176 protein-coding genes, 5 pseudogenes and 2 riboswitches are annotated in these 193,853 nt (G+C 64.8%); of the genes and pseudogenes, 74 read left to right on the top strand and 107 right to left on the bottom strand.

Annotation, left to right across the window (positions count from 1 at the left end; all coding sequences use genetic code 11):
* Positions 1 to 66: 66 nt before the first annotated feature.
* The 5 genes from RM530_RS05620 to RM530_RS05600 all read left to right on the top strand — a co-directional run bounded on the left by RM530_RS05620 (position 67) and on the right by RM530_RS05600 (position 6,400).
* Complete coding sequence (locus RM530_RS05620) at positions 67 to 945, top strand: alpha/beta fold hydrolase (RefSeq protein ID WP_311364232.1); 879 nt, start codon at positions 67 to 69, stop codon at positions 943 to 945.
* A 137-nt stretch (positions 946 to 1,082) separates the two neighbouring features.
* Positions 1,083 to 3,581 carry an acyl-CoA dehydrogenase gene (locus tag RM530_RS05615; RefSeq protein ID WP_311364231.1) on the top strand — a complete coding sequence of 833 codons (2,499 nt, stop codon included), beginning with the start codon at positions 1,083 to 1,085 and terminating at the stop codon, positions 3,579 to 3,581.
* Entirely contained in the window at positions 3,578 to 5,113 is a 1,536-nt protein-coding gene (locus RM530_RS05610) for a glycerol-3-phosphate dehydrogenase/oxidase (RefSeq protein ID WP_311364230.1), read from the top strand. Before RM530_RS05615 ends, RM530_RS05610 begins: the two co-directional genes overlap by 4 nt.
* 331 nt (positions 5,114 to 5,444) lie before the next feature.
* A complete protein-coding gene (locus tag RM530_RS05605) occupies positions 5,445 to 5,828 on the top strand; it encodes a TA system antitoxin ParD family protein (RefSeq protein ID WP_311364229.1) in 384 nt (127 codons plus the stop codon).
* A gap of 2 nt (positions 5,829 to 5,830) precedes the next feature.
* Positions 5,831 to 6,400, top strand: coding sequence for an ATPase (locus RM530_RS05600; RefSeq protein ID WP_311364228.1), 570 nt, complete (start codon positions 5,831 to 5,833; stop codon positions 6,398 to 6,400).
* An 88-nt stretch (positions 6,401 to 6,488) separates the two neighbouring features.
* Here the strand turns inward: RM530_RS05600 and RM530_RS05595 are convergent.
* Both RM530_RS05595 and RM530_RS05590 read right to left on the bottom strand, forming a co-directional pair.
* A pseudogene (locus RM530_RS05595) lies at positions 6,489 to 6,929 on the bottom strand (IS1634 family transposase); the annotation flags it as partial.
* A pseudogene (locus RM530_RS05590) lies at positions 6,929 to 7,680 on the bottom strand (transposase family protein); the annotation flags it as partial. The pseudogenes RM530_RS05595 and RM530_RS05590, both read right to left, overlap by 1 nt.
* A gap of 762 nt (positions 7,681 to 8,442) precedes the next feature.
* On the opposite strand from RM530_RS05590, the gene stpA reads away from it, so the two are divergent.
* Both stpA and RM530_RS05580 read left to right on the top strand, forming a co-directional pair.
* On the top strand, positions 8,443 to 9,732 hold the full coding sequence (gene stpA, locus RM530_RS05585) for a glucosylglycerol 3-phosphatase (RefSeq protein ID WP_349256185.1): 1,290 nt from the start codon (positions 8,443 to 8,445) through the stop codon (positions 9,730 to 9,732).
* Between the two features lie 22 nt (positions 9,733 to 9,754).
* Positions 9,755 to 10,426, top strand: a complete 672-nt coding sequence (locus tag RM530_RS05580) for a nitroreductase (RefSeq protein WP_311364226.1) — start codon at positions 9,755 to 9,757, stop codon at positions 10,424 to 10,426.
* A 380-nt stretch (positions 10,427 to 10,806) separates the two neighbouring features.
* On the opposite strand, the gene pmbA is transcribed toward RM530_RS05580, so the two are convergent.
* The 3 genes from pmbA to RM530_RS05565 are packed head-to-tail and all read right to left on the bottom strand — an operon-like array spanning position 10,807 to position 14,074.
* Complete coding sequence (gene pmbA, locus RM530_RS05575) at positions 10,807 to 12,156, bottom strand: metalloprotease PmbA (protein ID WP_311364225.1); 1,350 nt, start codon at positions 12,154 to 12,156, stop codon at positions 10,807 to 10,809.
* Positions 12,153 to 13,505 carry a UDP-N-acetylmuramate:L-alanyl-gamma-D-glutamyl-meso-diaminopimelate ligase gene (mpl, locus tag RM530_RS05570; RefSeq protein ID WP_311364224.1) on the bottom strand — a complete coding sequence of 451 codons (1,353 nt, stop codon included), beginning with the start codon at positions 13,503 to 13,505 and terminating at the stop codon, positions 12,153 to 12,155. The genes pmbA and mpl overlap by 4 nt, the downstream gene beginning before the upstream one ends.
* Positions 13,505 to 14,074, bottom strand: a complete 570-nt coding sequence (locus tag RM530_RS05565; RefSeq protein WP_311364223.1) for a hypothetical protein — start codon at positions 14,072 to 14,074, stop codon at positions 13,505 to 13,507. Before RM530_RS05565 ends, mpl begins: the two co-directional genes overlap by 1 nt.
* A 50-nt stretch (positions 14,075 to 14,124) precedes the next feature.
* On the opposite strand from RM530_RS05565, the gene rnd reads away from it, so the two are divergent.
* Positions 14,125 to 15,240 (top strand): ribonuclease D, encoded by a 1,116-nt coding sequence (rnd, locus tag RM530_RS05560; RefSeq protein WP_311364222.1) that lies wholly within the window; start codon positions 14,125 to 14,127, stop codon positions 15,238 to 15,240.
* Positions 15,241 to 15,301: 61 nt separating this feature from the next.
* Here the strand turns inward: rnd and RM530_RS05555 are convergent, their stop codons facing one another.
* On the bottom strand, positions 15,302 to 15,874 hold the full coding sequence (locus RM530_RS05555; protein WP_311364221.1) for an adenylate kinase: 573 nt from the start codon (positions 15,872 to 15,874) through the stop codon (positions 15,302 to 15,304).
* Positions 15,875 to 16,100: 226 nt separating this feature from the next.
* Here RM530_RS05555 and ppa point away from each other — a divergent pair, with 226 nt between their 5' ends.
* From ppa to RM530_RS05540, 3 genes are all read left to right on the top strand, one after another.
* Positions 16,101 to 16,631 (top strand): inorganic diphosphatase, encoded by a 531-nt coding sequence (ppa, locus tag RM530_RS05550; RefSeq protein ID WP_311364220.1) that lies wholly within the window; start codon positions 16,101 to 16,103, stop codon positions 16,629 to 16,631.
* A gap of 178 nt (positions 16,632 to 16,809) precedes the next feature.
* Positions 16,810 to 17,151 (top strand): DUF4870 family protein, encoded by a 342-nt coding sequence (locus tag RM530_RS05545; RefSeq protein WP_311364219.1) that lies wholly within the window; start codon positions 16,810 to 16,812, stop codon positions 17,149 to 17,151.
* A 132-nt stretch (positions 17,152 to 17,283) separates the two neighbouring features.
* A complete protein-coding gene (locus RM530_RS05540; RefSeq protein WP_311364218.1) occupies positions 17,284 to 17,931 on the top strand; it encodes a Slp family lipoprotein in 648 nt (215 codons plus the stop codon).
* A 23-nt stretch (positions 17,932 to 17,954) separates the two neighbouring features.
* Here RM530_RS05540 and RM530_RS05535 read toward each other — a convergent pair whose 3' ends face one another.
* Positions 17,955 to 18,491, bottom strand: a complete 537-nt coding sequence (locus tag RM530_RS05535; RefSeq protein ID WP_311364217.1) for a P-loop nucleotide/nucleoside kinase family protein — start codon at positions 18,489 to 18,491, stop codon at positions 17,955 to 17,957.
* A gap of 263 nt (positions 18,492 to 18,754) precedes the next feature.
* Here RM530_RS05535 and RM530_RS05530 point away from each other — a divergent pair, with 263 nt between their 5' ends.
* A complete protein-coding gene (locus tag RM530_RS05530) occupies positions 18,755 to 19,642 on the top strand; it encodes an alpha/beta hydrolase (protein ID WP_311364216.1) in 888 nt (295 codons plus the stop codon).
* Here RM530_RS05530 and RM530_RS05525 read toward each other — a convergent pair.
* The 8 genes from RM530_RS05525 to RM530_RS05490 all read right to left on the bottom strand — a co-directional run bounded on the left by RM530_RS05525 (position 19,632) and on the right by RM530_RS05490 (position 32,022).
* Positions 19,632 to 20,558: an ROK family protein gene (locus tag RM530_RS05525; RefSeq protein ID WP_311364215.1), complete on the bottom strand. Its 927-nt coding sequence runs from the start codon at positions 20,556 to 20,558 to the stop codon at positions 19,632 to 19,634. The genes RM530_RS05530 and RM530_RS05525 overlap by 11 nt on opposite strands.
* 245 nt (positions 20,559 to 20,803) lie before the next feature.
* The gene (locus RM530_RS05520) at positions 20,804 to 22,105 is read right to left on the bottom strand and encodes a restriction endonuclease subunit S (protein ID WP_311364235.1); all 1,302 of its coding nucleotides are present in this window, start codon (positions 22,103 to 22,105) and stop codon (positions 20,804 to 20,806) included.
* 23 nt (positions 22,106 to 22,128) lie between these two features.
* On the bottom strand, positions 22,129 to 23,586 hold the full coding sequence (locus tag RM530_RS05515) for a class I SAM-dependent DNA methyltransferase (RefSeq protein WP_311364214.1): 1,458 nt from the start codon (positions 23,584 to 23,586) through the stop codon (positions 22,129 to 22,131).
* 42 nt (positions 23,587 to 23,628) lie between these two features.
* Positions 23,629 to 23,952 carry a type II toxin-antitoxin system RelE/ParE family toxin gene (locus RM530_RS05510; protein ID WP_311364213.1) on the bottom strand — a complete coding sequence of 108 codons (324 nt, stop codon included), beginning with the start codon at positions 23,950 to 23,952 and terminating at the stop codon, positions 23,629 to 23,631.
* Positions 23,949 to 24,239, bottom strand: a complete 291-nt coding sequence (locus RM530_RS05505; protein ID WP_311364212.1) for a type II toxin-antitoxin system Phd/YefM family antitoxin — start codon at positions 24,237 to 24,239, stop codon at positions 23,949 to 23,951. The genes RM530_RS05510 and RM530_RS05505 overlap by 4 nt, the downstream gene beginning before the upstream one ends.
* A gap of 80 nt (positions 24,240 to 24,319) precedes the next feature.
* Entirely contained in the window at positions 24,320 to 27,787 is a 3,468-nt protein-coding gene (gene hsdR, locus RM530_RS05500; RefSeq protein WP_311364211.1) for a type I restriction-modification system endonuclease, read from the bottom strand.
* 512 nt (positions 27,788 to 28,299) lie between these two features.
* Positions 28,300 to 30,876 (bottom strand): TonB-dependent receptor, encoded by a 2,577-nt coding sequence (locus RM530_RS05495; protein WP_311364210.1) that lies wholly within the window; start codon positions 30,874 to 30,876, stop codon positions 28,300 to 28,302.
* A gap of 243 nt (positions 30,877 to 31,119) precedes the next feature.
* Complete coding sequence (locus tag RM530_RS05490) at positions 31,120 to 32,022, bottom strand: LytTR family DNA-binding domain-containing protein (protein WP_311364209.1); 903 nt, start codon at positions 32,020 to 32,022, stop codon at positions 31,120 to 31,122.
* Positions 32,023 to 32,158: 136 nt separating this feature from the next.
* Between RM530_RS05490 and RM530_RS05485 the strand changes: the two genes are divergently transcribed.
* From RM530_RS05485 to RM530_RS05470, 4 genes are all read left to right on the top strand, one after another.
* The gene (locus tag RM530_RS05485) at positions 32,159 to 33,346 is read left to right on the top strand and encodes an acyltransferase family protein (RefSeq protein WP_311364208.1); all 1,188 of its coding nucleotides are present in this window, start codon (positions 32,159 to 32,161) and stop codon (positions 33,344 to 33,346) included.
* 24 nt (positions 33,347 to 33,370) lie between these two features.
* Positions 33,371 to 34,267: a 5'/3'-nucleotidase SurE gene (gene surE / locus RM530_RS05480; RefSeq protein ID WP_311364207.1), complete on the top strand. Its 897-nt coding sequence runs from the start codon at positions 33,371 to 33,373 to the stop codon at positions 34,265 to 34,267.
* An 80-nt stretch (positions 34,268 to 34,347) separates the two neighbouring features.
* Positions 34,348 to 34,794 carry a hypothetical protein gene (locus RM530_RS05475; RefSeq protein ID WP_311364206.1) on the top strand — a complete coding sequence of 149 codons (447 nt, stop codon included), beginning with the start codon at positions 34,348 to 34,350 and terminating at the stop codon, positions 34,792 to 34,794.
* Between the two features lie 131 nt (positions 34,795 to 34,925).
* A complete protein-coding gene (locus RM530_RS05470) occupies positions 34,926 to 36,200 on the top strand; it encodes a patatin-like phospholipase family protein (protein ID WP_311364205.1) in 1,275 nt (424 codons plus the stop codon).
* A gap of 206 nt (positions 36,201 to 36,406) precedes the next feature.
* On the opposite strand, the gene gpmA is transcribed toward RM530_RS05470, so the two are convergent.
* The 3 genes from gpmA to RM530_RS05455 are packed head-to-tail and all read right to left on the bottom strand — an operon-like array spanning position 36,407 to position 38,586.
* Entirely contained in the window at positions 36,407 to 37,156 is a 750-nt protein-coding gene (gene gpmA / locus RM530_RS05465) for a 2,3-diphosphoglycerate-dependent phosphoglycerate mutase (RefSeq protein WP_311364204.1), read from the bottom strand.
* Between the two features lie 15 nt (positions 37,157 to 37,171).
* Entirely contained in the window at positions 37,172 to 37,720 is a 549-nt protein-coding gene (locus RM530_RS05460) for a gamma carbonic anhydrase family protein (protein ID WP_311364203.1), read from the bottom strand.
* Positions 37,717 to 38,586, bottom strand: coding sequence for an alpha/beta hydrolase (locus RM530_RS05455; protein ID WP_311364202.1), 870 nt, complete (start codon positions 38,584 to 38,586; stop codon positions 37,717 to 37,719). Before RM530_RS05455 ends, RM530_RS05460 begins: the two co-directional genes overlap by 4 nt.
* A gap of 263 nt (positions 38,587 to 38,849) precedes the next feature.
* Here RM530_RS05455 and RM530_RS05450 point away from each other — a divergent pair, with 263 nt between their 5' ends.
* From RM530_RS05450 to RM530_RS05430, 5 genes are all read left to right on the top strand, one after another.
* Positions 38,850 to 39,422, top strand: coding sequence for a LemA family protein (locus tag RM530_RS05450; RefSeq protein ID WP_311364201.1), 573 nt, complete (start codon positions 38,850 to 38,852; stop codon positions 39,420 to 39,422).
* Between the two features lie 16 nt (positions 39,423 to 39,438).
* On the top strand, positions 39,439 to 40,371 hold the full coding sequence (locus RM530_RS05445) for a GIDE domain-containing protein (protein WP_311364200.1): 933 nt from the start codon (positions 39,439 to 39,441) through the stop codon (positions 40,369 to 40,371).
* Positions 40,372 to 40,402: 31 nt separating this feature from the next.
* The gene (locus RM530_RS05440) at positions 40,403 to 41,638 is read left to right on the top strand and encodes a TIGR03862 family flavoprotein (protein ID WP_311364199.1); all 1,236 of its coding nucleotides are present in this window, start codon (positions 40,403 to 40,405) and stop codon (positions 41,636 to 41,638) included.
* Positions 41,639 to 41,875: 237 nt separating this feature from the next.
* Entirely contained in the window at positions 41,876 to 43,960 is a 2,085-nt protein-coding gene (locus RM530_RS05435) for a M3 family metallopeptidase (protein ID WP_311364198.1), read from the top strand.
* Positions 43,957 to 45,537, top strand: coding sequence for an FMN-binding glutamate synthase family protein (locus RM530_RS05430; RefSeq protein WP_311364197.1), 1,581 nt, complete (start codon positions 43,957 to 43,959; stop codon positions 45,535 to 45,537). Before RM530_RS05435 ends, RM530_RS05430 begins: the two co-directional genes overlap by 4 nt.
* Here the strand turns inward: RM530_RS05430 and yihG are convergent.
* Genes yihG through RM530_RS05415 form a run of 3 tightly spaced genes read right to left on the bottom strand, consistent with a single transcriptional unit; the run spans position 45,534 to position 47,386 of the window.
* On the bottom strand, positions 45,534 to 46,451 hold the full coding sequence (gene yihG / locus RM530_RS05425; protein WP_311364196.1) for a 1-acylglycerol-3-phosphate O-acyltransferase, YihG family: 918 nt from the start codon (positions 46,449 to 46,451) through the stop codon (positions 45,534 to 45,536). The genes RM530_RS05430 and yihG overlap by 4 nt on opposite strands.
* A 21-nt stretch (positions 46,452 to 46,472) precedes the next feature.
* Positions 46,473 to 46,919 carry a YybH family protein gene (locus tag RM530_RS05420; protein ID WP_311364195.1) on the bottom strand — a complete coding sequence of 149 codons (447 nt, stop codon included), beginning with the start codon at positions 46,917 to 46,919 and terminating at the stop codon, positions 46,473 to 46,475.
* Positions 46,916 to 47,386, bottom strand: coding sequence for a protease complex subunit PrcB family protein (locus RM530_RS05415; RefSeq protein WP_311364194.1), 471 nt, complete (start codon positions 47,384 to 47,386; stop codon positions 46,916 to 46,918). The genes RM530_RS05420 and RM530_RS05415 overlap by 4 nt, the downstream gene beginning before the upstream one ends.
* 180 nt (positions 47,387 to 47,566) lie before the next feature.
* Here RM530_RS05415 and tfpB point away from each other — a divergent pair, with 180 nt between their 5' ends.
* The 3 genes from tfpB (at position 47,567) to RM530_RS05400 (ending at position 51,298) form a co-directional block, all read left to right on the top strand.
* Positions 47,567 to 49,360 (top strand): type IV pilus assembly ATPase TfpB, encoded by a 1,794-nt coding sequence (gene tfpB, locus RM530_RS05410; protein ID WP_311364193.1) that lies wholly within the window; start codon positions 47,567 to 47,569, stop codon positions 49,358 to 49,360.
* A gap of 37 nt (positions 49,361 to 49,397) precedes the next feature.
* Positions 49,398 to 50,174 carry an exodeoxyribonuclease III gene (gene xth / locus RM530_RS05405; protein ID WP_311364192.1) on the top strand — a complete coding sequence of 259 codons (777 nt, stop codon included), beginning with the start codon at positions 49,398 to 49,400 and terminating at the stop codon, positions 50,172 to 50,174.
* 83 nt (positions 50,175 to 50,257) lie between these two features.
* Positions 50,258 to 51,298 (top strand): HD domain-containing protein, encoded by a 1,041-nt coding sequence (locus RM530_RS05400; RefSeq protein ID WP_311364191.1) that lies wholly within the window; start codon positions 50,258 to 50,260, stop codon positions 51,296 to 51,298.
* On the opposite strand, the gene RM530_RS05395 is transcribed toward RM530_RS05400, so the two are convergent.
* On the bottom strand, positions 51,286 to 51,735 hold the full coding sequence (locus tag RM530_RS05395; protein WP_311364190.1) for a hypothetical protein: 450 nt from the start codon (positions 51,733 to 51,735) through the stop codon (positions 51,286 to 51,288). The two genes, RM530_RS05400 and RM530_RS05395, sit on opposite strands and share 13 nt — an antisense overlap.
* 210 nt (positions 51,736 to 51,945) lie before the next feature.
* Here RM530_RS05395 and RM530_RS05390 point away from each other — a divergent pair, with 210 nt between their 5' ends.
* Complete coding sequence (locus tag RM530_RS05390) at positions 51,946 to 52,209, top strand: DUF4404 family protein (RefSeq protein ID WP_311364189.1); 264 nt, start codon at positions 51,946 to 51,948, stop codon at positions 52,207 to 52,209.
* A gap of 49 nt (positions 52,210 to 52,258) precedes the next feature.
* On the opposite strand, the gene RM530_RS05385 is transcribed toward RM530_RS05390, so the two are convergent.
* Complete coding sequence (locus RM530_RS05385) at positions 52,259 to 52,867, bottom strand: TIGR04211 family SH3 domain-containing protein (protein WP_311364188.1); 609 nt, start codon at positions 52,865 to 52,867, stop codon at positions 52,259 to 52,261.
* A gap of 183 nt (positions 52,868 to 53,050) precedes the next feature.
* On the opposite strand from RM530_RS05385, the gene RM530_RS05380 reads away from it, so the two are divergent.
* Positions 53,051 to 54,073, top strand: coding sequence for a class 1 fructose-bisphosphatase (locus tag RM530_RS05380; protein WP_311364187.1), 1,023 nt, complete (start codon positions 53,051 to 53,053; stop codon positions 54,071 to 54,073).
* Between the two features lie 96 nt (positions 54,074 to 54,169).
* Positions 54,170 to 54,715 carry a glutathione peroxidase gene (locus RM530_RS05375; RefSeq protein WP_311364186.1) on the top strand — a complete coding sequence of 182 codons (546 nt, stop codon included), beginning with the start codon at positions 54,170 to 54,172 and terminating at the stop codon, positions 54,713 to 54,715.
* A gap of 441 nt (positions 54,716 to 55,156) precedes the next feature.
* Here the strand turns inward: RM530_RS05375 and RM530_RS05370 are convergent, their stop codons facing one another.
* Positions 55,157 to 56,008: a hypothetical protein gene (locus tag RM530_RS05370; protein ID WP_311364185.1), complete on the bottom strand. Its 852-nt coding sequence runs from the start codon at positions 56,006 to 56,008 to the stop codon at positions 55,157 to 55,159.
* 331 nt (positions 56,009 to 56,339) lie between these two features.
* Here RM530_RS05370 and RM530_RS05365 point away from each other — a divergent pair, with 331 nt between their 5' ends.
* Positions 56,340 to 58,226, top strand: coding sequence for a M61 family metallopeptidase (locus tag RM530_RS05365; protein WP_489752848.1), 1,887 nt, complete (start codon positions 56,340 to 56,342; stop codon positions 58,224 to 58,226).
* 311 nt (positions 58,227 to 58,537) lie between these two features.
* Here the strand turns inward: RM530_RS05365 and RM530_RS05360 are convergent, their stop codons facing one another.
* Positions 58,538 to 59,029, bottom strand: coding sequence for an outer membrane lipoprotein (locus RM530_RS05360; protein ID WP_311364183.1), 492 nt, complete (start codon positions 59,027 to 59,029; stop codon positions 58,538 to 58,540).
* 138 nt (positions 59,030 to 59,167) lie between these two features.
* Here RM530_RS05360 and RM530_RS05355 point away from each other — a divergent pair, with 138 nt between their 5' ends.
* Positions 59,168 to 60,022: a D-hexose-6-phosphate mutarotase gene (locus RM530_RS05355; RefSeq protein WP_311364182.1), complete on the top strand. Its 855-nt coding sequence runs from the start codon at positions 59,168 to 59,170 to the stop codon at positions 60,020 to 60,022.
* A 5-nt stretch (positions 60,023 to 60,027) separates the two neighbouring features.
* Here RM530_RS05355 and RM530_RS05350 read toward each other — a convergent pair whose 3' ends face one another.
* Positions 60,028 to 61,002: an alpha/beta fold hydrolase gene (locus RM530_RS05350; RefSeq protein WP_311364181.1), complete on the bottom strand. Its 975-nt coding sequence runs from the start codon at positions 61,000 to 61,002 to the stop codon at positions 60,028 to 60,030.
* A 204-nt stretch (positions 61,003 to 61,206) separates the two neighbouring features.
* On the opposite strand from RM530_RS05350, the gene RM530_RS05345 reads away from it, so the two are divergent.
* Both RM530_RS05345 and RM530_RS05340 read left to right on the top strand, forming a co-directional pair.
* The gene (locus RM530_RS05345; RefSeq protein ID WP_311364180.1) at positions 61,207 to 61,683 is read left to right on the top strand and encodes an SET domain-containing protein; all 477 of its coding nucleotides are present in this window, start codon (positions 61,207 to 61,209) and stop codon (positions 61,681 to 61,683) included.
* A 19-nt stretch (positions 61,684 to 61,702) separates the two neighbouring features.
* Positions 61,703 to 62,230, top strand: coding sequence for an adenine phosphoribosyltransferase (locus RM530_RS05340; RefSeq protein WP_311364179.1), 528 nt, complete (start codon positions 61,703 to 61,705; stop codon positions 62,228 to 62,230).
* A gap of 117 nt (positions 62,231 to 62,347) precedes the next feature.
* Here the strand turns inward: RM530_RS05340 and RM530_RS05335 are convergent, their stop codons facing one another.
* Complete coding sequence (locus tag RM530_RS05335; RefSeq protein WP_311364178.1) at positions 62,348 to 64,111, bottom strand: monovalent cation:proton antiporter-2 (CPA2) family protein; 1,764 nt, start codon at positions 64,109 to 64,111, stop codon at positions 62,348 to 62,350.
* 131 nt (positions 64,112 to 64,242) lie between these two features.
* Between RM530_RS05335 and RM530_RS05330 the strand changes: the two genes are divergently transcribed.
* Positions 64,243 to 65,175 (top strand): phospholipase A, encoded by a 933-nt coding sequence (locus RM530_RS05330; protein ID WP_311364177.1) that lies wholly within the window; start codon positions 64,243 to 64,245, stop codon positions 65,173 to 65,175.
* 40 nt (positions 65,176 to 65,215) lie between these two features.
* Here the strand turns inward: RM530_RS05330 and RM530_RS05325 are convergent, their stop codons facing one another.
* Entirely contained in the window at positions 65,216 to 66,430 is a 1,215-nt protein-coding gene (locus tag RM530_RS05325; protein ID WP_311364176.1) for an argininosuccinate synthase, read from the bottom strand.
* 138 nt (positions 66,431 to 66,568) lie between these two features.
* On the opposite strand from RM530_RS05325, the gene rnt reads away from it, so the two are divergent.
* The 7 genes from rnt (at position 66,569) to lipA (ending at position 75,253) form a co-directional block, all read left to right on the top strand.
* Positions 66,569 to 67,264: a ribonuclease T gene (gene rnt, locus RM530_RS05320; protein ID WP_432276075.1), complete on the top strand. Its 696-nt coding sequence runs from the start codon at positions 66,569 to 66,571 to the stop codon at positions 67,262 to 67,264.
* The gene (locus tag RM530_RS05315) at positions 67,261 to 68,424 is read left to right on the top strand and encodes an L-dopachrome tautomerase-related protein (protein WP_311364174.1); all 1,164 of its coding nucleotides are present in this window, start codon (positions 67,261 to 67,263) and stop codon (positions 68,422 to 68,424) included. The genes rnt and RM530_RS05315 overlap by 4 nt, the downstream gene beginning before the upstream one ends.
* Positions 68,425 to 68,511: 87 nt before the next feature.
* Positions 68,512 to 70,023: a glucan biosynthesis protein G gene (locus tag RM530_RS05310; RefSeq protein WP_311364173.1), complete on the top strand. Its 1,512-nt coding sequence runs from the start codon at positions 68,512 to 68,514 to the stop codon at positions 70,021 to 70,023.
* A complete protein-coding gene (mdoH, locus tag RM530_RS05305; protein ID WP_311364172.1) occupies positions 70,020 to 72,524 on the top strand; it encodes a glucans biosynthesis glucosyltransferase MdoH in 2,505 nt (834 codons plus the stop codon). Before RM530_RS05310 ends, mdoH begins: the two co-directional genes overlap by 4 nt.
* Before the next feature lie 64 nt (positions 72,525 to 72,588).
* The gene (locus RM530_RS05300; protein ID WP_311364171.1) at positions 72,589 to 73,380 is read left to right on the top strand and encodes a GNAT family N-acetyltransferase; all 792 of its coding nucleotides are present in this window, start codon (positions 72,589 to 72,591) and stop codon (positions 73,378 to 73,380) included.
* 26 nt (positions 73,381 to 73,406) lie between these two features.
* On the top strand, positions 73,407 to 74,189 hold the full coding sequence (locus RM530_RS05295; protein WP_311364170.1) for a lysophospholipid acyltransferase family protein: 783 nt from the start codon (positions 73,407 to 73,409) through the stop codon (positions 74,187 to 74,189).
* A 152-nt stretch (positions 74,190 to 74,341) separates the two neighbouring features.
* The gene (lipA, locus tag RM530_RS05290; RefSeq protein WP_311364234.1) at positions 74,342 to 75,253 is read left to right on the top strand and encodes a lipoyl synthase; all 912 of its coding nucleotides are present in this window, start codon (positions 74,342 to 74,344) and stop codon (positions 75,251 to 75,253) included.
* A gap of 109 nt (positions 75,254 to 75,362) precedes the next feature.
* On the opposite strand, the gene murU is transcribed toward lipA, so the two are convergent.
* A complete protein-coding gene (gene murU, locus RM530_RS05285; RefSeq protein WP_311364169.1) occupies positions 75,363 to 76,043 on the bottom strand; it encodes an N-acetylmuramate alpha-1-phosphate uridylyltransferase MurU in 681 nt (226 codons plus the stop codon).
* On the bottom strand, positions 76,043 to 77,059 hold the full coding sequence (locus RM530_RS05280) for an aminoglycoside phosphotransferase family protein (protein WP_311364168.1): 1,017 nt from the start codon (positions 77,057 to 77,059) through the stop codon (positions 76,043 to 76,045). Before RM530_RS05280 ends, murU begins: the two co-directional genes overlap by 1 nt.
* 204 nt (positions 77,060 to 77,263) lie before the next feature.
* Here RM530_RS05280 and RM530_RS05275 point away from each other — a divergent pair, with 204 nt between their 5' ends.
* The 5 genes from RM530_RS05275 (at position 77,264) to RM530_RS05255 (ending at position 83,081) form a co-directional block, all read left to right on the top strand.
* A complete protein-coding gene (locus RM530_RS05275) occupies positions 77,264 to 79,339 on the top strand; it encodes an LPS-assembly protein LptD (protein ID WP_311364167.1) in 2,076 nt (691 codons plus the stop codon).
* A gap of 101 nt (positions 79,340 to 79,440) precedes the next feature.
* Complete coding sequence (locus RM530_RS05270; RefSeq protein WP_311364166.1) at positions 79,441 to 80,748, top strand: peptidylprolyl isomerase; 1,308 nt, start codon at positions 79,441 to 79,443, stop codon at positions 80,746 to 80,748.
* 13 nt (positions 80,749 to 80,761) lie between these two features.
* Positions 80,762 to 81,784 carry a 4-hydroxythreonine-4-phosphate dehydrogenase PdxA gene (gene pdxA, locus RM530_RS05265; protein ID WP_311364165.1) on the top strand — a complete coding sequence of 341 codons (1,023 nt, stop codon included), beginning with the start codon at positions 80,762 to 80,764 and terminating at the stop codon, positions 81,782 to 81,784.
* Entirely contained in the window at positions 81,777 to 82,607 is an 831-nt protein-coding gene (gene rsmA / locus RM530_RS05260) for a 16S rRNA (adenine(1518)-N(6)/adenine(1519)-N(6))-dimethyltransferase RsmA (protein WP_311364164.1), read from the top strand. The genes pdxA and rsmA overlap by 8 nt, the downstream gene beginning before the upstream one ends.
* Positions 82,608 to 82,646: 39 nt before the next feature.
* On the top strand, positions 82,647 to 83,081 hold the full coding sequence (locus RM530_RS05255) for a universal stress protein (RefSeq protein ID WP_311364163.1): 435 nt from the start codon (positions 82,647 to 82,649) through the stop codon (positions 83,079 to 83,081).
* On the opposite strand, the gene RM530_RS05250 is transcribed toward RM530_RS05255, so the two are convergent.
* From RM530_RS05250 to RM530_RS05195, 12 genes are all read right to left on the bottom strand, one after another.
* Positions 83,066 to 86,131, bottom strand: coding sequence for a sensor domain-containing protein (locus RM530_RS05250; RefSeq protein WP_311364162.1), 3,066 nt, complete (start codon positions 86,129 to 86,131; stop codon positions 83,066 to 83,068). The genes RM530_RS05255 and RM530_RS05250 overlap by 16 nt on opposite strands.
* A 151-nt stretch (positions 86,132 to 86,282) precedes the next feature.
* On the bottom strand, positions 86,283 to 86,537 hold the full coding sequence (locus RM530_RS05245) for a DUF3613 domain-containing protein (RefSeq protein WP_311364161.1): 255 nt from the start codon (positions 86,535 to 86,537) through the stop codon (positions 86,283 to 86,285).
* A 31-nt stretch (positions 86,538 to 86,568) separates the two neighbouring features.
* Positions 86,569 to 87,255 carry a tetratricopeptide repeat protein gene (locus RM530_RS05240; protein ID WP_311364160.1) on the bottom strand — a complete coding sequence of 229 codons (687 nt, stop codon included), beginning with the start codon at positions 87,253 to 87,255 and terminating at the stop codon, positions 86,569 to 86,571.
* On the bottom strand, positions 87,255 to 88,196 hold the full coding sequence (locus RM530_RS05235; RefSeq protein WP_311364159.1) for a type II secretion system F family protein: 942 nt from the start codon (positions 88,194 to 88,196) through the stop codon (positions 87,255 to 87,257). The genes RM530_RS05240 and RM530_RS05235 overlap by 1 nt, the downstream gene beginning before the upstream one ends.
* Positions 88,193 to 89,116 (bottom strand): type II secretion system F family protein, encoded by a 924-nt coding sequence (locus RM530_RS05230; protein ID WP_311364158.1) that lies wholly within the window; start codon positions 89,114 to 89,116, stop codon positions 88,193 to 88,195. Before RM530_RS05230 ends, RM530_RS05235 begins: the two co-directional genes overlap by 4 nt.
* On the bottom strand, positions 89,113 to 90,348 hold the full coding sequence (locus RM530_RS05225) for a TadA family conjugal transfer-associated ATPase (protein WP_311364157.1): 1,236 nt from the start codon (positions 90,346 to 90,348) through the stop codon (positions 89,113 to 89,115). The genes RM530_RS05230 and RM530_RS05225 overlap by 4 nt, the downstream gene beginning before the upstream one ends.
* Before the next feature lie 4 nt (positions 90,349 to 90,352).
* A complete protein-coding gene (locus RM530_RS05220; protein WP_311364156.1) occupies positions 90,353 to 91,540 on the bottom strand; it encodes a CpaE/TadZ family protein in 1,188 nt (395 codons plus the stop codon).
* A 63-nt stretch (positions 91,541 to 91,603) separates the two neighbouring features.
* Positions 91,604 to 92,941 (bottom strand): type II and III secretion system protein family protein, encoded by a 1,338-nt coding sequence (locus RM530_RS05215; protein WP_311364155.1) that lies wholly within the window; start codon positions 92,939 to 92,941, stop codon positions 91,604 to 91,606.
* Between the two features lie 52 nt (positions 92,942 to 92,993).
* Positions 92,994 to 93,905: a Flp pilus assembly protein CpaB gene (gene cpaB, locus RM530_RS05210; protein ID WP_311364154.1), complete on the bottom strand. Its 912-nt coding sequence runs from the start codon at positions 93,903 to 93,905 to the stop codon at positions 92,994 to 92,996.
* A gap of 14 nt (positions 93,906 to 93,919) precedes the next feature.
* Complete coding sequence (locus RM530_RS05205; protein ID WP_311364153.1) at positions 93,920 to 94,369, bottom strand: TadE/TadG family type IV pilus assembly protein; 450 nt, start codon at positions 94,367 to 94,369, stop codon at positions 93,920 to 93,922.
* A gap of 66 nt (positions 94,370 to 94,435) precedes the next feature.
* On the bottom strand, positions 94,436 to 94,885 hold the full coding sequence (locus RM530_RS05200) for a prepilin peptidase (RefSeq protein ID WP_311364152.1): 450 nt from the start codon (positions 94,883 to 94,885) through the stop codon (positions 94,436 to 94,438).
* A 24-nt stretch (positions 94,886 to 94,909) separates the two neighbouring features.
* Positions 94,910 to 95,086, bottom strand: coding sequence for a Flp family type IVb pilin (locus RM530_RS05195; RefSeq protein ID WP_311364151.1), 177 nt, complete (start codon positions 95,084 to 95,086; stop codon positions 94,910 to 94,912).
* A gap of 227 nt (positions 95,087 to 95,313) precedes the next feature.
* On the opposite strand from RM530_RS05195, the gene RM530_RS05190 reads away from it, so the two are divergent.
* The gene (locus RM530_RS05190; RefSeq protein ID WP_311364150.1) at positions 95,314 to 96,147 is read left to right on the top strand and encodes a symmetrical bis(5'-nucleosyl)-tetraphosphatase; all 834 of its coding nucleotides are present in this window, start codon (positions 95,314 to 95,316) and stop codon (positions 96,145 to 96,147) included.
* A gap of 244 nt (positions 96,148 to 96,391) precedes the next feature.
* On the opposite strand, the gene RM530_RS05185 is transcribed toward RM530_RS05190, so the two are convergent.
* From RM530_RS05185 to rluD, 5 genes are all read right to left on the bottom strand, one after another.
* Positions 96,392 to 96,550, bottom strand: coding sequence for a hypothetical protein (locus RM530_RS05185; RefSeq protein ID WP_311364149.1), 159 nt, complete (start codon positions 96,548 to 96,550; stop codon positions 96,392 to 96,394).
* A gap of 105 nt (positions 96,551 to 96,655) precedes the next feature.
* Positions 96,656 to 99,229, bottom strand: coding sequence for an efflux RND transporter permease subunit (locus tag RM530_RS05180; RefSeq protein ID WP_311364148.1), 2,574 nt, complete (start codon positions 99,227 to 99,229; stop codon positions 96,656 to 96,658).
* Between the two features lie 19 nt (positions 99,230 to 99,248).
* The gene (locus tag RM530_RS05175; protein WP_311364147.1) at positions 99,249 to 100,271 is read right to left on the bottom strand and encodes a YCF48-related protein; all 1,023 of its coding nucleotides are present in this window, start codon (positions 100,269 to 100,271) and stop codon (positions 99,249 to 99,251) included.
* Between the two features lie 239 nt (positions 100,272 to 100,510).
* Entirely contained in the window at positions 100,511 to 101,263 is a 753-nt protein-coding gene (gene pgeF, locus RM530_RS05170) for a peptidoglycan editing factor PgeF (RefSeq protein WP_311364146.1), read from the bottom strand.
* Positions 101,253 to 102,245 (bottom strand): 23S rRNA pseudouridine(1911/1915/1917) synthase RluD, encoded by a 993-nt coding sequence (gene rluD, locus RM530_RS05165; RefSeq protein WP_311364145.1) that lies wholly within the window; start codon positions 102,243 to 102,245, stop codon positions 101,253 to 101,255. Before rluD ends, pgeF begins: the two co-directional genes overlap by 11 nt.
* Before the next feature lie 23 nt (positions 102,246 to 102,268).
* Between rluD and RM530_RS05160 the strand changes: the two genes are divergently transcribed.
* On the top strand, positions 102,269 to 103,198 hold the full coding sequence (locus RM530_RS05160; RefSeq protein ID WP_311364144.1) for an outer membrane protein assembly factor BamD: 930 nt from the start codon (positions 102,269 to 102,271) through the stop codon (positions 103,196 to 103,198).
* A 33-nt stretch (positions 103,199 to 103,231) separates the two neighbouring features.
* On the opposite strand, the gene RM530_RS05155 is transcribed toward RM530_RS05160, so the two are convergent.
* The 3 genes from RM530_RS05155 to sucC form a co-directional block, all read right to left on the bottom strand.
* A complete protein-coding gene (locus RM530_RS05155) occupies positions 103,232 to 104,851 on the bottom strand; it encodes an NAD+ synthase (protein ID WP_311364143.1) in 1,620 nt (539 codons plus the stop codon).
* Between the two features lie 131 nt (positions 104,852 to 104,982).
* Positions 104,983 to 105,858, bottom strand: a complete 876-nt coding sequence (sucD, locus tag RM530_RS05150; RefSeq protein WP_311364142.1) for a succinate--CoA ligase subunit alpha — start codon at positions 105,856 to 105,858, stop codon at positions 104,983 to 104,985.
* A 14-nt stretch (positions 105,859 to 105,872) separates the two neighbouring features.
* Entirely contained in the window at positions 105,873 to 107,036 is a 1,164-nt protein-coding gene (gene sucC, locus RM530_RS05145) for an ADP-forming succinate--CoA ligase subunit beta (RefSeq protein WP_311364141.1), read from the bottom strand.
* 242 nt (positions 107,037 to 107,278) lie between these two features.
* On the opposite strand from sucC, the gene RM530_RS05140 reads away from it, so the two are divergent.
* Both RM530_RS05140 and RM530_RS05135 read left to right on the top strand, forming a co-directional pair.
* Entirely contained in the window at positions 107,279 to 108,889 is a 1,611-nt protein-coding gene (locus tag RM530_RS05140) for a sensor histidine kinase (protein ID WP_311364140.1), read from the top strand.
* Complete coding sequence (locus RM530_RS05135; protein ID WP_311364139.1) at positions 108,886 to 110,223, top strand: sigma-54-dependent transcriptional regulator; 1,338 nt, start codon at positions 108,886 to 108,888, stop codon at positions 110,221 to 110,223. Before RM530_RS05140 ends, RM530_RS05135 begins: the two co-directional genes overlap by 4 nt.
* A gap of 46 nt (positions 110,224 to 110,269) precedes the next feature.
* On the opposite strand, the gene RM530_RS05130 is transcribed toward RM530_RS05135, so the two are convergent.
* The 9 genes from RM530_RS05130 to miaB form a co-directional block, all read right to left on the bottom strand.
* Complete coding sequence (locus RM530_RS05130; protein WP_311364138.1) at positions 110,270 to 110,965, bottom strand: DUF2461 domain-containing protein; 696 nt, start codon at positions 110,963 to 110,965, stop codon at positions 110,270 to 110,272.
* Positions 110,962 to 111,780, bottom strand: a complete 819-nt coding sequence (locus tag RM530_RS05125) for a hypothetical protein (protein WP_311364137.1) — start codon at positions 111,778 to 111,780, stop codon at positions 110,962 to 110,964. The genes RM530_RS05130 and RM530_RS05125 overlap by 4 nt, the downstream gene beginning before the upstream one ends.
* A complete protein-coding gene (locus RM530_RS05120) occupies positions 111,764 to 112,312 on the bottom strand; it encodes a sigma-70 family RNA polymerase sigma factor (RefSeq protein WP_311364136.1) in 549 nt (182 codons plus the stop codon). The genes RM530_RS05125 and RM530_RS05120 overlap by 17 nt, the downstream gene beginning before the upstream one ends.
* Positions 112,293 to 114,011, bottom strand: coding sequence for a vWA domain-containing protein (locus tag RM530_RS05115; protein WP_311364135.1), 1,719 nt, complete (start codon positions 114,009 to 114,011; stop codon positions 112,293 to 112,295). The genes RM530_RS05120 and RM530_RS05115 overlap by 20 nt, the downstream gene beginning before the upstream one ends.
* Positions 114,012 to 114,101: 90 nt before the next feature.
* Positions 114,102 to 115,346 carry a lipoprotein N-acyltransferase Lnb domain-containing protein gene (locus tag RM530_RS05110; RefSeq protein ID WP_311364134.1) on the bottom strand — a complete coding sequence of 415 codons (1,245 nt, stop codon included), beginning with the start codon at positions 115,344 to 115,346 and terminating at the stop codon, positions 114,102 to 114,104.
* A gap of 99 nt (positions 115,347 to 115,445) precedes the next feature.
* Positions 115,446 to 116,297 (bottom strand): CorC family transporter, encoded by an 852-nt coding sequence (locus RM530_RS05105; protein WP_311364133.1) that lies wholly within the window; start codon positions 116,295 to 116,297, stop codon positions 115,446 to 115,448.
* Positions 116,294 to 116,743 (bottom strand): rRNA maturation RNase YbeY, encoded by a 450-nt coding sequence (gene ybeY, locus RM530_RS05100; protein ID WP_311364132.1) that lies wholly within the window; start codon positions 116,741 to 116,743, stop codon positions 116,294 to 116,296. Before ybeY ends, RM530_RS05105 begins: the two co-directional genes overlap by 4 nt.
* Positions 116,740 to 117,741 carry a PhoH family protein gene (locus RM530_RS05095; protein WP_349256182.1) on the bottom strand — a complete coding sequence of 334 codons (1,002 nt, stop codon included), beginning with the start codon at positions 117,739 to 117,741 and terminating at the stop codon, positions 116,740 to 116,742. Before RM530_RS05095 ends, ybeY begins: the two co-directional genes overlap by 4 nt.
* Positions 117,742 to 117,773: 32 nt before the next feature.
* Entirely contained in the window at positions 117,774 to 119,117 is a 1,344-nt protein-coding gene (gene miaB / locus RM530_RS05090) for a tRNA (N6-isopentenyl adenosine(37)-C2)-methylthiotransferase MiaB (RefSeq protein ID WP_311364130.1), read from the bottom strand.
* 144 nt (positions 119,118 to 119,261) lie between these two features.
* On the opposite strand from miaB, the gene RM530_RS05085 reads away from it, so the two are divergent.
* Both RM530_RS05085 and RM530_RS05080 read left to right on the top strand, forming a co-directional pair.
* Complete coding sequence (locus RM530_RS05085) at positions 119,262 to 120,128, top strand: methylated-DNA--[protein]-cysteine S-methyltransferase (protein WP_311364129.1); 867 nt, start codon at positions 119,262 to 119,264, stop codon at positions 120,126 to 120,128.
* On the top strand, positions 120,125 to 120,802 hold the full coding sequence (locus RM530_RS05080) for a class I SAM-dependent methyltransferase (protein WP_311364128.1): 678 nt from the start codon (positions 120,125 to 120,127) through the stop codon (positions 120,800 to 120,802). Before RM530_RS05085 ends, RM530_RS05080 begins: the two co-directional genes overlap by 4 nt.
* Here RM530_RS05080 and RM530_RS05075 read toward each other — a convergent pair.
* The 7 genes and pseudogenes from RM530_RS05075 to RM530_RS18640 form a co-directional block, all read right to left on the bottom strand.
* Complete coding sequence (locus RM530_RS05075; protein WP_311364127.1) at positions 120,799 to 122,178, bottom strand: WS/DGAT/MGAT family O-acyltransferase; 1,380 nt, start codon at positions 122,176 to 122,178, stop codon at positions 120,799 to 120,801. The two genes, RM530_RS05080 and RM530_RS05075, sit on opposite strands and share 4 nt — an antisense overlap.
* A gap of 69 nt (positions 122,179 to 122,247) precedes the next feature.
* Positions 122,248 to 123,033: a crotonase/enoyl-CoA hydratase family protein gene (locus RM530_RS05070; RefSeq protein WP_311364126.1), complete on the bottom strand. Its 786-nt coding sequence runs from the start codon at positions 123,031 to 123,033 to the stop codon at positions 122,248 to 122,250.
* A gap of 44 nt (positions 123,034 to 123,077) precedes the next feature.
* A complete protein-coding gene (locus tag RM530_RS05065; protein ID WP_311364125.1) occupies positions 123,078 to 123,506 on the bottom strand; it encodes an OsmC family protein in 429 nt (142 codons plus the stop codon).
* A gap of 86 nt (positions 123,507 to 123,592) precedes the next feature.
* Positions 123,593 to 125,269, bottom strand: a complete 1,677-nt coding sequence (gene hutU, locus RM530_RS05060) for a urocanate hydratase (RefSeq protein ID WP_311364124.1) — start codon at positions 125,267 to 125,269, stop codon at positions 123,593 to 123,595.
* Between the two features lie 81 nt (positions 125,270 to 125,350).
* Positions 125,351 to 125,803, bottom strand: coding sequence for a hypothetical protein (locus tag RM530_RS05055; protein WP_311364123.1), 453 nt, complete (start codon positions 125,801 to 125,803; stop codon positions 125,351 to 125,353).
* A gap of 223 nt (positions 125,804 to 126,026) precedes the next feature.
* Positions 126,027 to 126,173: pseudogene (locus tag RM530_RS05050) on the bottom strand (AAA family ATPase); the annotation flags it as partial.
* Between the two features lie 159 nt (positions 126,174 to 126,332).
* A pseudogene (locus RM530_RS18640) lies at positions 126,333 to 126,759 on the bottom strand (OsmC family protein).
* Positions 126,760 to 126,904: 145 nt separating this feature from the next.
* Here RM530_RS18640 and RM530_RS05035 point away from each other — a divergent pair.
* From RM530_RS05035 to RM530_RS05015, 5 genes are read left to right on the top strand one after another with little or no spacing between them, the layout of a single operon-like run.
* Positions 126,905 to 128,374 carry an efflux transporter outer membrane subunit gene (locus RM530_RS05035; RefSeq protein WP_311364120.1) on the top strand — a complete coding sequence of 490 codons (1,470 nt, stop codon included), beginning with the start codon at positions 126,905 to 126,907 and terminating at the stop codon, positions 128,372 to 128,374.
* Entirely contained in the window at positions 128,371 to 128,922 is a 552-nt protein-coding gene (locus RM530_RS05030) for a MarR family winged helix-turn-helix transcriptional regulator (RefSeq protein WP_311364119.1), read from the top strand. Before RM530_RS05035 ends, RM530_RS05030 begins: the two co-directional genes overlap by 4 nt.
* Positions 128,919 to 130,997, top strand: a complete 2,079-nt coding sequence (locus RM530_RS05025) for an FUSC family protein (protein WP_311364118.1) — start codon at positions 128,919 to 128,921, stop codon at positions 130,995 to 130,997. Before RM530_RS05030 ends, RM530_RS05025 begins: the two co-directional genes overlap by 4 nt.
* Positions 130,987 to 131,190, top strand: coding sequence for a DUF1656 domain-containing protein (locus RM530_RS05020; RefSeq protein WP_311364117.1), 204 nt, complete (start codon positions 130,987 to 130,989; stop codon positions 131,188 to 131,190). Before RM530_RS05025 ends, RM530_RS05020 begins: the two co-directional genes overlap by 11 nt.
* Before the next feature lie 5 nt (positions 131,191 to 131,195).
* Entirely contained in the window at positions 131,196 to 132,062 is an 867-nt protein-coding gene (locus RM530_RS05015; RefSeq protein ID WP_311364116.1) for an efflux RND transporter periplasmic adaptor subunit, read from the top strand.
* Positions 132,063 to 132,080: 18 nt separating this feature from the next.
* On the opposite strand, the gene RM530_RS05010 is transcribed toward RM530_RS05015, so the two are convergent.
* The 4 genes from RM530_RS05010 to RM530_RS04995 are packed head-to-tail and all read right to left on the bottom strand — an operon-like array spanning position 132,081 to position 134,971.
* The gene (locus RM530_RS05010; protein ID WP_432276076.1) at positions 132,081 to 132,950 is read right to left on the bottom strand and encodes an AAA family ATPase; all 870 of its coding nucleotides are present in this window, start codon (positions 132,948 to 132,950) and stop codon (positions 132,081 to 132,083) included.
* A 16-nt stretch (positions 132,951 to 132,966) separates the two neighbouring features.
* Entirely contained in the window at positions 132,967 to 133,482 is a 516-nt protein-coding gene (locus tag RM530_RS05005) for a TPM domain-containing protein (protein WP_311364114.1), read from the bottom strand.
* Position 133,483: 1 nt separating this feature from the next.
* The gene (locus RM530_RS05000) at positions 133,484 to 134,353 is read right to left on the bottom strand and encodes a TPM domain-containing protein (RefSeq protein ID WP_311364233.1); all 870 of its coding nucleotides are present in this window, start codon (positions 134,351 to 134,353) and stop codon (positions 133,484 to 133,486) included.
* Between the two features lie 9 nt (positions 134,354 to 134,362).
* The gene (locus RM530_RS04995; protein ID WP_311364113.1) at positions 134,363 to 134,971 is read right to left on the bottom strand and encodes a LemA family protein; all 609 of its coding nucleotides are present in this window, start codon (positions 134,969 to 134,971) and stop codon (positions 134,363 to 134,365) included.
* Positions 134,972 to 135,154: 183 nt separating this feature from the next.
* Between RM530_RS04995 and RM530_RS04990 the strand changes: the two genes are divergently transcribed.
* Complete coding sequence (locus RM530_RS04990; RefSeq protein ID WP_311364112.1) at positions 135,155 to 135,706, top strand: glutathione peroxidase; 552 nt, start codon at positions 135,155 to 135,157, stop codon at positions 135,704 to 135,706.
* A gap of 104 nt (positions 135,707 to 135,810) precedes the next feature.
* Positions 135,811 to 137,091, top strand: a complete 1,281-nt coding sequence (locus tag RM530_RS04985) for a glycerophosphodiester phosphodiesterase family protein (RefSeq protein ID WP_311364111.1) — start codon at positions 135,811 to 135,813, stop codon at positions 137,089 to 137,091.
* A 55-nt stretch (positions 137,092 to 137,146) separates the two neighbouring features.
* On the opposite strand, the gene RM530_RS04980 is transcribed toward RM530_RS04985, so the two are convergent.
* The 4 genes from RM530_RS04980 to tkt form a co-directional block, all read right to left on the bottom strand.
* The gene (locus RM530_RS04980) at positions 137,147 to 137,632 is read right to left on the bottom strand and encodes an asparaginase domain-containing protein (protein WP_311364110.1); all 486 of its coding nucleotides are present in this window, start codon (positions 137,630 to 137,632) and stop codon (positions 137,147 to 137,149) included.
* Positions 137,633 to 137,639: 7 nt separating this feature from the next.
* Positions 137,640 to 138,821 carry a phosphoglycerate kinase gene (locus RM530_RS04975; RefSeq protein ID WP_311364109.1) on the bottom strand — a complete coding sequence of 394 codons (1,182 nt, stop codon included), beginning with the start codon at positions 138,819 to 138,821 and terminating at the stop codon, positions 137,640 to 137,642.
* 61 nt (positions 138,822 to 138,882) lie between these two features.
* Positions 138,883 to 139,887, bottom strand: a complete 1,005-nt coding sequence (gap, locus tag RM530_RS04970; protein ID WP_311364108.1) for a type I glyceraldehyde-3-phosphate dehydrogenase — start codon at positions 139,885 to 139,887, stop codon at positions 138,883 to 138,885.
* A gap of 75 nt (positions 139,888 to 139,962) precedes the next feature.
* The gene (tkt, locus tag RM530_RS04965) at positions 139,963 to 141,957 is read right to left on the bottom strand and encodes a transketolase (protein WP_311364107.1); all 1,995 of its coding nucleotides are present in this window, start codon (positions 141,955 to 141,957) and stop codon (positions 139,963 to 139,965) included.
* A 167-nt stretch (positions 141,958 to 142,124) separates the two neighbouring features.
* On the opposite strand from tkt, the gene RM530_RS04960 reads away from it, so the two are divergent.
* Positions 142,125 to 142,511 carry a hypothetical protein gene (locus RM530_RS04960; RefSeq protein WP_311364106.1) on the top strand — a complete coding sequence of 129 codons (387 nt, stop codon included), beginning with the start codon at positions 142,125 to 142,127 and terminating at the stop codon, positions 142,509 to 142,511.
* A 160-nt stretch (positions 142,512 to 142,671) separates the two neighbouring features.
* Here RM530_RS04960 and RM530_RS04955 read toward each other — a convergent pair whose 3' ends face one another.
* The 4 genes from RM530_RS04955 to RM530_RS04940 form a co-directional block, all read right to left on the bottom strand.
* On the bottom strand, positions 142,672 to 143,328 hold the full coding sequence (locus tag RM530_RS04955) for an MBL fold metallo-hydrolase (protein WP_311364105.1): 657 nt from the start codon (positions 143,326 to 143,328) through the stop codon (positions 142,672 to 142,674).
* Positions 143,325 to 144,494, bottom strand: a complete 1,170-nt coding sequence (locus RM530_RS04950; RefSeq protein ID WP_311364104.1) for an MFS transporter — start codon at positions 144,492 to 144,494, stop codon at positions 143,325 to 143,327. Before RM530_RS04950 ends, RM530_RS04955 begins: the two co-directional genes overlap by 4 nt.
* Before the next feature lie 128 nt (positions 144,495 to 144,622).
* Positions 144,623 to 145,084, bottom strand: coding sequence for a single-stranded DNA-binding protein (ssb, locus tag RM530_RS04945; protein ID WP_311364103.1), 462 nt, complete (start codon positions 145,082 to 145,084; stop codon positions 144,623 to 144,625).
* 203 nt (positions 145,085 to 145,287) lie between these two features.
* Complete coding sequence (locus RM530_RS04940) at positions 145,288 to 146,484, bottom strand: MFS transporter (RefSeq protein WP_311364102.1); 1,197 nt, start codon at positions 146,482 to 146,484, stop codon at positions 145,288 to 145,290.
* 220 nt (positions 146,485 to 146,704) lie between these two features.
* Between RM530_RS04940 and uvrA the strand changes: the two genes are divergently transcribed.
* A complete protein-coding gene (uvrA, locus tag RM530_RS04935; protein WP_311364101.1) occupies positions 146,705 to 149,569 on the top strand; it encodes an excinuclease ABC subunit UvrA in 2,865 nt (954 codons plus the stop codon).
* Positions 149,570 to 149,770: 201 nt separating this feature from the next.
* On the opposite strand, the gene RM530_RS04930 is transcribed toward uvrA, so the two are convergent.
* From RM530_RS04930 to RM530_RS04895, 8 genes are all read right to left on the bottom strand, one after another.
* Complete coding sequence (locus RM530_RS04930) at positions 149,771 to 150,571, bottom strand: ATP-binding cassette domain-containing protein (RefSeq protein ID WP_311364100.1); 801 nt, start codon at positions 150,569 to 150,571, stop codon at positions 149,771 to 149,773.
* Between the two features lie 139 nt (positions 150,572 to 150,710).
* Positions 150,711 to 151,595, bottom strand: a complete 885-nt coding sequence (locus RM530_RS04925; RefSeq protein ID WP_349256179.1) for an ABC transporter permease subunit — start codon at positions 151,593 to 151,595, stop codon at positions 150,711 to 150,713.
* The gene (gene oppB / locus RM530_RS04920) at positions 151,595 to 152,518 is read right to left on the bottom strand and encodes an oligopeptide ABC transporter permease OppB (protein ID WP_311364098.1); all 924 of its coding nucleotides are present in this window, start codon (positions 152,516 to 152,518) and stop codon (positions 151,595 to 151,597) included. The genes RM530_RS04925 and oppB overlap by 1 nt, the downstream gene beginning before the upstream one ends.
* A 3-nt stretch (positions 152,519 to 152,521) precedes the next feature.
* Positions 152,522 to 153,622, bottom strand: a complete 1,101-nt coding sequence (locus RM530_RS04915) for a TonB family protein (RefSeq protein WP_311364097.1) — start codon at positions 153,620 to 153,622, stop codon at positions 152,522 to 152,524.
* On the bottom strand, positions 153,623 to 154,714 hold the full coding sequence (locus RM530_RS04910; protein WP_311364096.1) for a PilT/PilU family type 4a pilus ATPase: 1,092 nt from the start codon (positions 154,712 to 154,714) through the stop codon (positions 153,623 to 153,625).
* A gap of 5 nt (positions 154,715 to 154,719) precedes the next feature.
* Complete coding sequence (locus tag RM530_RS04905; RefSeq protein WP_311364095.1) at positions 154,720 to 155,886, bottom strand: PilT/PilU family type 4a pilus ATPase; 1,167 nt, start codon at positions 155,884 to 155,886, stop codon at positions 154,720 to 154,722.
* A 27-nt stretch (positions 155,887 to 155,913) separates the two neighbouring features.
* The gene (locus RM530_RS04900; protein WP_311364094.1) at positions 155,914 to 156,399 is read right to left on the bottom strand and encodes a TlpA family protein disulfide reductase; all 486 of its coding nucleotides are present in this window, start codon (positions 156,397 to 156,399) and stop codon (positions 155,914 to 155,916) included.
* A gap of 86 nt (positions 156,400 to 156,485) precedes the next feature.
* Entirely contained in the window at positions 156,486 to 157,520 is a 1,035-nt protein-coding gene (locus RM530_RS04895) for a type IV pilus twitching motility protein PilT (protein WP_311364093.1), read from the bottom strand.
* Between the two features lie 57 nt (positions 157,521 to 157,577).
* Between RM530_RS04895 and RM530_RS04890 the strand changes: the two genes are divergently transcribed.
* Entirely contained in the window at positions 157,578 to 158,291 is a 714-nt protein-coding gene (locus tag RM530_RS04890) for a YggS family pyridoxal phosphate-dependent enzyme (protein ID WP_311364092.1), read from the top strand.
* 52 nt (positions 158,292 to 158,343) lie between these two features.
* The gene (gene rpiA / locus RM530_RS04885; protein WP_311364091.1) at positions 158,344 to 159,006 is read left to right on the top strand and encodes a ribose-5-phosphate isomerase RpiA; all 663 of its coding nucleotides are present in this window, start codon (positions 158,344 to 158,346) and stop codon (positions 159,004 to 159,006) included.
* 197 nt (positions 159,007 to 159,203) lie between these two features.
* Here rpiA and RM530_RS04880 read toward each other — a convergent pair whose 3' ends face one another.
* Entirely contained in the window at positions 159,204 to 159,473 is a 270-nt protein-coding gene (locus RM530_RS04880; RefSeq protein WP_311364090.1) for an RNA recognition motif domain-containing protein, read from the bottom strand.
* A complete protein-coding gene (locus tag RM530_RS04875; RefSeq protein ID WP_311364089.1) occupies positions 159,470 to 160,777 on the bottom strand; it encodes a DEAD/DEAH box helicase in 1,308 nt (435 codons plus the stop codon). Before RM530_RS04875 ends, RM530_RS04880 begins: the two co-directional genes overlap by 4 nt.
* Before the next feature lie 275 nt (positions 160,778 to 161,052).
* On the opposite strand from RM530_RS04875, the gene RM530_RS04870 reads away from it, so the two are divergent.
* A complete protein-coding gene (locus tag RM530_RS04870; RefSeq protein WP_311364088.1) occupies positions 161,053 to 161,577 on the top strand; it encodes a DUF4399 domain-containing protein in 525 nt (174 codons plus the stop codon).
* A 71-nt stretch (positions 161,578 to 161,648) separates the two neighbouring features.
* Here RM530_RS04870 and RM530_RS04865 read toward each other — a convergent pair whose 3' ends face one another.
* From RM530_RS04865 to RM530_RS04855, 3 genes are all read right to left on the bottom strand, one after another.
* The gene (locus tag RM530_RS04865; protein ID WP_311364087.1) at positions 161,649 to 163,130 is read right to left on the bottom strand and encodes a histidine kinase dimerization/phospho-acceptor domain-containing protein; all 1,482 of its coding nucleotides are present in this window, start codon (positions 163,128 to 163,130) and stop codon (positions 161,649 to 161,651) included.
* A gap of 211 nt (positions 163,131 to 163,341) precedes the next feature.
* A complete protein-coding gene (locus tag RM530_RS04860) occupies positions 163,342 to 164,118 on the bottom strand; it encodes a ferredoxin--NADP reductase (protein WP_311364086.1) in 777 nt (258 codons plus the stop codon).
* Between the two features lie 263 nt (positions 164,119 to 164,381).
* On the bottom strand, positions 164,382 to 164,819 hold the full coding sequence (locus RM530_RS04855; RefSeq protein ID WP_311364085.1) for a low molecular weight protein-tyrosine-phosphatase: 438 nt from the start codon (positions 164,817 to 164,819) through the stop codon (positions 164,382 to 164,384).
* A gap of 178 nt (positions 164,820 to 164,997) precedes the next feature.
* Positions 164,998 to 165,142: riboswitch (FMN riboswitch) on the top strand.
* A 92-nt stretch (positions 165,143 to 165,234) separates the two neighbouring features.
* Between RM530_RS04855 and ribB the strand changes: the two genes are divergently transcribed.
* Positions 165,235 to 165,912 (top strand): 3,4-dihydroxy-2-butanone-4-phosphate synthase, encoded by a 678-nt coding sequence (gene ribB, locus RM530_RS04850; RefSeq protein ID WP_311364084.1) that lies wholly within the window; start codon positions 165,235 to 165,237, stop codon positions 165,910 to 165,912.
* Positions 165,913 to 165,928: 16 nt separating this feature from the next.
* Here ribB and RM530_RS04845 read toward each other — a convergent pair whose 3' ends face one another.
* Positions 165,929 to 166,903 (bottom strand): NADPH:quinone oxidoreductase family protein, encoded by a 975-nt coding sequence (locus tag RM530_RS04845; RefSeq protein WP_311364083.1) that lies wholly within the window; start codon positions 166,901 to 166,903, stop codon positions 165,929 to 165,931.
* A 103-nt stretch (positions 166,904 to 167,006) separates the two neighbouring features.
* A complete protein-coding gene (locus tag RM530_RS04840) occupies positions 167,007 to 167,591 on the bottom strand; it encodes a hypothetical protein (protein WP_311364082.1) in 585 nt (194 codons plus the stop codon).
* A gap of 395 nt (positions 167,592 to 167,986) precedes the next feature.
* Between RM530_RS04840 and RM530_RS04835 the strand changes: the two genes are divergently transcribed.
* From RM530_RS04835 to RM530_RS04825, 3 genes are all read left to right on the top strand, one after another.
* Positions 167,987 to 170,647, top strand: coding sequence for a DEAD/DEAH box helicase (locus RM530_RS04835; RefSeq protein ID WP_311364081.1), 2,661 nt, complete (start codon positions 167,987 to 167,989; stop codon positions 170,645 to 170,647).
* Between the two features lie 127 nt (positions 170,648 to 170,774).
* Complete coding sequence (locus RM530_RS04830; RefSeq protein ID WP_311364080.1) at positions 170,775 to 172,745, top strand: DEAD/DEAH box helicase; 1,971 nt, start codon at positions 170,775 to 170,777, stop codon at positions 172,743 to 172,745.
* Between the two features lie 26 nt (positions 172,746 to 172,771).
* Positions 172,772 to 172,939, top strand: a complete 168-nt coding sequence (locus RM530_RS04825) for a hypothetical protein (RefSeq protein ID WP_311364079.1) — start codon at positions 172,772 to 172,774, stop codon at positions 172,937 to 172,939.
* 170 nt (positions 172,940 to 173,109) lie between these two features.
* On the opposite strand, the gene RM530_RS04820 is transcribed toward RM530_RS04825, so the two are convergent.
* Together RM530_RS04820 and RM530_RS04815 are read right to left on the bottom strand one after the other, a co-directional pair.
* Positions 173,110 to 174,015: an alpha/beta fold hydrolase gene (locus RM530_RS04820; protein WP_311364078.1), complete on the bottom strand. Its 906-nt coding sequence runs from the start codon at positions 174,013 to 174,015 to the stop codon at positions 173,110 to 173,112.
* Between the two features lie 78 nt (positions 174,016 to 174,093).
* The gene (locus RM530_RS04815; RefSeq protein ID WP_311364077.1) at positions 174,094 to 174,810 is read right to left on the bottom strand and encodes a pseudouridine synthase; all 717 of its coding nucleotides are present in this window, start codon (positions 174,808 to 174,810) and stop codon (positions 174,094 to 174,096) included.
* A 119-nt stretch (positions 174,811 to 174,929) separates the two neighbouring features.
* On the opposite strand from RM530_RS04815, the gene RM530_RS04810 reads away from it, so the two are divergent.
* On the top strand, positions 174,930 to 175,415 hold the full coding sequence (locus RM530_RS04810) for a YajQ family cyclic di-GMP-binding protein (RefSeq protein ID WP_311364076.1): 486 nt from the start codon (positions 174,930 to 174,932) through the stop codon (positions 175,413 to 175,415).
* Between the two features lie 53 nt (positions 175,416 to 175,468).
* On the opposite strand, the gene RM530_RS04805 is transcribed toward RM530_RS04810, so the two are convergent.
* Positions 175,469 to 175,846, bottom strand: coding sequence for a YchJ family protein (locus RM530_RS04805; RefSeq protein WP_311364075.1), 378 nt, complete (start codon positions 175,844 to 175,846; stop codon positions 175,469 to 175,471).
* Positions 175,843 to 176,436 carry a DUF938 domain-containing protein gene (locus RM530_RS04800; RefSeq protein ID WP_311364074.1) on the bottom strand — a complete coding sequence of 198 codons (594 nt, stop codon included), beginning with the start codon at positions 176,434 to 176,436 and terminating at the stop codon, positions 175,843 to 175,845. Before RM530_RS04800 ends, RM530_RS04805 begins: the two co-directional genes overlap by 4 nt.
* A gap of 84 nt (positions 176,437 to 176,520) precedes the next feature.
* On the opposite strand from RM530_RS04800, the gene RM530_RS04795 reads away from it, so the two are divergent.
* Together RM530_RS04795 and RM530_RS04790 are read left to right on the top strand one after the other, a co-directional pair.
* The gene (locus tag RM530_RS04795; RefSeq protein ID WP_311364073.1) at positions 176,521 to 176,643 is read left to right on the top strand and encodes a hypothetical protein; all 123 of its coding nucleotides are present in this window, start codon (positions 176,521 to 176,523) and stop codon (positions 176,641 to 176,643) included.
* On the top strand, positions 176,640 to 177,002 hold the full coding sequence (locus RM530_RS04790) for a hypothetical protein (protein WP_311364072.1): 363 nt from the start codon (positions 176,640 to 176,642) through the stop codon (positions 177,000 to 177,002). Before RM530_RS04795 ends, RM530_RS04790 begins: the two co-directional genes overlap by 4 nt.
* A gap of 74 nt (positions 177,003 to 177,076) precedes the next feature.
* Here the strand turns inward: RM530_RS04790 and RM530_RS04785 are convergent, their stop codons facing one another.
* From RM530_RS04785 to thiC, 3 genes are all read right to left on the bottom strand, one after another.
* The gene (locus tag RM530_RS04785; RefSeq protein ID WP_311364071.1) at positions 177,077 to 178,180 is read right to left on the bottom strand and encodes a mechanosensitive ion channel family protein; all 1,104 of its coding nucleotides are present in this window, start codon (positions 178,178 to 178,180) and stop codon (positions 177,077 to 177,079) included.
* 237 nt (positions 178,181 to 178,417) lie between these two features.
* On the bottom strand, positions 178,418 to 178,912 hold the full coding sequence (locus RM530_RS04780) for a plasmid pRiA4b ORF-3 family protein (protein WP_311364070.1): 495 nt from the start codon (positions 178,910 to 178,912) through the stop codon (positions 178,418 to 178,420).
* A 9-nt stretch (positions 178,913 to 178,921) separates the two neighbouring features.
* Complete coding sequence (gene thiC / locus RM530_RS04775) at positions 178,922 to 180,811, bottom strand: phosphomethylpyrimidine synthase ThiC (protein WP_311364069.1); 1,890 nt, start codon at positions 180,809 to 180,811, stop codon at positions 178,922 to 178,924.
* A 41-nt stretch (positions 180,812 to 180,852) separates the two neighbouring features.
* Positions 180,853 to 180,950, bottom strand: a riboswitch (TPP riboswitch).
* A gap of 155 nt (positions 180,951 to 181,105) precedes the next feature.
* On the opposite strand from thiC, the gene RM530_RS04770 reads away from it, so the two are divergent.
* Positions 181,106 to 182,362 (top strand): ammonium transporter, encoded by a 1,257-nt coding sequence (locus RM530_RS04770; protein ID WP_349256180.1) that lies wholly within the window; start codon positions 181,106 to 181,108, stop codon positions 182,360 to 182,362.
* 2 nt (positions 182,363 to 182,364) lie between these two features.
* On the top strand, positions 182,365 to 183,000 hold the full coding sequence (locus RM530_RS04765; protein WP_311364067.1) for a hypothetical protein: 636 nt from the start codon (positions 182,365 to 182,367) through the stop codon (positions 182,998 to 183,000).
* On the opposite strand, the gene RM530_RS04760 is transcribed toward RM530_RS04765, so the two are convergent.
* From RM530_RS04760 to RM530_RS04750, 3 genes are all read right to left on the bottom strand, one after another.
* The gene (locus tag RM530_RS04760) at positions 182,997 to 184,100 is read right to left on the bottom strand and encodes a fatty acid desaturase (RefSeq protein WP_311364066.1); all 1,104 of its coding nucleotides are present in this window, start codon (positions 184,098 to 184,100) and stop codon (positions 182,997 to 182,999) included. The genes RM530_RS04765 and RM530_RS04760 overlap by 4 nt on opposite strands.
* 110 nt (positions 184,101 to 184,210) lie before the next feature.
* Complete coding sequence (locus RM530_RS04755) at positions 184,211 to 184,756, bottom strand: NUDIX hydrolase (protein WP_311364065.1); 546 nt, start codon at positions 184,754 to 184,756, stop codon at positions 184,211 to 184,213.
* Positions 184,757 to 184,765: 9 nt separating this feature from the next.
* Positions 184,766 to 185,596: a 23S rRNA (adenine(2030)-N(6))-methyltransferase RlmJ gene (locus tag RM530_RS04750; RefSeq protein ID WP_311364064.1), complete on the bottom strand. Its 831-nt coding sequence runs from the start codon at positions 185,594 to 185,596 to the stop codon at positions 184,766 to 184,768.
* A 113-nt stretch (positions 185,597 to 185,709) separates the two neighbouring features.
* Between RM530_RS04750 and RM530_RS04745 the strand changes: the two genes are divergently transcribed.
* Complete coding sequence (locus tag RM530_RS04745) at positions 185,710 to 186,732, top strand: hypothetical protein (RefSeq protein ID WP_311364063.1); 1,023 nt, start codon at positions 185,710 to 185,712, stop codon at positions 186,730 to 186,732.
* Between the two features lie 652 nt (positions 186,733 to 187,384).
* A complete protein-coding gene (locus tag RM530_RS04740; RefSeq protein ID WP_311364062.1) occupies positions 187,385 to 188,242 on the top strand; it encodes a mechanosensitive ion channel family protein in 858 nt (285 codons plus the stop codon).
* 232 nt (positions 188,243 to 188,474) lie between these two features.
* Here the strand turns inward: RM530_RS04740 and RM530_RS04735 are convergent, their stop codons facing one another.
* The 4 genes and pseudogenes from RM530_RS04735 to RM530_RS04720 form a co-directional block, all read right to left on the bottom strand.
* Complete coding sequence (locus tag RM530_RS04735; RefSeq protein WP_311364061.1) at positions 188,475 to 189,317, bottom strand: alpha/beta hydrolase; 843 nt, start codon at positions 189,315 to 189,317, stop codon at positions 188,475 to 188,477.
* Between the two features lie 5 nt (positions 189,318 to 189,322).
* Complete coding sequence (locus RM530_RS04730) at positions 189,323 to 191,200, bottom strand: Lnb N-terminal periplasmic domain-containing protein (protein WP_311364060.1); 1,878 nt, start codon at positions 191,198 to 191,200, stop codon at positions 189,323 to 189,325.
* 92 nt (positions 191,201 to 191,292) lie between these two features.
* Positions 191,293 to 191,769, bottom strand: a complete 477-nt coding sequence (locus RM530_RS04725) for a DUF3015 domain-containing protein (RefSeq protein WP_311364059.1) — start codon at positions 191,767 to 191,769, stop codon at positions 191,293 to 191,295.
* A gap of 20 nt (positions 191,770 to 191,789) precedes the next feature.
* A pseudogene (locus tag RM530_RS04720) lies at positions 191,790 to 192,266 on the bottom strand (transposase); the annotation flags it as partial.
* Between the two features lie 248 nt (positions 192,267 to 192,514).
* Here RM530_RS04720 and RM530_RS04715 point away from each other — a divergent pair.
* Positions 192,515 to 193,849, top strand: a complete 1,335-nt coding sequence (locus RM530_RS04715; RefSeq protein WP_311364058.1) for a DUF445 family protein — start codon at positions 192,515 to 192,517, stop codon at positions 193,847 to 193,849.
* Positions 193,850 to 193,853 lie beyond the last annotated feature (4 nt).

Genomic DNA, 193,853 nt, shown 5'->3' with positions numbered 1-193,853 from the left:
ACTTTGGGGACAGGCCGGGCAGTGTAGTGGCGTATCCTCGATCCCCCAATCGCATCGAGCCCCGATATGGACAGCAGGCCTTCGCCGAGCACTGACGATTCGACTCCACGCGTCACCGCCAATGGGGTGCAATTCGCCTATCTCAGCAGCGGACCCGAGGATGGTCCGCTGGTGCTGTGTCTGCACGGCTTTCCGGATACCGCCCAGAGCTTCCGCCCGCTGCTGGAGCGCTTGGCCGCGGCCGGCTATCACGCGGTGGCGCCCTACATGCGCGGCTACGCGCCGAGCGGGATGCCGGCGAATGCGGCCTATGGCGCGCTCGACCTGGGACGCGATGCGCTGGCGCTGATCAAGGCCTTCGGCGCCGAAAGCGCCTGTATCGTCGGCCATGACTGGGGTGCGGTGGCGGGCTACGCCGCCGCCGGACTGGCGCCCGAGGCCGTTCCGCATCTGGTGGTCGCCGCCGTGCCGCACCTGCGCCGATTCATGCTGCGACCCACGCCACAGCAGCTGCAACGTTCTCGCTACATGCTGCGTTTCCAGTGGCCCGGAAGCCACGCCTGGCTCGGCGACCCGCAACGACTCGCGGCACTCGTGCAGGAATGGTCTCCGGACTGGAGCTTCACTGACGGCGATCTGGCACCGGTGCTGGCGACCCTGCGAAACTCGAAACGGCGCCGCGCCGTACTCGGCTACTACCGTGCGCTGCCGAAGCTGATGGCCGACGTTTCGGCGCAACGCGTGCTGATGGCGCCGGTGCTGGTGACCACGCGCGTGATCTACGGTGCCGACGACGGCTGCATCGGCCGCGAGATGTTTCTCGGCCAGGAGCATCTGTTCATGCTCAATCACGACCAGGTCGAGATGCCCGGCGTCGGCCATTTCATGCATTGCGAAGCGCCACAGCTGTTCGCCGACCACGTGCTGTCGTTTCTGCAGGACTGAACGGCCCGCCCCCGTTCGGCCCCGATGGGGCAGCTCCAGAGTGGCCCGCCACCCGAAGCCGCAGGCGAAGGGTGGTTGTGCCTTGCCCAAGGCCCCCCTATCCTCGACTGAATCGTTCGCTTAGAGCGGGGGACGCTGTGCTCTGGATCCTGTATTTCCTGGTGGTCGGCATCGCTGTCGCCTATCACCGTCTCAACCTCACGCAGACCACAATCGCGGTCGGCGCCTCGCTGCTCGTGTTCGTGCTTCTGGGCGGTCCGTTCTGGGTGTTCTTGCTGCTGACGGTGCTCGCGGTACTGATTCTGGTGCCGCTGAACAACACCACGCTGCGCCAGGAATGGATCACGCGCCCGGCGCTGGCGTTCTTCCGGCGCGTACTGCCGGACATCTCGCCAACCGAACGCGTCGCGCTCGATGCCGGCACGGTGTGGTGGGAAGGTGAACTGTTCACCGGTCAACCGGATCTCGACCGCCTGCGCGGCTATCCGGCACCCACACTCAGCGCCGAGGAACAGGCGTTTCTCGACGGGCCGGTCGAAGACCTGTGCCGCCTGTTCGACGAATGGACGATCACCCATACCGAGCAGGACATCTCGCAACAGGCCTGGGATCTGATCAAGGAACAGCGCTTCTTCGGCATGATCATTCCGAAGCGCTACGGCGGTCTGGAATTCTCGGCCTACGCGCATTCCTGCATTCTCGCCAAGATCGCCAGTTCGCCCGGCGGCGCCACCGCCAGTTCGATCGTCGCGGTACCGAATTCGCTCGGCCCGGCCGAGCTGCTGATGCACTACGGCACCGAGGAACAGAAGGACCGCTATCTGCCAAAGCTCGCCACCGGCGAGGAGATCCCCTGTTTCGGCCTGACCTCGCCCTGGGCCGGCTCCGACGCCGGCGCAATTCCTGACACCGGCGTAGTCTGCATGGGCAACTGGAAGGGCCGCGAAGTGCTGGGCATGCGTCTGGACTTCGACAAGCGCTACATCACGCTGGCACCGGTCGCCACGGTGGTCGGCCTCGCGCTGAAACTGTATGACCCGGAAGGCCTGCTGCCGGACCGCGATGCCGCCGAAGGCGAGTTTGTCGGCGTCAGCTGCGCGCTGATCCCCAGCGATACACCGGGCCTGGACATCGGCCGCCGCCACTTTCCACTGAACAATCCGTTCGTCAATGGTCCGCTGCGCGGCAAGGACATCTTCGTGCCGCTGGAATTCATCATCGGCGGAGCCGCGATGGCCGGCCAGGGCTGGCGCATGCTGATGGAATGCCTCGCGGTGGGCCGTTCGATCTCGCTGCCTTCGAACACCACCGGCGTGAGCCTGTTCGCGGCCTACGCCACCGGCGCCTATGCGCGCGTACGCTACCAGTTCGGCTTGCCGATCGGTCGTTTCGAAGGCGTGGCGCAAGCCATCGCCGGCGCCGCCGGGCGTGCCTACGCCAGCGAGGCGGTGCGCTGCATGACCGCCGGCGCCGTCGACCTCGGCGCCAAGCCCTCGGTGCCTTCGGCGATCGCCAAGGCCTACTGCACCGAAATGTCGCAGGAAACCGTGAAACTGGCGATGGACGTGCACGCCGGCAAGGGCGTGATGCTGGGACCATCGAACTGGATCGCGCGCGCCTACCAGGGCACGCCGATCGGCATCACCGTGGAAGGCCACAACATCCTTACCCGCAGCATGATGATCTTCGGCCAGGGTGCGATCCGCTGCCACCCCTACGTGCTCAAGGAGATCAGCGCGGTCAATGACGACAACGCGGCGCGCGGACTGGTCGACTTCGACAACGCCTTGCTCGCGCATATCGGCCACGTGTTGTCGGCGGCGGCGCGCTCGCTGGTGCTGGGCCTGTGCTTCGGTCGCATTGCCAAAGTGCCGGTCAGCGGCCCCACGCGCATCCACTACCAGAGGATGATGCGCTATGCCGCGAGTTTCGCGCTGCTGTCGGATTCCTCGATGGCGCTGCTCGGCGGCAGCCTCAAGTTCCGCGAAGCGATTTCGGGGCGTCTCGGCGGCATCCTGTCCCAGCTGTATGTCGTCAGCGCGGCGCTGCGCAAGTTCGAAGGCGATGGTTCGCCGGTCGAGGACCTGCCGCTGCTGCACTGGGTCTGCGACACCGCCTGGGCCAGCATCGAGGCAGACGCCGACGGCGTGCTGCGACATCTGCCGATGCGGCCCGCCGCCTGGCTGCTGCGTGCCCTGGTGTTTCCGCTGGGCCGCCACGCACGGGCGCCTCACGACGAGATCGAGATGCGCATCGCCGAACTGATGACGGAACCCGGCAGCGTGCGCCAACGTCTGTTCGCGCGCGTGTTCACCCCGAACGAACTTGACTACCCAGCCGGGCTGCTGCACCACGCGATGCAGGCGGTCAACGACTGCGCGGCGCTGGAAAAGCGTGTGCAGAAGAGCCACAAGGACGGCGTGATCAAGGACCCGCATCCGCTGCGCCGCATTCAGGAAGCGGCCAAGGCCTCGGTGCTGACCCAGGCCGAAGCCGACCGTCTCGCACATTGCTATGCGCTGATCGAGCGCGTGTGTCAGGTCGACGATTTCAACAGCGAGGAAATGATGGCGCAGAAACCAACGCGCAAGCGCCGCACGCGCGACGCCGAAACGCCCGCGGATGACGCCCCATGACGCCCGCGTTCCCGCTGGTTCGCAAGGTATCGGGACTGCGTGAGCGCGAGTTCGATCTGCTCGTGGTCGGCGGTGGCATTTACGGCGCCTGGGCGGCTTATGATGCCGCGCAGCGCGGCCTGTCGGTGGCGCTGATCGAGCAGAACGACTGGGGCAGCGCCACCTCCCAATCGTCCAGCAAGCTGATTCACGGCGGCCTGCGCTATCTGGAGAACTTCGAGTTCGGTCTGGTCCGGCACGCCCTGATCGAGCGCCGCGTGCTGGCGCGCATTGCGCCGCATCTGGTGCATCCGATGAACTTCATTCTGCCCTTGTGGAAGGGTTCTCGGGTATCGGCATTCAAGCTAGGCGCCGGGCTGACCATCTACGACTGGCTCAGCATCGGCTGGCAACCGGTGCAGCGCCACAAGCATTTCAAGCGTGACCGGCTGATGCGCCGTTACCCATTTCTTGCCAGCGACGGACTCGAAGCCGGTTTCCGTTATGGCGACTGCCAGGAGGATGACGCGCGTCTGGTGATTCCGGTGGTCGCCGCGGCGCAGCAGCATGGCGCGGTCTGCGCCAATCGCGTCGCCGCGACGCGCCTGTTCGACGAGGACGGGCGCCGCGGCGCCGAGGTCACGGACCGCGAAACCGGTGAACGCTTCGCGATCCGCGCACGCACCCAGATCGCCACCGTCGGGCCGTGGATACGCGAGCTGGCCGGCGCCAACGCGCCGCGCGTCAAGCTGGTCAAGGGCACGCATCTGGTGATGCCCGGCATCCCCAACTGCCATAGCGCGTTTCTGCTGACGGCACCGCAGGACGGGCGCGTGTTCTTCGTGATTCCCTGGTACCACCGCACCCTGGTCGGCACCACCGAATCCGAGATCGGCCACCCCGACGAAGCGGTTCCCAACGACGAGGAACAACGCTACCTGCTGTCCGCCGCCCAGGCCTGGCTGCCCGGCGCGAGCTGGCGGCCGGAGAATGTGATCTCCCGGTTCTCGGGTGCGCGCACCCTGCAGGCACAGGAAGCCGGCACGCTGTCCAAGGTCTCGCGGGAGTTCGAGATTTCCGAGCCACGACCCGGTCTGTTTGTACCGATCGGCGGCAAGTACACGACCTCGCGTCACGACGCCTCGCGCGTGGTCGATCGGGTGTGTCGCAAGCTCGGCCAAAAGCTCGACTGCAAGACCGACGAGCTGCGCCTGCCGGGCGCACCGGCCGGTGACGATTTCGCCGGCTGGCAGGCCGACGCCGTCACGCGCCTGCGCCAGGCCGGCGTCGACACTGATGCCGCACGCCAGCTCAGCCTTCGTCACGGGACTGCCGTGGAGCGCGCGCTGGATCTGATCGCGGCCGAGCCGGCCCTGGCCACACGACTGGACGCGGATTCGCCATTCATCGGGGTCGAAGCAGTGATGGCGCGCCTGGATGAAATGGCACGCGATTTCGACGATGTGACGCGACGCCGTATTCCGCTGCAGATTCTGGCGCGGTCCGACGGCGCATGGCGCGAGCGTACCGAGGACATACTGGCGCGCCTCTGATCCAGACGCCATGGTGGCCACGATCGCGACCGCGCAGCAGTGAGTGCCCAGATGGCAATGATCGGGGATCGGGGATTCAGGCCCGCACCACACGCCGTGTTCGTCACGGCGACGTGCTGTTCGTGGTCGCCCTGCTGGCGGCCGCGCTGTGTGCGAACAATAAGGGGCGGAGGGGTCGGAGTGAATAAAATAAATCCAGCCGATCCGAACTTTAACACTTCATTTTATTTACTCCGACTTCGACCCTTTTTGCTCGCTCAGCACAAGATCGACCGGTCAACATATCGTAGCAATTTGCTACAGTTCCCCGATGAAAATTGGAGAATACGCCATGCCGGGATCCAACAGCCCCATGCGGCTAGATGCAGAACTGACCGAAAGCGCTCGTTCGACTGGCCAGCGAATGAGCCGCAGCACCGCACAGCAGATCGCGCACTGGGCGCGGATCGGCCGCGAATTGGAGCGTGGCCCGAGCATCACGCTGGCGGATGTTCAGGCGGTATTGGACGGTCAGAGCGAGTACGACTCACTCAATCTGCACGAACAAGCCGTGGTCAGGGCAGAATGGGCGTCACGCATCGACCAGACCCGCCGGGACCTTCGCCTTGATCAGGTTCTCGCTGGACAAGGCCGAGAGATGGTGGAACTGGCAAGCGACGGGTCCGTGGCCGTGAAGGGCGCAAGAGACAAGTCCCGCAAGGCTTCCAAGCGCTGAACGTGCCCGTTCTTCATCTTCTGGCTGGACCGAATGGCAGCGGCAAGACGACGTTCTACGAGCACATACTTAGACCGGTCACGCATCTGCCGTTCATCAACGCGGATGTCATCGCGCGAGAGCAGTGGCCGGGATCGAGCCGGGACCGGTCCTACGAAGCGGCCAAGCTCGCAGAAGAAAGACGAGCGTCGATGATTGCACAGGGGCGATCGTTCATCGCCGAGACGGTGTTCAGCCACCCCTCGAAGCTCGACCTCATTCGTGATGCGAGGACTGCCGGCTACCACGTTACCGCACACGTCATGCTCGTACCGCTGGCATTGTCGATGCGACGCGTCGAGGCGCGCGTCAAACATGGCGGTCATGACGTACCGCTCGACAAACAGCGGGAGCGCTACGCTCGTGTGTGGTCGCTGCTCGCGGATGCTCTGAAGCTTGCGCACGAAGGTTTTGCCTATGACAACAGCTCGGCGCGGGCGGCTTATCGAGTGGTTGCATATCTCGAAGGCGGACGCCTGCTCGGGACGCCCGAATGGCCGGAATGGAGCGAGCTTAGCGACTTCCTGCGTTGAGGGGTTACGCTAGCCCAACTTAGCGGATTCGCGACATTGAGCGCGCCAACCCATTGATCCATATAAGCGGCACCGCCAAAGGTCTACACTACACGGCGGCGGATTCAGCTTGCGCGGCGGTGATTTTGGGTGGGGGTTGCGCAGGCAGTTCGAGCCGCAGGCGCTCCAGCAGCAACTGGAGTTCGGTTTCGGGCTCGGTGTGGCGAGTCAGCGTAAGGGTGCGCCCGTCGGTGGTCGGGATTTCGACATCGAGCATCTGCACGGCGGCGAATTTGTCGAGTACGCTGCGCGGCGTCAGGCCGGGGGCATGCGGTTTGAGTTGCTGCGCCAGCGTGACATGCAGACAGTAGGCCAGGAACGCGATAAAGACATGCGCTTCGATACGCGCTTGCGCTTGGTGGTAGATCGGGCGGATCGATAAATCGCCTTTCAGGTTTTTGAAGGCTTCTTCGACTTGGGTCAGCTGGATGTAGTAGCGCCACAGCTGGGCCGGATCAGTGCCGGTGAGATTGGTGCGCAGCAGGTAGCGCCTTCGTCAGCGAGCATCGGCACGATCCGCGCCGGCGGCAGCGCCGCAAAGCGCGGCTCGTTGGCCACGGCCACGATCTGCATCCGCTCCTGCTTGCTGAGGGCGTGCGCCGGCGTCGGCCGCTTGGCCTGCGGACGGCGATCACCGTGCAGCAGGCCATCGGCGGCCTTCCAGCGCTGCAGCGTGCGCAGGTCGATGCCGACGATCTCGCAGGCACGATGCAGCCGCGCACCCGCCGCCTGTGCCTGTTCGATGTCCAGGGTCATTTCGCGACGCTCTTCCACGCGGATCATTCGTCCGCGCCCCTGCGGTAGAGCGCCTCGACTTTTTTTGACAGCACCAGCAGCGCCGCCGCTTCCGCCAGCGCCCTGTCCTTGCGCCGCAGCTCGCGCTCCAGCTCGCCGATCCGGCGCCTCTCGGCCTTGGGCTCGCTGCGCTCCGCAGGCTGTGCCAGCGCCTGCGTCGCCGACTTGCGCCAGCCTTCCAGCTCGCTGGGAAACAAGCCCTTCTCGCGACACCACGCCGCCTTCTGCGCCTCGCTCATCGCTGCCGTCGCCAGCACCGATTCAAAGCGAGCCACAGCCGTCCAGCCACCGCTCTTCTTCCCGGACGCCAAAGCTTCCGACCTCCATCGTTCCAAAGTGTCCGCCGACACGCCCACCTCAGCGGCCACAACCTTCACGTCTGCACTCTCGGGCGGTAGCAACCGCGCAACTGCTCTGTCCTTGAATCCTTGTCCATATCGAGCCATGTCTAATTCCTGTCGCCCTCTCTCCGTGGTTTTCCAATCGAGAGTCGAGTAGCCCAAGGGATCTTCCCCCTCAGGCTCTCCTGACGGAATGATTCCCGCCTTTTCCAATGACGCTCACCACAATCACTCTTAATGACCGCAGCTCATGGTGGTTTGATGCCTCCGCCTGATCGGCGACATCGAGGGGCCTACCCTCATCGCTGGTACAGCATGTCGGAGAGACCTTCACCTCTCCTCCTTCTTGGCACACCGACAACTATTCTGACGCGGGGGGACACCGTGAGGGCGTTTGCTCTCGCACAGCCGGCAAACGGCTTTTCACCGAGGCTTGCCGGCCAAAACTGCTTGTCCGACAAGCCTTTCCGTAGGATTGCTTCGCCGTCGGCGGGCATCAAGGTCGAGCCCTTCGGGCGGCCTGCGGCCGACCTTGACACCCGCCGACGGCTCAATCGCAGCAACAACTGCGCCTCCCACTCGAAACGGCATAGATCCGAACAGTGGCTGGAGGTTTCGGAGCAACTGGAAGCCTGAAAAGGCTATTGGCCTCGCACAAAGACGTGAAGAACGGCCGTTAACCTGAATCACGCGCGGCGTGATACCGACCTACCCTCGCCCGCTTGCGAGAGAGGGAGCACCGCTCGCGGCATGGCCGTTAGATCAAAAGCAGGCTTTTGCCTTTCCTTGGCGTCTTCGCGTCTTTGCGCGAACCCAAATGCTTTTCATGATCTCAGGCACTGCCCGCCCAGCGTTACCATGTACGCCATGCGCCACAAGACCGAAGCCTATTCACTCGATCACGCCGGCCTGCTCGAATCGCTCGCCGCCACCGCAAACCTGCTGATCATCCAGGACCTCGACGGGGTCTGCATGAGCCTGGTGCGCGATCCGCTGACGCGTCGCATCGAGCGGCGCTATGTCGAGGCCACACAGACACTCGCCGGCCACTTCTATGTACTGACCAATGGCGAGCACATCGGCAAGCGCGGCGTCAACGGCATCGTCGAGCAGGCCTTCGACCCGCCCGAACATCCGCGTGAACAGGGTTTCTACCTGCCCGGCCTCGCCGCTGGCGGCGTGCAACTGCAGGACCGTTACGGCCATGTCTCGCATCCCGGCGTCAGCGAGGCCGAACTGGATTTCCTGCGCGCCGTGCCGCACAAGACCGAACAGTTCCTGCGGACCTTGCTGGGCAAGGCGCCCTACGCATTGCCGACCGACGAAATCGAGCCCCTGGTCGGCTCCTGCGTCCTCGACAACCTGGCCTCGCCAACCGCCAACATCAACGGCCTCTATCACCACTTTGCGGACAGACCGGGGCTCTATCGGCAGACACAGGAAGCCACCGCCGGTTTCATGAGCGAATTGCTGCTGCAGGCGACGGAGGCCGGGTTGCAGGATTCGTTCTTCGTGCACTACGCCCCCAACCTCGGGCGCGGCGATGATGGCCAGGAACGCGTCAAGTACAGCGACGGCGACGATGCCGGCACCACCGACTTCCAGTTCATGCTCAAGGGCGCGATCAAGGAAGTCGGCGTACTGGTAATCCTCAATCACTACTACCGGCAGCACACCGGTCGCTACCCGCTGGGCGAACACTTCAACGCCCGGGCGGCGCCCCGTGATCATGCCGCGCTGCTCAAGCTCGCACTGGATCACTTCGATCCGGCGTCCATGCCGCGCATCGTCGGCGTGGGCGATACCGTCAGCTCCCAGGCTCAGGTACTCACCGGACGGACCGAGCATTTGCGGGGCGGCAGCGATCGCGGTTTCCTCACGCTGGTCCAGCAATTGGGCGATCGCTTCGACACCGATAACAGCGTGATCTACATCGACAGCAGTTGCGGCGAAGTGCGCCGTCCGGGTATTGACGCCGCGCTGCTCCGCAATCGCGACACCGGTGCCGACCGGTTTCCGTGGCCGGCCCTGCAAGGCATCAGTGATCCGGAAGATCCCCTGAAGCTGGATATGATCTTTCCCGGTGGACACGCGCAGTACGTGGACTTCTTCTGCGAGCTGGCGCGGCGGCGCGGCCGGCTCGAAACGCTTGACTGATGAACATCCTGGAGCACCATCAATGAACGTCAGCGAAGCCGTCGACAGCCGGCGCAGCGTGCGCGCCTTTCTGGACCAGCCCGTGGACCTCGGAATCTTGCGCGAGGTGCTGGAGCGCGCCGCCCGCGCACCCTCCGGCGGCAACCTCCAGCCCTGGCGCCTGTACGTGCTCAGCGGCGATGCACTGTCACGCCTCAAGGACGCGATCCAGCTGCGGCTGAACACGCATCCGACACCGGACCTGCCGTTGGACTACGAGGTTTATCCCTCACCGCTCGGCGAGCCGTACCGCAGCGAGCGTTACGCCGTGGGCGAAGCGATGTACGCCGAACTCGGCATCGCACGCGAGGACAAGACCGCCCGTCTGCAACAGTTCGCCAACAACTACCGCTTCTTCGGCGCCCCGGTCGCCCTGTTCTGCTACGTCGATCGCGGCATGGGGCCGCCGCAATGGTCGGACCTGGGCATGTACCTGCAAACCGTGATGCTGTTGCTGCGCGAGCGCGGGCTCGACAGCTGCGCGCAGGAATGCTGGTCGGTCTATCACCGCGAAATCGCGGCGCAGCTCTCGCCGCCCAGGGAATGGATGCTGTTTTGCGGCATGGCGATCGGCCACGCCGACCCGGACGCGCCGGTCAATCGCCTGCGCGCGCGCCGACTGCCGCTCGATCAGTTCGTGCAGTGGCGGTCGTGAACGCCGCTACGGACTGAGGCGATCGGCACGCACGAACACCGTGCCGCCAGCGGAAGCATCATCGGTGGCGACCAGAATCCCGCCACCGTCTCCCGAAATCGCAAGCTCGTAGTCCGCGACATGACTTCGATCACGCCCAGGCGCTGGAAGTGCGCCCCACCGGCCTCGCTCAGGCTGAGCCGCTGGTCCGCAACCCCGATCAGGCTTGGATTGCTCGCATCGAAGTAGAAGCCTGATTGATACGCCAGCACCAGCGTGCCCGCACCGCGTGCGTAATCCGGGACGCCCGCCTGTGGTTGCCGGACGGCCGATTTGCCGCCGTCAGCCGACAGACTTCGGCGGTGTTCGGCTGAGGGTGACCGGCGGCTTCTGAAGGACCATCAGCCTCCGGCGATCGTCATCCTGTCGATCAATACGGACCCGGTCTGAATGCCGCCACGGGTATCGACATCGCTGCCGATCGCGGCGATGCCGGCAAACATGTCGAGCAGATTGCCGGCGATCGTGACTTCGCGGACCGGGAAGGCGATTTCGCCGTTCTCGACCCAGAATCCGGCGGCACCGCGCGAATAGTCGCCGGTGACGAGGTTCACGCCCTGTCCCATCAGCTCTGTCACGACGAAGCCTTCGCCCATGTCGCGCAGCAGGGCCTTGAAGTCCTGTTCGCCGGGATTCGCCAGCAGATTGTAGGTGCCGCCGGCGTTGCCGGTGGTCTGCAAGCCCAGGCGTCGTGCGGAGTAGCTGGACAGAAGCCAGCCCTGGATCACGCCGTTTTCGATCAGCACACGCTCACGCGTGGCGACGCCTTCCTGGTCGAAGGCGGCGCTGCTGGGACCGGCCTTGATGAACGGCCGCTGCGAGAGGTTCACGATCGGTGAGAACACCTGCTCGCCAAGCTTGTCGAGCAGGAAGCTGGTCTTGCGGTACAGGGCGCTGCCGGAAATACCGGATGTGAAATGCCCGAACAGGCCACGTGCCAGCTCCGGCACGAACAGCACCGGCGCCTCGCGCGTGGAGAGCGACTTGGCACCGAGCCGCGACACCGTGCGTTCGCCGGCGCGGCGCCCGATCGACTCGGCGCTGTCGAGCTTGTCAGGCACGCGGCCAGCGCTGTACCAGTAGTCGCGCTGCATCATGCCGTCGGCCTCGGCGATCACCGAACAACTCATCTGGTGGGACGTGCCTCGTCGTTCGCCGATGAAGCCATGGGTGTTGCCGTAGATCTGCACGGATTCGCGCGTATCGACGCCGGCACCCTCGCTGCGCGTGATGCGTGCGTCGACGGCGCGCGCGGCAGCTTCGCATTCGCTGGCAATCTCGATGGCCTGCTCCGGCGTGATGTCCCAGGGATGGAACAGATCCAGATCCGGAAATTCCGTGGCCATCAGTTCGGCATCGGCCAGCCCCGAATACGGGTCCTCTCCGGAGGCGCGCGCAATCGCCAGCGCGGCGTCGACCGTGGAAGCGAGGCCGGCGTCGGAAAAGTCGCTGGTGCTGGCCGAGCCGCTGCGCTGGCCGACATGCACCGTCAGAGACAGGTCGCGGTCACGCTGGAATTCCACCGATTCGACCTCGGCATTGCGCACGTTCACGGTCAGGGCGCGGCTCACCGACACGCCGGCGTCGGCGGCGGTGGCGCCGCCCTTGCGCGCCGCGTCCAGCACGGCGCCGAGGCGGCGTTCGAGTTCGGCGCGGTCCGGCAGGGCTTGGCGTTGGGGAAGTTGGCTCATGTCTGTCCTGAAGTCGAAAGGGCGTCCAGCAGCTTTTGATGCACACCACCGAAATCGCCGTTGCTCATGACGAGTATGCGGTCTGTCGGGCGCGCTTCGTGCACAACGGCCGCAACGAGTTGGTCCAGCGTAGCGGCCACATGCAGCTTGTCCGCCAGCGAGGCCAGCGCCGCCTGCGCGTTCCATTTCAGGTCCGGTCGGGCATAGACGAAACAGACGTCGGCCTGGCTCAGTGAATCGGAAAGTTCGGCCTGGTGCGAACCCAGACGCATGGTATTGGAGCGCGGCTCGAGCACGGCCAGCACCCGCCCGCCGGCTTGCCGGAGCAGGGCGTCGACCGTCACACGAATCGCCGTAGGGTGATGCGCAAAGTCGTCATAGACCTGCACCCCGCGAGCCTCGCCACGCAGTTCCAAGCGACGGCGGGTATTGCGGAAGCGGCTCAGCGCATCGGCGGCCTGGCGGGGCAACACGCCCAGGTGTGCGGCCGCGGCGATCGCCGCCAGCGCATTGCTGCGATTGTGCAGTCCGGCCATTGGTGTCGTCACCGCGCCATGATTCCGCTCGCCCTGGTGCAGCTCGAAACCACCGTCCGTCTCTGTCGCGTGCCATCCGGAATCGGCATCGAAGTATTCGGTCTCGCTCCAGCATCCCATCTCCAGCACCCGCGCGAGATTGGCGTCGGCGCCGTTGACGATCAGCCGCCCGCTGCGCGGCACCGTGCGGATCAGGTGGTGGAACTGGCGTTCGATGCTGGCGAGGTCCGGAAAGATGTCGGCGTGGTCGAATTCGAGATTGTTGAGCACGCAGGTGCGCGGACGGTAGTGCACGAACTTGCTGCGCTTGTCGAAGAACGCGGTGTCGTATTCGTCCGCTTCCACGACGAAGTATTTGCCGGCGCCGAGCCGCGCCGAAATGCCGAAGTTCATCGGCACCCCACCGATCAGAAAGCCCGGCTCCAGGCCCGCGTTGTCCAGCAGCCAGGCCAGCAGGCTGGATGTCGTGGTCTTGCCGTGGGTGCCGGCCACGGCCAGCACATGGCGGCCGGCCAGCACGTGTTCGGCCAGCCATTGCGGCCCGGAAACATATGGCAGCCCCTGATCGAGCACGTATTCGATCGCCGGATTGCCGCGCGTGATGACGTTGCCCACCACCACCACATCCGGAGCCGGTTGCAGATGCTCGGGCGCATAGCCCGACATCAGCTCGATGCCCTGTGCCTGGAGCTGGGTGGACATCGGTGGCCAGGCATTGGCATCCGATCCGGTCACGCGATGCCCGGCCTCGCGCGCCAGCGCCGCGATACCGGCCATGAAAGTGCCGCATATTCCGAGGATGTGAAGGTGCATCAGGGGCTGCTCGCCCCCAGTCCCAACATCTGCGCGACCGCGCCGAGCAGGCTGTACAACATGAATGTGCCGGCCAGCGTGATGCCCACGCCCATGAAGATTCCGATTTCCAGCGCGCAGCGGTAGATGTGCGCCGACACCGCCAGGTTCCACAGTGACAGCGCGAACAGCACCATCATCGGCGCTCCCGGCACCTGTCCCTGTTCCAGCATCTGCGGATTTTCGGAGAACTGGCGCAACACATCGGGACCGATCCAGAACAGCACCGGCAGCAGCAACAGCTTGAACACGATGTCCGTGCACAGCAGGCTGTTCACGGTCTGCTGTGCACGGCTGGTGAACCGCTTGAACTGCAGCACGAACTGAGTGAATGCAATCGTCACCAGCACCACTACCACCGATTCGACCACCGCCACGCCGGTGGGCATGGTGATGCTCAGCTGCAGGAAGTTGACGAACGCCGCGAACAGTGCAATCGGCAGACTCAGACCACGGGCGTAGACGAAGTCCTGGGGACCGGCCTTGAAGCGCATCAGTTGCGCCGTGATCCAGGCGACACGGGCTAGCATGGAGGTTATCGATCTCTGTCGTGGGTGCGAGAGGCGGTATTCTACCGTTCATGACCGTATCGATTGCCGTACCCACCCTGATCATCGACACCCCCGCCGCGCTCGAAAGTGCCATCGCCGTCTGGAAGACGCGCGACTGGCTGGCGGTGGATACCGAGTTCGTCCGCGAGGATACCTATCACGCCAGACTGTGTCTGGTGCAGATCGGTGATGGCGAAACCGCCGCCTGCATCGACACGCTGGCCGTGGACCTCGCGCCGCTGTGGCCGCTGCTGGCCGACGAGCGCATCGTCAAGGTGCTGCACTCCGCCAGTCAGGACTACGAAATCTTCGCCGAGCTTTCGGGCGACTGCCCACGACCGCTGTTCGATACCCAGGTGGCCGCGACGATCCTCGGCATCGGCGACCAGATCGGCTATGCCGGGCTGGTCAAGGCGATGCTGGACATCGAGGTCGACAAGAGTCTTTCGCGCACCAACTGGGCGAAGCGGCCGATCCCGCAGCCGGCGATCGAATACGCCGCTGACGATGTGCGTCATCTCGCGGTGATCTACCCGGAACTGCTGCGCCGCCTCGACAGCAGTGGCCGCATCGAATGGCTGGAAGCCGACTGCGCCGCCCTCACCGACCCGGCGATGTATCGCACCGAACCTGAGGACGCCTGGAAGCGCCTGCGCGGACTCGCCCGGCTGCCCCCGGTGGCGCAGCACCGCGCCGCCGCCCTGGCCGACTGGCGCGAGCGGCGCGCCGTCGAACGCAACCGCCCGAGACGCTGGATGCTGTCCGACGATGCGCTGTACGCGCTGGCGGTTCGCGCACCGGACAGCCTCGATGATCTGGCCGCGGTCGGCGATCTGCCGGCGACGACGCGCGAGCGCCACGGTGCCGTGTTGCTGGAGGTGCTGGCTGGCGCCACCCGCAGCGATCAGCCATTGGTCGCGGACGAACGCCCCGATGCGGCCTACAAGTCCGCGCTGCAGTCCCTGCAGGCGGTCGTGCGTGAACGCGCGCAGGTGCTGGCGGTGCCGCCCAGCCTGCTGGCGCGGCGCTCCGACCTGGAAGCCCTGCTGCATGCGGGGGAATCGGCGGATATCGCACCGCTGCGGGGCTGGCGCCGGGAACTGATCGGTGGTGCGCTGCTACAGGCCTTGTCGGCACCGCACTGAAAAAAAATGCCGGCGGGTCCGCAGGGAACCCACCGGCGTCAGCATGTGTGCGGGAACCGCCTCAGGCGCCCAGCGACTTGAGGATGCGCTCGAAAATCTCGTCGACCGTGCCGATTCCCTCGACCGCCACGACCTTGCCCTGCTGCCCATAGAAGTCCAGCAGCGGCGCGGTTTCGGCGTTGTAGACGTCGATGCGGTGACGAATCACCGCTTCCTTGTCGTCGGCGCGACCTTCCTTCTCGGCCCGGTCGAGCAGGCGACGCACGATCTCCTCGTCATCGACCTTGAGGTGCACGGCCTTGTCGACCGACGGCTGGCCGAGGTCCGCCAGCATCTCCGCCAGCGTGTCGGCCTGCGCCGCGTTTCGCGGAAAGCCGTCCAGAATGAAGCCCTTGCGCGCATCGGGTTCGCCCAGACGCGCCTTGACGATGCCGTTGACGATCGAATTGTCGACCAGCCGGCCCGCATCCATGGCGGCCTTGGCCTTGAGGCCCAGCTCCGTGCCGGCCTTGACGGCGGCGCGCAGCGCGTCGCCCGTGGAAATCTTTGGAATCCCGAAATGGTCCACCAGCTTCTCGCCCTGCGTGCCTTTTCCGGAGCCGGGCGCGCCCAGCAGTACGATGCGCATGCTCATGTTCTTCTAAGTCGTATGAATTTCGAGCGCCGATCCGGCGCGGACGGTCCAAGCAGACCGAATTTCGATGCCTCATCCAGCACAAAGGCAGGCTGAACGGTACCCGGAGCCACGGGACGGCGTCAATGCGGCCATTGGACCGCCGACGACTGATGCAGTGGTAGCGGCGGATTCAGTATCCTAGCCGGCCAAACACCAAAGCACGCACAGCATAGGGATCATCCGCATGGGATTCGAAGCACTCGGCCCGGGCAGCAAGGCGCCCGAAGAATTCAACGTTGTCATCGAGATCGCGGCCTACGGCCCGCCGGTCAAGTACGAAGTGGACAAGGAAACCGGCCTGCTGTCGGTCGACCGCTTCATGAACGTGGCGATGAGCTACCCGGCGAGCTACGGTTTCGTGCCCAAGACCCTGTACGACGATGGCGATCCGGTCGACGTGCTGGTGATGACCCCGCACCCGATCGTGCCCGGCAGCATCATCAAATGCCGCGCGGTCGCCGTACTGGACACCGAGGACGAAAGCGGCCTGGACGCCAAGATTCTGGCCGTGCCGACCGACAAGGTCTCCACCAACTACTACGCGGACATCAAGGATCTGGCCAACGTGCCGGCGCGCAAGCTCGATGAGATCAAGCACTTCTACGAGCGCTACAAGGATCTCGAATACGGCAAGTGGGTCAAGGTTTCGGGCTGGCGCGACGCGGCTGCGGCCAAGGCCGAGATCGTCAAGTCGATCGAGGCCTACAAGGGCTGAACGCGAGCATCGATCGCTTCACCGGACACCGATCCGGTCTTGCAAAGGCGGCCACGGGCCGCCTTTGTCTTGTGCACTGGTTATCAGCGCAGGCATTCGCAAAGCTTGACCTCGGCACGCCCGCATGCCGAACATTCGGCAGAGATCGGTTCCGATGAAAACCAAAGGGGATGGGGAAATGGAAGCAGTCAGCGAAACGGGGATTCCTGAAAACGAAAAGCAGGGCGTGATGATCGCCTACATCCTGCATGTGCTGGGCTCGTTCACCGGGCTCACGGCCATCGTCGGCATCATCATCAACCACATCCGGGTCAACGAAGTCACCAGCGAATTCGCGCGATCCCACCATCGCTGGATGATCCGGACCTTCTGGTGGAGCCTGGTGTGGGTGGTCATCGGCGGCATCACCACCCTGATCTTCGTCGGCTTCCTGATTCTGTTCGCGGTGACGATCTGGTGGATTTACCGCCTGGTCCGCGGAATCCTCAATTACCTTGACAACAAACCGATGCGGATCTGACCGGTCGGGGGGCTGTCAACGCGGGTCCCATGGTGACGTTGTAGTGGCTTGATGCAGGGAGACCCGGCGGCGCGGCACGACAAGCCGCCTTGAACCGCCGGACGCATAGCCGCTCAGACCATGAGGTCGAACATGTCGATGATCCAAACGCGCTTTTTCACCGTTCCGCTGATACTGACGCTGTGCGCCTGTGCGCCGCCCAAGGCCCTGCGCGGCGAGTATTCCGGCCTGACGCCGCAACAGGCGGTCTCCTCCGCGCCCGGCCAGCCCGTACGCTGGGGCGGCATGATCCTGTCGATGCAGAACGACAGCAGCGAGACCTGCTTCGAAGTTCTGAGCAAGCCACTGAATGCCAATGCGCGCCCCACTTCGCGCGATCAGGATCAGGGACGCTTCCTCGCGTGCTACCCGGGCTACCGTGACCCCAAGGTTTATGCGCCCGGTCGTGAAATCACCGTGGTGGGCAGCCTCAGTGGCGTCGAAACGCGCAAGGTCGGCGAATTCGAATACCCCTACCCGACCGTCGAAGTCGACGACATCCACCTCTGGGCCGAGCACAACGAAGTTCAATACGCCTACGATCCGTTCCCGTATCCGTACGCGTACTACGGCCCCACGGCGTACTACTACTATCCGGTCTACTACGTGCCGACGCCGCAGCCACCGGACACCGAAGAACCTGCGATGGCCGGCGTCAACGCGATGCGACCTTCCGGAGTGCGCACGAGCGTCGCCCCGGCCGTCAGCGGCGCACTGGGCCGGGTCGGCGTGCGGCGCTGATTCAGCGGGTTCGCCGGCACGACTCAAGCCTCGCGAAGACTGTCGAGTACCCGCTCGACGAGTGATTCCGTGGGCAGTCGTGCATCAAGTACCAACATGCCTTCGTCGGGTGGATCGAAGTGCGCAGCGACTTGGCGCACGACGCGCGGCTCCCGCCCGGCCCCGGCCCTGGGACCGAGGCGCCGCAAAGCCTCGACCAGAGCGCAGTCCAGCAGCACCAATCGAGACCGCAGGCCGAACGCCATGCCGAGCCCACGGAACTGCTGGCGCTGGCCGGCATCCGCAAAGCGCATTGCATCGACGATCACCGGCCGGCCTTGCTGCGCATAGGCGCGCAGCGCCGACCACAGGCCGGCCTGAGCCGCCGCGTTTTCGATCTCGCTGAATCCGCCGTCCGCAAACATCGCGGCACGAATCTCGTCCAGATTCAGGACCGGCCAGGCGCATCGCGCCGCGAGCGCGCGCGCCAGCGTGGTCTTGCCAGCACCCGGCAGACCCGCCAGCGCCAGCAGCGCCGGTTGCAACGGCAGCGCCTCATCCAAAACGGTATCCCCCTGCATCAGGTGCTCGCCAGCGCGGAATTGCAAATTCTTACATGAAGTTCAGCGCAACATGGTCAACAGATCGCGCCCGGGCGACGTTGCGCTTGATTGACGACCCGAGTCCATCGGGACTATCGGGACTATCGGGACTATCGGAAGTTTGCACCGGCAATACCGGTCGCGACGGGGAGATCATCGATGAAATCCGACTCAATGCTGCGCCACAGACTTTTAGCGCTCGGGTTGTTGTGCCTGCCATGACCGGCTGGCGACGAAACCACATGAGTGTCCGGCGCGGCCTGCTGCACGCGGCCGCCGCGATCCTGCTGGCAGCGGCCCTGCCCGCCTGTCACGCAAGGCCTGCGGCGGTGGCGGATTCGGCGAGCGCGGACACGCTCTTCGACCTAGCCTACGGCAGCGCCCCCGCGCAGCGGCTCGACGTCTATCGCCCGAAGGACGCGCGGCAGGCGCCGCTGATTCTCATGGTGCATGGCGGCGCCTGGCGCATCGGCGACAAGCGCAATCGCGCCGTGGTGGAAAACAAGCTGGCGCGCTGGCTGCCCAAAGGCTTCATCTTCGTCTCCGTCAACAACCGGCTGCTGCCGGACGCGGGTCCGCTGGAACAGGCCGCCGATGTGGCGCGCGCGCTCGCCTACGTGCAGCGCACGGCGCCGTCCTGGGGCGGTGATCCCGAGCGCATCGTCCTCATGGGTCATTCCGCGGGCGCGCACCTCGTCAGCCTGCTCAGCGCCAATCCGGACAAGGCCTACCGGCTCGGCGCCAAGCGCTGGCTCGGCAGCGTCGCGCTCGACAGCGCCGCCTACGACATGACCGCCATCATGCAAGCCGAGCACTACCGATTCTATGACCAGGCCTTTGGCGACGATCCGGCCTACTGGAAAGCCGCCTCGCCGCTACAGGTGCTGAACCGTGATGCGCTGCCGATACTCGCGGTCTGCTCGACCGAGCGCAAAGACCGGCCCTGCGATCAGGCCGGAGAATTCGTGCGGCAGGCCAGAACGCTCGGCGTGCGCGCCGAGCTGTCGCCGCAGCCGATGTCGCATCGCGAGATCAATCAGGACCTCGGACTCGCCAACGACGAAACCGAGACCGTCGAAGCCTTCATGGCCTCGCTCGACCCCGAGATCAGGCGCCGCCTCAGCCGCTGAGCGCAGCCGGCGGCCACAGCCAGGCGGCACCGCGCACCCCGCTGGCGTCGCCATATTTCGCGGGCAGCAAGCGTGTGTCCACGCGATCCGAAAACACCCAGGCCTTCCACAATCGCGGCACGTTCTGGTACAGACGCTGCACCCGCGACAGACCGCCGCCGAGCACGATCACATCGGGATCGAGCAGATTGATCACACTGGCCAGCGCGCGCGCCAGCCGATCCTCGTAGCGCTGCAGACTGGTCTCGGCCTGCTCATCGCCGGACGCGGACAGCGCGACGATATCTTCCCCGCGCAGCGCCACACCATGGATTCGGAGATGATCGTCCGCCAGTCCCGGGCCGGAACACCAACTCTCGATCGAACCGTAGCGTCCATCCCAACCGCGTGGCCCCGGCACCTCGCCCCAATCCGGACGCTGCCACGGCAGGGGGTTGTGTCCCCACTCCCCCGCGATTGCATTGGGGCCGGCCAGCAATCGCTGCCTGACGACAATGCCGCCGCCGACGCCGGTGCCGAGTATCGCCGCGAACACGCAAGCCGCGCCGGCGGCGGCTCCGTCCACGGCTTCGGACAAAGCGAGACAATCCGCATCATTGGCGATGCGCACCGGACGCGGCGCCAGCGCCCGCTGCAAATCCTCCAGCAAGGGCCGACCGTTGAGGCAGGTCGAATTGCAGTTTTTCATCAAACCGTCGACGCGCGAACGCGTGCCCGGCGTGCCGGCGCCGACCGGCAACTCATGCAGACCGACCTCGGCTTCCAACGTCCTCACCAGATCGCAAACCGCCTGTACGGTTCCCACGTAGTCACCACCCGGCGTCGCCTCCCGACGCCGCGCCAGCACGCGCGCGTCATCGGCCATGACCACGCCTTCGATCTTGGTACCGCCGAGGTCTATTCCTATTCTTTGCATCATTATTTTCAATAATTACAGAAATTTACTGACATTTCCAAGAACCTGCCCATACCCAAAGCAAGTGCCGCCCTCCAAACCGTCAAGGTATCGACAACGCGGTGAGCACCCACATGCCCTTACATCGGTTCCGGTGCGTTCCCGGCCAAGGGCTGCTGCAAGTGCTTCGCGTCGTGGGCCATTGGGTTGGTCCGGTAGGCGGCTTGAGTCTCGAACGGCTGCCAGCCTGGCGCGCGTCCGATCGTTCAGGCGCGGGCGCGACGCCGGCGCGGTGTGGCGGGCGACGCGGCGCGCTGCGCGGCGAGGCGCTTGAGCAGTTCGGCGGCGGGTTCGTCGTCCGGGTCCTGCGGCACCAGTTCGCCGCGGAAAGCCTTGGCCAGCAGCGCGGGGGTCAGTCGGTCAACGGCGGTTTGGGCCTTGGCGAGGCGGGCTTCGAGGCGGTCGGCGTAGGCGAAGAGGGTTTCGACTCGGCGGACGATTTCGGTTTGTTCGTCGTCGGGAGGAAGAAGAAGTGGGATCGAGTCCATCGACTTCCGAGTGAGCTTTGGTTGTGCCGATCCGGTGACATACGGTGATAGGTCAATCGCATTGATTGAATGAGCCAAAAAGTCCAAGCGTTCGGTCGATTTATGCGTCAGCACGTGAGCGTGATTGTTGACCCAGATCTGACCTGATGCACGATAGGCAATGGGCTTTGAGCGCGCTAAGAGGTTGGCCCCATCTTCGCCCACGAGGAGAAACTCGCCGGCGTGTGTGAATCCGTCGATTTTGTCGATTGCACCAGATGCGCCGTAGTAACGATACGACCCACGACGGCTTTGTCGTAACGACTCAGCAATCGGTACACGTAGGTTGTCTTGATTCAGAGCAGCCGCCGCAAGCGTTGAGCGCGACCAACCCGATGGCAACCCACTTTGTTGTTGGCATGGCAAATTTTTCACGCGCCAATCCTCGGTCAACTTGCCGGACGTTGCAGCAGCAAGGACGGATTGGCGGAAGCGTTTGAGCAGCGGGGCGACGCGGGCCAGGCGGTCGCGGCAGGCGTCCACACGGGCGAGCACGGTGTCGAGTTTGTCGGCGATGCGTTGCTGTTCACGAATTGGTGCAACTAAAAACCGGAGTTTGGCGGCGGCGCTTCCTGACAACTCCTTGAAAGTTGTGCCGGTGGCCATGGCTTCAGCGACCGGCTTCAAATGTTTCAGTTGGTAGAACGCAAACCTTGGCTCGATCTCGCTCGGAAAAACGAAGCTCTTAAAACCTTGGTTGGTAGTCGTTTGATCTGACGCTGCGATAGCGACGTACCCGACTGGCGCTCGACTACTGAACAATACCGTTCCCCTTGGCATCGGGCGAGCCGAGCATGTCGCAAGGCCCTTTTCGGAGAGGTCCCGTGCACCGCGCTCAATATATTGTTCTCGATGCCCGCTAAGGTCGGCAGGAGTTAGCCATGGAATTCCAACTCCCGATGGGTGAAAATTTGTCGGGTCCTTCGACGGCGGAGTTCCGCCCCCGACAACCTCAGATATGGAGCCAATAGGAACCGGCATCCATCCGATCGGTAGGGCTTCGCTCACGTCGCGTTGGCCTCGGTCAGGCTCGTAATTATCGCCTCCAATTCCGCCACCGCCCCATTCAACTCGTCCACCGCCTCCCGTGCCAACACCGCCGGTTCCGGCAAATCCGCTGCATCCTCCGCGTTCTCATCCCTGAGCCAGGCGATATCCAGACTATCGCCGCGCGCCGTGATCGCCTCACGGCTGAAGCAGCGAAAGCGCCCCGTTTCACCCTGATCTCTGCGCTGGCTGCGCCCCTTGGCATCCTCCCCAAACGCCGCCTCAAACTCCCGAAAATGCGTCCGCGTCAGCGGCGTGCGCTTGCCGAACTTGGGCGCATTCGCGCGCATGTCGTAGACCCAGACTTCCTTGGTGCTGCCGGTGGCGCCCTGCCCGATCTTCTCGAAAAACAGCACATTGGTCTTGACGCCCTGCGCGTAGAAGATGCCGGTGGGCAGCCGCAGCAGGGTGTGCAGGCGGCACTTGTTCATCAGGTCGCGCCTGATATCGGCGCCGACGCCGGCTTCGAACAGCACGTTGTCCGGCATCACCACGGCGGCGCGGCCGCCGTCCTTGAGGTGCCGCACGATGTGCTGCAGGAAGGCGAGCTGCTTGTTGCCGGTGGCGTAGGTGAGGTCGTCGCGGGTGGGGCCGCCGCCGCCCTTGGCGGTGCCAAAGGGCGGATTGCTGAGAATGATGTCGCTGCGCGGCAGGCCGCTGCCGGGGCTGCCGAGCGTGTTGCCGAGGTGCACTACGCCTTCGGCATCGCCTTCCATGCCGTGCAGCAGGCAGTTCATCAACGCCAGGCGGCGTGTACCGCTGACCAGTTCCATGCCGAGAAAGGCCTTGCCGCGCTGGAACTCAATCTGTGATTTCTTGAGGTCGTAGAGGTTGTTGGTGTGGGCCTTGATGTAGGCGTCCGCTGCGATCAAGAAGCCGGCCGTGCCTGCCGCCGGATCTTGCAGGGTTTCGCCGGCCTGCGGCTGGATCAGCGCAACGATGCTGTCGATCAAGGGGCGCGGCGTGAAGTACTGGCCGGCGCCGCTCTTGGTTTCGCTGGCATTCTTTTCCAGCAGGCCTTCGTAGAGATCGCCCAAACCATCCTTGGTCGCGCTGAACCAGTCGATGCCGTCCAGGCTCTTGATGAGCTGTTCGAGGTGGCGCGCTTCCTTGAGGCGGGTCTGCGCATCCGCGTAGATGGCGGCGATCAGCGGGTCCGTGCTCTGGCTGAGCTTGAGCAGGGTGCCGCGGTAATGGTTGAGCAGGTTGAGGCCGCTCATCGGCGCCAGCGTGGTCCAGCGCGCGTAGTCCGGCAGCTTGTGCTCGGCGAGGATGCCGCTGGCCTTGTTCTCGTGCTCCATCTTGATGAACAGCAGCAGCACCAGCTCGGTGACGTAGTCGCTGTAGTTGATGCCGTCGTCGCGCAGCACGTCGCAGAGGTTCCAGAGCTTCTGGACGATGTCGTTTTGGGTCATGGGGTCACGGCAGCAGCAAGGTGGGTTCGGAATCAGGGGGAATCAGGACAACAGACGCCGCTGAAGCAGCGTCTGCATGTCGCGTCGACCGTCGGCGACCAGCAGCACGACGACCGTGCCGTGGCTGAGCTGATAGATCATCCGGTAGGGCTTGTGATGGACCTGCCGGAATTGCTTGATGCCCAGGGCGACCAGCTCCGGCGTGTATTCGCCGCGCTCCGGGAAGTCGCCAAGCTTTTCCAGCACGCCCTGGATGCCATCGAGCAGGCGATCTGCACGAGCCCCGCCATCCTGCCGCCCGACGAAGTCGTGAATATCGGCCAGATCGTGCTCGGCACCGGCAGTCAGTACAACCGCAAACTTCACTTCGCCGTCCGATTCCTTGCCTTGGCGCGTCGCTTGATACCGGCGATGCCTTCCGCGAGCGGTACCACCTTGCCTTCAGCCAGTTCCTGCTGGCCCAGGGCGAGGACTTTGAGCAGGGCCAGCGTCTCCTGCGTCTGCTCATAGCTGTGGATGTCCTGCAGAACGGCCTTGGCCTCGCCGCTCTGGGTGATGACCATCGAGGGGCCGCTCTGGGCCAGGTCGCGCACGATTTCCGAGGCATGCGCCTTCAAATAGCTGATGGGCCTGATTTGCGTGGCCAGTTTCATGCTGTTCTCCGATGACCGATATTCGGCCTGATTGTAGGTCATGGCGCCCCCCCCTGCCTATGCGCCAGCCGGGTATCGGATCAGGCAACCGAGTGGTCCCAAAGATGGTCGGCCAGCCCGGTGAGGACCACGTCCAGCTGGTTCCCCAGCATCTTGTCGAGCCGCTTGGCGCCGCCGTCGTGGGCGAAGGCGCTGTTGATGTACGTGCGGTCGACGACGACCTCATGCGTGAGCTGGGCGGCGAGACGATCCAGCCATTTGCGCTGTACCGGCGTCCAGGCCACCAGGTTGTGGATGCGCTGCATGGCCTTGGCGACTCGCTGTTCGAAGGGCACCAGGGCTTCGCCGATGGCGGCCTGCCGAATGAAGCCGATGATGCTGGCGGCAATGGTCTGGTTGCTTTTGTTGCGCCACGCGGCCTGCAGCGTGGCCTCGCCGTAACCATGCGAGTCCAGCAGCAAACGGACCTCGCGCAGCTGCTCACGCGTGAGATCGCGCGGGCGGGTCACGATCACCGCGAGTGCTGCGGATTGGTTGACCTGTTGCCTCACGAAATGGGCGAAGCTCTCTAGGTAATCCTCGGGCTTTGAGTATGCCCCCCAGCTCTGCTCGCGGAGCGCGAGTTTGTCCTTGTGCCCGGAAAGAATAGGCCTGTGGCTACTGCCCATCAGGGCCTGCACGTCCACCAATTGCGCCAGCAGGCCGACACGCTGGTTGATGAAATCCGCCGCGTCTCGCGGCCCAAGCGTATGCAAATGCTGGTGCAGCTGTGCCGGTGGCACGCCCCATTGCTGTTCCAGGTCAGTCAAGCGTTGCCTGAGCCCGGGCTGCCTGCCCGCCATGTGCTCGGCGCTGCGCAGCACGCGCATCAGCTTCTGGTTGAGCTGGTTGAGCACGTCCTGCGCGTGGCTGCCGCCTTGCAGGGTACCGGGCGCGCTATAGCTGTCCGGGTTGTTCAACTCGTCGAGCAGCTGTTCCATGGTGATCTTGGGGTCTTTCACCAGCGGCTGCATGGTGTTGACGCTCTGCAGCGCGGCGTAGATCTCCACCGGATCGTAGATCTTGAACACGGTCTTGCCGATCTCGTCGCAGCGGCGGGTGGCACGGCCGATCATCTGCTCGTAGAGGATGCGCGAGCGCACACGGCGCATGAACACCAAATGGCAGATCGGCGGCACGTCGATGCCGGTGGTGAGCAGGTCCACGGTGATGGCGATGCTGGGATAACGCTCGTTCTTGTAACGGCGGATCAGTTGGCCGACCTTGTCGGAGGTGCCGGTGATCTTGCGCACGGCCGCTTCGTTGTACTGGTCGTCGTAAAGCGCCTTGAAGGCATCGTCGAGCAAGCGCTTGACCATGTCCGCGTGCGCATCGGTGGCACAGAAGATCAGTGTCTTCTCGTCGCTGAAGGGGTCCAGCTCCTTGGCGAGGGCCTCACAGATGACGCGGTTGAAGTCTTCATTGATGACGCGGCGGTTGAAGCTCTCCACCTGGAAATCGAGTTCGTCGTCCAGCACGTCGGTTTCTACCTTGCCGGTGGCCAGATTGAGCGCATGCACCTCTTCGCCCTTGTCGAAGTGAATGCCCTTTTGGCTGAGCAGGGTCTGGTAGCGGATCGGCGGCTCGTGGTCGATCAGCCAGTCGTCGGCGACCGCCTCGCGATAGGAATAGGTGAAGACCGGCTTGCCGAAGATTTCGCTGGTGTGACGCGCGGGCGTAGCGGTAAGCCCTACCCGCACGGCGTCGAAGTAATCGAGCACGCGACGGTAGGCGGACAGGTATTGAGCGGCATCGCGCACTGCCAGCTCGCCTTCGGTCATCTCCTGATCCAGCGCGTAGCCGCGATGGGCCTCGTCGACGATGATGCAATCGTAGGCATCGACCGGTGGTGGAGCGTCGCTGGCGAACAGGCGCCGCGCCATGGCCTGCACGGTGGCGACCTGCACGCGGGTTTCCGCTTGCGCCGCCATGTCGCCGAGTTCGGCGATGTTGTAGATCGCGGACAGCGGTTGGTTCTGTTCGAGCAAGGCTTCGTCGAAGGCATCCTGCGCCTGCGTGCCGAGCGCGTTGCGATCGACCAGGAACAGGATGCGGCGGAAGCGCTCGGCCTTGAGCAGCCGGTACATCAGGCCGATGACCGTGCGCGTCTTGCCGGTGCCGGTGGCCATGGCCAGCAGGCATTGCTGCTGTCCCTGCGCGAGCGCGGATTCGACCGCCGCGATGGCCTTGTTCTGATAGTCACGCAGACGCAGGTAGTCGAAGCTTTCCGCCTTCAATGTCTGCTCGGCCTGCTCGCGGTCGCGGCTGAGTTGGTCGAGCAGGCCTTGCGGCGAATGAAAGCTCGGCAGGGAACGCGCGATGTTGGACGGCGCGCGCGCGTCCCTGAACCAGGTGCCGCTGAGCTCGGCCAATTGCTTCACCTGCGGCCTGCCGTTGCTGGAATAGACGAACGGCAGCTCGAAGTGTCCGCCCTGCCCATCCGGCCAGGGGCCTTTGTGACCGGCCAGCGCCCAGGCCGGCAGGCTGCCCCCAGGCTGGACGAAGCCGCGCGCATAACGCTCGGCCTGCGGAATCTTGCCAGGCACGTTGACGTTCTGGCGCTTGGCTTCGACGGCGGCCAAGGGCGTCATACCCGCGAACAGCAGGTAGTCGGCCGCCTGCTTTCCGGGTGAGGGCCATTCGGCAATTGCCTGGTTCTTGCCGCGCTCGGGCCGCGCACCGCGTGAATAGCTGAGCTGCACGGTGTCAGCCTCCCAGCCCGCATCGATCAGTTGCAGGTCGATCAGCAGGCGGGTGGCCGCCTCGTCTATCTGCACCTTTTGCGCCGCCTGGCTGGCGCGCTTGGCGAACTTGCCGATGCTCTGCGGGCTTTCCTTGATTTGCTCCTCGTTCAAGCGCGCGTCGAACTGCTTTTGCAGTTCAGCGGTGCGCTGCACCGCTTCTTCCGCCAGCTGCTGATAGATGGCGCTCTCATCCTGCGCGCGGCGGGCCATGTCGCGTTCCTGCGCGGCCTGGGCCTCCTGCAGCCGGGCCAGTTCCGCCTGAACCGAACCAGCCTTCTGAGCGTCCTGCAATTCGGCACTGAGTTGCTGAATCTGCTGCTGGAGCAGGGCCAGCTGCTGGCTCGGGTTGTCCGGAAGGACGAACGGTCCCGGCTTGAACTTGGGGTTCTTGCCGAAACTGCGGTGGAACCAGACTGCGATCTCGCGCGCTACTTTCAGCGCATCCAGACCCTCGCGGTAGCCAATGCCGTGATTCAGCTCATGCGCGGCGGCATTGCCGGTTCGGCGCAGCAGATGAAACAGCTGGCGTACCTGCGCGTCCATGCCGAGACGGACTTCCACGGCGCGAAGCAACTCGGCCTGAGTCGGCTGCACCAGGGTGATGCCGATACGGGCGGCGATATCCTGCGTGATCGATTCGGCCAGCAGCCGCAGCTTGACGATGCAGCTGGCCGGATCGAACGGGAACACGCGCTCTGCTGTTGCGCCGAGGTCGGCCAGCAACGGGGAATGCTCCGCAAGAAACTCGAAGTTGCCTTGTGCCATCCCTTCCCCGAGGACCGCATCCGATCTTTGGCCCCGTGAATTCACAACTGCCGGAAAGACCGCGTGAATGATCAGTTCACTGAACTTCCCAGACTGCCCTCTCACGAGTATCGCCGGTCCGAAGGGCCGCGGCTACGTTTCTACCGCAGCCGATGACTCACCAAGCGCTTCGAGCAGGCGTTCACGAACGGTCCTGAAGTGACCTGAGTTCGCTTTCGACGTTCGCCATGAAGCACCCGCTCGGTCGCATCCCCAGACGTGGGGGCACTCGTTGGTCTGACGGTCGGCCGCTAACTTCGGACTCCCCACTGTCGACAAACGCGATGGGAGCGTAGAGAAAGTACCGCAGGCCTGACTTAAGTTCGAGCGCACGTCAGTGAACGATAACAACTTTCCGTTAACTAACGACCAGATCCAGGTAAGCCTGGAACTCGTAGAGGCAGCCCCGGATCTGGCCGCGCCCATTCGCGATCAGCGTCTGGGTGCGCAGCCGGCTGGCGACCACGCGCTGATCAGTACCGAATCTCCATCGCCGCATACAGCTGCCGCCCCGCCGCCTGCTGGGCGAAATAGGTGCCGGGGAAAAACGAGGCATCGGTGACCTGGTTGAGTACGCGCTTGTCGGTGATGTTGTTGCAGCCCAGCGTAACGGCCCAGGATCGCGCTTCGTTCGAGAGCGAGAATCGGGCGGAATACTTGGTGTTGCCGCCGACGCGTGTTTCCGGGTCCAGATCGGTGTCGGTGTATTGCTCACCTTGGTAGACGACGTCGGCAGCGAGCCGGCCGACCAACCCGAACAGCGGGAAATCGAGCGTCGGCGTGAAGGTGCCCGAGGCTTCGGGGGCGAAGGCGATGCGCTCGCCGCTGAGGTCCTGTTCGGCGCCGATCTGGATGTTGCCGTCCGCGTCGCGAATCGGGGCTGGCGCGTCCATGTAGTCGTCGTAGCTTGCGTCGAGCAAGCCGAACGAACCGGTCAGCGTCAATGGCGACCAGGGCGTCAGCCACTGGAAATCAGCCTCCAGCCCCCGCGAGGTGGCGGAGGCGGCATTGCTGACGTCGAAGAACAGGCCGTTGAAGGCGAGCACCTGAAGATCGTCGAATTCGGTCTGATAGATCGTGGCGTTGAAGCGCAGGGTGCGGCTGAACAACTCGGCCTTGATGCCGAGTTCGTAGGTCACGGCCTTCTCGGGGTCGAACTCCAGGTCTTCGCCGGTGTAGGACAGCGAATTGAATCCGCCACTCTTGTAGCCGCGCGCATAGGAGGCGTAGAGGTTGACGCCGGAATCGCCGAAGTATTGCAGAACGAACTTGGGCGATACGTCGGTCTCTTCGCGATTCAGCCCCGCTTGTTCGTAGTCGTTGGCGCCCAGCAGCAGAGGCATGATGCAAATGCCCAGCGCGGCGGTCCGGCAGTGCTGGCTGCCGTGGGAATCGACCTTCTTCTCCTCGCGGTTGAAGCGGATGCCGGGCGTGATCGCCCAGTGGTCGCTGAGGTACCAGCTCATCTGCCCAAACAGCGCCGTCGATGTCACATCCTGATCGTAGTCGAACTGGAAGTAGTCTTCGCCGATGACCGGCGCGAGGATGTCGCCGAGTATCGGCAGACCCGGCAGACCGATGGTGCCCAGCACGCCACCGGCACCGCCAGCGCCGGTGATCAACTGCAGCGCGTCGGGCGTGATCGCGTAAGACCCCAGATCGGCGCCGGCAATGATCCGCGCCAGCAGTGTGTACTTGGACTGGTAGTAGTAGGCTCCGCCGACGAAATCCACCGCCTGGCCGAGCCCGAACAGGCTGTCGGCCTGCGCCGAGAATCGAAGTTCGGCCGTGAACTGCTCGTGGTCTTCGTGGCTGTCGAGGCGCGAGATGTCCGCCGGTGATACGTCGAGTTCGTTGAGCTGATCGATATTGAACCTGGACCCGCCGAGCACCAGCACCAGCGCGCTGTCGTGCAAACCACCGAGGTCGCCGATATCCCATTTGGTGTTGAGGCCGACGCTTTCGGAACCCTTTTCGATGTAGCCCTCGGTGTCGAAGGAGGTCTTGAAGTCGTAGGGATCGTCTTCGATGCCCTCGTCGAAACTTTCAAGATAGTTTCGCGTGTCATCGTCCAGGCGATGGATCTGGAACGGCCAGAACGGCGCTTCGGTATCCGATGCCTGCACCAGCAGCTCGGTGGTGATCGTGGATGTCGGATAGAAACCCAGCTTCAGGCGTGCTGCCTTCTGTGTCAGCGATTGTTCGTCGCGATCCAGGAAATTGTTGTAAAGCTCGCCATCGGTGGTGCGATAGAGTGCGGAAATTCGCGCCGCGCCCCAGTCACCCAGCGGTCCGCCGATACCGCCCTCGACACGATGGGCGTTGTTTTCGCCGTAGGTATAGCGGGCGTCGCCTTCCAGCAGATCGGTCGCGCTGCGGGTGGTCACATTGAACACGCCGGCAATCGAGTTCTTGCCGAACAGGGTGCCCTGCGGGCCACGCAGGACTTCCACACGCTCGACGTCGAACAGCGATTCGGTGAAGTAGCCGGGGCGGCCGTAATAGATTTCGTCCTGCACCAGCGCCACCGAGCTTTCGAAACTGGGGTTGAAGGCATTGGTGCCGAATCCGCGAATGAAGATCTGCGGTGAGCCGAGATCATCGGCGTCGACGCGCACGTTCGGGACGTAGTTGGAGACCTCGGCCAGATCGGCGGCGTTGATGTCTTTGATGAAGTCACCGTCCATCGCGGTGACCGACAGCGGAACGTCCTGCAGGGACTGCTGGCGCTTCTGCGCGGTGACGACGATTTCCTCAAGCTGGGCGGTGGCCGGTTTCGGCTTGGCTTGTGGCGCCGCTGGCTCCTCCGATTCGACCGGGATCGTCTCGATATCGTCGAACTGGGCGCCCGACTCCGCGCCCATGTACGGCGCGGGTGCCGCATCCGCTTCCGGAATGATCTCAGGGCTGCTGTCGGTCTGCACTTCGGGCGCGGGCTCGGATTCGAACAGAAAATCCAGGCCGTCGTCGGACGCGGCCTGTTGCGCACCCGCTGCCGTCGCAGCCAGCAGCAACAGTGCGCTAGTCGTGCCGATAAAAACCTGCTTCATCGCCTGTTCCCTGTACTCGTCCGATCTGATGCCGGCGCATGCCATACCGTCTCGTGCCATCCCTGTCCGACGCCAGTCGCAGCAGATGGCCGGCGCTACCCGGTCGACTTGCCGCCAGTCTCGACTTGCATCTCAGGATCGCCCCCAGGATATCGAGCATCCGTGGCGCGGCGCTTGCGGTCCATGACCTTTGGCGCCAGCGCCCGCAGGTGCACATCAATCACTCCGCGCTCAGGTGCCGGCTCAGACCGCGGCCGAGGCCCGCAGCGCCGCACGGTAGCGTCGACTGCATGGCAGCTGCGTACCATCCAGAAGAAACAGGCGCGCGTCTCCCGTATCCAGCGGCTCGATCGACGCGACCTGTGCAAGGTTCACGATATAGCTGCGGTGTACGCGCACGAAGCGTTGCGGATCAAGGCGATCCTCAATGGAGGCCATGGTTGCGCGCAGCGGATAGTGCCGCCCACTCACGTAGAGGTTCACGTAGTTGCCGGAGGCCTCGATCCATTCGACATCGGCCACCGCCACCAGGAACTCCTTGCCGAACTTGCGAACCAGGAAGCGTTGCGGGCGCTCGACCGCTTCGGCCGGCGCACCGACCTCCGGCGCCGCCAGCAGACGCGCCTCGCCTTGCAATCGCAACAGCATCAGGTGATAGAAGTAGATCGCCGCCAGTACCGAAAAATAGCTGCGCGCATCCTTGAGGTATTCGTAGAACAGGCCGCGGCCCCAATTTCCGAAGTCGTAGTGCGCACCCGCCACACGGTACGCGGCGTGCCGCAGCGCCACCATCGCGCAGACATGAATCAGGCAGTACGGCAGCGTCGCGATCAGGTGCGTGCCGAGCGAGCGGCGCAGACGACCCCAGACCAAGGGGTGGCGTGCATTCACCGCCAGCACCAGCGGCAGCAAGGCCAGCAGCACCAGATTACTGGACAGTTCCCAGACCCAGGGTTCCCACGGCGCGATGCGATCGCCCAGCCCGGACCGGCCGACATCGATGTTGACGATGATCGCGTTGCTGACGGCGGACCCCAGATAGATCAGCACCACCGCGATGCGTTCGTAGATGGCGCGGCGCGCGAGGTAGCGTCGCAGCAGATCATGGGAGTCGGACACGGGCGCCGGCAGGAAGGGAACGGTCATTGCTCATTTTAGGCACAAGCCCCGTCCCCGCCGGCCCGCGATTCGTCACTCGCGCCCCTCGGTTCGTCACTTCAGGCTTTCGGCAGCGCTACGCCCCGCTCAGGATCGGCCTCACACCTGAATTCGGAAATCCCGGATGAACCGCCGCCACGACATCGACGCCCTGCGCGTCATCGCCTTCGGCCTGCTGATCCTCTATCACGTCGGCATGGTCTACGTGGCCGGCTGGGGCTTTCACATCAAGAGCAGCTATCAATCCGAATGGCTGCAGTGGCCGATGCTGCTGTCGAATCGCTGGCGCATGGCGCTGCTGTTCGTGATTTCCGGCATCGCCCTGAGTTTTCTGCGGCCGCGCAGCGGACTGCTGCGGCTGGCCGGGCAACGCAGCCTGCGCCTGATGCTGCCGCTGCTGTTCGGCATGTTCGTGGTGGTGCCGATCCAGCCCTGGTGCGAGGCCCGCGCCTCGGGCGCAATCGACTTCGGCTTCGGCGAGTTCATGTGGCGCTACTGGCGCTTCGGACCGTGGCCACCGATCACCTGGACCGCCGACAAGCTGCTCGGCATCACCTGGAATCACCTCTGGTACCTGGTGTACCTGTGGCTATACACCCTGGTTCTGATCGCGCTGATGCCGCTGATGGAGACGCGTGCCGGACGCTGGCTGCAGGACCGTTTCACCGGGCTGCGCGGCGCCTGGCTGCTGTTGATCCCGGCCTTGCCGAAGATGCTCTACCTGGCGACGCTCGGCGACGCCTACCCGCCGGACAACGGCCTGTTCGACGACTGGTATCAGCACGCCTTCTATTTCACCTGGTTCGTGTTCGGCTACTGGCTGGGGCGCAACCAGGGCCTCTGGGACGAACTGCTGCGACTGCGCTGGCACAGCTTGGGCTTGGCGATCATCTGCTACGCGATCTACGCGCCGATCGTGCTGCGCTGGGAGGGGCCGGATTTCGGCGGTGTCCCGCTGCTGGCGATGCGCTGGCTGTCCGGCCTCAACACCTGGATGTGGATCGCCACGGCGCTGGCCTGGTCATACCGCTGGCTGAACCGCCCGTTTGCCTGGCTGGACTACGCGAATCGCGCGGTCTATCCGTGGTACATCCTGCATCAGAGCCTGATCGTGCTGCTGGCCTGGTGGCTGATCCCCAAACAGCTCGGCCCGGTCGTCGAGCCGGCCCTGCTGATCGGCGGCACCATGCTCGGCTGCGCTGCGCTGCATCACTTCGTGATCCGTCCGCTGCGGCTGCTGCATTCCTTCTTCGGACTCAAAACTGCACCGCGGACCGAGGGCCCTGAAACCGCCTCGCGCCTCGCGGCCTGAAACTCCAAGGGAAACCCACATCACATGCGAACCCGCTACGTTCCGACAATCTCCGGACTGCTGCTTGCCGGACTGCTGCTCAGTACCGGAGTGCGTGCCGCGGATGACGGCCATTGGCCGCACCGCGTTCTGATCACCAATGACGACGGGATCGACGCGGCCGGCATCGCCGCCCTGGCACGCGCGTTCGCGCCGATCGCGGACACCTACGTCGTCGCACCCGTGCACAACCAGAGCGGCACCAGCAACTACGCCCGCGTGATGCAAACCGGACGCCTCAACGTCACACCACGCGAGTTCGAACCCGGTGTCCGCGCCTGGGCCGTGGACGGCTATCCGGCCGACTGCGTCATCGTCGGTTCCCTGGCGCTGATGGATGACAGACCAGACCTGGTGATCTCCGGCATCAATCACGGTGACAATCTCGGGCCCGACTGGATCGGCTCCGGTACCGTCGGCGCGGCGCGCACGGCCGCACTGGGCGGTGTGCCGACCATCGCGGTCTCCACGGTGGACGATCCCGCCCCCGAAACCCTGAGCGCCGCGTCGGACTGGATCGTCGCGCTGGCTCGAACCGAACTGGTGCGCGACATGACTCCGGGGCGCTACCTCACCGTCAGCATTCCGGCGGCCCCGGAAGTCCGCGGCGTGCGCGTGACACAGCGCGCCGATCTGCTGTCGGTGCCGACATTCTCCAGATTGCCGAGCGACGATTCCTCGACCCGGCAGACCTGGGTCGTCGACGGCTTGCGCACGCGGCAAACCAAAATTCCGGCGGACAGCGACGAAATCCTGTTCAAGGCGGGCTACATCGTGGTGGTGCCGATGCAGGTGGACGAAAATGACGAGACCAGCCGGCGGCGATTGGCTGCGGACCCGGGCGCGCTGCCGTCCTGGGCGGCCCGCAGCGGCACCGACTGAGCGAGAATATTCGCATCTGCTACATCGCCTGTTCCCGAATGTCCACCGCACCCTCCAGAAACGAGCCGCGCCCCGCCCCAATGACGCCTTGCGGCGAGCTCGGCCTGCCCGCCCTGGAGGTCCTGTTCGCCAGCCACGGACTCGCGCTGGTGGTTGTAGCCGGGCACAGTGAGATTCCGGGCAGCTACTGGGGTGAGTCCGAAGCCGGTCTGGTCGGCGAACAGCTACATGTCCGCGCCGACACGCCTGTGCATTCCGCGCTTCACGAAGCCTGCCACTACATCTGCATGGACGCCTCGCGCCGCAAGGCGCTGGATACCGATGCCGGCGGCGACGATCTGGAGGAGTCCGCGGTCTGCTACCTGCAATGTCTGCTGGCGGACCGACTGCCCGGCTATTCGCGGGAATGTCTGTTCGCCGACATGGACGCCTGGGGCTACAGCTTTCGTCTGGGCTCGGCGCGGGCCTGGTTCGAGAACGACGCCGAGGATGCCCTGGCCTGGCTGGAACAGCGCGGGCTGGCCTGACACCGCGCCGGAGCTGGCATCGAAATTGCGCCATCGCGGAGAGGCCGCGACACGCCGGCCGGAGGACAAGACGATGATGGGCAAGACTTCGACCCAGAATACGTGCTGCAGCGGCAACCGGAGCACTGAACATGGCGCCTAGCACCTCGGTTTCACCGATGCGCCCGCCCGGAATGACCGCGCTGGCATTGACTGCAGGCGGGGCGCGCGGCGCCTACCAGGCCGGCGTGCTCAAGCGCATCGGCGAGATTCCTGCGCTGCGCGACGCGCCTTCGCCGTTCCAGATCATCGCCGGAGCCTCGGCCGGCGCGATCAACGGTGCCGCCGTTGCGGCCTACAGCGAATGCCTGCACACCGGCACGTCCCAGATCGCATACCTGTGGGGCGGCCTGACGGCGGACCAGGTCTATCGCACGGACTTGCGTGCAATGCTCGGCAATGCGGCGCGTTTCGGCGCCGATATCGCACTCGGCCGGCTGGGACGGGCCGGTCGCGTCCATTCCCTGCTCGATGCCGCACCGCTGCGCGCCTTGCTCGATCGCGAGCTGCCGCTGGACGGCATTGCCCGCGCCGTCGAGGCGAGGCAGCTCTATGCGCTGGCGATCACCGCCACTGGCTACCATTCCGGCAAGTCCTACAGTTTCATCCAGGGCCGCGCCGGTCATCCGCAGTGGCGCAAAAGCCGCCGCATCGCGCTGCGTGCACCAATCACGGTCGACCACGTCTGTGCCTCGGCCTCGATCCCGCTGGTGTTTCCGCCGGTGGCGCTCGACGCCGGCGCCGGCACCGCCTGGTTCGGCGACGGCGCGATGCGCCTGACCACACCGCTGAGCCCCGCGATCCGGCTCGGCGCCGAGCGCATTCTGGCGATCGGCATTCGTTGCCGGCAGAGCGAGGAGGAACTGACCACGGAGGAGCTTTCGGACAATAGCGGCGGCGCGCGTGCAACGCCACCACAGCCGCCGCTGGCTCAGATCTGCGGCACCTTCCTCAACGCGATCTTCCTCGACCATCTGGATGCGGATCTGGATCACCTGATCCGCATGAACAACATGGTGTCGGTCTATACCGAAGGTGCCAGCCATCCGCCGGAAATGTCCCAGTTGCGCGAGCCGATGCGCGTGGTCCAGCCGCTGGTGATGGCGCCGTCCGAGGATTTCGCGGTGGTCGCGAGCAGCCTGCTCAATCGCCTGCCGTCTTCGCTGCGATTTCTGCTGGACGCGCTGGGCACGCCGGATGCGAAAAGCGCGGACCTCACCAGCTACCTGCTGTTCGACCCCGCGTACACGCGCGCCCTGCTCGATATCGGCTATCGCGATGCCGCGGCGCGCATCGACGAGATCGAGTCGTTCCTGCGCAAGAACGAGCAAACGTGGCGAGTGCACCGGGGTGAAGCCGGAAGCTGAGCATAGTCTCGCCTGACTGAGCCCCAGACCGCTTCAGCGGCGAGCGACGCCTGCTAGAGCTGCAATAGCGCATGGCCCGTGACGATTGAACTTCGAGCCAAGCCCCCGCCTGCTGCGCCCCGTACCACCCTTGTGCTTCAAGTGCGCCAAGTTCGGCAGCGCCGCGCACATGGACGCTGTTGGGTTTTGAGGCCCAATGCCCGGATTCAGGATTTCCTGGCCTGATTGGCCACGGCTTCCGCAGCCAGCCTCGCCTGTTCCGGATCGCCGAGATAGCGGTAGGAGATCACGCCGAGATCGTCGTTGAGTTCGAACAGCAGCGGAATCCCGGTGGGAATATTGAGCTTCACGATCTCCTCGTCCGGCACCTTGTTGAGGTACTTGTAGAGCGCGCGCAGGGAGTTGCCGTGGGCCGTCACCAGCACGGTCTTGCCGGCCTTGAGGTCCGGGGCAATCCTGTCGACCCAGTACGGCATCACACGGTCGAGCGTGGTCTTGAGCGATTCGGTGTCCGGCAGCGCGTTGTAATCCACTTCCGCGTAGCGGCGTTCCTTGCGCGGATGGCCGGGGTCGGATTCGTCCATCGGGGGTGGCGGGATGTCATAGGAGCGGCGCCAGATCGTGACCTGTTCCTCGCCGTGTTTGGCCGTGGTCTCGGCCTTGTTCAGACCCTGCAGGGCGCCGTAGTGGCGCTCGTTGAGGCGCCAGCTCTTGAGCACCGGAATCCATTGCTGCTCCATTGCGTCGAGCGCGATGTTGAGCGTGCGGATCGCGCGCAGCAGCACCGAGGTATAGGCCACATCGAATTGCAGGCCTTCCTCGCGCATCAGTTCGCCGGCGGCAAAGGCTTCGGTGCGCCCCTTGTCGGTCAGATCGACATCCACCCAGCCGGTGAAGCGGTTGTCGAGGTTCCACTGGCTCTGGCCGTGGCGCAGCAGTACGAGTTTTCGGCTCATCGTCGAATCAACTCCTTATCGTGACTGGGATGCCGCGATTGCGGCGAGATACTTGTCCTTGAGCCGCACGTAATGCGCGGCCGAATACCGGAAATTTTCCAGTTCCTCGGCGCTCAGCTCTCGTGCCGGCTGGGCCGGTGAACCGCGATACAGCCATCCGCGCTTGAGCCACTTGCCGGGTGGCACCAGACTGCCGGCGGCGAGCATCACGTCGTCCTCGATCACGACCCGGTCGAGCACGATGGCACCCATGCCGATCAGGCAGCGCTCGCCGACGGTGCAGGCATGCAGGGTCACGCTGTGACCGATGGTGACGTCGGCGCCAATGATCAGCGGCGTGCCGCCCGGCGTATAGGGGCCGTCATGCGTACAGTGCAGCACGCTGTTGTCCTGCACGCTGCTGCGCGCGCCGATGCGAATGCTGTTGACGTCTCCGCGCGCGACGGCGAATGGCCACACCGAAGCGTCATCGCCAAGTTGCACATCGCCGATGACGGCGGCCTGTTCGTCGACATAGACGCGGGCACCGAGCCGTGGGGCAATGGTCTGGAACGGACGGATCATCGGCCGGCCGTGTTCTCGTTGATGAACTCGACCACGTGTGCCATCACGTCGGTGCTGGACTGCAGGCGCGTAGCCAGCGAGCTCACCAGTTTTTCGTGGCTCATCTTCGGATACATCACCACGTCCACGGCACCGCCGGCCGAGATCACGGCACGGCGCAGACTGTTTGTATTCTCGGCCTGGACGACTTCGTCGTCCTGGCCGGCCATCAGCAGCAATGGCGGATTCTCGCCATCGACGTGAAAGATCGGCTGCGTGTCCTGGAACTTCTCGGGCGGGCCGAAGATATCGCGCAGCGTCGGGTCGTAGATCGGCAGGAAATCATAGGGGCCGGCCAGACCGATCATGCCGGACAGCCAGTCCCGCGAGCCGCCCACGGCCTTCAGGAAACGTGGGTCCAGCGCCAACATCGCGGCGTTGTAGGCGCCGGAGGAATGCCCCATGACGAACAACTTGCCGGCATCGCCGCGGAATCGCGATGCGTTGTCGTGTGCCCAGCGCATGGCTTTGGCGCTGTCTTCGAGAAACGACGGAAAGCGCACATCCGGATACAGGCGATAGTCGGGAATCACGGCGACATAGCCCTGCGCCGCCAAGGCCTGCCCGACGAAGCGGTAGTCATCCTTGGAGCCACTCTGCCAGCGCCCACCGTAGAAGAACACCACGACCGGCGCGCCGCCGACGACATCGATGGTCGGCGCGTACACGTCGAGCTTCATCTTGGTGGAGCCGTCATAGACGACGTCTTCGGCCAGGGTGTAGCCGCGGTCCGGCGTGATCGCGTTGAGCGCACCAACACCGGTGCAACCGACCAGCAAGGCGCAGGCGCCAATCGCGGTCGAAATCAATATGCGAAGTCGTGTCATGAGATGCCTTCGTATTTCAGACAGGGGCGTGATCTGCTCGGGCGCCGCCCGTGGGGCGCACCGGGCGCAATGATACCGCGCCTGTCCCCGCCGTCCGACTGAACGGTTCGAGTGGTGTCGCGAACGCGGACGCTGCTCGAAATCCTCACATTCGCCTTGTATGCTCCGGTTTCCACGGCTGCCGCTCACGGCGCTTCCGGGAGAGTGGCCAAGGCGAATCCGGGGGGCGGGCGCCAGGCAAGCCGGCAACAGGGGAAAACCGAATGATCATGGGCTACATCTGGCTGGTGCTGATCGCCGTCGTGCTGATCTACGGCGTCATCATCTACAACGGCCTGGTCAACCTCAAACACGCCGTCTCGCAGGCCTGGAGCAATATCGAGATTCTGCTGAAGCAGCGGCACGACGAATTGCCGAAGCTGGTGGAAGCCTGCAAGCAATACATGCAGTTCGAACGCGACACACTGGAAAAAGTCATGCAGGCGCGCGCTGCCGCCCACACGGCGCGCGAAAAGGGCGACGTCAAAGGCGTGGGTCAGGCGGAAAGCATGATGCGCCTCGGGCTCGGCAACATCGTCGCCACCGTCGAAGCCTATCCGGAGCTCAAGGCCAACCAGAGCATGCAACAACTGCTGGGCCGCATCACCGGCCTGGAGAACGGCATCTCCGACCGGCGCGAGTTCTACAACGAGGCGGTGAATCGCAACAACGTGAGAATCGAGACGATTCCGGACGTTTTCGTGGCGCGCAGCTTCGGCTTCAAACCAGCGGATCTGCTGGTCTTCAGCGAGGCTGAAACCAGCGACGTGGACGTACGCGCGCTGTTTGCCCGCTAAGACGCCGGCGGCGCCCGTGCGGGACTGGTTCGTCGGTGCGTCGGAGCAGGAATTCTGGGTTCTCGTAAGCCTGTCCGCCGCCGCGGGCTTGCTCATGCTGTGGCTGGGCTTTCGTTCACTGCACCGGGCCCGCCTGATCGAGGACACGCCGACCGCGCGTATCCGCTCCGCGCATCAGGGCTACGTGGAACTCGAAGGCCATGCACGGCTGATGGCCGGCCCGACCATCATCTGCCCACTGAGCTACTCGCGCTGCGTCTGGTATCGCTACAGCGTGGAGCGCCGCGAAACCACCACGCAAAACGGTCGGCGGCGCACGCGATGGCGCAGCGTCAATTCAGGCAGCAGCGACGACCTGTTCCTGCTGGCGGACACCACCGGCGAGTGCATCGTCGATCCCGATGGCGCCCGCGTCACACCGAGCATTCATCGCGTCTGGTACGGCGCCTCGCCACGACCCGACCGCGTGCCCAGGAACGGCCGCGCCTGGTTCGGCTTCGGGCACTACCGCTACACCGAGCGCCTGATCCTGATCGGCGACTACCTGTACGCACTCGGCCAGTTCCGGACCCAGGGCATCGTCAGCCAGAGTTTCAGCGAACACGAGGATGTGCGCGAACTGCTGGCCGACTGGAAGCGCGACCAACGGGAACTGCTCGCCCGTTTCGATGCGAATCAGGATGGCACGGTGGACCTGGAGGAATGGGAATCAGCCCGGCGCGCCGCGATCGAGCAGGTGCGGGCGCGCCACGTCGAACAGTCGCTGGACCCGGACCTCCATGTACTCAGCCGGTCCCGCGACGGGCGACCGTACCTGTTGTCCACACGCCGCCAGGAGCACGTCGTCCGTGATTACCGGATCTCCGCGGCATGGCGCATCGGCCTGGCCCTGATGCTGATCGGGCTCGCCTTGTACGCGCTGCAATCGCGCGGTGTCGGTGGCGGCTGAACCGGTTCGCAAGCCGGCATACTGCGCGCCCATGAGTGAATCGAACAACAAAGGCATCGCCATCGTCGGTGGCGGACCGGCCGGTCTGATGGCCGCCGAATCCGCCCTCGCCGCCGGCGTTGCGGTGGACCTCTACGAAACCAAGGGCTCGGTCGGTCGCAAGTTCCTGCTGGCCGGCAAGGGCGGGCTCAACCTGACCCACGGCGAAACCTTCGACAGCCTGCTCGGGCGCTACGGTGCCGCGCGCGAATCGCTCGAACCCTGGCTGCGCGATTTCGATGCCAAGGCCCTGCGCGCCTGGGCGGCCGGACTCGGCATCGAAACTTTCGAGGGCAGCTCGGGACGCATCTTTCCGTCCGACATGAAAGCCGCGCCGCTGCTGCGCGGCTGGGTACGGCGCCTGCGCAACCAAGGCCTGCGACTGCACGTGAATCACCGCTGCATCGGCATCGACGGCACGCGCCTGCGTTTCGAGACACCCGACGGCGAACGCGCGGCCGAGGCCGCCGCCGTGGTGCTGGCCCTGGGCGGCGGCAGCTGGCCGCAACTGGGCTCCGATGGCGCCTGGCAAAGCTGGCTGGCGCAGACCTCGGTGCCGATCGCTCCGCTGCAAGCCTCCAATTGCGGCTTCGATGTGGCCTGGAGCGAGCACTTCGCGACGCGTTTCGCCGGCATGCCGGTGAAACCGGTCATCGCACAATTGATCGATGCGCAGGGACGCCCGATTCAACAGCAGGGCGAATTCGTGGTCAGCGCCGGGGGCGTCGAAGGCGGTCTGATCTACGCGCTGTCGGCGCCGCTGCGCGAACTGTGCGCCCTGAACGGCTCCGCCCGCCTGCATCTGGACCTGCTGCCGGGGCGCGACGAAGCCCGGCTGGCTTCCGAGCTGGCGCACCAAAGCCATGACCGATCGCTGAGCGAGCGCCTGCGACGCGGCGCCGGCATCAGTGGCGTCAAGGCCGGATTGCTGCGCGAAGGCGTGCCCAGCGGCCAGATGATCGATCCTCGCCGCCTCGCCGCCTGGCTCAAGGCGGTGCCGTTGACGCTGCTGCGGCCGCGCCCCTTGGCCGAGGCGATCAGCAGCGCCGGCGGCGTGTCGATGACGGCGCTCGATCATCGGCTGATGCTGCCGAGCCTGCCCGGCGTATTCTTCGCCGGCGAAATGCTCGATTGGGAAGCCCCGACCGGCGGCTACCTGCTGACCGCCAGTCTCGCTACAGGCCGCGCCGCCGGTCTGGGCGCGGCGGCCTGGCTGCGGTCGGGCTGAGCCGCGACCGATGGCGCTTGGATTCCGGCTCAGGTCGATATCATTCCGGGGCCTGCGCAGCAGGAACCCGGAATCCACACGCCGTACATCATTGGCACCAAGGCTCGGCGGAAGTTCATCGCTTGTTAGGCTTGAGCCTTGCACAGTCCGCAGCCGCCGGGAAATGCCGGCCGATGTTGAACCGCGACCCATACTATTGACTACCCCTGCGCCAGACGCAGCGTCACCGAACAGACCATGAGCTCAGACAATCCCCTGCTACGCCTGGCCGACAGCACCGAGCTGCCGGCCTTCGATGTGATCCGACCCGAGCACGCCGAACCGGCCATAGACCGGATCCTGCAACGCAATCGCGAGGAACTGACGGCGCTGCTGGCCAAGGACACGCCTTCGGAATGGGACGCCCTGATCGGCCCGCTGGAAACAATCGGCGACCGCTTGTCGCGCGTCTGGTCGCCGATCAGCCACTTGTTCTCGGTGTGCTCCACGCCGGAATGGCGCGGCGCCTACAACGCCTGTCTGCCCAAACTGATGGAGTACGGCCTGGAACTGTCGCAGTCCAAACCGCTGTATCAGGCCTACCAGGCTCTGGCCGACAGCGCGGCCTACCCAGGCCTCAACGCCGCGCGACGCAAGCTCATTGACAACGCCCTGCGCGATTTCCGCCTGTCGGGCATTGCCTTGCCGGAGGATCAGCAGCAACGATTCAAGACGATCTCGATGCGGCTCTCCGAGATTCAGACGAAGTTCGAGGAAAACCTGCTCGATTCCACGCAGGCCTGGAGCCTGCTGATCGACGACGAATCGCGCCTCGCCGGCATGACCGAAAGCGCCCGCGCCGCCGCCCGCGCCAAGGCCGAAGCCAAGCAGCAACAGGGCTGGCTGCTGACGCTGGACGTACCGAGCTACATCGCCGTCGTCAGCTACGCGGACGACCGCGCCTTGCGCGAGACCCTGTATCGCGCCTACGTCACTCGCGCCTCCGACCAGAGCGATCACGGACGCGATCACGACAATGCCGCGCTGATGGAGGAGATTCTGTCACTGCGGCACGAAATGGCGACGCTGCTGGGCTTCGCCAACTACGCCGAACTGTCGCTGCAAGCGAAGATGGCCGAATCGCCGGACTCGGTGGAAGCGTTCCTGCTCGATCTCGCCGAGCGCGCGCGAGCGCGTGCGCAGTCCGAGTTGGAAACGCTGCGCGCCTTCGCCGAACAACGCGACGGACTGAGCACGCTCGAACCCTGGGACGCGGCCTACTACGCCGAAAAGCTCAAGGAAGACAGCCTCGGCCTGTCCGACGAAATGCTGCGGCCGTATTTCCCGGCGCCGCAGGTCATCCGCGGCATGTTCGACCTGGTGGAACAGCTTTACGACATCCGCATCGAGATCGTCGATGACCAGCCGGTCTGGCACGACAGCGTCACGGTCTATGCACTGAAAACACCGGCGGGCGAGCGCTTCGGTCTGTTCTACCTGGACCCGTACGCGCGCGAGGCCAAACGCGGCGGCGCCTGGATGGATGAATGCCGCGGCCGCCGCATCACTGCTACGGGACTGCAATTGCCGGTGGCCTATCTGGTCGGCAACTTCGCCCCGCCGCTGCCCGGCAAGCCGGCGCTGCTGACGCACGACGAGGTCACCACCCTGTTCCACGAATTCGGGCACGGCCTGCACCATCTGCTGACCCAGGTCGACGAAGCCAGCGTCAGCGGCATCCGCGGCGTGGCCTGGGACGCGGTGGAGCTTCCCAGCCAGTTCATGGAGAACTGGTGCTACGAACACGAATCGCTGAGCCTGTTCGCGCGGCATGTCGATACCGGCGAGGCACTGCCGGATGCGCTGCTGCACAAGCTGCGCGAGGCCCGCAGCTTCCAGGCCGGCATGGCCACGGTACGCCAGCTCGAATTCTCGCTGTTCGACCTGCGCATGCACCGCGACTACGACCCGGCGCTGGGTGGCCGTATCCCGGAGACGCTGGCCAGGGTTCGCGATCAGGTCTCGGTGATGTTCCCGCCGGCCTGGAACCGCTTTCCCAACAGCTTCTCGCACATCTTCGCGGGCGGCTATGCGGCCGGCTACTACAGCTACAAATGGGCCGAGGTGCTGTCCAGCGACGCCTTCGGCGCCTTCGAGGAGGCGCGGGCCGCCGGGCAGAGCCTGATCAACAACGAAGTCGGACGACGCTTCCGCGACACCGTGCTGGCACGCGGCGGCAGTGCCGACGCCATGGAGCTGTTCGTGGCGTTCCGCGGGCGCAAGCCGTCGATCGAAGCCCTGCTGCGACAAAGCGGCCTGCTGGAGACGCAGGAGGCCGCGTGATCCGTTACGGCGGACTGTTCGTCCCGGCACTGGCCGCGCTGCTGTGTGCGTGGCCGGCCAGTCGGGGGCATGCCGGCTGGTGGATCGCGACGGCAGGCTTCGGGCTATTGACGATAGTGGCGTTGTGGGATTTGTTCCAGCCCTGGCATAACCTGCGGCGCAACTATCCGCTGATCTCGCGCATGCGCTGGTATATCGAGGCGATCCGTCCGGAACTGCGCCAGTACCTGTTCGAAAGCGATACCGATGGCCGCCCGTTCTCGCGCGAGCAGCGCGAGCTGGTCTATGAGCGCGCCAAGGGCGCCAACGACAAGCATCCCTTCGGTACCAAGCACGACGTCTACGCCGGCGGCCACGAATGGATCGAGCACTCGATCACGCCCAAGGAGAAGGCGGACGACCGTTTCCGCATCGACATCGGTGGCCGCGACTGCCGCCAGCCCTACAGTGCCTCGGTCTACAACATCTCGGCGATGAGCTTCGGCTCACTGTCGCCGAACGCCCTGCGCGCGATGAACCTCGGCGCGAAAACCGGAGGCTTCTTTCACGACACCGGTGAAGGCGGGGTCTCGCCCTACCACCTCGAACACGGCGGCGATCTGGTCTGGGAAATCGGCAGCGGCTATTTCGGCTGCCGCGATGCCAATGGCCATTTCGACGCGGGCCAGTTCAGCGAAACCGCACAGCTCGACGCGGTGAAGATGATCGAGATCAAGCTGTCACAGGGCGCCAAGCCGGGCCACGGCGGCGTGCTGCCGGGTGCCAAGGTCACCGAGGAAATCGCGCGAACACGCAAGGTGCCCGCCTGGCAGGACTGTGTATCCCCGGCCGCGCACAGCGCGTTCTCGACGCCCACCGGCTTGCTGGAATTCGTGGCGCGGCTGCGCGATCTGTGCGGCGGCAAGCCGACCGGATTCAAGCTGTGCATCGGCGATCCCGTGGAGTTTCTCGGCATCGTCAAGGCAATGCGCGAAACCGGAATACGGCCGGACTTCATCGTGATCGACGGCGGCGAAGGCGGCACCGGCGCGGCGCCGCTGGAACTGACCAATCGCGTCGGCCTGCCGCTGCGGGAAGGCCTGCTGTTCGCGATCAATGCTTTGGTCGGTGGCGATGTACGCGACGGAATACGCGTGGGCGCCAGCGGCAAGGCGGTGAGTGGATTCGGCCTCGCCTCGAACATGGCGCTGGGCGCGGACTGGTGCAATTCCGCGCGCGGTTTCATGTTCGCCGTGGGCTGCGTGCAATCGGTCAACTGCCACACCGACAAATGCCCGAGCGGCGTGGCCACTCAGAACCCGCGCCGCTGGCGCGCGATCGACGTGGAACGCAAGGCGGACCGTGTGGCGCGCTTCCACAAGGAGACCGTGGGTGCGCTGGCGACCCTGGTGGCGGTGGCCGGCTTCGACCATCCACAGAGCCTGAGACCGAAACATCTGCTGCGGCGCGATCTGGACGGCTCGGTCAGCAACGCCGCACAGCGCTACGACCTTCTCGACCGCGGCGCGCTGCTGCTGGAACCGCCGCCCTCATGGCAAACGCTGTGGGAGGCGGCCTCCGCCGACCGCTTCCGCTAGCCACCGGCGGACCGGGCCCGCGTCTCGGCGAGCAGCTCTTCGATGCGGCGGTCCTTGTCTTCCCAGATTTCCTGCACCCAGCCCTGCACCTGCTTGCGGAACGGCGCATCGCCGAGATAGTCGCCATGGAAGAATTCCGGCGGAATCGCGCGCTTGCGGACCTCGACCACGACGTGCCGCATGCGGCCCATCAGGAATGCCCAGAAGCCGACCGCGCCGTCCGGATAGACGATGGTGACGTCCAGCAATGAATGCAGGCGCTCGCCCATCGCCTGTATCGCAAACGCAAGGCCGCCGGCCTTGGGCTTGAGCAGGTGGACGAAACGGGACTTCTGCTTGTCGTGCTTCTCCTGGGTGAAGCGCGTGCCCTCCAGAAAGTTCAGCAGCAGCACCGGATGATTGCGCGCGGCCTCACAGGCTTGGCGCGTCGCCTCCAGATCCTGACCACGCAATTCCGGATGCTTCATCAGCGTCTGGGCTGAATGACGCTTCATGAACGGGTAGTCCAGGCCCCACCACACCGGGCCCAGCACCGGCACCCAGATCAGTTCCTTCTTGAGAAAGAACTTGAAGAACGGTCCGCGATAACCGAAGGTCTTGATCAGCACATAAATGTCGTTCCAGCTCTGGTGATTGGCGCAGACCAGAAACTGATCGCGGGGCGACAGCGGCACCTCGCAGCGGATGTCCCAACGCGTGCCGATCAGCGTATCGCCGAACCACACGTTGTTGTTGGCCCAGATCTGCGCCAGCGCCGCCATCCAAATCGAAACCCGATCGCGGTACGGGCCTTTCGGCGTGATCAGCTTGAGCAGGATCGTGAAGTACACCGGCACCGCCATCACCAGCGTGTGCACGACCAGCACCACGAACATGATCGCGCCGAGCAGCGGACCGGGGAGAAAACTCAGCATGGGGGCTACCGTCGCTTTGGGCTATTGATCCACGGAGTGGGAAGACAGATGAATGTGTGCGATCTTCCAGCTTTGTGCATCGCGGCGCAGAACCATGGTTTCCGTGGTCGCGATATTGAGCGGCTCGCCGTCGAGATCGCCGGTCAGCCGATATTCCGAGATCACGAAGGCGTACACCTCGTCCTGGAACACCTGGCGCCAGGTGATCGCGCGATGAATGCTCTTTTCGAACTGTATGTCGGCCGCCAGATGATCCCCGGCGTATTCGCGCCGATCGAACTCCGAGAACCCCTGCTCGTAGATCACGACATCGCTGGCCAGCATGCCCAGTGCCTCGTCGGCATTGCCGCGCAGGACCGCCTTGCGGAACCCGTCGACGATATCGGCCGGCCGCGTCTGCGCCGCGTGGGCGACGGCGCCGCTCAGCAGCATCGCGCACAGTCCCGTCCACAGCAGCACTCGCTTCACGGCTTCACCTCGGCACGGACAGTGCCTGCCTGATCGATCAATTCCACCGCCTCGGCGGGCTGCGGCAAGGCCACCAGCACGCAGGGGCTGGTCAGCGCCATGGTCGTCATCGCGCCCTTGGGCGGCGAGATGAATGTGGCGTACAGGCGCACCAGCGAACCCAGCTGATCGGCCTGACGGCTCACGGCCAGCTTGAATCCACCACTGCGACGCTCGCCCATCTCGACCAGCACGTACGGCCCGATCGAGTCCAGCTGCGAGGACTCTACGCCCAGTCCCAGAGCCTGCACTGCAGCGCGGTCCGGCAACAGACTGAGCCGCGATTCACGCCCTTGCGTGCCGCACTGCGTCTGGCTGTACACCTCGTTGACCTCGATCCGCCGCGGATCGGGGTCGAACAGGCCCAGGTGCTGACAGGCCGCCAGCAGCAGCCCCAGCGGCGCCCCCAACACGATTCGGTACTTCATCGTTTCAATCCTTGACGGACTCGTCCGGCTTGCGCCGACATCCCAGTCTGCATATTCGCGGTCTTGTGGTTCCAACGAAGCCTACTTTAAATCATCGCGCCGGCCGGGCATCGCGCCGGCCGGGCCGACCAATACGCAATCCCTCATCCAGGCGTCGGGCGATGCGTATACTGAACAACGATGAACGCGATCGTCAGCCGCAAACGCGAACCGCGCCTGCAACTTCGGGAGGTGCTCGACTGGCTGATCGAAGACGGCCTGCTTCGGAACGAGGACGCGCGCGAGTTTGCGGCCCCCTCGCAGCGCACCGGCGAGCCGCCGCCGCATCCGATTTCGCTGATCGCACAGCAAGGCTGGCCCGATGCGCGGGCACCGCTGCAACGCATGCTGACGGCCGAGTCGCTGACGCAGTGGCTGGCCGGACGCACCGGGCTGGGCTACCAGCGCATCGACCCCCTGGTGATCGACGTGACCCAGGTTACCGCCGTCGTGCCCTACGCCTACGCGGCGCGCCTGCGCATCCTGCCGATCAAGGTCACCGCGCAACAGGTGAGCATCGCCACCAGCGAACCCTTTGTCGACGAGTGGGCCGAAGAACTCGGCCGTATCGCAGGCAAGCGCATCGAGCGCGTGCTCGCCAACCCCGAGGAGATTCAGCGCTACCTGATCGAGTTCTATGCGCTATCGCGCTCGGTCAAGGCCAGCGCCGTGGAACGCGGACGGATGACGCCGAGTGGCGTCCAGAATCTCGAACAGCTCACCGAACTGGGGCGCGCCGGCAAGCTCGATGCCAACGACCAGCACGTCGTCAATATCGTGGACTGGCTGCTCAACTACGCTTTCGAACAGCGCGCCAGCGACATTCACATCGAGCCGCGGCGCGAGCTCGGCAATGTGCGTTTTCGAATCGACGGCCAGCTGCACGAGGTTTACCAGGTGCCCGGTGCCGTCATGGTCGCGGTCATCTCGCGCCTGAAGATCCTGGCGCGACTCGACGTGGCCGAAAAGCGCAAGCCGCAGGACGGGCGCATGAAGACGCGCAGCCCGGACGGTCGCGAGATCGAACTGCGTGCTTCGGTATTGCCCACCGCCTTCGGCGAAAAGCTGGTGTTGCGCATCTTCGACCCCGAGGTGCTGGTCAAGGATTACTCGGCGCTGGGCCTGACCGCCGAAGATCGCGCGCGCTGGGAATCGATGATCCGCCAGCCGCACGGCATCATCCTGGTCACCGGCCCCACCGGCTCGGGCAAGACCACCACGCTGTATTCCACGCTCAAACAACTGGCCACGCCGGCGGTCAATGTCTGCACGATCGAGGATCCGATCGAACTGGTGGAGCCCGCATTCAATCAGATGCAGGTGCAGGCCAATATCGACCTGAATTTCGCCGACGGCGTACGCGCCCTGCTGCGACAGGACCCGGACATCATCATGGTCGGTGAGATTCGCGATCTCGAAACGGCCGAAGTCGCGATTCAGGCGGCCCTGACCGGCCACCTGGTGCTGTCCACCCTGCATACCAACGATGCGCCCAGCGCGATCACGCGCCTGCTCGATCTGGGCGTGCCTTCGTACCTGATCCGCGCCACGCTGCTGGGTGTGGTGGCGCAGCGCCTGCTGCGCCGTCTGTGCCCGCATTGCCGACATGCGGTGGAGGTCTCGGAAACCCGCTGGCGGGAACTCACGCGCGACGCATCGAGCACGCCGCCGAACAGCATCTACGAATCCGTGGGCTGTCTGGAATGCCGCGAGACCGGCTACCTGGGGCGCGTCGGCGCCTACGAAATCCTCAACAACACGGCCACGTTGGCGCCTCTGATCGACGCGGGCACCGATCTCGCCCTGCTGCGCGCCCAGGCCTTGTCAGAAGGGATGTCGCCGCTGAGAATCTCCGGCGCCCGCAAGATCGCCGCCGGCCTCACCTCCGTCGACGAAGTGCTGCGCACCACACCCGACCCACCCGCCGCGACCTGAGTGCGCGCCGCTCAATACCGCTCGACCGCCGACTTCCGTGAAAATCGCCACCTGGAACGTGAATTCCCTGCGCGTGCGCCTTCCGCACGTCATCGAATGGCTGACGCAGAATCCCGTCGATGTGTTGGGCCTGCAGGAACTGAAACTGCAGGACGCGGACTTTCCGCATGAGGCCTTTCAGGCACTCGGCTACCATGTGGCCGCCAGCGGACAGAAGACCTACAACGGTGTGGCGATCGTGTCCCGGCACCCTCTCGAAAACGTCACGCGCGGCATGCTCGGATATGAGGACGAACAGAAGCGCGTGATCGCGGCGACCACGCGGGGCGTTCGTATCGTCAACGTCTATGTGCCGAACGGTCAGGCGCTCGGGACCGACAAATACGCCTACAAGCTCGATTGGCTGCAGGCCCTGGAACGCTACCTGCGGGCGCAGCTCACCGCATATCCCCTACTGGCCGTGACCGGCGACTACAACATCGCGCCGGCGCCGGAAGACACCCATGATCCTACCGTCTGGGAAGGCGGCATTCTCTGCTCGGATGCGGAACGTGAGCGGCTGCGCGCGCTGCTCGATCTGGGTCTGTCGGATTGCTTCAGGCTGTTCGAGCAGGCCGAGCAATCGTTTACCTGGTGGGACTATCGCGCCGCGGGCTTCCGCCGCAATCTCGGTCTGCGCATCGATCATGTGCTGGCCTCGCGCGAACTCGTGGCGAACTGCCGCGCCTGCGTCATCGACACCGCGCCGCGCAAGCTCGAACGCCCTTCTGACCACACGCCGTTGATCGCCGAATTCGAACTGCCGGCCGCTTGACCGGTCTCAATCGGGCAGCCCATTTCCCGATGCTGTGAACTGAGTCACCGTTCGGGCCGATTCGCGAGGCTTCAATACGAGACATGACAGCGCGCCGCAACGATCACGATGTGACCAACACGGTCTGTGTTGCCGACCCGAAGTCGGTCTGCGCCGCCGTGTGCGGGATCCTCGCCCGGCGCTACGCGGACATCGACCTGGCGCCGGTCCGCCGTGGGTTCGATACGTTTTCCAGGCTGTTCACCGGCAGACTCGCCGGCTACGCAGGATGCGACACCTGGTATCACGACGCACAGCACAGTCTCGACTGCGCGCTGGCGCTGGCGCGCCTCGTCGACGGCCATGAGCGCAGCGAGCCGGCCAGCCGACGACTGGGAGCGCGGCGCGCGGTGCTCGGTGTTCTGGTCGCGCTGTTTCACGATGCCGGCTATATCCGCCGGTCGGGTGACGAGGCGATCAACGGCGCGGAATTCACCTTTACCCACGTCGGGCGCTCCGGCGATTTCCTGGCCCGGTTCCTGCCGCAGGTCGGATTCGCCAAGGAGGCCGCGCTGGCGCGCCGCCTCGCGCATTTCACCGGCTACGAGATCGCGCTGAACCAGATTGCGGTCCGCAATCGCCGCGACCGCATGCTCGGCTTCATGCTGGGCACGGCCGACGTGATGGCGCAGGTCTCGGATCGCTGCTATCTGGAGAAATGCCGGGACTACCTTTACCGCGAGTTCACCTGGTGCGGACTTGCCGGCCAGCACGCCGCAGCGCCGCAGTATGAATCGGCAGATGAGCTGCTGCGCAAGACACCGGAGTTTCACCGTCATCTCCGTGCCGACCGTCTGGATGGCCATTTCGAAGGGGTGTATCGCTACGCCGCAGCCCACTTTCAGACGGTACCGTCCCAGCCCGACCCGTATTCATCGGCGATGGACGCGCAACTACGACGCCTGCGGGACGCAATGGATGCGGGAGACCTCGGGCGCCTCCGCCGTCGGCCTCGCGTCGAGGGCGCGCAGGCCTTGCGTCGCCGCTTGGGATGGACGGCGGTGAGGACCGCCGCTGGCGCCAGTCCAGCCGCGCCGCGCCTGCGTCCCGAGCCTGGAATTCCGGCAGGATTTCAGCCGGGCTGAGTGTCGCGCGTGGGGTTGAGTTCACCACCCAGCGATTCGACGGTGAGGCGATGATATTTCTGCGCCAGTTCGTGCGGTTGTTCACGGATCACCGACATCACCTGTTCATCGTCGCGCTCATCGGGGGCGTGAATCAGCAGAAAGTGTCGCCCTTTTTCGGCCAGGTCGTGATACAGCTGCACCATGCGCAGCGAGGATCCCAGCATCGACAGCAGACCGGCCGAATCCAGGCCGCGTTGCGTACCTTCCACCACGGTTTCCGGAGACAGGTAACGGGTTTCATCCGCCGTATAGCCCTTGCCTTGCAGGCTCTTCTGAACGGTCAGCGCCGCTTCGCGCGTCGGGAAGGCGGCAACAATGTGGCCTACAGGATAGAAGTTCCCGAGATCGGCGCCCTGCTCGTTCATTGCGGCAAAGCTTTTTCCCTGATCGTGCATCGTTTCAGTCCTCGGCTTGGGTACGGTTTCGTGCCGTCCTGGGTGCAACCCGAGGGCCGCTGGCAGCTCGGAACGACACGACAGTCATCGTCACGAATGCTGCGGCCGAGGCACTGACTCGGGCCTGAACTTTCACCCGGCGGGTCCGAACCCCCTTCGTGAGTTCGGATTCACGTTACAGTCAGGGCCAGGCCCGATAAAACCACAACGATGAACGAACAGGAAATCCGTGAGACCCTCGCCAGCCTGCGCGCCGAGATTCATGAACTGAAGCTCGCACCCGAAGAATCCAAGCGCCTTGAGAGGCTGGTCGCCGGTGCGGAGGCGGACCTCGAACAGCCCCGCCCGCCCGAAGAACGCCAGGGCCTGATCGACGAACTGAGCCTGGCTGTGGACCAGTTCGAGGTCCGGCATCCGCGCTTTACCGCGATGCTCAACCGACTGGCGTCCTCGCTGAGCGCGATGGGCATTTGAGCAAGGGCTTGTCGGGGGACAGTCGCGGGCGCGGGCCGCGGACGACGCGCTACAGGTCGCCGTAAGCCCTGCGCTTGCGGCCACGGCCGATCCACGGCAGCACCAAGCCGAGCAGGACGCCGCCGCCGACCAGCGCGGCGCCCATCACCATCGTCTGACGTTTGGCTTTTTCCTGATTGAAGCGCCGCGCCAGTTGTGCGGTCCTCTGCTCGTTCTCCGCGATGACAGCACGCAGCTTGTCATTTTCTTCCTGCAGCTCGAATGCGGGCCGTGCACTATCGAGCCGCGTCTGCGCTTCATCGAGGTTCGCTTCCAGTGTGGCAACACGATCACGCGCCTTGCGCAAGGCGGTCTGAGTCGAATCGAGCTGATCCTCGGCGGCGGGCTCATCCGAAAGGTAGCGCGAGGTGACCCAGCCGGTCACACCGTCGGCGGTGCGAATCTGGGAATAGCTCTGCTCGCCGAGCGAGCGCAGCAGCGTGACGCGGTCACCACTGTGAATGACACCGATCGTACCTGCGTCATTGCTGGGCCGTTCGCGCACCGACAGCAGGATTTCGTCGGACACGTATTTCGGTACACCATCGTCCTGAGCCTGGGCCATGAAGGGCAGTGGCGCACAGACGACCAATGCGGCAAGCAGCAAGAGTTTTTTCATTCTCAAGGTTTTTCGAGGGGGCGGGTAGATCAACTTCGGGCGACTTTGGCGATTCCGGGGAACTCGACCGATGCGATGATGAACGAGCGAGCGCAGACGTCAACCCACGCGCCTGTTCAGCGCCGCTGGCGGCAGGCTTCCCGTAAAATGTCGGCTTTCCGTCCCAACAATCATGTCCGCCTCATGACGCCTTCGACTCAAAAGCCGATCTTCCTGACCCAGTTCCTGATCGAGGAGCAACGCGCGATCGGCGAAGTGAAGCCGGACCTGCGCCTGTTGCTGGAGATCGTGGCGCGCGCCTGCAAACGCATATCGATCGCGGTCGGCAAGGGCGCACTCGGCGGGGTGCTGGGAGACGCCGGCTCCGACAACGTGCAGGGTGAAGCGCAGAAGAAGCTCGACGTGCTGTCGAACGACATCCTGATGGAAGCCAATGAATGGGGCGGACATCTGGCCGCACTGGCGTCCGAGGAAATGGACGAGCCGGTGATGATTCCGTCGCAGTATCCGAAAGGCGGCTATCTGCTGTTGTTCGATCCGCTGGATGGCTCCAGCAACATCGACGTGAATATCTCGGTCGGTACGATCTTCTCGGTGCTGAGCTGCCCGCCGGACCACACGCTGACGCCCTGCGAGGACGACTTCCTGCAACCAGGGGTGAAACAGGTCGCCGCCGGATACACCGTGTACGGCCCCAGCACGGTTCTGGTGTTGACGATCGGCAACGGCGTGCACCAGTTCACGCTGGACCGTGAACTCGGCAGCTTCGTACTGACACAGAGCCACATCAGGATTCCGGAAGACACCAGGGAATTCGCGATCAACGCGTCCAATTCGCGCTACTGGGAGGCGCCGGTGAAGCGCTACATCGATGAATGCACCGCCGGCAAGGACGGTCCACGCGGCAAGGACTTCAACATGCGCTGGGTCGCCTCGATGGTGGCCGACGTGCATCGCATCATCACCCGCGGCGGTGTGTTCATGTACCCGATGGACGAGAAATCGCGCGAAAAGGGCGGCAAGCTGCGACTGATGTACGAAGCCAATCCGATGAGCTTCATCATCGAACAGGCCGGCGGCGCGGCCACGACCGGGCGCGAGCGGATTCTCGACATTCAGCCTTCCAAACTGCATCAGCGCGTGCCGGTGATTCTCGGCTCGAAGAATGAGGTCGAGCGCGTGACCGCCTATCACAAGGAAGGCTGAGCGCCGGCCGACGACGGCGACTGTCTGACGGGGACTGTCTACGTTCATCGGGATGCGCTAGCGTGCGTAGTCCCCTATCCGTAGTGGAGTCCGCTCATGAGCATTCACCAATTTCAGGCCTTGTCGATCGACGGCGAGCCGGTGTCGATGGAACAGTTCGCCGGCAAGGTGCTGCTGATCGTCAATGTGGCCAGCGAGTGCGGTCTGACCCCGCAATACGAAAAGCTCGAAGACCTGCAGCGCAAATACGAGGACCGGGGCTTTCGCGTGCTTGGCTTTCCGTGCAACCAGTTCGGCAGCCAGGAACCGGGCAGCGATGCGGAGATTCAGCAGTTCTGTTCGCTGAATTACGGCGTCAGTTTCCCGATGTTCTCCAAGGTGGCCGTCAACGGGGAGGACGCACACCCGCTGTTCGCCTATTTGCGCCAGTCCACGGCCGAATCCGTGAACGGCTCGGGCCCGAGTGCCGAGATGCTGGACAAGCATCTCGAAAAGAGCCACCCGGACCTGATGGAAGGCAGCAATATCCGCTGGAACTTCACGAAATTCCTGATCGATTCGGAAGGTAAGGTCGTGAAACGGTTCGAACCGACAGTGGAACCGGATGCGTTGACGGATGAGATCGAAGCGCTGCTGGGGTAAGCGTGCCGGCGCTTTCCTCACGCTTGGACATTCGGGCGTGAGTAGGCGCCGACCCACTCATTCCGGCTGGCGTACGTCCCGGCGGATCTGACGGCGCTCGCTACGGTCGTCGACCCGCGTGCCATCGCCGTCACAACGCGGGCGTCGTCAGGATCGGACTGCTGGCGAACAGCAGAACAGTCAGGGGTCTCAAGCTCATTTTCGTATCTCCGAATGACCGAATTCAGGGCACTTTCCTGCCTGTATTCCGGTTCAACGGGAGATACAGCGCTCAGTTGACCTTGCCGACAGCGGCTTTGTAAGGGCTTGTCAACGTGAATCACGCGCCGCGTGACGCCGACCGACCCTCGCCCGCTTGCGGGAGAGCGGTGGGTGAGGGGAACGGCCATGCCGCAGCAGATTCATTCTGCGGGGCGCCGCTTGTGGCATGGCCCTCAGGTATCAGAAACGGCGCGTGACCGAGGCAAGCACGCCTTCGCGCGAACTGCCATAGCCGACTTCACCCTGGATGTTCCAATCCCTCGACACATCCCAGCTGGCACCGGCGACATAGCTCCAGCGCTTGGCGTTCTGCTCATAGGTGGTGATGGTGACCTCGATATCGCCGTCCGGCGCGGCGAACCTCAGCTGCTTGCTGAGCTGAACGTCACTGTCCAGATACAGGCCACCGGCATACACCGCGACTTCGCCGCCATTGACTTCGAAGCGGCGGCCAAAGCGCGGCGAGACCGCCAGCGTCTCGATCGAATCGTCAACCGTGTCCACGTCATTCCAGGTGTAGCTGATCCCCGCCAGCGCGAAGTAGGGCCCTCTGCCGACAGCCAGCAGGGTGCCCAAAGAGTAGCTGGCGCCCTCGGGTTTCTGTCCGATCTCGCCTGTAAACGTCATGTCACAGGCCGCCGGCCGCGGCGAGGCATCGGGTGCGCAGCGCGACTCGTCGCCCAGGAAGGCGATCAGATCGTCGCCCTGGAATGAATAATCGGCGCTGACGTCATTGTCGGCGAGACCGACCATGGCGAACACGTTCATGAACGGGAACAACCAGGCATCGAAGCGCAGTTGCAGAATTTCCGTGGTGATCTCGGCGTTGTCGATATCGATGAAATCGACACCGCCGCGCTGACCGGTATCCGCCGACAGGACCAGTTCGTCGAGTGTCAGATCCTCGCGATAATGGACCGCCATCGCGCCGACACCCAGCGGCCTGGGCAGGCTCACGCCACGCGATTCGGCAGTGCCGGCAAGCCAGGGCAAACCCCAGGTTCTCGCTTCCTGTGCACCTTCGGCGTGCACAGCGAAGCTAGCTCCGCACGAGCACAGCACCACCGCGACGAACCTGACGGCATGGGCGCTTCGAATGCGAAACTCGGGCATCGGAATCCTTTGAGTGAACAAGCCGAAACTGAACTGGCAGGATTCATGCCCATTCAAAAGTCAAAGCATGACTACCGGACTCCTCAAGCTCGATCCTCCAGTCCCCAGCCATCAGTCTGACGGCAAGGATGACTCCGCCGTCAACGTCCGCGCAGCCGATACGCCGCGCCATACCCGGCTGCGGCATTCGCCCCCACTTGAACCGAAGGAATTTCACATGAACCCGATCCGTTCATGCGCCGTACTGCTGATGCTGCTCATGGCGCAATCGAGCCATGCGCAGGACAACGGCTGGCCGGCGCGCGCAGCGCGTGCACCGCTGGATACGCCCTATCCCGGCACGATCGAGCTGCGCGTGGATGCAAGGGACCGTGCCCATCGCGTGTTTCGCGTGCAGGAAACAATCCCGGTCAAACCGGGCCCGCTGACGCTCTACTACCCCGAATGGCTGCCGGGGAATCACGCAGCGCGCGGCCCGATCTCTGCGCTGACCGGACTGATCATCAGGGCCGGCGAACAACGCATCGAATGGACACGTGATCCGCTGGACGTTTATGCGTTCCACCTGTCCGTGCCCGAGGGCGTACAGCGCATAGCGCTCGAATTCCAGTTCGCCTCGCCGCTGTCCAAGGCGCAGGGGCGGATCGTCGCCACTCCGGACATCATCGGCCTGCAGTGGAATGCCGTGGTGCTCTATCCGGCCGGCTATTTCGCTTCCCGCATTCCGGTCGCCGCCAGTCTGGTGCTGCCGGACGGCTGGGATTTCGGCTCGGCACTGGAGGTGGAACAGCGCAGCGCGGAGTCCGTCGACTTCAAGACGGTCTCGCTGGATACGCTGGTGGATTCCCCGTTGTTCGCCGGCGCCCACTTCCGTCGCGAGGATCTTGCGCCGGGCGCCAAGACACCGGTCTACCTGAACATCGTGGCCGACACGCAGGAAAGCCTGGAGATCACGGACGAGCAACTCGCCGCGCACCGCAACCTGGTGGCCGAGGCCAGGGCGCTGTTCGGCGCACAGCACTACGATCACTACGATTTCCTGCTGGCGCTGTCGGATCACTTCAGCGGCATCGGTCTGGAGCATCATCGCTCCAGCGAAAACGGCAGAAGCCCCGGTTACTTCACGGAATGGGACAAGCCGGAGCAGGCCAATGGTCATGAGCTGCTGGCCCATGAAATGACACACTCGTGGAACGGCAAGTACCGGCGTGGGGCCGACCTGGCAACGCCCCACTTCAACACACCGATGCAGGACAGTCTGCTGTGGGTCTATGAAGGCATGACCCAGTACTACGGCAAGGTGTTGGCCGCCCGTTCCGGGCTGTGGAACGCCGAGCTGGCCCGCGCCTACTTCGCCAACGTGGCGGCGACCTATGAGTTCCAGCGGCCGGGGCGGGTATGGCGTCCGCTGATCGACACCACCAATCAGCCGATCATCACGCCGCGACTGCCGCTGTCGTACACCAGTTGGCAACGAAGCGAGGACTACTACAACGAAGGTCTGCTGTTGTGGCTCGACGCCGATACGAAAATTCGTGAGCTGACTCGCGGCCGCAAGTCGCTGGACGATTTCGCGCGTACCTTTTTCGGCATGGATGATGGCAGCTACACGGTCAACACCTACACGCGCGCCGACGTCGTCGACACGCTCAACGGCGTCGTCGAATTCGACTGGTCCGGATTTCTCGCTGATCGCCTCGAAGGCCACGGGCCGCAGGCCCCCTTGGACGGCATCAAGCGTAGCGGCTGGACGCTGACGTTCGGCGATGAACCCAATGAGTACGGCAAGGGTTCCGAGGCCCAGTACAAGAGTTCGGATTTCGGCTATTCGTTGGGCATGTCGGTCGGCAAGGACGGCGACATCAAGGACGTGGTCTGGGACAGCCCGGCTTTCGACGCCGGCCTGTCGAAGGCGATGAAAATCGTCGCGGTCAACGGGCGGGAATATTCCGGAGACGTACTGAAAACCGCGGTGGAGCAGAGCGTCGATGATCCGCAGCCGATCGAACTGCTGATCAAGGATTTCGATCGATATCGCAGCGTTTCGATCGACTACCACGGCGGCCTGCGCTATCCGAAGCTGGAGCGCGGTGAAGGCAGGGATCTGCTTTCGTCGATCTTCGAATCGAAACGCTGAGACTCAGCCGGCGCCGCGCGCATCAACGGATCATCGCTGCGCTTCCGGCGGTGGACGAAGCACAGCGTGTTTTCCAGTCGCACATCACCCCAGATGCAGACCTCGCCCAGTTCACCGTAATGGAAGCCCGACTTTGGTGTAGCGCTTTGCGCAGGAGATGAATGCGGACGCCATTCAGGTGATGAACGGACGCATTCGGTCAATCAGCCCGACAAATATCTCGGCGGGCAGAGCATGGTGCAAGCGGCACCTCGGGAGTCGACGATGAACAGGCTTTTGCCTGATTTTCTGAATCTGATGGCGAGCTCGGCTTAGCCTGCGGGAACCACCCGATCGCCCGCGATCCGGACCTTAGCACCTTCGTAGAGGTTGTCGACCGACGCCAGCGTCAGCGAACGCGTGCCACCTTCGTTCATTTCTATCGTTACGTCGTAGACGGTGTAGGACTTGCTGCGCGCCTCGACCTCGCGCCCGGCAAAGGCTCCGCCAATCGCGCCGGCCACCGTCGCCAGATCCTTGCCGCTGCCGCCACCGACCTGATGACCGGCCACGCCGCCGACGATCGCACCGGCAACCGTACCCACCGCTGAGGGATCACCTTTGACCTTGCGGGCGGAGATGCTGACGATCTCGCCGCAATCGTTGCAGCTTTCGGCCGCCGCAGAGGCCGCGGAGTCGGCTTCGGCCGCCCCATTGCACGCGCTCAGACCCAGGGCCCCAGCCAGCAGCGCACCGGCCATCATCACGCCATAAAATGGTGCGCTAAATCGGCCATTCAATCGATTATTGGTTTGTGCTTTCATGTCACGCTCTCTTGCTTTTGCGGGTTTCCCCCATTTCGGCCGCAAGGCTGCCCCAGGCGCTGTGAATCGGGTCTGAACGCTTCCGCTTCGGAATCCGCGAGCGGGGACCGCCTCGAGACCCAAACGAAGAAATGAGAAATGACACAAGAAAATCTGACGAGTTCGGGCCGAGACGAATCCAAGCGCACCCCGACCCTGAGGCTCGAAGGCCCCCAGGGCGCCCAGGCGACATTCGGCCTGCATGGCGCACAACTGTTGTCCTGGACGCCATCGGCGTGCGCCACCGAGCGCTTGTTTCTTAGCGGAGCCAGTCGCTATGGCGATGGGCAATCCATCCGCGGCGGCATACCCGTGATCTTTCCGCAGTTCGCCAACCGGGGTCCGTTGCCGAAACATGGACTGGCCCGCACACGCTCATGGACGCTGTTGGGACAGGCTCCGGCTTGCGCCCGTCTGGAGCTGCGCGACGACGCGCACACCCGCGCCATGTGGCCGCAGGCCTTCAGGCTGCTGCTGGACGTGGCGCTCTCCGAACGCGCACTGACGGTGTCCCTGCGCGTGGAGAATCCCGGCCACAGCGCTTTCGAGTTCACGGCCGCACTACATACCTACCTGCGCGTTGCGGACATCGCGCAGGTGCGTCTGCACGGCCTCGGCGGAGGCTACTACCTGGATGCGACTCGTGACTTTGCCGCCTGCCGTCAGGATGAAGCGGAGCTGCGCTTCGGCGCCGAGCTCGACCGGGTCTACCCCGACGCGCCGCGCGAACTGCGTGTCGATGACGGACCTTGCCGCACCCTTGTCCACAGCGATGGATTTGCCGACGCGGTGATCTGGAATCCCGGCGCAACGAAAGCCGCAGCCCTGGACGACATGGAGCCGGGCGGCGAACGCCGCATGCTATGCGTGGAGGCGGCACAGGCGCAACGCGCGATCCGGCTGGCGCCGGGCGAACACTGGCAGGGCTCACAAACGCTGATCGCGACTGATTGATCGCCTCAGGACGACGCACCGAGCGCGTCCAGCAGGGCTTCGTAAAACCGTTGCGGTGCCTCGATGTGCGGCAGGTGTCCCAAACCTTCGAACTCCACCAGCTTCGCATCCGGAATGCGTGCCACGATCCGTGGACCAAGTTGCGGGTAGTCGCCCAGCGACTTCGCCTGCGCCTCCGACACCAGATTCTTGCCCAGCGCCGTGCGATCACGAAGGCCGATCATCAACACCGTCGGCATCTGGAGTTGATCAAACTCGTAGACCACCGGCTGCGTGTAGACCATGTCATAGGTCAGTGCCTGGCTCCAGGCGATATCGTCAGCATGCGGCCCCGAGTACAGCGCCGCAAGCTGACGTGCCCAGTGCTCATAGTCGGGCGTCCATTGTCCGTCGTAGTAGCTTGCGAGCTGATAGCGCTTGATGCTTTCAAAGTCGACCTTGCGCTGCGCCGCATACCAGCTGTCGACTGTCTGGTAAGGCACGCCGAGCGCCTTCCAGTCCTCGAGGCCGATCGGGTTCAGTAACAGCAGTTGCTCGACCCGCTGCGGATACATCAGAGCGAAGCGCGTGGCGAGCATGCCGCCCATCGAATGTCCCAATACGATCACGCGGTCGAGATCAAGGCTGTCGAGCAATCCACGCGTATTGTCGGCGAGCTGGTGAAAACTGTACTCATAGCCACGCGGCAGCGCGGACCAACAGAAGCCGATCTGCTCCGGCGCGACGACCCGATAGCCGGCGTCCAGCAGGGTGCGCATGGTTCCTTGCCAATAGGCCGCGCAAAAATTCTTGCCGTGCAGCAGCAGCACCGTGTCGCCGTTGGATACCTCGGGCGCCACGTCCAGATAGCGCATCTGCAGGAACTGGTTCTGGCTCTTGAACGCATAGGTCTGCGGCACGAAACTCGCGCCTGAATCCGCGAAGGCGGTCGTGGCCGCCAGACTCAGATAAGCCAGACAGTACAGCGGGATCAGGCGCATGGGATTCCTTGCATGAGGTGGTGGCGGATCGGTCACGGGCAGCGACGGTGTCGTACCTTATCGCGCCGCATGGTTTCATCACGAGTGTCCAGCATGTACCTTGCTTGCCAGACACCTTCACAATCGCCGTAATGGCGGCCGCGACATCGGCCGTCGCGATCCGCGACCATCGCACCACCCCTTTTCGGTACCAACAACAACCGCATGCCCCGTTCAATCATCGTTCGCCGTTCGCCGATACACGGTAACGGCATGTTCGCCGCGCGCGACCTTCCCGCCGAATACCGCCTGATCCAGTACCAGGGCCGCCTGCTGACGCATGCACAGGCCGATCGCCGCTATGGCGGCAGCATCGAGTCCGGCCACACCTTCCTGTTCACGCTGAACGATCACTATGTGCTCGACGGCAATGAAGGCGGCAATTCCGCGCGCTGGATGAACCACAGCTGCGAACCGAACTGTCAGGCGGTACTGCACGAACACCCCGGCAGGGACCGCCGTCGTGACCGCATTTTCATCGAGACCTTGCGCCCGGTTCGCGCGGGCGAGGAACTCGTCTACGACTACGGGATCGTGCTCGACGTACCGCACACTCAGCGCCTGAAAGCAATCTGGACCTGCCGCTGCGGAACCGAGACATGTGCCGGAACCCTGCTAAAGCCCAAGAAGCGCAAGCGCTGACCGCGCCGGGAGACATCAGATGGATGCCAAGACCATCAGCAAGCTGGTTCGCAAGGTGCCGGACTACCCCCAGCCCGGCGTGGTGTTCCGGGACATCACCCCCCTGCTGGCCGACGCGGACGCCTTCGCCGACGTGGTGGAGGCCATGTCCACCCGCATCGAAGCCCACCATGCGCGGGCACTGGTCGCGCTTGAAGCACGTGGCTTTCTGTTCGGCGCCGCGATCGCCTCACGCCTGCAGATGCCGCTGCACCTCGCGCGCAAACCCGGCAAGCTGCCGTGCGAAACGGTGCGGCGCAGTTACGCGCTCGAATACGGTGAAGACGGACTGGAGTTGCATGCCGACGCTTTTGCCGGCGACACTCGCTGCGCCATCGTGGACGATGTACTCGCCACGGGCGGCACCGCAGCAGCCGCCGCCGAACTGATCAGCGCGCTCGGCGCCAAGCCGGTGTGCTGCGTGGTGCTGCTCGAACTCGAAAGTCTGGGCGGACGGAAACGTCTCGGCGAGGTGCCGGTCGAGAGCCTGCTGATCGATGAACCCTAAGGGCCATGCCCGCAGGCGATTCATCGTACGGGGTGCCGCTCGCGGCATGGCCGTTGATCCCGCATGATGACTGCCCTATCACCCTGAACACATTGGATGCATCAAGTTGTATTTTCATCAGGCCTCGGCGGCCGGAATGCTGGGATCTTCCTCGAACAATTGTTCGAGTTCGCGGGCCGACTGCACCGCAGATTGAATGATCTGCCTTTCGTCACCGGAAACGGCCTGCTGCTGCAGCAACGCGCGATCGTCATGTTCCCGGAAAAGTTTCAGAATCCGCTCGGTCTCGCTTTCCGAATTGCCCAGCAGACCCAGCAGCTTGCGGCTGGCCTCCAGCGAGGAAAAATAGCTTCGGCGTATGACGTGCTTCACGCCCAGATTCATCAGTTGCAATGCATGCTGCCGGGTCCGCGCGCAGGCGATCACCGGCAGGCGCGGAAAGTTCCGGCGCACCACGCCGGCTACGCGCAGCGATTCGCTCGGATCCGCAATCGCCACTACGAACACGCGCGCACGCTCAACCTTGGCTGCCCGCAGCACCTCCAGTCGACCGGCATCGCTGTAGAACACGGCATTGCCGAACTGGCGTACGAAACTGACGTGCAGGGAATTGCGCTCGAGGATCGTGAATGAGAATTTCCTGATCCGCAGAATGCGCGCAATGATCTGCCCGAACGGCCCGAAGCCGGCGATCACCACATCGGTCTCTCGGGCATCGATCTCATCGAACGGTGGCGACGCGGTGGCGCTCATCTGCGAAACCAAACGGTACAGCAGGGGGGTGGTCAACATCGACAAGGTCACGACCACGATCAGCAAGGACTGCAGTTCCGCAGACAGCACCCCCGCAGCGGTGGCGACACCGAACAGCACGAAGCCGAACTCCCCGCCCTGCGACAGGGCCACGCCCAGTGACAGGGCGGCGCGATTGCCGAGGCCGGACACGCGCCCCATCGCGAACAGGACGGCGCTCTTGATACCGACCAGAGCGCAGACCAGCCCCAACACCATCAGCGGCGCTTCATAGACCGTCGAGAGTTCGGCGGACATGCCCACGGCAATGAAGAACAAGCCCAGCAGCAAGCCTTTGAACGGTTCGATGTCGGCCTGCAGCTCGTGACGGAATTCCGAATCCGCCAGCATCACGCCGGCCAGGAACGCCCCCAGTGACATCGACAGGCCAACCGCTTCCATGGCCATCGCAGTGGCCAGCACGACCAGCAGCGCGGTCGCCGTGAACACCTCCGGCAGCTCCACCGCTGCGATCACGCGCAGCAAGGGCCGCAGCAGGTAGCGTCCCGCCACCAGCACCAGCACCAGCGCCAACGCGACCTTCCCGAACGCCGCCCAGAAGTCCGCCCCGGCCAGCGCCTCGCCGCTACCGCCCAACATCGGCAGCAGGGCCAGCAAGGGGATCACCGCCATGTCCTGCAGCAGCAGAATCGCGAATGCGCTCCGACCATGGCGCGTGTTCAGTTCCTTGCGCTCACCAAGCAACTGCAACACGAAGGCGGTGGACGACATCGCCAGCCCGAAACTCGCGACGATGGCAATCGGCATCGACTGTCCGAGTGCCAGGGCGAGACCGCCCAAGGCGGCGGCACTGATCAGAAGCTGCGCCCCGCCAAGGCCGAACACGGCGCGACGCAGAGCCCACAGCCGCGACGGCTGAAGCTCCAGACCGATGATGAACAGCAGCAGCACGACCCCGAACTCCGAAAAATGCAGAATGCTTTCGACATCGCTGATCAAACCCAGGCCGGACGGACCGATCACGATTCCGGCCGCCAGATAGCCAAGCACGGCGCTCAGCCCCAGGCGCTTGAACAGTGGCACCGCCACCACCGCGGCGAGCAGGAACAAGGCGATATCGATCAGCATGGTTGCGGCGCAGTCACATGGAAACGCTAGACTAACCGGGAAACTCAAGCCGCAACGCAAAGGGCATCCAGATCAGCCGACAAGACGATATGGATGTCGCGTCCCATCGACCGCCAAAATCAAGAAACCCGATGCCCAGGCTCGCCTGCTTGTTGATCGCACTCGCACTACCCGCCGCGGCGCAGGCGCAGTCCACCCCTCAGCCCCAGAACATTCCGACGGCGGTCCGCGACGACCCCGATGCACCGGCCGCAACGCAGCACGACGAGCCCAGCCTCGCCGCCTACGAGGCGGTGATCCGGGACCCCGAAACCAAGCGTTACTTCCGCGTCAATACCGATGCCTACAGCATCGTCAGCGCGGCGCGCGGTCTTTCGATGCACAAGCCGATGTACGTGTATCCGCTCAGTTACAGTCCCGACTACGAAGGGCAGGATACCGAGTTCATCTTCCAGATCAGCGCCAAGTACCGCTTGCTCGGCAAACCGCTGTATTTCGCCTATACCCAGAAATCGTTCTGGCAGATCTACAACCAGAATGAATCGCGACCGTTTCGCGAGACCAACTACAACCCGGAAATCTTCTACCGTTTTATTCCGGACGACATCGAGAAATGGCACCACTGGGGTGCGGATATCGGTCTGGAGCACGAGTCCAACGGCGAGGCGCTGCCGCTGTCACGCAGCTGGAACCGAATCTATTTCGCCGCGTTCAAGGCTGAAGGCAAGAACCTGCTCTACCTCAAGACCTGGTACCGCATTCCCGACCCCAGGAAGGAAACGCCGGATGACCCCAAGGGCGACGATAACCCCGACATCTACAAGTACTACGGTTACGGCGAGATTCACTACGCACGCCAGATCGGCAAGCAGCAGCTGCTCAGCAGCATGATTCGCGGCAACCCGAGCACCGGCAAAGGCGGGATGTCACTGAGCTGGAGCATGCCCAATGACAGCGGCACCCTGTTCTACTCGGTTTCGCTCTGGCACGGCTACGGCGAAAGCCTGATCGACTACAACCACTCGGTGACACGCCTGTCGTTCGGAATCATGCTGTCGCGCTAACGATCATGGTGGTGGTCACCACCAGTCACCACCATGATCGTCAGCCGCGCCCCGCCAGCGTCCGCAGGCGCAGCGCGTTGAGCTTGATGAAACCCTCGGCGTCCTTTTGATTATAGGCGCCGCCATCGTCCTCGAAGGTGGCCACACGCGCATCGAACAGGGAATCCGGTGACTTGCGCCCCACGACGATGACATTGCCCTTGTAGAGCTTGAGCCGGACGACGCCGTTCACCTTGTCCTGCGAAGCGTCGATCATTGTCTGCAGCATGCGGCGCTCGGGGCTCCACCAGTAACCGTTGTAGATCAGGCTGGCGTACTTGGCGATCAGCTCGTCCTTGAGGTGCGCAACCTCGCGGTCCAGGGTGATCGATTCGATCGCGCGATGCGCGCGCAGCATGATCGTACCGCCCGGCGTCTCATAGCAGCCACGCGACTTCATACCGACGTAACGGTTCTCGACCAGATCGAGCCGACCGATGCCGTGCTTACCGCCGAGTTCGTTGAGCGTCGCCAGCATCGCGTAGGGTGAAAGTGCCTGGCCGTTTAGCGCGACCGGATCGCCATGCGCGTATTCGATCTCGATGGTCTCGGCGGTGGCCGGTGCCGATTCCGGCGACACCGTCCAGCGCCACATGTCCTCTTCAGGCTCCCAGTAGGGATCCTCCAGGCCGCCGCCCTCGTAGGAAATGTGCAGCGCGTTGGCGTCCATCGAATACGGTGAGCCACCGCCTTTTTTCTTCTCGATCGGAATGTTGTGCTGCTCGGCGTAGGCCAGCAAGCGCTCGCGTGAATTGAGATCCCATTCGCGCCAGGGCGCGATGACCTTGATGTCCGGCCGCAGCGCATAGGCGCCGAGTTCGAAGCGAACCTGATCGTTGCCCTTGCCGGTGGCGCCGTGGGCGATCGCGTCGCAGCCGGTCTGGTTGGCAATCTCGACCAGTCGCTGGGCGATCAGCGGCCGCGCGATCGAGGTGCCGAGCAGATATTCGCCCTCATAGATCGCATTGGCGCGAAACATCGGAAACACGTAGTCGCGCACGAAGTCCTCGCGCAGATCGTCCACGAACATTTCCTTGACACCGAGACGCTCGGCCTTGCCACGCACGAAACTGAGGTCTTCCTTCTGGCCGATGTCGGCGGTGAAGGTCACGACCTCGCAGCCGTAGGTATCCTGCAGCCACTTCAGGATGACCGAGGTATCGAGGCCGCCGGAATAGGCAAGCGCAACTTTTTTGACGTAAGAACTGGAACTCATGACAGGGTCCGGCGGACGAATGTAAATGCGGTGCTCCCGCAGCGCGGTGCCGCTCCGCTTGGAGGGCGCGGCATTATATAAGAGTTGCCGGCAAAGCCTGAGCCGGGCGTTCAGCCAGACCCCACAAACGGCGATGCTATGATGCAGCGCCGCATTTCAGACGAGCCCATGGAACGCCCACGCATACACGTGCCGATGTCGCGCCGCTTCCGCGGTTTTCTGCCCGTGGTCGTGGATGTGGAAACCGGCGGCTTCAACGCGCAGACCGATGCCCTGCTCGAAATCGCGGTGGTGATTCTCGGCATCGATGAGGACGGACAACTGGTTCGGCAGGAAACGCATGCCGCGCAGGTGCGGCCGTTCCCGGGCGCGAATATCGAAAAGGCGTCGCTGGACGTCAATGGCATCATCGTTGACCATCCGCTGCGCATGGCGATCGACGAGCGTGCGGCGCTCGACAAGGTATGCCGGCCGATCCGCCGTGCAGTGTCGGAAGCCGGCTGCAAACGTGCAATCCTGGTCGGCCACAATGCACACTTCGATCTCGGTTTCGTCAATGCCGCCTGTGCCCGCAACGCTTACAAACGCAATCCGTTCCACCCGTTTTCGGTGTTCGATACGGCGACGCTGGGCGGCGCCGCGCTGGGGCAGACGGTGCTGAGACGAGCGCTTGAGGCCGCCGGTTTTCCGTACAGCGATTCCGAGGCGCATTCGGCGATCTATGACGCGGAACAGACCGCCGACCTGTATTGCTGGATCGTCAACCGCATCAGGCCATTGTTCGAGGTGACGCTGCCGATCACCGCCGACACCGCGGCAGGCGTCATCCCATGAGCGGGCGGTCCCTGCTCGGTCGGTTCCTGAGCCGGCTGCTGACGTTCATCGTCATCCTCATCCTGCTGCTGGGCGCCGCCGTGAAGTGGCGCTACGGCGGCGGCAACGATTTTCCGGCGCGCGACACGCCGCCGCAGATGCCGGCGTCCGCGCTGGAGCGCGTAGCCGATCTGCCGACCCCACCCGGCAATATCAGTGTGTCCGCGAGCGGACGGATTTTCGTGTCGCTGCACCCGGAAGCCCGCCCCGCATGGAAGCTCGTGGAGCTGGTGGACGGGCAGATGAAACCCTTTCCCAACCTCGCGTTCCAGACCGGCGAAGGCGAGCCGGACAGTTTCGATACGGTACTCGGCGTCCGCGTCGATGCGCAGAATCGGCTGTGGGTCCTCGACAACGGCAATCACGGCCTGCACCCGGCGCGCCTGATGGCCTTCGACATCGACAGCGGCGAACTCGTCGAGAAGTTCATTTTCCCGCGCGAGATCGCTGGCTACGGTTCGCACCTCAACGATCTCCAGGTGATGCCGGACGGCAATACGGTGTTCATCTCCGATGCCAGCCTGCTGGCCCAGAACCCCGCGCTGATCGTCTACGACGTGGCCAACCACAGCGCGCGTCGCGTGCTCGACGAACACCCCTCCGTCACCGCCGAGTACTACACGCCGCGCGTGCAGGGCCGGCGCATGGAACTGTTCTACCTGTTCAGCGTCCGCCCTGGCGTGGATGCGGTCGGCCTCGATGCAAACGGTCTATGGCTGTACTTCGCGCCCATGAGCAGCCTGCATCTGTATCGGGTGAAGACCGCCGATCTTATGGATGAGTCGCTGAGCGCCAGCCAACTCGCCAACCGCGTCGAAATCTTCGCGCCCAAGACCATGACCGACGGCATCAGTGTGGATCAGCGCGGCAACGTCTATCTGACCGACATCGAGCATTCCGCGATCGCCGTGCTGTGGCAGGATCGCACCCTCGGTACGCTGATCCAGAGCCCGCTGCTGCGCTGGCCGGATGGGTTAAGTTTCGGTGCGGATGGTGCCCTCTACATTAGCTGCAGCTCGCTCCAGCAGGTGTTGGGGCGCCTGCCTGTACAGATCGATCGAGCCGCGCCGTATCAGGTCTACCGTGTTCGGCTTGGCGTGCCGGGAATTCCCGGTCGTTGATGGTGGCTGTAACCGGCAGGCTAGCCAGCCCGCAGTCCGCCGTCGCCGAGTCTCTGCGGGCGCTGCCGGAGAACGGATTTTGAGGATATGAGTTCAACGAATTTTCTTCGAGCGCTCCTCGCGATGGCGCTGTGCCTGCCCGGCATCGCATCGGCCTTCGGTTTCGAGGATGTGGTGGCGCGCGCCCGGAAGCTGTCCACCCAGCCCTACGTGGCGCCGCAGAACAATCTGCCCGGCCCCTTGCGCGAAATCGACTATGACGCCTACCGCGACATCCGCTTCAAGCCCGAAAAGGCACTGTGGCGCGGCGCCAAGCTCCCGTTCGAACTGCAGTTCTTCCATCCGGGCCGCCAGTACCAGCAGTCGGTCACGGTCAATGTGATCAGCGCCGATGGCGTGCGCCGTCTGTCCTACAATCCAGACTCGTTCGACTTCGGCAAGAACAAGTTCGATCCCGGCAGCTTCGGCGATGTCGGCTATTCCGGCTTCCGCGTGCACTATCCGATCAACAGACCGGACTTCAAGGACGAGGTCATGGTGTTTCGCGGCGCGAGCTACTTTCGCGCGCTCGGCAAGCATCAGCGCTACGGGCTGTCGGGCCGCGGGCTGGCGATCGACACCGGGCTGATTTCGGGCGAGGAATTTCCGGCCTTCACCGAGTTCTGGGTGGTGTGGCCGGCACCGACCTCCAGCTCTCTGGAAATCTACGCGCTGCTCGATTCGCCGCGCGCCGCCGGCGCCTATCGCTTCGTGCTGCAACCCGGCGTCAATACCAAGGTCGACGTCGAAGTCACCCTGTTCATGCGTGACCAGGTCGGCAAGCTCGGGCTCGCGCCGTTGACGAGCATGTACTACTACGGCGAGAACCAGACCTCGCCGTTCGAGGACTTCCGCCCCGAGGTTCACGATTCCGACGGCCTGCTGGTCGACGACGGCACCGGCGAATGGGTATGGCGCCCGCTCACGAATCCCAAGCGCCTCGTCAGCACCTCGTTCGGCACAGAAACCCTCAGAGGTTTCGGTCTGATGCAGCGTGATCGCGACTTCACCAATTACCAGGATCTGGAAACCCGCTACGACCTGCGGCCCAGCGCCTGGATCACGCCCAAGGGCGACTGGGGCAAGGGTCGCGTCGAGCTGATCATGATTCCAACCAAGGACGAGACCAACGATAACGTGGTCGCCTTCTGGGTGCCGGCGACCCAGCCCAAACCCGGTGAAGCCTTCCAATACGCCTACCGGATGTCGTTCGAGCACGACGAGCTGAGCGGTCCCGAGCTGGCGCGCGTGGTGCAGACGCGGCGCGGCCACGGCTTCCGCCGCGAACCGGACGACTCGCTGCGCATGGTCGTGGATTTCGTGGGCGGGCCGCTGGCAAATCTGGCTCAAGCTGCCAAAATCGATGCGCCGGTCTGGATCAATGACAACGGAGAACTCATGGAGAAACAGTTGCAGCCCAACCCGGCGACGGGCGGTTGGCGGCTGAACCTGCGCTACCGCGTCAAGGATTCCGGCAAACCGGTGGAGATGCGCGCGGCGCTGCGTGATGGCGACAAACCGCTCTCCGAAACCTGGAGCTATCTGCTGCCCGCCCAATGAGCACCCCTCCCGGAGCCGAGTCGATCGAGCCCCAGTCGGCATCCCGACCGAGCGCGTCCGCCGCCAGCCGCGCGGCGTTCGATGCCTACCTTGGCCGCCTGCCGCTGGATGAGTCACAGCGCCGATCGCTACGCGAGCTCGCCGGGCAACAGGGTCAGGCGGCCGCCTTCGAGGAAGCCCATCGCCGTCTCGCCGGCAGCGAAAACCCGGAAAGCTCGATCGCGCTGCGCATTCGCAACGAGCATCCACGCGCTCCGCTGGTGCGCGACCTGCAGGGGCGTTTCCGCCTGATCACCACCCCGCCGCTGAGCCGCGCCTCGATGCGACCGGAAGCGCTGTCCCGCAATCTGTTTGTGCGCTTCGGCCGCAGCTTGCGCAGCCGCTTGCTCGGCAAACGCCGGCGCCTCGCCGTCGGCGAAACCGACGCACCCAAACCCGAAACCAAGCTGCCGGCCTGGGCCGTGACCGGCACCATCCGTCGCCTGCTATTGCTGTGCCTGGTGATTGGGCAGACGATCTACGGCACCTATTTCATGACGGCGGTGCTGCCGTACCACGGTCAGGACGCGCTGGAACTGACGATCCTGATCCTGTACGCGATCCTGTTCGCCTGGGTGTCCGCTGGCTTCTGGACCGCGCTGATGGGCTTCTGGGCACTGCTTTCGGGTCGTGACAAGTACGCGATTTCGGCGACGGCGGAACCCGATGCCGCGGTCGCCGACAACGTGCGCACCGCGATCCTGATGCCGATCTGCAACGAGGACGTGCATCGCGTCTTCGCCGGACTGCGCGCCACCTTCGAATCGACGCGCCGCACCGGCCAGCTGCCGCGCTTCGATTTCTACATACTCAGCGACAGCTCCGAAGCCGACGTCCGCGTCGCCGAGGTCGAAGCCTGGATGAAGCTGTGCGAGGAGGTGGACGGTTTCGGCCACATCTTCTACCGGCGTCGCCAGCACCGCATCAAGCGCAAGAGCGGCAACGTCGCCGACTGGTGCCGGCGCTGGGGCAGCGGCTACAAGTACATGGTGATCCTCGACGCCGACAGCGTGATGTCCGGCGACTGTCTGTACCGCCTGGCGCAGTTGATGGAGGCCAATCCCACGGCCGGCATCATCCAGACCGCACCGATGGCCTCGGGCCGCGATACGCTGTACGCGCGAATCCAGCAGTTCGCGACACGCTGCTACGGGCCACTGTTCACCGCCGGGCTGCATTTCTGGCAGCTCGGCGAATCGCACTACTGGGGCCACAACGCGATGATCCGTGTGGCGCCGTTCATCCGTCACTGCGCGCTCAGCAAACTGCCCGGCAGCGGTCCGCTGGCCGGCGAAATCATGAGCCACGACTTCGTCGAAGCCGCACTGATGCGGCGTGCCGGCTGGGGCGTGTGGATCGCCTACGATCTGCCGGGCAGTCACGAGGAAATGCCACCGGCGCTGCTCGACGAGCTGCAGCGCGACCAGCGCTGGTGTCAGGGCAATCTGCAGAACTTCCGCCTGTTTCTGGCGCAGGGTCTGCACCCGGCGCACCGTGCGGTGTTCATGACCGGCGTCATGGCCTATCTCTCGGCGCCGCTGTGGTTCATCTTCCTGGTGCTGTCGACCGCCTCGCTGGCGCGCCACGAACTGGTCGAACCCGAATACTTCTCGCAGCCCTACCAGCTGTTCCCGACCTGGCCCGAGTGGCATCCGGAATGGGCGCTGCAATTGTTCGGCGCGACCATGACGCTGCTGTTCCTGCCGAAAATCCTCGCCGCGCTGCTGCTGATCCTGCGCGGTCGCAGCAAACCGTTCGGCGGCGCTTTCAAGCTGATCGACAGCCTGCTGTTCGAAATGCTGTTCTCGGCCATCCTGGCACCGATCCGCATGCTGTTCCATGCCCGCTACGTGAGCGGTGCGCTGCTCGGCTTCGGCACCAAGTGGAAGTCGCCGCCGCGCGACGACGCCGCAACACCCTGGAGCGAGGCGCTGCGGCGCCACGGCAGCGGCACCGTACTGGGTCTGGCGTGGGCCGCGTTCGTCTACTGGCTGAACCCGACGTTCCTGTGGTGGCTGGCGCCGATCGCCGGCAGCCTGATCATCGCGATTCCGATGTCGGTGCTTTCCAGCCGCGTCACGCTCGGTCGCTGGTGTCGCCAGCGCAAGCTGTTCCTGATTCCCGAGGAAACCGCCCCGCCCGAGGAACTGCGCGCGCTGGCGACGTTCCTGAAAGAGCCCGATCCCTACGAGGCCGGCTTTCTGCGCGCGGTCGCCGAACCGGTGGCCAATGCCATCGCCTGCGCATCGGGGCGTCCCCGTACCCAGATTCCGATGCCCGTGGAAGCGCAGCGGCGGGAACGCCTGGAGCAGGACCTCAAACTCCTGCCGACCAGCCTGTCGGACACGGAACGCAACTTCCTGCTGGGCGCGCCGGACCTGCTGTCCTCATTGCATCAACGCATCTGGAGCGACCCGGCGATCCGTTCGGAATGGCGCCGGGGCGTCATCGAAGGTTCATAGTCCGGTCACCTGAGTTCAACAGCCGGTTCATACAGTGGCGCCGTCTTCATGAACGGGTCATGCCATGCAGCCGCAGACGGACCGCAACAATGGACTCACCGCGCCGCCTCGCTTCGAAGTGAGTTTCGCGAACACGCGTGCGGAGATTCTCGAAACCCTGAAACTGCGCTACCGCATCTTCGCCGGTGAAATGGGCGCGCAGATCGACGGCGGCGACGAGCACATCGACACCGACGAATACGACGCCCACTGTCGGCATCTGATGGTGCGCGAGGTCGAAAGCGGCCGCGTCATCGCCTGCACCCGGATTCTCACCGACGAGTGCGCAGCCGCCGCCGGCGGCTTCTATTCTTCCGGGGAATTCGATCTGCAGATGGTCGATGCCCTGCCCGGCCGCGTCATGGAAATCGGACGCACCTGCGTCGATGCCGAATACCGCAGCGGAGCCGTGATCGGCACGCTGTGGCAGGGCATCGCCGGATTCATCACGCGCGAAGGCTACGACTACCTGTTCGGCTGCGCCTCGATCGGGCTCGACGACGGCGGCGCACGCGCGCACGCGATTCTCGACACGATCCGGCAGAAGTACTCGGCGCCGGCCTATCAACGTGTGCGGCCCTACGTGAACCTGCCGACGGCCGACGCCCGACCGACCGGCCCGGTGCGGATGCCGCCGCTGCTCAAGGCCTACGTCAACCTCGGCGCCAAGACCTGCGGCGACGCTTACTGGGATACCGAATTCAACTGCGCGGACGTGTTCATGCTGCTCAACGTCTCCGATCTGAATCCGCGCTATGCCCGCCACTTCCTCGACCGCGCCAGCCTGCCCCCGGTGGTCGCGTCCGGGCTCGACTGATCGATCCATCGAACCCAGGTTCCAGGATGCCCCACAATCCTCTGCTCAGCACCGTACGGGCGCTGCGCCTGGTGCTGCACCTGACAATCGGGCTGCTGCTGGCGCTGGCGGTGCTGCTGCTGCGCAACCGTGTCCCGCGTGACCGGCTGTCGCGCTGGTGGCTGTCGGTACTGCTGGACGTGTTCAATATCGAGGTGGACGTGCGTGGCACGCCCTCGGAACAGGCGCCGATCCTGGTCGCCAATCACATCAGCTGGCTCGACATTCCGGTCATCGCCGCGCAGCAACAGACGCGCTTCGTCGCCAAGTCCGACATTCGCGACTGGCCGATCGTCGGCTGGCTGACCACGGCCGCGGGTTCGTTCTACATCCGTCGCGGCGGCAACGTCACCGCAGCGCTGCAATCGCGCATCGAGCCGTATCTGAACGATGGCGGACGCCTGCTGTTCTTTCCGGAAGGCACCACCACCGATGGCCGCGAGGTCGGACGCTTTCATGCGCGTCTGTTCGGGCTGGCCACCGAAACCGGAAAGTCGATACAGCCGGTCGCCTTGCGCTACGGGAAGGGCGCGAACGGCACTGCGGTCGCGCCGTATGTCGGCAACGATGCCCTGTTCTGGCACATTCTGCGGCTGTTGCGCGAGCCGGTGCTGCGCGTGGAAATCGCCTATTGCAGCCCGATCAGCATCGGCAAGCATGACCGCAAGACGCTGGCCAGCCTCTCGCAGGCACAGATCCAGGCCGTGGTCGAAGCCGATTCCACGATCGAGGCCACGCCGGTCGCGGCACGCCTGAGTGCCCTGGCCTGATCGAGACGCCTCGGCGGGCGCCGGACCGGCGCGATGATCGGCGTTACAATGCCGATCCACTCAGCCCAGAGCTTCCTTTGAGCGCTCCCGACCACACCCCGCCCCGCCCCGCCCCGATTCCGCAGGGCGTGAAGCTGCGCGCCGCGGAAAAGATGGCGCGGATTCCGATCAAGATCGAAGTCACCCAGCAGGCGCCGCGCAAACCCGAATGGATACGCGCCAAGCTCGGCACTTCGCCGGAAGTGGCGCGCATCAAGGCGAGCCTGCGCGAGCACAAGCTGCACACCGTCTGCGAGGAAGCCTCCTGCCCGAATCTTGGCGAATGTTTCGGCAAGGGCACGGCGACCTTCATGATCATGGGCGACATCTGTACGCGGCGCTGCCCTTTCTGCGACGTGGCCCATGGCCGCCCGAATGCCCTGGATGCCGACGAGCCGCTGAATCTGGCCGTCACCATTGCCGATCTGCGCCTGCGCTACGTGGTGATCACCAGCGTCGATCGCGACGATCTGCTCGACGGCGGCGCCGGCCATTTCGTGGCCTGCATCCGCGAAACCCGCCGCCTGTCGCCGGACATCCAGATCGAAGTGCTGGTGCCCGACTTCCGCGGCCGCATGGACCCGGCGCTGACGATCTTCAAGGACAACCCGCCGGATGTGTTCAACCACAACCTGGAAACCGTGCCGCGCCTCTACAAGCAGGCTCGGCCGGGCTCCGACTATCAGTGGTCGCTGGACCTGCTGAAGCGGTTCAAGCAGATGCACCCGAAGGTGCCGACCAAGTCCGGCCTGATGGTCGGGCTCGGCGAAACCATCGAGGAAATCGAAGACGTGATGCGCGACCTGCGTGCCCACGACGTGGACATGCTCACGATCGGCCAGTACCTGCAACCGTCCAGGCACCACCACCCGGTCATGCGTTTCGTTCACCCGGACGAATTCGAACGCCTGCGCGTGGTCGGCGAGCAGATGGGCTTTTCACATGTGGCCAGTGGCCCGATGGTGCGCTCCAGCTACCACGCCGACCAGCAGGCCGAGGACGTGCTGCACGCGCGGGCGGTCTGAACCCATGGGCGAGAAACTCAATCTCGCGCAGAGACGCAAAGGTGCCAAGAAAAGCATTGACTACGCTTTTTGACTTTGCGGCTTCGCGTCTTTGCGCGAGACAAAGCTTTCAATCCCCCCGCAGGGACCGCTCCAAAACCTCGCGCCGCTGCGGGGTGCCGACATCGGCCCAGAGACCATCATAGCGCTCGCCGCTGGCGCGTCCGGCCGCGATGGCACGGCGCCAGTACGGGACGACCGAGAACGGTCCGGTTTCGTCGCTACCGTCCAGCAGCCGCGGGCGGGCCAGCCACAGGCCGGCGGCCGTGAGACGTTCACCGGCGTCGCCCAGGGTTTCGGATTCCAGATTGAAATCGCCCTGCGGGTGATGTTCCGGATTGGGGACCAGCACCAGATGCAGAAGTCGCTCGTCGGGCAATGTCGCCGCCCGCACCACCAGCTGTTCGATCGGATAGTCCGTCCAGACGTCGCTGTTGACGACCAGGAACGGTGCCTCGCCGAGCAGCGGCAATGCGCGGCGCAGCCCGCCGCCGGTCTCCAGTGCGGGCCAGCCTTCTTCGCTGTACTCGATCGCGAGCCCGTAACGCGCCCCATCACCCAGGGCCTGCCGCAACTGTCCGCCGAGCCAGCCGAGATTGATCACCACTTCGCGTACGCCGGCCGCCGACAAGCGCCCCAGATGTCGTTCGATCAGCGTCTGGCCGGCGACCTCGACCAGCGGCTTGGGGCAGTGGTCGGTCACGGGCCTGAAGCGTTCGCCGCGCCCGGCCGCCAGCAGCATCGCGCGCATCAGGCCGGCCGAGGAAGTATCTGGCGTTCGAACAGTTCGCTCAGCGCCGCGAACTCCGGATAGCGCGCCGCCACGTCCACCACGTAGCGCACGAAGCGCGGCGTGTCCGCCAGGTACTTCGGTTTGCCGTCGCGCAGGCTCAGGCGCGCGAAGATACCGAGAATCTTGAGATGTCGCTGCACGCCGATCCAGTCGCAGTCGCGGCGGAATGCGGCCTCGTCGCCCAGCGGCAGTCCGGCGAGCTTCGCGTCGCGCCAGTAGCGCGCAATCCAGGCATCGACACGCGTCGCCGGCCAGGAATGGAAAGCGTCCTTGAACAGTGAAATCACGTCGTAGGCGATCGGTCCATGGACCGCGTCCTGAAAGTCGAGCACGCCCGGCATCGGCTCGGACAGCATCAGGTTGCGCGGCATGTAGTCGCGGTGCACGAAGACGCGCGGCTGCGCCAGCGCGGCGGCGATCAGGCTTTCCACAACGCCGTTCCAGGCCTCGTGTTGCAAGCCGCTCAGGGTCAGGCCGAGATGCCGTTGCAGATACCAGTCCGGGAACAGCGCCAGTTCGCGACGCAGCAGGACGTCGTCGTACTCCGGCAACACGTCGGGCCGTGACGCGCGCTGCCAGCGGATCAGCGCATCGATGGCCGCGCCCATCAAGGCATCGGCATTCTCCTCGTCGAGCACATCAAGCAAGGTCCGCGTGCCGAGATCGCTCAGCAGCAGGAACCCGTGGTCCAGATCCTGCGCCAGCACCGCCGGTACATTGAGACCGGCGGCGTCGAGCAGGCCGGCGATGCGCACGAACGGTTCGCAGTCCTCATGCTGCGGCGGGGCATCCATGACGATCCATGAGCGCTCACGAGCCTCACCGCGGAAGTAACGCCGGAAACTGGCATCGGCCGAAGCCGGAGCGAAACGCTCGAACGGATGTCCGAGCGCGGTCTGTGCCCAGTGCCGGGCCTGCCGCGCGCGCAGGTCGTCGGACCCTTTGGCGCCGATCTGTAGCGGAGAGGTACTCATCTGCGCCGCAGCATATCGGGGCACAGTGCGCCGAACAATTGCGCCGCGGCGGCGCGGTCCACATACTTCGCGTCCTCAAGAATTCCGAGTACGAGACGCGCATTGCGCCTTCACCACTGCAAACTTCCGGCCCTGTTGGCATTGTCGGGCAGCTTGCTCTGCGCGCCTGCACTCGCCGAGGACGCCTCGTGTCCGCAGCTTACGATGCCACCGCTCGAATCGAACGGCGGTTCTCCGGAGGTCACGCTGACAGCGGACAAGGCGTCGCTGCTACGCAGCGGCCTCAGCGAATTCGAGGGTTCGGTGGTAGTGACCCAGGGCGACCAGCGGCTGTCGGCGGAATCGCTGTCCTACGAGAAAGCCGACGAGCGCGTGCGCGTCGATGCCGAAAGCCTGTTTCAGAGCAAGGAGATGGTGGTTCGCAGCCGGACCGCAGATCTCTATCTGGGCCGCGAGACCGGTGTGTTCATGGACACCGAGTTCACCCTGATCGACAGCGCCGCCCGCGGCAACGCGGAGCGCCTGGAGTTGCTCGGCGAGACCCGGGCCCGGCTCGACGCCGTGGAGTACACAAGCTGCGCGCCCGGTCACGAGGATTGGGTTCTCAAGGCCAGTCGCGTCCATCTGGATCGCGACGAAGGCCTCGGCAGCGCCCGCAACGCACGCCTGCACTTTGCCGGTGTGCCGATCCTCTACCTGCCGTATTTCCAGTTCCCGATCGACGATCGGCGCCGCAGCGGTTTTCTGTTTCCAACGCTCGGCGAATCCAGCAAGACCGGCCTGGACCTGCGCTGGCCGTTCTATCTGAATCTGGCACCCAACTACGATGCCCAGCTGATTCCGCGTTACATGTCCAAACGTGGCGTTCAGCTCGGCGGCGAATTGCGCTATCTGCTGCCGGGCAACTACGGCCGCGGCGAAGTCTACGGCGAACATCTGCCGGACGACGACGTCGCCCAACGCGACCGCAGCTTTCTGGAGTACGAGCATGGCGGTCTGCTCAGCGACCGCCTGGCGCTGGAGGCGAACTACGCCGAAGTCAGCGACCTGGAATACTTCGAGGATCTCGGCGGACGCATCAATCTGTCGGCTCTGACACATCTGGAGCGACGCGCGCACCTGACCTACCAGGCGCCGGCCGCCTACACCGTGAAGATGACGGTGCAGGACTTCCAGACTCTCGATCCGACCGTCATCAACACTGAGCAGCCGTACCGGCGACTGCCCCAGATCACCTTCGACACACTCACGCAACGTCGCCTGTGGGCGACCCGCGCCGGTTTTTCTGGCGAATACGTGAACTTTGATGGCGATGACGTCGTCGAAGGGCAACGCGTTGCACTCGTGCCCTACCTGCGCACCGTGGTCGACAAATCGGCCTGGTACGCCACCGGACAACTGGATTTGCATCACACAGAATACAAGCTGAGCAATACCTCGGGCGGCACGGACAACGATCTGCAACGCAGCCTGCCGGTCCTTTCGGCGGAATCGGGGCTGCGCTTCGATCGTGTCACAGACAGCGGCATGCTGCAGACGCTGGAGCCGCGCGCGATGTACCTGTACGCCCCGTACCGCGAACAGGACGACTTCCCGGTGTTCGACAGCGGTGAACCGGATTTCGACATCGTGCAGCTGTTCGCGCGCAACCGCTTCTCGGGCACCGACCGCATCAGCGACGCCAACCAGATCACCGGTGCCGTCACCACGCGGCTGCTCGATCCGGACAGCGGACTGGCACGCATCTCGGCCACCTTCGGCCAGATCCTGCGCTTCGACCCTTCGCAGGTATCGCTTCCCGACAGCGAACCGCCGGACGAAGGCGCGACCGATGTGCTGGCGGCCGCGGAAGTGAAGTATTCGAAGTACCTGTCGACCAGCGCGACGGTGCAATGGTCGCCGAGCGATAGCGAGTTCAACCGGTTTGCCACCGGACTCAAGTACCGCCGCGACGGACGGCGCTTCGAGGCGGCCTACCGCTATCGCCGTGACATCCTCGAACAGTCCGACGTACTCGCCGCCTTTCCGGTCGGTGGGCGCTGGGATGTAATCGGACGCTGGCGTTATTCACTCGCCGACAACAGCACCATCGAATCGCTGGCCGGTTTTGAATACGAGACCTGCTGCTGGACCGCCCGCGCGACGTGGCGGCGATACATCAGCAGCACGCGTGGCGACTACGACAGCGGCGTCTACCTGCAACTCGAACTCAAGGGCCTGGGCGCGATCGGCTCCGGCTTCCAGGATCTGCTCGATTCACAGAACGAATACCGCGAATGAGGCCGCAGCCTTCAGCGCTAACGGGCTCGGAGCCCATGCTAGGCTTGCGGGCTGAATTCACCATCGATATCAGCGGCATCCTGAAAACACCGCACGAATCCATGAAACCAAAAAAACTCCTGCTGTGCCTCGCGCTTGTGCTGATCCCGGCCCTGGCGCCCGCCGCCCAGCCGCTGGACCGCATCGTCGCGGTCGTCAATGACGGCGTGGTCCTGCAAAGCGAACTCGACATCGCCATGAATACGGCCCAGGAACAGATCAAGAGTCGCGACCTGGCCGCACCGCCGATCGACATCCTGCGCCAACAGGTTCTGGAACGGCTGATCGTGACGCGCATCCAGACCCAGCGCGCCCGCGAAATCGGAATTCGCGTCGATGACCGCGAACTCAATGAAGTGCTGACCAACATCGCCAAGCAGAACGGGATGGCGCTGGCCGAGTTCGCCCAGTCGATCCGCGAACAGGGCGGCGACTACCTCGCCGTGCGCGAACAGGTTCGCGACGAAGTGCTGATCCAGCGCCTGCGTGCCCGCGAGGTCGAAAGCCGGATCAACGTCTCCGAGCAGGACATCGCCTTCGAACTGGCCAACCAGAAGGAAGATGACAAGGAGGTCCGCCTGAGCCATATCCTCGTCGCCGTGCCGGATGGCGCCTCGGCCGAGGAACGCGACGCCGCCCGCGCCAAGGCAGAAGCGCTGCGCCAACGCATCATCGACGGTGAAGACTTCGCCCAGGTCGCGATTGCACAGTCCGACGGCCAGCAGGCGCTGCAGGGCGGCGACCTCGACTGGCGCCGTCTCGGCGATCTGCCGACGCTGTTCAGCGAGAACGTCCGGAAACTGTCGGAAGGCGAGATCAGTCCGGTGCTGGAAGCCACCTCGGGCTTCCACATCCTGATGCTCAACGGCCTGCGTGGCGGCGAGCCGCGCCGCATCATCACCGAGACCAAGGCCGCGCACATCCTGCTGACGCCGAACGCGATCCGCGACGAGGAAACGACCCGGCTGCAGGCGCGTGAAATCCACGACCGCCTGCAGGGCGGCGAAGACCTGGCCGACCTCGCGCGCCAGTACTCGGACGATCCGGGGTCCAAGAACTCGGGCGGCGAGCTGGGCTGGCAGCCTCCGGGCGTGTTCGCACCGGAATTCCAGATCCGCATCGATCAACTCCAGCCGGGCGAGATTTCGCAGCCGTTCCGTACCCAGTTCGGCTGGCATGTCGCCAAGGTTCTGGATCGCCGCAGTCGCGATGTAACCGAGGAGTCCCAGCGTGCGCGTGCACGCCAGGCCATCGTCAACCGGCGCATGGCCGAGGAATACGATGTCTGGCTGCGCCGCCTGCGCGACGAAGCCTACGTCGAATACCGACTGGCCGATGGTTCGGTGAGCGCCACCGCGCCCGGCGGCTGACGCCACTCGGACAATGACTGCCGGCCTCGTTCCGCGCCTGCTGCTCACGCCGGGCGAGCCCGCCGGCATAGGACCGGATCTGGCGGTTTCGGTCGCGCAGCAGGAATGGCCGGCGCGGCTGGTGGCGATCGCCGATCCGGCGCTGATCGCGGCACGCGCCGAACAAACCGGCCAGACACTGCGCATCCACGTCGTGGATACGCCGGATGACGCAGCGCCGCATCGCCCGGGAACCTTGTGCGTCTGGCCGCTCAGTCTGAACGCCCCGGTCCGGGCCGGGCAGCTCGACCCCGCCAATGCCACCTACGTGCTCGACACGCTGCGCCAGGCAGGCCGCGCCTGTCTCGACGGGCGCGGCGACGCCATCGTCACCGCACCGGTGCACAAGGGCATCATCAACGATGCCGGCATCCGCTTCACCGGACACACGGAATTTCTGGCGGAACTCTGCGGCTCGCCGCTACCGGTGATGATGCTGATCGCACCACTGGCCGACGGCCATGAGCTGCGCGTCGCCCTGGCGACCACGCATCTGCCGCTGCGCGAGGTGCCGGACGCGATCACACGGCAACGACTGTCGGCGGTCGCGCGCATTCTCGACCGGGACCTGAAGCGCAAGTTCGGCATTCGCGCGCCGCGCGTCCTGGTCAGCGGCCTCAATCCGCATGCCGGCGAGTCCGGACACCTCGGCCGCGAGGAAATCGATACGATCGTCCCGGCGCTTGAGCAACTGCGGCTCGAAGGCCTGGATCTCCAGGGACCATTTCCCGCCGACACCCTGTTCACGCCGCATATGCTGCATGATGCCGACGCCGTACTGGCGATGTATCACGATCAGGGCCTGACCGTGCTCAAGTACGCCGGCTTCGGTCGTGCCGTCAACCTGAGCCTGGGCCTGCCGATCCTGAGAACCTCGGTAGACCACGGAACCGCGCTGGATCTCGCCGGCAGCGGCCACGCCGACAGCGGCAGTTTCGAGGCCGCGATCGCGCTTGCGATTCGCCTGAGCCGGAGGCAGGGGGGCCGCCGTGATTGAACCCGACACGCGGCCGCCGCTCGCGAAAAAGCGTTTCGGCCAGAACTTTCTGCATGACCAGAACATCATCGCGCGCATCATTCATGCGATATCGCCCAAGCCGGGGCAGGCGCTGATCGAAATCGGCCCGGGCCGCGGCGCGCTGACCAGGCCGCTGCTGGCGGCCGGCGAAAAGCTACAGGTCATCGAACTCGATCGCGACCTGATTCCGTTCCTGCAGGCCTACTGCGGGAATCATCCCGGTCTGGTGGTGCATCAGTGTGACGCGCTCAAGGTCGATTTTCCGTCTCTGGCGCCGGGACAGCCGCTGCGCGTGGTCGGCAACCTGCCGTACAACATTTCCACACCGCTGCTGTTTCACCTGCTGCAGTTCGCCGACCACATCCGCGACATGCACTTCATGCTGCAAAAGGAAGTCGTCGACCGCATGGTGGCCAAGCCCGGCGGAGGCGACTATGGGCGGCTCACGGTCAGTCTTGCGGCGCGCGCCGAGTGCGTCTCGCTGTTCCGTGTCAGCCCCGGCGCCTTCCATCCGGCGCCCAAGGTGTATTCGGCCATCGTGCGGCTGCGGCCGCGCCCCGCCCCGTTTCCGATCCCGGATTTCGGTGCCTACGACCGTATCGTCACGGCCGCTTTCGGGCAACGGCGCAAGACGCTGTCCAATGCACTCAAGGGGCTGCTGGACAGCGAGCAGATTCGGGCCGCGAACATCGATCCCGGCTTGCGGGCGGAACGCCTTTCGGCCGCCGAATTCGGCGCGCTGAGCTGCCAGCTCGTGGCAGACACTGGACCGGCGCAGAAGCCCGAGCCTGGGGCACAATAAGCGAGCTTGCGGTGCACCCGACACCGCGCGGAGGAAGACATGATCTACAAACATCTGCTGGCCGCCATCGAAACGCATGACGAAGGCGAGAAGATGCTGGTCAAGGCGCGCGATCTGGCACGCGGCTTCGGTGCCTCACTGAGCCTGATACACGTGGTGGAGTATCTTCCGATCGATCCGGCCGGCGACGCACTGCTGGCAACGCCGATCGACCTGTGCAGCGAGCGAGCCGGGTTCGCCGAGACGCGTATCGGCGAATGGTGCGACCGCAACGATCTCGATCGCAGCTTCCTGCGCGTGGTGATCGGCTCGATCACCCCGGAAATCCTGCGCGCCCAGCAAGAAACGCAGGCCGACCTGATCGTGGTCGGTCATCATCCGCGCCACGGCCTGTCAGCGCTGTTCAGTTATACCGACGATGGCGTGCTGCACCGCGCCAGCTGCGACGTGCTGGCGATTCATTTGGACGACTGACGGCTGCCGCCGACGACGCTGAACTGCGCCAGAAACTGCTCGGTGTCGTCGACGGCAATCGGTTCGCCCAGCACCGGGCCGGCCACCCAGGCGCCGCCGAGCGCAGCCAGCATGTCGCGTTGCGCGGGGTGGGTCAGCCCCGAGGCGATCACCCGCTTGTTGTGACGCTTCGCCATCGCCATCACCGCCTTGGCCGTCGCGCTCGCATTCTCGTTGGCCGGCAGCCCGGCAATGCAAGCCGGTGCGAGGCTCACGAAATCGGCCGGCAGATTGCCCAGGGTGTTGAGCGCGTTCGCGCCATTGCCGACCTCGTTGACACAGAACCGGACGCCAGCGCCACGCAACAGCGAGAAGCCGGGCTGTGGCATGACGGCGTTATCGGCCAGGGCAACCTCGCTGCAGCCGACGATCAGAGACATCGGCGGCACTGCATAGCGCTGCATCACGTCCAGCATGTGGCTGCACAGTCCGGCGTCGTGCAACTGCCAGTCGAGCATGTCGATGATCACCGGAACCTCGACCGGCCGATTGCCGCGGCAGGCCGAATAGAACTGACCGTGCCGCTGCAGCTGCCACAGCAGTTGCCGCTCGATCTCGCCGATATGCGCCGCCAGCTGCAGTGTCTCGGCCTCGCCAATCTCTCCGTATTCGCCGTGCTGCCAGATGGTGGACAGCCGCATCGCCACGAGTTCGTCGCGGGCCGCCGCGTAAATCGGCTGGTAGCGCAAACGCAACTGATCCAGGGTCGCGGCGTGATTGAGGTCGCGTTCCAGAACGATGCGCCGCGCGGTTTCCGCACTGGTGTCGGCGGCAAACATCTTGTAGCCGGCACGGCCCGCCTTCTTGGCCTCGAACATCGCCTGGTCCGCATGTCTGAGCAGCGTTTCGGCATCCGCATCATCGGCCGGATAGACCGTCATGCCGATGCTGACGGTGATCACCAGCGTATAGCCGTCGACGCTCATCGGGCGACGGAAGGCTTCGACCATCTTCTGCGCCAGCACTTCGGCGTTGCCCACATCGTTGAGGCCGGGCATCAGCACCACGAACTCGTCGCCCGCCAACCTGGCGACCGTATCGGAACTGCGCACGCTGCTGCGCAGACGATCGGCGACCATCTGCAACACATGGTCGCCGGCCTCGTGGCCGTAGTTGTCGTTGATCGCCTTGAAGCGGTCGAGGTCGATGAACATCACGCCGAGCAGCCGGCGTGAGCGCTGCGTCAGCAACACCGCCTGTTCGAGTCGATCATGCAACACCGACCGGTTCGGCAGCCCGGTCAGCACGTCGTTGTGCGCCAGGTGCTGCAGGCGTTCCTCGGCCGCCTGGCGCTCGGTGATGTCGGACACCAAAGCCATGTAGACCGGCGGTTCCTCGTCCCGCGAATAGCTCAGACGGACTTCGACCGGATAGCTGCTGCCATCGATGCGCTGATGCGCGGTGCGATACACCACGTGTTCGTCCTGGAGCCCGCGCAACCGGCTGAGATGCCCGTAGAAGGCTTCCGGATCCATGTCGGGCGCGAGTTGCAATGGCGTCATCCGCGACAGCTGCTCGATGCGGAAACCGAGATTGCGCCGCGCGCTCTTGTTCACGTCCAGCAGATAGAGCGACTGCGCGTCGAAAACGTAGACCTCCTCGGCCGCACTGTCGAGCAGGCGGCCGAGACGCAGACTGAGGTTGTCGCTCTTGAGGCGGTCGGTGATGTCGCGAACGATGATGACGTGACCATCCTCACGGCTACCCTCGCCCGGCAGCACCATCGGCTCCACCAGCAGTTCGACCGGAAACGTCGTGGCGTCCTTGCGCCAGCCGACCACGCGCGGCAGCTTGCTGCGCTGCGCCGACGACTGGTAGTCGCCCAGCTTGATACCCGGCGTATTCAGAAACGGCACCGGCATCAACTTGGTCATGGTCGCGCCGGCGAGTTCGTCACGGGTGTAACCGAACATGCGCATCGCCCTGAGATTGGCGAAGCGGATCACGCCAGCGGCATCGGCGGTGAGCACGCCCTCGACCAGATGGTCGATGATGCCGTGCGTCAGACGCGACTGGCGGCGAATGTCCTCGAGCGCCTTCTGGCGCGCGCCGATGTCGCGGAACATCAGTACCGCGCCGTCGACGCCACCACCCTCGTCGCGCGTCAACGTGGCCATGGTTTCGATATGGCGAACCACGCCGTCTCGCGCACGCAGCCGGCATTCCTCGGGCGGCGCCGGCGCCTTGTCACGCAGCGCCCGTTCCACCGGCGTGACCAGGGGTTCATCGTCCGGCCCCAGGGGATGGAACACCGAGTAGATCAGGCGGCCGACCGCATCGGCCTGCCCCCAGCCCGTCATCTGGGCCGCCAGCGGGTTCATGTCGCGTACCCGCGCATCGCGGGTCACGGAGATCATGGCGTAGGCCAGCTGAGACAGCGAATCGATCTCGCCCGGCAGCTGCTGCACCGTATCGTCGGAAGCCGGCGGACTGTCACGTACGGCGGTGCGCAGACGATGCGCCCAGCGTGGTTCCATGATGGCGCCACGTCGCAACAGCAGAAACAGGAGCAGCAACAGTGGCGCACTCAGGCCGAGACCGATCAGGCCGAACCAGCGCAGACGGGCAACCGCCTCGTCGTGCACCACGCGCCGCGTCGGCTCGACCAGTACCAGGTCCAGCGTGGCCAGGGTACGGCCCTCGCTCATGACCGGCACTTCGACCCGATCCCCGGCCATTTCGTACAGGGATTCGCGGAAACGGCCGTTGACCGGCGAGGACAGCAGCGGCAGGGCCAGCTCGTCGTAGGCACCGGCGCGTGCCAGCTCGATTCCACCGAGCGCGCGAACCGATACGGACTTGAACCCGAGGCCGTCATCGCCCAGAAGCTGGGTGACCGTGCCCTGAAGCTCGGCGACGCCGCCGCCGCTGACCAGTACCGTGGCCACGGCCGCCTGCGCAGTCTTGAGCGCGTGCTCGCGGTCGAGCTGTTCCTGCAGCGCCTCGCTCTGCCGGAGGCTGGAAATCGAGATGGCGATCAGCAACGCGCCCAGCAGCCAGGCCAATCCCAAGCCCAGCGCTGCGATTTCAGGACGCCTTAGCCACTCCCCCCATTTCCACATGAACCGAGTCTAACCCGGCACCGGACCTCTGTGCCGAGACAATTCGCAGACATCAAACGCGTCCCACCGATTCCGGCGACGCGAGCAACATCCCCGGCGATCAGTTGCTGCCGCCGCCGTCCTCGACAAAACGCTCCCGGTCGAAGGTTTCGGGAATCGGGTACTCGAAACTGTCCAGATAGCGCTGATAGACGCGGCTCGCAACCTCGCCCGCAAGCGGTTCGGGTGCCCCGATCGCAGCATCGTTGCTGGTCTGCAAATCAAGCCAGGCCTTGGTTTCAACACCGATGGCAGGCGTCTCCGCCACCGTCAGGGTCGACACGCAGAAAAGAACAATCGAAATCAGATAGCGCATGACTCACTCCCGTAAATTCGTTTTCGACGACTCATTGCGATCCGGCCGCGACGGTCCGCGACCGCAGAGACGCGGCCTGGCGGCGCAATACCGCCAAGGCCGCGTTGTCCAGTCCGCCCGACGCGGCCACCCGTTGCACGCCCGCCTCATCGCCGCTCAGCATCAGCAGGATCAGCAAGTTGTTGCGCGCCCGACTGTTGCCCGGCGCCAGTTCCATCGCCGTTGCCAGTTCGGTCAGCGCCGCCTCGTAGCGGCCCGCCTGCATCAGGGCATAACCGTAGTCGTTGCGCATCTCGATATCGGTGGGCCGCTGACGCACCGCGGTGCCCAGATAGTCGATGCCCGCGCTTGGGTTGCCGCGCACGTAGATCAAACCCAATCCGTGATTGGCCTCGGCCGAATAACGGCTGCGCAGCAAGCGCCGATAGATGACCGTCGCTTCGGCATTGCGCCCCAGTTCACGCAGACCCTCGGCCTCGAGCATGCTCAGCTCGTCACTGTCACCGTTGCGGTTGCGCAGGTCCTCGATGTGCGCGAGTGCCGCGTAGTACTGCTTGCGCGCGAGCATCGTTCGCACCAGATCCGTATGCACGCCGGCGACCTCATCCTCGGTCGAGGGCTGATCGATCCTCACCGACGTGTCGGTGCCGGACATCCGCTGCGGCGCGGCACAGCCGAACAGCGCGATGGACAGCAGCAGACCGGGCCAGCGCCTCATCATCCGGCCACATTCCCCAAGGCACGTACGATGGACACGAACGCGGGGCCGCCGACAAAAATCAGCAGGGCCGGAAAGAAGAACAGGATCATCACCACGGTCATGCGGCCAGAGGTGAGATTCACACGTTCGCGCAAGTCCAGGGAGCGACGTTCTTCGAGCAGCTTGAGCACGTCGAGCAGCGGCTCGCGAACCTCACCGCCGTAGCGGTCGACCTGGCGCAGCACGCCCAGCACGCTGGCCAGATCGGAAACTTCCAGGGTGTCGCTGAGATTCTTGAAGACATCGCCGGTATCGGCGCCGGCTTCGATCTGGCGTATCGCGATGCCGCACTCGCGGCCCAGTTCCGGCAGCACGCCGCGGCCCTCGCGAACCAGGCTGCCAAGCGCCTGGCGTGTCGACAGGCCCGCCTCGAACAACAGCACCAGAAGGTGGATGAACAACGGCACCTCGGCGCGAATCTTCTCGCGCCGCGCGCTGGCCGAGGAACGCAGCATCATGCGCGGCAGCAGGATCGAAAGCGCCAGCAGCGCGAAACCGAACAGCAGCCACAGCACAGGGCGCATGCGTTCGCCGAACAGCAGGTAGCCGGCAGTCAACAGGATCGCCGCCAGTACCGGTGTCAAGGCCTGCGCGATATAGAAATTGTTGCGCGCATCGACCGAGCGCCAGCCGGCCTGCGCCAGCAACTTGGGCGTCTCCTGCTTGGTGTCGACGAAATTCTCGACGCGACGGCCGCCGCTGGCGATGCTGCCGAGCAGGCGTGGATCCTCGTCCTGCGCGTCGGCTTCGGCAGCCCTGCGCTGGTGTTCGGGATCCAGTCGGCGGTTGATGCGCTGGCTCTGTCGCGTTTGCGAGAACACCACGATCAGCACCGCAATCGCGATCACGCCAAGCAGAATGGCTGCGGCCACCAGCAGTGCGAACAGTTCGGGACTCATCGGTCGGCGTCCTCCACACCACGCAGCATTCGCCACAAGACATAGACACCGGCCACCTGCAGACCGACGGCTGCCATCAGCGTGATCTTGCCGCCGGTGGTCAGCCACATATCGAGGTAATACGCCGGGTTGCGCGCCAGGATGTAAAGCGTCAATCCAATAGGGACAATCGCGAGCACCAGTGCCGAAAAGCGGGTTTCGGCCGTCAGCGCGCGCAGTTCGCGCGACGCCAGTTCACGATTGCGTATGGCGGTGATGAGGCTGCGAACCACGTTGCGCATGCTGCCGCCATAGCGGCGGTTGATCGAGGCAGCGATCGCCATGACCTTGAGGTCGCGCATCCGATAGAGGTCGGCGTACCGGCCCAGGACCTCGTCGATCGGCGCACCCAGGCGCACCTGGCGCGAAATTCTCAGGAACAGCGTCCGGATCGGGTCGTGGCTGTCGTTGGCCGCAGCGAACAGCGCCTCTTCCAGGGTGTTGCCGGCCACCAGCACACGCATCGCCGATTCCAGGAAGTCGGGCAACTGCTCCAGGATCCTGGCTCGCCGCTTCGCACCCTGGCGTTGCAACAAGCCGTAGCCCAAGACCAGCAGGATCGCCAGTGCCGCAAGCCCCACGAGCACGCCCAGCGCCAGCGGCAGCAGGATCAGCAAGACCACGAGCACAGCCAGACCGATCGTGATCGAACGCGGCGTGGCGTCCGAACCGGTGCGCCACACCAGATGGTAGACCGGCCGCAACCAGCCCTCGTCGCCGTCTTCGATCGGCGAGGGCAAACCGGCGTCCTCGCCCGCGCGCAGACGCAGCAGCACTTCTTCCTGCTTTTCCCGGCGACCCGCGCGTGCCAACAGAATGAACGCCGAGACCACCAGCGCAAACGCGGCGAGCGCAAATATCCAGATCATTTCCTGGCTCATGACGGGCCCCCTGCTGCGGCTGGGTCACGCAGATCGAGATGCCGCCCTTGCTCTGCGTCGTAGCGAAACACCGGGCGCATGCGGATCTCGCCGCGATCGAGACCCGCGATTTCGGTAATCGCCATCACCCGGCGTTCGCCGCCGGCAAGCCGGCTGACGTGCACCAGCATCTGCACGGCGCTCGCGATCTGACCGCGCAAGTTCGCCTCGCTGCCGCTGAAGCCGGCGAAACCTGCGAGCAACTCGATGCGGTGAATCGCATCCGCTGGACCATTGGCGTGAATCGTGGTCATGGAGCCGTCGTGCCCGGTATTCATGGCCTGCAACATGTCGAGCACCTCATCACCACGAACCTCACCAACGATGATGCGATCCGGGCGCATGCGCAGGGCGTTGCGTACCAGATCGCGCGCCGTCACGGCACGCTGGCCTTCGAGGTTGGGCGGGCGTGTTTCCAGGCGCACGGTGTGACCATGGGTGAGACGCAGTTCCGCTGCATCCTCGACGGTGATGATGCGTTCGGAGTTCGGAATCCACTGCGACAGCATGTTGAGAAATGTGGTCTTGCCCGAGCCCGTGCCGCCGAGCACGATGGTGTTGATCCGTCCTTCGACCCGTTCGCGCAGATAGGTCAGGGCCGCCTCGCTGATGCTGCCGCTGCGGATCAGGTCGGCCGACGACAGCGGCTGCTTGCGGAACTTGCGGATCGACAGGCAGGGACCGTCGAGCGCAACCGGCGGGATGATCGCGTTGACGCGCGAGCCGTCCGGCAGACGCGCATCGACCATCGGCGTGGACTCGTCGATGCGGCGCCCGATCGGCGCCAGGATGCGCTGGATCACGCGCAGCACGTGGTTGTCGTTGTTGAAGCGCACCGGCACACTGTAGAGACGGCCGGCGCGCTCCACGAACACATTGTTCGGGCCATTGACGACGATATCGTTGACCTCGTCATCCTCGACCAGCGACTGGATCGGGCCATAGCCGACCAGTTCGTCCAGTGCGTCCACGGCCAGGGCCTCGGATTCGCGCTGGTTGACCGGCAGCCGCTGCTCGACCACATAGCGCCGCACATTGTCGAACACGAAGCGCTCGACGCGTTCCGCCGGCCAGGCATCGATGTCCAGGTTGCGCTCTTCGATCAGCGCGATGATGTGCCGATGCAGACTGGCCTTGAGCGTCTGGTACTGGTCGCTGAGTCGAAAGCGTGCGAGTTCTGGATTGGCCGTCATCGCATCACCCGAACAGCTTGCCGATCAGACCGCTGGCTGGCGCCGCAGCGGTCTCGGCACCGGTCTTGAGCGCCTTGACCACCGCGCCCACATCAAGGCAGTACGGGTCCTTGGGCGCCAGGGAATACAGCGATTCGCCCGAATTCATCGCCTGGATGCGGGTGGCGCTCTGCCCGGACAGCGTGGCGAACATCGGCAGGTCCAGCAGCCGCGCCAAGTTTTCCGGATCCAGACCGATGCGGCGGCGGAACCGATCGACGACCACTACCGTACGATCGAGCGCGCAGTCCTTGAGCCGCAGCGCCCGCAGCAGATGCTTGCTGTGACGCGAGCGCAGAATCGACTGGTCGCTGAGCATCAGCGCGCGATCGGACTGACCAATCAAAGTCGTCAGCGCATCCAGCGGCAGGGAACCATCCAGCGACAGCACGATGACCGTGAACAGCCCACGCAGAACCTCAACCAGCTTCAGGAAGTCATCGACCTCGAACTGCGGGCGCCCCACCAGGTCCTCGGGCAGGGACAACACGTAGATCCCGGACTCGTGGCGTGAAAAGGCCGTGTCGACCAGGGTCTGGTCGCAACGGTAGACGTCATTGACGGCGTCCAGCACGCTGTACGACTGGTTGAGATTCAGGAATACCGAAGCCGAGCCCGGCGGGCAGGCCATGTCCATCAACAGAATCCGCTCATCGGAAACAGCACCACCGGCAAAACCGAGCGCCAGATGCTCGGCGAAGAACGCGATGCCATCGTAGGGCTGCGCCGCGAACGTGGTGTAGAGCTTGCCCTGTCCGGTGCTGCGCGGCGCCGAAACCACGGTGCGGCGCAGAACCTTGGACAGCAGCACCGACAGGTTCTCGTCGTCGCGCCGCAGCACGAAGAAGTCGCGCGCACCGGCACGCATCGCCGCCAGCACGATTTCGGGCCGTCCTTCCGCGCCCAGACCGACCACCGGCACCTCCGGGTAGCGTTCCAGCAGACGCTCCACCATCGTCGCGCGCTGCGGCGAGGAGCCGCCATCGAACTCGAACAGGGCGATGTCGATTTCGCCGAGATTGGCGACGCGCTCCAGCAGGTCCTCGGCATCCAGCGGACGCACCCACGAGAATTCCACGGCCTTGCCGACCGCGCTCTGCAGCCAGCTCAGATAAACCGGATCATCGGCGACGACAATGCCATGCGTCTTCACAAACGAAGCTTCCCTGTCGTTCTCGAATGGATCACTCTCGGCACGGGCTGGGGACGAGGCCGCTCAGCGGCCAAATCCGAACTCGGCTTCGTCAAAGTCTCCGCGTTCCTGGAAGATCAGCTGATCGAAGCGCGGACGATAGGCGTCGTAGCGCTCACCCGGCAGCGGCGGCAGACGCGCCTCGCGACGCATCGGACGCACCAGATGCGGCGTCACCACCATGATCAGTTCCTTGTCGTTGCGCGACACCGTGGTGGACTTGAAGAAGGCGCCGAGTATCGGCACGTCACCCAGCCACGGCACCTTGTCGACATTCGACAGCATGTTGCTGCTGACCAGGCCGGAAATCACGAAGCTCTCGCCATCGCCGAGTTCCACCGAGGTTTCGGTGCGCCGCACGTTCAGCGCGGGCACCGCCACACCGCTGATCGAGATGCCGGCCGAGTAGTCGAGTTCGCTGACCTCCGGCGCCACGCGCAGCGCGATGCGCTGGCGCGACAGCACCGTCGGCGTCAGGCTCAGACGCACGCCGAATTCCTTGTACTGAATGGTGATGCCGCCGGCCGAGGCACCGCTTTGGGCCACCGGAATCGGGAACTCGCCGCCGGCGAGAAAGCTCGCCGTCTGGCCGCTGGTCGCGGTCAGGCTGGGTTCGGCCAGGGTACGCGAAAGACCACGCCCTTCGAGCATGCTGAGTACACCGAGTATGCCGTTGGAGGCATCGCCGATCACCAGATTGAAGGCGTTCTGCAAGGGCACGAACCCAGAGGAACTGTTGAGGGTGAAGCCGGAACCATTGCTTTCGACGCCGCTGAGCGTGCCCGGCGGCGCCAGTCCGGCGGTGGTGTTGGCGGTGTTCTTGAACACGTTCAGACCGAAGCGCTGCGCCGTGGTGCGATTGACCTCGGCGACGCGGATTTCGGTGCTGACCTGGGTTTCCAGCGGGATCGTGCTGCTGTCGCTGACCGGCGCTTCGGCGCCGCCCTGAGCGGCGCTGAGCGCACGATGATGCGCGGCGAGGTTCGGCAGGCTGCCGGACAGGCGGCGCCCGGTGTCGATTTCGGCGCCCGCCAGTTCCGGATCGGGCGTGCGCGAGGCCAGCGGATCGGACGGCGGGCTCACGCGCACACGCAGTTCGGTGGGCTCGGCCGCGCCCTGTTTCCAGACCATCAGGCTGGTGATGCCCTGCGCCTTGCCGGTGACCAGCAGTTCACGCCGGTTGATCACATTGACATCGGCGATCGCCGGGTCGCCGACCGCGACCCGGATCACGCTGGCCTGTTCGCGCATCAGCTTGTGCGCCCCCACATCCACCTGGACGAGGCTGGGCACCGCCGCGACCACGGCGCCGGCCCAGAGCATCCCCCCGAACAACAGCGTTCCTAGAACTCGCTTGATCATGACTGGCCCTTCTGAGTATTCGTCGATGTGGGTCGGGATTCGAGCCTGCGGCTCATTCGTACACCGTCTGCACATCGGTGCCGCGATACACGTAAACCTTGTGCCGGGGCTTGAGCTGCGCGGGCGGTGGCTTGACCGCCGTCAACTGCTCCGCGGTGATCGCCATGTCCGGCACCTTGTTCGCTGCGTCTGCGGCCTTGGCCTGCTCCGTCATCGGCAATTTACCGGTGGCCTCGACCGCTTCGAGGTCGGCCATCGTCACCTCCGGCACGCCCAGGCTCTGCCCGTGCAGCGCCAGACGCACATCGCCCAGGCTGATGCCGAGCATCAGACGGGTCGTATCGTCTTCGGGGACGGCCACTACCGCGGTGCGCTGGCGGCGGCGCTTGTCGGCATCCTCTTCTTCGAGCCCCTCGGGCCTATCGATGATGCGCTCCTCATAGGCCAGTACGCGGATGTCCTTGAGCAGGATTCGCGACTGCGCCCTGGTGTCGCCGCTGCCCCGCACGTACATCAGCACATCGACGATATCGCCGGGCCGCAGGAAACCGCCGACGGCGATCACCTCGGAGATTTCCATCGAGATCGCGCGGTGGCCTTCGGGTATCACCCGCGCCAGGGCGTTGCCCTCCTGGAAATAACGGCCGGTGACCGGCGCGCCGGCATCGATATCCAGCAGCGGCACCTTGCCGACCACCTGGTCGAGTGTGGTGAAGTGGCCTTCCGGCAGAACCGCGACCGGCGCCACCAGCACGGACTCCCGATCGATCGGCTTGTAGGCCGCCAGCGGCCTGGTCGCCACCACCGCCAGCGTCTTCGGTTCGGACGGTTCGGTCTGAGCGGGCGCCGCGGCCTGCTGATTCCTGGCCGCGTACTGGCGGCTGATGTTGTAGGCGGCAAACGCGAGCACGATGGCGAGCACCACGGTGACCGCGGCGACAATTCTCAAGGCTTTGCTGCTCATGTCCTGTCCTTGCGTCAGATCGTGGCGGCGGCGGTCGCCACCACGTTGTCAGGAAAGCGCGGGACCGTGCCGACCAGCGGCAGGTCGATCACGGGGAAAATCGGTGTGGGGGCGCCGGTATTGAACTGTAAGCGAACGATGATCGTCGGCACGACGGCATCCTCGCTCAGCGCGGGCACCACCGTCAGCCGCGCCAGTTGCGCGGCCGTCATCCAGGACAGGCTCTGTCGCGCCGCGGCTTCGGCGGCCGCGTAGACGCGGGTGGTGTAGTCGTCCTCATCGTCATCCGGGGCCACGGCCACGGCGGCCTCGGCACCCACCTGCGCGGCGTAGTGCACCGCGGTGGTGACGAAGAACAGATAGGAATAGGTGATCACGCCGTAGACCAGCAACAACAGGATCGGGAAGACGAACGCGAATTCGACGGCGACGGCGCCACGTTCCCTTTTGTGAAGAAACCCCATCCTTAGGCCTCCCAATCTGAATACAGAAACGGCATCGGCTTGAGCGCAGGCCCAGCGAACACAATCTCAGGCAAACACAATCGCCGGTCCATCGAACAGCACAAACAATGCCCCGATCGCCAGAGCCGGCCCCGCCGGGATTCGGCGACGCAGGGCCTGCCTGCCGAGGCGAATCCTCAACAAATAGCTCAGACTCGAAACCCCAAGCACCAGCGCCGACGCCAGCAGCGCCCAGAGCACGCCGGGCAAGCCCAGCAAGGCACCCAGCGCCGCGGCGAACTTGACGTCACCGGCCCCCAGCATGCCGGCCGCGTACCCGGCCAATGGTAACAGGCCGCCGACGACGAATCCGAGTCCACAGCTCAGCGGGCTGGCGCCGAGAATGCCGTGCCCCTGAACCGCGAGCGTCAAGACGGCAGCGGCCAGGCCCAGCAGCACCATCCAGTTCGGAATCCGGGCGGTGGCGGCGTCGAAGACGCCGATCGCCACCGCCCAGAGCCCGACTACGATGCCCACCGGGCAACGACCTGAGAACCTACTTTACGTAGGAACGTCAGGCACCTTATTGGCAACATCAGTGAACAAAGTGCCCAGGTCGGTGCCCAGCAAGGTAAAGGCCGCGATCAGCACAACCGCAATCAGGCCGACAATCAAACCATATTCAATCGCGGTGGCGCCTTCCTCGTCCCGCAGAAACTGCTTCATTTGCTTCAACATCGTTCGACTCCTGTCAGAAAACCCGAGAACATGGGCGCTTTGCACCCGCAGGCCTATAATCGACGTGCCCCGCTGCGGCGTCAAAGCAACTGACAGCGCCGTTTGCTACCGCTTGTCGGCCTCGGCGCAAGTCGCCGCCGTTGGCACCGTTACGGACCACCGCCCGTCGGCGCCGACGCTCTCCCACCCGCCGGCTGCCGAGGATACAGCAGCGAACCCACATCGAAATGAGCACCTACGCCATCGGCGATCTTCAGGCTTGTCACGACGAGCTGCAGAGACTGCTGGAAACACTGCGGTTCGACCCGGCCGCCGACCGCTTGTGGCTGGCCGGGGATCTGGTCAATCGCGGCCCCGATTCGCTCAAGACCCTGCGCTTCGTGCGCTCTTTGGGCGATTCCGTGCGCGCCGTGCTCGGCAATCACGATCTGCATCTGCTGGCCTGCGCGGCGGGCACCGAGACTCCAGACAGCAAGGACACGTTTCAGGCCGTGCTCGACGCACCCGACCGTGACGAGCTGCTGCACTGGCTCGCGGCCTGCCCCTTGATGCTGCAGGACGAAACCCTGGGCTGGTCGATGCTTCATGCCGGGCTGGCGCCGCAATGGACGCTGCCACAGGCGCTGCGTCTCGCGCGTGAGGCACAGCAGACGCTGCAGGGACCCGATGCTGCCGATTTCTTTCGGCACATGTACGGCAACGAGCCCTCGCTGTGGGACGAGCGCCTCGAAGGCCACGCGCGCAGCCGCTTCATCGTCAACTGCTTCACCCGGCTGCGCTATTGCCGGCCGGATGGCAGCCTGGCGCTACGCGCCAAGGCGGCGCCGGATGCCGCCCGGACCGACCTGATCCCGTGGTTCGCGATGCCGGGCCGCGCCAGCCGCGGGCAGCGCATCGTCTTCGGCCACTGGTCCACGCTGGGACAGGTGGCCTGGCCGGAACATCAGGTCTGGGGGCTCGACAGCGGCTGTGTCTGGGGCGGCGCGCTGACCGCGCTGGCGCTGGAAAGCGGCGAAATCACGCAATTGGCGTGTGAGGGCTATCGCAGGCCGGGCGGCTGAGCGCCGGGTCGCTGCAAAAACCGGGGGTGAGCTTGCGCAAGGCAGGCAAGGCGAGTTCCAGATAAACATCGGGACGCCGCTGCATGGACCGATACCGCTTCGCGGCTGATGAGTCGCTTGAGCCGCGAATCGGGCATCGCCGCCAATTCCACTCCATTCCACCCAATCCATCCACCGGCCGGCCCAGCAGGGTTTCGAGCTGGCTCTTGAATCCGAAATACCGGCGCAATGCGCTGCCGTCGATTCAATCGTCAAATTCGACGCCGAAATCGGCGTCACTGCCCGCATCAAGGAAATCACTACGCAGGATCGAGCCGAAGGCGTCCAGGCGGGCGATTCCAGACTGCGTGCATATTGCCGCAATCCGATCCTGATTGCGCAGTAACGGTTCATTCAGAGCCATGACTCTGCTCCAACACTCGGCCGCCGAAGTGTACACCGCCCCATGGAGCCCGCCGCACTCACAGCCGGCGCGCTCCGCGCCCGCCGTTGCGACAGCCCGGAACGTTCAACCGTTCGGCAACTTCATGATGAAGCGCGCATAGGCCGGCAGCAGGATCACCGCGCCCAGCATGTTGGCGGTGAACATCACCACCAGCAGCAGGCCCATGTCGCGCTGGAACTGGAGATCGGACAGCAGCCAGGTGGCGACACCGCCGGCCAGGCAGATGCCGGTGAAGATCACGGCCTTGCCGGTCTGGCGCAGGGTCTCGAAATAGGCTTCGCGCAGGGTCCGGCCCTTTTGGTAGATCTCGTGTTGCAGCACATCGTAGATGTAGATGCCATAGTCCACGCCGATGCCGACCGCAAGCGCGACCACCGGCAGCGTCGCCACCTTGAGTCCGATGCCGAACATGGCCATCAGGGCATTGGCGAGGATCGACACCATGACCAGCGGCAGCACCACCGCGATCAGCGCAGACAGCGAACGGTAGGACAGCAACAAGAAAATCGTGATCACGACGTAGACCCAGAAGATCGTGCCGAATTCCTTGTCCTCGACCACCTCATTGGTCGCGGCCATGACGCCGACATTGGCCGAGGCAATGGCGAAATTGACCGGGCAGGCCTTGTCCAGGCCGGCGTAGTCCTGCTTGAGCTTGTCGAGCTTCTCCTTGCGCTCGGCAACGCCGGAATCCTTGTCGACGCCCTCGTCGTCCATGCCGCCCTTGCGCAGGGCGGCCGTGTAGCGCGCCAGCTCCGTTTCGGCGATACCGATTTCGCGACGCGTCCCGGTCTTGTTGGCGCAGTACGCCGCTTCGACATCCTGATGCGTTTCGAAGAACTCCGCGTCGTTTTCAGCCTGGAAGCGTTTCACTTCCTCGACGATGTGCGCGATCGTTTGCGCCTTGTGGTCGGCCGTGAAGATCAGCACGGCCATGGCCGAGCAATCCGGATTGAGCAGGCCGGTCGAGGTGGGTACCGGCGAAATCGCCTGCACCATCACGTAGTGATTGCGCGGCAGCACCAGATATTTCGGGTTGGCTTCCGAGAACGCGGAGTTCACCTGCTTGGCAACCTGCGGCAGGGAGATGGTCGACTGCACGCCGGGCGTGTTCTGCATGCGCCAGGCGAAGCGGTCGATCTGCTCCATCACCTTGTACTTGATGCAGGCTTCGGGATCGGTTTCGGCGATGATCTTGAGGATGTCGACACCGATCGCGAAGTTCTGGGTGATGGCGTAGGAATCCTGGTTGTAGCGGGACTCCGGACGCAGTTCGGGAACGCCGACCTGGGCGTCACCGATGATGCGATCCTGCTGCTTCCACCACGAGAAGCCAAGCACGCCGGCACTGATCACGACCAGCACGACGGCCACGCTCGGCTTGGTCACGACCGTCATCGCGCGCCACAGCCTGTCGCCGGCGTCGAGCTTGGCCTGACGCTTCACGCGGAAGCTGTCCACGTCCTTGACCGACAGGTAGGACAGCCAGATCGGCATCATCACCTTGTTGGTGACGATGATCGCGAGCATGCCGAACGAGGCATTCCACGACATTTCGCGCACGATCTCGATCGGCACCAGCTGGATCGTGAGGAAACCCGAAAGATCGGTGATCAGGGCGATGATGCCGGGAATCGCCAGCCGTCGGTAGGTTTCCACCGAGGCGTCGTAGCTGTTGCGCCCGCGGATGACCTCGTCGGCCCAGGTGTTGACGTATTGCACGCCGTGACTGGTGGACACCGCCAGCACCAGGAACGGCACCAGGATCGCGAACGGATCGAGCCCGAAGCCGAACAGGCGCAGCAGGCCGAATTCCCAGATCACGGCGACGATCGAGCAGCCCATCGGCAGCAGCGCCAGACGGAAGCTGCCGAGGTACCACCACAGCGCCAGCATCGTGCCGAACACGGCGATCAGGAAGAACCCGACCACTTCCATGGTGGCATCGGTGACATCGCCGACGACTTTGGCAAAACCGACGATGTGCACCTTGATGTCATCGGTTTCGTACTTTTCGCGAATCTTCTCCAGATCCGCCGCAACCTTCTGGTAGTCCAGCTTGTCGCCGCTGATGGGATCGGTTTCGAGCAGTTCGGCGTAGACCATGGCGCCATTCTGCGTGGAGGACACATAGCGCCCGATCACGCCGGCCTTGGCGACGTTGCCACGCACCAGCCTGAACATCTCCGGAGTCGGCTGGTAGTCTGCCGGGATCACGTTGCCGCCGCGGAACCCGCCCTCCACGACTTCGAGGTAGCGCACGTCCGGCGTGAACAGCGAGGACACGCGCGAGCGGTCCACGCCCGGCAGGAAGAACACCGCGTCGGTGACGGCCTTGAGCTTGCTCAGGAACACTTCGTTGTAGATGTCACCGTCTTTCTGCACCAGCGCGACGAGCACGGTGTTGGCGCCACCGAACTCGGTCTCGTACTGCTTGTAGACGTGCATGTACTCGTGTTCGAGCGGAATCGACTTGTCGAAACCCGCATCGGGACGCACCTGCAGCGTCTCCCACAGAAAGAACGCGGTCAGCAGCGCCAGCAGGATCAACACCAGCCTGCGACGGCCATAGATGATGGGGATGACGGCGTCGAGCATCTTCTCCGTCACCGGGTTCGGCTTCATGTCGGTCGCCATTGGTGGGGCCCTGGCTCTCTTATCGGTTGAGGCTCAAGCGAGCGGCGCCGGCGGTGCCGACCAGCAGCAGGCCGTCCCCGATCGGGGTCGCCGCTGCCAGACTGTCGGCACGGCCGGTCGATTCACGGGCAAGGATCCGGCCCTGCGCGTCCAGTTCCAGCACCTGACCGTTGAGGCCCACCAGGGCGTAGCCACCGCCCGGCAGCCGCGTGCCGCCGAAGAACGACGCCACGGTCTGCGTGTCGAGCGTGGTCCAGCCGTCCACGCCCTCGGACAGATCCCGCGTGTACAGCACGTTGCCACGCATGCCGTAGACCAGCACACCGTGCTCGCCGAACGGCAGGGCGCCGAACAGGGTGCCGTCGTACGGTGACTCGAACCGGGTCCAGGTCGCTCCCTGATCCCGCGAGAACCCCATCATCGTGGACTCGCCGGCAATGAACAGCGTGCCGTCGGCGAGCTGCGTGATGCCGTTGAAATGCAGTTCCTCGTCGCGGATGGCCGGGGCATCGACCGGTTCCCAGGACAGGCCCGCATCATCGGTGCCGACCATCATTCCGTAGGCGCCCACTGCATAGCCGCGCTGCGCATCCAGGAAATACAGGTCCAGGAACGGCTGCTCGAGTTCGGGCTCGAAATTCTGAAGACTCCAGGTGCGGCCACCATCTTCGGTGTGCAGGATCACTGCATCGTGCCCCACCGCCCAGCCCTGCTCGTCGTTGACGAACTGCACGGCCGTGAGCGGTGCACGCACCGGGACCTGGACCTGGGCCCAGGCCTTGCCGTCATTCGAAACCAGGATGTCGCCGCGCTCGCCGACCGCGACGAAGTGCTTGCCGGTGAAGCCGACATCCAGCAGCAGACTCTGATCGGCCCGGCTCATGATTTCCGCCGGCCGCGGCTGCACCGGCGCGCTGGGCCCGCCGTCCTGTGCCGCGGTCACGCCCGCCGCCGCGAGCAGCGACAACCCGGCAAGTCCGGCCCTGAAACCGGAACGCCGCGCGATGCGGCCGACATGATTCCCCGAATGAGCGATACGCACGGATCGCCTCTCCTCGCAGTGGTGTCTTGTGTCATTTTGGCGACTCATGCGCCCGCGTACCGGCAGGCTTTGAATCGATCCTTCTCGATGCCTTGATGCGGAATCCATTCACGGCCACCAAACGGTGGCGTACGGTAGCTGGTGCCGCATCCTAAACTGATTCGCCGCTTCATGCTCGCGCGTCGATAACGGTATCTGAAGATGCGCAATATCGCCCGATCAGACGCGCCACGAACCGCTCACCGCAGGGCGATGATCGCCGCAAAGCGCCCCGTCGTTCCATCGCGCCTGAACGAATAGAAGCGCTGCGGTTCGCTCCGGGTCGAGCCTTCTGCGCCGTAGACGCGCGAAACGCCGGCAGCGCGTAGACGGATGCGCGCAAGCGCATGCAGATCCGCCTGATATTTGCCCGGCCGGCCGGGCCGAAAAGCACCGGCACAGTCGGCGTCCCGCTCGACGAACATCTTACGAACCTCCTCGCCGACCTCGAAATCGGCCGGCCCGATCGCCGGCCCCATCCAGGCAATCAAGGTATCCGGCAAGACCGGAAGCGCGGCGACCGTGGCTTCCAGCACGCCCGCGGCCAGGCCGCGCCAGCCGGCGTGCGCGGCGGCGACGACGCCAGCCGCGTCGTCGCACAAGAGCACCGGCAGACAGTCCGCCACGAGCACGGCGCAAGCGACGCCGCGCTGGGTCGTGTAGCAGGCATCGGCTTCCAGCATGCCTGCCGCATTGGGCAGACGCACGACGCGGCAAGCGTGCACCTGCCTGAGCCATTGCGGCATCGGCAGGCCCGCCGTCTCGATCAGGCGGCGCCGATTTTCGGCGACGGCACGCGGATCGTCGCCGACATGCGCGCCGAGATTGAGACTGTCGAACGGCGGGGCGCTGACCCCGCCCAGCCGCGTGCTGAGCACGGCATTGACGGCGGCCGGCGCCGGCCATTGCGGCCGCAGCAGCGTCGGCGAGGCGCGGTGTGGCTCAGTCGCCACGGTCCGGCGATTCGGCGGCCAGTACGGACACGAGTGTGGCCATGTCCGGCGGCAGCGGCGTCTCGACCTCGATGTCGGCTCCGCTCAAGGGGTGCCGAAGATGCAGCAGCCGCGCGTGCAGCGCCTGTCTCGGAAAGCGGGCCAGCGCTTCGCGGACCGCCGGCGCGAGCCCCGGCCCGCGAATCTGCCGGCCGCCGTAGGTCGAATCGCCGACGATCGGGTGATTCAGGTGTTTCATGTGCACGCGAATCTGATGGGTGCGCCCGGTCTCCAGGCGAACACGCAGCCAGGTGTGCGCAGCGAACCGCTTCTCGACCCGAAAATGCGTGACCGAATCGCGGCCGTCGTGCACCACGGCCATGCGCGTGCGGTGCTGCGGGTCGCGCCCTATCGGCGCCTCCACGGTGCTGCCCGCCGTGACCCGGCCAGAGACCACGGCGTCGTACTCGCGGCGGATTTCACGGGCTTGCAGCATCCGCACCAGCTGGGTGTGCGCGGCCACGCTCAGCGCCACCACCAGCAGCCCGGAGGTGTCCTTGTCGAGGCGGTGCACGATGCCCGCGCGCGGCACCCGGTCGGTCTTGGGGAACCGGTGCAGCAGCGCGTTCTGCAAGGTGCCGTCGGCGGCGCCGGCACCGGGATGCACCGTCAGTCCCGGCGGCTTGTTGACGATCGCCAGGTCCTCGTCTTCATGGAGCACGTCGAAATCCAGTGCCTGCGGGCGCACCCGCGTATCCGGGGCCTCCACGGGCCTCAGTTCCAGCGTATCGCCCTCCGCGACCGCGTCGCGGCGACGCGCCACCGGCGCGCCATTGCAGCGCAGGCGACCCTCGTCGATCCAGGCCTGCAGACGCGCCCTCGAAAAAGAAGGGAACAGACGCGCCGCGGCCTGGTCCAAACGCCATCCGTGCATCTCTGGCGGCACGCTGGCGATGTGATCCTCGGCCCCGGACCTATCCGCTATACTCGTCGGCTGACTCAATGTCGATCTCGAAAAACGTTTCCATGACCTCAATCCGACTGCGGCCCGTGATGGTCGCAATGTGCGTCCTGTTCCTCGCCGCCTGCGCAGGCAAGACTCGTCCCGAGGACGACGATCCTGCGCTGCTCAATGCCGGCAAGACCCAGGAGGAACTGCGCGCCGAAGCGGTGGAGATGTACCGCGACGCCCGTGAAAAGCTGGATTCCAGCGACTACGCTACCGCCCTGCAGAACTACGACCGCATCAAGGCGCGCTTCCCGTTCAGCGAGTTTGCAACACAGTCGGAACTTGAGGGGATTTACGCGCAGTATCGCAGCTATCAGCCGGAGCAGGCACTGTCCGCCGCCGACCGGTTCATGCGCGACCATCCGCGCGATCCGCGCATCGACTATGTGCTGTACCTGCGTGGCCTGATCAACTTCCAGAGCGTCGAAAGCGCGTTCGACGGTTTCCCGGGTTTCGATCCGACGCGCCATGACATGGGCGATTCGCGTCGGGCCTTCGACGATTTCGGCCTGCTGGTGCAGCGCTATCCGAACAGCAAGTACGCCGCCGACGCGCGTCAACGCATGCTCTATCTGCGCGACCGCGTCGCCACGCACGAATTGCACATCGTCGACTTCTATCTGCGCCGGGGCGCCTACGTCGCGGCCGCGCGTCGCGCCGAGGCCATCATCAGCGACTATCCAGGTTCGCCGGCCAGCTACGAGGCGCTGGCCTTGCTCGAACGCGCCTACACCTCGCTCGGCCTGACGCAGCAGGCTTCCGAAGCCCGCAGTCTGCGTAAAGCCAACAGCCAGGCGCTCGAAGTGGCACAGGCGCGCGAACTGGAACGCAAATCCAGGCCAGGGTTCTTCGAACGGCTTGGAAACTGGTTCAGCTTCGGCGACTCCGAGGACAATGACGGCAACACCGGTCAGTTGCCGGATGCCCTACCGCCGGGCGACGCCTGAAGCCCTTGCCGGTGTCCCCGACACGTCGAAACTTCAAAGATCCCCGTACACCGCGGTGATCGGGTAGCGGCGCTCGCGGCCGAACGCGCAGTTCGTCACCTTCGGACCCGGCGGCGCCTGGCGCCGCTTGTACTCGCTGCGACGAACCAGGGCCGCCACCTTGCGCACATCGGCTTCGTCGAAGCCCATCGCCACGATCTCGGGGATTGAACGCTGCGCTTCGACGTAGGCCTCCAGGATCGGGTCCAGCACCGCGTAATCCGGCAGTGAATCCGAATCCTTCTGATCGTGCCGCAACTCCGCCGTCGGCGGCCGTTCGATCACGCGCGGCGGTATCACTTCCGACACGCTGTTGCGGTAGCGTGCGAGGCCGTAGACCAGGGTCTTGTAGCAATCCTTGATCGGCGCGAAGCCGCCGCACATGTCGCCGTACAAGGTGGCGTAGCCCACCGCCATTTCCGACTTGTTGCCGGTGGTCAGCACCACATGACCGAACTTGTTGGACAAGGCCATCAACAGTACGCCACGGCTGCGCGACTGGATGTTCTCCTCGGTCAGGTCCGGCTCGCGGCAGGCGAAGGTGTCGGCCAGCACGCCGGTGAAGGCTTCGTAGGCCGGTTCGATCGGCAGAACCGAATACTTCGCGCCCATGCGCCGCGCCTGCTCGGCCGCGTCGGTGTTGGACATGTCGGCGGTGTAGCGCGAAGGCAGCGACACCGTCCAGACCCGCGCCGGCCCCAGCGCATCGACCGCCATCGCGGCCACCAGTGCCGAATCGATGCCGCCGGACAGGCCGATCAGCGCCCCCGGAAAGCCGTTGCGATCGACATAGTCGCGTATCGCCTGCACCACACCCTTGTAGATCACGGCGTGTTCGTTCCGAGGCGCCCGCTGAGCGGCCGGCATGAAACGGTTGCCATCAAACTCGACCAGATGCAGGCCCTCCTCGAACAGCGGCGCGCGCATCGCGAACTCACCGTCGCCGTTCATGGCCGCCGAGTCGCCGTCGAAGATCAGGTCGTCCTGGCCGCCGACGAGGTTGACGTACAGCACCGGCAGTCCGCTTTCGCCGGCGCGCTCGCGAAACACCGCCTCGCGCTGCTGAGCCTTGCCGATCGCGAAAGGCGAGGCATTGATATTGAGCAGCAGCTGCGCGCCGGCCCTGCGCGCCTGCGCCGCAGGCGCCGGCCCCCACAGATCCTCGCAGATGCACAGCCCGACACGCATTCCGCCGAGTTCGAACACCGCCGTGTCGTCGCGGCCAGGCCGAAAATGGCGGCGTTCGTCGAACACGCCATAGTTCGGTAGCAGCTGCTTGCGCGCGTGGCTGATCACCTCGCCATCGCGGAATACGGAGGCCGCGTTGTACATGCCGTCCCGCGCGTATTCAGGATGCCCGACGGCGACGTGAATGCCCTGGACTTCGCGACGGATGCGCGACAGTCCCTCCTCGATCACCGGCGGCAGACCGGACCGCAACAGCAGATCGTCCGGCGGATAGCCGATCAGCGACAGTTCCGGAAACGCGATCAAATCCGCGCCGTGTCGGTCCCTGGCAGTGTTGGCCGCATCGATGATGCGCTTGACGTTGCCGTCGACATCGCCGACCCAGAGGTTGATCTGGGCGGCCACCAGCTTGATTGGACGAGTCATGCGCAGGCCTTCCCGGCGCCCTTGTGCGGCGCCTCAGACGAACAAACGGCAGCCCGGGCCTGTGCCCGAACCGCCGTCCGATACCACCTCACCGTCGATGCCATCACGGTGGAATTCGACGACAAACGGACTCAGGCGCCCATCAGTTGTTTGATCGCCGAACCCAGATCCGCCGGCGAGCGCACGGTCTTGACGCCGGCGGCTTCCAGCGCCTTGAACTTCTCGTCGGCCGTGCCCTTGCCGCCGGAAATGATCGCGCCGGCATGACCCATGCGCTTGCCCGGCGGCGCGGTAACGCCGGCGATGTAGGCCACCACAGGCTTCTTGACATGATCCTTGATGTATTCGGCCGCCTCTTCCTCGGAAGAACCGCCGATTTCGCCGACCATGATGATGCCTTCGGTCTGCGGGTCCTCGTTGAAGCGCGCCAGTACTTCATTGAAGCCCATGCCGCGCACCGGGTCGCCGCCGATGCCGACGCAGGTGGACTGGCCCAGGCCGATCTGCGTGGTCTGGTGCACGGCCTCGTAGGTCAGCGTGCCGGAGCGCGAGACGATGCCGATCTTGCCTGGCATGTGGATGTGGCCCGGCATGATGCCGATCTTGCATTCGCCCGGCGTGATCACGCCCGGACAGTTCGGCCCGATCAGTACCGCGTCCGGATAGTTCTTGAGCGCGGCCTTGACCTTGACCATGTCGATCACCGGTATGCCCTCGGTGATGCAGATGATGACCTTGATGCCGGCGTCCGCGGCTTCGAGGATGGCGTCGGCGGCACCGGCCGCGGGCACGTAGATCATGGACGCTTCGGCACCGGTGGCGGCAACCGCGTCATGCGCGGTGTTGAACACCGGACGATCGAGATGCGTGGTGCCGCCCTTGCCCGGCGACACGCCGCCGACCAGCTTGGTCCCATAGGCGATGCTCTGCTCGGAATGAAAGGTGCCCTGCTTGCCGGTGAAGCCCTGGCAGATGACCTTGGTGTTCTTGTCGACGAGGATGCTCATTGCGGGGCTCCGGCTTACTTGATGGCGACGGCGGCGACGACAGCGTCGGCCGCTTCGGTGAGATCAGTGGCGGGGGTGATGGCGAGTCCGCTGTTGGCCAGCATGTCGCGTCCCTTCTCCATGTTGGTGCCCTGCAGGCGCGCCACCACCGGCACCTTGAGCCCGGTCTGCTTGACCGCCTCGATGATGCCTTCGGCGATCAGGTCGCAGCGCACGATGCCACCGAAGATGTTGACCAGGATCGCCTTGACGTCCGGCGAGCTGGTGATCAGCTTGAACGCATTGGTCACGCGCTCGGTGGTGGCGCCGCCGCCGACGTCTAGGAAGTTGGCGGGCTGGCCGCCGTGCAGCTTGATGATGTCCATGGTCGCCATCGCCAGACCGGCGCCGTTGACCATGCAGCCGATGTTGCCCTCCAGCGACACGTAGTTGAGATCGTGCTGCAGGGCCACGCGCTCGCGCTCGTCCTCCTGCGAGGGATCGCGCTTCTCGGCAATCGCCTTCTGGCGGAACAGCGCGTTGTCGTCGAAGTTGAGCTTGGCGTCGAGCGCGAACAGATCGCCCTCGGCAGTGACGATCAGCGGATTGATCTCGACCATGCTGCAGTCGCGCTCGACGAACAGCTTGTAGAGCCCGAGCATGATCCTGCTGAACTGGTCGACCTGCTGCTTGTTCAGGTCCATGAAGAAGCCGAGCTGACGCGCCTGGTACGGCTGCAGGCCGGCGGCCGGGTCCACGGCGATGCTCTTGAGCTTCTCCGGGGTTTCCTCGGCCACGTCCTCGATATCCATGCCGCCGGCCGGCGAGCACATGAAGACGATGGTTTCGGTGCTGCGGTCGACCACGGCGGACACGTAGAGTTCGCGCGCGATGCTGGAGGGCTTCTCGACCCAGACCGAGTTGATCGGCAGGCCGGCGGCGCCGGTCTGCTTGGTCACCAGCTTCTGCCCGAGCATGCCCTTGGCGGCATCGGCGGCTGCGTCGGCATCGTTGACCAGCTTGACGCCGCCGACCTTGCCGCGGCCACCGGCATGGACCTGCGCCTTGACGACGACTCGGTTGCCCAGGTCCTTGGCGGCCTGGCGGGCGGCTTCTGGCGTATCGGCCAGCCGGCCTTCCGGCACTGGAATTCCGTAACGCGAAAAAAGTTCTTTTGCCTGATACTCGTGCAGGTTCATGGCGTCTTCCGGAGCTGTGCCGACACCAGAAGGTATCGACGATGATGGACGAGGGATGTTGCGGCGCGCGATTTTCCCCCAATCCAGCCGTCCACGCAAAATAAGCTTCATTACCGCCTGAGCCGATCGATGATCCGAACTGTCCCCAACATGACCGCCGAGCCGCGCAAGCGCCGTCCGCAAGGTCCCGGGCCGCCCCCCGCCGGCGCAGCCTCGACGACACCGACGGACCTGGAATGGCCATGCTGAATCCGGCCGCCCCGGACCGAACGACGGCAGCTACCGTCAGCTCGACGCGAGAGAGTGACTGGCAGATCCTGCTGGCGATCTGCGGCTATCGTCTGCTGCTGGCGGTCCTGCTTGTGGGCCTCTACTACAGCCGGGTGGCGCCCACAGCGCTGGGCAGCGAGCAGCCCTGGCTGTTCCAGCTCAGCATCTTCTGCTACTTCGGCGCGGGCATCCTGACCACACTGGCGATGCAATGGCGTGCCGCCGGACTGATCGTGCACGCCACCCTGCAATTCACGGTCGATCTGGTCGGGCTGTCGCTGCTGCTGCTGAGCAGCGGCGGTGTCGACAGCGGCTTGGGCGTGCTGCTGATCACGCCGACCGTGGGCTATGCGCTGGTGCTGCCGGGGCGTCTGGCCCTGCTCACGGCCGCCGCCTCGACGCTGGCGCTGTTCAGCGAGGAGATCTACCGGCAGCTTCGAACCGGCTGGAGCGCCGACGACTTCACCGCAATCGGAATCCTGGGGGTCATTTTTTTCGCCACCGCAGCCGGCGCCAATCAGATGGCGATGCGCGCGCGCAAGAGCGAGGCACAGGCGGCACGCGTCGGCAGCGAGCTCATCGATCTGTCGCGCATCAACGACAGTATCGTCGAGTCGATGCGCACGGCCGTGATCGTGCTCGACAACGACAACCGCATGCGTGCCTTCAATGCGGTCGCGCGGCGCCTGCTGCGTCTGGAAAGCGGCGCTGAAGCATCCCCGCGACTCGATCAGGTGCCCGATCTCGCCGAAGCCGTGGGCCTCTGGCGCGAGGCCCTGCCCGGCGCGTACTCGCCGATCGTGCTCGGTAACGTGGAGCTGATGCCGCGCTACACCCGCCTGGCGACCGGCGACGCGGCACCGATCCTGATCACGCTTGAGGACGCCGCGCAGATCCGCGCCGAAGCGCAACGCATGAAACTGGTCGCGCTCGGCCGACTCTCGGCGAGCATCGCCCACGAAATCCGCAATCCGCTGTCGGCGATCCAGCATGCCAGCCAGCTGCTGGGCGAAAGCGAGCGGCTCGACGTCGAGGACCAGCGCCTGCTGGACATGATTCAACGTCACGGCCGGCGGATCGAACGCATCGTCAGCGATGTACTGACGCTGTCGCGACCGCAGGCGCGATCGCCGGGCACGCTTGCCCTGGCCGAACACCTGCGCCAAAGCCTGAGACAGTACCTGGAGATCCACCCGCGGGACTCGCGCAAGGTCGATCCACCGCCCTCCAGCCTCAAGGCCTCGGTGCGCTTCGATCGCGACCATCTCAACCAGGTGTTGTTCAATCTGTGGGACAACGCCTTCGAGCACGGCGGCCAGCGGGTCTCACAAACGATCGGCACCACCGACAGCGGCGCCCCGTTTCTCGAAATCCGCGACGACGGACCGGGCATCGCCGAGGATCGGCGCGATCAGATCTTCGAACCGTTCTTCACCACCGCGCACGGCGGGACCGGCCTCGGCCTTTATCTCGCGCGCGAATTATGCGAATACAATCACGCGCGGCTGATCTACCGCGCCGTTCCCGAGGGCGGCGCCTGTTTCCGCATCATCTTCGCCCGCGCCGGAGGAACCCGTCCTTGAACCAAGCACTCGGCCTGATCGTCGACGACGAAGCCGATATCCGCGAATTGCTGGAGATCACCCTGTCACGCATGGGCGTGCGCAGCGAAGCGGCCGCCAGTGTCGCCGAGGCCAGGGACCAGCTGGCGCGCCACAGCTTCAAGCTGTGCATCACCGATATGCGCCTGCCCGACGGCAGCGGGCTCGACGTCATCGCACACATTCAAAAGCACTGTCCGCAGACACCGGTCGCCGTCATCACCGCCTACGGCAACGCTGAAGCTGCGGTGGAAAGCCTCAAGGCCGGCGCCTTCGACTTCGTCTCCAAACCGGTGGATCTCGGCACCGTGCGCAAGCTGTTCGACGCGGCGCTCAAACTCGGGAGTCCACCATCGCCGCCGGCGACCGCCAGCGGCGTCGAACTGCTCGGAAATTCCCCCCGTGTGCAGCAGTTGCGTGCGCTGATCGCACGTGTCGCACGCTCGCAGGCACCATTGCACATCACCGGAGAATCCGGCACCGGCAAGGAACTCGTCGCCCGCATGATTCACCAGCGCAGCCCACGCGCCGGAGGCCCGTTCGTCCCGGTGAACTGCGGCGCCATCCCGACCGAGCTGATGGAAAGCGAGTTCTTCGGTCATGTCAAAGGCAGCTTCACCGGCGCCACGCGCGACAAGGCCGGCCTGTTCCAGAGCGCCGAAGGCGGCACGCTGTTTCTCGACGAGGTCGCCGATCTTCCATTGCACATGCAGGTCAAGCTGTTGCGCGCCGTGCAGGAACGGGCGGTGCGCCCGGTCGGCGCCGAACTGGAGATTCCGGTCAACGTGCGCATCATCTCGGCCACGCACAAGAACCTGTCGGAGCTGGTTCGCGACGGCGCATTCCGGCAGGACCTCTACTATCGCCTCAATGTCATCGAAGTCCAGACCGCACCGCTGCGCGAACTCGGCGACGACATCCCGGTGCTGGCTCGGTACATCCTGCAGCGCCTGTCCGCCGAGGCCGGATTCGAGACAGCCCCCGCGATCGACAGCGCAGCCATGCAGCGCCTGCGCCTCTACGACTTCCCCGGCAATGTCCGCGAGCTGGAAAACATCCTCGAACGGGCCGTGACGCTGTGCGACGGACAGACCATCACGGTCGAAGACCTCGCCTTGCGCGACGATCCCATCCTGACGCCGCCGCACGCGGCGTCCGGCAAAGCCTCACTGCCCGAGCACATGCAGGACATGGAGCGGCAGGCGATTCGCGAAGCGCTGGAGAAAGCGCGCTACAACAAGACGCGCGCCGCCCAGCTGCTGGGCATGTCCTTCCGCGCGCTGCGCTACAAGATCAAGAAACTCGACATCGAATAGAGCGTTTGCCAAGACCACGCCCTTTCGGTCGCCGAGGCCGGTGCGCCTAGAAGTCGATCTCCACCGCGTCACACAGCCAGTCGACCAGTGGCGCCACCTGATCGAATGCCGTAATGATCGTGCGGCCGAACCGTTCCGACAGAACCTCGTCGTCGGAAAGCCCCCGCGACAGCACGAAATCCTTGCGTTTGAGATGCTCGATCAATTCGTGGTCCGGCTCGTAACCGCGCGGCGCACGCAGCAGTGATTCTCCGCCCCAGACGAAGCCCCGCTTCTCAGCCTGAGTGCACACGGCCTTCCAGCTCACGGGATTGGCGATCAGGTAGTCGCGGATCTTGCGCAGTGCCGCCGCCTGCGGATGCCACAGACCACCGCCGACGAAGCTGTTGCCGGGTTCGATGTGCAGGTAGAACAGCGGCGCATCGCCATCACGGCCGCGTTCGTGAAAAAAGCGCAGGCCGATCCAGGTCTTGTACGGCAGCTTGTTGTTGGAAAAGCGGGTGTCGCGCTGAATCCTGAACAGCGAGCCGCCCACGGCCTTGGGTACGGCGCGGAACTTCGGGCTGATTGCGGCCAGGGGTTCGGCCAGATCGGTGATCAGCGCCAGCGCCGGGCCGCGCACGGACGCCTCATGGCGTGCCTTGTTCGCGGTGAACCACTCGCGGTTGTTGTTGCGCGAAAGCTGTTGCAGAAACTTGAAAGTGGCTCCGTCGAAGTACGGAGTCGCGTGCGACTTGCTCATCTCGGCGGATGTTCCATGTTGCGAATCCAGCGATGCAGAATCGGGCGCAGGGGCTGAAGTTCTCCGTCCTGCTCGATCTGTGCACCCTCGTAGTCCGGCAGCGCGCAATAGTCCACGAAATCCGCAGCCAGTGAGCAGCGCGTGCCGGAACGCGCCCAGCGCTGCGTCCAGACCTCGGCCAGCGCGGAGCCGGACAGGCTTTTGCCGTCGAGACGAACCGTTCCGTCCGGCAGTTCGCGCACGTGGTCGATCAGCCGCTGAATCTGCGGGTCGTCGGAAATCAGCGGGGGTGACGGGTTCGCAGCGCCGCGAGGCGGCGGCGCGGCCATCTGCGGGTTCGGGCCGTGCAGCGAGCGTGGCGCCGCAAAGGCCTGGGCGCGTGGCTGCGCAGCGCGCGCGGACGCCTGCTTTTGCGCAAGACGCTGTTGCTGCGCATCCTCGGCCCGTATGGCTTCGGCGGCCTTCTGCGAACCCGGGGCCGCAATGTCGCCAGATGCGGACGGCGCGGCCGAGCCCATCGCACTGTCGGAATCGGCGCCGACGTCCGCCGCCGGTGTCCGCAGCAGATTCCAGCCGACGGCCACGCCGAGCACCATCGTTGCGGCCACGGCCAGGACCGGCTGCCAGCGGTGCCCGCCACGCTTGGCTGTGCCGGCCTGCGCCGCCGCGGCGGCCTTGGCGAGTATCGCTGCGTCATGCCCGGTGGGACGCTCGACCCGCGCCTGCGCGTAGTGACGCGACAGCGCATGGCGACCGGCCAGATAGTCATCCAGTTCGCGATCGCGACCGGGATCGCGCTCATTCGAGGCAGTCATGCAAGGCCTCCTTCAGCTTGGCCAGCGCGTAGCGCAGCCGGCTCTTGACGGTTTCGCGACCCACGCCCTGCAGCTCCGCCATCTGTTCCAGCGTCAGTTCGCCCTCTTCGCGCAGTACGATCAGCTCGCACTGTTCGAATGGCAAGCCAGCGAGTTCGACTTGCAGACGAGCCACGCAGTCCTCGGCGGCGGCACGGCGTTCCGGCGAAGCCGAGGGATCGGCCTGTTCGTCGGCCAAAGTCTCGCTGCTGCCGCGCGTCGCCTGTGCGCGCCAGTGGTCGACCATGCGATTGTGGGCGATGCGGTACAGCCAGGTCTTGAATCCGGCAGTCCGAGCGTAGCGCTGACGCGCCTCGATGACCCGCATCCACACATCCTGCGCGAACTCGGCGGCGTTCGCTGGCGAACCGCTGGCACGCAGGCAGTAGCGATACACCGGATCGGCGTGGCGCAGGTAGAGGCGCTGGAACGCATGCGCGTCGCCGGCGCCATAGGCCTGCATCAGGGCTTCGTCAGTGTCCGCTTGCGACATCCGTTCCGGTCGTGTGCTGCGCCAGAGACTGCGCCAGATCGACCAGTTTAAGCAGTTCCGCGCGATCGCCATACGGGTCATCACCGCGGCTGTGCGCGGCCAGCGCGCGAATCTCCGGGTAACCGTAGCTTCCCAGATACTTGCCGCCGCGCAGCGACTGCCCGAAGGCCGCGATGGAAGCCGCCCAGCGCGTCGATTCGCTGGCCCGATCGAAATCGGACAGCACCTCGTCGCGACGCACCGGCCGTTCGATCAGTTTCGAGACCTCGCCGTCCGGCGCCTTGTAACGCAGGCGCACCAGGGCCAGTTCACCGCCATGCGGCGCGGCTGTGGCCTCGGGCTGGTAGCGCAGCGGTTCCAGGCGTTGCCCATCGGAACCGAGCAGAGCGATCTCATACAGCGCGGTCACGCTGTGGCCGGCACCGATTTCGCCGGCATCCACCTTGTCATTCGCGAAATCCTCGCGTGCCAGCGCGCGATTCTCGTAGCCGATCAACCGGTACTCGGCGACCACCGAGGGATTGAACTCGACCTGGATCTTCACGTCCTTGGCGATGGTGCGCAAAGTGGCCGCGCGGTTGCGCACGAACAGCTTCTGCGCCTCCATCAAGGTGTCGATGTAGCCATAGTTGCCATTGCCGGCATCGGCAAGCTGCTCCATCAACTGATCATTGTAGTTGCCTTGCCCGAAACCGAAAGTGGACAGTGCCACGCCACCGGCGCGCTCGCGCTCCACCAGATCCTTGAGCTGCTCGAAATCGACCGTACCCACGTTGAAGTCGCCGTCGGTGCACAGCAGGATTCGGTTGATGCCATCGCCGATCATGGCCTGATGCGCGGCGTCGTAGGCGCGGCGAATACCGTCACCGCCGTTGGTCGAACCGCCGGCGCGCAGATCGTCGATCGCCGCGAGGATGGTGGTGCGCTGATCGCCCGGCGTCGGCTCCAGCACCGTGCGCACGCCCGAGGCATAGGTGATCAGGCTGATGCGGTCCTCGGCGCGCAGTTGTCCGACCAGCAGACGCAGCGAGGATTGCAGCAGCGGCAGCTTGTCCTGCGCCTGCATCGAGCCCGAGACATCGACCAGGAACACCAGATTGGACGGTGGTAGCGGCCCTTCGGGCAGCCAGCCCTGAATGCCGACACGCATCAGCAAGGTGTTCGCGTTCCACGGCGTCGGCGCGACTTCGGTCTGCACCGAAAACGGGGTGCTCGACGCGGTGCCGCCAGGCGCCGGATAGGCGTAGTCGAAGGCGTTGATGAATTCCTCGACGCGCACCGCATCTTCCGGCGGCAGGCGTCCTTGCTGCAGGAAGCGGCGCAGATTGGCATAGCTGCCGGTATCCACATCGGCCGAGAAGGTGGACACCGGGTCTTCACCGACGGCGTGCACCGGGTTCTGCGCCAGATGCGCGTAGCGTTCGCGCTCTTCGAGGCTCATCGGCGGCAAGGGCCGCGGGCTCGGCAGGACCGACACCGGCGCCATCATCTGCGAACGCAGCGCGTACTTCTGCTGGGCGCCGCTGGCCTGGGCACGCTCCAGCATGATCTGAGCGACCGCGTCGGCCGCTTCGGGATGCGGCTTGGGCGCGACCGGTGGCGTCTGCGTATCCGCAGTCCGCTGCGGCTCACGCGGTGTGCCGCAGGCGGCCGCCAATACGATGGTGGCCAGTCCGGCCGCGACAAGAATCGAGCGCATGGCAACAACTCCGTTATTCAGGTGGTATTCCTGTAAACGGAGGGGCGCGACGATTGGGGTTACAGCAAGCGAAAAAAAACGGGGGAAGGCTCAGGAGGCCTGCGCTCGCCGCCGGTAAAGACACCACCCCAGCACGACATGGCTGGGCGCCAGCAGCAAGGCCCATTGCAGGTTCTGCTGCGGCGCCAGCGGCGTGGCCGCGAGCACCGTAACCAGCAGCGCCGCAAGGCCCAGCAGGCAGCCGAGCAGGTAGGCGCGACTGGATGGATGCCAGCCGGAAAAACCGGCGCGGACCCAGGTCGGCAACAGAATCAAGGCCAGCGGGTTCAACAGCAGCAGGTTGAGGTTGTGCCAGGCCGGCCAGTGATCGGTCAGCAGCCAGAACGCCAGCAGCACCAGTCCGGCCAGCCCGGTGATCAACGAGAACGTATCTGCCAGTAGCGAAAACGCAACACGCGCCGGCTTGCGGCTGCGCACGCAGCCCAGGCCCAGCACCAGCGCGGCGAACAGCAGGCCGGCCAGCGCGAACGGCAGGCGCAGATCCGGCGGCGTGGCTGACTCGATGGCCGCACGCTGCGGCAGCAAAGATACTTCCTCCGCCACCAATGGGCGGCTTCCGCCCTTGCCGTCGTCGATCTGCACGCCACGCAGCGCGTTCATCAGCTTCATCGGGACGAAGGCATCTTCCCAGACGTTGACCGGCACATCGGCGGCCGGTCCCAGCGCCACGTCCATGCCCAGCATCAGCCAGGATTCGGCTGCCGTCAGGCGGGTGACCTCGCGGCGATACGTGGTGCCGGCCGGCAGGGCTTCCAGCTGGCTGCGCAGCGCGCCGTCGAGCACCGAATCGATGGCATCGCGAACCTTGGTCGAACAGTTCGCGATGAAATAGTCGTAGTGGTATTCGACATTCTCGGGGCGCAGGTTCCACTTGAGGAAGTCGCGCAGTTCGCGGGCCTGTCCGGGTGTGAGCGCGAGCTTCTGCTGCACCGCCCAGCGCCCCTCGTAGGCGTACGGCAGCAAGGCGCGGCTGTAAGGTTCCTCGGCGACGCGGTACATCATCTTGCCGCGCGCGAAATTCAGGAAAAAATTCTTCTGCTCGAAATCGAAGATGCCGTAGTTGTAGACGGTGGCCGCGTCGCGCGAGCGTTCAAGAACCAGCAGCGCATTGTGGCCGAAGCGCTCCCAATAGATTTCACCGGGGCCGAAGGTGATCAGGCTGATTTCCGGATTGGCGTCCGGCCGCGCGGTTTGCGCGGACGCGCCCGGCGCGCTCAGGCCCAAGGCGAGCGCGACGAACAACCGCAACAGCAATCGAGTAATAGTCAGAACCATTCCCCGGAATTGAAGACAGGCGGTCACGCGTCCCGGCGTGCCATCCCACTGGTTTAATCACCGCTAATCACCGCTCGCGAAAGCCGTGTGCCGACTCGGCTATTCCGCCGCCAGGGTGACCTGGAGCAGATGCACGCGACGACTGTCCGCGCGCTGCACATTGAACTGGAATTTCCCGAGTTTGACGGCTTCGCCACGTCGCGGCATGTGGCCGAATCGATGAATCACCAGGCCGCCCACGGTATCGAATTCCTCGTCCGAGAAATCGGTTTCGAAGTATTCGTTGAATTCCTCGATCGGCGTCAGGCCGTTGACCAGAAAGCGTCGTTCGTCCTGCTTGAGGATCAGCGCGCCTTCGGATTCGTCGTATTCGTCATCGATATCGCCGACGATCTGCTCGATCACGTCCTCGATCGTGACCAGACCGGCGACGCCGCCGTACTCGTCGACCACGATCGCCATGTGATTGCGGCTGCCGCGAAAATCCTTGAGCAGCATGTTGACGCGCTTGGACTCGGGCACGAACGCCGCCGGTCTGACCAGCGATTCCAGACTGAACGCGGGCTGCGCCTCGGATTTCGAATAGCGCAGCAGATCCTTGGCCAGCAGGATGCCGGAGACCTGATCGCGCGAATCACCGACCGCCGGGAAACGCGAGTGACCGGACTCGACCACGGTGTCCAGAATCTTGTCCAGCGACCAGTCGCTTTCGACCACGACCATTTGCGCACGGGGCACCATGATGTCGCGGACCTGGGTCTCGGCGGTTTCGAGCACGCCCTGGATCATCGACACGGCGTCGGCGTCGAGCAGTTCCTGCTCCTGCGCCTCGGCCAGCACTTCAAGAAAATCCGCCAGATTGCGCGGTCCGCCGGCCAGGCTCTTGCCCAGTCTGCGGAACCAGTTGCCCCCCCCGTTCTCGGGAGGGCGGCTACTATGATCGTCGCTCATTTCGCGTGCTGGTAAGGGTCCGGGAAACCACAGGACGCAAGGATCGCGCATTCACGCGCTTCCATCACCTCGGCGTGCTGCTCCTCGATATGGTCGTAGCCTCGCAGATGCAAGACACCGTGCACCACCATGTGCGCCCAATGGGCTCGTTGTGGTTTGCCCTGCTCGGCCGCTTCGGCAGCCACCACAGGCGCGCAGATCACGATATCGCCCAGCATGAATTCCCCGGGAATCGGGCTTTCGGCCGGAAACGATAGCACGTTGGTGGGCTTGTCCTTGCCGCGGTAATCGCGGTTGAGTTCGCGGCTCTCGTCGGCGTCGACCAGCCGCAGCGTGATCTCGCCGACCGCGTCCTCGCGCGCGGCGGCGGCCCAGGCACGCAGGCTGGCCGGTGCCGGGATGCCGAGCGGCGCCACACGGCGCTGCACCACGATGTCCTCGATCAAGCGGCGCCACCCCGGCCGTTGCCCGGCCCTTCGGTCTGCGCGAGGTCGTGCTGCTCGTAGGCTTCGACGATAGCCTGCACCAGCGGATGCCGCACTACATCCTCCTTGCGGAAATACGTGAAGCTCACGCCCGGCACCTTGTCGAGCACCTCGCTGGCATGCTTGAGGCCGGACCGGATGTGCTTGGGCAGGTCGATCTGGGTGGTGTCGCCGTTGACCACGGCAACGCTGCCGAAACCGATGCGCGTCAGAAACATCTTCATCTGCTCGACGCTGGTGTTCTGCGCCTCGTCCAGAATCACAAAGGATTCGTTGAGCGTGCGTCCGCGCATGAAAGCCAGCGGCGCAACCTCGATCACGGCGCGTTCGATCAGCCGCGCGACGCGCTCGAAGCCGATCATTTCGTAGAGCGCGTCATACAACGGTCGCAGATACGGGTCGACCTTCTGCGCCATGTCGCCGGGCAGGAAGCCGAGCTTCTCGCCGGCCTCCACGGCGGGGCGCGTCAGCACGATGCGGCGCACACGATCGCGTTCCAGCGCATTGACCGCGCTGGCCACGGCCAGATAGGTCTTGCCGGTGCCGGCCGGGCCGATACCGAACGACAGATCGTTCTCGGAGATCGCCTTGAGATAGGCCTTCTGCTGCGGCGTGCGGCCGCGCACCACGCCGCGCTTGGTGCGGATCACGACCTCGCCCTCGGCGCCGGGCACGGCCTCGGTCTTGCGCGCCTGCACGACCTCGCCCGCCGTAGCCTCGGACAAGGCCAGATGCACGTGCTCGGTGGTCAGCGTGGTTTCGTCGTCGTCGCTCTGCTGGTAGAGCGCGCGCAGCACGTCTTCGCCGCGCGTGATTTCCGTTTCCGGGCCGAGCAGACGGAAGCGATTGCCGCGATTGCGGATCTCGATACCGAGGCGCAGTTCGATCTGGCGCAGATGCGCGTCGAACGGGCCGGACAGGTTCGACAGGCGCTGCGAGTCGTCCGGTTCCAGCACCATGTCGAGGCTGCGCGGCTTGGTGGTGGCGGGACTCACGCGGCGGCGCGCTCGCCAGCCAGGCGGCCACGCAGGGAGTTCGGCATGGCCTCGGTGATGACCACGTCCACGAACTGGCCGATGAGGCTCTCCGGTCCGTCGAAATTGACCCAGCGGTTGTGCGAGGTGCGACCGGCGATCTGGCCGTTGCCGCGCCTGGACGGCCGCTCCACCAGCACCGACTGGGTCAGGCCGATCTGACGCTGGCAGAACGCATCCGACAGCTGGCGCACGCGCGCCTGCAGAATTTCCAGGCGACGCGCCTTGGTCTCGGCGGATACGCCGTCGTACAGATTGGCGGCCGGCGTGCCGGGACGCGGGCTGTAGACGAAGGAATAGGCGGCGTCGCAGCGCACCTCGCCGATCAGGTCGATGGTCTGCATGAAGTCCTCGTCGCTCTCGGTCGGAAAGCCGACGATGAAATCCGAGGACAGCGAGATATCGGGACGCGCCTCGCGAATCCGGCGGATCCTGTCGATATAGAGCTCGCGCTTGTGATTGCGCTTCATCATGCCGAGGATACGGTCCGAGCCCGACTGCACCGGCAGGTGCAGATAGCTGGCGAGCTTGGGCACCTCGGCGAAGGCCTCGATCAGGCTGTCCGAGAATTCCAGGGGATGCGAGGTGGTGAAGCGGATGCGTTCGAGTCCGTCGATGCGGTCCAGATAGCGGATCAGCAGGGCCAGATCGCAAACCTCCCCGCCCGGCGCGGCGCCGCGATAGGCGTTGACGTTCTGACCCAGCAGGGTGATTTCACGAACCCCCTGTTCGACCAGACGCAGGCATTCGACCAGCACGTCCTCCATCGGCCGCGAGACTTCCTCGCCGCGCGTATACGGCACCACGCAGAATGTGCAGTACTTGGAACAGCCTTCCATGATCGAGACGAAGGCCGTCGGTCCGTCGGCGCGCGGTTCCGGCAGGCGGTCGAACTTCTCGATCTCGGGAAAGCTGATGTCCACTGCGGTGCGTCCGTCGGCGCCGGCCTGGTCGATCAGCTGCGGCAGCCGGTGCAGGGTCTGCGGTCCGAAGATCACGTCCACCAGCGGTTCGCGCTTCGCGATCGCCTCGCCTTCCTGGGAGGCGACACAACCGCCGACGCCGATCAGTCGATCCGGTCTTTCGGCCTTCCATTGCCGCCAGCGGCCCAGTTCCGAAAAAACCTTCTCCTGCGCCTTCTCGCGCACCGAGCAGGTGTTGAGCAGCAGCAGATCCGCCTCCTCGGCGACCAGGGTGCGTTCGTAGCCATGCGATCTCGCGAGTACGTCGGCCATCTTGGTCGAGTCGTAGTCGTTCATCTGGCAGCCGAAAGTCTTGATGTACAGGCGCTTGGAGGACATCTGCGGTCTGGGCCGAAGGCGGCCGGAAAATCAGGGCCGATCAGTATAACGGAGCCACCCGGCCGATTTGACGGCCGCAAGTTCCGGGTGGCGACGCGAGCACGAAGCGGCGAACATGAGCGTCTGACTCGTCGGTACACCGAGATGGACACCTACACCCGCATCGCCCGCATCATCGAGTTTCTGGCCACGGATGAAGGCCGTACCGCACCACTGCGCGTCGTGGCCGACCGGGCGGGACTCAGCCCCTTCCATTTCCAGCGCCTGTTCGTGGACTGGGTCGGCATCTCGCCCAAGGATTTCCAGCAGGCGCTGACGCTGGTGCAGGCCAAACAGTTGCTGGCGCAGCGCATCCCGGTGCTCGATGCGGCGATATCCAGTGGCCTGTCCGGTCCGTCGCGCATGCACGATCTATTCGTCGGGCTCGAAAGCATGACACCCGGCGAATACCGCGATGCCGCGACCCGTCTCCGCATCTGCTGGAGTTTCGAAGCAACGCCGTTCGGCCGCGCCCTGTTCGCCAGCACCGAGCGCGGCCTGTGCCGGATCGCCTTCGCCGACGACGACGCGCAGGCACTCGATGAACTGCGCGCCGCCTGGCCGGGCGCGCAGTACGTGGCCGACCCTGCGGCCCACGACGGTGCGGCACAGGAACTGTCCAAACGCATGCGCGGCGAGGCACCGCAGCAATCGCTCGGCGTATTGCTGAAGGGAACTCCGCTGCGGATCAAGGTCTGGGAAGCCTTGCTACGCGTACCCTTCGGTGGCGTGGCCAGCTATTCGAGCCTGGCGGCGGCGGCCGGCGAGCCGCGCGCGGTGCGCGCCGTGGCCAGCTGCGTGGCGGCCAATCCGCTGGCCTATCTGATTCCCTGTCATCGCGTGATTCGCAGCAGCGGCGCGATTGGCGACTACCACTGGGGATCGCAACGAAAAACGGTGCTGCTCGCGGCCGAGCAGGCCGTCTCCGCAACACGGCAGCGGCCGGCACCTATGCTTCGGGCGCAGGCATGAACGGGCTGGATGACGTCGGCATCCTCGCCGCCTGGGCCAGCAACGCCGAACCCTGGACGCAGGCCGTGCGCGAGGCGCGGATCGCGAGCCGGCGCGAGGTCACCGACCAGGCCATCGTCGATGCCGTACTGGCGTGCGGTGCGCGCGAGGTTCTCGATCTCGGCTGCGGCGAAGGCTGGCTGGCGCGGCGCCTGTCGCAAGCCGGCCTGCGCGTGACCGGCGTCGACGCGGTGGCCGCGCTGGTCGAATCGGCGCGCCAGTCGGGCGGTGGCGAATTTCACGAGATGAGCTACGAGACACTGGCGAATGGCGCTCTGCCACGCCAATTCGATGCCCTGGTCGCGAACTTCTCGCTGCTCGGCGAGCAGTCGGTGGACGGGTTGATCGCGGCCGTTCCCGGCTTGCTGAATCCGGGCGGCTGGTTGTTGATTCAGACCCTGCACCCGCTGCTGGCCTGCGATGAACAACACCCCTATGTCGACGGTTGGCGCGACGGCACCTGGGCCGGCATCAGCGGCGGCTTTTCCCGGCCGGCTCCATGGTATTTCCGCACGCTCCACAACTGGTGCGAACTCTTGAACCGCGGCGCGCTGCAACTGGTCGAACTGCGCGAGCCGCGCGCCGACACAGCAACGCCGCCGGCGTCGCTGCTGTTGGTCGCCCGCCGCGCCTAAGCTTTGCGCCGCGCCGTCGGCGCGGCGGCTTCGAGTTCGGCCAGCGCGTCTTCCAGATAACCGAGCATGCGCTGCACATGCGGCACGGTGTCGCGACAGGCAATGAAGCCGACGTCGAGGTGTCCGTTGTAGCTCTGCACGGTGATGTTGAGGGCATAACCGTGCCAGATCAGTGACACCGGATAGGTCGCCAGCAATTCGGCGCCACCGAAATAAAGCGGCTTTGTCGGCCCGGGCACATTGGAAATCACCAGATTGAACTGCGCCGGCATGCGGCCCGACAAGCCGGTCATCTGCCCGATCAGCAGCGGCAGATTGCTGAACGTGGTGTAGGCGTCGAGTTCGGCGCGCCCCATGCGGGCGAGCTTCTTCTTGGCGTGGTTCATCGAGCCGTGGATGGCGGCGAGCCGTGCCGAAGGCTCCGCGATATCGGTCGCGAGCGTGACCTGCACGGCGCTGATCGCGTTACCGCCGTCGTCGCGCTGACCGGAGGCGCGCACCGATACCGGCACATAGGACACCAAGGGTTCGTCCGGCAGGGCCTCGCGCTCGATCAGGTACTGGCGCAGACAGCCGCTGCACATCGCCAGAAACACATCGTTGAGGGTGGCACCGTGCGCCTTGGCCACGGCGCGCACCCGTGCGATGTCCCAGGACTGCGCGGCGAAGCGCCGTGCCGGCGTGACGCGCGTGTTGAAGATCGTGTCCGGCGCCTTCTGCGGCAGACCGGAGCCGTCGTCGGCACGCCTGCGCAGGCCGCCCAACCACTGCCTCGCACCCGAACCGTAGCTCCTGATCGCACGACTGAGCGCTGGAGACTGGCGCGGCGCCGGGGTGTTGCTGCGCGCGCGGCCTTCGTTCCATTGCACGGACCAGATCGGCGGCGACTTCTCGTCGGGCCCGGTCGACAGCCGCGACTGCAGCAGCCGCATCGCGGCCACACCATCGACCAGCGAATGATGAATCTTGACGTAGACGCCGAAGCGCCCGCCGTCCAGGCCCTCGATCAGATAGCACTCCCAGGGCGGACGACATAGATCGAGACGCTGCTGATGCAGACGCGACACCAGTGCCAGCAACTCGCGAACCCGCCCCGGCCGCGGCAGCGCCGTGATGCGGACGTGGTATTCCAGATCGAAGCGATCATCCTCGACCCAGGCGGCATCGAGTTGCAGCGGCAGACGCGTGCGCAGCTTGAGATTGAACGGCGCGCCCACGCGATCCAGATCGAGCTGGTCGCGCAGCAGGTTCTGCAGGAAGTCCTCGGGCGCGTCGTCGGGCAGCTTGAACAGCAACAGGCCGCCCACATGCATCGCCGTTTCCGGCGTCTCCATCGTCAACCATCCGGAATCCAGCAGCGGCAACTTCCTGGCCATCATCTCCCCTCGCAGCGGGCTCGCGTTGGCACGCGCCCCCATTTTTGGTCGGCTGATTGTGCCGACAACTCATCGATCCTGCCGGAAGCGGCCGTGACGGCCGGCGCCGGATTCGAAGCGCTGCGCGCCACCCACGGCTTCCCCGCTGGCGAGGCTGGCCTGGCCGAACTCGAATTCGCGCCGCAGCGCCGCAGGCTCATCCAGATGCCATTGCGCCTGGGCGGCGCGGCGGTCATTGCGCAGACAGATCTGCGGAAAGGCCGCCAGCTGACCCGCCAGTGTCCGAGCCTGCTCCAGCGACTCGCCGGCCGGCACGAGCCGATTGACCAGTCCGGTCGCATGGGCTTCCCGCGCGTCCACGGCGCGTCCGGTCAGGATCATGTCCATTGCGCGGCTCATGCCGATCAGGCGTGGCAGACGGACCGTGCCACCATCGATCAAGGGCACGCCGAAGCGGCGGCAGAACACGCCGAACACTGCGGTTTCGTCGGCCACGCGCAGATCGCACCAGGCCGCAAGCTCCAGGCCGCCGGCCACGCAGTAGCCGGAAATCGCGGCGATCACCGGCTTGGACAATGCCATCCGGGTCGGTCCCATGGGGCCGTCGCCGTCCGCGTCCAACCGGTTCATCATGCTCGGATCACCACTGGCCACGGCCTTGAGATCGGCGCCGGCGCAGAAGTGCGCGCCGGCGCCAGTGAGAATGGCGACGCTCAGCGCCGGATCGCGGTCGAATGTTCGGAAGGCCTCGGCCAGTTCGCTTGCGGTATCGCGATCCACCGCGTTGCGCTGCGCCGGGCGGTCGATGGTGACCGTGAGGACGCCAGCTTCAGTCGAGCTTGTAATGTTGGTCATGTCGCTCTCCGGAACGATCGTCCGGAAAGCATAGCCCGATCGCCTCAGGCTTCGAGTTGAGCCGCCATGCTGATCTCGCAGCTGAGCAGCCTGGAGATCGGGCAGCCGGCCTTGGCCTGCGCCGCGATCTCCTCGAACTTCTGCGCTTCCGCGCCCGGAATCCTGGCGATCACGTCGAGGTGCGACTTGGTGACGGCGAAACCGTCGCCATCCTTGTCCAGCGTGATGCTGGCCTGGGTGTGGACATGCTCGGGCGGCATGCCGGCCTGCTCCAGCATCATCGACAGCGCCATTGAAAAGCAGCTCGCATGCGCGGCGCCGATCAGTTCTTCGGGGTTGAGGCCCTTTTCACCTTCGAAGCGGTTGCTGAACGAATACGGAAAGTCCTTGAGTGCGCCGCTGAGCGTGGAGATCGAACCGTTGCCGGACTTGAGTCCGCCATTCCATTTCGCTGAACCCTGGTTCGTGCTCATGCTGTGCTCCTGATTGCCTTGGACGAGGCACGAGGCTAAGCGACAGCGCCTGAACTCTCTGTGAGCCAGAGCCCGCGGTGTACGAGTCAATCCACCATCGGCAAATCCAGGCCCTGATCGCGCGCGCAATCGATGGCGGTCTCGTAGCCGGCATCGGCGTGGCGCATCACGCCACTGGCCGGATCGTTCCACAACACGCGACCGATGCGCTTGGCGGCCGCATCGCTGCCATCGCAGACAATGACCAGACCGGCATGCTGAGAAAAACCCATGCCGACACCGCCGCCATGATGCAGCGACACCCAGGTGGCGCCACCGGCGGTGCTGAGCAGGGCATTGAGCAACGGCCAGTCGGAAACGGCGTCGGAGCCATCCTGCATGGCTTCGGTCTCCCGATTGGGGCTGGCGACGGAGCCGGAGTCGAGATGATCGCGCCCGATCACCACCGGCGCCTTGAGCTTTCCACTGGCCACCATCTTGTTGAACGCCAGCCCCAGACGATGGCGATCGCCGAGCCCGACCCAGCAGATGCGTGACGGCAGGCCCTGGAACTGAATGCGTACTCGCGCCATGTCGAGCCAGCGGTGCAGGTGCGCATCGTCCGGCAGCAGTTCCTTGACCTTGGCGTCGGTCTTGTAGATGTCTTCGGGGTCGCCCGACAGCGCCACCCAACGGAACGGCCCGACGCCGCGACAGAACAGCGGGCGGATGTAGGCCGGCACGAAACCCGGAAAATCAAAGGCGTTCCTGACGCCATGTTCCTGCGCGACCTGACGGATGTTGTTGCCGTAATCGAAGGTGGGAACGCCGAGCTTCTGGAAGTCGAGCATCGCCTTGACGTGGACGGCCATCGAGGCACTGGCGGCCTTGACCACGGCGGCGGGATCGTGCCGGCGCCGCTGGTGCCACTGTTCGAGCGTCCAGCCGGCCGGCAGATAGCCGTTGACCGGGTCGTGCGCCGAGGTCTGGTCGGTAACCATGTCGGGTCGAATTCCGCGCCGCACCAGCGCCGGCAGGATCTCGGCGGCGTTACCGAGCAGACCGACGGAAATGGCCTGCTGGCTTTCGCAGGCTTCGTCGATCAGCGCCAGGGCTTCGTCGACCGTGTCGGCCTTCTGATCCAGATAACCGGTGCGCAGACGCATGTCGATGCGCGTGGGGTCACATTCGATCGCAAGCATCGAGGCGCCGGCCATCGTGGCCGCCAGCGGCTGCGCCCCGCCCATGCCACCGAGACCCGCAGTCAGAATCCAGCGCCCGGCCAGATCGCCGCCATAGTGCTGGCGACCGGCCTCGACGAAGGTTTCGTAAGTGCCCTGCACGATGCCCTGGCTGCCGATGTAGATCCAGGAACCGGCCGTCATCTGGCCGTACATCATCAAGCCTTTGCGATCGAGTTCGTTGAAGTGGTCCCAGCTGGCCCAGTGCGGAACGAGATTGGAGTTGGCGATCAGCACGCGCGGCGCGTCGGCATGGGTGCGGAATACACCGACCGGTTTGCCGGACTGGATCAACAGGGTCTGGTCTTCGTCCAGACGCTTCAGGGTTTCGAGAATCTTCTCGAAGCAGGCCCAGTCGCGCGCCGCGCGGCCGATGCCGCCATAGACCACCAGATCGTCGGGGCGCTCGGCCACTTCCGGGTCGAGATTGTTCTGAATCATGCGGAACGCGGCTTCGATCAGCCAGTTGCGGCAGCTCAGCTGGCTGCCGCGCGGCGCACGGATCGGACGCGGGCCGGGCACTACGGATTCGGAAACGGTCATGACGATGTCCAGCGTCGGGGCACGCCGATCATGTTACCTGCGGGGTTTGCGAACTGCCGGATACGCGGGGCTCACCACGCCTCATTCGACCGGCGTTTCGTCCTCGATCGGAAATGCCGGTTCGCTCGAAAAGCGCTCGGCGATCACCTGGATCGGGCTGCCGACCACGGGCCTGCGGTACACCACCGAGCGTGCCTCGTATGGGTTCTCGCTGTGGTATCCGTCTCCATAGACGGTAAACGGAATCGGTGCGGACAGGCTGCGGATTCCGCTGGCAAGCGCCTCGAAGTCGATTTCGATCGGGTCTTCCGGCCGTTCGGCACGCTTGCAGATGATCTCGCAGGCGATTTCCTCGTAGGGGTCGCGCTCACGGATCACCAGCACGGCGCGCACGACCTCGCGATCGCGAACCTCATCACTGCTGGCGCCGAAGGGGATGCGGAATACAAAGGAGACTTCGTCGTCTTCAGCCGCGGCCACCGGCGACAGACAGCTCATCGCGCAAAGGCTCAAGGGTAGAAGTAGGCGCCACATGCCTGCGCTCCATGCAAGCTACGGACCAAGTCGGTCGTTCCGTCGACAAGAGCGGCGACCGATTTGCAGTTCGGCCGCCGCCGTATTGACGCCCCAGCCCCCCGACCGGAGGCGTCGCCTGTATGGATATCGCAGATCGGTGCCTGCGCGGCGCCATCACTGACTCAGCGGTCGATGCCGCGGGACGAAAGGCGCGCGCCCCCTGCGGCCGCGCACGGCAAGCTCAGCTGCGGCGCGCCATGAACGCCAGGCGCTCGAACAGGTGCACGTCCTGCTCGTTCTTGAGCAGCGCACCATAAAGCGGCGGCAGCGATTTCTTGACGCCGGCCTCGCGCAGGGTTTCCGGCGGAATGTCCCCGGCCGCGGCCAGCGCCGCCGCGATCTTTCGATCGACGGCATTGCGCCGGTTGGAACGGTCGATGACGACCGTGTAGATCCCATGTTGTTCGGTGGTGCGGATTCCGCTCATCGGGGCCCTCTCGTGCGGACGGACGAGGAGAGCATAGACGCTGATCGAGCAAGCGCGGGCTCAGGTCTCGAGTTCGGCCGCCATCGTGATCTTGCAGGACAACAGCTTCAACACCAGGCAACCGGCCTTGGCCTGAGCCGCAACGTCTTCGAACTTCTGCGGGTCGCCGCCCGGAATCTTGGCAAGCACATCCAGATGCGACCCGGTGACCGCGAAACCGTCGCCGTCCTTGTCCAGAGTCACCGTGGCCTGGGTGTGCACGTATTCGGGTGCCATCCCGGCCTGTTCGAGCATCATCGACAAGGCCATGGAAAACAGCTCGCGTGGGCCGCGCCGATCAGTTGTTCCGGGTTGAGGCCGGTTTCGCCTTCGAAGCGTTTGGTGAAGGAATACGGGCTTCCTTGAGCGCGCCGCTGAGCGTGGAAATCGAACCGCTGCCTGACTTGAGATCCCCGCTCCAATTGGCAGAACCCTGGCTGGTACTCATGCGTTTCTCCTGAACTGTGTACGGGATCCGCACCGTAGCCCTCAAGGGCTGAACTTGCGGTGATTCCGGCAGCAGGATGAGGTCTCTTGCCCTATATAGTTGCCTAGGCTATTATCTAATTATGGATTATATGGAACTGGCTCGAATGAGGGTCTGCCGCCTGGCACCGCTGGTACTGGCGGCGATTCTCGCGGCCTGCGCAGACATGCAGGGCATTGCGCCGCAAACGCAGCCGGCGTCGATCCGGCAACTGTCCGCAGGTCAGGACCTGAGCCGGGCACAGTCGGACGCCGTGCAGTGGCCGCAGCAGCAGTGGTGGAAACGCTACGGTGACCCGCAACTTGATGCGCTGGTGGACCGGGCCGTGGTCGGCAACCCTTCCCTGGCCGAATCACGCGCACGTCTGCGCGCCGCCACCGCCGCCACCGCCGCCGCCCGCGCCGCCACCGGCAACGACTATTCCGTGGGCGCGTCCTTCGACCGCATGCGCTACTCGGAGAATGTGCTGATCCCGCCGGAAGCCGCCGGCACTTTCTTCTGGAACAGCGAGGTCATGGCCGATGTCAGCCGTGACCTGGATCTGTGGCATCGCGAGGACTATGTCGTCGAGGGCGCGCTGGACCGGCAGCAGGCGGTCGCCTGCGAATTGCAGGCCGCGCGGCTCGCGCTGCAATCCGCGGTGGTCGACAGCTATCTGCGTTTCGCCTTGCAATTCGCACTGCGCCACCAGTTGCAGGATCAGCTCGCCGACGCCCGCCACGGCCTGGACATCGCCAGCCAGCAACTCGCTGCCGGCATCGGCACCGACTTCGACGTGGAACGTGCCCGTGGCGAGATCCCGGACCTTCAGGCGCAGCGACAGGCCGTGGACCTGCAGATCGAGCTGTTGCGCCACCAACTGGCGGCCCTGGCCGGGGCCGGCCCCGGCGACGCCGATGCGCTCGAACCGCCGCAACTGAACGTTCAGGCCGCAGCGGCGCTGCCGGCGGACCTGCCGGCCGGCCTGCTCGGCCGGCGCCCGGACATCGTCGCGCGGCGCCTGACGGTGGAAGCCGACGCCCGCGACGTGGATGCCGCGCGCACGCGCTTTTATCCCGACATCAACCTGCGCGCCTTCGCCGGACTCGCCAGCATCAAACTCGACAGTCTGCTGCAGGCCAACTCGCTGCAGGCCGGATTCGGCCCGGCGATCAGCCTGCCGGTGTTTGCCGGCAACAGCCTGCGCGCCAATCTGCGCGGTCGCAGCGCGAGCTACGACCAGGCCGTCGCCGAATACAACGCGAGCCTGGTCGACGCCCTGCACCAGGTTGCGGACCAGGTTTCCACCATCGAATCCCTGGCGGCGCAGATCGACAGCCGCCAGCAACGCCTCGACAGCGCCGAGCGCACCGCCAGCCTCGCCCGCGATCGCTTCCAGGCCGGCCTCAGCAACTACCTGGACGTGCTCGACGCGCGCCGCCAGCTGCGTGCTGCCCGGACCCGGTTGCTCGGGTTGCGTTACCAGCAGATGGAAGCGGCGGTGGCCCTGACCGCCGCGCTCGGCGGTGGCTTCGACGGCAGCTCCGCCGGTCCCCGACTGGCCTCGACGGCCCCCACCCGCAGAAACACACCATGAGCAAGCCCGATCAACCCAAGGCCGCCAACGCTCTCGGCGATCTCGACGACCTGCGCGAGCGCATGCAAAGTCTCAAGCAGCGCCAGTCCGACTACCCCCAGCATCTGGGCCTGCTGTCGCGCACCGCCGTGCTGGTGGAAAAACGCATGACCGAACGCTGCACCGCGGCGCTCAAACCACACGGCATCAGCTACGTCATGTACCAATGCCTGGTGCTCGCCTACGCCGCCTGCGAACGCCCGCTGACGCCCACCGAGCTGGCCCGCGCCACCGGTGAGCGCAGCACCAACGTCACCCACATCTGCGACGAATTGCTGCGGCGCGAACTCATCACCCGGCGGCCCGACGAGACCGACCGTCGCCGCGTGGTGATCGAACTCACCGCCGCCGGCGAGCAATTGCTGCACCGTGCGCAAAAGCCGATCTGGGCGACCTGGCAACAACGCTACGCCGGCCTCGACAAGGCCAGCCTGGGCCTGCTGGAAGCGAGCCTCGAAACCCAGTTGCGCAACCTCGATGGCGGGCAAGTACCGCGCACGCCGCAATGACCGACCGTCGCGCCCTGCCCGCAGACATCGCCGAAGTCTGGCGCGAACAGCGCGAGCACTGGCTGTTCGCGCTGCGCACCGCGAGCGGCTGCCTGCTTGCGCTGTGGCTGGCCTTCCGGCTGAACCTGCACAGCCCCAGCAGCGCCGCCATCACCGTCACCATCGTCGCCCTGCCGCAGAGCGGCTATGTCATCGAAAAGGCCTTCTACCGGCTCACCGGCACCCTGTTCGGCGGCGCAGTTGGCCTGCTGCTGGTGGCCGCCTTCGCGCAGCAGCGCGAGTTCTTCCTGATCGGCCTGGCCGCCTGGATCGGCGTCTGCGCGGCCTGGTCGCAGAAACTGCGCAACTTCCGCGCCTACGCCTTCGTCCTGTCCGGCTACACCGCCTGCATCGTCGGCTACCCTGCCTTCATCGCACCGGATTCGGCCTTGCAAATCGCGGTGGACCGAGTCAGCGCCGTCGCGCTTGGCCTGCTCTGCGGCACTGTGCTCAACGCCACCATCCTGCCGCGCTCGGCCGCGGTGGAACTGGTCGGCAGCATCCGCCGGCGCCTCCCCGAATTCCTCAACTACGCGCGGGCGGTGCTCAGCGAAGTACGGCCGCGCCAGCAGGTACAGCAACAGCAGGACCACATCCTGCATAGCATCGTCGCATTGGAAGCCGTGCGTGGCGCCGCCTATTTCGAGGATGCGGAGAGCCGTATCCGCAGCAGCCGCCTGCGTCGCCTCAACGGCGAGTTCACGGCGACCAGCACCGCGCTGCACGCCATCTACCGCCTGCGCGAAGACCTGCTGGCCCGCGAGCGGACGCGGGTGGTGGCCGCCTTGCACCCGCTCACCGACCAACTGCTGGCGCAACTGGAAACCGGAGCCGGGCAAGTGCCGCGCACCGCCGCAGAGGCCGCGCCGGTGGCGCGTGATTTTGGCGCCTGGTTATCGCAGTGGAACCGGCACGCGGCGCTGGCACGGCAACGTCTCGGCCCCCCCGGCGGCAGCGCCGACGAACTGCGCGAGTTCGAAGCCGGCCTGCAGTTGTTGCACTGGTTTGCGCAGGACCTGAGCCGCTACCTCGACACCTACGCGCAATTGCGCAATCCGCGGCGACTGCGTGCCGATGAGGCGCCAGCGCCGACGCCGCGCACCGATCCGTTGGTGGCGGCCGTCGCCGGCCTGCGTTGCATGCTGGCGATCGTCCTCACCGGCCTGTTCTGGATGCAGACCGGTTGGGCCGATGGCTTCAACGCCTTCATTCTCGTCTGCGTGTTCCCGGCGCTGTTCGCCACCATGCCCAACCCGATGTCCGGCATACGCGGTGTCGCCATCGGCTTCGCTATCGGCGCGGTGTTCACGGTGCCGATGTATCTGTTCGTGGTGCCGCGGCTGGACGGCTACGCCGAACTCGCCGCCGCACAGCTGCCGCCGCTGCTGCTGTTCTGTTCCTGGATCGCACGACCGGCGACCTCGACGCGCGGCCTCGGCGCGATGCTGATGCTGTTGACCGGCATCTCGCTGACCAACCCGATGCAATACGACGTCGCCGTCTTCGCCAACCGCATTGTCGCCACCTTTGCCGGCTTCGCCTTTTCGGCGTTCGCCTATACCGCGCTGCCCTTGCCCGGACCGGCCTGGGTCACGGCCCGCCTGCAACGGGCATTGCCGCGCCAGCTGCGCACGACCGTCAGCGACACACCGGAGCGTGCCCGGCATGCCTTCGAAAGCGGCGTCGCCGACCTGATCACCCAAATCACCCCGCGCCTCGGCGCCGACGTCGAAGCGCGCCGGCGCCAGCTCGACGCCGGCCTCACCGTGCTGGAGGCCGGTTTCGCCCTGCTGCGTCTGCGTCAGCAGAACGCTGGCGATTCACCACTGTTCAGGCTGGTGCCCGCCGCGTTCGAAAATCCGCGCCACATCGACCCGGTGCTGCAGGCCATCGAAGACCAACTGCAGGGCCGCGCCGGGCGCAACGACGCGCGCACCGTCGCCGCCCTGCGCCTGCTGCACCTGAGCCTGCGCGAATGGCGGGCGCACACCGCCAACGAAGTTGCCCCCCTGCCGGAGCCCGCCCATGCCGCGTGAACTCGAACTGTTCGGCATCGTCTTTCCGACGCTGATTCCCTTGCTGCTGCTGGCCGGCGGGCTGTCCTGGTTGCTGGACGGCGCGCTGGCGCGCAGCGGCTTCTTTCGCAACGTCTGGCATCCCTCGCTGTTTCGCATCAGCGTCACCGTGCTGATGTTCAGCGTGTTCGGGCTGCTGCTGTTTTCGAGGTAAGCACCATGTTGAAAAAATCACTGAGCGTCGCCCTGACACTGCTGGTGGTCGGCGTCACCGCGATCGCCGCCTACGCGCTCTGGAACCGCAACTTCCACAGCCCGTGGACGCGCGACGCGCGCGTCCACGCCGATGTCATCGGCGTGGCGCCGGATGTTTCCGGGCGCATCACTCGGGTTGCGGTGCACGCCAACCAGGACGTCAGCACCGGGTATCTGCTGTTCACCGTGGACCGGGAGCCCTACCGCATCGCGGTCGAACAGGCGCAGGCGGCGCTGGACGCAGCGATCACCGAACGGGCGCAAAAACAGGCGCAATCGAGGCGCCGTGCCCACCTCGACCGCGAAGTCGTATCCAGCGAAGACCGCGAGGCGGCTCTGGCCGCGGCCGCGGCGGCGCAGGCGCAGGTGGCGCAGGCCAAGAGCCAACTGGCCGCAGCGCAACTAAACCTGGAGCGAACCGAGGTCCACGCGCCGGTGGATGGCTATATCACCAATCTCAACGTGCAGGCCGGCGACTACGGGCACACCGGCGAGGCCCTGCTGGCACTGGTGGACCGCCACTCGTTTCGCGTGGACGGCTATTTCGAGGAAAGCAAGATCCAGAATGTGCGTCCGGGCGATCCGGTACGCATCCGCCTGCTGGGCGGCGGGCCGCCGTTGCGCGGCCATGTCGAAAGCGTCGCGCGCGCCATCGCCGACACCGAGAACCAAGGGCTGCTGTCCAGCGTGAACCCCAATTTCCACTGGGTGCGGCTGGCTCAGCGCATTCCGGTGCGAATCGCGCTGGACGAAGTGCCCGAGGCGCTGCAGCTCAGCGCCGGCATGACCTGCACGGTGACCGTGGAGGCGGCCGACGGCGGCGCGCGCTGAAAACGGTCCGGCGCGCGATCAGCTGCGGCGCGCCATGAACGCCAGGCGCTCGAACAGGTGCACGTCCTGCTCGTTCTTGAGCAGCGCACCATAAAGCGGCGGCAGCGATTTCTTGACGCCGGCCTCGCGCAGGGTTTCCGGCGGAATGTCCTCGGCCATCAGCAGCTTGAGCCAGTCCAGCAGTTCCGAAGTCGAAGGCTTCTTCTTCAGGCCGGGCAGCTCGCGCAGGCCGAAGAACACCTCCATCGCCTCTTTCAGCAGTTGCTTCTTGAGGTCCGGGAAGTGCACGTCGACGATCTTCTGCATCGTCTCGCGATCCGGAAAGCGGATGTAGTGGAAGAAGCAACGGCGCAGAAACGCGTCCGGCAATTCCTTCTCGTTGTTCGAGGTGATGATGATGACCGGCCGATTGCTCGCGGTGATGGTCTGGCGCGTCTCGTAGACGTAGAACTCCATCTGATCGATCTCGCGCAGCAGATCGTTCGGAAACTCGATGTCGGCCTTGTCGATTTCGTCGATCAGCAGCACCGGGCGCTGCTGCGCCTCGAAGCATTCCCACAAACGTCCCTTGACGATGTAGTTGCCGATGTCCTTGACCTTTTCCTCGCCGAGCTGCGAATCGCGCAGGCGGCTGACCGCGTCGTACTCGTAGAGTCCGTGCTGGGCCTTGGTGGTGGACTTGATCGGCCAGTCGAAGAACGGCATGCCGAGCGAAGCGGCCACTTCCTTGGCCAGCTGGGTCTTGCCGGTACCGGGCTCGCCCTTGACCAGCAGCGGGCGGGACAGCGTCACGGCGGCGTTGACCGCCATCGTCAGATCGTCGGTGGCGACGTAGTTTTCGGTACCTTCGAAACGCACGGATTGACCCTCGCTTTGCGCTTTGAGAATGCGGATGCCGGTCAGTCTATAGCACCACCGGTGAATCTGGCAGCTCGTCGCCGACATCGGGCCGCACGCCGGGGCTGCCCGGCGGGTACTTCGCCAGCACCGAGCTCACTGACTCGATCACCGCTACCGCCCCCTGCTCGAACTGGCCGGCGCGGAAGCCCCGCGAAGCGGCCTCGGCACAGGCATCCCATTCGCTCTGCGGCACATGCCCGCCGGCCACTCCGCGATCAACCACGATCTCGATCTTGCGGTCGGCCATCAGTACGTAGATCAGCACACCATTGTTGTGCTCGGTATCCCAGACACGCAGCGCCGAAAACAGGTCCTCGGCGCGCTCGCGCGGACCGAGACCGGCGAAGACGTCAACCAGGCTCAGACCGGCTTCGACCGCAAAGCGGATCTCGCCGGGATGACGGGTTTCACAGGCACGCACCGTGGCTTCGATGGTTTCAAGTACGGCTGGCGTGAAATGCCGCCGCAGGCTCAGGCGAGCCGTCACCGCATGCCGCCAGGCACGTTGCAGGGTGTTCACGTCACCAACCTCCCGAGGCACCACCGCCACCAAAACCGCCACCGCCGCCGGAAAATCCGCCGCCGCCGAAACCGCCACCTCCACCGCCGAAGCCGCCGTAATAGAGCGCGCTCCGCCGGCGACCGAGACCACGACCACCGCCGCCGCCGCCGCCGCCGCCGCCGAGGAACATCACCAGCAATATGGCGAACACCGCGACGCTGACACCCGCCACCGGGGAAATCAGCAACGCGGCCGGCCCTCCGGCCACCAAGGCGCCAACCACGCCGCCGCGCCGCTTGGTCGAGCCGGCGGCGACCATCGAACCGATCACGGTGCCGAAGATCAGCATGGTGCCCAGTGCCATGATCGCCGGATCGCCGTGCCGCTGGGCACGCTCCCTGGGCTGCGGCAGCGGTTCGCCCCGTACCACGGCGATCATCGCATCCACGCCGGACGAGACGCCGGTATAGAAATCGCCATCGCGAAAGTACGGCGTCACCACCTCGCTGACGATGCGCTTGGCGGTCACGTCCGGCAACGCGCCTTCGAGTCCGTAGCCGACCTCGATGCGCAACTTGCGGTCGTCCTTGGCGACGATCAGGATCGCGCCATCGTCCACGCCCTCGCGGCCGAGCTTCCATCGCTCGGCCACGCGGATGCCGTATTGCTCGATGGTTTCATCGCCGGTGCTCGGCACCATCAGCACGGCGATCTGGCTACCCTTCTCGCGCTCGAAGGCGGCCAGTTTGCTTTCGAGGGCGGATTTTTCGCTGGACGACAACGTCCCGGTCCGGTCGGTGACATGCGCCTTCAGCGCCGGCACCTCGAACGTCTGCGCCATCGCTACCGAGCAGACGGCGGCCAGCACGGCGACGCACAGCAGGCGCATCCCGCGCACTTATTCGCCCGTGCCGAAATCGACCGCCGGCGGACGTGAAATCTCGGCCTCGTTCTCGACACTGAAGTTGGACTTGGTGCTGTAGTCGAACATCTTCGCCGTCAGATTCGTCGGAAACGAACGGATGGTGACGTTGTATTCCTGCACCGAATCGATATAGCGCTTGCGCGCCACGGTGATCCGGTTCTCGGTGCCTTCGAGCTGCGCCTGCAGATCGCGGAACACCGTGTCCGACTTGAGCTGAGGATAGTTCTCGGACACCATCAGCAACCGCGACAACGCCGAACTCAGCTGCCCCTGCGCCTGCTGGAAGCGGTTGAAGGCCTCGGGATCGTTGACCAGCTCGGGCGTCGCCTGAATGCTGCCGACACGCGAGCGCGCCTCGGTGACTTCGGTCAGCACGTCCTTTTCCTGCCTGGCGTAGCCCTTCACGGTGTTGACCAGGTTGGGCACCAGGTCCGCGCGTCGCTGATATTGATTGAGCACTTCCGACCAGGCCGCGTTCACCGCCTCTTCCTGGCGCTGGATCGCGTTGTAACCGCAACCGGAGAGCAACAGGCTCAGTAACACGAGCGGCAAGCCCACAAACAAACGAGCCGAACGAATCATCTTGCAGGTCTCCCGATCAAGGCGCGATGGCACCGGAGATCGTCAACATGGGGGCAAGGCTGCGGACTTGCAAGCCATCGGCCGTAGCGGCTGTCGTCGCGCAGACGCCTCTGCTGGCGTTTAAACTGAACAGGCCCGACCAGTCCCATGCGCCGCCGCCTGACAATCAAAGGAGACATCGACATGAACCGTTCGCTCTATGACATTCCGCTGAAATCAATCGACGGCAAGGACACCAGCCTCGGCGAGTTCCAGGGCAAGGTCGCCCTGATCGTCAACGTCGCTTCCAAATGCGGCCTGACGCCGCAGTACGAAGGCCTGGAAAAAACCTACGAGCGCTATCAGGACCGCGACTTCGTGGTGCTGGGCTTTCCCTGCAACGACTTCGGCGCGCAGGAACCGGGCAGCGAGTCGGAGATTCAGGACTTCTGCTCCAGCAACTTCGGTGTGAAGTTTCCGATGTTCGGCAAGCTCAATGTCAACAGCCAGCCGCGCCATCCGCTTTACGCTGCGCTGATCGAAGCGCAACCGGCCGCCGAGCCGTCCAGCAACGGCGGGCTGCGCGACAAGCTGGCGCAGCACAAGCTGCTGCCCAAGGAGGACAGCGACGTGATGTGGAACTTCGAGAAGTTCCTGATCAGCCGTGACGGCCAGGTGATCGGCCGCTTCGCACCAGATACCCCGCCGGACGATCCCAAGCTGCTCAAAGCCATCGAGGCGGCGCTGGCCGCCTGAGCCCTCCGGCAAGCCGCCTGGTGCTTCGTCATATTGCTCTAAAGCGGACCGCGCACACTTTTGCTCCCCCCGGGGCCGAAAGGCCTGACACGATGGAGAGAGCGATGAGAGCGAGTGCCAAGATGGCGGCCCTGGCAGGCCTGTGTACGCTGATGGCCTGCGCGGCGAGCGCGGGCGAACGTGGCGCGGACGGCAAGAACCACGGCCGCGCCCGCGATGCGGTGCAGCTGGGACCGCGTCCGTTCTATCTGGTCCAGGACATGGACGAGGGCGAACTCAAGGACGCGCTCGAACAGTGCACAAGCGGCCCCTTCTACAAATCCGATTTTTCGATCAGCCATCGCGGCGCACCCTTGCAGTTTCCGGAGCACACCCGCGAGGGCTACGAGGCCGCGGCACGCATGGGCGCCGGCATACTCGAATGCGATGTGAGCTTCACCGCGGACCGGGAGCTGGTCTGCCGTCACTCGCAGTGCGATCTGCACACCACCACCGACATCCTCGCCAAGCCCGAACTGGCCGCGAAATGCAGCGAACCGTTCTCGCCGGCCGAATTCGATCCCATCAGCGGCGAACGCATCAAGACCGCCTCCGCGCAGTGCTGCACCAGTGACATCACGCTGCAGGAATTCCGGACGCTGCGCGGCAAGATGGAGGCCAGCAACCCCGATGCAAGCACAGTGGCGCAGTACCTGGATGGCACGCCGGATTGGCGCACCGATCTGTACAGCGGCAGCGGCACGCTGATGACGCATGCCGAGAGCATCGCCCTGTTCAAGCAGCTCGGCGTGAAGATGACGCCCGAACTGAAGGCGCCCTCGGTTGCCATGCCCTACCAGGGCGACTACACGCAACAGGCCTATGCGCAGCAGATGATCGACGAGTACAAGGCCGCCGGCGTGGGTCCGCGGGAGGTGTTCCCGCAGTCCTTCAACCTGGACGACGTGCTGTTCTGGCAGCAGGCCGATCCGCTGTACGGCCGGCAGGCAGTGTACCTTGATGGCCGCGTCGACGACCCAGCCTTCGAGCCGAGCCTGGAGGATTTCCAGAACCTCGCCGCGCAGGGCGTGCGCATCGTCGCGCCGCCGATCTTCGCGCTGGTGAGGCTCGACGAAAGCGGCAGGATCGCGCCTTCGGACTATGCGATCTACGCCAGGCTGGCCGGGCTCGACATCATCGCCTGGAGCTTCGAGCGCGCCGGACCGATCGAGAATCTGGTCGAAGAAGGCCGCCAGTACTACTACCAGAGCGTCAGCGAGGCGATGAACAAGGACGGCGACATGTACGAGGTGCTGGACGTGCTGGGCCGCGACATCGGCGTACTCGGCGTGTTCTCGGACTGGCCGGCGAGCGTCAGCTACTACGCCAACTGCATGAAACTCTGAAGTTGTAAGGAACGCATCGCCGCAAGTCGCGGCGGTGCGTTCCGCAGGTGGCTCATTACAAGGCCTCGAACCGGTTTTCGGCGACGTTCTTGCGCACTTTCTTCGGGTCCCAGACACGGCCGTTCATGGCGATGTAGACGCCGGGCGGCAGGCTTTGCACCGCGCCCACGGCAGTGCCGATGTTGAATTCGGCATCCGACTCGCGAAAGCGTGCCGGGCTCAGCGCACCGGTCAGCACGATGGTGCGATCGCCAAGGCAAGCCAAGGCCTGCGCGGTCTCCACCATGGTGTCGGTGCCATGCGTCACCAGGACGTGACGCGCCGGCTGCGCGGCGATCGCCTCGCGAATCGCCACGCGATCCTCATCGGTGAGGTGCAGGCTGTCCTTGCGCAGCAGCGGAACCACGGTGTAGCGGAACGCCACACCGAGCTTGTGCAACATGCGGTCGATCAGCGGCGCTCCGATCTGGTAATCCGACTTGTCGTCGAAATACAGCTTGTCGATGGTGCCGCCGGTGGTGACGATGCACAGTTCGTCCATGAGGCGATCAGCCTGCGCGCTGTTCCAGCGCCGCGATGGCCGGCAGGGTCTTGCCTTCCAGAAACTCCAGGAAGGCGCCGCCAGCGGTCGAGATGTAACCCACTTTGTCGGTAATGCCAAACTTGGCGATGGCCGCCACGGTGTCACCACCGCCGGCAATCGACATCGCGTCGGATTCGGCGATGGCTTCGGACAGCACTTTCGTGCCGTTGGCGAAGGCTTCGAACTCGAACACGCCGAGCGGTCCGTTCCAGACGATGGTGCCGGCGTCCTTCATGATCCTCGCAAGCTGCTGCGCGGTTTCGGGACCGATGTCGAGAATCATGTCGTCCTCGGCGACATCGGCGGCCTTCTTCACCGTCGCCTCGGCGCTGGCCGAGAATTCCTTGGCCACCACCACGTCGACCGGAATCGGCACGGTGGCACCGCGCTCGCCCATCTTGAGCATGATGCGCCTGGCCTCGTCGACCAGGTCCTTCTCGGCCAGGGATTTGCCGATCGGCAGGCCGGCGGCGGCCATGAAGGTGTTGGCGATACCGCCGCCGACCACGAGGTTGTCGACCTTCTCGGACAGCGAATCGAGTATCGTCAGCTTGGTGGACACCTTGGAGCCGCCGACGATGGCCACCATCGGCCGCTTCGGGTCCAGCAACGCGGCGCCGAGCGCCTCCAGCTCCTGCGCAACCAGCGGACCGGCGCAGGCCAGCGGCGCCTTCAGCGCGATGCCCTGAGTCGTCGCTTCGGCGCGATGTGCGGTGCCGAAAGCATCATTGGCGTAGACGTCGCACAGCTTGGCCATCTTTTCCGACAGCGCCGCGTCGTTCTTCTTCTCGCCCTTGTTGCCGCGGCAGTTCTCCAGCAACACCACCTGGCCGGGCTCGACCGAGAAGCCGCCGTCGACCCAGTCCTTGATCAGCCTGACCTCCTGGCCCAGCAACTCGGACAGACGCGTGGCGATCGGCGCCAGCGAATCCTTGTCGCTCAGCTCGCCCTCGGTGGGGCGGCCGAGGTGGCTGGTGACCATCACCGCTGCGCCCTTGTCCAACGCCAGCTGGATGCCGGGGACGGAGGCACGGATGCGGGTGTCGTCGGTGATCGCGCCGCCGTCGTCCTGCGGCACGTTGAGATCGGCGCGAATGAAGACGCGCTTGCCCTGGAGGTCGAGGTCTGCGAGACGGAGAAATTTCATAAGGGTTCCCTTGAATCAAAAGACCCCTCCGCGTGGGAGGGGTCCGGTTCGGTTCGGCCGATTACTTGGCGGCGACCACACGTACCATTTCCAGGCACTTGTTGGAGTAGCCCCATTCGTTGTCGTACCAGCTCACGAGCTTGACGAAGGTCTTGTCGAGCGCGATGCCGGCTTCGGCGTCGAAGATCGAGGTGCGGGCGTCGCCGCGGAAGTCGGTGGCCACGACCTTGTCCTCGGTGTAGCCGAGGATGCCCTTGAGGGCGCCTTCGCTCTGTGCCTTCATCTCGGCCTTGATCTCGTCGTAGCTCGCTTCCTTTTCCAGCTCGGCGGTCAGGTCGACCACCGACACGTCGGAGGTCGGCACGCGGAACGACATGCCGGTGAGCTTCTTGTTCAGGTCGGGAATCACCACACCCACCGCCTTGGCGGCGCCGGTGGACGAGGGAATGATGTTTTCGAGGATGCCACGGCCGCCGCGCCAGTCCTTCTGGCTCGGGCCGTCCACCGTCTTCTGGGTGGCGGTGGTGGCGTGCACGGTGGTCATCAGACCACGCTTGATGCCCCACTTGTCGTGAAGCACCTTGGCCAGCGGCGCCAGACAGTTGGTGGTGCAGGAGGCATTCGAGATGATCGCCTCGCCGGCATAGGTCTTGTCGTTGACGCCGTAGACGAACATCGGCGTGCCGTCCTTGGACGGCGCCGACATGATCACCTTCTTGGCGCCGGCGTCGATGTGCTTCTGCGCGCCTTCGGCGGTGAGGAAGATGCCGGTGGACTCGATCACCACCTCGGCGCCGACTTCGCCCCACTTCAGCGCGGCCGGGTCACGCTCGGCAGTCAGGCGGATCGTCTTGCCGTTGACCAGCAGATTCCCGCCCTCGACGGCGACCTCGCCCTTGAAGCGGCCATGCACGGAGTCGTAGGACAGCATGTAGGCCAGGTAATCCGGCTCCAGCAGGTCGTTGATGCCAACCACCTCGATGTCGTCGCCGAAGTTCTGAACCGCGGCGCGCAGAACGTTGCGGCCAATGCGGCCGAAGCCGTTGATACCTACTTTCACTGTCATCTTCAGATTCCTCTGTCTTTTGAGCTTGGGTCTTTGTCACGGGTCTGCGTTACGCACCGCGGGGGCGCGCCACACTCAACTCAGCAGGGCCTGCACGCGAGACACGACGTTCTCGACGGTGAAGCCAAAGTGGCGGAACACGTCCGCCGCCGGTGCGGATTCGCCATAGCTGTCCACGCCGATCACATCGCCCTCATCTCCCACCAGGCCACGCCAGAACACGCTGACGCCCGCTTCCAGTGCCAGACGCTTGCGCAGCGTCGGCGGCAACACGGTTTCGCGGTAGGTCCGCGGCTGCCGCAGGAAACGCTCGACGCAGGGCATGGACACGACGCGTACCGCAACGCCCTTGTCAGCCAGGCCGTCAGCCGCCTTGATCGCCAAGGCCACTTCCGAGCCGGTGGCGATCAGGACTGCCGCTGGCGCCTCGGCATCACGCAGCACATAAGCGCCGCGCGCCACAAAATCTTCGCCATCCTCGTCATGCGCCTGCACGTCCAGATTCTGGCGTGACAGCAACAATGCACTGGGGCCGTCACTGCGTTCCACCGCGAGCTTCCAGGCCACTGCCGTTTCGAAGGTGTCGCCAGGGCGCCACACTTCCAGATTCGGGATGATGCGCAGGCTCATCGCGTGCTCGACCGCCTGATGTGTAGGACCATCTTCGCCCAGACCGATCGAATCGTGCGTGAACACGTAGATCGCGCGGGTCCTGGTCAGCGCCGCCATGCGGATCGCATTGCGCGCGTAATCGGAGAACGTGAGGAAGGTGCCACCGAACGGAATGAAACCGCCGTGCAGCGCCAGGCCGTTCATCGCCGCTGCCATGCCGAACTCGCGCACGCCGTAGTTGATGTAGTTGCCGACCACGCGCTGCGGCTGCAGCGTCACCGCACCGTCCCAGTGCGTGAGGTTGGACTCGGCCAGGTCCGCCGAACCGCCGATGATCTCCGGCAGGCGTGGCGCGATGATGCCGATCGAGAGATTGGATGCCTTGCGCGAAGCGATCGGCTTGTCCTGCGCACGCGCCGTCTTCAGTAGCTGGAGCACGGTCTCTGACCAGTCCGGCGGCAGCGCGCCACTCATGCGACGCGAGAACTCGGCTGCCAGATCAGGGAACTCCCGGGAATAGGCCTCGAACAACCGCGTCCAGGATTCCTGTGACGCTGCGCCGCGCGCCTTGGCGTCCCAGCCCTCGTAGACCGACTGCGGAATCTCGAAGGGCTGGTACGTCCACTTCAGGGTTTCGCGAACCCGGGCAACTTCGTCCGCGCCCAGCGCAGCACCGTGAACCTTGGAGGTTCCCTGCTTGCCGGGGCTGCCCCAGCCGATCACGGTCTTGCAGCAGATCAGCGTCGGCACATCGGACTTGCGCGCGGTATCCACTGCCTTGCGGATTTCGTCCGGGTTGTGGCCATCGACGTTGCGCACCACCTGCCAGCCGTAGGCCTCGAAACGGGCCGGGGTGTCGTCGCCGAACCAGCCTTCGACCTCGCCGTCGATCGAAATTCCATTGTCGTCGTAGAACACCACCAGCTTCTTCAGGCCCAGCGTGCCTGCCAGCGAACAGGCCTCGTGCGAGATGCCTTCCATGAGGCAGCCGTCGCCGACGAAGGTGTAGGTGTAGTGGTCCACGATCGTGAAATCTTCACGATTGAACCGCGCCGCCAGCGCCGATTCGGCGATCGCCATGCCCACGGCATTGGCCAGGCCCTGCCCCAGCGGGCCGGTGGTGGTTTCCACGCCCGGCGTGACATGCGCTTCGGGATGCCCCGGCGTCCTGGACTTGAACTGCCGGAAGGCCTTGAGGTCTTCCATGCTCAGCGCATAGCCGCTCAGATGGAGCAGGCTGTAGAGCAGCATCGAGCCGTGGCCGTTGGAAACGACGAAGCGATCACGGTCTGGCCATTTCGGGTCCGCCGGGTTGTGTTTCAGGAAATCGTTCCACAGAACTTCCGCGATGTCGGCCATGCCCATCGGCATGCCCGGGTGCCCGGAATTGGCTTTCTGGACGGCATCCACGGACAGCATGCGGATGGCATTGGCGAGTTCGAGGCGGCTGGATTTCAAGACGCGGGTCCGGGTGGGCAACGGTCGCCGCAGCAAGCGGCAGCGACAAAAATGGCCGCGTATTGTCCTGCGCCAGCGCCCAGCGGGCAAGGGATGTCAACTGCGAGCGCCGTGCAGCGTTTTCCCGGTAGGCTCATCCTCCCCCCACAATCCTGGAGTTCACGAACATGAAAAAGACCCTGCTGCTGGCCGTCACCCTGCTGTTCGCCAGCCAGATTCAGGCCGCAGAGAAGCCCGCGCGCGGGGATATCGAGGCGATGTGCGCAGCAAATCCAGAAAAATGCGAGAAATTCATGGATCGTGCCGAGCAGATCAAGGCCGACTGCGAAGCCGACCCCGAAGCCTGCGAGGCCAAAAAGGAAAAATTCGAAGCGCGCCGCGAAAAGCTTCAGTCCTGGTGCGAGGAAAACCCGCAGGACTGCGAGGAACGCAAGGCCAGGCTGCGTGATCGCGCCGAGCAGGCCCGTGCCGATTGCGAAGCCGACCCCGAAGCCTGCGAGCAGAAGAAAGAGGATTTGCGCAAAATGCTGGAGAAGCGCCGCAACGGCGGCTGAGACGTCTCGGCGTGTCCAAGGGCCATGCCACAAGCGCACCCTGCAGAATGAATCTGCTGCGGCATGGCCCCGTTCGCACGATCCCGGAACACTCGCCACCACCGCAGGCCTCAGCGCGCGGTCGCGCGGGGTGCCGGCATTCCCGCTTCGCAGTCAGCGCCTACGTGCCGACAACCGAATCCGCCACATAGGGATTGCTGCGCCGCTCCTGGCCGAATGTGGAAATCGGTCCATGTCCCGGCACGAACCGGATCTCGTCGCCACGCGGGAACAGCTTGTTGCGGATCGAGTCGATCAGATCCTGATGGTTTCCGCGCGGGAAGTCGGTGCGGCCGATCGAACCCTGAAACAGCACATCGCCGACGAAAGCGAGTTGCGACGGCGCGTGATGAAACACAACGTGTCCCGGCGTATGGCCGGGGCAGTGGATCACGTCGAAGTCGAGCCCGCCCAGCTGAACACGGTCACCGTCTTCGAGCCAGCGATCCGGCACGAAGCTGCGGCTGGGCGGAAAGCCGTATTGCTGCGCCAGCTGCGGCATCGACTCGATCCAGAACGCATCATCACGATGCGGGCCTTCAATCGGTAGACCGAGCCGCTCCGCGAGTTCCGCGACGACACCGCAGTGGTCGAGATGACCGTGGGTGACCAGCAGCTTCTCCAGTTTCACGCCGCGCGCGGCCACTGCAGCCAGCAGCCGGTCCGGATCGCCGCCGGCATCGACCAGCGTTCCCTGCATGGTTTGTGCGTCCCAGACCAGCGAGCAGTTCTGCTGAAACGCGGTGACCGGAAGGATTTCGGCCTGCAAGCGACTCATTGTGTTTCTCCTGCGACACGGGCGGGTTGCGGAACACGGAATGCGCGCCGACCGAGCTGGGCCGACAAGGCGGCGGTCACAGCAATCAGGACGACGACGCCCGGCCAGCCGAAGTGTGCCCACAGCGGCGCCGGTAGAATGCCACCAACACTGCCGCCGAGGTAATAGCAGGTCACGTAGAGCCCGATCGCTGCGCCGCGCGCCTGCGGCACGGCTTCTCCGACAAAACTGGTCGCCGTGATCTGCGCCACGAACAGACCTGCGGAGAAGAGGGTCAGACCCAGCACCACAGCCGTCAGCCAAGGCAGGGTCGTAAGGACCAGTCCGGCCACGGCAACGGTCCAGGCGCCCGACAGCACCCGAGCATGACCGAAGGCATTGAGCAGCCGACCGGACACCGGCGTGATCGTCACGCCAACCAGATAGACCGTGAAAATCATCGACAGCCCCCCCGGCCCCAGATCGAACGGCGGCTCCGCCAGGCGCAGCGAGATGTAGGTAAAACCGGCGACCAGGGCAAACAACAGACTGAAACCCGCTGCATAGGCGCTGCGCAACTGCGGCATGCGCAACAGGGACCACAGTTTCGGCTGCGTGCCGGCGGGGCGCGGCAGGCGAGGCCTGTCTGGCGCCAACCAGCGGCAGATCAGCACCGCCAGCAGCAGCTGCGTCAGCGCCAGCGCGACAAAACCGAAGCGCCAGCCCAGAAATTCGGCGGCCACACCGGACAGGAAGCGTCCCGAAAAACCACCCGTGATCGTGCCGGCCGCATACAGTCCGGTGACCGCACGTGCCTCGTGCGCTTGCCATTCCTCGTTCACATAGGCCACCGTGACGGCGAAGATTGCCGGCAGGCTCAGCCCTTCGAGAAAGCGGAAGGCGATCAACCAATGCACGCTCGGCGACAGCGCGGCAAGCACGGTGGGCACCACCGCCGAAAAACTGGCGAGAACGATGACGCGTCGACGGCCCAGACGGTCGGCGACCAAGCCAATGAACGGCGCGGCAACCGCCACACCGAACGTGCCAGCCGAAATGATCAGGCCGGCCAGAAATGCGTCGTGGCCCACCCAGCCGCGCAGCAACGGCAGCAGCGATTGCGGTGAATAGAGCGGCACGAAGGCCGCGGCGCCCGCCAGACAGACGGCAATACGCCGACGATCCATGATGCTTCCAAAGTGATGGTTCCAAAGAGAAAAGCAGGTCTCGCGCAGAGCCACCACGGCGCAAGGCAAGGCGCTTTCGGTCTTTTGCCGCTCTCAGCGTCTTGGCGCGAGACCCGCTTTTGAAGCGGCTAGAAGGGAATATCGTCGTCCTCGAAGTCGCGGTCCATCGCCGGTTCGGGCGAGGCGCTTCGAGACGGTGGCGGACTGCTGTCGCCTCGGTCATAACTGGCCGTACCGCCGCCACCACCGCCCGTGGTGCTGCCGAGCATCTGCATTTCATTGGCAACGACTTCGGTGCTGTAGCGCTCGTTTCCGGACTTGTCCTGCCACTTGCGCGTCTGCAGGCGACCTTCCAGATAGACCTGACGGCCCTTCTTGAGGTATTGACCGGCGATTTCCGCAGTCTTGCCGAACAGCACGACGGTGTGCCACTCGGTGTTTTCCTTGTTCTCGCCGGTCTGCTTGTCGCGCCATTGCTCGGAGGTGGCAATGCGCAGATTGGCGATGGCCGTACCGGACGCCGTGTAGCGCACTTCCGGATCCTGGCCGAGATTGCCGATCAAGATGACTTTGTTGATGCCGCGGGCCATGGCCTTCCTCGCTGTGTCTGGTCTGAGTGTCCCCGGGGACAGATTCCGTACGCCGCGGTGCCGTTGATGCCGGCAGCGGGCCGCAGAACGCTACGATAACGCCGTCGCCGCATGCGTGCACGGGTGATGCCGGGGGCAATCCCGGGGACGGTCGGGGGCGCGCATCATGCCGGACCCGGCCCGCTGTGCCGGACCTCGCCCGGTCAGCGCTGCGACGCTGCCGGCTCGCCCTCGACCGGCGCCTCGTCACGCGGCACCACCGGAATGCCGGACACGAAGCTCAGCCAGATCAGCGGCAGCAGCGCGACCACGGCAAAGCCGTGCATTCCCAACCAGTCCATGGCATTGCCGCCGATCACGGCGCCACCGACGAAGGCGCCCAGAAACTGGGAGGTGGCATAGACCCCCAGCGCCGCGCCCTTGTTGTCGGCCGGCGCGATCCGCGAGATCAGCGACGGCAGCGCACCTTCCAGATAGTTGAAGCCGATGAAGAACAGACCCAGCGCGCCCACCAGAACCGCCGGGTGATGTTCGGCGAAACCGAGTGTCAGCAGCGCCGAGGCCAGCGCCAGTATCGCGCCGACCATGGCACTGCGCTGCAGGCCGTGCTTCTCGGCGATGCGGATGATCGGGAAGACCAGGAACAGCGACAGCAGCATCACCGGCAGGTAGACCTCCCACTGCGCTGCCTGATCGAGGTGCATGGCCTCGCCGATCGCCGCGGGCAACATCAGGAAGCTTGCCGTCATCGCCGCGTGCAGCAGGAAAATGCCGCCATCGATGCGCAACAGGCGACCGTCACGGATCACATCGCGCACGCGCCCTCGCGTAGCGCTCAGACGCGGCGCCTTGGGCACCATGAAGATCAGGATCGGCAGGGTCAGCAGGGCGAGCCAGCCAGCGCCCGCGAAGATTCCGTCGACGCCGATCACACCCGCCACCGGCGGCCCGATGATCAGCGCCAGCACGAAGGCGCCGCCCATGCCGGCACCCATGAGGGTCATCGCCTGGGTGCGCACCTGGGCACGCGTGACATCGGCCAGCAGGGCGCTGACGGCGGAGGAAATGGCGCCGGCGCCCTGCAGCGCACGCCCGACGATCAGCCATTCTATGGTGTCGGCACTGGACGACAGCCAGCTGCCGGCGGCGAAGACGGCCATGCCGGCGAGGATGATCGGCTTGCGGCCGATTCGGTCGGACAGCCAGCCCAGCGGAATCTGCAACACCGCCTGGGTCAGCCCGTAGATGCCCAGCGCCAGACCGATCTGCTGCGGCGTGGCGCCGCCCGGCAGATCTTCGGCATAGGGCGTGAATACCGGGAGGACCATGAACAGGCCCATCATGCGCAGGGCGTAGACGAGGGCGAGACCGCCCGTGGCGCGCCGTTCGATCGAGTTCATCGGGACAAATCGCTCGTGTGTTCGGGACTCGGGGCCCCAAGACCCTCGCTGTCGGATTCAGTTCGGTCTGCTCGCAAGGAACGGACCGCGTGTCTGGGGCGCCCTTACCCCGCGGCCGCGACGTTGCGGCCCTTCCACGCCGGCATGGCGCCGGCACGACCACTTTGCGGCGTGAAAAATTCTCTGCGTATAGTACGCGATTCCCCCCGGCCCTTGACCCATGTCCATGGACGCCATCCGCATCCGCGGCGCGCGCACGCACAACCTCAAGAATGTCTCGCTGGACCTGCCTCGCGATCGCTTGATCGTGTTCACCGGCCTGTCCGGCTCCGGCAAGTCCTCGCTCGCCTTCGACACGCTCTACGCCGAAGGACAGCGACGCTATGTCGAATCGCTGTCGGCCTATGCCCGGCAGTTCCTGTCGATGATGCAGAAGCCCGACGTGGACACCATCGAGGGCCTGTCGCCGGCGATTTCGATCGAGCAGAAATCGACCTCGCATAATCCGCGCTCGACCGTCGGCACCGTCACAGAAATCCACGATTACCTGCGCCTGCTGTACGCGCGTGTCGGCCAGCCGCGCTGCCCGGACCACGGCACCGTGCTCGAAGCGCAGGAAGTGTCACAAATGGTGGACAGCGTGCTGGCGCAGCCCGAAGGCTCGGCCTGGTTGCTGCTGGCGCCGGTGATCCGCGGCCGCAAGGGCGAGCACGCGGACGTGTTCGAGCAGATGCGTGCGCAGGGCTTCGTGCGCGCACGCGTCGACGGACGCGTCTACGAACTGGAGGAGATCCCCACCCTCAACCGCAAGCTCAAGCATGACGTGGAGGTGGTGGTCGACCGCTTCAAGGTGCGCGCTCCCGCTGCGGACGGCGGCGATGCGGGCGGCGGATTGAAGCAGCGCCTGGCGGAATCCTTCGAAACCGCACTCAAGCTGGCCGAGGGCCTGGCCTGTATCGCACCGCATTCCGGCGAAGGCGAGCACATCAGCTTCAGCTCCAGGATGTCCTGCCCGGTTTGTGGCTATTCGCTGCCGGAGCTGGAACCGCGCCTGTTCTCGTTCAACGCGCCGCACGGTGCCTGCCCGAGCTGCGACGGTCTCGGCCAGATGCAGGTGTGCGACCCGGACCGCGTGGTCGCGCATCCTGAGCTGTCGCTGGCGGCCGGCGCGATCCGCAGCTGGGACCGCCGCAATCCCTACTACTGGGCGATCCTGCAGTCGCTGGCCGAACACTACGACTTCGACCTGGAAGTGCCGTTCGTGCGTATGCCGCAAAAGGCGCGCGACATCGTTCTGTACGGCAGCGGCACTGACAGGATCGCGTTCCGCTACCCGGACGAACGCGGCCGCAAGGCCACGCGTACGCACCGTTTCGAAGGCATCATTCCCAATCTGGAGCGGCGCTACCGCGAAACCGAATCCGACGCCGTGCGCGAGGAACTGGCCAAGTACCGCTCGGACAAGCCCTGCCCCGCCTGCGACGGAGACCGCCTGAACCGTGCCGCGCGCAATGTGTTCGTCGCTGAACAGCCCTTGCCGGCGCTGACGCGGCTGTCGATCCGCGAGGCCGAGGACTGGTTCCGCGCGCTGGAGCTGCCCGGCCACAAGGGCCAGATCGCCGACAAGATCATCAAGGAGATTTCGGCGCGCCTGGGCTTTCTCAACAACGTGGGTCTGGATTACCTGATGCTGTCACGCTCGGCCGAGAGCCTGTCCGGCGGCGAGGCGCAGCGCATCCGCCTGGCCTCGCAGATCGGCGCCGGCCTGGTCGGCGTGATGTACGTGCTGGACGAACCCAGCATCGGCCTGCACCAGCGCGACAACGAACGCCTGCTGCAGACGCTGACGCGCCTGCGCGATCTCGGCAACACCGTGATCGTGGTCGAACACGACGAGGATGCGATCCGCGCCGCCGACTACGTGGTCGACATCGGCCCCGGTGCCGGCGTGCACGGTGGCGAGATCGTCGCCCACGGCTCCCCGGCCGATCTCGAAAAGGCGGAACGGTCCTGGACCGGAAAATACCTGTCCGGCGAAGTCCGCATCGAAGTCCCCAAGCAACGCGTGAAGCCACAGGACGAACGCTGGCTGCAGCTCAAGGGCGCGACCGGCAACAACCTCAGGAATGTCGATGCGGAATTTCCACTGGGCCTGTTCACCTGCGTCACCGGCGTGTCCGGTTCCGGCAAGTCCACGCTGGTCAACGACACGCTCTACGCCTATGCCGCGCGCGAACTCAATGGCGCCGGCATTCAGCACTCGCCGCTCAGGGAGATCGCCGGCCTGGATTCGCTGGACAAGGTGATCGACATCAACCAGGCGCCGATCGGGCGCACGCCGCGCTCCAATCCGGCGACCTACACCGGTTTGTTCACGCCGATCCGCGAACTCTATGCCGCGGTGCCCGAGTCGCGCGCGCGCGGCTACACGCCCGGCCGTTTCAGCTTCAACGTCAAGGGCGGTCGCTGCGAAACCTGCCAGGGCGACGGCGTGATCAAGGTGGAGATGCACTTCCTGCCGGACGTCTACGTCACCTGCGACACCTGCCACGGCCGCCGCTACAACCGCGAAACCCTGGAGATCAAGTACAAGGGCAAGGCGATCAACGAGGCCCTGGACATGACGGTCGAGGACGCGCTGGAGTTCTTCGGTGCAGTGCCAGTGCTCAAGCGCAAGCTCGACACCCTGATGGAAGTCGGTCTCTCGTACATCACCCTGGGACAGAACGCGACCACGCTGTCCGGCGGTGAGGCGCAGCGCGTCAAGCTGGCCAAGGAACTGTCACGCCGCGACACCGGGCAGACGCTCTACATCCTCGACGAGCCGACCACCGGCCTGCACTTTCATGACGTGGCGCAACTGCTCAAAGTACTGGAACGCCTGCGCGAGCATGGCAATACCGTGATCGTGATCGAACACAATCTCGATGTCATCAAACGTGCCGACTGGCTGATCGATCTCGGCCCGGAAGGCGGCAACGGCGGCGGCGAAATCGTCGCCGCCGGCACCCCCGAGGCCGTGGCCAAGCTCAAGCGCTCGTATACCGGGCACTTCCTCAAGCCGATTCTCAAGCGCGGCTGGTAGGGGCTTTCGTGTCGCGCAAAGGCGCGAAGACGCAAAGAACGGCGGTCTTTTGCGTGAATCACGCGCGGCGTGATGCCGACCGACCCTCGCCCGCATGCGGGAAAGAGGGGGACCGCTCGCGAATGCGAGCGGTGGGTGAGGGCAACGGCCATGCCGCAGGCGATTCATTGTGCGGGGTGCCGCGCGGCATAACCGTTGCCCTCACCCAACCACCACCGGCCCGCTCAAGCGCGGCACCGCCGCGATCAGGCGCTGGGTGTACTCGGCCTGCGGAGCGTGCAGCACGCGCTCGGTGGTGCCGCACTCCACCCCCATCCCGTGGTTCATCACCAGAACGTGCTGGCACAGCTCCGACACCACGCCGAAGTTGTGCGTAATCAGCAATATTGCCAGGCCCAGATCGCCTTGCAGCTGGGCGAGCAGGCGCAGCACTTGCGCCTGCACCGTGACATCCAGCGCCGTGGTGGCTTCGTCCGCGATCAGCAGGCGCGGACCGCAGCACAGCGCCATTGCGATCATCACGCGCTGACGCATGCCGCCCGAGAGTTCATGCGGATATTGCGTCAGACGGCGGCGCGCATCGGTGATCTGCACGGTGGACAGCCAGCGCTCGGCCTCGGCCCGCGCCGCGCCACCGCGCAGGCCGCGGTGCAGGCCCAGAACCTCCTGAATCTGGGCCCCGATGCGCAGGTAGGGGTTGAGCGAGCTCATCGGGTCCTGGAATACCATGCCGATCTCGGCGCCGCGAATCCGCGCCAGCTGACGCGGCCGTGCGTCGAGCAGGGACTGCCCATCGAATTCGATGCGTCCCGTGCAGCGAGCGCCCGCGCTCAGCAGGCCGATCACCGCCAGCGCGGTCTGCGACTTGCCGGACCCGGATTCACCGACGATGCCGAGCGCCTCGCCCGCCGCCAGTTCGAAGCTGACGCAATCGACCGCGCGAACCTCGCGGCCATGCGCCGAGTAGCGCACTCCCAGATTCTGGACCTGAAGGAGCGTCATCGAAATAGCTCTTGGTCTCGCGCAAGGACGCAAGGGCGCAAAGGGAAAGATTCAAAAGCGATCTGCGCATTTAAAAACCGCTCTTCTTCGCGTCTTTGCGCCTTGGCACGAGGTTCTGCTTCTGATTCAGCCCGCATGGCTACCGATCCTTGGGGTCCAGCGCATCGCGCAGGCCATCGCCGAGGAAGTTGAAGCACAGCAGCGTCACCGCGAGGAAGCCAGCCGGAAACGCCAGCGCCCACGGTGCGGTTTCCATGTCGGCAGCACCGTCATTGACCAGGGCGCCCCAGCTCGTGGACGGCTCCTGCACGCCCAGCCCGAGAAAGCCGAGAAACGATTCCACCAGGATCACCTGCGGAATCGTGAGCGTGACGTACACCACGACCACGCCCATCAGGTTCGGCACGATGTGTCGGCGCAGGATGCCGTACGGGCCGACACCGCCGACACGCGCCGCGTCGACGAATTCCTTGTGTTTCAGCGAAAGCGTCTGACCGCGGACGATGCGCGCCATGTCCAGCCAGTTGATCGCGCCGATGGCGATGAAGATCAACACGAGGTGTCGGCCGAACAGCACCATCAGCAGAATCACCAGAAACATGAACGGCAGTGCGTAGAGGATGTCCACGGCGCGCATCATCAGGTTGTCGACGCGGCCACCGGCATAACCGGCCACCGCGCCATAGACCACGCCCACGCTCAGGGAAACCAGTGTGGCGACGATGCCGACCAGCAACGATATGCGTCCGCCGTGCAGCGTGCGCGCCAGCAGATCGCGGCCGACACTGTCGGTGCCGAACCAGTGGCCGGCCTCCGGCGCCGGGGCGGCGTTGACGTGCTCGAAGTCGAGTTCGTCATAGCTCCACTCCAGCAACCACGGCCCGATCATGCAGCTCAGGGCGATCAGCACGAGCAGCACCAGGGACACCAGCGCCGCGCGATGCTCGCGCAAACGCCGCCACGCCAAAGGCCCGGAACTTCCGATCGCGGATGCGGGTGCCAAAGGAGTGGCTGGCGCTGCCATCAGCGCTGCCGCACTCGCGGATCGAGCGCGCCATAACTCAGGTCCACAATGAAGTTCAGTGCCACGATCAGCACGCCATAAAAGATCACCACGCCCATGACGACGGTGTAGTCGCGATTCAGCGCACCCTGAATGAAATGTCGTCCCAGGCCCGGTATCGAGAAGATCTGTTCGATCACCACCGAGCCGGTGATCAGCGCGGCGGTGGCAGGCCCGAGATAGGACACCACCGGCATCAGCGCCGGACGCAAGGCATGCCGGGCGATCACGGTTCGTTCCGGCAAGCCCTTGGCGCGGGCCGTCCGGATGAAGTCCGAGCGCAGCACCTCGACCATGCTGCCACGCGTCAGCCGCGCCAGGTAGGCGAGTTGCGGCAGGGCCAGCGCCACCACCGGCAGCACCATGTCCTGCCACTGACCGGCTTCCCAACCCCCGGCCGGCAGCCAGCCCAGACCGAGCGCGAAAAAGAGCACCAGCAACGGGGCGATGACGAAATTCGGCAGGGCTATCCCGGTCATCGCCAGGCTCATCGACGCATAGTCGCCGAATCGCTTCTGTCGCAAGGCGGCATACGCTCCGACCGTGACGCCGCCCGCCAGCGCCAGCAACATCGCCAGCCCGCCCAGCTTCAGCGAGACCGGAAAGCCGCTCGCGATCAGTTCGTTGACGGTGAATCCGGGGTACTGGAAGGACGGCCCGAGATCGCCGTGCGCCAGACGGCCCAGGTAGATCAGGTACTGCCGCCAGACCGGCTTGTCGAGGTCATAGGCCGCTTCGACCTGCTGGCGCACCTGCGGCGCCAAGGCGCGCTCGCGATCGAACGGCCCACCCGGCGCGGCGTGCATCAGAAAGAAGGTCAGCGTCGCCAGCACCAGCACTGTGGGGATCGCGTAGAGCAGGCGCTGGAGGGCGAAGCGCAGCACGTTCTACCGCGCAATGCGGAATTGGTAGAGCTTGCGCGTCGCGCGCGTTTCACCGGCCGGAATGTCCGGCGAGGGCATCATGACGATCCGCTTTGCCGCCGACAACGCGGCGGCATCGAAGACGCGCTCAGGTCGAGATTTCAGCACTTCGGCGTCAGAAACATTGCCGTCCCGATCGAACTCGATGCGTAGCAAAACCCAGCCCTCCTGACCGTTTCGGATCGCCGAAGTCGGATAGGCGGGCACCGCGTCACGCATGATCGCGGCCGGAACCCAGTCCCCGTCGTTGGCGACGCCCGCATCCAGTGTGATGGTCCCGGGCAATATCGCCTGCGCTTCCGGCCAATCCTTGATACGAGGAAGCATGAAGCTCAACGCAGGCGATATCGTTTCGCTCATGTCGCGTATCCGATAGAGATCGCGCCAACTCTCCAGACAGGGCCTGCGCTTCTGGAGCGCGCATTGCGCAGACATGCCGAGCACCTGCCATTCGAAACCGTCATACAGCGGCTCATCATCGCGCAGGTTCATCGATTCGCGCATAGGCCCGATCACTGCCGCCGCCAATTCGTAGACACGGTCCAACTGTCCCGTCTTGAGCAGCGCGGCGCCGTACGAATACGAGGCGGTCCACGGCGACTCCAAGACACAGACGTTCGTCGATTCGTACAGCTCGATGATCTGCTGATACCGCTTCTGCTCCCACAGCGCCTGCGCCATCAGCTCTCGCACGCTCCGGCGCGTCGCACTGTCCGGTGACGCAGCCTGCATCGCGGCCGCCAGCGTGTCGCTCGCTTCGTCGAGTTGCCGGCCCCGAAGCTGCAGGTATCCGGCCGTCAGCAACAGCGTCGCGCGGTCGGCATCCTTTCGCGTCGTCGCGGCTTGTGCCAGCAGGGACTCGATGGCGGAAGCGGCCCGCCCCTCGGCAATCGCCGAGCGCGCGTCCTCGACCGCGGTACGCACCTGGCGCGAATTTCGGGGCGACTCGCATTCGGCGGCGCCTGCGGCATGAGCGTAGGCGCATGCCGTGCACGACAGCAAAGCAAGCCATAGCGGAACATACCCGCGGCCAGCCAAGCCCAGAAACGCGACAATCCTGCTCATTCAGCCTCCGAAATTGATCTTGGCCTCGAGATTGGCGCGCGAATCGGCATTCTCCAGCGCTTCTTCGAGTTCGATCGCGCCACTTTGATACAAGGCATACAGCGACTGGTCGAAACTCTGCATGCCACGGTCCGAAGACTGCACCATGGCTTCGTGCACCTCGTCGATCCGCTTGTTCAATATCAGTTCCTGAATGTACGGGGTGTTGATCATGACCTCCACCGCGGCGCAGCGCCTGCCGTCCTTGCGGCGTACGAGTCGCTGCGACACGATCGCGCGCAGAGTCATCGAGAGGTCCATGTAGAGCTGGTCGCGCAGTTCCGGCGGATACAGGTTCACCACGCGTTGCAAAGCCTGATAGGCATTGTTGGCGTGCAGCGTCGACAGGGCGAGATGGCCGGTGTTGGCCAGCTGGATCGCCGCCTCCATGGTGTCGCGCTTGCGGATTTCGCCAATCAGGATCACGTCCGGTGCTTCGCGCAGGGAGCTGAACAGCGCGCGTTCGTAGGATTCGGTGTCTTCGCCGATCTCGCGCTGGTTGACGATGCTGCGGCAATTCGGATGCACGTATTCGATCGGGTCTTCGATCGTGAGGATATGGCCGGCCGCGTGTTCATTGCGATGCTTGATCATCGCCGCCAGCGTGGTGCTCTTGCCGGAGCCGGTGGCGCCGACCATCAGCACCATGCCGCGTTTGAGCATCACCAGATTCTTGATGATTTCGGGCATGTCGAGCTGCTCGAGCCGCGGCACCTCGGCTTTCACATGACGCAGCACCATCGCTACCGTCGAGCGCTGGTGGAAGATGTTGACGCGAAAGCGGCCCAATCCACCGGCTTCCGTCGCCACATCGATTTCCAGCCGCGTGCGTAACACCTCCCGCTGCTCCGGCGAGAGAATGCTGTAGGCGAGTGCCTTGATGAAGTCGCTGCTGAGCCGGGTCTTGCCCACGGCCAGCATCTGGCCCTCGATCTTGAGCATCGCCGGCGCGTCCGGTGAGAAGAACAGATCGGATGCGCCTTTCTCGACGGCCAGCTTGAGGTAGGCCAGCAGCTTCTGGAAGGTTTGCAGGGAAGTCGGCGGCGTGCTCATTAGTGTTATCGGCGCAGACTCTGGCCGTCGTCCTCGTCCTTCATCTGCATGGCGCGAACACCAGGGTCTTCCAGCAGGTCCTGGCGCGCACGGGTGGATTCCAGCTTGACGCGAAGACGCAGCTCGTTCTGGCTGTCCGCATTGCGCAGGGCTTCCTCGTAGCTGATGGTGCCGGCCTCGAACAGGTCGAACAGGAACTGGTCGAAGGTGATCATGCCCTGCTCGCGCGAACGGCCCATGACCTCCTTGATCATCGCCACATCGCCCTTGAAGATCAGGTCGGAGATCAGCGGTGAGTTGATCAGAATCTCCATGGCGGCGGCACGCCCTCCGGCTTCACTGCGCACCAGCCGTTGCGAAATGATGGCACGCAGGTTCAGCGAAAGGTCCATCAGCAACTGCTCGTGCTTTTCCTCCGGGAAGAAGTTGACGATGCGGTCCAGTGCCTGGTTGGCGCTGTTGGCGTGCAGTGTGGATAGCACCAGATGCCCCGTTTCCGTGAAGTTGATCGCGTATTCCATGGTTTCGCGGGTGCGGATCTCGCCGATCAGAATCACGTCCGGCGCCTGACGCAGGGTATTTTTGAGCGCGTTTTCCCAGGAGAACGTATCGACTCCGACCTCGCGCTGGGTGACCAGGCAACCGACATGCGGATGCACGTACTCGATCGGGTCTTCGATGGTGATGATGTGACCATGCGAATGGGTGTTGCGATAGCCGAGCATCGCCGCCAGCGAGGTGCTCTTGCCGGAACCAGTGGCGCCGACCATCAGCACCAGACCACGCTTGGCCATCACCACGTCGCGCAACTGCGGCGGCAGTCCCAGGTCTTCGAAGCTGGGGATGGTGGTGTTGATCATGCGCATCACGCCGCCGACGCGGCCCTGCTGAACGAAGGCATTGACGCGAAAGCGGCCGATGTTCGGCGGCGAAATCGCGAAATTGCACTCGTTGCTGGCTTCGAACTCCTTGATCTGCCGATCATTCATCAAGGCCCGCATGATCACTGCGGCGGCTTCCGCGGTCAGTGGCTTGTCCATCACCGGCGTGAGCTTTCCGTCGATCTTCATCGCCGGTGGAAAGCCGGAGGAGATGAACAGGTCCGAGCCCCCTTTCTGTTTCATCAAGCCCAGCAACTGGCTGACGAGTTTGATTGCCTGATCTCGTTCCATCGGTGCCTCGTCAGTGCGATGCGCAGCTCAGCGCGGCTGGGCCAGCGTGGCGACTTGCGCCGGCGCCGACATCAGCGCGCTGATCTCCGCCAGCAGATCATTGAGCTGCGCTTCCGAGTAGCCGACATGGTGGCCCGCGATCACGCCATCACGACCGATCAGCCACATGTTGGGAATCCCCTTGATGCCATAGGTCTGCGATGCGCGCGCGTATCGGTCCTCGACGACTCGAATCGGCAGGTCCTTGAGCAGCTTCTGTATCTGCCGATAGCGCTCATGCGATTCGTGGAAATTGACCGCGATGATCTCCAGGCTGGCGTTCTTCTTGTCCGCCAGCGCCTTGAGCTGCGACAGCATCTGCATTTCCTTCATGCAGGGGCCGCACCAAGAGGCCCAGAACGTCAGCACCACGACCTCGCCTTTCAAGGCTTCGAGATCCACGCGTACACGGCGCTGGTCCTTGCCGAAGACATTCGGCGGGACATCTCCGACTTTCGGGAGTTCCCCCGACACGGCGACACTGGTCCATAGCATAAGCGCCCCCAGCACTATTGCCGAAATGCGGCGCCCCGCGAGGCCAGTTCCGCGAGGGGCGGACATCAGAAGTCGTGCTTGTTCATGGCGCGCAGGCGCGCTTCGGCGGTGGACACCTGGCCGCGCTTGACCATGTCCTTGAGGCATTGGTCGAGCGTCTGCATGCCGTCCTTGCCGCCGGTCTGGATCGCCGAGTACATCTGCGCGATCTTGTTTTCGCGGATCAGGTTCCGGATCGCCGGGGTGCCCAGCATGATCTCATGGGCCGCCACGCGGCCGCCGCCGGTTTTCTTGAGCAGGGTCTGCGAGATCACCGCGCGCAGCGATTCGGACAGCATCGCGCGAACCATGTCCTTCTCGGCCGCCGGAAACACATCGACCACGCGATCAACGGTCTTGGCGGCGGAACTGGTGTGCAGGGTGCCGAACACCAGATGCCCGGTTTCGGCGGCGGTCAGCGCCAAACGGATCGTCTCCAGATCACGCATTTCGCCGACCAGAACGACATCCGGATCCTCGCGCAGCGCCGAACGCAGCGCTTCATTGAAACCGAGCGTATCGCGATGCACCTCCCGCTGGTTGATCAGACACTTCTTGGACTGGTGCACGAATTCGATCGGGTCCTCGATCGTGAGGATGTGCCCGTAGTCGTTTTCGTTGATGTGGTCGACGATCGCCGCCAGCGTGGTCGACTTGCCCGAGCCGGTCGGGCCGGTGACCAGCACCACGCCACGCGGGAACTTGGCGATGTCCTTGAAGATCGGCGGACACTTGAGATCTTCCAGCGACATGATCTTGCTGGGGATCGTGCGAAACACCGCGCCGGCGCCGCGCGCCTGGGTGAAGGCATTGACGCGGAAACGGGCAAGCCCCGGAATCTCGAACGAAAAGTCGGTCTCGAAGAACTCGTCGTAGTCCTTGCGCTGCTTGTCGTTCATGATGTCGTAGATCATGCCGTGCACCTGTTTGTGCTCCATCGGCGGCAGGTTGATGCGCTTGACGTCGCCGTCGACACGAATCATCGGCTCGACCCCGGCCGACAGGTGCAAATCGGATGCGCCTTGCTTGACGGCAAAGCTCAAGAGCTGCGCGATATCCATGAACACTCCCCAGTTGATTGCGGCTCCCCGAACGCTCGAACACTATCGGCAAACCCGATGACAGGCAAGAAAACGCACATCGCTGAAAACCTTGCGCAAATCCGGGCCCGGATCGCGCAGGCAAGTGCCGCCGCCGGGCGCGCACCGGGAACCGTTCGGCTGCTCGCAATGAGCAAGACCTTCGATGTTGAAACGATTCGTGATGCTGTGCGCAACGGCCAACGCGCCTTCGGTGAGAACTATCTGTCCGAAGCCGTGAAGAAAATGGACGCGCTCGCCGATTGCGGACTGGAATGGCATTTCACCGGGCCGGTTCAGTCCAACAAGACGCGCGAGATCGCGTCCCGCTTCGACTGGGTTCACGGTGTGGACCGCGACAGGATCGCACGCCGCCTCGGCGAGCAGCGTCCGGCGTCGCTCGGGCCGTTGAATGTATGCGTGCAGGTCAACATCGACGGCGAAGCCAGCAAGTCCGGCGTGGCACCCGGCGATGCTGCCGCGCTGTGCGAATTCGTCGCCGCTCAGCCCGGACTGCGGCTGCGTGGACTGATGACGATTCCGGCGCGCGTTGCGCCGGAGGGCGACGCGCGGCGACCTTACCGGCGACTGCGTGAACTGTATGAATCGCTGATTGAACGCGGCCTGGAACTGGACACCCTGTCCGCCGGCATGTCCGGCGACTTCGAAGTGGCGATCGCCGAAGGTGCGACGCTCGTACGTATCGGCACCGCCTTGTTCGGAACGCGGCCGGCGAAACCGGTTTCCGGGTGAGAAACGCCACAAAACACGGTAGATTCAGCGACCACTTCCGCCGCGCCCGCCCATGTCCCAGGATTCTGCCAAACGTCTCGCCGCCGAGTCGGCTCTGCAGTATCTGGTTCCGGGAGAGGTATTGGGTGTCGGCACCGGTTCCACCGTCAATTTCTTCATTGACGCACTGGCCCCGCGCAAGTCGGAGATTCCCGCCGCCATATCGTCGTCGCTCGCCAGCACCGAACGGCTCAAGGCTATCGGCATTCCGGTGGTCGACCTCAACGAGGTCGATGGCATTTCGATCTACGTGGACGGCGCCGACGAAGCCGACGCGGGCCTGAACCTGATCAAGGGCGGCGGCGCCGCGCTGACGCGCGAAAAGATCGTGGCCGCCGCGAGCCAACGCTTCATCTGCATTGCAGACCGCTCAAAGCGCGTCGATGTGCTCGGCGCCTTTCCCCTGCCGGTGGAAGTGATCCCGATGGCCCGCCGTCTGGTGGCCCGGAAGCTGGCGGCAATCGGCAGTCGTCCGGTATGGCGCGAGGGCGTGGTCACCGACAACGGCAACCACATTCTGGACGTTCACGGCCTGCAGATTTCCGACCCACCCGCGCTGGAAAGCACGATCAACCAGATCGCCGGCGTGGTCACCGTGGGATTGTTCGCCCACCGCGGAGCCGACGTGCTCCTGCTTGGGCACGCCGACGGCGTGGACCGGATCGAAAGGGCCTAGGAGCGTCGGCGGCAGGAACCGAGGAGCTTAAATGGCGCTCTTCTCCCTCCGGGAGAAAGGCTGGGGATAAGGCGCTTTTCGCCTTGGGGCCCAGTGCGGGAGCCATGAAAGCGCCCTCACCCCGACCCTCTCCCAGAGGGAGAAAAATACTCTTTGGCAATACCCGTAGCGGTCGGGCAGTTGGACGACTAGATCAACTAGCGACGACCGCCGCGGCGTGCGCCCGGCTTGGTCTTTTCCTGATTGACGCGAAGGATGTGTCCGCGCACTTCGCGCCCGTTGAGGCCCGTGATCGCGGCCCGCGCATGGTGGCCTTCCATCGCCACGAAGCCGAAGCCACGGCAACGGCCGGTGAAGACGTCATGGGCCAGCGACAGCTCGCGTACCCGGCCGTGTTCGGAAAACAGCTCTGAAAGTTCCTGCTCGGTCATATCGGGCGGCAGGCCGCCTGCGTAGATACGAATCATGCGCGATCCTTGGTCTTGGAAGGGTGAGCGTGGCCGCTGTGCGGCGCCTGCCCGTCACGACGGGGGCGCCGACGGCGCTTCTGGCCCGGCGCGCCGGACTTGTTACCGTCCTCGGCGCGGGCATTATTGGGTTTGGCAGGGGTCTTTGCGGGGCGACGAACCTCTCCGGAAGGCGGACGACTCAAGGTGAAGCCGGCCTGCTCGGTCACCGGCAGACTGCGCTTGAGCAGCCGCTCGATATCGCGCAGTTGCCCGCGTTCGTCCTCGGACACCAGTGAGATCGCTTCGCCCTCGCAGCCGTTACGACCGGTGCGACCGATGCGATGCACGTAGTCTTCCGGCACATGCGGCAGCTCGTAGTTGACCACATGCGGCAGTTCGACGATGTCGATGCCGCGCGCGGCAATGTCGGTGGCCACCAGCACCCGTACGCGGTTCGCCTTGAAGTCGGCCAGCGCCCGTGTGCGGGCGTTCTGTGACTTGTTGCCGTGAATCGCGGCGGACGTCAGCCCGTCACGCTCGAGCTGCTTGGCGAGGCGGTCGGCACCGTGTTTGGTGCGGGCGAAGACCAGCACCTGACGCCAGTTCCCGCTGCCGATCAGGTAGGACAGCAGCGGCTGCTTGCGCGACTTGTCGCAATGATAGATGCGCTGTTCGACGCGCTCGGCGGTAGCGTTGCGCGGCGCCACATCCACCGTCGCCGGGGCATGCAGCAGGCTGCCCGCGAGACCGCGAATCTCCGGCGAGAACGTCGCCGAGAACAATAGGTTCTGACGCTTCGCCGGCAGCAAGGCAAGGATGCGCCGAATGTCGCGGATGAAGCCCATGTCGAGCATGCGGTCGGCCTCGTCCAGCACCAGAATCTCGACGTGGGACAGGTCGATGGTGCGCGTGGAAGCGTGATCCAGCAGACGCCCCGGGGTGGCGATGACGATATCGACGCCACGACGCAGCGCTGCTTCCTGGGGACGCGCGCTGACGCCGCCAAAGATCAGGGTGTTGCGCAGCCGCGCATGGCGGCCGTAGGCCGAGGCATCGTCGGCGATCTGCGAGGCCAGCTCGCGCGTCGGCGTCAGCACCAGGGCGCGCGGCTCGCGCCGCGAATTGCCCTGCATCAGCCGGCTCATCAGCGGCAACATGAAGGCAGCGGTCTTGCCGGTGCCGGTTTGTGCGGCAGCGAGCAGATCACCGCCTTTCAGCACCACGGGAATGGCCTGGGCCTGGATCGGCGTGGGAACGGTAAAACCGAGATCGGCGACCGCACGCGCAAGGGCGGCGTCTACGCCGAGTTCAGAAAAATTCATCTGGTATGCATCCTGTTCGGCCTGGCTTCCGCTGGAAGCACCGGTTCAGGCGCATGAGATTCGGATTATCCGGCGAAGGCCGGACAGGTTTGCGAAAGAGGAAAAGCGGCTAAGGCCGGTGGACCTCGGGCGCGAACCGGACCGCGCCGCGACAAACTGGCGCGCACGGTACACGTTTTGCGGTCCGGCCACAATGCACAGCGGTTTTGCGCGAGTTGGTCGCGGCGCTCGCCATGTGGAAGAATCGGCCTCCCCCAACGCAGCAGGAGCATGCCATGCGTCTCGCCTACGCCGCCGTCCCCTTGTTCGTTCTGACTCTGGCCGCCGGCTGCAATCAGGAACCCGCTGACAGTGCAGAGGACATGAAGGCAATGACCCCCGCCGAGCCGGCTGCCCATGAGATGACGACCGAACCGGCCATGAGCGCCCCCGCTCCGGTTCCGGACGATGCGCGGGTCTACTTCGTGGAACCCACCGATGGCGCTACCGTAAGCAGTCCGGTGAAAATCCTGTTTGGCGCGGAACACGTGAAGATCGTGCCCGCTGGCGACCCGTTGCCGAATTCCGGCCACCATCATCTGCTGATCGATGATCCGGAGATTGACACCGACCGGCCCTTGCCGGCTACCGATCAAGTCGTTCACTTCGGCAAGGCACAGACCGAAACCGAGATCGAACTCACGCCCGGCGAACACACCCTGCAACTGATCCTCGGTGACTGGAAACATCAGCCGACCGATCCGGTGGTCAAATCCGACACGATCACGATCACCGTGAGCGAAGGCGACGCGGTCGAATAGGCGATTACCCGTGTCGGTCCCCAAGCCCACCTTCAAACGGTGGGCTTTTTCGTGAACCGCGGTTCATGCGCTCAGTGGCGCGCCGACACCACCGACTCGACCGCCGAGCACAAGGCCTCGCGCGTGACCGGCCGGTGCAGCTGCGCCTGGAATCCGTCCAACGCTGATGCCGACATCGCCGCCGCATCGCTCGGCAGCAGGACAATCATTGGCTGTTCGACACCGCCATAGCGTCGCGCCCCGGCCGTGAAGCGGCCGAGATCATCCCCTGCAAGTCCTGCGGCGAGAATGATCACGGACGGGTGCATACCGCGCAGCAGCTTGAGCGCGCGCTCGGAACTGGCACATTCGATCATGTTGGCGCCAAGCGAACGCAACAGGTCGCGCAATGCCTGACGCGATTCGGTGTCCGGATCGACCACCATCACGTCGATACCGGCCAGGCGACTGACTTCAGCCTGCATCGCCTGCGCCGTGAGCGCATCGATATCGACCGGCGCAGCATCCGCTTCACTGGGCACGCTCAAGGAGAATCGAAGCGCCCCGCCGGCATCCCTTGTCGCACTGAGCGCGCCACCATGCAGCTCCGCCAGGCGCTTCGCCATCAACAGCTTGAGGCCAGGTCCGTCGAGACGCCGGCGCGGTTTCGAGGCACTCACGTTGAAAATACCGTCCAGCACTGCCTGTTCGATATCGCAGCGGTCGATGCTGATCGAGAGCATCGCCAGATCGCCGTCCTGCGCGAGCGTGAGGCCAATCGTGCCGCCTTCGGCCGCATGCCGGATACCGAGACCGATCAAGGAGCGTACGAGCTGTTGCAAACGCGACTGATCGCCACGGACCGTGCAGGTGTAGAGCTCGGCGCCGCGCAACGTCAACCGTCGTCCGGAGGCGTCGGCATACAGGGCCGTGACGGCCTGCTCGGTGATGAAGCCCAGGTCGACGGATTGAAGATCGAGTTCCAGCTTGCCGGTCAGGGAGCGCGAGGCATCCACCAGATCGGAAATCAGTTCAATCTGGATCTGGGTATTGCGTCCGATCGCGGCGATCCCTTCGCGCAGCGTCTCGGGCGAACGATCCTGAGCAAGGATCTGCACCCAACCCGAAATCGCATTCAGCGGGTTACGCAACTCGTGTGACAGCACCGACAGCATGTCGTCCTTCAGTCCGTTCTCGGAATCGGTGCGGGTGTCTCCGTCCTGTTGCGGGGGCGCTTGCGTATTTCTTTTCGAAGGCTTCAAGGCCGTTTCCGCGGCCCGCGCGCGCAGCAGCGTGCTGATGACGGCAATCAGCACGGCGGGCTCCACCGGCTGCGCAAGACAGACGTCGGTAACCGCGTCCAAGGCCTCGCGCAAACCGGCCGGGGCCAAGCTGAGTATCGGTAGTTCGGACCCGCAGTGCTCGCGGAGCTGACGACATTGCGCCAGCGCGGCGTATTCGGACGCATTGGCATCCAGAACAATCAGATCGATGCCGGCCAGCTGCGAAATCGCTTCGTCGACTCCGGCCGCCTCGATGGTCTCCGAGAGCCCGGAGGCACTCAGCGTTCTCACCGTGGATTGGCGCGATCCCGGGCGGTCGCCAATGACAATGATTCGGGCGCTTGAAGACTTGGGGGGCAGCATGTGTGCAACGGTGCGGGCAACGCCGCATGCCACGGCGGGAACTGCCGTACAGACGCGCGGATCGTCGCAAAGCCGACTGCAAATTCTACACCCAGCGCGGCAGTACCGTAGCGGCAGGCCGGCGACAGGGGCGCCCGGCCTACTTTTCGACGAAGGCCCGCTCGATCACGTAGTCACCGGGCGCCCCGATATGCGGAGAAATCCTGAGGCCGTGGGCGTCGAGCAGGGCTGCGGTATCGGTCAGCATCGCCGGACTGCCGCACAGCATCGCGCGGTCGGTTTCCGGCTTGAGGCGAGGCAGGCCGATATCGTCGAACAGCTTGCCGCTTTCGATCAGCTGGGTCAGGCGACCGGTGTTGCGGAATGGTTCGCGCGTCACGGTCGGATAGTAGATCAGCTTGTCACGCACGTACTCGCCGAGAATTTCATCGTTCGGCAGAGTTTCGGACAGGTATTCCTCATACGCCAGCTCGTTGACCTGGCGCACACCGTGCACCAGCACGATCTTCTCGAAACGCTCGTACATCTCCGGGTCCTTGACCAGGCTCATGAATGGCGCAAGGCCGGTCCCGGTGGACAGCAGGTACAGATGCTTGCCCGGCAGCAGGTCATGCAACAGCAACGTTCCGGTGGGCTTCTTGCTGACGAAGATTTCGTCGCCCTCCTTGAGATGTTGCAGCCGCGATGTCAGCGGACCGTTCGCCACCTTGATGCTGAAGAATTCCAGATGCTCTTCATAGTTCGCGCTGGCAATGCTGTAGGCGCGCAGCAGCGGCCGCTGTTCCACCTGCAGGCCGATCATCACGAACTGGCCGTTCTCGAAGCGCAGACTCGGGTCGCGCGTCGTGGTGAAACTGAAAAGAGTGTCATTCCAATGGCGAACGCTGAGGACGCGTTCGGTTCCAAGGGCAGCCATCGCTCAAGTACCTGTTCGTATCGTCTGAAGAAAATGAGGTGCGTCGATTTGCGGCGAAACGAGCATCATCCGCCCTGAAGCATTTCAAGCAAAGCGGACGCGTAATGCTTCGTGCGGACGGAGTGGATCGACCGTATCGACCCGCTACCGGTTCCGCAGCGGGCGCGAGTCTAACGTATCCTCGCACCGCTCCAGCCCTTGCGGCGCCTTCGATCTAAGCAAATTCAGTGATCGAATATCGTGCCGCGGGACGCCATGGTCCCTTACCCCAAGCGCTTGACCCAGTCGTCCACGCCCGATTCGATTTCACTGAATGAGCGCTCAAAGGCTTCGCGCGGGCGTCGATACGGATCGTCCACATCGGCATTGGCCTGCCACTTGAGCATCTTGTGCACCCGCCCGCGAAACTGCGGATAGCGCTGGTTCAGCCAATCCGAATGCGTCTGGTCCATCGTCAGGATCAGGTCGGAATGGGCCAGGATCGGCTGGGTGGCCTGTTGCGCGCGGTGCGCGTCGATATCGTAGCCATGCTCGCGCATCACCGCGCTGGCATGCGCATCGGCAGGGTGCCCGACCAGCGCGCCGACGCCGGCCGAAAACACCTCGATTCCACGACCGTCCAGCCGTGCTTTGAGTAGACCTTCGCCGATGGGGCTACGACAGATATTGCCGGTGCAGACGACGAGTATGCGTTTGAACATCCGTTTCAGGAACTGGTGATCGGGACGGGCCGCGGCAATGTTCGCGGGCCCGGTCCGGTGAACGAAGGGTGGCGATTATAACCGTGCCCGCACCGTGAACTGTCTTCCGTCGAATCCGAAACGATACCCGCCGTCGAAAGAACCGTTAGAATCGCTGCGCCACCAACAACGGCGGCACGTATGTCTTCAGGGCGGGGCGAAATTCCCCACCGGCGGTAAAGCCTAGTGGCAAGCCCGCGAGCGCCCGCAATCACATTGCGGGGTCAGCAGATCTGGTGAGACTCCAGAGCCGACGGTCACAGTCCGGATGAAAGAAGATGTGCGGCCCTTGCCATCAGCACCGGGAACCGGTGCCGCGGCGAATGGTTGCCGTATGCCCTGAAACGCCCATTTCTGATTGCATGAGCGCGTTTCAATGACCCAATTCGAAGTTTTTCCCACCCAGCAACAGGCGTTCGATCAACGTCTGGAACGGGCACTGGCCGATTTGCGTCAGGGCCGGCCGGTCATCCTGATGGATGATTTCGATCGCGAGAACGAGGCCGACCTGATCGTCGCCGCCGAGCGCATCGACACTGCGAGCATGACGATGCTGATCCGTGATTGCAGCGGCATTGTGTGCCTGTGTCTGGATGATGCGACGATCCAGCGCCTGCAACTGCCGCCGATGGTTCCGGTCAACAACAGCCGCTACGGCACCGGTTTCACCGTCAGCATCGAGGCGCGACAAGGTGTCACCACCGGCGTATCGGCCGCAGACCGCGTGACCACGATTCGCACCGCGATCGCCGACGGCGCACAAGCGGAGGATCTTGCGCGACCGGGCCACGTCTTTCCGCTGCGCGCGGTACCCGGCGGCGTACTGGAACGCCGCGGACACACCGAGGGCTCGGTGGATCTGGCGGTGCTGGCCGGGCTCAAGCCGGCGGCCGTGCTGTGCGAGTTGATGAACCCGGACGGCAGCATGGCACGGGGAGCGGACATCGAGCGCTATGCGCATCGCCACCAACTGGTGAGGCTGAGCATCGCCGAACTGGCGGACTACAGACGGAGCCTGATCGACGCCGCGCCACTCGAAGCGCTGAGCGCCTGAGGTCGGGAACCTCGCCTCAGGTCGTGAGCGCGAGCTTGCCGGTGACCTTGCGCTCCAGCATGTCCTGCAGCGCCTGGGCGGCTTCCGCCAAAGGATAGGTTTTCGACACCATCGGCTTGAGCCGGTCCTCGGCGTACCACTCGAACAGCTGCTGGAAATTGTCGAAGCTGGCCTGCGGTTCGCGGCTCACGAAGGCGCCCCAGAACACGCCGACGGCCGACGCGCCCTTGAGCAGCAGGCGATTCGCAGCGATCTCCGGGATCGAGCCGGCGGCGAAGCCGATCACCAGGTAACGACCGTTCCAATTGATGCACGACAGACAATCCTGCGCCAGCGGGCCACCCACCGGATCGTAGATCACGTCTGCGCCGGCGCCGCCCGTGAGTTGCTTGACGGCGTCCTTTAGGCTGGTATCGGCGTAGTTCACGAGTTCGTCCGCACCGTGCGCCGCGCACACCGCCAGCTTGTCGTCGCTGCTCGCCGCCGCGATCACGCGCGCACCCATCAGCTTGCCGATCTGCACCGCGGCCAGACCGACCCCACCGGCAGCACCCAGCACCAGCAGGGTTTCGCCGGACTTGAGCTGACCGCGCTGCTTGAGCGCGTACAAGGTGGTGCCATACATCATCGGAAACACGGCCGCATCCACCGGCGACATCGTCTGCGGAATCGGCAGCACGTTCTCGCCCGAGGTGATGGCTTCCTCGGCGAAGGCGCCGGTGGTCAACAGCGCGGCCACCATGTCACCGGGCCGCAGGTGGCGGATCTTCTCGCCGCATTCGATGACCTTGCCGGCCGCCTCCGCTCCCGGTACGAATGGCGGAGTGCCCTTGAACTGGTAGCGGTTCTCGATGATCAGCGTGTCTGGGAAATTGACGCCGGCCGCCTTGACCGCGATACGCACCTCATTGGGCTTGAGCGCCGGCAGTTCGACATCTTCGAACACGAGCTTCTCGGGCGGGCCGAATTCCTTGCAGACGATCGCTTTCATGTCGATCCATAGGTGGTCATGGCCGGCACCGGACGGCGCCGCCGTCGGGATTATACCGTCGCCCCGGCCGTGCCTTGCGATACCCCAAACAGGTGAGCACCGATCAAGGCTCGCTCAGGGTTTGCAGCCATTGCGGTCGACAGGCCGACAGAATCGCGATGATTGCCGCATTGACAAGGCCTTCGGCCAGCACCATCAGCAACACCGTCTCCGGCGACAACGGCAGTGTCGCGATCACGCTGAACGCCAGCAATTGCGCGAGTCGCGAAAGCATCCCGCCGACACCGGCCGCGAGCAGCGTGTAGACGCGGCGATGGCCGGGTCGCCACAGCGTGGCGGCCCGCAACAGCAGCACGGTCACCGTGACCGGGATCGCGACATCGACCCAGGCGGCGGTCAACAACATGCGGACCGGCACATCATCGAGCATCGCCACCACGCACTCGGCCGCCGTGCCCACGATCAAGGCCAGCGGTGCCCCCAGCAGCAGGGTGACGCTGGCCAGGCCCAATACCGACCATTCATTGCCCGTCAGGGTCCAGCTCAGGACCAAGGCCAGCACGCTGGCAAACACCAGGTGCACACGCACCGGAACCGCCAGCAGCGCCCGCCACGGCGCCGCCGATGCCGCCGCCAGCAGCAGCACGCAATGCATCACGGCCAGAACTTCGCTGAGATAGCCGTTCATGCCAAGGACAAGCTCGCGAATTTAGCGTGAATCACGCGCCGTGTGATGCCGGGCTACCCTCGCCCACTTGCGGGTGAGGGGACCGCTCGCGACTGCGAGCGGTGGGTGAGGGCAACGGCCATGCCGCAGGCAATTCATTGTGACGGGTGCTGCTTGCGGCATGGCCGTTAGGATCGAAAAGACTTTCAGCCACCTTAGCGTGAATCACGCGCCGCGTGATGCCGAGCTGCCCTCGCCCGCTTGCGGGTGAGGGGGACCGCTCGCGAATGCGAGCGGTGGGTGCGGGCAACGGCCATGCCGCAGCAGATTCATTCCGCCGCTTGGCGGCATGGCCGTTAGCGAAAAAGCTTTGCTACGCTGGTCGACTGTCAACCCGAACGAGCCTGTTTTGCCTGATGGAGGACGAACGTCTGATCGCCTTGCTGGCCGGATCCAACTGGCCACAGTTGTTTGACCGCAAAGCGCTGCGGCAGGGCCGCGAGTACGCGCAGCGACGCTGCGTCAGCGACTTCGACATGGACCATTCGCATCCCCGTCAGACCCGCATCCGGGCGAATGTGCTTGATGGCGCACCGCAGTCCTATCAGTGCTCCATCGAGCTGCGGCCCAATCCCCAGGCGGCCTTGGAAATCAATATGCGTTGCAGCTGCCCGGACGGCACGCAATGCGCACATTGCGTGGCCGCCCTGTTGGAGGCGACCCAGCGCCACACCGGGCCGGTGCCGTTGATGCTCGGCGAACCGGTCCTCGCCAACAGCGATTCGGTTGTCACTGTGAGCGTCACGCCCAAACCGGTGCTGCGCTTGCGCGGCGCGCCGTTTCGCTCGCGGGCTCGGCGCGGTGCCGAACGAACCATCGGCGTCGCCAGGCTGGCTTTCGACTATGACGGCCACCGCGTGCCCCCGGACGGCCGCGCCTGGACCCGATTCACACATGAGGACCGGCCGCTGCGGATCGAACGTATGCGTGCGCTGGAAGGTGATGCCCGCGATCGCCTGCTGACCTTCGGGCTGGTGCCGGCCGATCAAGTGGTCGGCCTGTACCTCGACGATGCTGAGGCCGCACGCTTTCTGGCCGCCGACTACGTCCTCGAACGCGGCGAAGGCCGCCCGGCCTCGCCGTCGCATCTCGCCAATCTGCTGCCGCGTCTGGCCACCGCCTTTACGCTCGAATTCGAAGACGACTTCCCGGTCGAGTTGCTGCAGGCGCCGGATCAGTGGCACGTCGACGTGCGTGACCGCGACGGCACCTGGTTCGATGTCTCGCTCGGCATCGACGTGGGCGATCAGCGCCTGGACCTGCTGCCGATCCTGCGTCAGGTACTCGCCGATCCGGACTTTCCGCATGAACCGCTGCCGAACGAGGCGCCGGACGCGGTGTGGCTGGCCACCATCGACGGGCGCCGCCACGTGCCGTTGCCGCTGCTGCGGCTGCGTGGCCTGATCGAACCCCTGCTCGAATGGCTGGCGCGGCCTGTCGACGTCGGCGGCCGCGATCCGGACGACGAACAGGAGCGGCTGCAACTGCGGCTACCGCAGGCCGCGATCCTCGACGAGCTGCCACTGAACTGGAGCGGTGGGGAAACCCTGAGACAGCGTCTGCACGGGCTCGAAACGCGGCGCGAGCCGATGCAGCCCGCGCCGGGCTTCGAAGCCGAACTTCGCCCCTACCAGCAGCAAGGGCTCGCCTGGCTCGGCTTTCTCGCCGACGCCGGGCTCGGCGGCATCCTCGCCGACGACATGGGCCTCGGCAAGACCGTGCAGGTGCTCGCCCACATCTGGACCGAACGCGCCAGCGGCCGTCTGCGCAAACCGGTGCTGGTGGTGGTGCCGACCAGCCTGATCAGCAACTGGTATCGCGAGGCGCGGCGCTTCGCGCCGCTGCTCAAGCTGCTGATCCTGCACGGCACGCAGCGCGCGCAGCTGTTCCGCCGGATTGCGACGCACGACCTGGTGATCACCACCTATCCACTGCTGGCACGTGACCGGCGCCGCCTCGCCGAGCACGACTTCGGGCTGCTGGTGCTCGACGAGGCGCAGTCGATCAAGAACGCGCGCACCCAGGCCGCACAGACCGTACGTGAACTGCGCGCAACGCGACGCCTCGCGGTGACCGGCACGCCGCTGGAAAACCACCTTGGCGAACTGTGGGCGCAGGTCGATGCCGTCGAACCCGGCCTGCTCGGCGACGAGCGCCTGTTCACCACCCTGTATCGCGCACCGATCGAAAAGCAGGGCGACGTGGCGCGACAGCAGCGCCTGAACCGGCGCATCGCACCGCTGATCCTGCGCCGCCGCAAGGAAGACGTGGCGCCGGAACTGCCGCCGCGCACTGAAATCCTGCGCAGCGTCGAGCTTGAAGGCCGCCAGCGCGAACTCTACGAATCGCTGCGCCTGGCCCAGCACAGCCGCGTGCAGGCGGCCTTGGCGCAGCGTGGCCTGTCGCAGTCCGGCATCGTGGTGATCGACGCCTTGCTCAAGCTGCGCCAGGTCTGCTGCGACCCGCGCCTGCTCAAGCTCGACGGCGCGCGCGGCATCACCGCTTCGGCCAAACTCGAACTGCTGTTGGAACTGCTGGACGAACTGATCGCCGAAGATCGCCGCGTGCTGGTGTTCTCGCAGTTCACCGGCATGCTCGATCTGATCGCGGCCGCGCTGCGTGCACGCGGCATCGCCTATCTGATGCTCACCGGTGGCACCCAGAACCGCGGTGCGCTGGTCGACCGCTTCCAGAACGGCGACACGCCGGTGTTCCTGATCAGCCTCAAGGCCGGCGGTGTCGGCCTCAATCTGACGGCCGCCGACACCGTGATCCACTACGACCCCTGGTGGAATCCGGCGGTCGAGCAGCAGGCCAGCGACCGTGCACACCGTATCGGCCAGACCAAGCCGGTGTTCGTCTACAAGCTGATCTGCGCCGGCACCGTCGAGGAAAAAATCCAGGCGATGCAGGTGCACAAGGCGGCGCTGGCGCAGGCCGTGCTCGAAGGCGGCGGCAGCAGCCGCGCCGTCAGCTTTGCGCCCGACGATCTGGAAGAGCTGTTCGCACCCATCTGAGCACAGACCGCGCCGGTCCGGCCGCCACTGCAAGCTGTACCGCGCAAGTCGTACAATGGGAGCCGCCCAAGTCCTGACCGGACCGGGCACCGCTCTACGTCCGCAACGCGGACCGCCAGGAACGCCCATGCCCCCTACGCCGCCCCCACCGTCCGACGCGGCAGCCGAGCCGGCCCTTCGATTCTCCGATCTGGCGCTGGCCGAATCCCTGATCGCAGGTCTTGCCGCCATCGGTTACGAAACACCGAGCCCGATCCAGGCGCGCACGATTCCGCCGCTGCTGGAAGGCCGCGACCTGCTCGGACAGGCACAGACCGGCACCGGCAAGACCGCGGCCTTCGCGCTGCCGATCCTGACGATGCTCGATCTTTCGCTCGCCGCGCCACAGGCACTGGTGCTGGCGCCGACGCGCGAACTCGCCATCCAGGTCGCCGAGGCCTTCCAGAAATACGCCGGCAACATGCCCGGCTTCCACGTGGTGCCGATCTACGGCGGACAGAGCTACACGCCGCAGCTCAAGGCGCTCAAGCGCGGCGCACAGGTGGTGGTCGGCACGCCGGGGCGCGTGGTCGACCACATCAAGCGCGGCACGCTGCGTCTCGACAAGCTCAAGCACTTGGTGCTCGACGAGGCCGACGAAATGCTGCGCATGGGCTTCATCGACGATGTCGAATGGGTGCTCGAACAGATTCCCAAGCCGCGTCAGATTGCGCTGTTTTCGGCGACGATGCCCTCGGTGATCCGGCGCGTCGCGCAGACGCACCTGAATTCGCCGGTCGAGGTCACGATCGCGGCCAAGACCACCACCGGCGCCAACATCCGCCAGCGCTACTGGCTGGTCAGCGGTCTGCACAAGCTCGACGCGCTGACGCGCTTCCTTGAAACCGAGGACTTCGACGGCATGATCGTGTTCTCGCGCACCAAGGCGATGACGGTCGAACTGGCCGAAAAACTGGAGGCCCGCGGCTACTCCGCACGCGCACTCAACGGCGACATGCAGCAGGCCGAACGCGAACGCACCGTGTCGCGCTTCAAGGATGGTCAGATCGACATTCTCGTGGCCACCGACATCGCCGCGCGCGGACTGGACGTGGAGCGCATCAGCCACGTTCTCAACTACGACATCCCGACCGACACCGAATCCTACGTGCACCGCATCGGCCGCACCGGGCGCGCCGGGCGCAAGGGCGAGGCGATTCTGTTCGTGGCGCCGCGCGAGCGGCATCTGCTGCGCGCGATCGAACGCGCCACGCGGCAGACCATCGAGGCGATCAGCGCACCGAGCCCCGATGCCGTCAACCAGCGCCGCATCGACAAGTTCAAGCAAACCATCGCCGACACCATCGCCAGCATCGATTCGGATCGCCAGGTCGGCGATGCACACGCGCAGTTGCGCGCGATCCTCTCCGAATTTGCCGCAGAGACCGGCTCCGACCCGCTGGACATCGCCGCCGCGCTGGCGCAGATGCTCAAAGGCGATCGGCCGGTGCTGCTGACGCCGGACAGCACGACACGCCGGCCGCCGCGCGAAACCCGTGAACCTCGTGAATCGCGCCCAGCCACGCCGACAGAGCCGTCCACCGGACCGTTCGAGCGACCGGCGCCACGCGCCGACGCCCGGCCCGGGGCAACGCCGGCTTCAGCGTCTCCGGCCGCAGCGCCCCGCGAAGACGCCGAGAATCGCGCACCCCGACCCAGGCCGGTCGACGCTTTGCACGCTGACCGCAAGCGGCCCGAGCTTCCCAGCGAAACCTTCCGCATCGAGGTCGGCTCCAAGCATGGCGTGAAGCCCGGCAATATCGTGGGCGCAATCGCCAACGAGGCCGGCCTCGATTCGCAGTTCATCGGTCGCGTCGAGATTTTCGAAACCTACAGCTTCGTCGATCTGCCGTCCGGCATGCCCAAGGTGATCTTCAAGGATCTGCGCAAGACCTGGGTTTGTGGTCAGCAGCTGCAAATCACAAGGCTCAACAATCCGGCCGGCGCGGATCCTACCGCGAGCGATTCGAAACCACGAGGCAGCGCCGACAAGGACTTCGGCAAGCGCCCTGGCGGCAAGCCCGGCGGCAAACGTCCGCCGAATCGCAAGCAAGCCTGAGGCATGACGACCTGGTATGGCCGATCGTGCGCTTTCCGCTGCCGTGGACGGCGATGTTCCTGTACAAGCGCCTCGATGTGCGCCTGGGCCGAGCCTGGCTGGTGGTGCGCGGCCTCGCCCTGAGCCACGGCGCCCTGATCGCGAACAGCATGGTGAGCATGCCGATCTGCCGCGCAATGCGCGCGAATCCGTGACGCGCTGGCCGCACTGGCCGGCCTGTTGATGATGCTGACCGGCGAATGGGCCGCATTCCTGATCTGGCTGGGTCTGTGCGGTGGCTGGCTGTGGGTGCACCGCCTGGCGCCAGCTGCGAGCGACGCGACGATGTCCCGAGACTGAGCGTCCGGCGAACCGTTTTCGCGGCTCAGGCGCGAGCGGCGTTGCCGGACACCAGATCGGCCCAGCGAGACATCAGCGGCAGCGCGAAATCGTGGCCCATGCCCGGGATCAGTTCCAGACGCGAATTCCGAATCAGCTGGGCGCTGCGGCGGCCGTGCACCGGTCGCAGCAGCGGATCGGCCAGACCGTGCACCACCTGCGTCGGTACCCGAATCTGCGGCAGCAGATCTTCGAAGCTACCGGTGGAGACGATCGCGTGGGTCTGGCGCATCAGATCGCGCGGTCTGAAGGCGCGATCGTAGGCGCGGCCCGCCAATTTGCGCCGGTATTCGATTGGTGTCGGAAAGCCGGGGCTGCCGACACGATTGAGCATCGCCGTGGTCTTGTGAATCACCTGTTCGCGCGTCTTCGGCCGCGGACCGATGCCCGCCATGCGCCACAGCACGTCCAGCCGCGCCGCGGGCAGCCTGGGATGGTTGGTGCTGGACATGATCGAGCACAGGCTGCTGACTCGCCTCGGATAGCGGGCGGCGACAATCTGGGAAATCATGCCGCCCATGGACACACCGAGCAGATGCGCCTTGCCGACCTGCAGGGCGTCCAGCAATCCCATCGCGTCATCGGCCATGTCGTGCAGGTCATAGTTCGCCGCCCCCGCCCGCCCGAAACGGGCACGCAGCCAGTCGCGTGGAAGATTGACGCGAATGCCGCGGTCAGCGTGCGCGGACAGTCCGGCATCGCGATTGTCGAAGCGGATCAGGCGAAAGCCACGGTCCACCAGCGCCGTGCACAGGGCCTCCGGCCAGTGGATCAGCTGCCCGCCCAGGCCCATCACCATCAGCAAAGGTTCACCATGATCCGGACCAGCTTGTTCCCAGGAGAGTTGCAGCCCATTGACGCAGGCGCTGCCGGCGGACCAGCACATTTTCATTTCAGTAGCATGACATTCGGGTGACGGTTCGGCGACGCTATCAAATCCCGAAAAAAAGTGTCACCTCATGCGTGCAATTCACCACACCGCGCGCTTTGGCAGCAGGCCGTGCAGCTCGCCCTGTTCCAGTTCCCGCCACTGCCCGGACGGCAGCCTGCCAAGCTGGATATTGACGATGCGTATGCGCTGCAGGCGCCGTACCTTGTAGCCGAACTCGGCGCACATGCGCCGGATCTGCCGGTTGAGCCCCTGCGTCAGGACCATGCGCAGCACATGCTCGCCGCGAGCGCCGTGCACGCGCGTGACGCGGCAGGGCTTGGTGGTCTGCTTCAGTTCCGGCAGCCACACCCCGCGCGACATCCCGGCGAGACACTGGTCGCTAAGCGGCCGGTCCACGGTGACGCGATATTCCTTTTCGTGACGGTTCTCGGAGCGCAGGATTTCGTTGACGATGTCGCCGTTGCTGGTGAGCAGGATCAGGCCTTCCGAATCCTTGTCGAGCCGGCCGATCGGAAAGATGCGCTCGCGATGGCCCACGAAATCGATGATGTTGCCGGCAACATGGCGCTCGGTAGTGCAGGTAATGCCCACCGGTTTGTTGAGCGCGATGTAGATATGACGACGGCTGCGCTGACCCACGGTCCGCCCGTCGACACGCACCTCGTCCACGGCTTCGACCTGGACTCCCAGGGTAGCGCGCCGACCGTTGACGGCGACGCGACCCGCCTCGATCCAGGCATCGGCCTCACGGCGCGAGCAGACACCGGTCTCGCTGAGGAATTTGTTGAGGCGCAAGCGTCACCCGTCGCGTGGGCCGAAATGACCGGCCAGCAGGCGATTATCGCCGCGCCCGATGCGGAAGTGTAGGCGTCTGGCACGGCATACTGTGGCACCCTCGACCACTTCCAACCGACATGCCCTCTTTCGATATCGTTTCCGAAGTCGACAAGCACGAACTGGCCAACGCCGTGGATCAGGCCGCCCGCGATCTGACGCATCGCTTCGACCTGCGTGGTACCGGTGCCGCATTCGAGCTCGATGGCTTCGTGATTTCGCAAAGCGCGCCCAGCGAATTTCAGCTCGAACAGCTGCGCGACATTCTCGACAAGCGACTGGCCGGCCGCGGCATCGACCTGCGCGCCATCGACGCCGGGCCTATCGAAACCAACGTGGCCGGCGCCAGGCAGAAGATCACGATCAAACAGGGCATCGAGCAGGCTGACGCGAAGAAGATCATCGCCCGGCTCAAGGATGCCAAGCTCAAGGTGTCCGCGCAGATTCACGAAGACAAGGTTCGCGTCAACGGCAAGAAGCGCGACGACCTGCAATCGGCCATCGCGCTGTTACGCGGCGCCGAAAACCTGGAACTGCCGTTGCAGTTCGAGAATTTCAGGGACTGACGCCGACTCGGGGCAGCCGCGAGCCACCGCCCGGACAGACATGTGTCCCGAAGTCAGAGCATTTCGCCGTCGACGTAGTACCAGCGGCCATCCGGCTCGCGCACGAAGCGGCTGCGTTCGTGCTGGCGCTGGGCACTGCCGCCACCCACGCGAAAGCGCGCAACGAACTCGACCTGTGCAGCATCGCCCACCGTCTCGTGGCGCTTGATGCTGAGCCCCAGCCATTTTTGTGCGTCCGGCAACGACAATGATTGCGGCCGTGTCGAGATATGCCAAGTCGCCCGCAGATAGCTTTCCAAACCCAGCACGAAAGCGCTGTATCGAGACCGCATCAATGCTTCGGCGCTGGGTGCCGGCAGCCCGCCATGCCAGCGCGCGCAACAATCCGAAAGCGATCGCCCCGAACCACAGGGACAGGCTTCGACGCTCATCGCCGCGACCAGATCACACAACGGTTGTTGGCCGGCATCGCGCGATCCTCGACCAGGCGCAGGCCGGCCTGCTGCGCCAGCGCATCCACCGCTTCGAAATCCCGGATGCCCATGTGCGCACCGCGAGCCTTGAGCCATTGCTCGAAGGCGGCGTTGCTGTCGCTGCTGAAATGTCCGCCATAATTGAACGGGCCGTAGACGATCAGCTGTCCGCCCTCACGCAGGACCGCCGGCAGGCGCGCGAACAGGGTTTCGACCTGCGGCCAGCTCATGATGTGCAGGGTGTTGGCGCTGAACACCGCATCGAAGTGCCGCTTCGGCCAGTCGCCAGCAACATCCAGAATCAATGGTGGCGGCGTGTTCGGCAGCTGCGCTTCGTCGAGCCAGGCCTGGACGCCAGCGCATTCCTCGGCGCGTTCGCTGGTCTGCCAACACAGATGCGGCAGGGCGTGCGCGAAGTAGACTGCGTGCTGTCCGGTGCCGCTGCCAAGCTCCAGCACGTCGGCGGGCTTGTCCAGAACTTCGCGCAAAACCTCGAGAATCGGATCACGATTACGGTCGCAGGACGGGGCGTAGGGCTTTTCAGGCATGTTTGGAACAAGCGGCGGAAATGAACCCGTAGCCTAACCGACCGCCCCGTCAGACTCGGAAGCGGATTCAAGAGGAATTCCGACATGCGTACTTCCACAAACTGGACCGCCAAGGGCGGCATGGTTCGTATCGAGATCCACGACGATGTAGCGCAGGTGGTCCTGGATCGGCCCGACAAACTCAACACCCAAACTCAAACGCCGTGAATCCGGAGATGCTCTCGGGCATGCTGTCGGCGGCCAGGCAGCTGCGCCGACAGCGCAGCCTGCGCGCCGCGATCCCGCGCGGCGAAGGCCGCGCTTTCTGTGCGGGCATGGAATCGAAATGGGGATTGCTGCCGGACATGGGCGGCGCGGTGCTGCGTCGTGGGTCGGACGCACTGCCGAATATCGAAACGGCCGAGCGACCGAAGCCGTTGCGAGCTTGGGCGTCATTCAGAAAGCCCATCAGCAACAGGATCAACGGAAGCACGGATTCTTCGTTGCATCTCGGGGTCGCCGCCGTCACCCAAAGACGGTCCGGAGGCGCGGCGCTGCACGACGCGAAGGCTCAGCAGGCGGCGTAAAGCAGGGTAAGGCTCATCGAACGCCCCCAGTATGGGCGACCGTCGATAAATGTCTCGCAGCCGTGGCGTATCGACTATGCCTCCGGCGCCTGCCCTTGCGCCGGCTCGACGCGAATCGGTCCCTCCACATGCAGGGTCCGCGTCGGGAAGGCGAAGTCGATGCCCAGCGGGGCGAACTTGCGCACCAGCGCCAGATTGATCGCCTGCTGCCGGTCCATGTAGAGATTGAAGTCCGGGTCCAGCATCCAGTAGACCGCTTCGAAATTGAGCGAAGAGTCGCCGAAACCCTGAAAGTGCGCCCGGTCGAAACGCACCGTCTGCTGGTCTTCGATGATCTCGCGCACCATCGTCGGAATGGCTTCGAGCTGATCGGCCGGCGTGGAGTACAGCACGCCGAACTTGAACACGATGCGGCGCTCGCGCATGCGCTTGTAGTTGCGGATGCGGGTGTTGAGGAGGTCGCTGTTGGAAAACACGATCTGCTCGCCGCCAAGACTGCGGATGCGCGTGGTCTTGAGACCGATGTTCTCGACCGAACCCATGTAGCTGTCGACGATGATGAAGTCGCCGATGACGAAGGGCTTGTCGACAATGATCGACAGCGAGGCAAACAGGTCGCCGAGAATGTTCTGCACCGCCAGTGCCACGGCGATGCCGCCGACGCCGAGACCGGCCACCATCGCGGTGACGTCGATCCCCATGTTGTCCAGCGCCAGCAGCAGGATCACCGCCCACAACAACATCTTGCCGACGAAGCTCAGCGCGGAAAGACTGGTGGCGGTTCCTGGGTCGGTCTCCATCGCCTTGGCGCGGGAATGGTCGATGACGTGCCGCAGCATGGCGCTGAGCCAGATTCCGAGCTGCACGAACACCGCCAACGCCGCCGCCTTCTGCATGCCGTTGGCGAGCTTGTCCGGCAGGTCCAGCCCTTGCGTGCCGATCAGCACGGCCGGGAAGAACACCAGCCACATGCGTGTGACCCGCACCGCGGCAACGATGGCGTCGTCATAGGCGAAACGGGAGCGCTCCGCCAGCCGTGACAGGCGATTCACGACCACCCATTTGAGCGAAAACGCCACGGCAATGATCAGCACCACCACACCAGCGGAGATCATCCATGTCCTGAGCGGGTTTCCGAGAAACAACGCTTCCAGATTCTGCAAGTCGACTTCAGGCATTGCGACCTATTGTTGCGAAACGGATTGGGGGCAGATTAAACACCATTACTGAACGCGGTGTGACCTTGGGCCAAGCGAACAAGTCGGCCGGCAGCGCTCGATACGAGCGTGGTCAATCTGCGCCGCCGTTTCCCCTGTCCGCGGATCGAAGCCTGGCAACAAGCTGATCAAACCTGCCGTAGCCGACCGTTGCCATCCGCAAATGAATGGAACGTCTCAATCGGACACGACTCGGTCTCAGCCGGGCCTGGATTGACGCCGCTTTCGCTGCCAGCGGGCCGCCATCGCCGCCAGCATCTGATTGACGCCCTCGATGTCGTAGTATTCCGGCGGGCAGGCACCGGCCGCCTTGAGGCAAACCGGCACCTGAATACCGGACTTGGATTCGTTGACGGCCTTGACGCTGATGTCGTGAAACCAGTCGTCGCCGAAGTCGTACCAGTAGACGAACTTGCTGCCCTTGTCCGGCGCCAGTTGGGCGAGCGTACCTTTGCGTTCGTCGCGCAGCAGCGGATCGTCGAAAAATTCTTGCTGCGGCAGACCGAAACGCAGCCCGTCCGGACCGCGGACGCCATTACTGAACTCGTGCATGTGGGCGTCTTCCCAACCCATGACGACCTGGATGATCTCGTGCAGACGATCGAGCCGAAGATCGGACGATACCAGCACTTCTCGCGAAACGGTGGGGCGGGTGTTGCGCAGAACGATCTTGAGACGATGAACCGTACTCATGAAACCTCCTCAGCCCGGCCGGTACATCTGCGCGCCCTGGCGCCTGAACTCCTCGGACTTCTCGGCCATGCCTTTTTCCAGCGCCGCCTGCTCGTCGGCGCCGATTTTGGCGGCGTAGTCGCGCACGTCCTGGGTGATCTTCATGCTGCAGAAGTGCGGCCCGCACATGCTGCAGAAATGCGCCTGCTTGGCACCTTCCTGCGGCAGGGTCTCGTCGTGGAATTCGCGCGCCTTTTCGGGGTCGAGCCCCAGATTGAACTGGTCTTCCCAGCGGAACTCGAAGCGCGCCTTGGACAGCGCGTTGTCACGCACCTGGGTGCCGGGAAAACCCTTGGCCAGATCGGCGGCATGCGCGGCGATCCTGTAGGTGACGATGCCCTCGCGCACGTCGTCCTTGTCGGGCAGGCCGAGATGTTCCTTGGGCGTGACGTAGCAAAGCATGGCGCAGCCGTACCAGCCGATGTTGGCGGCGCCGATGCCGGAGGTGATGTGGTCGTAGCCGGGCGCGATGTCGGTGGTCAGCGGCCCCAGGGTGTAGAACGGCGCCTCGTAGCAATGCTTGAGCTGCTCGTCCATGTTCTCCTTGATCATGTGCATCGGCACATGGCCGGGGCCTTCGATCATCACCTGCACGTCGTGCTTCCAGGCGATCTGGGTCAGCTCGCCGAGCGTGTGCAGCTCGCCGAACTGGGCATCGTCATTGGCGTCGGCGATGCAGCCGGGGCGCAGGCCGTCGCCGAGCGAGAAGCTCACGTCGTAGGCCTTCATGATTTCGCAGATGTCTTCGAAGTGCTCGTAGAGGAAGCTTTCCTTGTGATGCGCAAGGCACCACTTGGCCATGATCGAGCCGCCACGCGAGACGATGCCGGTGACGCGCTCGGCGGTCCAGGGGATGTAGCGCAGCAACACGCCGGCGTGAATCGTGAAGTAGTCCACCCCCTGCTCGGCCTGCTCGATCAGGGTGTCGCGGAAAATTTCCCAGGACAGCTCCTCGGCCTTGCCGCCCACCTTTTCCAACGCCTGGTAGATCGGCACCGTGCCGATCGACACCGGTGAATTGCGCACGATCCACTCGCGGGTTTCGTGGATGTTCTTGCCGGTGGACAGGTCCATCACCGTGTCCGCGCCCCAGCGCGTGGACCACACCATCTTCTCGACTTCCTCGGCGATCGATGAGGTAACTGCGGAGTTGCCGATGTTGGCGTTGATCTTCACGCGGAAGTTGCGGCCGATGATCATCGGCTCCAGCTCCGGGTGATTGATGTTGGCGGGAATGATGGCGCGGCCGCAGGCCACTTCCTCGCGCACGAATTCCGGCGTGACCTCGGCCGGCAGCCTGGCGCCGAAACGCTCGCCACGGTGCATGCGCTTGAGGTAGCCGGCCTGTTCGTAACTCTCGCGCAGCTCCGCCAGGCGCGCGTTTTCGCGGATGGCGATGAATTCCATTTCCGGCGTGATGATGCCGCGCCGCGCGTAGTGCATCTGGCTGACGTTGTTGCCAGCGGTCGCCTTGCGCGGTGCCCGAATGTGCTCGAAACGCAGATCGCGGGTCTGCACGTCGCCGGCGCGGATGCGGCCAAAGATCGAACTCGGGCCGCCGAGTTGCTCGGTGTCACCGCGCGCCTCGATCCAGCCCGCACGCAGCGGCGCCAGGCCTTCCCGCAGATTGATTTCGATCGCGGGGTCCGAATATGGGCCGCTGGTGTCATAGACCGTGACCGGGGCGTTGGGCTCCAGGCCTTTCTCGGTGCGCGTGGGACTCAGGGAAATCTCGCGCATCGGCACGCGCGTACCCTGTGGGCCGTCGACATAGATCTTGCGGCTGGCGGCGAAGGGCGCACGGACTTCGGCGGACAGCTCTTCGGCTTTCTTGAACAATTCGTTGACGGCGACATTCATGGCAGTGCTCCGCTGGCGGTGCACAGGCGTGGGAAATGAATGCGCTGAATCGCAAGCCTTCCCTCCGCCGGCATAACCCGGTTCAGGTTCCAAGGGACTCTCTCAGCCTGCGACCGCGCAGGCACCCCCGGCTCGAACGCCTACTGTAGCGCGCGACTCCGGCGCCGAACAGGGCTCGGGCGTGGCCCTTTTCTTGCTTGGGCAAGCTCTTGAGACGATTCCATATATTCCAATAGAGCAAGGAGCCTCATGTCTCGACGCCGGGGGACAGGTTTGGTAGTGGCCGGGGCCGCAATGCTGTGGGCAGGCGCGGTGTTCGCGGAAGGGCCGCTGGACACCCCGGCCGACATTGCGTGGACGATCGTTGCGGCCGCACTCGTGTTCTTCATGCAGGCCGGTTTCGCCCTGCTGGAAGGCGGCATGGTTCGCGCCAAGAACGCCGTCAACGTGATCATGAAGAACTATTCGGACATGTGCTTCGGCGTGATCGCGTACTGGGCGATCGGCTATGGCCTGATGTTCGGCGCCACCGAGAATGGCTGGTTCGGGCTGGACCACTACCTCCCGGACCTGCAGTCCGGTGTGGAGGCCACCCATTTCATCTTTCAGCTGATGTTTGCCGCCACCGCCGCGACGATCGTGTCCGGCGCCGTCGCCGAGCGCATGCGCTTCGGCCCCTATGTGGTGGCTTCGATGATCATCACCGGCGTGATCTATGCCGTCTACGGCGCCTGGGCCTGGGGCAGCTTCTATGACGGATCCGGCTGGCTGGTCGACATGGGCTTCATCGACTTCGCCGGATCGACCGTGGTGCATTCGATCGGTGGCTGGTGCGCGCTGGCCGGCGTGATCGTGCTGGGTCCGCGACTCGGCCGCTTCGCGCCCGACGGTACACCGCGCGACATACCGGGACACAACCTGCCGTACATCGCTCTGGGCGGCTTCATCCTGTGGCTGGGCTGGTTCGGCTTCAACGGCGGTTCGACCCTGGCGGCCTCGGCGGACGTGGGCATCATCTGCGTCAATACCCACCTCGCCGGGGCGGCCGGCTTCATCGGCGCACTGCTGATGCAGCGACTGTTGCGAAAACCGATCCTGATGACCGCCGCCGTCAACGGCGCCATTGGCGGTCTGGTTGCGATCACTTCACCCTGTGCCACGACCGTGCCGATGTTCGCGCTGGTGATCGGGCTGGTGGCCGGCGCGATTACGGTACTCGGCGTGATGCTGTTGGAGCGCCTGCGGCTTGACGACGTGGTGGGCGCGATATCGGTGCATGGTTTCTGCGGCGCCTGGGGAACGCTCTCCGCCGCGCTGTTCTACCGCGGCGACCTGTTCGATCCGGGACGCATCCAGATCCAGTTGATCGGTATCGGCGCTGCCTTTCTGTGGAGCTTTCCGACCGCCCTGCTGACCTTCTGGATCGTGAAGAAAGTCTTCGGCCTGCGCGCGCCGACGCTGCACGAACAGCGCGGCCTGGACTTCACCGAACACTACGAAATCGGCTATCCCGAGTTCCAGCGCGACCTGACCCACGCAGGCAAGGACTGAGCATGGCGGACTCGTCCAAGTCCACTACACCGCGCGCGCGCCGTCGCGAAGCGCTGCATCAGGCGCTGGTCTCGGTACTCGGCCCGGATCGCGCGCACACGGCCATCGGTCTCTGGGAGAAGCTCGCGGCCGAACGCGGGCGCATGACCGTCATCGAACTGGTCAACGAACTGGCCGGGCCGCTGCAGATGGACGAGGGCGAGCGGCACGGTCTGCGCATGGCCCTGTACAAGTCGCTGGATGCCGCGCCGATGCAGCCGGGTGCCGCACCGCCATCCAAGCCGACGATGGCGCCCACGCCGCCGGCCTTCGTGGTGTTCCAATCGATGGGGGAATCCATCCTCAAGGGCATGAAGCTGGCACCGAACCCTGGCTGGTATGACTTCACGCAACTGCTGACGAAACACCTGCCTCTGGCCACCTCGGCCGTGGTTCGCCGCTGGGCCATCGAAGGCGCCAATCTCGACGCCTTGATGAGCCTCGCGCCGCCGGACTACGCGGCAGTGATTCACGGCCTGTATATCACCGCCTGCGAGGCGGTCGGCCCGGTCGCCGCCGACCGTCTGCTGACACATGCGGTCAGCACCGCAGGCGCGCTGCCCGAAGCCGCGCAGTTCCCCCCGAACCGGCTACTCTAGCGCAGCCTCGCGCCGTCGCCGCTGCTGCGACAGCCGTCGAAATCAGTCCAGCAGCGCCGCTCGTAATCGTACAGCTTGCAGCGCCGCGCGGTGTCGAAATACCAGCGCCACGAAAACGTCTGAATGATGATGCGCCCCGGCAACGCCGCTTCCAGCAGGGCCTGCGCACGCCGCAGCCGGTACAGCGGGATGCCCATGTCGACGTGGTGCGCGGTGTGCTCGGTGATGTGGTGCAACAGCGTTCCAATATCGAATCCGAGGATCGGGCGAAAGCGCAGATGAACCGTCGTCGACACGAATGGCTGGGCATCGGCCCAGGCACTCTTGTCGTCGTGCCATTCCACCGAAGGATGCGTGTGGTGCACGTAGACGACAAATCCGATCATCGCATTCCAGGCCAGAAACGGCAGCGCGAATCCGGCGAACAGCGTCACTACCAGCGACTGTCCGCTGGCCGTCGCCGCCATCGCCAGCAAACCGATCCACAGCAGCGCTGCGCCCGAAACCAGCATGCAGTCCCAGAAGAATTCGCTGCGCCGCGTCGGCATGTAGCGCCGACTCGGAAAGAACATGCGCAACCACCAGACTTCGACCAAGTAGTACAGCCACGGCGCCCAGCCGCTGCGGTAGACACGCTCCAGCGTCTGACGCCAGCGCGGCAACGCGGCAAATTCGGAGCGGGTCTTGGGCTGCCAGACGAAGTCGAAATCCTTGAGATTGGTATAGCCGTGATGCACGACGTTGTGCCCGGTCGCCCACAGGCTGTACGGCGTCAGCGACGGCAGGAACACGAAGCGTCCGATCCAGCGGTTGAGCCCGCGGTGCGAGGTGAAGCTCTGGTGGCAGGCATCGTGACCGAGTATGAACAGGCGCCCGATGATGAAACCGGCCAGCGTGCCGAACAGCAACTTCAGTGGCACATAAGCCGACCAGACCGTGGCCGCGATCGCCAGCACGAACAGCACCGAGTCCAGCGCCACCAGCGCCAGCGCATGGCGCGTGTCGCGTGCCGACAGCGGCACCAGCCAGGCCCGCAAGGTTTTGCGGTGCGGCAACGGCTCGTGCAAGGGAACCGGGTCGGGGATCGCATACGTGTTCAATGTCGGCCTCACAAGGCGGCGGTCGTACAGCCGCCATGCTCGGCCTTGGCCCCGCACTGGCCATTGATCCCGATCAATGCAGTGTGGCGGCCGGAACGGTAGCCCCGCAGCTACGAACGATTCATCGCCTTCGCAAAATACAGTCCGGCATAGATGCGCGGCTCGATGCAGCAGCCGGCCTCGCGCTTCATCGCCAACCACTCGTCGATTCTTTCCAGCGGCACTACGTGCACCTGGATATCCTCGTCCGCCACCCCGCCACCGGGACCCACGCGGCGAAGCTCAAAGGCGCGAATAAAGCTGATGTGCTCCGAGGACAGGCCTGGCGCGGTCGGACCCACAAACAACAGCTCGGCCCGAGCCGCACGGAAGCCGGTTTCCTCCTCCAGCTCGCGCAAACCAGATTCAAGGGCTGATTCGTCGGAGAATTGCGCCTCGTCCCCAATAATCCCCGCCGGCAGCTCAATCGATTGCTGTCCCAGAGGCACCCGGAACTGCTCGACGAGAACAAGCTCCTCCTCGTCTGTGACGGCAACGACAAATGCAGCACCACGCGCAGTGGACCTCTCGACATACTCCCAACGGCCGCGCTTCAGCAGTCGCAGAAACTTGCCTTCGGCCAGGACTTCCAATGGTTTGTCTGATTCGTCGTTCATCGCAAAAGTCTAAACTTTGTTGAGCCACTGAGCCTGCCAGCCTGCGGACGAGCCCTGGGCCAGCAGGCGCTTCAACAGGTCGAGCGCGGGCGCCAAGTCTTCTTCGAACCGGTACGGCGGGTTGACGATCAATACGCCGCAGCCGCGCATCTGGCCTTCGCCGGGCGCGCCGGTCTCGAATCGAAGGTCGAGCACATCGCGATCCGCCTCGCGTCCCATGCGGCGACAGAAGCGGTCCGCTTCGAAGCGCTTTTTCAGCGGATACCAGACCGCATAGATTCCCTGCGAGAACCGCTTCCTGGCGGCGATCAGGGATGTCGCCACCTGCTCGAATTCGGTCGGCGATTCAAATGGCGGGTCGATCAGGACCAGCGCCCGCTTGCTTTGTGGCGGCAACAGGGCCGGCAGTTCGTATCCGTCTCGGCGATGCAGAGCCACCGCCGAATCACCCGCGAACAGCATGCGCAAATCCATGAAGACCCCTTCGACGCGCTCGCACAAGACCAGGCGGTCCTGCTCCCGCGCAAGCTGACGCACAAACCAGGGAGAGCCGGGATAGGCATCCAGCGCGGCGCCGCGATTGAATTTGCGAACGATATCCAGCCATTCGGACAAGGCAAGCGGCGCGGCATCAACGCTCATCAGCCGTGCGACACCCTCGCGGAACTCCCCCGTGCGCTGGGCTTCATCCTGCAAGCGATAGCCGCCGGCGCCGGCATGTGTCTCAAGGTACGTCCACGGCGCGCCCTTGCGATTGAGTGCGAGGACCAGACCGCAAAGCAGGACGTGCTTGAAGACGTCGGCGAAGTTTCCGGCGTGGAAGGCGTGACGGTAGTGCATCGGAACCTGTGCTCATGGCCGCCCATTATCGCGGATTGGTGTGCCGCGCTGTCCGCAATTCCGATTTTTATCCGTATCTCTGATACGTCCACATCAAAAGGGAATGCTGACTTATGTACAAACTCATACTTGGAAGCCTGTTCGCCAGCTTGATTCTGGCCGCCTGCGGTGGCGGCAGTGGTGACGACGGCGGTGATGGCGGCACGCCACCGGCCGATGACCTGGGGTTCGTGGAGCTCACCTCGACCGACGATGTCGCGGTGTTCGGCGCCAGCCTGTTGAGCGTCGCCCAATCCCCACCCATTCCGGAAATTCCGGAAACTTCGGAATCGTCGAAGGCCTACAAGACGGTGGAAAGCTGTGATACCAGCGGAATGGTCGAGACCTTCGATACCCGCTCCGAATCGGTCGATTCACCGTTCACTGACAGTCTGTTCAACATCGAATCCAGCGAATATCGCGATTGCATCGCATCGTTCGAATCTGCGGACTTCTCGTTCAGTTCATCCATCGATGGCTATGAAGAATCAGGCACACCGGCCGACGGCACCGACAGCGGAATCGACTACGTCGGCTTCGGTACGGCCGAAGACCTGCCTTTCACCCTGTCGACGAACACCACGCAGGGCAGCGTCACCGAATCCAGCAATCTCAGCTTCTTCGGCGTGATTCACACGCAATCGCAGGACGATGAGCACGTTAGCAGTCAGGTCTATCTGCGTGGGGAGATCGAGAGTCATGGATCACCAGCTGGCGATTACCACAACCGCATCCTGCTGGGTGAATCAATGGACGGCGCGCTATTCGTGTCCAGTGTCGTGCCCGCCGAAACGGTGGGTCTCTCGGAGACTACGCTGGACGGCCTGATCGGCTCCGAAGATTTGTTGAATGACAGCTGCCCAAGCGGAATGGTGCAGATCAGCACCGTGAGCCCGCTGATCGCCGAGGACGAATCCGGCGAACTGCGAGGTGGCGAGTTGCAGCTCGATGCCGGCGACGACGTCGCAGGGATTGTCTACAACGAGGATCAGTCGATCACGGTCACGCTGAACGGCGGCAGCCCGGTGACCTACACCCTAGAAGATCTCGAAGCTCTGGATGCCGAATGTCTGACGGCCAGCGAGTCCGGTACCTGAATCGGCGTTTTGACATGAAAGGCCTCGAATGCCCCTCTCCGGAGGGGCATTTTTCGACGCCCGATGCCGCTTTCTCGGGCAATTGCCCCGCGATACTGACCTTGCCCGCCACGCCCGACTCACTACCCTCGGGCTCCGTTGAGACCTCCCAGCTCCTGTGCAAGTGACTTCCCGGCGTGCTCAGGGTCTCTCCGACCGCGCCGGATCACAGCGCGGCTCGCGTGTTGCCCCGCGCTGTGTGTGGCCTTCCGCCTTGGGGAACGGCGTCGGCATCCCGAATTGAAAATTTCGCGGCTCCATGGCTGGCCTGCCGGTGTCCCCTGTCAACGCTTCGTCGCCCACCTCACGATGACCAACGCATGACTCGGGGACAAGACGGTTCGCTACTCCTTTCCTGTATCGGTCTTTCACCAACTATCACTTGCCAGTTTGTGCTGGCGCACTCCCCATTTGTCTGTGTACTCGAAATGTTCAAGAACACTCGTTTTTACAGGCCCTTATGCCGGACGGCTACCCCCTTCCTACCTCATGCAACGGCACAAGAGCCATTTTATTCACTCCGACCCCTTATTGCCTTGCCCGCAATGCAATTTGCGGATCGAGGATACGCCACTACACTGCCCGGCCTGTCCCCAAAGCTTTAGGAGTCGTTGTGGATGCTCTGCTAGAAAGGCTCACCGATGTCGACACCATGATGACCTTCGTGCTGCCGGTGATCTGGCGTGTCATCGCCGCCCTGTTGACGTTCGTGATCGGCCGCTGGGTCGCCAAGCTCATCGTCCGCCTGGTGCGCAAGGTGATATCGCGCAAGGAATCGGACCCGATGATCGTCAATTTCGTCGGCAACGTGCTGTATGGCATTGCGCTGGCGATCGTTGTGATCGCGGCACTCGGCAAGCTCGGCGTCGATACCACCTCGGCGGCTGCGGTGCTCGGCGGCATGGCGGTGGCGGTCGGCCTGGCCTTGCAGGGGCAGCTGTCCTCGTTCGCCTCCGGGGTGCTGTTGATCATGTTCCGGCCGTTCCGCGCCGGCGACTTCGTACAGATCGGCGGCACCATGGGTGTGGTCGAACACCTCAAGATCGTGGTGACCGTGCTGAAGTCTCCGGACGGCCAGGAAGTGACGCTGCCGAATTCCTCGGTCTGGGGCAACACCATCACCAACTTCAGCATTCGCCCGATCCGCCGCGTTGATCTGACGATCGGCATTTCCTACAACTCCGATCTGCTCAAGGCCAAGAACCTGTTGCTGGACCTGCTCGCGAATGAGCCGCGCTTCCTCGAAGACCCTGCCAAGACGGTGCATTGCACCAACCTCGGCGACAGCTCGGTGGATTTCGCGGTGCGTGGCTGGACCAACAGTGGCGACTGGTGGAACACGCGCTGCGACATGATCGAGAAGATCAAGCTGCGTTTCGACGCGGAAGGCATCGAGATTCCGTTTCCGCAGATGGACCTGCACCTGCGCGATACACCGCAGGAAGAAATGCCGCCACGCGCGGACGCCTGAGGGCACGACACCCGGTGACAACAACGAAGAGGAACGACGTTCAGGCTGCTCCTTCGCTGACCGGTGTCGCGAATACGGCAGCCATGGTCGCCCGCCGGGTGTCCCGACACCGGCTTCGATGGGGTTACGGTGACGGTTTACCGTTTCCCTTATTCGGCCCCGAACCAATTCGTGCGTTTTGTATACCGTCACCGTAACCGCGTAACCGACCGTAACCTCTGCGCGTTGCGATTCAGTCGTTGTTCGCCTGCACGATGCGGTCCAGGTATTCGACCAGGCGGGCCTGCACCGAGTCGCTGCGTAGCGCGTCGATGTGCCCGCCTTGCGCGATCCGCCATAGCGTCTTTGGCTCGCTCGCCGCGGCGTACAGGCGCTGCGAGTGGCTGGCGTCGACGATGATGTCGCGCTCGCCATGGATCAGCAGCAGCGGGATCGGGCTGATCCCGGCAACGACGTCCACGGCCGCGAAGCGGTCGGAGACGAGCAAGGACAGCGGCCATTGCAGCGGCCAGGTCAGCCACGGCTGTGCGAGCTTTTCCCGCGCGATGCGCCGGTAGCCGGAGAACGCGCTGTCGGCAACCACGGCCGTCACATGCTCGCGCAGCGGCGACTGCGCCACCATGCGGATCGCGACCGAGCCGCCGATGCTCTGGCCGAGGACGATCAACGGCCCGGTGCGCGATTGCCCCCGCGCCACGAGCCAGGCCAGCGCCGCTTCGGCGTCCTCGTGCATCGCGGCGACGCTCGCTGCGCCCTGCGAGCGGCCGTAGCCGCGGGAGTCGAGCGCGAGCACGGCATAGCCGCGCGCCGGCAGCCAGCTGACGAGGTGCACGTGCGAACTCAGGTTCTCGGCATTGCCGTGCAGGTGCAGTAACGTGGCCTTCAGTGCGCCCTGCGCGGGCAGATGCAGTGCATGCAGCCGATTGCCGTCGCGGGCCTCGATCCACACGTCCTCCGCTGGTGTGCCGAGCGCACGGTCCGCGAGGTGCTGAACGCGGTCCGGATACAGGAATACCGAGGTGCAGCCGGACAGCACGGCGCACAGCAGGCCGAGCAGTAGGCGTACCGGAGTCATGGCAGTCAGTAGTAGTACTGGTAACGCAGGCCGACGGCGAGCGTGTCCTCTGGCTGCTGGTCGCGCCACAGCAGCTCCAGATGCAGAGCCTGGTGGCGCGACAGGCGCAGATTGTGGCGCAGCTCCGCGCGCACGCGCGTCTCGCCGTTGGCGAACTTCTCGGCGCCGAGATCCCAGTGCAGGGTCAACGCGCCGAGATCCTGCAACAGGCCGCCGCGCAGGCCCGTCGCCGGCTGCAGCCGGTCGGCGTAGCCGTGGTTGTACTCGAGCCGCGCCGTGGCCAGGCTGTAGACCAGTGCGCCGGGCCACGGGGCACGGCTGGCGCCGGCGCCACCGTTGACATGGGCGACCCGGTGCTCGCGTCCGCCGGTCCACTGGCGCTCGACGCCGGTCCGTACCGCCCAGGACAACGGTTTGAAGAAGCGGTCGCGTGGGCTCAGCGAAACGATGTCGATCAGATCCAGGCGGTTCAGGTCGAGCCGGCCATCGTCCTCGACCCGCAGGTCGACGTTGCCGAGGTTGATCTGGGCACCGAGCGGAAAGCCGGCGCGATTCTCCTGCAGGCTGTGCAGCGAAAGACGCAGCCCCAGGCTCAGGTATTCCCGCTCTTCTTCGGTCCACAGGCCGGCGGCGAGCCGACGGCTGCCGTGACTGAGGTCCGGCGAACGGTCCGGATCGACCGGCGCGTCGTCTCCGGGCAGTTCGGCGGCCTGTCGGCGCAAGGCCTGCAGCAGCCGGAAACTGCGCTGTGCCACCGCCGGGTCGCGTGCCGCGTCGGTCTGGGTGTAGCGCAGGTACTTGTAGGCGGCCTCGATGAGCTGCGCCCGGGTCGCCGGGTCCAGCGCCTGCAAGTCGTCGTCGTCGAGCCGTTCGGGGGACAGGCTCAGTTCGACGACCACCTCGTGCAGTTCCGGCGGCAGCGCTGCAAGCCGCTGCTTGAGCACCGTACCCTTGGCCGCGCGGAAGTGCTTGCCCTGCACTGCACCGGCGCGCTGCACCGCGCGCACGGTATCGATCGGAATCGCGGTCAGCGGAAACGCGCTGGTCAGGTCGATGCCGGGGCGCGCGACTTCGAGCAGTTCGAGAACCCGGTAGGAGCAGTTCTCGTCGAAGAAGTAGTACGCGAACTCGATCTCGCGCAGCTCCCACAGGTGCTGGATCAAACGCTCGGTCTCGGGCGCGCTCAGGTCGAGCGGGTATTCCCAGATGTCGCGGTTCTCGCCGTGGTTGTACTCCTGGATCTTCTTGTAATAGTGGTCGACCGCGAACTGGCCGGGATAGGCGCCGGTCAGGCCTTTCAAGGCGAAGAACAGGCCGTTGTCGCCGGGGTCGACGATGGCGCCGAAATTGACCGCGAACGACAGGTATTCCGAGCCGCCGTCGGCCTCGCCCGAATCCAGCCGCAGCAAGGTGTGGCCGAACATCGACGACGGACTGTTGAGGTAATACGACGGAAACACCAGCACCACGCGGGTGGCCTGGACCAGATCCCGGAATTTCCGGTACCCGGCGCAGTCGGGTTGCGACAGCTCGCCCAGCTCGAGTTCGCTGCGCAGCCAGCTCAGCCGCGCGACGAAACGGCACTGCGCGTGCGCGTCGCCCAGCTCGGCTGGCGCGGCGAAGGCCGCGAGGGTCGCCGCCAGCTCGGCGCGCGGATCCTGCGGGCCAGTGTCGGCGAGGAAGAAGCGCGGATCGTCGGCATCGCTGCGCCAGGTGCCCGCCCATGCACCCGCCTTGTAGTGGACGAGCTTGAGCCATTCGTCACGCTGCCACAAATGACTGGCCTGCGCCTGCGCCCAGGCGTCATCGGCCGACCAGGCCGCGGCCGGCAGCATTGCAAGCAGACTGAGCAGGGACGACACGAACGCGCGCATGGTGTGCATTGCTGCGGAACAGCCACGAAAAAGCCCGGCATCCTGAGATACCGGGCCCGATTGGACAACCGGGCTGCCGCGTTGGCGGCAGTGTCGGATGATCAGGCGACGTACTTGGCCAGACGTGCGTCCGCAAGCATCAGCGTCTCGAGGTTCGCGATCACCTCGTCGGCAGTCACGTTCTCGTTCGGGAACAGCACACCGAAGTTCTCGTGGGTCACCTGTGCGAACGCGGCGCGGTCTTCCTTCTCGACGCCGAGGGCCACCGCCACCGCGGTTAGGGTATCGCCCTGACCGACCGCGACATCCTCGGTGAACTCGTTGAGCATCGCGTTGATCATGGCCCTGCCACCGTAAGTCAGCGTGCCCGAAACGGAGCAGCCATTGGTGCCGGAGGTCATGCCGAAGGTGTTGTTGCCCGAAGTGCCGTTGGTCGTGCTGGCCAGGAAGTGGGCACCAGTGCCTGACTTGCCTTCGAACAGCATGTTGCCCCAGCCGCAGTTCGGGCCGCCGGGGGCGACCGCAGAAGCTGCCGAGGACACAGCAAGCAGGACAGCGCCAGCCATCAGTTTCTTCATCTAACCTCTCCCAGTGGTTCTCAGTAAGATGGACCTCGCCCGCGATCCACGAACGATACTAAATCCGGGGCGAATGTAATCGCAAGACGCGTCGCGCGGATGTGTCGCAGTTCTCGATTTGCTGTCGGACGGGCTGTCATTCGGTGTCCGGTTCCCGACTCGATCTTCTCGCCACGGCGCGCCTTGTGATCGATCAACGGCACATGGCCCATGCCTTGACTGTGCGCGCGCAGAATCGGGCTGCAGCAGGCGGCATCCATCAGGTCGTAGAGGTGGGTCACGCGCTGCGCACTCATCGTCGCCAACGGGATCGCCCGCTGCGAGTCGTGGACGCTGCCCGAGGCGAGCACCGCTGAAATCGGGATCAGGCCGTCGGCCACGTCCAGGTGCAGCTTGTAGCCGATCCAGGTGGTCTTGAAGCCCTGGCTGTTGCGCTGGGTGCCCACGTCGCAGGCCGTGGGCAGATCGGCTTCCACCAAGGGCGCCAGCTCCTGCTGGAAACGACGATGGAATTGCGTCAGGCCTTCGCGCAGGGCGGTATTCATTGAGCGGGTGTGCTGTCAATGGCAACACCCGCGCTTCTCTTTTTCGCCGAAATCGACTGTGAGAAAATCAGCCTCGTTCGGGAATTTCGGAAGAGGCTCTATCACCCACAGATTTCTCCGACGAGCCCAAGAAATCGAACAGCCAGCGCCGCGCCAATTTGCTGTAGGCTTCGCAGCCATGCAGCGCGGGGGGCAATGACATGAGTGGCAATCTGGTCACATGGGACCGCTGGTTCCGCTACGGCCTCATTGTCGTCGCGGTCGTGCTGGGCAGCCTGGACCATTGGCTCGGCGGCAACCTTTACCTCAAATCCGGCTTCGTGATCGCCGTCGCCGGGCTGGTCGGCTATTTCACCAACTATCTGGCGATCAAGATGCTGTTCCAGCCCAAGCGCGGGCAGGTGCTCGGCTGGCGCGGGCTGGTGCCGCGCAACCAGGCGCAGATCGCGCGCAGTCTGGCCCACAACGTGCAGCGGCGGCTGCTCGCGCCGGATATCGTGATCGCCTATATCCGTGACCGCAAGCTGATTGATCTGGCCACCACCCGGCTGGCGCAGTGGCTGGATGCCAACCTGCAGGAACCGGCGGTTCGCCGGCAGATCACCGCGCTGGTGATCGAGTTCCTCAACACCCGCGGCCCGGCGCTGCTCACCAACGGTTTCGATCTGGCAGAAGACGCCCTTAAGCGGATCGCACGCGATCCGGGCACGATCGAGCGCTATTGGCAGAAAACACGCGCCGAACTGGTCGCCTTCCTGGAAGCGCAGGAGAATCGCGGTGTGGCCGCGCAGCAGGGCCGCAACCTGCTCCAGCAGCAACTGCCGCAGATCGCGGCGTGGCTGGACCGGGCGCTGGAGGCCTATCTCGCCGACCGGCGTGCCGTGGGCGGTATCGGCCGCGGGCTGAAAAACCTGGTGTCCTTCGATCAGGACGCCATCTTGCACATGCTGCAGCGGTTTACCGACGACCCGCGTTTCATCGCCCAGATCATGGAGGGCCTCGACGCGGTGGTGGACGGCATCCAGCGTGAGCTCGAGGCCGACAGCACCCAGACCCTGATCCACACCCAGCTCGATCGCTGGATCGGATGGCTGGGCGAGATCTCGCGCAAGACCGTGCTGCCCGCCACCATTGAGCAGATCGACGCCTATTTCAACAATGCCGACAACTGGCCGCAGATCGAAGAAACATTGATCCAGACGATCCTCTGGCTCAAGGGCCATGCGCTGAAGCTGGTGGACTCACCTACCGGCCAGGCCTGGTTGCGCGCCGGCATCGAAAGCGCCGTCCAGCACCTCAACGTCACCGAGCTGGTCGAGCAGCAGGTGATGGAACTGGACACCGACGAGTTGGAAAAGATGGTGCTGGACAACACCGGCGGCAACCTCACCGTGATCCAGTTGCTGGGCGGCCTGCTGGGCATCGTCGCCGGCACCGTGCAGGTGCATATTTTATTCGCGCTACCGCTGGCGGCGGGCTGCGGCGTGGTCTGGTGCGCCTATGCCTGGAACGAATACCGCCACCGCGCCAAATAATGCT

This window comes from Banduia mediterranea, from assembly GCF_031846245.1.
Lineage (GTDB): Bacteria > Pseudomonadota > Gammaproteobacteria > Nevskiales > Nevskiaceae > Banduia > Banduia mediterranea.
This window is presented reverse-complemented; position numbering and strand designations above follow the sequence as displayed.

Excerpts from the sequence above, each read along its gene's own strand:
- RM530_RS05255 (WP_311364163.1), top strand. The coding sequence starts at position 82,647 with ATGATCTACAAACATCTGCTGGCCGCCATCGAAACGCATGACGAAGGC.
- RM530_RS05155 (WP_311364143.1), bottom strand. The coding sequence starts at position 104,851 with ATGACTCGTCCAATCAAGCTGGTGGCCGCCCAGATCAACCTCTGGGTC.
- RM530_RS04910 (WP_311364096.1), bottom strand. The coding sequence starts at position 154,714 with ATGAGCACGCCGCCGACTTCCCTGCAAACCTTCCAGAAGCTGCTGGCC.
- RM530_RS04880 (WP_311364090.1), bottom strand. The coding sequence starts at position 159,473 with ATGATTCGTATCTACGCAGGCGGCCTGCCGCCCGATATGACCGAGCAG.
- RM530_RS04975 (WP_311364109.1), bottom strand. The coding sequence starts at position 138,821 with ATGAAATTTCTCCGTCTCGCAGACCTCGACCTCCAGGGCAAGCGCGTC.
- RM530_RS04750 (WP_311364064.1), bottom strand. The coding sequence starts at position 185,596 with ATGCACTACCGTCACGCCTTCCACGCCGGAAACTTCGCCGACGTCTTC.
- RM530_RS05295 (WP_311364170.1), top strand. The coding sequence starts at position 73,407 with ATGCCCCACAATCCTCTGCTCAGCACCGTACGGGCGCTGCGCCTGGTG.
- RM530_RS05495 (WP_311364210.1), bottom strand. The coding sequence starts at position 30,876 with ATGAAGCAGGTTTTTATCGGCACGACTAGCGCACTGTTGCTGCTGGCT.
- RM530_RS05555 (WP_311364221.1), bottom strand. The coding sequence starts at position 15,874 with ATGAGCATGCGCATCGTACTGCTGGGCGCGCCCGGCTCCGGAAAAGGC.
- hutU (WP_311364124.1), bottom strand. The coding sequence starts at position 125,269 with ATGACCGTTTCCGAATCCGTAGTGCCCGGCCCGCGTCCGATCCGTGCG.
- RM530_RS05235 (WP_311364159.1), bottom strand. The coding sequence starts at position 88,196 with ATGAGTCCCGAACTGTTCGCACTGCTGGTGGCCGCAGCCATTCTGCTT.
- RM530_RS04830 (WP_311364080.1), top strand. The coding sequence starts at position 170,775 with ATGCCCCCTACGCCGCCCCCACCGTCCGACGCGGCAGCCGAGCCGGCC.
- hsdR (WP_311364211.1), bottom strand. The coding sequence starts at position 27,787 with ATGGCACAAGGCAACTTCGAGTTTCTTGCGGAGCATTCCCCGTTGCTG.
- RM530_RS04730 (WP_311364060.1), bottom strand. The coding sequence starts at position 191,200 with ATGCACACCATGCGCGCGTTCGTGTCGTCCCTGCTCAGTCTGCTTGCA.
- sucC (WP_311364141.1), bottom strand. The coding sequence starts at position 107,036 with ATGAACCTGCACGAGTATCAGGCAAAAGAACTTTTTTCGCGTTACGGA.
- RM530_RS05620 (WP_311364232.1), top strand. The coding sequence starts at position 67 with ATGGACAGCAGGCCTTCGCCGAGCACTGACGATTCGACTCCACGCGTC.
- RM530_RS04925 (WP_349256179.1), bottom strand. The coding sequence starts at position 151,595 with ATGGCAGCGCCAGCCACTCCTTTGGCACCCGCATCCGCGATCGGAAGT.
- RM530_RS04895 (WP_311364093.1), bottom strand. The coding sequence starts at position 157,520 with ATGGATATCGCGCAGCTCTTGAGCTTTGCCGTCAAGCAAGGCGCATCC.
- RM530_RS04960 (WP_311364106.1), top strand. The coding sequence starts at position 142,125 with ATGAAAAAGACCCTGCTGCTGGCCGTCACCCTGCTGTTCGCCAGCCAG.
- ribB (WP_311364084.1), top strand. The coding sequence starts at position 165,235 with ATGACCCAATTCGAAGTTTTTCCCACCCAGCAACAGGCGTTCGATCAA.
- RM530_RS05115 (WP_311364135.1), bottom strand. The coding sequence starts at position 114,011 with ATGCGCTCGATTCTTGTCGCGGCCGGACTGGCCACCATCGTATTGGCG.
- RM530_RS05095 (WP_349256182.1), bottom strand. The coding sequence starts at position 117,741 with ATGGTGCTGGAACCGGACGACTCGCAGCGCCTGTCGAACCTGTCCGGC.
- RM530_RS05450 (WP_311364201.1), top strand. The coding sequence starts at position 38,850 with ATGATCATGGGCTACATCTGGCTGGTGCTGATCGCCGTCGTGCTGATC.
- RM530_RS05360 (WP_311364183.1), bottom strand. The coding sequence starts at position 59,029 with ATGAAAGCACAAACCAATAATCGATTGAATGGCCGATTTAGCGCACCA.
- RM530_RS05015 (WP_311364116.1), top strand. The coding sequence starts at position 131,196 with ATGTTGAAAAAATCACTGAGCGTCGCCCTGACACTGCTGGTGGTCGGC.
- RM530_RS05375 (WP_311364186.1), top strand. The coding sequence starts at position 54,170 with ATGAGCATTCACCAATTTCAGGCCTTGTCGATCGACGGCGAGCCGGTG.
- RM530_RS05385 (WP_311364188.1), bottom strand. The coding sequence starts at position 52,867 with ATGAAAAAACTCTTGCTGCTTGCCGCATTGGTCGTCTGTGCGCCACTG.
- RM530_RS04735 (WP_311364061.1), bottom strand. The coding sequence starts at position 189,317 with ATGACTCCGGTACGCCTACTGCTCGGCCTGCTGTGCGCCGTGCTGTCC.
- RM530_RS05515 (WP_311364214.1), bottom strand. The coding sequence starts at position 23,586 with ATGACCCAAAACGACATCGTCCAGAAGCTCTGGAACCTCTGCGACGTG.
- RM530_RS05520 (WP_311364235.1), bottom strand. The coding sequence starts at position 22,105 with ATGCCGGTTCCTATTGGCTCCATATCTGAGGTTGTCGGGGGCGGAACT.
- RM530_RS04725 (WP_311364059.1), bottom strand. The coding sequence starts at position 191,769 with ATGAAGAAACTGATGGCTGGCGCTGTCCTGCTTGCTGTGTCCTCGGCA.
- RM530_RS05055 (WP_311364123.1), bottom strand. The coding sequence starts at position 125,803 with ATGTGGCGCCTACTTCTACCCTTGAGCCTTTGCGCGATGAGCTGTCTG.
- RM530_RS05190 (WP_311364150.1), top strand. The coding sequence starts at position 95,314 with ATGAGCACCTACGCCATCGGCGATCTTCAGGCTTGTCACGACGAGCTG.
- RM530_RS05525 (WP_311364215.1), bottom strand. The coding sequence starts at position 20,558 with ATGCAAAGAATAGGAATAGACCTCGGCGGTACCAAGATCGAAGGCGTG.
- RM530_RS04755 (WP_311364065.1), bottom strand. The coding sequence starts at position 184,756 with ATGAACGACGAATCAGACAAACCATTGGAAGTCCTGGCCGAAGGCAAG.
- RM530_RS05335 (WP_311364178.1), bottom strand. The coding sequence starts at position 64,111 with ATGCTGATCGATATCGCCTTGTTCCTGCTCGCCGCGGTGGTGGCGGTG.
- RM530_RS05395 (WP_311364190.1), bottom strand. The coding sequence starts at position 51,735 with ATGCACGATCAGGGAAAAAGCTTTGCCGCAATGAACGAGCAGGGCGCC.
- RM530_RS05535 (WP_311364217.1), bottom strand. The coding sequence starts at position 18,491 with ATGCAGGGGGATACCGTTTTGGATGAGGCGCTGCCGTTGCAACCGGCG.
- miaB (WP_311364130.1), bottom strand. The coding sequence starts at position 119,117 with ATGTCCTCCAAGCGCCTGTACATCAAGACTTTCGGCTGCCAGATGAAC.
- tfpB (WP_311364193.1), top strand. The coding sequence starts at position 47,567 with ATGAACGCGATCGTCAGCCGCAAACGCGAACCGCGCCTGCAACTTCGG.
- yihG (WP_311364196.1), bottom strand. The coding sequence starts at position 46,451 with ATGCTGAGTTTTCTCCCCGGTCCGCTGCTCGGCGCGATCATGTTCGTG.
- RM530_RS04990 (WP_311364112.1), top strand. The coding sequence starts at position 135,155 with ATGAACCGTTCGCTCTATGACATTCCGCTGAAATCAATCGACGGCAAG.
- RM530_RS04985 (WP_311364111.1), top strand. The coding sequence starts at position 135,811 with ATGAGAGCGAGTGCCAAGATGGCGGCCCTGGCAGGCCTGTGTACGCTG.
- RM530_RS05205 (WP_311364153.1), bottom strand. The coding sequence starts at position 94,369 with ATGGGGTTTCTTCACAAAAGGGAACGTGGCGCCGTCGCCGTCGAATTC.
- rnd (WP_311364222.1), top strand. The coding sequence starts at position 14,125 with ATGACCGTATCGATTGCCGTACCCACCCTGATCATCGACACCCCCGCC.
- RM530_RS05230 (WP_311364158.1), bottom strand. The coding sequence starts at position 89,116 with ATGAGCCAGGAAATGATCTGGATATTTGCGCTCGCCGCGTTTGCGCTG.
- RM530_RS04940 (WP_311364102.1), bottom strand. The coding sequence starts at position 146,484 with ATGAACTCGATCGAACGGCGCGCCACGGGCGGTCTCGCCCTCGTCTAC.
- RM530_RS05080 (WP_311364128.1), top strand. The coding sequence starts at position 120,125 with ATGAACGGGCTGGATGACGTCGGCATCCTCGCCGCCTGGGCCAGCAAC.
- stpA (WP_349256185.1), top strand. The coding sequence starts at position 8,443 with ATGCGCCACAAGACCGAAGCCTATTCACTCGATCACGCCGGCCTGCTC.
- uvrA (WP_311364101.1), top strand. The coding sequence starts at position 146,705 with ATGTCCATGGACGCCATCCGCATCCGCGGCGCGCGCACGCACAACCTC.
- gpmA (WP_311364204.1), bottom strand. The coding sequence starts at position 37,156 with ATGAGCCGAAAACTCGTACTGCTGCGCCACGGCCAGAGCCAGTGGAAC.
- mdoH (WP_311364172.1), top strand. The coding sequence starts at position 70,020 with ATGAGCACCCCTCCCGGAGCCGAGTCGATCGAGCCCCAGTCGGCATCC.
- rpiA (WP_311364091.1), top strand. The coding sequence starts at position 158,344 with ATGTCCCAGGATTCTGCCAAACGTCTCGCCGCCGAGTCGGCTCTGCAG.
- RM530_RS05400 (WP_311364191.1), top strand. The coding sequence starts at position 50,258 with ATGACAGCGCGCCGCAACGATCACGATGTGACCAACACGGTCTGTGTT.
- RM530_RS05485 (WP_311364208.1), top strand. The coding sequence starts at position 32,159 with ATGAACCGCCGCCACGACATCGACGCCCTGCGCGTCATCGCCTTCGGC.
- RM530_RS05025 (WP_311364118.1), top strand. The coding sequence starts at position 128,919 with ATGACCGACCGTCGCGCCCTGCCCGCAGACATCGCCGAAGTCTGGCGC.
- RM530_RS05365 (WP_489752848.1), top strand. The coding sequence starts at position 56,340 with ATGCTGCTCATGGCGCAATCGAGCCATGCGCAGGACAACGGCTGGCCG.
- RM530_RS05275 (WP_311364167.1), top strand. The coding sequence starts at position 77,264 with ATGCCACCGCTCGAATCGAACGGCGGTTCTCCGGAGGTCACGCTGACA.
- RM530_RS04795 (WP_311364073.1), top strand. The coding sequence starts at position 176,521 with ATGCGTACTTCCACAAACTGGACCGCCAAGGGCGGCATGGTTCGTATC.
- RM530_RS04785 (WP_311364071.1), bottom strand. The coding sequence starts at position 178,180 with ATGCCTGAAGTCGACTTGCAGAATCTGGAAGCGTTGTTTCTCGGAAAC.
- RM530_RS05000 (WP_311364233.1), bottom strand. The coding sequence starts at position 134,353 with ATGCGCCTGCTGTGCGTCGCCGTGCTGGCCGCCGTCTGCTCGGTAGCG.
- RM530_RS05310 (WP_311364173.1), top strand. The coding sequence starts at position 68,512 with ATGAGTTCAACGAATTTTCTTCGAGCGCTCCTCGCGATGGCGCTGTGC.
- RM530_RS04905 (WP_311364095.1), bottom strand. The coding sequence starts at position 155,886 with ATGGAACGAGATCAGGCAATCAAACTCGTCAGCCAGTTGCTGGGCTTG.
- RM530_RS05105 (WP_311364133.1), bottom strand. The coding sequence starts at position 116,297 with ATGAGCGACGATCATAGTAGCCGCCCTCCCGAGAACGGGGGGGGCAAC.
- RM530_RS05605 (WP_311364229.1), top strand. The coding sequence starts at position 5,445 with ATGCCGGGATCCAACAGCCCCATGCGGCTAGATGCAGAACTGACCGAA.
- RM530_RS05215 (WP_311364155.1), bottom strand. The coding sequence starts at position 92,941 with ATGATCAAGCGAGTTCTAGGAACGCTGTTGTTCGGGGGGATGCTCTGG.
- RM530_RS04800 (WP_311364074.1), bottom strand. The coding sequence starts at position 176,436 with ATGCCTGAAAAGCCCTACGCCCCGTCCTGCGACCGTAATCGTGATCCG.
- RM530_RS04835 (WP_311364081.1), top strand. The coding sequence starts at position 167,987 with ATGGAGGACGAACGTCTGATCGCCTTGCTGGCCGGATCCAACTGGCCA.
- RM530_RS05140 (WP_311364140.1), top strand. The coding sequence starts at position 107,279 with ATGCTGAATCCGGCCGCCCCGGACCGAACGACGGCAGCTACCGTCAGC.
- RM530_RS04875 (WP_311364089.1), bottom strand. The coding sequence starts at position 160,777 with ATGAATTTTTCTGAACTCGGCGTAGACGCCGCCCTTGCGCGTGCGGTC.
- RM530_RS05340 (WP_311364179.1), top strand. The coding sequence starts at position 61,703 with ATGGATGCCAAGACCATCAGCAAGCTGGTTCGCAAGGTGCCGGACTAC.
- RM530_RS05435 (WP_311364198.1), top strand. The coding sequence starts at position 41,876 with ATGAGCTCAGACAATCCCCTGCTACGCCTGGCCGACAGCACCGAGCTG.
- RM530_RS04860 (WP_311364086.1), bottom strand. The coding sequence starts at position 164,118 with ATGGCTGCCCTTGGAACCGAACGCGTCCTCAGCGTTCGCCATTGGAAT.
- RM530_RS04915 (WP_311364097.1), bottom strand. The coding sequence starts at position 153,622 with ATGAGCAGGATTGTCGCGTTTCTGGGCTTGGCTGGCCGCGGGTATGTT.
- RM530_RS05345 (WP_311364180.1), top strand. The coding sequence starts at position 61,207 with ATGCCCCGTTCAATCATCGTTCGCCGTTCGCCGATACACGGTAACGGC.
- RM530_RS05415 (WP_311364194.1), bottom strand. The coding sequence starts at position 47,386 with ATGAAGTACCGAATCGTGTTGGGGGCGCCGCTGGGGCTGCTGCTGGCG.
- RM530_RS05070 (WP_311364126.1), bottom strand. The coding sequence starts at position 123,033 with ATGACCAACATTACAAGCTCGACTGAAGCTGGCGTCCTCACGGTCACC.
- RM530_RS04980 (WP_311364110.1), bottom strand. The coding sequence starts at position 137,632 with ATGGACGAACTGTGCATCGTCACCACCGGCGGCACCATCGACAAGCTG.
- RM530_RS05185 (WP_311364149.1), bottom strand. The coding sequence starts at position 96,550 with ATGGCTCTGAATGAACCGTTACTGCGCAATCAGGATCGGATTGCGGCA.
- RM530_RS05225 (WP_311364157.1), bottom strand. The coding sequence starts at position 90,348 with ATGACGGCCAATCCAGAACTCGCACGCTTTCGACTCAGCGACCAGTAC.
- RM530_RS04745 (WP_311364063.1), top strand. The coding sequence starts at position 185,710 with ATGTACAAACTCATACTTGGAAGCCTGTTCGCCAGCTTGATTCTGGCC.
- RM530_RS05120 (WP_311364136.1), bottom strand. The coding sequence starts at position 112,312 with ATGTCGCAAGCGGACACTGACGAAGCCCTGATGCAGGCCTATGGCGCC.
- RM530_RS05440 (WP_311364199.1), top strand. The coding sequence starts at position 40,403 with ATGAGTGAATCGAACAACAAAGGCATCGCCATCGTCGGTGGCGGACCG.
- RM530_RS05270 (WP_311364166.1), top strand. The coding sequence starts at position 79,441 with ATGAAACCAAAAAAACTCCTGCTGTGCCTCGCGCTTGTGCTGATCCCG.
- RM530_RS04820 (WP_311364078.1), bottom strand. The coding sequence starts at position 174,015 with ATGAAAATGTGCTGGTCCGCCGGCAGCGCCTGCGTCAATGGGCTGCAA.
- RM530_RS05470 (WP_311364205.1), top strand. The coding sequence starts at position 34,926 with ATGGCGCCTAGCACCTCGGTTTCACCGATGCGCCCGCCCGGAATGACC.
- RM530_RS05180 (WP_311364148.1), bottom strand. The coding sequence starts at position 99,229 with ATGGCGACCGACATGAAGCCGAACCCGGTGACGGAGAAGATGCTCGAC.
- RM530_RS04955 (WP_311364105.1), bottom strand. The coding sequence starts at position 143,328 with ATGAGTCGCTTGCAGGCCGAAATCCTTCCGGTCACCGCGTTTCAGCAG.
- RM530_RS04805 (WP_311364075.1), bottom strand. The coding sequence starts at position 175,846 with ATGAGCGTCGAAGCCTGTCCCTGTGGTTCGGGGCGATCGCTTTCGGAT.
- RM530_RS05195 (WP_311364151.1), bottom strand. The coding sequence starts at position 95,086 with ATGTTGAAGCAAATGAAGCAGTTTCTGCGGGACGAGGAAGGCGCCACC.
- RM530_RS05030 (WP_311364119.1), top strand. The coding sequence starts at position 128,371 with ATGAGCAAGCCCGATCAACCCAAGGCCGCCAACGCTCTCGGCGATCTC.
- RM530_RS05075 (WP_311364127.1), bottom strand. The coding sequence starts at position 122,178 with ATGGCCAGGAAGTTGCCGCTGCTGGATTCCGGATGGTTGACGATGGAG.
- RM530_RS04995 (WP_311364113.1), bottom strand. The coding sequence starts at position 134,971 with ATGATTCGTTCGGCTCGTTTGTTTGTGGGCTTGCCGCTCGTGTTACTG.
- RM530_RS05460 (WP_311364203.1), bottom strand. The coding sequence starts at position 37,720 with ATGATCCGTCCGTTCCAGACCATTGCCCCACGGCTCGGTGCCCGCGTC.
- RM530_RS04950 (WP_311364104.1), bottom strand. The coding sequence starts at position 144,494 with ATGGATCGTCGGCGTATTGCCGTCTGTCTGGCGGGCGCCGCGGCCTTC.
- pmbA (WP_311364225.1), bottom strand. The coding sequence starts at position 12,156 with ATGAGCCAACTTCCCCAACGCCAAGCCCTGCCGGACCGCGCCGAACTC.
- RM530_RS05350 (WP_311364181.1), bottom strand. The coding sequence starts at position 61,002 with ATGCGCCTGATCCCGCTGTACTGTCTGGCTTATCTGAGTCTGGCGGCC.
- RM530_RS04765 (WP_311364067.1), top strand. The coding sequence starts at position 182,365 with ATGGCGGACTCGTCCAAGTCCACTACACCGCGCGCGCGCCGTCGCGAA.
- RM530_RS05020 (WP_311364117.1), top strand. The coding sequence starts at position 130,987 with ATGCCGCGTGAACTCGAACTGTTCGGCATCGTCTTTCCGACGCTGATT.
- RM530_RS04715 (WP_311364058.1), top strand. The coding sequence starts at position 192,515 with ATGAGTGGCAATCTGGTCACATGGGACCGCTGGTTCCGCTACGGCCTC.
- RM530_RS05065 (WP_311364125.1), bottom strand. The coding sequence starts at position 123,506 with ATGAGCACGAACCAGGGTTCAGCGAAATGGAATGGCGGACTCAAGTCC.
- RM530_RS05380 (WP_311364187.1), top strand. The coding sequence starts at position 53,051 with ATGACGCCTTCGACTCAAAAGCCGATCTTCCTGACCCAGTTCCTGATC.
- RM530_RS04810 (WP_311364076.1), top strand. The coding sequence starts at position 174,930 with ATGCCCTCTTTCGATATCGTTTCCGAAGTCGACAAGCACGAACTGGCC.
- RM530_RS05300 (WP_311364171.1), top strand. The coding sequence starts at position 72,589 with ATGCAGCCGCAGACGGACCGCAACAATGGACTCACCGCGCCGCCTCGC.
- RM530_RS05245 (WP_311364161.1), bottom strand. The coding sequence starts at position 86,537 with ATGCGCTATCTGATTTCGATTGTTCTTTTCTGCGTGTCGACCCTGACG.
- RM530_RS04780 (WP_311364070.1), bottom strand. The coding sequence starts at position 178,912 with ATGAGTACGGTTCATCGTCTCAAGATCGTTCTGCGCAACACCCGCCCC.
- ssb (WP_311364103.1), bottom strand. The coding sequence starts at position 145,084 with ATGGCCCGCGGCATCAACAAAGTCATCTTGATCGGCAATCTCGGCCAG.
- RM530_RS04930 (WP_311364100.1), bottom strand. The coding sequence starts at position 150,571 with ATGACGCTCCTTCAGGTCCAGAATCTGGGAGTGCGCTACTCGGCGCAT.
- RM530_RS05325 (WP_311364176.1), bottom strand. The coding sequence starts at position 66,430 with ATGAGTTCCAGTTCTTACGTCAAAAAAGTTGCGCTTGCCTATTCCGGC.
- mpl (WP_311364224.1), bottom strand. The coding sequence starts at position 13,505 with ATGCACCTTCACATCCTCGGAATATGCGGCACTTTCATGGCCGGTATC.
- RM530_RS05110 (WP_311364134.1), bottom strand. The coding sequence starts at position 115,346 with ATGGTTCTGACTATTACTCGATTGCTGTTGCGGTTGTTCGTCGCGCTC.
- RM530_RS05160 (WP_311364144.1), top strand. The coding sequence starts at position 102,269 with ATGACCTCAATCCGACTGCGGCCCGTGATGGTCGCAATGTGCGTCCTG.
- RM530_RS04870 (WP_311364088.1), top strand. The coding sequence starts at position 161,053 with ATGCGTCTCGCCTACGCCGCCGTCCCCTTGTTCGTTCTGACTCTGGCC.
- RM530_RS05490 (WP_311364209.1), bottom strand. The coding sequence starts at position 32,022 with ATGACCGTTCCCTTCCTGCCGGCGCCCGTGTCCGACTCCCATGATCTG.
- surE (WP_311364207.1), top strand. The coding sequence starts at position 33,371 with ATGCGAACCCGCTACGTTCCGACAATCTCCGGACTGCTGCTTGCCGGA.
- cpaB (WP_311364154.1), bottom strand. The coding sequence starts at position 93,905 with ATGAGCAGCAAAGCCTTGAGAATTGTCGCCGCGGTCACCGTGGTGCTC.
- RM530_RS04890 (WP_311364092.1), top strand. The coding sequence starts at position 157,578 with ATGACAGGCAAGAAAACGCACATCGCTGAAAACCTTGCGCAAATCCGG.
- RM530_RS05125 (WP_311364137.1), bottom strand. The coding sequence starts at position 111,780 with ATGACTGCCTCGAATGAGCGCGATCCCGGTCGCGATCGCGAACTGGAT.
- RM530_RS05390 (WP_311364189.1), top strand. The coding sequence starts at position 51,946 with ATGAACGAACAGGAAATCCGTGAGACCCTCGCCAGCCTGCGCGCCGAG.
- RM530_RS05580 (WP_311364226.1), top strand. The coding sequence starts at position 9,755 with ATGAACGTCAGCGAAGCCGTCGACAGCCGGCGCAGCGTGCGCGCCTTT.
- RM530_RS05545 (WP_311364219.1), top strand. The coding sequence starts at position 16,810 with ATGGAAGCAGTCAGCGAAACGGGGATTCCTGAAAACGAAAAGCAGGGC.
- RM530_RS05540 (WP_311364218.1), top strand. The coding sequence starts at position 17,284 with ATGTCGATGATCCAAACGCGCTTTTTCACCGTTCCGCTGATACTGACG.
- RM530_RS05505 (WP_311364212.1), bottom strand. The coding sequence starts at position 24,239 with ATGAAACTGGCCACGCAAATCAGGCCCATCAGCTATTTGAAGGCGCAT.
- gap (WP_311364108.1), bottom strand. The coding sequence starts at position 139,887 with ATGACAGTGAAAGTAGGTATCAACGGCTTCGGCCGCATTGGCCGCAAC.
- ppa (WP_311364220.1), top strand. The coding sequence starts at position 16,101 with ATGGGATTCGAAGCACTCGGCCCGGGCAGCAAGGCGCCCGAAGAATTC.
- RM530_RS05455 (WP_311364202.1), bottom strand. The coding sequence starts at position 38,586 with ATGACACGACTTCGCATATTGATTTCGACCGCGATTGGCGCCTGCGCC.
- RM530_RS05315 (WP_311364174.1), top strand. The coding sequence starts at position 67,261 with ATGAGCGGGCGGTCCCTGCTCGGTCGGTTCCTGAGCCGGCTGCTGACG.
- RM530_RS05565 (WP_311364223.1), bottom strand. The coding sequence starts at position 14,074 with ATGCTAGCCCGTGTCGCCTGGATCACGGCGCAACTGATGCGCTTCAAG.
- RM530_RS05130 (WP_311364138.1), bottom strand. The coding sequence starts at position 110,965 with ATGAGCAAGTCGCACGCGACTCCGTACTTCGACGGAGCCACTTTCAAG.
- RM530_RS04770 (WP_349256180.1), top strand. The coding sequence starts at position 181,106 with ATGCTGTGGGCAGGCGCGGTGTTCGCGGAAGGGCCGCTGGACACCCCG.
- murU (WP_311364169.1), bottom strand. The coding sequence starts at position 76,043 with ATGCGCGCGATGCTGCTGGCGGCCGGGCGCGGCGAACGCTTCAGGCCC.
- RM530_RS05085 (WP_311364129.1), top strand. The coding sequence starts at position 119,262 with ATGGACACCTACACCCGCATCGCCCGCATCATCGAGTTTCTGGCCACG.
- RM530_RS05475 (WP_311364206.1), top strand. The coding sequence starts at position 34,348 with ATGACGCCTTGCGGCGAGCTCGGCCTGCCCGCCCTGGAGGTCCTGTTC.
- RM530_RS04855 (WP_311364085.1), bottom strand. The coding sequence starts at position 164,819 with ATGTTCAAACGCATACTCGTCGTCTGCACCGGCAATATCTGTCGTAGC.
- RM530_RS05330 (WP_311364177.1), top strand. The coding sequence starts at position 64,243 with ATGCCCAGGCTCGCCTGCTTGTTGATCGCACTCGCACTACCCGCCGCG.
- RM530_RS05530 (WP_311364216.1), top strand. The coding sequence starts at position 18,755 with ATGAGTGTCCGGCGCGGCCTGCTGCACGCGGCCGCCGCGATCCTGCTG.
- thiC (WP_311364069.1), bottom strand. The coding sequence starts at position 180,811 with ATGAATGTCGCCGTCAACGAATTGTTCAAGAAAGCCGAAGAGCTGTCC.
- RM530_RS04840 (WP_311364082.1), bottom strand. The coding sequence starts at position 167,591 with ATGAACGGCTATCTCAGCGAAGTTCTGGCCGTGATGCATTGCGTGCTG.
- RM530_RS05355 (WP_311364182.1), top strand. The coding sequence starts at position 59,168 with ATGACACAAGAAAATCTGACGAGTTCGGGCCGAGACGAATCCAAGCGC.
- pdxA (WP_311364165.1), top strand. The coding sequence starts at position 80,762 with ATGACTGCCGGCCTCGTTCCGCGCCTGCTGCTCACGCCGGGCGAGCCC.
- sucD (WP_311364142.1), bottom strand. The coding sequence starts at position 105,858 with ATGAGCATCCTCGTCGACAAGAACACCAAGGTCATCTGCCAGGGCTTC.
- rnt (WP_432276075.1), top strand. The coding sequence starts at position 66,569 with ATGATGCAGCGCCGCATTTCAGACGAGCCCATGGAACGCCCACGCATA.
- RM530_RS04845 (WP_311364083.1), bottom strand. The coding sequence starts at position 166,903 with ATGAAAGCGATCGTCTGCAAGGAATTCGGCCCGCCCGAGAAGCTCGTG.
- lipA (WP_311364234.1), top strand. The coding sequence starts at position 74,342 with ATGGCGCGGATTCCGATCAAGATCGAAGTCACCCAGCAGGCGCCGCGC.
- RM530_RS05280 (WP_311364168.1), bottom strand. The coding sequence starts at position 77,059 with ATGAGTACCTCTCCGCTACAGATCGGCGCCAAAGGGTCCGACGACCTG.
- RM530_RS05610 (WP_311364230.1), top strand. The coding sequence starts at position 3,578 with ATGACGCCCGCGTTCCCGCTGGTTCGCAAGGTATCGGGACTGCGTGAG.
- RM530_RS05035 (WP_311364120.1), top strand. The coding sequence starts at position 126,905 with ATGAGGGTCTGCCGCCTGGCACCGCTGGTACTGGCGGCGATTCTCGCG.
- RM530_RS05240 (WP_311364160.1), bottom strand. The coding sequence starts at position 87,255 with ATGAGGCGCTGGCCCGGTCTGCTGCTGTCCATCGCGCTGTTCGGCTGT.